The organism is Peribacillus sp. N1 (genome assembly GCF_054600815.1).
Genome location: NZ_BAAHZO010000001.1, coordinates 1498602 through 1729287, shown reverse-complemented (window position 1 = coordinate 1729287; position 230686 = coordinate 1498602). Strand labels below are relative to the sequence as shown.

Annotated in this window: 237 protein-coding genes, 2 pseudogenes and 3 riboswitches (2 of these 242 only partly in view); of the genes and pseudogenes, 206 read left to right on the top strand and 33 right to left on the bottom strand. The window is 41.2% G+C overall.

Going from position 1 to position 230686, the window contains the following annotated elements:
* On the top strand, positions 1 to 393 hold the end of the coding sequence (locus ACYP5M_RS08345; RefSeq protein ID WP_434167391.1) for a M14 family metallopeptidase. It extends 774 nt beyond the left edge of the window; only the last 393 of its 1167 coding nucleotides appear in the window; its start codon lies off the left edge, out of view; the stop codon is at positions 391 to 393.
* A 173-nt stretch (positions 394 to 566) separates the two neighbouring features.
* Entirely contained in the window at positions 567 to 1739 is a 1173-nt protein-coding gene (locus tag ACYP5M_RS08340) for a YqgU-like beta propeller domain-containing protein (protein WP_402938406.1), read from the top strand.
* A 41-nt stretch (positions 1740 to 1780) separates the two neighbouring features.
* On the opposite strand, the gene ACYP5M_RS08335 is transcribed toward ACYP5M_RS08340, so the two are convergent.
* Positions 1781 to 1954 carry a DUF2759 domain-containing protein gene (locus ACYP5M_RS08335; RefSeq protein ID WP_459734880.1) on the bottom strand — a complete coding sequence of 58 codons (174 nt, stop codon included), beginning with the start codon at positions 1952 to 1954 and terminating at the stop codon, positions 1781 to 1783.
* A gap of 231 nt (positions 1955 to 2185) precedes the next feature.
* Between ACYP5M_RS08335 and ACYP5M_RS08330 the strand changes: the two genes are divergently transcribed.
* Together ACYP5M_RS08330 and ACYP5M_RS08325 are read left to right on the top strand one after the other, a co-directional pair.
* The gene (locus tag ACYP5M_RS08330) at positions 2186 to 2812 is read left to right on the top strand and encodes an MBL fold metallo-hydrolase (protein WP_101222559.1); all 627 of its coding nucleotides are present in this window, start codon (positions 2186 to 2188) and stop codon (positions 2810 to 2812) included.
* Positions 2813 to 3108: 296 nt separating this feature from the next.
* Positions 3109 to 4209, top strand: a complete 1101-nt coding sequence (locus ACYP5M_RS08325) for a class I SAM-dependent methyltransferase (RefSeq protein ID WP_230177011.1) — start codon at positions 3109 to 3111, stop codon at positions 4207 to 4209.
* 52 nt (positions 4210 to 4261) lie between these two features.
* Here ACYP5M_RS08325 and ACYP5M_RS08320 read toward each other — a convergent pair whose 3' ends face one another.
* Both ACYP5M_RS08320 and ACYP5M_RS08315 read right to left on the bottom strand, forming a co-directional pair.
* Entirely contained in the window at positions 4262 to 4504 is a 243-nt protein-coding gene (locus tag ACYP5M_RS08320; RefSeq protein WP_076365317.1) for a DUF2626 domain-containing protein, read from the bottom strand.
* Positions 4505 to 4589: 85 nt separating this feature from the next.
* Positions 4590 to 5291 carry a helix-turn-helix transcriptional regulator gene (locus ACYP5M_RS08315; RefSeq protein ID WP_459734879.1) on the bottom strand — a complete coding sequence of 234 codons (702 nt, stop codon included), beginning with the start codon at positions 5289 to 5291 and terminating at the stop codon, positions 4590 to 4592.
* A 214-nt stretch (positions 5292 to 5505) separates the two neighbouring features.
* Between ACYP5M_RS08315 and ACYP5M_RS08310 the strand changes: the two genes are divergently transcribed.
* From ACYP5M_RS08310 to ACYP5M_RS08270, 9 genes are all read left to right on the top strand, one after another.
* Positions 5506 to 5886: a Spx/MgsR family RNA polymerase-binding regulatory protein gene (locus ACYP5M_RS08310; RefSeq protein WP_459734878.1), complete on the top strand. Its 381-nt coding sequence runs from the start codon at positions 5506 to 5508 to the stop codon at positions 5884 to 5886.
* A gap of 96 nt (positions 5887 to 5982) precedes the next feature.
* Positions 5983 to 7068, top strand: a complete 1086-nt coding sequence (gene comGA / locus ACYP5M_RS08305) for a competence type IV pilus ATPase ComGA (RefSeq protein ID WP_459734877.1) — start codon at positions 5983 to 5985, stop codon at positions 7066 to 7068.
* Positions 7052 to 8086, top strand: a complete 1035-nt coding sequence (gene comGB / locus ACYP5M_RS08300; protein WP_459734876.1) for a competence type IV pilus assembly protein ComGB — start codon at positions 7052 to 7054, stop codon at positions 8084 to 8086. The genes comGA and comGB overlap by 17 nt, the downstream gene beginning before the upstream one ends.
* Before the next feature lie 76 nt (positions 8087 to 8162).
* Positions 8163 to 8474: a competence type IV pilus major pilin ComGC gene (gene comGC, locus ACYP5M_RS08295; RefSeq protein ID WP_290370120.1), complete on the top strand. Its 312-nt coding sequence runs from the start codon at positions 8163 to 8165 to the stop codon at positions 8472 to 8474.
* A gap of 7 nt (positions 8475 to 8481) precedes the next feature.
* Positions 8482 to 8925: a competence type IV pilus minor pilin ComGD gene (gene comGD / locus ACYP5M_RS08290; RefSeq protein ID WP_459734875.1), complete on the top strand. Its 444-nt coding sequence runs from the start codon at positions 8482 to 8484 to the stop codon at positions 8923 to 8925.
* Positions 8912 to 9250, top strand: a complete 339-nt coding sequence (locus ACYP5M_RS08285; RefSeq protein ID WP_459734874.1) for a hypothetical protein — start codon at positions 8912 to 8914, stop codon at positions 9248 to 9250. The genes comGD and ACYP5M_RS08285 overlap by 14 nt, the downstream gene beginning before the upstream one ends.
* Positions 9198 to 9680 carry a competence type IV pilus minor pilin ComGF gene (gene comGF, locus ACYP5M_RS08280; RefSeq protein WP_459734873.1) on the top strand — a complete coding sequence of 161 codons (483 nt, stop codon included), beginning with the start codon at positions 9198 to 9200 and terminating at the stop codon, positions 9678 to 9680. The genes ACYP5M_RS08285 and comGF overlap by 53 nt, the downstream gene beginning before the upstream one ends.
* Positions 9673 to 10059, top strand: coding sequence for a competence type IV pilus minor pilin ComGG (comGG, locus tag ACYP5M_RS08275; protein WP_459734872.1), 387 nt, complete (start codon positions 9673 to 9675; stop codon positions 10057 to 10059). Before comGF ends, comGG begins: the two co-directional genes overlap by 8 nt.
* A 107-nt stretch (positions 10060 to 10166) precedes the next feature.
* Positions 10167 to 10352: a YqzE family protein gene (locus tag ACYP5M_RS08270; protein ID WP_063233067.1), complete on the top strand. Its 186-nt coding sequence runs from the start codon at positions 10167 to 10169 to the stop codon at positions 10350 to 10352.
* Between the two features lie 46 nt (positions 10353 to 10398).
* Here the strand turns inward: ACYP5M_RS08270 and ACYP5M_RS08265 are convergent, their stop codons facing one another.
* Together ACYP5M_RS08265 and ACYP5M_RS08260 are read right to left on the bottom strand one after the other, a co-directional pair.
* Positions 10399 to 11196, bottom strand: coding sequence for a YqhG family protein (locus ACYP5M_RS08265; RefSeq protein ID WP_459734871.1), 798 nt, complete (start codon positions 11194 to 11196; stop codon positions 10399 to 10401).
* The gene (locus tag ACYP5M_RS08260) at positions 11174 to 12862 is read right to left on the bottom strand and encodes a DEAD/DEAH box helicase (protein WP_101222549.1); all 1689 of its coding nucleotides are present in this window, start codon (positions 12860 to 12862) and stop codon (positions 11174 to 11176) included. Before ACYP5M_RS08260 ends, ACYP5M_RS08265 begins: the two co-directional genes overlap by 23 nt.
* Positions 12863 to 13238: 376 nt before the next feature.
* Positions 13239 to 13326: riboswitch (glycine riboswitch) on the top strand.
* A 3-nt stretch (positions 13327 to 13329) separates the two neighbouring features.
* Positions 13330 to 13413, top strand: a riboswitch (glycine riboswitch).
* A 138-nt stretch (positions 13414 to 13551) separates the two neighbouring features.
* Between ACYP5M_RS08260 and gcvT the strand changes: the two genes are divergently transcribed.
* From gcvT to gcvPB, 3 genes are read left to right on the top strand one after another with little or no spacing between them, the layout of a single operon-like run.
* Positions 13552 to 14658 carry a glycine cleavage system aminomethyltransferase GcvT gene (gene gcvT / locus ACYP5M_RS08255; protein WP_459734870.1) on the top strand — a complete coding sequence of 369 codons (1107 nt, stop codon included), beginning with the start codon at positions 13552 to 13554 and terminating at the stop codon, positions 14656 to 14658.
* Positions 14659 to 14675: 17 nt separating this feature from the next.
* The gene (gene gcvPA / locus ACYP5M_RS08250) at positions 14676 to 16022 is read left to right on the top strand and encodes an aminomethyl-transferring glycine dehydrogenase subunit GcvPA (RefSeq protein ID WP_230177006.1); all 1347 of its coding nucleotides are present in this window, start codon (positions 14676 to 14678) and stop codon (positions 16020 to 16022) included.
* Positions 16015 to 17472: an aminomethyl-transferring glycine dehydrogenase subunit GcvPB gene (gcvPB, locus tag ACYP5M_RS08245; RefSeq protein WP_101222547.1), complete on the top strand. Its 1458-nt coding sequence runs from the start codon at positions 16015 to 16017 to the stop codon at positions 17470 to 17472. The genes gcvPA and gcvPB overlap by 8 nt, the downstream gene beginning before the upstream one ends.
* Before the next feature lie 139 nt (positions 17473 to 17611).
* On the opposite strand, the gene ACYP5M_RS08240 is transcribed toward gcvPB, so the two are convergent.
* Entirely contained in the window at positions 17612 to 17995 is a 384-nt protein-coding gene (locus ACYP5M_RS08240) for a rhodanese-like domain-containing protein (RefSeq protein WP_076365383.1), read from the bottom strand.
* A gap of 203 nt (positions 17996 to 18198) precedes the next feature.
* Between ACYP5M_RS08240 and ACYP5M_RS08235 the strand changes: the two genes are divergently transcribed.
* Both ACYP5M_RS08235 and ACYP5M_RS08230 read left to right on the top strand, forming a co-directional pair.
* Positions 18199 to 19035 carry a lipoate--protein ligase family protein gene (locus ACYP5M_RS08235; RefSeq protein WP_459734869.1) on the top strand — a complete coding sequence of 279 codons (837 nt, stop codon included), beginning with the start codon at positions 18199 to 18201 and terminating at the stop codon, positions 19033 to 19035.
* A 388-nt stretch (positions 19036 to 19423) separates the two neighbouring features.
* The gene (locus ACYP5M_RS08230) at positions 19424 to 21994 is read left to right on the top strand and encodes a vitamin B12-dependent ribonucleotide reductase (RefSeq protein ID WP_459734868.1); all 2571 of its coding nucleotides are present in this window, start codon (positions 19424 to 19426) and stop codon (positions 21992 to 21994) included.
* Positions 21995 to 22144: 150 nt separating this feature from the next.
* On the opposite strand, the gene ACYP5M_RS08225 is transcribed toward ACYP5M_RS08230, so the two are convergent.
* Positions 22145 to 22333 (bottom strand): hypothetical protein, encoded by a 189-nt coding sequence (locus ACYP5M_RS08225; RefSeq protein WP_101222544.1) that lies wholly within the window; start codon positions 22331 to 22333, stop codon positions 22145 to 22147.
* Positions 22334 to 22459: 126 nt separating this feature from the next.
* On the opposite strand from ACYP5M_RS08225, the gene splB reads away from it, so the two are divergent.
* Positions 22460 to 23485, top strand: coding sequence for a spore photoproduct lyase (gene splB / locus ACYP5M_RS08220; RefSeq protein WP_350299455.1), 1026 nt, complete (start codon positions 22460 to 22462; stop codon positions 23483 to 23485).
* 84 nt (positions 23486 to 23569) lie between these two features.
* The gene (locus ACYP5M_RS08215; RefSeq protein WP_434167381.1) at positions 23570 to 24451 is read left to right on the top strand and encodes a patatin-like phospholipase family protein; all 882 of its coding nucleotides are present in this window, start codon (positions 23570 to 23572) and stop codon (positions 24449 to 24451) included.
* 22 nt (positions 24452 to 24473) lie between these two features.
* Here the strand turns inward: ACYP5M_RS08215 and ACYP5M_RS08210 are convergent, their stop codons facing one another.
* Both ACYP5M_RS08210 and ACYP5M_RS08205 read right to left on the bottom strand, forming a co-directional pair.
* Positions 24474 to 24848 carry an SA1362 family protein gene (locus ACYP5M_RS08210; RefSeq protein WP_048677789.1) on the bottom strand — a complete coding sequence of 125 codons (375 nt, stop codon included), beginning with the start codon at positions 24846 to 24848 and terminating at the stop codon, positions 24474 to 24476.
* Between the two features lie 138 nt (positions 24849 to 24986).
* On the bottom strand, positions 24987 to 25940 hold the full coding sequence (locus ACYP5M_RS08205) for a DUF1385 domain-containing protein (protein ID WP_434167380.1): 954 nt from the start codon (positions 25938 to 25940) through the stop codon (positions 24987 to 24989).
* 332 nt (positions 25941 to 26272) lie between these two features.
* Here ACYP5M_RS08205 and ACYP5M_RS08200 point away from each other — a divergent pair, with 332 nt between their 5' ends.
* The 28 genes from ACYP5M_RS08200 to ACYP5M_RS08065 all read left to right on the top strand — a co-directional run bounded on the left by ACYP5M_RS08200 (position 26273) and on the right by ACYP5M_RS08065 (position 52346).
* Complete coding sequence (locus ACYP5M_RS08200) at positions 26273 to 26785, top strand: YqhR family membrane protein (RefSeq protein WP_101222540.1); 513 nt, start codon at positions 26273 to 26275, stop codon at positions 26783 to 26785.
* A 94-nt stretch (positions 26786 to 26879) separates the two neighbouring features.
* Positions 26880 to 27326, top strand: a complete 447-nt coding sequence (aroQ, locus tag ACYP5M_RS08195) for a type II 3-dehydroquinate dehydratase (RefSeq protein ID WP_434169697.1) — start codon at positions 26880 to 26882, stop codon at positions 27324 to 27326.
* Positions 27327 to 28388, top strand: coding sequence for a M24 family metallopeptidase (locus tag ACYP5M_RS08190; protein WP_434167379.1), 1062 nt, complete (start codon positions 27327 to 27329; stop codon positions 28386 to 28388).
* A gap of 26 nt (positions 28389 to 28414) precedes the next feature.
* The gene (gene efp / locus ACYP5M_RS08185) at positions 28415 to 28972 is read left to right on the top strand and encodes an elongation factor P (RefSeq protein WP_034308328.1); all 558 of its coding nucleotides are present in this window, start codon (positions 28415 to 28417) and stop codon (positions 28970 to 28972) included.
* 743 nt (positions 28973 to 29715) lie between these two features.
* Positions 29716 to 30648 carry a stage III sporulation protein AA gene (gene spoIIIAA, locus ACYP5M_RS08180; RefSeq protein ID WP_101222537.1) on the top strand — a complete coding sequence of 311 codons (933 nt, stop codon included), beginning with the start codon at positions 29716 to 29718 and terminating at the stop codon, positions 30646 to 30648.
* A complete protein-coding gene (spoIIIAB, locus tag ACYP5M_RS08175; RefSeq protein WP_101222536.1) occupies positions 30641 to 31156 on the top strand; it encodes a stage III sporulation protein SpoIIIAB in 516 nt (171 codons plus the stop codon). Before spoIIIAA ends, spoIIIAB begins: the two co-directional genes overlap by 8 nt.
* A gap of 21 nt (positions 31157 to 31177) precedes the next feature.
* The gene (spoIIIAC, locus tag ACYP5M_RS08170; RefSeq protein ID WP_034308319.1) at positions 31178 to 31381 is read left to right on the top strand and encodes a stage III sporulation protein AC; all 204 of its coding nucleotides are present in this window, start codon (positions 31178 to 31180) and stop codon (positions 31379 to 31381) included.
* A 23-nt stretch (positions 31382 to 31404) separates the two neighbouring features.
* Entirely contained in the window at positions 31405 to 31785 is a 381-nt protein-coding gene (spoIIIAD, locus tag ACYP5M_RS08165; RefSeq protein ID WP_230177096.1) for a stage III sporulation protein AD, read from the top strand.
* 33 nt (positions 31786 to 31818) lie between these two features.
* Positions 31819 to 33027, top strand: a complete 1209-nt coding sequence (spoIIIAE, locus tag ACYP5M_RS08160) for a stage III sporulation protein AE (RefSeq protein ID WP_402938360.1) — start codon at positions 31819 to 31821, stop codon at positions 33025 to 33027.
* Positions 33028 to 33043: 16 nt separating this feature from the next.
* Complete coding sequence (gene spoIIIAF / locus ACYP5M_RS08155) at positions 33044 to 33652, top strand: stage III sporulation protein AF (protein ID WP_101222533.1); 609 nt, start codon at positions 33044 to 33046, stop codon at positions 33650 to 33652.
* Between the two features lie 7 nt (positions 33653 to 33659).
* Positions 33660 to 34331 carry a stage III sporulation protein AG gene (spoIIIAG, locus tag ACYP5M_RS08150; protein ID WP_260359032.1) on the top strand — a complete coding sequence of 224 codons (672 nt, stop codon included), beginning with the start codon at positions 33660 to 33662 and terminating at the stop codon, positions 34329 to 34331.
* Positions 34332 to 34345: 14 nt separating this feature from the next.
* A complete protein-coding gene (locus tag ACYP5M_RS08145) occupies positions 34346 to 34939 on the top strand; it encodes a SpoIIIAH-like family protein (protein ID WP_101222531.1) in 594 nt (197 codons plus the stop codon).
* Positions 34940 to 35554: 615 nt separating this feature from the next.
* On the top strand, positions 35555 to 36046 hold the full coding sequence (gene accB, locus ACYP5M_RS08140) for an acetyl-CoA carboxylase biotin carboxyl carrier protein (RefSeq protein ID WP_260359030.1): 492 nt from the start codon (positions 35555 to 35557) through the stop codon (positions 36044 to 36046).
* Between the two features lie 14 nt (positions 36047 to 36060).
* Positions 36061 to 37413, top strand: a complete 1353-nt coding sequence (gene accC / locus ACYP5M_RS08135; protein ID WP_101222529.1) for an acetyl-CoA carboxylase biotin carboxylase subunit — start codon at positions 36061 to 36063, stop codon at positions 37411 to 37413.
* 37 nt (positions 37414 to 37450) lie between these two features.
* Positions 37451 to 37855, top strand: a complete 405-nt coding sequence (locus tag ACYP5M_RS08130; protein WP_222620245.1) for an Asp23/Gls24 family envelope stress response protein — start codon at positions 37451 to 37453, stop codon at positions 37853 to 37855.
* Positions 37856 to 38304: 449 nt separating this feature from the next.
* Positions 38305 to 38697: a transcription antitermination factor NusB gene (gene nusB / locus ACYP5M_RS08125; RefSeq protein WP_101222528.1), complete on the top strand. Its 393-nt coding sequence runs from the start codon at positions 38305 to 38307 to the stop codon at positions 38695 to 38697.
* Between the two features lie 69 nt (positions 38698 to 38766).
* Complete coding sequence (gene folD / locus ACYP5M_RS08120; RefSeq protein ID WP_101222527.1) at positions 38767 to 39642, top strand: bifunctional methylenetetrahydrofolate dehydrogenase/methenyltetrahydrofolate cyclohydrolase FolD; 876 nt, start codon at positions 38767 to 38769, stop codon at positions 39640 to 39642.
* A 129-nt stretch (positions 39643 to 39771) separates the two neighbouring features.
* Positions 39772 to 41124 (top strand): exodeoxyribonuclease VII large subunit, encoded by a 1353-nt coding sequence (gene xseA, locus ACYP5M_RS08115; RefSeq protein WP_101222526.1) that lies wholly within the window; start codon positions 39772 to 39774, stop codon positions 41122 to 41124.
* Complete coding sequence (locus ACYP5M_RS08110; RefSeq protein WP_034308286.1) at positions 41121 to 41354, top strand: exodeoxyribonuclease VII small subunit; 234 nt, start codon at positions 41121 to 41123, stop codon at positions 41352 to 41354. The genes xseA and ACYP5M_RS08110 overlap by 4 nt, the downstream gene beginning before the upstream one ends.
* A 1-nt stretch (position 41355) precedes the next feature.
* On the top strand, positions 41356 to 42249 hold the full coding sequence (locus ACYP5M_RS08105) for a polyprenyl synthetase family protein (RefSeq protein ID WP_101222525.1): 894 nt from the start codon (positions 41356 to 41358) through the stop codon (positions 42247 to 42249).
* A gap of 248 nt (positions 42250 to 42497) precedes the next feature.
* A complete protein-coding gene (gene dxs, locus ACYP5M_RS08100; RefSeq protein ID WP_101223461.1) occupies positions 42498 to 44390 on the top strand; it encodes a 1-deoxy-D-xylulose-5-phosphate synthase in 1893 nt (630 codons plus the stop codon).
* Between the two features lie 4 nt (positions 44391 to 44394).
* The gene (locus ACYP5M_RS08095) at positions 44395 to 45222 is read left to right on the top strand and encodes a TlyA family RNA methyltransferase (RefSeq protein WP_230176999.1); all 828 of its coding nucleotides are present in this window, start codon (positions 44395 to 44397) and stop codon (positions 45220 to 45222) included.
* A gap of 329 nt (positions 45223 to 45551) precedes the next feature.
* The gene (gene ahrC, locus ACYP5M_RS08090) at positions 45552 to 46001 is read left to right on the top strand and encodes a transcriptional regulator AhrC/ArgR (protein WP_034308279.1); all 450 of its coding nucleotides are present in this window, start codon (positions 45552 to 45554) and stop codon (positions 45999 to 46001) included.
* 22 nt (positions 46002 to 46023) lie between these two features.
* Positions 46024 to 47739 carry a DNA repair protein RecN gene (gene recN / locus ACYP5M_RS08085; RefSeq protein WP_101222523.1) on the top strand — a complete coding sequence of 572 codons (1716 nt, stop codon included), beginning with the start codon at positions 46024 to 46026 and terminating at the stop codon, positions 47737 to 47739.
* A 161-nt stretch (positions 47740 to 47900) separates the two neighbouring features.
* A complete protein-coding gene (spoIVB, locus tag ACYP5M_RS08080) occupies positions 47901 to 49193 on the top strand; it encodes a SpoIVB peptidase (RefSeq protein ID WP_101222522.1) in 1293 nt (430 codons plus the stop codon).
* A gap of 329 nt (positions 49194 to 49522) precedes the next feature.
* A complete protein-coding gene (gene spo0A, locus ACYP5M_RS08075) occupies positions 49523 to 50314 on the top strand; it encodes a sporulation transcription factor Spo0A (RefSeq protein ID WP_137016177.1) in 792 nt (263 codons plus the stop codon).
* A 1058-nt stretch (positions 50315 to 51372) separates the two neighbouring features.
* Entirely contained in the window at positions 51373 to 51540 is a 168-nt protein-coding gene (locus ACYP5M_RS08070) for a hypothetical protein (protein WP_157831001.1), read from the top strand.
* Between the two features lie 71 nt (positions 51541 to 51611).
* Positions 51612 to 52346 carry a glycerophosphodiester phosphodiesterase gene (locus tag ACYP5M_RS08065; protein WP_434167377.1) on the top strand — a complete coding sequence of 245 codons (735 nt, stop codon included), beginning with the start codon at positions 51612 to 51614 and terminating at the stop codon, positions 52344 to 52346.
* Positions 52347 to 52389: 43 nt separating this feature from the next.
* Here ACYP5M_RS08065 and ACYP5M_RS08060 read toward each other — a convergent pair whose 3' ends face one another.
* Positions 52390 to 52626 (bottom strand): DUF2627 domain-containing protein, encoded by a 237-nt coding sequence (locus ACYP5M_RS08060; RefSeq protein WP_101222519.1) that lies wholly within the window; start codon positions 52624 to 52626, stop codon positions 52390 to 52392.
* 205 nt (positions 52627 to 52831) lie between these two features.
* Here ACYP5M_RS08060 and ACYP5M_RS08055 point away from each other — a divergent pair, with 205 nt between their 5' ends.
* The 15 genes from ACYP5M_RS08055 (at position 52832) to ACYP5M_RS07985 (ending at position 72054) form a co-directional block, all read left to right on the top strand.
* The gene (locus ACYP5M_RS08055) at positions 52832 to 54889 is read left to right on the top strand and encodes a sigma-54 interaction domain-containing protein (RefSeq protein WP_434167375.1); all 2058 of its coding nucleotides are present in this window, start codon (positions 52832 to 52834) and stop codon (positions 54887 to 54889) included.
* A gap of 368 nt (positions 54890 to 55257) precedes the next feature.
* Positions 55258 to 56355 carry a branched-chain amino acid dehydrogenase gene (gene bcd / locus ACYP5M_RS08050; RefSeq protein WP_101222517.1) on the top strand — a complete coding sequence of 366 codons (1098 nt, stop codon included), beginning with the start codon at positions 55258 to 55260 and terminating at the stop codon, positions 56353 to 56355.
* 131 nt (positions 56356 to 56486) lie between these two features.
* The gene (lpdA, locus tag ACYP5M_RS08045) at positions 56487 to 57908 is read left to right on the top strand and encodes a dihydrolipoyl dehydrogenase (protein WP_434167374.1); all 1422 of its coding nucleotides are present in this window, start codon (positions 56487 to 56489) and stop codon (positions 57906 to 57908) included.
* Positions 57909 to 57932: 24 nt separating this feature from the next.
* Complete coding sequence (locus tag ACYP5M_RS08040) at positions 57933 to 58928, top strand: thiamine pyrophosphate-dependent dehydrogenase E1 component subunit alpha (protein WP_101222515.1); 996 nt, start codon at positions 57933 to 57935, stop codon at positions 58926 to 58928.
* Positions 58929 to 58940: 12 nt separating this feature from the next.
* On the top strand, positions 58941 to 59924 hold the full coding sequence (locus ACYP5M_RS08035; RefSeq protein WP_101222514.1) for an alpha-ketoacid dehydrogenase subunit beta: 984 nt from the start codon (positions 58941 to 58943) through the stop codon (positions 59922 to 59924).
* Between the two features lie 26 nt (positions 59925 to 59950).
* On the top strand, positions 59951 to 61237 hold the full coding sequence (locus tag ACYP5M_RS08030) for a dihydrolipoamide acetyltransferase family protein (protein WP_402938328.1): 1287 nt from the start codon (positions 59951 to 59953) through the stop codon (positions 61235 to 61237).
* A gap of 601 nt (positions 61238 to 61838) precedes the next feature.
* Complete coding sequence (locus tag ACYP5M_RS08025; protein WP_459734867.1) at positions 61839 to 63749, top strand: methylmalonyl-CoA mutase family protein; 1911 nt, start codon at positions 61839 to 61841, stop codon at positions 63747 to 63749.
* 1 nt (position 63750) lies between these two features.
* Positions 63751 to 65943, top strand: coding sequence for a methylmalonyl-CoA mutase (gene scpA, locus ACYP5M_RS08020; protein ID WP_459734866.1), 2193 nt, complete (start codon positions 63751 to 63753; stop codon positions 65941 to 65943).
* The gene (meaB, locus tag ACYP5M_RS08015) at positions 65943 to 67070 is read left to right on the top strand and encodes a methylmalonyl Co-A mutase-associated GTPase MeaB (RefSeq protein ID WP_459734865.1); all 1128 of its coding nucleotides are present in this window, start codon (positions 65943 to 65945) and stop codon (positions 67068 to 67070) included. The genes scpA and meaB overlap by 1 nt, the downstream gene beginning before the upstream one ends.
* 210 nt (positions 67071 to 67280) lie before the next feature.
* Complete coding sequence (locus ACYP5M_RS08010; RefSeq protein ID WP_034308239.1) at positions 67281 to 67718, top strand: BrxA/BrxB family bacilliredoxin; 438 nt, start codon at positions 67281 to 67283, stop codon at positions 67716 to 67718.
* 312 nt (positions 67719 to 68030) lie between these two features.
* Positions 68031 to 68834: a transporter substrate-binding domain-containing protein gene (locus tag ACYP5M_RS08005; protein WP_202190591.1), complete on the top strand. Its 804-nt coding sequence runs from the start codon at positions 68031 to 68033 to the stop codon at positions 68832 to 68834.
* A 117-nt stretch (positions 68835 to 68951) separates the two neighbouring features.
* On the top strand, positions 68952 to 69611 hold the full coding sequence (locus tag ACYP5M_RS08000; RefSeq protein WP_101223460.1) for an amino acid ABC transporter permease: 660 nt from the start codon (positions 68952 to 68954) through the stop codon (positions 69609 to 69611).
* Positions 69604 to 70326, top strand: a complete 723-nt coding sequence (locus ACYP5M_RS07995) for an amino acid ABC transporter ATP-binding protein (RefSeq protein ID WP_101222507.1) — start codon at positions 69604 to 69606, stop codon at positions 70324 to 70326. The genes ACYP5M_RS08000 and ACYP5M_RS07995 overlap by 8 nt, the downstream gene beginning before the upstream one ends.
* A gap of 191 nt (positions 70327 to 70517) precedes the next feature.
* Entirely contained in the window at positions 70518 to 71507 is a 990-nt protein-coding gene (locus ACYP5M_RS07990) for an aromatic acid exporter family protein (protein ID WP_230176992.1), read from the top strand.
* 31 nt (positions 71508 to 71538) lie between these two features.
* The gene (locus ACYP5M_RS07985) at positions 71539 to 72054 is read left to right on the top strand and encodes a L,D-transpeptidase (RefSeq protein WP_434167368.1); all 516 of its coding nucleotides are present in this window, start codon (positions 71539 to 71541) and stop codon (positions 72052 to 72054) included.
* Positions 72055 to 72094: 40 nt separating this feature from the next.
* On the opposite strand, the gene prli42 is transcribed toward ACYP5M_RS07985, so the two are convergent.
* Positions 72095 to 72190, bottom strand: a complete 96-nt coding sequence (gene prli42 / locus ACYP5M_RS07980) for a stressosome-associated protein Prli42 (RefSeq protein WP_155726463.1) — start codon at positions 72188 to 72190, stop codon at positions 72095 to 72097.
* A gap of 166 nt (positions 72191 to 72356) precedes the next feature.
* On the opposite strand from prli42, the gene mce reads away from it, so the two are divergent.
* The 5 genes from mce to gndA all read left to right on the top strand — a co-directional run bounded on the left by mce (position 72357) and on the right by gndA (position 78796).
* On the top strand, positions 72357 to 72782 hold the full coding sequence (mce, locus tag ACYP5M_RS07975) for a methylmalonyl-CoA epimerase (protein WP_202190570.1): 426 nt from the start codon (positions 72357 to 72359) through the stop codon (positions 72780 to 72782).
* On the top strand, positions 72779 to 74329 hold the full coding sequence (locus ACYP5M_RS07970) for an acyl-CoA carboxylase subunit beta (protein ID WP_459734864.1): 1551 nt from the start codon (positions 72779 to 72781) through the stop codon (positions 74327 to 74329). Before mce ends, ACYP5M_RS07970 begins: the two co-directional genes overlap by 4 nt.
* Before the next feature lie 233 nt (positions 74330 to 74562).
* Complete coding sequence (locus tag ACYP5M_RS07965; RefSeq protein WP_101222503.1) at positions 74563 to 75684, top strand: tripeptidase T; 1122 nt, start codon at positions 74563 to 74565, stop codon at positions 75682 to 75684.
* A 382-nt stretch (positions 75685 to 76066) separates the two neighbouring features.
* The gene (locus ACYP5M_RS07960) at positions 76067 to 77341 is read left to right on the top strand and encodes a DNA polymerase IV (protein WP_101222502.1); all 1275 of its coding nucleotides are present in this window, start codon (positions 76067 to 76069) and stop codon (positions 77339 to 77341) included.
* A gap of 42 nt (positions 77342 to 77383) precedes the next feature.
* On the top strand, positions 77384 to 78796 hold the full coding sequence (gndA, locus tag ACYP5M_RS07955) for an NADP-dependent phosphogluconate dehydrogenase (protein WP_101222501.1): 1413 nt from the start codon (positions 77384 to 77386) through the stop codon (positions 78794 to 78796).
* Between the two features lie 104 nt (positions 78797 to 78900).
* Here the strand turns inward: gndA and ACYP5M_RS07950 are convergent, their stop codons facing one another.
* Complete coding sequence (locus ACYP5M_RS07950; protein WP_034308217.1) at positions 78901 to 79074, bottom strand: hypothetical protein; 174 nt, start codon at positions 79072 to 79074, stop codon at positions 78901 to 78903.
* A 297-nt stretch (positions 79075 to 79371) separates the two neighbouring features.
* On the opposite strand from ACYP5M_RS07950, the gene ACYP5M_RS07945 reads away from it, so the two are divergent.
* Entirely contained in the window at positions 79372 to 79533 is a 162-nt protein-coding gene (locus tag ACYP5M_RS07945) for a hypothetical protein (protein WP_157831000.1), read from the top strand.
* A gap of 44 nt (positions 79534 to 79577) precedes the next feature.
* Here the strand turns inward: ACYP5M_RS07945 and zwf are convergent, their stop codons facing one another.
* Positions 79578 to 81077 carry a glucose-6-phosphate dehydrogenase gene (gene zwf, locus ACYP5M_RS07940; RefSeq protein ID WP_434167364.1) on the bottom strand — a complete coding sequence of 500 codons (1500 nt, stop codon included), beginning with the start codon at positions 81075 to 81077 and terminating at the stop codon, positions 79578 to 79580.
* A 231-nt stretch (positions 81078 to 81308) separates the two neighbouring features.
* On the opposite strand from zwf, the gene rnz reads away from it, so the two are divergent.
* The 5 genes from rnz (at position 81309) to ACYP5M_RS07915 (ending at position 86164) form a co-directional block, all read left to right on the top strand.
* Positions 81309 to 82250 (top strand): ribonuclease Z, encoded by a 942-nt coding sequence (gene rnz / locus ACYP5M_RS07935; RefSeq protein ID WP_459734863.1) that lies wholly within the window; start codon positions 81309 to 81311, stop codon positions 82248 to 82250.
* Between the two features lie 63 nt (positions 82251 to 82313).
* Positions 82314 to 83129 (top strand): squalene/phytoene synthase family protein, encoded by an 816-nt coding sequence (locus tag ACYP5M_RS07930; RefSeq protein WP_459734862.1) that lies wholly within the window; start codon positions 82314 to 82316, stop codon positions 83127 to 83129.
* Between the two features lie 206 nt (positions 83130 to 83335).
* The gene (locus ACYP5M_RS07925) at positions 83336 to 84331 is read left to right on the top strand and encodes an ABC transporter substrate-binding protein (RefSeq protein WP_101222497.1); all 996 of its coding nucleotides are present in this window, start codon (positions 83336 to 83338) and stop codon (positions 84329 to 84331) included.
* Positions 84332 to 84363: 32 nt separating this feature from the next.
* A complete protein-coding gene (locus tag ACYP5M_RS07920; protein ID WP_459734861.1) occupies positions 84364 to 85395 on the top strand; it encodes an ABC transporter permease in 1032 nt (343 codons plus the stop codon).
* The gene (locus ACYP5M_RS07915) at positions 85370 to 86164 is read left to right on the top strand and encodes an ABC transporter ATP-binding protein (protein ID WP_101222496.1); all 795 of its coding nucleotides are present in this window, start codon (positions 85370 to 85372) and stop codon (positions 86162 to 86164) included. Before ACYP5M_RS07920 ends, ACYP5M_RS07915 begins: the two co-directional genes overlap by 26 nt.
* 168 nt (positions 86165 to 86332) lie before the next feature.
* Here the strand turns inward: ACYP5M_RS07915 and ACYP5M_RS07910 are convergent, their stop codons facing one another.
* Positions 86333 to 86875, bottom strand: a complete 543-nt coding sequence (locus ACYP5M_RS07910) for a MerR family transcriptional regulator (protein ID WP_459734860.1) — start codon at positions 86873 to 86875, stop codon at positions 86333 to 86335.
* 283 nt (positions 86876 to 87158) lie between these two features.
* Between ACYP5M_RS07910 and ACYP5M_RS07905 the strand changes: the two genes are divergently transcribed.
* Positions 87159 to 87581 carry a VOC family protein gene (locus tag ACYP5M_RS07905; protein WP_459734859.1) on the top strand — a complete coding sequence of 141 codons (423 nt, stop codon included), beginning with the start codon at positions 87159 to 87161 and terminating at the stop codon, positions 87579 to 87581.
* Positions 87582 to 87653: 72 nt separating this feature from the next.
* Here ACYP5M_RS07905 and proC read toward each other — a convergent pair whose 3' ends face one another.
* Positions 87654 to 88499, bottom strand: a complete 846-nt coding sequence (proC, locus tag ACYP5M_RS07900) for a pyrroline-5-carboxylate reductase (RefSeq protein WP_057278877.1) — start codon at positions 88497 to 88499, stop codon at positions 87654 to 87656.
* A 514-nt stretch (positions 88500 to 89013) separates the two neighbouring features.
* Here proC and ACYP5M_RS07895 point away from each other — a divergent pair.
* From ACYP5M_RS07895 to ACYP5M_RS07885, 3 genes are all read left to right on the top strand, one after another.
* Positions 89014 to 89982 (top strand): MBL fold metallo-hydrolase, encoded by a 969-nt coding sequence (locus ACYP5M_RS07895; RefSeq protein ID WP_459734858.1) that lies wholly within the window; start codon positions 89014 to 89016, stop codon positions 89980 to 89982.
* A gap of 23 nt (positions 89983 to 90005) precedes the next feature.
* Positions 90006 to 90797: an SDR family NAD(P)-dependent oxidoreductase gene (locus ACYP5M_RS07890; protein WP_459734857.1), complete on the top strand. Its 792-nt coding sequence runs from the start codon at positions 90006 to 90008 to the stop codon at positions 90795 to 90797.
* A gap of 157 nt (positions 90798 to 90954) precedes the next feature.
* Positions 90955 to 91482: a DUF3221 domain-containing protein gene (locus ACYP5M_RS07885; RefSeq protein WP_101222489.1), complete on the top strand. Its 528-nt coding sequence runs from the start codon at positions 90955 to 90957 to the stop codon at positions 91480 to 91482.
* A gap of 50 nt (positions 91483 to 91532) precedes the next feature.
* On the opposite strand, the gene ACYP5M_RS07880 is transcribed toward ACYP5M_RS07885, so the two are convergent.
* Positions 91533 to 92192, bottom strand: a complete 660-nt coding sequence (locus ACYP5M_RS07880; RefSeq protein WP_101222488.1) for a C40 family peptidase — start codon at positions 92190 to 92192, stop codon at positions 91533 to 91535.
* Between the two features lie 412 nt (positions 92193 to 92604).
* Here ACYP5M_RS07880 and ACYP5M_RS07875 point away from each other — a divergent pair, with 412 nt between their 5' ends.
* The 3 genes from ACYP5M_RS07875 (at position 92605) to ACYP5M_RS07865 (ending at position 94756) form a co-directional block, all read left to right on the top strand.
* Complete coding sequence (locus tag ACYP5M_RS07875; protein ID WP_459734856.1) at positions 92605 to 93864, top strand: Y-family DNA polymerase; 1260 nt, start codon at positions 92605 to 92607, stop codon at positions 93862 to 93864.
* A 26-nt stretch (positions 93865 to 93890) separates the two neighbouring features.
* On the top strand, positions 93891 to 94223 hold the full coding sequence (locus tag ACYP5M_RS07870; RefSeq protein ID WP_459734855.1) for a YolD-like family protein: 333 nt from the start codon (positions 93891 to 93893) through the stop codon (positions 94221 to 94223).
* Between the two features lie 209 nt (positions 94224 to 94432).
* Positions 94433 to 94756, top strand: coding sequence for an iron-sulfur cluster biosynthesis family protein (locus ACYP5M_RS07865; RefSeq protein ID WP_402938273.1), 324 nt, complete (start codon positions 94433 to 94435; stop codon positions 94754 to 94756).
* A 43-nt stretch (positions 94757 to 94799) separates the two neighbouring features.
* On the opposite strand, the gene ACYP5M_RS07860 is transcribed toward ACYP5M_RS07865, so the two are convergent.
* The gene (locus tag ACYP5M_RS07860; protein WP_459734854.1) at positions 94800 to 95699 is read right to left on the bottom strand and encodes an alpha/beta hydrolase; all 900 of its coding nucleotides are present in this window, start codon (positions 95697 to 95699) and stop codon (positions 94800 to 94802) included.
* 131 nt (positions 95700 to 95830) lie between these two features.
* Between ACYP5M_RS07860 and ACYP5M_RS07855 the strand changes: the two genes are divergently transcribed.
* Positions 95831 to 96091: a YqkE family protein gene (locus tag ACYP5M_RS07855; RefSeq protein ID WP_101222483.1), complete on the top strand. Its 261-nt coding sequence runs from the start codon at positions 95831 to 95833 to the stop codon at positions 96089 to 96091.
* Positions 96092 to 96254: 163 nt separating this feature from the next.
* Positions 96255 to 96692, top strand: coding sequence for a MarR family winged helix-turn-helix transcriptional regulator (locus tag ACYP5M_RS07850; RefSeq protein ID WP_096337652.1), 438 nt, complete (start codon positions 96255 to 96257; stop codon positions 96690 to 96692).
* A gap of 45 nt (positions 96693 to 96737) precedes the next feature.
* Here ACYP5M_RS07850 and ACYP5M_RS07845 read toward each other — a convergent pair whose 3' ends face one another.
* From ACYP5M_RS07845 to mciZ, 3 genes are all read right to left on the bottom strand, one after another.
* Positions 96738 to 97163, bottom strand: coding sequence for an Ohr family peroxiredoxin (locus ACYP5M_RS07845; RefSeq protein WP_101222481.1), 426 nt, complete (start codon positions 97161 to 97163; stop codon positions 96738 to 96740).
* Between the two features lie 258 nt (positions 97164 to 97421).
* Positions 97422 to 98330 carry an aldo/keto reductase gene (locus ACYP5M_RS07840; RefSeq protein WP_427572087.1) on the bottom strand — a complete coding sequence of 303 codons (909 nt, stop codon included), beginning with the start codon at positions 98328 to 98330 and terminating at the stop codon, positions 97422 to 97424.
* A gap of 56 nt (positions 98331 to 98386) precedes the next feature.
* Positions 98387 to 98548 carry a Z-ring formation inhibitor MciZ gene (mciZ, locus tag ACYP5M_RS07835; protein WP_076365517.1) on the bottom strand — a complete coding sequence of 54 codons (162 nt, stop codon included), beginning with the start codon at positions 98546 to 98548 and terminating at the stop codon, positions 98387 to 98389.
* Between the two features lie 75 nt (positions 98549 to 98623).
* Between mciZ and ACYP5M_RS07830 the strand changes: the two genes are divergently transcribed.
* Together ACYP5M_RS07830 and ACYP5M_RS07825 are read left to right on the top strand one after the other, a co-directional pair.
* Entirely contained in the window at positions 98624 to 99175 is a 552-nt protein-coding gene (locus ACYP5M_RS07830) for an NUDIX hydrolase (RefSeq protein WP_230176979.1), read from the top strand.
* Positions 99176 to 100357, top strand: a complete 1182-nt coding sequence (locus ACYP5M_RS07825; RefSeq protein ID WP_459734853.1) for an endonuclease Q family protein — start codon at positions 99176 to 99178, stop codon at positions 100355 to 100357.
* A gap of 37 nt (positions 100358 to 100394) precedes the next feature.
* On the opposite strand, the gene ACYP5M_RS07820 is transcribed toward ACYP5M_RS07825, so the two are convergent.
* On the bottom strand, positions 100395 to 100958 hold the full coding sequence (locus tag ACYP5M_RS07820) for a GNAT family N-acetyltransferase (RefSeq protein WP_101222477.1): 564 nt from the start codon (positions 100956 to 100958) through the stop codon (positions 100395 to 100397).
* A gap of 139 nt (positions 100959 to 101097) precedes the next feature.
* Between ACYP5M_RS07820 and spoIIM the strand changes: the two genes are divergently transcribed.
* The 17 genes from spoIIM to lysA all read left to right on the top strand — a co-directional run bounded on the left by spoIIM (position 101098) and on the right by lysA (position 116827).
* Positions 101098 to 101745, top strand: a complete 648-nt coding sequence (gene spoIIM, locus ACYP5M_RS07815) for a stage II sporulation protein M (protein ID WP_101222476.1) — start codon at positions 101098 to 101100, stop codon at positions 101743 to 101745.
* A gap of 119 nt (positions 101746 to 101864) precedes the next feature.
* Positions 101865 to 102323 carry a ferric iron uptake transcriptional regulator gene (fur, locus tag ACYP5M_RS07810; RefSeq protein ID WP_101223459.1) on the top strand — a complete coding sequence of 153 codons (459 nt, stop codon included), beginning with the start codon at positions 101865 to 101867 and terminating at the stop codon, positions 102321 to 102323.
* Between the two features lie 159 nt (positions 102324 to 102482).
* Positions 102483 to 102710: a YqzK family protein gene (locus ACYP5M_RS07805; protein ID WP_101223458.1), complete on the top strand. Its 228-nt coding sequence runs from the start codon at positions 102483 to 102485 to the stop codon at positions 102708 to 102710.
* A gap of 5 nt (positions 102711 to 102715) precedes the next feature.
* Complete coding sequence (xerD, locus tag ACYP5M_RS07800) at positions 102716 to 103609, top strand: site-specific tyrosine recombinase XerD (protein WP_452444817.1); 894 nt, start codon at positions 102716 to 102718, stop codon at positions 103607 to 103609.
* A 284-nt stretch (positions 103610 to 103893) separates the two neighbouring features.
* Positions 103894 to 105096, top strand: a complete 1203-nt coding sequence (deoB, locus tag ACYP5M_RS07795) for a phosphopentomutase (RefSeq protein WP_101222474.1) — start codon at positions 103894 to 103896, stop codon at positions 105094 to 105096.
* Positions 105097 to 105909, top strand: coding sequence for a purine-nucleoside phosphorylase (locus ACYP5M_RS07790; RefSeq protein ID WP_101222473.1), 813 nt, complete (start codon positions 105097 to 105099; stop codon positions 105907 to 105909).
* Positions 105910 to 105975: 66 nt separating this feature from the next.
* Complete coding sequence (locus tag ACYP5M_RS07785) at positions 105976 to 107280, top strand: pyrimidine-nucleoside phosphorylase (RefSeq protein WP_101222472.1); 1305 nt, start codon at positions 105976 to 105978, stop codon at positions 107278 to 107280.
* A gap of 206 nt (positions 107281 to 107486) precedes the next feature.
* The gene (locus ACYP5M_RS07780; RefSeq protein WP_230176975.1) at positions 107487 to 108653 is read left to right on the top strand and encodes a D-alanyl-D-alanine carboxypeptidase family protein; all 1167 of its coding nucleotides are present in this window, start codon (positions 107487 to 107489) and stop codon (positions 108651 to 108653) included.
* Positions 108654 to 108784: 131 nt separating this feature from the next.
* Positions 108785 to 109135 carry an anti-sigma F factor antagonist gene (gene spoIIAA / locus ACYP5M_RS07775; RefSeq protein ID WP_034308142.1) on the top strand — a complete coding sequence of 117 codons (351 nt, stop codon included), beginning with the start codon at positions 108785 to 108787 and terminating at the stop codon, positions 109133 to 109135.
* Between the two features lies 1 nt (position 109136).
* Entirely contained in the window at positions 109137 to 109577 is a 441-nt protein-coding gene (gene spoIIAB, locus ACYP5M_RS07770; RefSeq protein ID WP_053346844.1) for an anti-sigma F factor, read from the top strand.
* A 13-nt stretch (positions 109578 to 109590) separates the two neighbouring features.
* Positions 109591 to 110358, top strand: a complete 768-nt coding sequence (gene sigF, locus ACYP5M_RS07765; protein WP_101222470.1) for an RNA polymerase sporulation sigma factor SigF — start codon at positions 109591 to 109593, stop codon at positions 110356 to 110358.
* A 291-nt stretch (positions 110359 to 110649) separates the two neighbouring features.
* Positions 110650 to 111939, top strand: a complete 1290-nt coding sequence (locus ACYP5M_RS07760; protein WP_230177095.1) for an NCS2 family permease — start codon at positions 110650 to 110652, stop codon at positions 111937 to 111939.
* A 152-nt stretch (positions 111940 to 112091) separates the two neighbouring features.
* Complete coding sequence (locus ACYP5M_RS07755; RefSeq protein WP_363320591.1) at positions 112092 to 112715, top strand: stage V sporulation protein AA; 624 nt, start codon at positions 112092 to 112094, stop codon at positions 112713 to 112715.
* On the top strand, positions 112705 to 113127 hold the full coding sequence (locus ACYP5M_RS07750) for a stage V sporulation protein AB (RefSeq protein ID WP_034308131.1): 423 nt from the start codon (positions 112705 to 112707) through the stop codon (positions 113125 to 113127). The genes ACYP5M_RS07755 and ACYP5M_RS07750 overlap by 11 nt, the downstream gene beginning before the upstream one ends.
* 43 nt (positions 113128 to 113170) lie before the next feature.
* Entirely contained in the window at positions 113171 to 113752 is a 582-nt protein-coding gene (spoVAEA, locus tag ACYP5M_RS07745; protein WP_057278873.1) for a stage V sporulation protein SpoVABEA, read from the top strand.
* 4 nt (positions 113753 to 113756) lie between these two features.
* Positions 113757 to 115223, top strand: a complete 1467-nt coding sequence (locus ACYP5M_RS07740; RefSeq protein WP_434169694.1) for a spore germination protein — start codon at positions 113757 to 113759, stop codon at positions 115221 to 115223.
* Between the two features lie 275 nt (positions 115224 to 115498).
* Entirely contained in the window at positions 115499 to 116827 is a 1329-nt protein-coding gene (gene lysA / locus ACYP5M_RS07735) for a diaminopimelate decarboxylase (RefSeq protein ID WP_402938249.1), read from the top strand.
* Positions 116828 to 116865: 38 nt separating this feature from the next.
* On the opposite strand, the gene ACYP5M_RS07730 is transcribed toward lysA, so the two are convergent.
* Positions 116866 to 117735, bottom strand: coding sequence for a DUF1002 domain-containing protein (locus ACYP5M_RS07730; protein WP_459734852.1), 870 nt, complete (start codon positions 117733 to 117735; stop codon positions 116866 to 116868).
* A gap of 580 nt (positions 117736 to 118315) precedes the next feature.
* Between ACYP5M_RS07730 and ACYP5M_RS07725 the strand changes: the two genes are divergently transcribed.
* On the top strand, positions 118316 to 118660 hold the full coding sequence (locus ACYP5M_RS07725) for a GNAT family N-acetyltransferase (protein ID WP_101222466.1): 345 nt from the start codon (positions 118316 to 118318) through the stop codon (positions 118658 to 118660).
* A 28-nt stretch (positions 118661 to 118688) separates the two neighbouring features.
* Here ACYP5M_RS07725 and ACYP5M_RS07720 read toward each other — a convergent pair whose 3' ends face one another.
* Together ACYP5M_RS07720 and ACYP5M_RS07715 are read right to left on the bottom strand one after the other, a co-directional pair.
* Entirely contained in the window at positions 118689 to 119225 is a 537-nt protein-coding gene (locus ACYP5M_RS07720) for a DUF309 domain-containing protein (protein WP_230176972.1), read from the bottom strand.
* 166 nt (positions 119226 to 119391) lie between these two features.
* Positions 119392 to 119484 (bottom strand): YjcZ family sporulation protein, encoded by a 93-nt coding sequence (locus ACYP5M_RS07715; protein WP_081108854.1) that lies wholly within the window; start codon positions 119482 to 119484, stop codon positions 119392 to 119394.
* 214 nt (positions 119485 to 119698) lie between these two features.
* On the opposite strand from ACYP5M_RS07715, the gene ACYP5M_RS07710 reads away from it, so the two are divergent.
* The 18 genes from ACYP5M_RS07710 (at position 119699) to ACYP5M_RS07625 (ending at position 138074) form a co-directional block, all read left to right on the top strand.
* The gene (locus tag ACYP5M_RS07710) at positions 119699 to 120466 is read left to right on the top strand and encodes a segregation/condensation protein A (protein ID WP_459734851.1); all 768 of its coding nucleotides are present in this window, start codon (positions 119699 to 119701) and stop codon (positions 120464 to 120466) included.
* Positions 120453 to 121034 carry an SMC-Scp complex subunit ScpB gene (gene scpB / locus ACYP5M_RS07705; RefSeq protein WP_076365560.1) on the top strand — a complete coding sequence of 194 codons (582 nt, stop codon included), beginning with the start codon at positions 120453 to 120455 and terminating at the stop codon, positions 121032 to 121034. Before ACYP5M_RS07710 ends, scpB begins: the two co-directional genes overlap by 14 nt.
* A 55-nt stretch (positions 121035 to 121089) precedes the next feature.
* Positions 121090 to 121506, top strand: a complete 417-nt coding sequence (locus tag ACYP5M_RS07700) for a hypothetical protein (RefSeq protein ID WP_402897485.1) — start codon at positions 121090 to 121092, stop codon at positions 121504 to 121506.
* 22 nt (positions 121507 to 121528) lie between these two features.
* Positions 121529 to 122017: a YpuI family protein gene (locus tag ACYP5M_RS07695; protein ID WP_101222461.1), complete on the top strand. Its 489-nt coding sequence runs from the start codon at positions 121529 to 121531 to the stop codon at positions 122015 to 122017.
* Positions 122018 to 122138: 121 nt separating this feature from the next.
* Positions 122139 to 123014 carry a superoxide dismutase gene (locus tag ACYP5M_RS07690; RefSeq protein WP_434167352.1) on the top strand — a complete coding sequence of 292 codons (876 nt, stop codon included), beginning with the start codon at positions 122139 to 122141 and terminating at the stop codon, positions 123012 to 123014.
* Between the two features lie 837 nt (positions 123015 to 123851).
* Positions 123852 to 124415 (top strand): alkyl hydroperoxide reductase subunit C, encoded by a 564-nt coding sequence (gene ahpC, locus ACYP5M_RS07685; protein ID WP_034308115.1) that lies wholly within the window; start codon positions 123852 to 123854, stop codon positions 124413 to 124415.
* Between the two features lie 178 nt (positions 124416 to 124593).
* Positions 124594 to 126240 carry an FAD-dependent oxidoreductase gene (locus tag ACYP5M_RS07680; protein ID WP_434167351.1) on the top strand — a complete coding sequence of 549 codons (1647 nt, stop codon included), beginning with the start codon at positions 124594 to 124596 and terminating at the stop codon, positions 126238 to 126240.
* Positions 126241 to 126399: 159 nt separating this feature from the next.
* Complete coding sequence (locus ACYP5M_RS07675) at positions 126400 to 127560, top strand: D-alanyl-D-alanine carboxypeptidase family protein (RefSeq protein WP_434167350.1); 1161 nt, start codon at positions 126400 to 126402, stop codon at positions 127558 to 127560.
* Positions 127553 to 128146 (top strand): nucleoside recognition domain-containing protein, encoded by a 594-nt coding sequence (locus ACYP5M_RS07670; protein ID WP_101222457.1) that lies wholly within the window; start codon positions 127553 to 127555, stop codon positions 128144 to 128146. The genes ACYP5M_RS07675 and ACYP5M_RS07670 overlap by 8 nt, the downstream gene beginning before the upstream one ends.
* A gap of 13 nt (positions 128147 to 128159) precedes the next feature.
* Entirely contained in the window at positions 128160 to 128687 is a 528-nt protein-coding gene (locus ACYP5M_RS07665; RefSeq protein ID WP_397315852.1) for a spore maturation protein, read from the top strand.
* A gap of 302 nt (positions 128688 to 128989) precedes the next feature.
* Positions 128990 to 129730: a 23S rRNA pseudouridine(2605) synthase RluB gene (gene rluB, locus ACYP5M_RS07660; RefSeq protein ID WP_034308106.1), complete on the top strand. Its 741-nt coding sequence runs from the start codon at positions 128990 to 128992 to the stop codon at positions 129728 to 129730.
* Positions 129731 to 129938: 208 nt separating this feature from the next.
* Positions 129939 to 130469, top strand: a complete 531-nt coding sequence (gene resA, locus ACYP5M_RS07655) for a thiol-disulfide oxidoreductase ResA (protein ID WP_144478468.1) — start codon at positions 129939 to 129941, stop codon at positions 130467 to 130469.
* Between the two features lie 18 nt (positions 130470 to 130487).
* Positions 130488 to 132137, top strand: a complete 1650-nt coding sequence (resB, locus tag ACYP5M_RS07650) for a cytochrome c biogenesis protein ResB (protein WP_101222454.1) — start codon at positions 130488 to 130490, stop codon at positions 132135 to 132137.
* Positions 132130 to 133308 (top strand): c-type cytochrome biogenesis protein CcsB, encoded by a 1179-nt coding sequence (gene ccsB, locus ACYP5M_RS07645; protein ID WP_434167349.1) that lies wholly within the window; start codon positions 132130 to 132132, stop codon positions 133306 to 133308. The genes resB and ccsB overlap by 8 nt, the downstream gene beginning before the upstream one ends.
* A 295-nt stretch (positions 133309 to 133603) precedes the next feature.
* Positions 133604 to 134320, top strand: a complete 717-nt coding sequence (locus tag ACYP5M_RS07640) for a response regulator (RefSeq protein WP_101222452.1) — start codon at positions 133604 to 133606, stop codon at positions 134318 to 134320.
* On the top strand, positions 134317 to 136110 hold the full coding sequence (locus ACYP5M_RS07635) for an ATP-binding protein (protein WP_101222451.1): 1794 nt from the start codon (positions 134317 to 134319) through the stop codon (positions 136108 to 136110). Before ACYP5M_RS07640 ends, ACYP5M_RS07635 begins: the two co-directional genes overlap by 4 nt.
* A 214-nt stretch (positions 136111 to 136324) precedes the next feature.
* On the top strand, positions 136325 to 136885 hold the full coding sequence (gene sigX, locus ACYP5M_RS07630; protein ID WP_101223453.1) for an RNA polymerase sigma factor SigX: 561 nt from the start codon (positions 136325 to 136327) through the stop codon (positions 136883 to 136885).
* Complete coding sequence (locus tag ACYP5M_RS07625) at positions 136851 to 138074, top strand: hypothetical protein (protein WP_459734850.1); 1224 nt, start codon at positions 136851 to 136853, stop codon at positions 138072 to 138074. Before sigX ends, ACYP5M_RS07625 begins: the two co-directional genes overlap by 35 nt.
* Before the next feature lie 132 nt (positions 138075 to 138206).
* Here the strand turns inward: ACYP5M_RS07625 and serA are convergent, their stop codons facing one another.
* Positions 138207 to 139781 (bottom strand): phosphoglycerate dehydrogenase, encoded by a 1575-nt coding sequence (serA, locus tag ACYP5M_RS07620; RefSeq protein ID WP_434167347.1) that lies wholly within the window; start codon positions 139779 to 139781, stop codon positions 138207 to 138209.
* 339 nt (positions 139782 to 140120) lie between these two features.
* Positions 140121 to 140256: riboswitch (FMN riboswitch) on the top strand.
* Positions 140257 to 140421: 165 nt separating this feature from the next.
* Here serA and ACYP5M_RS07615 point away from each other — a divergent pair.
* Entirely contained in the window at positions 140422 to 141003 is a 582-nt protein-coding gene (locus tag ACYP5M_RS07615; RefSeq protein WP_434167346.1) for an ECF transporter S component, read from the top strand.
* Positions 141004 to 141126: 123 nt separating this feature from the next.
* On the opposite strand, the gene ACYP5M_RS07610 is transcribed toward ACYP5M_RS07615, so the two are convergent.
* A complete protein-coding gene (locus tag ACYP5M_RS07610; RefSeq protein ID WP_133347639.1) occupies positions 141127 to 141375 on the bottom strand; it encodes a ferredoxin in 249 nt (82 codons plus the stop codon).
* 290 nt (positions 141376 to 141665) lie between these two features.
* On the opposite strand from ACYP5M_RS07610, the gene ACYP5M_RS07605 reads away from it, so the two are divergent.
* From ACYP5M_RS07605 to fni, 20 genes are all read left to right on the top strand, one after another.
* Entirely contained in the window at positions 141666 to 142727 is a 1062-nt protein-coding gene (locus ACYP5M_RS07605; protein WP_230176964.1) for a YpbB family protein, read from the top strand.
* Positions 142728 to 142729: 2 nt separating this feature from the next.
* Positions 142730 to 144232: a RecQ family ATP-dependent DNA helicase gene (locus ACYP5M_RS07600; RefSeq protein ID WP_452444818.1), complete on the top strand. Its 1503-nt coding sequence runs from the start codon at positions 142730 to 142732 to the stop codon at positions 144230 to 144232.
* A complete protein-coding gene (locus ACYP5M_RS07595; RefSeq protein WP_434167344.1) occupies positions 144222 to 144848 on the top strand; it encodes a CPBP family intramembrane glutamic endopeptidase in 627 nt (208 codons plus the stop codon). Before ACYP5M_RS07600 ends, ACYP5M_RS07595 begins: the two co-directional genes overlap by 11 nt.
* On the top strand, positions 144826 to 145620 hold the full coding sequence (locus ACYP5M_RS07590; RefSeq protein WP_434167343.1) for a LysM peptidoglycan-binding domain-containing protein: 795 nt from the start codon (positions 144826 to 144828) through the stop codon (positions 145618 to 145620). Before ACYP5M_RS07595 ends, ACYP5M_RS07590 begins: the two co-directional genes overlap by 23 nt.
* Before the next feature lie 142 nt (positions 145621 to 145762).
* Entirely contained in the window at positions 145763 to 146221 is a 459-nt protein-coding gene (locus tag ACYP5M_RS07585; protein WP_034308074.1) for a YpbF family protein, read from the top strand.
* 95 nt (positions 146222 to 146316) lie between these two features.
* Entirely contained in the window at positions 146317 to 147132 is an 816-nt protein-coding gene (locus ACYP5M_RS07580; RefSeq protein WP_459734849.1) for a metallophosphoesterase, read from the top strand.
* A gap of 98 nt (positions 147133 to 147230) precedes the next feature.
* Complete coding sequence (locus ACYP5M_RS07575; protein WP_459734848.1) at positions 147231 to 148124, top strand: MerR family transcriptional regulator; 894 nt, start codon at positions 147231 to 147233, stop codon at positions 148122 to 148124.
* 89 nt (positions 148125 to 148213) lie between these two features.
* Positions 148214 to 148789, top strand: coding sequence for a genetic competence negative regulator (locus ACYP5M_RS07570; RefSeq protein WP_101222440.1), 576 nt, complete (start codon positions 148214 to 148216; stop codon positions 148787 to 148789).
* A 269-nt stretch (positions 148790 to 149058) separates the two neighbouring features.
* A complete protein-coding gene (locus tag ACYP5M_RS07565) occupies positions 149059 to 150336 on the top strand; it encodes a Glu/Leu/Phe/Val family dehydrogenase (protein WP_048681753.1) in 1278 nt (425 codons plus the stop codon).
* A 151-nt stretch (positions 150337 to 150487) separates the two neighbouring features.
* Complete coding sequence (locus tag ACYP5M_RS07560) at positions 150488 to 151456, top strand: YpdA family putative bacillithiol disulfide reductase (RefSeq protein ID WP_459734847.1); 969 nt, start codon at positions 150488 to 150490, stop codon at positions 151454 to 151456.
* A 26-nt stretch (positions 151457 to 151482) separates the two neighbouring features.
* Positions 151483 to 152448, top strand: a complete 966-nt coding sequence (locus ACYP5M_RS07555; RefSeq protein WP_101222438.1) for an asparaginase — start codon at positions 151483 to 151485, stop codon at positions 152446 to 152448.
* 97 nt (positions 152449 to 152545) lie between these two features.
* Positions 152546 to 153232, top strand: a complete 687-nt coding sequence (gene prsW, locus ACYP5M_RS07550; protein WP_101222437.1) for a glutamic-type intramembrane protease PrsW — start codon at positions 152546 to 152548, stop codon at positions 153230 to 153232.
* Between the two features lie 125 nt (positions 153233 to 153357).
* Entirely contained in the window at positions 153358 to 154194 is an 837-nt protein-coding gene (sleB, locus tag ACYP5M_RS07545) for a spore cortex-lytic enzyme (protein ID WP_101222436.1), read from the top strand.
* 14 nt (positions 154195 to 154208) lie between these two features.
* The gene (gene ypeB / locus ACYP5M_RS07540) at positions 154209 to 155564 is read left to right on the top strand and encodes a germination protein YpeB (protein ID WP_230176959.1); all 1356 of its coding nucleotides are present in this window, start codon (positions 154209 to 154211) and stop codon (positions 155562 to 155564) included.
* A gap of 161 nt (positions 155565 to 155725) precedes the next feature.
* Complete coding sequence (locus tag ACYP5M_RS07535) at positions 155726 to 156385, top strand: flagellar brake protein (protein WP_434167339.1); 660 nt, start codon at positions 155726 to 155728, stop codon at positions 156383 to 156385.
* 66 nt (positions 156386 to 156451) lie between these two features.
* Complete coding sequence (locus tag ACYP5M_RS07530; RefSeq protein WP_101222433.1) at positions 156452 to 156649, top strand: YpfB family protein; 198 nt, start codon at positions 156452 to 156454, stop codon at positions 156647 to 156649.
* Positions 156650 to 157001: 352 nt separating this feature from the next.
* Positions 157002 to 157676 carry a (d)CMP kinase gene (gene cmk, locus ACYP5M_RS07525; RefSeq protein WP_230176957.1) on the top strand — a complete coding sequence of 225 codons (675 nt, stop codon included), beginning with the start codon at positions 157002 to 157004 and terminating at the stop codon, positions 157674 to 157676.
* Positions 157673 to 158260 (top strand): lysophospholipid acyltransferase family protein, encoded by a 588-nt coding sequence (locus ACYP5M_RS07520; RefSeq protein ID WP_241592169.1) that lies wholly within the window; start codon positions 157673 to 157675, stop codon positions 158258 to 158260. The genes cmk and ACYP5M_RS07520 overlap by 4 nt, the downstream gene beginning before the upstream one ends.
* 214 nt (positions 158261 to 158474) lie before the next feature.
* Positions 158475 to 159614 (top strand): 30S ribosomal protein S1, encoded by a 1140-nt coding sequence (rpsA, locus tag ACYP5M_RS07515; protein ID WP_101222432.1) that lies wholly within the window; start codon positions 158475 to 158477, stop codon positions 159612 to 159614.
* Positions 159615 to 159633: 19 nt separating this feature from the next.
* Positions 159634 to 160680 carry a type 2 isopentenyl-diphosphate Delta-isomerase gene (gene fni, locus ACYP5M_RS07510; protein WP_402938187.1) on the top strand — a complete coding sequence of 349 codons (1047 nt, stop codon included), beginning with the start codon at positions 159634 to 159636 and terminating at the stop codon, positions 160678 to 160680.
* A 65-nt stretch (positions 160681 to 160745) separates the two neighbouring features.
* Here fni and ACYP5M_RS07505 read toward each other — a convergent pair whose 3' ends face one another.
* Positions 160746 to 160877, bottom strand: a complete 132-nt coding sequence (locus ACYP5M_RS07505; protein ID WP_101222431.1) for a YpzI family protein — start codon at positions 160875 to 160877, stop codon at positions 160746 to 160748.
* A 111-nt stretch (positions 160878 to 160988) separates the two neighbouring features.
* On the opposite strand from ACYP5M_RS07505, the gene ACYP5M_RS07500 reads away from it, so the two are divergent.
* The 35 genes and pseudogenes from ACYP5M_RS07500 (at position 160989) to ACYP5M_RS07330 (ending at position 195093) form a co-directional block, all read left to right on the top strand.
* Positions 160989 to 161609: a YphA family membrane protein gene (locus ACYP5M_RS07500; protein WP_459734846.1), complete on the top strand. Its 621-nt coding sequence runs from the start codon at positions 160989 to 160991 to the stop codon at positions 161607 to 161609.
* A 459-nt stretch (positions 161610 to 162068) separates the two neighbouring features.
* Entirely contained in the window at positions 162069 to 163379 is a 1311-nt protein-coding gene (der, locus tag ACYP5M_RS07495; protein WP_101222429.1) for a ribosome biogenesis GTPase Der, read from the top strand.
* A 16-nt stretch (positions 163380 to 163395) separates the two neighbouring features.
* Positions 163396 to 164448 (top strand): NAD(P)H-dependent glycerol-3-phosphate dehydrogenase, encoded by a 1053-nt coding sequence (locus tag ACYP5M_RS07490; RefSeq protein WP_101222428.1) that lies wholly within the window; start codon positions 163396 to 163398, stop codon positions 164446 to 164448.
* A 379-nt stretch (positions 164449 to 164827) separates the two neighbouring features.
* Positions 164828 to 166162: an APC family permease gene (locus ACYP5M_RS07485; protein ID WP_459734845.1), complete on the top strand. Its 1335-nt coding sequence runs from the start codon at positions 164828 to 164830 to the stop codon at positions 166160 to 166162.
* Between the two features lie 680 nt (positions 166163 to 166842).
* A complete protein-coding gene (locus tag ACYP5M_RS07480) occupies positions 166843 to 168948 on the top strand; it encodes a sigma-54 interaction domain-containing protein (RefSeq protein WP_434167334.1) in 2106 nt (701 codons plus the stop codon).
* A 303-nt stretch (positions 168949 to 169251) separates the two neighbouring features.
* On the top strand, positions 169252 to 170625 hold the full coding sequence (locus tag ACYP5M_RS07475) for a putrescine aminotransferase (RefSeq protein WP_459734844.1): 1374 nt from the start codon (positions 169252 to 169254) through the stop codon (positions 170623 to 170625).
* A 688-nt stretch (positions 170626 to 171313) separates the two neighbouring features.
* A complete protein-coding gene (locus tag ACYP5M_RS07470) occupies positions 171314 to 171511 on the top strand; it encodes a DUF2768 domain-containing protein (protein ID WP_101222425.1) in 198 nt (65 codons plus the stop codon).
* A 16-nt stretch (positions 171512 to 171527) separates the two neighbouring features.
* Entirely contained in the window at positions 171528 to 172250 is a 723-nt protein-coding gene (locus ACYP5M_RS07465) for a hypothetical protein (RefSeq protein WP_459734908.1), read from the top strand.
* Between the two features lie 232 nt (positions 172251 to 172482).
* On the top strand, positions 172483 to 173961 hold the full coding sequence (gene spoIVA / locus ACYP5M_RS07460) for a stage IV sporulation protein A (protein WP_101222423.1): 1479 nt from the start codon (positions 172483 to 172485) through the stop codon (positions 173959 to 173961).
* 502 nt (positions 173962 to 174463) lie between these two features.
* Positions 174464 to 174736, top strand: a complete 273-nt coding sequence (locus tag ACYP5M_RS07455; RefSeq protein WP_034308023.1) for an HU family DNA-binding protein — start codon at positions 174464 to 174466, stop codon at positions 174734 to 174736.
* A gap of 122 nt (positions 174737 to 174858) precedes the next feature.
* A complete protein-coding gene (locus ACYP5M_RS07450; RefSeq protein ID WP_157830998.1) occupies positions 174859 to 174999 on the top strand; it encodes a hypothetical protein in 141 nt (46 codons plus the stop codon).
* Positions 175000 to 175035: 36 nt separating this feature from the next.
* On the top strand, positions 175036 to 175602 hold the full coding sequence (gene folE / locus ACYP5M_RS07445) for a GTP cyclohydrolase I FolE (RefSeq protein ID WP_063233209.1): 567 nt from the start codon (positions 175036 to 175038) through the stop codon (positions 175600 to 175602).
* Positions 175603 to 175622: 20 nt separating this feature from the next.
* Positions 175623 to 175871: a trp RNA-binding attenuation protein MtrB gene (mtrB, locus tag ACYP5M_RS07440; RefSeq protein WP_076365643.1), complete on the top strand. Its 249-nt coding sequence runs from the start codon at positions 175623 to 175625 to the stop codon at positions 175869 to 175871.
* Between the two features lie 246 nt (positions 175872 to 176117).
* Positions 176118 to 176948, top strand: coding sequence for a heptaprenyl diphosphate synthase component 1 (locus tag ACYP5M_RS07435; protein WP_434167332.1), 831 nt, complete (start codon positions 176118 to 176120; stop codon positions 176946 to 176948).
* 3 nt (positions 176949 to 176951) lie between these two features.
* On the top strand, positions 176952 to 177662 hold the full coding sequence (locus ACYP5M_RS07430) for a demethylmenaquinone methyltransferase (RefSeq protein ID WP_101222421.1): 711 nt from the start codon (positions 176952 to 176954) through the stop codon (positions 177660 to 177662).
* 34 nt (positions 177663 to 177696) lie between these two features.
* A complete protein-coding gene (gene hepT, locus ACYP5M_RS07425) occupies positions 177697 to 178659 on the top strand; it encodes a heptaprenyl diphosphate synthase component II (RefSeq protein ID WP_402938164.1) in 963 nt (320 codons plus the stop codon).
* 96 nt (positions 178660 to 178755) lie between these two features.
* Positions 178756 to 179202 (top strand): nucleoside-diphosphate kinase, encoded by a 447-nt coding sequence (ndk, locus tag ACYP5M_RS07420; RefSeq protein WP_034308008.1) that lies wholly within the window; start codon positions 178756 to 178758, stop codon positions 179200 to 179202.
* Positions 179203 to 179389: 187 nt separating this feature from the next.
* Positions 179390 to 180172 carry a CheR family methyltransferase gene (locus tag ACYP5M_RS07415; protein ID WP_459734843.1) on the top strand — a complete coding sequence of 261 codons (783 nt, stop codon included), beginning with the start codon at positions 179390 to 179392 and terminating at the stop codon, positions 180170 to 180172.
* A 245-nt stretch (positions 180173 to 180417) separates the two neighbouring features.
* Positions 180418 to 181590 (top strand): chorismate synthase, encoded by a 1173-nt coding sequence (gene aroC, locus ACYP5M_RS07410; protein ID WP_101222419.1) that lies wholly within the window; start codon positions 180418 to 180420, stop codon positions 181588 to 181590.
* A 3-nt stretch (positions 181591 to 181593) separates the two neighbouring features.
* The gene (gene aroB / locus ACYP5M_RS07405; protein WP_459734842.1) at positions 181594 to 182673 is read left to right on the top strand and encodes a 3-dehydroquinate synthase; all 1080 of its coding nucleotides are present in this window, start codon (positions 181594 to 181596) and stop codon (positions 182671 to 182673) included.
* 25 nt (positions 182674 to 182698) lie between these two features.
* Positions 182699 to 183067 (top strand): chorismate mutase, encoded by a 369-nt coding sequence (aroH, locus tag ACYP5M_RS07400; protein WP_101222417.1) that lies wholly within the window; start codon positions 182699 to 182701, stop codon positions 183065 to 183067.
* Between the two features lie 81 nt (positions 183068 to 183148).
* Positions 183149 to 184261 carry a histidinol-phosphate transaminase gene (gene hisC / locus ACYP5M_RS07395; RefSeq protein WP_101222416.1) on the top strand — a complete coding sequence of 371 codons (1113 nt, stop codon included), beginning with the start codon at positions 183149 to 183151 and terminating at the stop codon, positions 184259 to 184261.
* A 47-nt stretch (positions 184262 to 184308) separates the two neighbouring features.
* Complete coding sequence (locus ACYP5M_RS07390; protein ID WP_434167326.1) at positions 184309 to 185412, top strand: prephenate dehydrogenase; 1104 nt, start codon at positions 184309 to 184311, stop codon at positions 185410 to 185412.
* Between the two features lie 23 nt (positions 185413 to 185435).
* The gene (aroA, locus tag ACYP5M_RS07385; RefSeq protein ID WP_260358995.1) at positions 185436 to 186722 is read left to right on the top strand and encodes a 3-phosphoshikimate 1-carboxyvinyltransferase; all 1287 of its coding nucleotides are present in this window, start codon (positions 185436 to 185438) and stop codon (positions 186720 to 186722) included.
* Between the two features lie 368 nt (positions 186723 to 187090).
* Positions 187091 to 188362, top strand: a complete 1272-nt coding sequence (locus ACYP5M_RS07380) for a tetratricopeptide repeat protein (RefSeq protein ID WP_459734841.1) — start codon at positions 187091 to 187093, stop codon at positions 188360 to 188362.
* Positions 188363 to 188403: 41 nt separating this feature from the next.
* Positions 188404 to 188955, top strand: coding sequence for a ReoY family proteolytic degradation factor (locus ACYP5M_RS07375; RefSeq protein ID WP_101222412.1), 552 nt, complete (start codon positions 188404 to 188406; stop codon positions 188953 to 188955).
* A gap of 161 nt (positions 188956 to 189116) precedes the next feature.
* Positions 189117 to 189578 (top strand): YpiF family protein, encoded by a 462-nt coding sequence (locus ACYP5M_RS07370; protein WP_459734840.1) that lies wholly within the window; start codon positions 189117 to 189119, stop codon positions 189576 to 189578.
* Positions 189579 to 189738: 160 nt separating this feature from the next.
* Entirely contained in the window at positions 189739 to 190245 is a 507-nt protein-coding gene (locus tag ACYP5M_RS07365) for a ubiquinol-cytochrome c reductase iron-sulfur subunit (protein WP_034307977.1), read from the top strand.
* A gap of 3 nt (positions 190246 to 190248) precedes the next feature.
* Positions 190249 to 190923, top strand: a complete 675-nt coding sequence (gene qcrB, locus ACYP5M_RS07360) for a menaquinol-cytochrome c reductase cytochrome b subunit (RefSeq protein WP_034307974.1) — start codon at positions 190249 to 190251, stop codon at positions 190921 to 190923.
* A 56-nt stretch (positions 190924 to 190979) separates the two neighbouring features.
* Positions 190980 to 191747, top strand: a complete 768-nt coding sequence (locus tag ACYP5M_RS07355; RefSeq protein ID WP_101222410.1) for a menaquinol-cytochrome c reductase cytochrome b/c subunit — start codon at positions 190980 to 190982, stop codon at positions 191745 to 191747.
* Positions 191748 to 191924: 177 nt separating this feature from the next.
* A complete protein-coding gene (lhaT, locus tag ACYP5M_RS07350; protein WP_434167323.1) occupies positions 191925 to 192521 on the top strand; it encodes a lipoprotein heptaprenylglyceryl N-acetyltransferase LhaT in 597 nt (198 codons plus the stop codon).
* A gap of 118 nt (positions 192522 to 192639) precedes the next feature.
* Positions 192640 to 193425: a sporulation protein YpjB gene (ypjB, locus tag ACYP5M_RS07345; protein WP_101222408.1), complete on the top strand. Its 786-nt coding sequence runs from the start codon at positions 192640 to 192642 to the stop codon at positions 193423 to 193425.
* A gap of 85 nt (positions 193426 to 193510) precedes the next feature.
* A complete protein-coding gene (locus ACYP5M_RS07340) occupies positions 193511 to 194185 on the top strand; it encodes a zinc metallopeptidase (RefSeq protein ID WP_459734839.1) in 675 nt (224 codons plus the stop codon).
* Positions 194186 to 194302: 117 nt separating this feature from the next.
* Positions 194303 to 194455: pseudogene (locus ACYP5M_RS07335) on the top strand (IS1595 family transposase); the annotation flags it as partial.
* Between the two features lie 143 nt (positions 194456 to 194598).
* The gene (locus tag ACYP5M_RS07330) at positions 194599 to 195093 is read left to right on the top strand and encodes a DinB family protein (RefSeq protein WP_459734838.1); all 495 of its coding nucleotides are present in this window, start codon (positions 194599 to 194601) and stop codon (positions 195091 to 195093) included.
* Positions 195094 to 195293: 200 nt separating this feature from the next.
* On the opposite strand, the gene ACYP5M_RS07325 is transcribed toward ACYP5M_RS07330, so the two are convergent.
* Positions 195294 to 196166, bottom strand: coding sequence for a YitT family protein (locus ACYP5M_RS07325; RefSeq protein ID WP_101222405.1), 873 nt, complete (start codon positions 196164 to 196166; stop codon positions 195294 to 195296).
* 167 nt (positions 196167 to 196333) lie between these two features.
* On the opposite strand from ACYP5M_RS07325, the gene ACYP5M_RS07320 reads away from it, so the two are divergent.
* From ACYP5M_RS07320 to ACYP5M_RS07225, 20 genes are all read left to right on the top strand, one after another.
* Positions 196334 to 196693, top strand: a complete 360-nt coding sequence (locus ACYP5M_RS07320) for a nucleotide pyrophosphohydrolase (protein WP_101223448.1) — start codon at positions 196334 to 196336, stop codon at positions 196691 to 196693.
* The gene (gene dapB / locus ACYP5M_RS07315; protein WP_101222404.1) at positions 196686 to 197486 is read left to right on the top strand and encodes a 4-hydroxy-tetrahydrodipicolinate reductase; all 801 of its coding nucleotides are present in this window, start codon (positions 196686 to 196688) and stop codon (positions 197484 to 197486) included. The genes ACYP5M_RS07320 and dapB overlap by 8 nt, the downstream gene beginning before the upstream one ends.
* 18 nt (positions 197487 to 197504) lie before the next feature.
* Positions 197505 to 197930: a methylglyoxal synthase gene (locus ACYP5M_RS07310; protein WP_214750475.1), complete on the top strand. Its 426-nt coding sequence runs from the start codon at positions 197505 to 197507 to the stop codon at positions 197928 to 197930.
* Entirely contained in the window at positions 197914 to 198627 is a 714-nt protein-coding gene (gene bshB1, locus ACYP5M_RS07305; protein WP_434167321.1) for a bacillithiol biosynthesis deacetylase BshB1, read from the top strand. Before ACYP5M_RS07310 ends, bshB1 begins: the two co-directional genes overlap by 17 nt.
* Positions 198628 to 198631: 4 nt before the next feature.
* Entirely contained in the window at positions 198632 to 199771 is a 1140-nt protein-coding gene (bshA, locus tag ACYP5M_RS07300) for an N-acetyl-alpha-D-glucosaminyl L-malate synthase BshA (RefSeq protein WP_434167320.1), read from the top strand.
* A gap of 13 nt (positions 199772 to 199784) precedes the next feature.
* The gene (locus ACYP5M_RS07295) at positions 199785 to 200969 is read left to right on the top strand and encodes a CCA tRNA nucleotidyltransferase (protein WP_459734837.1); all 1185 of its coding nucleotides are present in this window, start codon (positions 199785 to 199787) and stop codon (positions 200967 to 200969) included.
* On the top strand, positions 200954 to 201934 hold the full coding sequence (locus ACYP5M_RS07290) for a biotin--[acetyl-CoA-carboxylase] ligase (protein ID WP_101222399.1): 981 nt from the start codon (positions 200954 to 200956) through the stop codon (positions 201932 to 201934). The genes ACYP5M_RS07295 and ACYP5M_RS07290 overlap by 16 nt, the downstream gene beginning before the upstream one ends.
* 338 nt (positions 201935 to 202272) lie before the next feature.
* Positions 202273 to 203109 carry a 3-methyl-2-oxobutanoate hydroxymethyltransferase gene (gene panB / locus ACYP5M_RS07285; protein ID WP_434167317.1) on the top strand — a complete coding sequence of 279 codons (837 nt, stop codon included), beginning with the start codon at positions 202273 to 202275 and terminating at the stop codon, positions 203107 to 203109.
* Positions 203106 to 203954 (top strand): pantoate--beta-alanine ligase, encoded by an 849-nt coding sequence (gene panC / locus ACYP5M_RS07280; RefSeq protein WP_434167316.1) that lies wholly within the window; start codon positions 203106 to 203108, stop codon positions 203952 to 203954. The genes panB and panC overlap by 4 nt, the downstream gene beginning before the upstream one ends.
* 25 nt (positions 203955 to 203979) lie before the next feature.
* Positions 203980 to 204363, top strand: a complete 384-nt coding sequence (gene panD / locus ACYP5M_RS07275) for an aspartate 1-decarboxylase (protein ID WP_459734836.1) — start codon at positions 203980 to 203982, stop codon at positions 204361 to 204363.
* A gap of 161 nt (positions 204364 to 204524) precedes the next feature.
* On the top strand, positions 204525 to 207305 hold the full coding sequence (gene dinG, locus ACYP5M_RS07270; RefSeq protein ID WP_434167315.1) for an ATP-dependent DNA helicase DinG: 2781 nt from the start codon (positions 204525 to 204527) through the stop codon (positions 207303 to 207305).
* A gap of 155 nt (positions 207306 to 207460) precedes the next feature.
* Positions 207461 to 207631 (top strand): YpmA family protein, encoded by a 171-nt coding sequence (locus tag ACYP5M_RS07265; protein ID WP_064505144.1) that lies wholly within the window; start codon positions 207461 to 207463, stop codon positions 207629 to 207631.
* A gap of 18 nt (positions 207632 to 207649) precedes the next feature.
* Positions 207650 to 208126, top strand: a complete 477-nt coding sequence (locus ACYP5M_RS07260) for a cell wall elongation regulator TseB-like domain-containing protein (protein ID WP_063233239.1) — start codon at positions 207650 to 207652, stop codon at positions 208124 to 208126.
* A 19-nt stretch (positions 208127 to 208145) separates the two neighbouring features.
* Positions 208146 to 209330 (top strand): pyridoxal phosphate-dependent aminotransferase, encoded by a 1185-nt coding sequence (locus ACYP5M_RS07255; protein ID WP_230176941.1) that lies wholly within the window; start codon positions 208146 to 208148, stop codon positions 209328 to 209330.
* Positions 209331 to 209555: 225 nt separating this feature from the next.
* Positions 209556 to 210233, top strand: a complete 678-nt coding sequence (locus tag ACYP5M_RS07250) for a GntR family transcriptional regulator (protein WP_230176940.1) — start codon at positions 209556 to 209558, stop codon at positions 210231 to 210233.
* A gap of 108 nt (positions 210234 to 210341) precedes the next feature.
* On the top strand, positions 210342 to 211259 hold the full coding sequence (hpaI, locus tag ACYP5M_RS07245) for a 2,4-dihydroxyhept-2-ene-1,7-dioic acid aldolase (RefSeq protein ID WP_101222392.1): 918 nt from the start codon (positions 210342 to 210344) through the stop codon (positions 211257 to 211259).
* A 79-nt stretch (positions 211260 to 211338) separates the two neighbouring features.
* Entirely contained in the window at positions 211339 to 212853 is a 1515-nt protein-coding gene (hpaE, locus tag ACYP5M_RS07240) for a 5-carboxymethyl-2-hydroxymuconate semialdehyde dehydrogenase (RefSeq protein ID WP_434167313.1), read from the top strand.
* A gap of 29 nt (positions 212854 to 212882) precedes the next feature.
* A complete protein-coding gene (gene hpaD, locus ACYP5M_RS07235) occupies positions 212883 to 213866 on the top strand; it encodes a 3,4-dihydroxyphenylacetate 2,3-dioxygenase (protein ID WP_101222390.1) in 984 nt (327 codons plus the stop codon).
* Positions 213867 to 214317: 451 nt separating this feature from the next.
* Positions 214318 to 214656, top strand: a complete 339-nt coding sequence (locus tag ACYP5M_RS07230; protein ID WP_101222389.1) for a DUF485 domain-containing protein — start codon at positions 214318 to 214320, stop codon at positions 214654 to 214656.
* Positions 214657 to 214659: 3 nt separating this feature from the next.
* Entirely contained in the window at positions 214660 to 216225 is a 1566-nt protein-coding gene (locus ACYP5M_RS07225) for a solute symporter family protein (protein WP_434167312.1), read from the top strand.
* Positions 216226 to 216392: 167 nt separating this feature from the next.
* On the opposite strand, the gene ACYP5M_RS07220 is transcribed toward ACYP5M_RS07225, so the two are convergent.
* Positions 216393 to 217262: a LysR family transcriptional regulator gene (locus tag ACYP5M_RS07220; protein WP_101222387.1), complete on the bottom strand. Its 870-nt coding sequence runs from the start codon at positions 217260 to 217262 to the stop codon at positions 216393 to 216395.
* 162 nt (positions 217263 to 217424) lie between these two features.
* On the opposite strand from ACYP5M_RS07220, the gene hpaB reads away from it, so the two are divergent.
* The gene (gene hpaB / locus ACYP5M_RS07215; protein WP_434167311.1) at positions 217425 to 218897 is read left to right on the top strand and encodes a 4-hydroxyphenylacetate 3-monooxygenase, oxygenase component; all 1473 of its coding nucleotides are present in this window, start codon (positions 217425 to 217427) and stop codon (positions 218895 to 218897) included.
* A gap of 78 nt (positions 218898 to 218975) precedes the next feature.
* Here hpaB and ACYP5M_RS07210 read toward each other — a convergent pair whose 3' ends face one another.
* From ACYP5M_RS07210 to ACYP5M_RS07200, 3 genes are read right to left on the bottom strand one after another with little or no spacing between them, the layout of a single operon-like run.
* Positions 218976 to 219362 carry a 5-carboxymethyl-2-hydroxymuconate Delta-isomerase gene (locus ACYP5M_RS07210; RefSeq protein WP_230176936.1) on the bottom strand — a complete coding sequence of 129 codons (387 nt, stop codon included), beginning with the start codon at positions 219360 to 219362 and terminating at the stop codon, positions 218976 to 218978.
* 17 nt (positions 219363 to 219379) lie between these two features.
* Positions 219380 to 220168 (bottom strand): fumarylacetoacetate hydrolase family protein, encoded by a 789-nt coding sequence (locus ACYP5M_RS07205; protein ID WP_434167310.1) that lies wholly within the window; start codon positions 220166 to 220168, stop codon positions 219380 to 219382.
* The gene (locus ACYP5M_RS07200) at positions 220165 to 220953 is read right to left on the bottom strand and encodes a fumarylacetoacetate hydrolase family protein (RefSeq protein ID WP_434167309.1); all 789 of its coding nucleotides are present in this window, start codon (positions 220951 to 220953) and stop codon (positions 220165 to 220167) included. Before ACYP5M_RS07200 ends, ACYP5M_RS07205 begins: the two co-directional genes overlap by 4 nt.
* A 205-nt stretch (positions 220954 to 221158) precedes the next feature.
* On the opposite strand from ACYP5M_RS07200, the gene ACYP5M_RS07195 reads away from it, so the two are divergent.
* The 8 genes and pseudogenes from ACYP5M_RS07195 to ACYP5M_RS07160 all read left to right on the top strand — a co-directional run bounded on the left by ACYP5M_RS07195 (position 221159) and on the right by ACYP5M_RS07160 (position 228280).
* Positions 221159 to 222691, top strand: coding sequence for a 4-hydroxyphenylacetate 3-hydroxylase family protein (locus ACYP5M_RS07195; protein ID WP_459734835.1), 1533 nt, complete (start codon positions 221159 to 221161; stop codon positions 222689 to 222691).
* 152 nt (positions 222692 to 222843) lie between these two features.
* Positions 222844 to 224124, top strand: coding sequence for a XylR N-terminal domain-containing protein (locus ACYP5M_RS07190; protein ID WP_459734834.1), 1281 nt, complete (start codon positions 222844 to 222846; stop codon positions 224122 to 224124).
* Between the two features lie 21 nt (positions 224125 to 224145).
* A pseudogene (locus ACYP5M_RS07185) lies at positions 224146 to 224334 on the top strand (hypothetical protein); the annotation flags it as partial.
* 9 nt (positions 224335 to 224343) lie between these two features.
* Positions 224344 to 224703 carry a helix-turn-helix domain-containing protein gene (locus ACYP5M_RS07180; RefSeq protein ID WP_459734907.1) on the top strand — a complete coding sequence of 120 codons (360 nt, stop codon included), beginning with the start codon at positions 224344 to 224346 and terminating at the stop codon, positions 224701 to 224703.
* Between the two features lie 257 nt (positions 224704 to 224960).
* The gene (asnS, locus tag ACYP5M_RS07175; RefSeq protein WP_101222380.1) at positions 224961 to 226253 is read left to right on the top strand and encodes an asparagine--tRNA ligase; all 1293 of its coding nucleotides are present in this window, start codon (positions 224961 to 224963) and stop codon (positions 226251 to 226253) included.
* 116 nt (positions 226254 to 226369) lie between these two features.
* Entirely contained in the window at positions 226370 to 227065 is a 696-nt protein-coding gene (locus tag ACYP5M_RS07170; RefSeq protein ID WP_101222379.1) for a DnaD domain-containing protein, read from the top strand.
* 22 nt (positions 227066 to 227087) lie between these two features.
* On the top strand, positions 227088 to 227744 hold the full coding sequence (gene nth, locus ACYP5M_RS07165) for an endonuclease III (protein WP_459734833.1): 657 nt from the start codon (positions 227088 to 227090) through the stop codon (positions 227742 to 227744).
* A complete protein-coding gene (locus tag ACYP5M_RS07160) occupies positions 227741 to 228280 on the top strand; it encodes a YpoC family protein (RefSeq protein WP_459734832.1) in 540 nt (179 codons plus the stop codon). The genes nth and ACYP5M_RS07160 overlap by 4 nt, the downstream gene beginning before the upstream one ends.
* 42 nt (positions 228281 to 228322) lie before the next feature.
* On the opposite strand, the gene ACYP5M_RS07155 is transcribed toward ACYP5M_RS07160, so the two are convergent.
* A protein-coding gene (locus ACYP5M_RS07155) for a PBP1A family penicillin-binding protein (RefSeq protein WP_459734831.1) crosses the window boundary here: on the bottom strand, positions 228323 to 230686 show its 3' portion. Its footprint extends 384 nt past the window's final position; only the last 2364 of its 2748 coding nucleotides appear in the window; its start codon lies beyond the right edge, outside the window; its stop codon occupies positions 228323 to 228325.

The following is a 230686-nucleotide window of genomic DNA, read 5'->3' as shown; positions in this document are numbered from 1 at the left end:
AAGATTCCAAAAGCCCCTGCTCCAAGAGATTTTCCAGGAGAGTCCGCGTTATCAGAACCAGAAGCATTGGCCATGAAGGAGCTGGCAATGAGGCGGAATTTCGAAAGAGTGCTTGCACTTCACACCCAGGGAAAAGAATTCTATTGGGGATATGAGGGACATGAACCTGAAGAGGCAGCGAATGTTGCAAGGGAGTTTGAGGAACGCAGCGGATATCGGGCCGTACAATACGTTGACAGCCATGCCGGGTATAAAGATTGGTTCGTTCAGGAATTCAAACGCGGCGGTTTCACAATCGAATTGGGAAAGGGCATCAATCCGCTTCCGCTATCCCATTTGCCGGGTATATATGAAGATACCGTCAAGATATTGGTGGCAGGCCTTTATATGTGATACATTTCCCTCTAAGGGATATACTTCCAAAAAAATATAAGATCATTATTCGCCACATTTTCTCTTTTTTACTTTATAATGAAAGTCGTAAGGATTCGATTGGTTAATCCTTACTCTCTTTCTAATGTCTCGCTCACATATGCCAGGCGTTTTAGTTTTGAAGAGGGAGGTGTGTGGAGATTAAAGTATCCAAAGCAGCACTTTGTATGCGGCTTTCCATTTGTAAGATGTTGTGTATCATCCCATTATTTATCTCCACTATCCTTCTTATCTCGGCTTGTGAGCCTTCCAAGGACCTTAGTAAACCCGTAAATGATACGGAAAAAGAACACTCCCAATCAAACCTTGAAACTTCAGTAAGCAATTTAAAGGTCCCGACTGCAGAAACGGATAAAATCGAAGCCATTGTTGGATGGCTGGATTCCAAAACCATTTTATATTCTGTGAAGCGGGATGGTAATGAATTATCCCAGCTGATGGCATGGAATTTGGAAACGAATGATACTTCCGTTTTCTATCAGCCGGCTTTTGAGTTTTCTGAAGTATCGATCAGTCCGTCTGGTACGCATGTTTTGTTATCGTCCTTCACCTCTTCGGGTAAAGCATCCATCACAATACTCGATAAAACGGGAAATCCACTGTATTCCGTGGCGATCCCAGCCTATGAATTAGCTTATGAGTGGAATTCATTTAAAGATGGCCGGTTGTTTTTATCGAGTTTTTATGAAGATTGGACATACAACAGTTATGTGTTGAATCCAGATGAACAAACAATGGAAACTCTTGACTTTCCACAGCCCTTTGCTCAATGGGCAAGTGAAAAAGATTTGATGTTTCTCGATTGGGACAGGGAAGAACCTGCTTTGACGGCACCCCTAGAAAGAAAAGCGCTTAATGGGGATGGAACGGAAAGCCTTATGCTCGATGTCATTCACTTTAAAAAAATGAAACAAGCGCTGATGACGATTCAAGTGGAGACAGAAAATCAAGATCGGGGTACATATGCATTTTATGATCCATCAAACAAGCCGATCCATTCTTTTTCCGTACCACTATTGAAAAGCTTTTCAGATTGGGTGATTCCATCCTATGATTTCATTGAAAAAGACAAGGAATTGATAACGTTTATTCCTAATGAATCAAAAGATGCGGACCAATATAAGGGAAGGTTTACCTTAACTAAATTTAATTGGGAAAAAGGCACACAAGAAGAATTGATGAAGGACATGGAAAATGAACCATTAAGCTGTTCGCTTGATGGCAACTTCTGCTTATATGGATATCAATTTGAGAAAATCATTGATATGAAAACCCATCAAATACAAAGATTGTTCAAACAAACATGATGACCTAAAACAAAAGCTCGCCGGATGGCGAGCTTTTTTCTTCAATGGGCAACTGGAAAACCGCTGTTGATGACAGTCATGACAGTGAACCAGCCAAACACGACTGCACTGCCGGCAGCAAAAATGAATCCTAAGAAGTTTCTCTTTTTTAATGCGGTAAACACAGCTACTACTCCTAATATAGCCACAAGTCCGAAAACTACCATTAATATCATGTCAAAACCCCCTTTTCGTAATGAATACTTAATCCCTAATAATATACCCAGAGAATAAAGCAACTACCAAAAATATGTAGAAAAGATTGCATTTGTTAATATCTTAATATTTTTTCAATTATTTGTCGAGGTTTAATAGGTGACACTTCTATGACTTGAGTAAACTGGATTAACATTAGCAGCCTAATTAGTGTAAGATGAAGATAGAAAATCATATTGGAGCTGATGGAAATGAAATGGACACAAATACCTCTAGGCCCGCTGCAAACGAATTGTTATGTAGTTTCCGATGGACAGGATTGCATCATTTTCGATCCGGGTGAAGAGCCGCAGAAAATCATACAGTACATACAAACAAAAAACTTAAAGCCTTTGGCGATTTTATTGACACATGCACATTTTGACCATATCGGTGCTCTTGATGCTATTCGGGAACATTATGGGATACCTGCATATATTCATGAAAAAGAGGCCAAGTGGCTACTTGATCCCGCATTGAATGGTTCTCAAAACTGGTTCCCTGAAAATCCAATGCGCATGAAGCCTGCCGATCACTTCCTGGCAAATGAGCAAGAACTTACTATTGGGGGATTCACTTTCGAAGTATTCGAAACTCCCGGACACTCACCAGGGAGCGTTTCGTATTATGCCAAGGAGCAACGGCTCCTATTTTCAGGGGACGTCTTGTTCCAAGGAAGCGTAGGCAGAACCGATTTAATAGGCGGAAGCGAGGCAGTGCTGTTAAATAGCATTGAAACGAAGCTGCTGTCACTTTCTGATGATACGATCGTATTTCCTGGTCATGGGCCTGTCACGACCATTCTGGATGAAAAGAATACTAATCCCTTTTTGAGATAATGACCTTTGCAGGTGCCGTATGGCACCTGTTTTTTTAAAAGTCTTAATTATGTAAAAATATTGAAATGGGTCATTTCCAGAACTATACTGAATATAAAAAATGGGGCCTTGCCTTGTGTGCATGACTTTGATTCAGCTCTGAACTAAGATTTGTCGAAAACATTCATTTTGTAATGATGGCACGCTTATGACTGTAAGATGAAAAAATTGAACATTTTGTGAACTTATGTGTTTTGTAAAGAAAAGGAACATTTAATTTTCATATGATTGAAGATCATGGAGACGGAGGCATTGTGTTGAAAAATCACTTAAAGGAATTGATTGCAGGAAGCCCCCAAAAAAGAATTTCCTATCATGACTATATGGAAGCTGTTTTATATGCGCCCAATATAGGCTACTATGTACGCGAAAAAAAGAAGATTGGCTCCAGAGGGGATTTTTATACGTCTGGCAATGTTGGGGATGCATTTGGGAGATCTCTGGCCAGATGGTTCGTTTATTTAATAAAAAGCTGCGGAGTTTCACCAAAAATCATCGAGGTCGGCGCAGGTGATGGTAAGCTCGCTTATGATATCCTCGTTTCCATGAAGGAATTGGAACCGCAGATATGGGACTCTTTGACTTATATCCTTGTGGATGAAAGTCCATTTCATAGAAGGCTTCAGCAAGAACGTATAGGGATGTTCAAACAGGCAGTTTCTGCTGCCAGTTTGGAAAAATGGACGAAGGTAAATGGTATCCTCTTTTCAAATGAACTTTTCGACGCGTTGCCTGTACATGTGATCGAAAAGTATAAGGGAGCCCTCGTTGAGGTTTTCGTCACTGAAAAGGAAGGAGATTTTGTAGAGATGAGGGAACCTTTGGACAACCCTGACATTCTATCTTACCTTACAGAACGAACTATCACCTTAAATGAAAGACAACGATATGAAGTTCCGTTAAAAATGGTCCGTGAATATGAGAAGATCGTTTCCTGTATTGAATCGGGTATACTCCTTACAATTGATTATGGCTATACCGAAAGGGAATGGAAGGAGCCAGCTCATCTTCAAGGGAGCTTGAGGGGCTATTATGAGCACCAAATGATTAAAGATCCACTTATGTATCCTGGTGATATGGATCTGACGACACATATCCATTTTGACACATTAATCGAGATTGGAAAAAGAAAGGATCTTTCCAATCATGGGCTTTTTCTTCAAAATGAATTCTTGCTTAAGGCAGGAATATTAGAGGAATTGAGGGACCATCAAGGAACTGATCCATTCTCGAAAACGGCGAAGCGTAATCGTGCAATTCGTGGGCTAATCGTTCCAGGGGGATTTAGTGAACATTTCAAAGTGTTGCTTCAATCGAAGAATTTAGCAGACGATGTAAGGATCTTTCCTGAATGGTAACAAGTAAAAACCCATGAATCAAAATTCATGGGTTATGTAATATTGCTTGTTCTTAATGCGCAGTACCAGGAGTCATCATAAATACGCTCCAGTAGGAAAATCCTGCAAAGAAAACGGTAAGATAGGCGCCGAAAACATAAATATACATGCGCTCAGATAATTTCAAATAACTTAAAAGAACAAAAAAGATCGTTTGTGCAAAGAAAAGCAAAGACGTTTGATGCATATGGCCAAGATAAAAGAAAATTGCCATAATTCCTGTCCAAAATCCACATACTCTGAACATGCGTTCCATCCGAATCCCTCCTTATGTCTAGTCGTGTACATTCTAAATAATTATAAATGAAATTGTAAGGTAATGTAAAGGATGCCTTTTGTTTCTATGTGAGAACCGAAGCCTGGTATGAGCATGCTGTACAATTGGACAGCATGTTTTCTAATTCCACAATATTGACATTATCAAACAAGGCTTCGAACATACCTTCTAAAAATGAATTGTGCATGGAGCAGATTGTCCCTGGCTCCACTTCAGTAACTTCCTTAAACGGGCAATTGAAGATACGAAAGTATATTTTATTTTCTTCTTCGCTTGCTTGTATTTCAGGAGATAACCCTGCGATGGTAGCCGCATTTTTAAGCATGCTGACTTTTTCCTCAAAAGCAATTCGATCGATCGACTTCGAGTTCAGGGCTAGTTGCTGCTTTATCAGTTCCTCCCCGTAGCCTTTTCCCGTTTCATAAAGAGCCTGTTTTCCATGTTCCCCTAATGTCATCATCGTCTGAATTGCAATCCTGGAAAGCAGCTGATAGTTCCTATATGGAAAATGAAGCTGAATGACTTTATCAGATAATCGATAAAGCCGGCTCGGGCGACCGCCTTTACCCGTCCTTCGGGCATCCGAGGTCAACATTTCGATATCTTCAAGTTTTGACAAATGTAAACGTGCAACATTTGGATGGATGTTAAAAGAATCGGCAATTTGCTGTACCGAAACATCGCCATGGTTTTTCACAATATGCTGATATATATAATATCTGGTGGGATCTGCTAACACGTTTGTTATTTTTAACGTTTGTTCCATTACACCCTCCTGTATTCCATAGTTTACCTATGTTCATTATAATGCAGGCAGAAAAAAATGGAATAATAGAAAGCGCTAACTCCCTTTAGTTTAAAAAAAGTTCACAATTTAAACTGTTTTATAATGCAAAAAAATATACATCAATTGTACAAATGTTATACAATCATTATATATATTATAATTGTATACAAAATGTGAACGGGGAGTGATTAGTATGGCACAGTTAACTTTCTTTTCGTACCCAAGTTGTACATCTTGCCGAAAAACAAAAAAATGGTTAAGGGCCAATCATGTTTCCTTCGATGAACGGCATTTATTCAGAGAAACTCCAACTTCAGCAGAGTTAAAAAGAATACTTGAATTGACAACGGAAGGACTTGATGAAGTCTTGGCAACAAGAAGTGAAGCTTACAAAGACTTACAAGTTAATATTGACGAAATGATGCTTTCTGATGTCATCCAATTATTAACAAAAGAACCGAAGTTATTAAGAAGACCCATCCTAATTGACGGGGAAAAGCTGGTGATAGGTCATAATGTAGACGCTTTAAGAAATTTGGTTTCCCAAAGGCTTGAATTGAAAGTGAGCATGTAAGATGATTCTCGAAGTTCTTTTCGGGAATTTTTTTTATACTGGAGCAGGAATTTGTCGTGGATTGTCGAATCCTTACAACAAGAAATATAGGAGGTGATGAATGAATTGATATCGATTGAAAAGACCGCAGAAAAAATATTAACCCGTGCCATTCAGGAATCTGCATCGGATATCCACATTTTTTTTCGGAGGGAGGGACCTCTCATCCAATTCAGGATAGACAATAAGCTTGTACCCCAGGAAACATTATCATTCTTTGAAGCTGAAAGGCTGATCGCTCATTTGAAGTTCCTTGCCTCGATGGATATAGGGGAGAAAAGGAGGCCCCAGAGTGGTGCCCTCACCATTAATTTGGCTAACCAGGTTGTCGGGCTCCGCCTTTCCACTTTACCCACTGCCCATCTTGAAAGTTTGGTCATCCGCTTAATACCCCAACAGAATATCCTTCCTCTCGAACAGTTATCCTTATTTCCAAATACCGTCCAAAAATTGATTGCACTCCTGAAGCATTCCCATGGCATGCTCATATTTACCGGTCCGACTGGCAGTGGAAAAACCACGACATTATATTCCCTGCTTCACCATGCCTACGAAATGATCAATCGAAATATCATTACACTTGAAGATCCCATTGAAAATGTATCCGAAAAGGTACTGCAAGTCCAAATCAATGAAAAGGCGGGCATTACGTATTCTGTCGGTCTAAAAGCCGTCCTGAGGCATGACCCCGACGTGATCATGGTTGGGGAAGTCAGGGATGCAGAAACTGCCAAAATTGCAGTGCGTGCCGCTTTAACCGGTCATTTGATACTTACAACCATGCATACAAGGGATGCCAAGGGCGCCATCTCCAGGTTACTGGAATTTGGTGTCAGCTTGCTTGAGGTTGAACAGAGCTTGATTGGCGTGACAGCACAGCGGCTGGTTGAATTGCGATGTCTTCCATGTAAAGGGGACTGTACTTTTGCTTGCAAGATGACTGCCAGGAATAAAAGGGCCAGTGTATATGAATTGCTCTATGGAAAAAGCCTGGCTGAGGTTCTCAGGATAATGGGAGATGAAAAAGGAATGGCAACGGTCAGCTACCGCCAATTGAAGGATGAAATTGGAAAAGCGGTTGCGATGGGCTATGTGGATTCAGAGGAATATGAACGGCTGGTATACCATGAAACCAATAAGTAAATGGAGGGTAAAAGAGCAGGCGGTTTTTATTTCGAAGCTAGGTGAATTATTGAAGCATGGTTATCCCTTGGCGGAGGCTCTGCATTTTCTTGAATTTCAGGAATCAAAGAAGAAAGCGGAAGACTTCACTCAGGCTAAAGCCGATTTAAGGAACGGTTTCCCGCTGCACTTGGTGCTGACCCATCTGAATTTTCATCCGCAGCTTGTAAGTTATATATTTTATGGAGAACAATACGGCGACCTGGAACGGGCGTTGAAAGAAGGAGGGCGATATTGGAAGAAAAGAACCGAGGATATGGATAAAGTAAAAAAGTTAATGGTGTATCCTGTGTTCTTAGTCCTTTTTGTAGGTATTGTTTTTTATATTCTTCAGAGTGTTCTCCTTCCTAAATTCCAGACAATCTATTTCACGATGGATGTCGATCAGCATACACTCTTGAGATTAATATCAGCTTCCACATTCATTCTTCCAGCACTCCCCTTCTTTTTACTCGGATTGCTCCTATTCTTGTATGTACTCAAACGATTTTGGTTTAACGGATTGTGCCCATTAAGGCAGCGGAGGATTTTGATGAGAATTCCGATATTCGGGAACTTCATCAAATTATACGAAACTTATTTTTTTGCAAGCCAATTAAGTGGCTTACTCTCCGGAGGGCTATCGATTAACGATAGCATTAAATTATTCTCGATAAACCAACAGCAGCCCTTTTACCAAAAACTATGCAATATCATTAAGGATGATCTGATTGAGGGCAGATCACTTGAATTGATTTTTCGGGAGCTTCCATATTTTGATGGTAATTTGCCGGTGGTCGCTGCAAATGGTCAAAAATATGGCAGACTTGATGCGGAGCTACTTCATTACAGTCGTTTTATACTGGAGAAAATTGAAGAGAGAATGAATGCAATCTTAAAAATCATTCAGCCTCTCATGTTTTCACTGATAGGTCTGTTGATCGTGTCCATTTATTTGGCGGTTTTGCTGCCGATGTTCTCACTGCTCGAAAGTATATAGGATTTTATTATTGTATTCCGGAGGTGAAAATGCTCGAAGCCATCTAGTATTCAGGTGGTTCAGGAGCATGATGGATATGTTGAAGAACGTGATGAATGAACGTGGGTTTACACTAATTGAAATGCTTATTGTTTTACTGGTAATTTCCATCCTTTTGATTATAACAATCCCCAATATCACAAAGAACCAATCTACGATTCAGTCCAAAGGTTGTGAAGCATTCGTGAAGATGGCCCAAGCACAGGTACAGGCCTATGAGATCGATAATGCTAAACTGCCCGGAAGTATCGGTGAATTGGAAAGTCAAGGCTATCTCAAACAGACATCCTGTCCTAATGGGGATGATATTAGTTTGGATAGTAAAGGAAAGATAACGGTCGTTGAGTAGGAGAGGAGTGAATATACGGCAGTCCAATGGGGGGTATACATTATCTGAAATCCTTATTGTCCTCGTTATTTTTGTACTACTGATTTCCATCGGTCCTAATCTATATCCTAGCTTCACTAAAGGCATGGAAAATAGGCTATTTCTTTCTCAATTCCATGAAGATATCTTCTATGCACAGCAGTATGCCATCAGTCATGAGAGCTTGATCTACCTTCATATTAATAATGCCAAAAAGGTTTATACCGTGTCATCTTATAAGGAAGGGATCGTTCTAGAGAGGAGCATACCAAAGGATATTCAGTTTTTAAGTGGCACTTTGGGGTTTAGCTTCCATTTTAATCAGTATGGAAATGCTTCAAAAGCCGGAACGATTATGATTGATACGTCAAAAGGAATGTACAAATTGGTCCTCAATATCGGTAAAGGGAGGTTCAGGATTGAGAAATTGTAAAGGTTACGTTTACCTTGAGCTGATGGCCGCATTTTCCATTTGTATTTTCCTGGTACTTGCCATTTTACCGATTCTTGAAGAGTTAATGACGCATCGGAAAGATATTGCCGTAAGGACAGAAGCCCACCATTTATTATATGAAAGATTGACGGCGTTCATGGATGGGGAAATACAAGCAATTGGTCAGGAAATCATTTACAAAAGAAGATCCTATGAATTGGTTTGGAAGGACAATGGGGATTTCCCGGGGATGATTGAAGGGTGTGTACGTTATGAAGATGAATCGGGTAATCATGAATCCATTTGTGATGCTGCGAAAAAATGATGGCTTTACGATGATCGAAATGCTTTTTTCTTTAATGATATTAATGACGACGTCCCTTTTTGTTCTACAGCTTTTTTCAATCATTCACACCCAGATGGGGTCCGTTGATAAATTGCATCCTAAAGAGTGGGAGGTCTTTACCATGCAAATGAAGCAGGAGGTCCGGAGTTCCAAAGCTCAGGATGTAATGGGAAATAAATTATATTTGATGCTTTCAGATGAACAATTATCATCGTTTGAACAATATGAAGATAAGGTCCGAAGACGAGTGAATGGTATGGGGCATGAGGTCATCTTACAGAACATTTCGAAATTCCAGGTTGAGAAGGATGGCAGTGTCATTGTTATAAATATAACGGATAAAGCAGGGACTACTTTCAGTCGAAGATTTCATCCTTTCTTTAGGAATGTCACGAAAGTCGATGAATAATCAAAAAGGAGTCGTTTTCCCGATGGTCATGATTGTAGCGAGTGTTTTCATCATGTTCACGATACTAATGATCGATCAGTTTATCATTGATAAAAAATTTTATAAAGAAGTGGAAGAATCGCTTGTGGCGGACCATCTTGTCCATTTAGCAATCAAGGATGTGACGGCAGAGTGGGGCGAAGAGATCCCAAAAATCATCCAGGGGGAAATTTCATACCCTAATGGTGTGGTGCGGTATTCCGTAATGAAAGAAGAAGGTCCTTATGTCTATATCGAGTTCTCTTCCACGACTAAAAATGACCGCGAGGGAAGGGTCATCATTCAATATGATAAAGAAGCGGGGGAAGTGAAAGAATGGTTGGAAAAGCAGGCTATTTAATACGCAAAATCAACATTCTTTTAAGTCAGGTACACGTGTTCAGGGAACAAGCAAAGGAATAAAAGCTGCGTAAACGGGGCATACTTTGCATAGGGTGATTATTTTATATGTCTACAAACGCTTATATTAAATATCTGACTCAGCAGCTTGTCGAGTATTTTAATCTGACGAAAAAAGAACGAAAAGAAAAGCGCCGTCACAGAAAAGAGGATAAAAATCATGGTATGTCCCATTGGTTTGGCATTGTCCCTTTTGCTTTGTCGATGTTCGTAAGGAAAAATATCAAAAAATAAAACAGATGTCCTGAATTTAGGGCATCTGTTTTTTTATTGTTCTTACTTATCCCAATGCCCTATCAGAAAGGTAAAATAACCCTCCGTTGATGATGGATATTCGGATGTTGGGTTCATATTGAGCTTTTAAGGCATCTTTTTCGGTAAAATAGCTCTCACTTTTTTCTTCCATATCCTTGTAAAAATGCTCCAATAAATTCAAGTCATTCTGCCAGCGAAGCATTGCTTCCTCTGCCCAGGAATGGTCATCATCCTCGAAACTGGTCCTGATGTATGTATCCAGTCTTGCCAATCCGCTCTTGGGCATGATGAGCGGTGAAAGCGTAAAGGAGTAATCCGGTATTTTGGGGGTGACCTTTATCGGTAAAACCCGATGGTGAAACCTTTCCATGATCTCACCTGAGATTAAATTCAAACCGATCGACATGAAGGTATCCTTTTTACGATCGCATTGATAGGATATTTTCACATTCAGGGTCAGCCAAGGAAACAAAGGATTATTTCCCCCTTTTGATGGAGGGGTATCCTCAAAAAGTCTAGTATATCCTGCCAGCTTTTTGGTAGATTGAATAATCTGGTGAAGGCGTGGGGAGCCAAAATGAATCATTTCTCCCTTTAAATCGGATGGAGCTAGTTCTGGATCGGTAATGAAAGTCATCTGTGCTAGGTTTGGAACGCCGCCTGTTTTTTCTAGATAATGCCAATAAAAGGGTCTGTTCATTAATTCTTTATCCATATCAATCGTCAATTGGACTGTAAGGTGGGTTGGTGCATTATCCAGTATTTCACAATCATTGGCTTTAAAGTAAGTTATTAAAAAATCATGAATTTCCCGTTGCTGCATGAACCTCACCTTCCTTCATTGATTGGGCGAATTGGATTAACGATGAAAAATTATCCATCTTGATTTTCATTTCGCCCTCTGTTTTGGATTCGCCGACTACATCAATCAAATATTCTTCAATGTTGTTAATATCCAGTTTGGTTAGAATATCATCCAATTCGCCGATTACTTTCTCGAATAAATTTATTTTTTCATATAGTAACTTTAGAATATGTTCTTCCACTGTATTTTTCGTGGCAAAGTTATAAATCATCACATCTTCTTCCTGACCAAGGCGGTGTATCCGTCCGATTCTCTGTTCGAGCCTCATCGGGTTCCATGGCAGGTCAAAATTAATCAAGTGATGGCAAAACTGAAGGTTTATCCCTTCCCCGCCAGCTTCTGTTGCAATCAATACCTGTATATTTTTTTGGAATAATTCTCGCATCCAGTCTTTCTTTCCGCGCTTAAAACCGCCTCGGAAAGGAACTGAAGAAATTCCATTCTGCTGTAGGTACCATTGTAGATATAGCTGAGTCGCCCGGTATTCGGTAAAGATAATGACTTTATCATCAATTTTCTTGATCAGTTCCAAAGCTTTTTCAGCCTTTGAGTTCTGAACCGTTTCATTCACTTTAGAAAATAAATCATCAAGCTTTGCCAAAAAGTCAGGGGAAGGCTGATCATATTTATTTTTCATATTCTTTAATGTATAAAAGACCGCCTCTCTGCTGCTGCATGCTTCCCTTTGGAGAGTGAGAGCCGAAAAGGCGCTTCCTTTAGAACCATCCGAAATAGGTTTGAATTTGGAAACAGCATCGTACAATGCTTGTTCCGTTGGAGAAAATTCAATGGTGATGGTCTCCACATGCCGTTTTGTCCATTCAATGCCAGTATCGGCCCGCCGGTTTCGAATCATGACAGTGTTGACAAGTTCCTTTAGGTGTTCATCTTCAATTATGTTCCGGCCTTTCCCTTTATACTTTTCTGAAAAAAGTGAGGCATTTCCCAAGTGGCCTGGTTTCAATAACGAAACGAGGTGGAAAATTTCCTCGACTTTATTTTGAATCGGAGTGGCTGTCAGGAGTAAACAAAATTTCTTTTTCAGATTTTGGACGAATTCATAGTTCTTCGTCTTATTATTTTTAAGTTTATGAGCTTCATCAATAATGATGAAGTCGTATTCCTGCTTGAAAATGATATCTCGATGTGGAGCTCGTTTCGCTGTATCAATGGATGAAATGACCACATCACAGGAGTCCCAAACATAGCTTTTTCTCTGAACGACTGCCGGTATATGAAACTTGGTATTCAATTCAAAAGCCCATTGTGTGACAAGGGAAGCCGGAACAAGGATCAAAACTTTTTTTACAAGGCCCCTAATCATATACTCTTTTAGGATCAATCCAGCTTCAATTGTTTTTCCGAGCCCTACCTCATCAGCTAAAATGGCCTTTCCATTCATCTTTTCCACCACTTGCTTGGCTGCTTCCAATTGATGGGGAAGCGGGGTTAACTGCGGAAGGTGCTTGGGCGCCTGTAAACCTTCAAAATCAGGGATGATAAGATTTTCCTCCATTTGAACCGCGAGCTTATAAAGCTCCCAGTTTCCCCATGGACCGTCATTTTCCATCTTTTGCAGAAACTCGTCATTCCATTCAGAATTAAAGGATATATTGATTTTCATAGAAATAACTCCCTCTTAAATCATATTTTCCTTAATAAAAGGTCAAAACCCGAACATTTCATATGTGAAGTAAGAAAAATATTTCTCTTCAAAAGATATTGCAGAGATAAGTTTCTTAGGGTAGGATATAAGTATATTTAGAAAATTCCAATTTCCCAACGCTACAAAGAATCTTTGTACATCGATTTTGCAGTTCGCGTTTTCTTAGTATGGGCTATAGGCTTCTAATTTATCCAAGATTACTGAAGGAGACCAATCAAACGGTTTCTGAGGTTTCAGGAGAATTGGCAGAGAATGCATTCCACGATGCTCAGAGGTTTTACCGATGTTTGGTGGCTTATTCGCTTCCTTTCATTGGTAGACCATTTATATGCGGGTGAAGATAAGGGGAGAGACTACGGATGTAGCGCCGAAGGAGCAAACTTAGCAGTGAATCTCTCAGGCAAAAGAACTCTTATTGGACGCAACTCTGGAGAGCGCCGCCCGTTTTGGGACGGCCACCAAAGGGGAAAACCTATTACATAGGTAAACTTTCAGGTTTCAGGACAGAGAAAAAGCTCAAACGGGCTTTCTCTGTCCTTTTTTGTGCTTTTTTCACATCATGAATCAGGATATATCTGATGCGTAATGACAAGAAGCTTTTGATAATGAAGCCAATTAATTTAAAAAAATCTGAAGGGGGTCATTTTTTGACCGATTTAAAAAGAACACCACTATTTGAGGTTTATCGTGAATACGGAGGTAAAACGATTGATTTTGGCGGCTGGGAACTTCCTGTCCAATTTTCGGGTATAAAGGACGAACATGAAGCCGTACGTACAAAAGCGGGGTTATTCGATGTTTCCCATATGGGTGAAGTCGATGTTAAGGGTCCTGGGAGCCTTTCCTTTTTACAAAAGATGCTGACTAATGATATAGCAAAGCTGAAACAGGGCGGTGCCCAATATTCCGCCATGTGTTATGAAAACGGAGGCACGGTTGATGATCTCATCGTGTATAAAAGGGCTGAGGATGACTATCTGCTCGTGGTCAATGCAGCGAACACAGAAAAAGATTTCAATTGGCTGCAAGCTCATTTATCGGAAGATGTCCAAATCAAGAATGTATCTAGTGACTATACACAGCTGGCACTTCAAGGACCATCTGCAGAGAAGATTTTACAAAAACTATCGGGAAATACAGCTTTAAGTGAAATTGGATTTTTCAAGTTCAAGGAAAATGTCATGATTAACGGTATCTCCACGATGGTATCCCGTACTGGATACACTGGTGAGGATGGCTTTGAGATATATAGTGACAGTGAAAATGGTCCAGCCCTTTGGAAGGCGATTATGGATGCCGGAAACGAAGAGGGAGTTCAGCCGATTGGTTTAGGTGCTCGTGATACCCTGCGTTTTGAAGCGAAACTGCCGTTGTATGGGCAGGAGCTTTCAGCAGACATCACCCCGATAGAAGCCGGGATTGGTTTTGCAGTAAAAGTCGATAAGGAAGTTGATTTTTTCGGGAAAGCCGTTCTTGCTGAGCAAAAGGAGAAAGGAGCTCCTCGCAAGCTTGTGGGAATTGAAATGATAGACCGTGGCATTCCACGTCATGGGTATAAGGTCTACAGCGGTGATAAAGTCATTGGCGAGGTCACGACCGGTACCCAATCACCAACGTTGAAGAAAAACGTGGGTTTGGTACTTATCGATAAGGAATTTTCAGTGCTGGATGCGGAAGTCGAAGTGGAGATCCGTTCCAAACGTTTGAAAGCCGTTATAATACAAACACCTTTTTATAAAAAACCACGTAAATAGAGGGGAATGGTCATTAGATGAAACATCGTTATTTACCCATGACAGAGCAAGATAAACAAGAAATGCTGAAAGCGATAGGGGTATCCACTGCTGAAGAACTTTTCAATGATATCCCTGAGAGCGTTCGTTTTCAAGGAGAATACGATATCAAGCCTGCTAAATCGGAACCAGCATTAATGAAAGAGTTATCAAGGCTTGCTGCCAAGAATGCGGATCTTAAAAACTATGCTTCCTTCCTTGGTGCGGGTGTCTATGACCATTATGCACCGGTCATCGTCGATCATGTTCTATCCCGTTCTGAATTTTACACGGCTTATACACCCTATCAGCCTGAAATTTCACAGGGAGAGCTTCAAGCAATCTTTGAATATCAAACGATGATATGTGAATTGACGGGCATGGATGTGGCTAACTCCTCCATGTATGACGGCGGGACAGCGCTGGCTGAAGCAGCCATGCTTGCTTCAGGACAGACACGCCGCAAGAAGATTCTCATTTCAGGAACCGTTCATCCTGAATCAAGAGAAGTCGTGAAGACATATGCGAAAGGGCAACGCGTGGAAGTGATCGAAATTCCTTATAAAGACGGTGTGACGGACTTAGCTGCTTTAAAGGAATTGGCGAATGAGGACATTGCAGGAGTGATCGTGCAATATCCGAACTTTTTTGGCCGGATCGAGCCATTGAAGGAAATGGAAGAAATCATTCATGGCGTCAAATCCATGTTTATCGTTTCCAGTAATCCGCTTGCATTGGGAGCTTTGACATCCCCTGGTGCACTCGGTGCAGATATCGTAACGGGGGATGCTCAGCCATTCGGCATTCCAGCGGCATTCGGTGGACCTCATTGTGGATATTTTGCGGTTACTAATAAACTTGTTCGGAAAGTTCCGGGCCGACTCGTCGGTCAAACCGTGGATGAAAATGGTAAAAGGGGATTTGTACTAACGCTACAAGCTCGTGAACAGCACATTCGCCGTGACAAGGCCACATCCAACATTTGTTCCAATCAAGCTTTGAATGCGTTGGCAGCTTCTGTTGCAATGACCGCCCTTGGGAAAAAGGGTGTCAAGGAAATGGCCGTGCAAAATATTCAAAAAGCACATTATGCGAAAAAAGCAATTATGGCAGTAGGGGTGGAAGTGATATTCGACGGTCCTTCGTTCAATGAATTTATCATTAAACTGCCTGCTTCGTTTTCAGAGATCAATAAAAGCCTTTTTGAAAAAGGGATGATCGGCGGCTTTGATTTAGGGACGGTTTATCCTGAGCTGAAAGACCATATGCTGGTTGCGGTAACTGAACTTAGAACAAAAGAAGAAATTGATGCACTTGCGCAGGAATTGGGGGATCAACATGAATAATCAAGATCAATCACTCATTTTTGAAATCAGTACTTCCGGTCGAATCGGGTACAGTCTGCCAGAAATGGATGTTGCAACTATTCCGCTCGAAGAAATTCTTCCTGCCGACTACATCCGTGAAGAAGAGGCAGAACTGCCTGAGGTGTCCGAACTGGATATCATGCGTCACTATACAGCACTCTCCAAACGGAATCATGGGGTGGATTCGGGTTTTTATCCGCTGGGTTCATGCACGATGAAATATAATCCGAAAATAAATGAAAACGTGGCACGTTTCAACGGCTTTGCCCATATCCATCCATATCAAGATCCGGCTACCGTTCAGGGAGCATTGGGACTCTTATTTGATTTGCAGGAACACTTAACTGAAATCACCGGGATGGACCAAGTGACATTACAGCCTGCAGCAGGTGCACATGGTGAGTGGACAGGGTTGATGATGATTCGCGCTTTTCACGAAGCGAATGGCGATACAGAACGGACGAAAGTGATTGTACCTGATTCTGCACACGGTACGAATCCTGCCTCTGCCACTGTTGCCGGACTTGAAACGATTACAGTGAAATCCGATGAAAATGGATTAGTCGACCTTGAAGATTTAAAGCGTGTTGTCGGACCTGATACGGCGGCCTTGATGCTGACGAACCCCAATACATTGGGATTATTTGAAGAAAACATCTTGGAAATGGCACAACTTGTCCATGATGCAGGTGGGAAGCTTTATTATGACGGAGCCAATCTGAATGCAGTCCTTTCAAAAGCACGCCCGGGTGACATGGGCTTTGATGTGGTTCACTTAAATCTCCATAAAACATTCACAGGTCCGCATGGCGGCGGCGGTCCGGGTTCTGGTCCTGTAGGTGTGAAGTCGGACTTGATTCCTTACTTGCCTAAACCTCTTATAATTAAACAAGGTGAGCAATTCGCTCTTGATTATGATCGTCCGCAATCCATTGGCAGGGTAAAACCTTATTATGGTAATTTCGGGATTAACGTGAGGGCATATACGTACATTCGTTCAATGGGGCCTGATGGCCTTAAAGCTGTCACCGAAAATGCGGTCATCAATGCCAATTATATGATGCGCAAGTTGGAACCTTATTTTGACTTACCATATAATCGTCATTGTAAGCACGAATTCGTATTAAGCGGACGCCGGCAAAAGAAATTGGGGGTTAGGACTCTCGATATAGCCAAAAGATTACTGGATTTCGGGTATCATCCTCCAACCATTTACTTCCCGTTGAACGTGGAGGAAGGAATGATGATAGAACCGACTGAAACCGAGTCAAAAGAAACGCTGGATGCGTTCATCGATGCGATGATCCAGATTGCCAAGGAAGCGGAAGAAACCCCGGAAATCGTTCAGGAAGCTCCGCATACAACCGTTATAAAGCGGCTTGATGAAACTCTTGCTGCAAGAAAACCTGTTCTGCGTTATCAAGCCTAGATTGATAGCTTATACGAAAAAAATCCCTGCCTGCCGGCGGGGATTTTTCATGTTTATGTAAGATTTCATTAAAGTCCAGCAGTTAACTTTCTTTTCCTTGAGCTATTGAATTAAAAAGAGCCCATGCGGAGATGGGGTCTTATTTCTTTGCTTTGATTTTCCCGGTCCACATTTTGAAACCGCCCTTTAGGTGAAAAAGTTCCCTGTAGCCCTTTTTGTATAGCATGGCTGCAGCTCTGCCGCTGATGATTTCGCTTTGAGCGTACAAATATACAGGCTTGTCCGGCCTAATTTCGACCAAGCGTGTTTTCATTTGAGTCATAGGGATGTTTCTTGCGCCTAAGATATGGCCATTATCGAAATCATTCGGTTCCCGCACATCGATTAGCTGCACTTTTCTGTAGTTAGCGATAAATTCGTCCTGTGTTAGTGTTTTAACGATTTTACGCTGGCGGTACCAATTAAAAAGTGAATACGCAATAACCACTCCTAAGATGATGAGCAGTGTATATAATATTTCCAAACATAAAAACTCCCTTCTACCTTAACGAATACAGACAATCTTTATTATATAATTGCTTTACCCAATAATCAAAAAGAATTTTCATCAAATTCTTCATGGACTTGATAGTACTTTCTTTTTTAGAGTGTTAAAGTCTGTTAAACTACTACATGTGAGTTTTTTGTGGGGTATTGAAAAACAGTCTATCGAAACGAGGGGTAAGGATGGCTAAAGATAAATGGGGTTTTATAGATTCGGGGTATTGTTCACCGGCTTTTAATATGGCACTGGACGAAGCTCTGTTAAACTGGCAAAGCAAAGGGGAAATTCCGCCAATCATACGCTTTTACGGCTGGGATCCAGCTACATTGTCGATCGGTTATTTTCAAAAGGCGGAAGCGGAAATTGATTTGGAAGAGGTCAAAAGGCAGGGCCTTGGTTTTGTACGCAGGCCAACAGGAGGACGAGCGGTCCTGCACGAGCATGAATTGACTTATAGCGTAATCGTTCCAGAATCCTATCCGGGAATGCCGACTACCGTTACTGAAGCATATCGTGTCATTTCTGAAGGAATATTAATGGGATTCAGGAATCTGGGATTGGATGCTTATTTTGCCGTGCCTCGAACCGATCAGGAAAAAGCGGCTTTAAAATCGCCCAGGTCTTCGGTTTGCTTTGATGCTCCAAGCTGGTATGAACTGGTCGTTGAGGGCAGGAAGGTCGCTGGCAGCGCTCAAACCAGGCAAAAAGGCGTCATCCTTCAGCACGGATCCATTTTGCTTGAACTTGATGATGATAAGCTTTTTAGCGTATTTAAATTCTCAAATGACAGGGTTAAAGAGAGAATGCAAAAAAACCTAAAAAACAAAGCTGTGGCCATAAATGATATTGCAGGGAGAAAGATTACCATCCCTGAAGCGAAAGAAGCTTTTGAAAAAGGTTTTGCCGAAGGACTTTCGGTCGATTTAGAGCCATACGTCCTCACCGAAAAGCAATTGCTGGAAGTGAAGTCCATTGCAGAAAGCAAATATGAAAGCGATGATTGGAATTTCATGAGATAGAGGAAGCATAATTAGAGTGGATAATAAAAAAGTTTTTTCAGATTTGTTTGACCAAATAACGCATCCCTTGCAGGGATAAGCCCTAAAAGGGATGGGGAAAAAGCAAGGTCCAAATTAATTGAAATCTGATGAAAAATTATTGTAAATCGACATTTTCCTCCTTATTGCTAACTATATTAATTGATTTATCGTTTGACAAAATTAAAAGTTATTCAAAACAAACACAATATATAGTAGTTGAAATATTTAATGCGACACTATATGTTGATTTTTGAGTTTCGCTATGATAAATTTAGGGTACTTGTTAAGCGAAACGGACATGTAAGGTTACATAAGGATTTTTGCGGCAGCAAGAACGGATCTTGAAACATATAAAGGAGAGGGAATTATGTCGGTTGTAATAAAAGAAGCTTTAAAGGTTGATCTAGAAAGGTTGAATAAGGATATTTCTTTATTTCCCCAGGTTCACCCTGTAACTGCTGATATGAAAATGGCGCATAAGGGAGTGTCCCGTCTAGTCATGCTTGACCGCTATTCTTTTAAGGATACTGAAAAAATCACACTCTCGGCAGGCGATTTCGTCGTGTTGACGATTAAGGAAGATCCGAAATTCCCGGCAAGGGGTCTCGGTTACATCGTTGAAATAGATTGGGAAACCAAAAAAGCGAAGGTTTTGGTGGATGAAGAGTTCCGTGGCGTTCTGGATAATCCGGAAGAAATGGAGACGGGAATTGTAAACCGTCCTTTGGATATTATCGAAAAGCCGCTTGAAATATACTATGAACAAATTGCGAAACGTAATGCAACGGGATTGGCATCAGTGGAAACCACGGAAGAAAAGAGAACGGAATGGTTCAATAAATTCTATGAAGAATTAAAGAACCTTAATTTCGTCCCGGCAGGACGAGTATTATATGGTGCAGGTTCCAATACGGATGTTACTTATTTCAACTGTTATGTAATGCCATTCGTACCGGATTCACGTGAAGGTATTTCAGAACATAGGAAACAAGTGATGGAAATCATGAGCCGCGGCGGCGGAGTGGGAACGAACGGGTCGACACTGCGTCCAAGAAACACTCTGGCAAAAGGGGTGAATGGAAAATCCTCGGGTTCAGTTTCATGGCTTGACGATATTGCGAAACTGACGCATCTTGTTGAACAGGGCGGTAGCAGACGCGGCGCGCAAATGATCATGCTTGCTGATTGGCATCCTGATATTGCAGAGTTCATCATTTCTAAAATGCAAAACCCAAGGATTCTGCGTTACCTAGTGGAAAATACTAAAGACGAAGCAATCAAGAAATATGCGACGGATAAATTGAAATTCACGCCGCACACGGAACAGGAAACGGCTATGTATCAAGGGATCATCAATTATAAGGAGATTCCTGGCCAAGGTGGATTCAGCGAGAAAATCATTAGGGATGCAGAGGAAAAGCTCCGTACAGGGGGAACATACAGTGTCCATAATTCTGATTTTCTGACTGGAGCCAACATCTCGATTTGCCTGACTAAGGAATTCATGGAAGCGGCGGAACAAGATGCGGAATACGAATTGCGTTTTCCTGATGTTGAAAGCTATAATGCCGAAGAAATGGCCATTTACAATGAAGAATGGCATAATGTCGGCGATGTTCGCGAATGGGAGAAAATGGGTCACAAAGTCCGTGTTTACCGTAAAATCCGCGCTAAAGAGCTTTGGAATTTAATAAATATTTGTGCAACATATTCTGCTGAACCAGGTATTTTCTTTATCGATAATGCTAATGAAATGACGAATGCCAAAGCATACGGTCAACAGGTCGTAGCGACGAACCCTTGTGGAGAACAGCCATTGGCCCCATATTCAGTATGTAACCTTGCGGCAGTCAATCTGGCTGAGATGGCTGATAAAGAAAGCAAAACCGTTAATTTCGAGAAACTTAAGCAGACTGTCGAAGTCGGTGTGCGTATGCAGGACAATGTCATTGACGCAACTCCTTATTTCTTGGAAGAAAACAAAAAACAGGCACTGGGCGAGCGACGGGTTGGACTTGGTGTAATGGGTCTGCATGACCTTTTGATTTACTGTGAGACGGAATATGGCTCTGAAGAAGGAAATATCCTGGTTGACAAGGTGTTTGAAACGATTGCGACGACAGCTTACAGGGCTTCCGTGGAACTTGCTAAAGAAAAAGGCAGTTTCCCGTTCCTGATCGGGTCAACGGACAAAGAAACCGATGAGCTTAGAACACGTTTCACACAAACCGGATTTATGGAAAAAATGCCTGAAGATATCAGGGAAAGTGTTGCTGCACATGGCATCCGTAACTCTCATTTATTGACAGTTGCTCCTACAGGAAGCACAGGAACTATGGTCGGGGTATCAACAGGTCTTGAACCATATTTCTCCTTCACGTATTTCCGCAGCGGCCGTCTTGGTAAATTCATTGAAGTTAAGGCTGACATTGTACAGGAATACTTGGACCGTCATCCAGAAGCCGATACAGAAGAGCTTCCAAAATGGTTCATTTCCGCTATGGAATTAGCTCCAGAAGCACATGCTGATGTTCAATGCATCATTCAACGCTGGATTGACAGCTCGATCAGTAAAACGGTAAATGCTCCAAAAGGATATACTGTCGAACAAGTTGAAAAAGTATATGAACGTCTATACAAAGGCGGAGCAAAAGGCGGTACTGTATATGTGGATGGCAGCCGTGACAGTCAGGTTCTTACGCTCAAAGCGGAAGAAAACCAAATGGACGAGCAGCTTGAAATGGATGAATTGAAAGGTGTGGAAGTAAAGAAAAAAGTCGTATTGGTCGATACGATAAATGAACTGCGTTCGACTAACGTTACGATTGGGTCGGAAGTGGGCAACACTTGTCCGGTGTGCCGTAAAGGCGAAGTCCAGGAAATGGGCGGATGCAATACTTGCACGAATTGCGGAGCACAATTAAAATGCGGGCTATAAGCTGATGTAAGGGAAGCCGTTAAGTATGCTGCAAAGCCTATCTTAACGGCTTTTTTTAGTGTCTTAAATGTTTGTTAGTTACCGTCTGTTCAATTACAAACAATAGAGAAGACCGAATCATCGTAAATTCGGTCTTCTTTTTGCGTTCAATCAACCATTTTCATTTTGCTGCCCTATTTCCTTCTCGGCTAGATATTGGTTTCCATCTTTCAATACCGAAAATTCATCGACCGAGTCTCCAGGTATATTCCTTGGATTTGGATATTTATTATCTGTTTGGACGGTGATCGCTTGTTTCCCCGTTCCATTTGTCAAGAAATCTCGTTTTTTATTAGCCATATGGCATCTCCTTCATTTTGAATTTCCAAGTAAAAACAATCATGATGATAACAGAATTAAGAAAAACTATCCTTATGAATTAGATTGTGTAGTTCGATTAAAAGTATGAACAGAATGGAGAACGGAATGAAACCATTTATGCCACAATTAGTGTATATAGAGCCCAGGGCACTGGAATACCCTCTTGGCCGGGAATTGAAGAAGAAATTCGAAGATTTGAACATTGAAATCCGGGAGACCACATCCCATAACCAAATTAGGGACCTTCCTGGGGAAAACGATTTGCAAAAATATCGCGTCGCCAAATCGACGCTTGTGGTAGGAATAAGAAAAACATTGAAATTCGATTCCTCAAAGCCATCTGCTGAATATGCCATCCCTCTTGCTACAGGGTGTATGGGGCACTGTCACTATTGCTATTTACAGACGACACTCGGATCGAAACCATATATTCGGACATATGTGAATCTTGACGAGATTTTCGAGGCAGCCGAAAAATATATAAATGAGAGAAAGCCTGAAATCACACGTTTTGAGGCAGCCTGTACATCGGACATTGTCGGAATTGACCATTTGACACATTCTTTAAAAAGGGCCATAGAATATTTTGGCAAAAGTGAATATGGGGTTTTAAGGTTCGTAACTAAATTTCATCATGTCGACCATCTGTTGGATGCTGAACATAATGGAAAAACGAGATTTCGGTTCAGTATAAATTCGCGTTTTGTGATAAAGAATTTCGAACCCGGGACTTCGAGCTTCGAAGAACGGATGGAAGCGGCACGCAAAGTGGCAGGTGCCGGATATCCCCTGGGTTTTATCGTAGCTCCAATATATCGTCATGAAGCATGGAAGGAGGGCTATCACGAATTATTCGAACGATTGAGTGAGGCGTTAAAAGGAGTGGATATACCGGATTTGACTTTTGAATTAATCCAGCATCGGTTCACTGGTCCAGCAAAAAAAGTGATTCAAAAAAACTACCCGAAAACAAAATTGGAACTGGACGAAACGAAGCGTAAATATAAATGGGGCCGATATGGCATTGGTAAATATGTTTACCAAACCGAAGAAGCCGCAGAACTGGAAACGACCATTCGTGGGTATATCGCTGAATTTTTCCCGAAAGCGGAAATTCAGTATTTTACCTGATGAAGGTAATTTTCTATTCAAAACTGTCATAAATCCCTCTAATCCTGCTTAGAAATGTAAAGACCGGATTAGGGGAGGGCAGCTATGATTATTGACGGCGTTTTTTCCGGAGGCGGGATTAAAGGCTATGGTTTAGTGGGAGCCCTGCAGGAATTAGAAGAACGGGGATTTGTATTCCATCGGACAGCAGGTACAAGTGCAGGATCCATAATTGCAGCTTTCGTGGCAGCTGGGTACACCGGAAAAGAAATGGAAAAGCTATTTATTGATATAGATTTAAGCGGCCTGCTGGATAAAAGGCGTGGTCTTTTGCCTATCCCGCTTGCCAAATGGCTTCTTGTATACTGGAGACTTGGCCTTTATAAAGGCGATGCATTGGAAGGTTGGGTTGCGAGTAAACTTGCCGAAAGGAATGTAGTCACCTTTAAGGATGTTCGACCGAAATCCCTTCGTATCATAACCTCTGACATCACAAATGGGAAATTGGTGGTTCTGCCTGATGATCTACCGAACTATGGCATTGATCCGATCACTTTTCCAGTTGCAAAGGCAGTAAGAATGAGTTGTAGCATTCCTTATTTCTTTGAGCCAGTCAAACTCGATGTCGGAAAAAGCAAGTTCCTTTTTGTTGATGGAGGTGTTTTAAGCAATTTTCCTATGTGGTTATTCAATTCAGATCATGTAAGGAAGGAACGGCCGGTCATAGGCTTGCGGCTGAGTGTCGATGAGATATGGAAACCGCATGAGGTGGATAATGCGGTTGAATTATTTTCCGCACTATTCAAAACGATGAAAGATTCCCATGATGCACGATATATCTCCAAGAAACACGTCCATAATATTGTATTTATCCCGATGAAGGGAGTTTCTGCAATGGATTTCAATCTGAATGATGAACAAAAGGGTGAATTGATGAATCGGGGAAGGCAGTGCACGAAAGAATTCCTAAAAAAATGGACTTATTGATTATAAATAAAAAATCGGGCTCTTAAAAAGAAGCCCGATTTTTCTTTTTATTCTTTTTCCCTTCGATAACGGTTAAGTGACTATCCGTTTTCTTTCTCCATTTTATTTTCTTGGATGATTTTGCTGCAGAGAAGCTAGCCACATTATCTTTTTTCGAAGTTCGGTTTTTTAGCCTTTTTTTCGATTGGCGGGCAGCCTTTCGGAATGCTTGCTGCTCTTTCTTAACTGGTTTTCCCTTTGTTAATCCGGTATAAATCATATAAATAATCCCTGCGACAATGGCTATTATGAGAATGTTTCTAAAAAAGCCAATCGGGTCATTAAATAGTCGGCTCAATAGTCCGAGGACTCCGAGGGCGATGATTCCGTATATCATGAAAGATATGAAACGTTTCAACAAAGACACCTCCTTAAGAGCATCATAAGCATTTTTAGCTTATTTTAAACATTCTTCATGTAAAATATTTGAAAAAAATGAAGGTCATTCCCTTAGTTTAGTATATGATTTTTCATAATCAAAATGTGTATAGATGTTTTACACAATTACATCCGATTCTAAACCTTTTTTGGTCTCTTTTTCCATCCTCAACAGTTCTTGGAATGAGGCTAATGCGACTTCGACTTGATCATCTGTCGGGGCTTTGGTTGTCAATAACTGAAGCCAAAGGCCGGGATAGCCAAGGTAACGCAGGATGGGAGTGTCCCTTACTTTGTTAGTCAATTGCAAGACTTCGAAGGCTATGCCAAGCACGACGGGGATAAGCAAAATGCGATTGACGACACGTACCCATAGCGGATCAATTGGTACAAGAAGATAGACAAACATCCCTACAATGACAGTAAATAAAATAAAACTGCTGCCACAGCGATAATGAAGGCGGGAACTTGCCTGCACATTTGCAACCGTCAATTCTTTTCCGCTTTCAAAGCAATTGATCACCTTATGCTCTGCTCCGTGATACTGAAAGACCCGCTTGATTAATGGCGTCAAGGAAACTACATAAATATATACGAGCAGTAAGATCAGCTTGAACAAGCTTTCCACTAATACCTGAGCCGTATGGCCACTGAAAATGGGTTCTGTCAATTTTGCGAGGAAGACAGGAATCAAGGTGAAAAGCAATTTCCCAAATAGGAAGGAGATCACACCGATCACGGCAACACCTAGCCAAAGACTTAATTTAGATGGGTCTTTCGTTTCTTTTTTCTTTTCTTCCTGCTTTTCCCCGTCTTCTTCTTCATACTGTTCAGTTGAAAAGTTAAGATGTTTCGAACCGGTGGCACTTGACTGAATCAGTGATACGATACCTCGCAGAAACGGTATTTTTTTTAAGCGGTTTACAACAGGTTTCGATTCACGCGGCAGATGATAATATACAATCGTCGAATCTTTGCGGCGTACCGCAGTGACTGTGTGATGTTTGCCACCGAACATGACGCCTTCCACAACAGCCTGCCCTCCGTAAACGGGTTTTTGAACCTCAGACATTTCTACACCAACCTAATAGTTATTCACGTAGCTCTCTCAAGGGTGCTAACATGTTTATTATCAAGCATCACAAGGGTAAAGGCGCTCCTCCAAAATTGAATGGAAGCTTTAACCCTGCAATTACTTTATGAATGTTGAATCACAGGAAGGTAGTATCCCGTGTACATTATAAATTTCAACAGAGGATGTGTATTTTCCTCTGAAAAAAGCAGATTATTTATGATTTAATCATACAGAATAAATAACAAAACCTCTAGTGATTCTCCTTCCTAAAAATAAAAAAAAATAGTTCTATTTAACAAAGGGCATACTACGTAGCGGAGGTGATTGATATGTCTTCTAATGAAAAAGGACAAATTCAACAGGAATATCAAAGCATGTTAATCTACAATGTACTTGCTGTCGGTTTTGTTGGGGGGGCTTTAGCCAGTTTTATCGGAATCATAGCCCATTATATTAACTTTATGGATTTTAGCCCAAAATTCATACTTACCTCGTGGTCCAATATGACCTGGATCGATCATTGGCTTGGTACGGTAATGACCATAATTTTGTTCGGAATTCTATCCGTGGGGATAGCTTTTATATACTATAGTCTTTTTAAAAGGATGAAGAGTATTTTTCCGGGTATTATTTTGGGGGTGGTTTGCTGGGCTTTGCTGGTATTTATCCTGAAACCGATGTTCGTCGATTTGCCAACCTTTTCTAAAATGTCAGCAAATACGGTTATAACAAGTGTATGCATTTTTATTATATACGGTCTTTTTGTAGGGTTTTCTATATCATACGATCAACAGGAATATATCCGTCAAAAAAACAAAGCCGAGAAGCAATCGGAAAGCTGATTGCTTCTTGGTTGTAAAAAAGTAGTAAGACAATTTGCAATTATGATAGAATGTTCATGGAAAGCATTCTTTTAACATGAGCAGGTGTTTGATGATGACAAAAATCTTACTAATCAATGGTCCGAATTTAAATCGCTTGGGGAAGCGTGAACCTGCGCATTATGGATCCTCGACGCTTGCGGATGTGGAAGCGCAATTAATGAAGCAAGCTCAAGGGCTAGATGTGGAATTGACTTCTTTTCAAACTAACCATGAAGGAGCGATTATCGACAAGCTCCATTGGTCGGAGGATCATGGGATCGACGGGATTATCATTAATCCTGGAGCTTTTACTCATTATAGCTATGCGATTCGTGATGCAATAGCCGGAATTGATGTTCCAGTGGTGGAAGTGCATATTTCGAACATACATGCCCGTGAAAGCTTTCGGCATGAATCAGTGACCGCACCGGTAACGGCGGGACAGATTGTCGGCTTGGGGATACACGGATATGAATTGGCGTTGCAGGCGATCACAAAGATTGCAAAGGGGAGAAATTAAATGAATAAACTAATGCGCTTAAGAGCCTCAATGGAAAAGACGGGCATTGATGGTTTTTTGATTACCAGTACATATAACCGTCGATTCATGACCAACTTTACGGGAAGTGCAGGTGTTGTACTTATTTCCCAAAAAGAAGCTAAATTCATCACTGATTTCAGATACGTGGAACAAGCGGGCAAGCAAGCGCCGGACTATGAGATCGTTCAACACAAAGGAACCATCATCGAAGAAGTCGGCAAGCAGGCTAAAGCGATGAATATCGGCAAGCTGGGCTTTGAGCAAGAACACCTGACTTATGCTACATATAAGGCATACGAAGCGGCCATTGATGGTCAACTTTTGCCGGTGTCGGGGGTAATTGAGAATTTACGCTTGATAAAGACTTCATCAGAGATTAAGATATTAAAGGAAGCGGCTGCTATTGCTGATGCTGCGTTTACACATATTCTGGATTTCCTGCGTCCAGGGATCTCGGAACTGGATGTATCCAATGAACTTGAGTTCTTTATGAGGAAACAAGGCGCAACATCTTCTTCCTTCGATATTATTGTAGCATCCGGCTTAAGGTCCGCGCTTCCGCATGGAGTGGCTACGGATAAAATCATTGAAAAAGGCGATTTCGTCACATTGGATTACGGGGCATACTATAATGGGTATGTGTCTGACATCACTCGGACATTAGCGGTTGGCAAGCCAAGTGAAGAACTTATTAATATTTATGACATTGTTTTAGAAGCTCAACTGCGAGGAATGGCTGGGATTAAACCTGGTATGACTGGCAAGGAAGCGGATGCACTAACTCGAAATCTAATTGAAGAAAAGGGATATGGGCAGTATTTTGGACATTCGACCGGACATGGAATCGGACTTGAAGTTCATGAAGGTCCAGCATTATCCTTTAGGTCGGATATCATTTTAGAACCAGGTATGGCCGTAACCGTTGAACCGGGCATTTACTTACCGGGGGTAGGCGGAGTGCGGATTGAAGATGATACAATCGTTACACTTGATGGTAACGAAGCACTTACCCATTCAACCAAAGAGTTAATCATTCTGTAAACATGTACATGTAGGAGGACAAATTTATGATTTCTGTAAACGATTTTCGCACGGGTGTTACGATTGAAGTAGATAATGGAATTTGGCAGGTTATCGAGTTCCAACACGTTAAACCTGGTAAAGGTGCAGCTTTTGTACGTTCTAAACTTCGTAACCTTCGTACGGGTTCAATCCAAGAGAAAACATTCCGTGCTGGTGAAAAAGTCGCTAAAGCACATATCGAAAACCGTAAGATGCAGTACCTTTATGCAAGTGGGGATAGCCATGTATTCATGGATAACGAAACATATGACCAAATCGAGCTGCCTGCATCAAGTATTGAACGTGAACTTAAATTTCTTAAGGAAAATATGGAAGTTCATATCATGACTTTCCAAGCGGAAACACTTGGGGTCGAGCTTCCAAACACAGTGGAACTTGAAGTGGCGGAAACGGAGCCGGGAATTAAAGGCGATACATCTTCAGGCGGCACGAAGTCAGCCGTACTTGAGACGGGCCTTTCGGTTCAAGTTCCATTCTTCATCAACCAAGGTGACAAACTATTGATCAATACAAATGAAGGATCATACGTATCACGTGCATAAAGAAGACCGAGGTGAAGATCTCGGTTTCAGTTTGTAGACAAAAAGGTTTCGGAATGGACTCATTCCGAAACCTTTTTGATTTTTTAGTGGATTTGACTTGATGACGCAGATGATTCCATATATTCTTGCCGAATATGGCGTGTCACCACTATCTGATGGTCTTTATTTTCTGTACACTGTAGGATTTGTACTCACGATAGCCCTTTTTATTTGTTGTTGTGTACTTTAAATCTCCATTTTACAAGCTGGAACCAGTTGGTCTAAAGTAATCATTTCAAGCTGATCTCGCTGAATAGAATCATGTTAAAAAAGAAAACACATCACTCAAGTTTTAATAATTCTATTTTAAAACAATAAAGACTTTAGGTAAAAGGGATCTATCTAAAAGTTAAAAAAGTTGATTGGAGCGGGTGTTCGAGACTCCTGCGGGAAAACCGCGTCCAGGTGAGAACCCACAGGCGGCAATGCCGCCAAGGGCTGACCGCCAGCGGAAAGCAAGTGCCCCTACGTTATAATCAACTTCTAAATTGTACAAGCCATAAAAACCTGTGGGCAAACTCGCTTTGTTCGAATTTTTTTACAGCCTGAGACCGAGATTAATTTCTCGGCTTTTTTTGTGTGTTTTTTAGACCCCGAAGTATAAAAAAATCAATAAATGGTCTGTTTCTTTAATAGCCTGTCATCATTGCAGGCTGGTCGGCATATATTTTATTGAAAGTGGTGTATACAGGAGGATTGTCAAAATGGAAACGATTCTTTCTTTTTTACCGAAAAAAATATGTGAGCAACTCCGGGGTATGACACCGATGATGATCGATAAGATGGAAGAGCTGAGAATTCGGGTTGGAAGGCCGCTTGAGGTCATTGTAGGTGGGGAACCATACTTCTTTTCCTATGAAGTGACCCATTCGGATGCGGATCAATTATTGAATCAAATAGGTCAATTTTCGTTATATACACTTGAGGAAGAATTAAAGCGAGGTTATATAACCATAGCAGGCGGACATCGGGTGGGGCTTGCTGGCAAGGTGATTTTGGAAAATGGATCTGTCAAAGCGATCAGGGATATTTCCTCCTTCAATATTCGGGTTGCACGTGAAAAAATAGGTGCAGCTGAACCGCTCACTTCTTACTTATATGACGGGGAATGGCAGCATACAATGTTGATCGGTGCTCCGCAAACGGGAAAAACGACCATATTACGTGATATTGCAAGAATGATATCCAGTGGTAATGAAAAACACGGCATTGCCCCTCAAAAGGTGGGGATAGTGGACGAGCGCTCGGAAATTGCCGGATGTGTTCATGGAGTGCCGCAGCTCCAATTTGGAACAAGGGTTGATGTGCTCGATGGATGTCCTAAAGCGGAAGGGATGATGATGATGATCCGTTCGATGTCCCCGGATGTATTGATCGTGGATGAAATAGGCCGCGCGGCGGATACGCAGGCTGTGCTGGAAGCGGTGAACGCAGGTATTAAACTCATGATAACTACACATGGCCATACACTGGATGAAATTAAGAAGCGACCTTTTATAGCCGAAATATTAAAGCAAAACATCTTTGAACGTTTTATAGAATTACAGAGATGTAAATCAGGTAAGAGGAGCTACAAAGTCCTTGATGCTGCTGGAGTTCCCATTTTCTTAGGGGAAGGTGTGAACCCGCATGTTTAAGTTAATAGGAGCTGCGATCATTATTATTGCAACGACATGGGCAGGTTTCGAGGCTGCGAAAAAATTAAGTATGAGGCCTCGTCAACTGAGACAGCTGAAAGTCGCCATGCAATCGCTTGAAGCCGAAATAATGTTTGGTCATACACCTTTGAAAGAAGCGGCGAGGAAACTTTCTAAACAGATGGCCAAACCTTTATCCATCTTTTTCGATGCATTTGCAAACCGGCTCGAGTCCGGAGAGACCACCGTCAAGGAAGCATGGGATGATAGTTTGAAGAAAATATGGCAATCCCTTGCTTTAAAACAGGGAGAATTCGAGATTCTTTCACAGTTTGGGGAGACGCTTGGAAAAAGCGATAAATATCATCAGCAAAAGCAAATCATGCTAACGATGGCACACTTGGAACGGGAAGAGAGCGATGCACTCGACCGACAGGGGAAATATGAAAAAATGATGAAAAGTCTTGGTTTTTTATCAGGGCTATTATTGATCATCTTGCTGATGTAGGAATATGTGGGGGGAATGAAAATGGGCATTGATGTGGACATCATATTTAAAATAGCGGGTGTAGGGCTAGTAGTGGCATTTCTTCACACGATACTCGATCAGGTTGGGAAGAAGGAATATGCCCAGTGGGTGACACTTTTCGGATTCATCTATATTTTATTCATGGTAGCTTCTGTAGTAGAGGATTTATTTCAAAAAATTAAATCTGTATTTCTATTTCAGTAAGGGAGGGATTCGCGATTGAAATCATAAAAATCGTGGCCATTGCCCTAGTTGCCACCTTCTTGGCACTGATCGTCAAAGAGCAAAAACCAAATTTAGCATTCCTGCTTGTCGTTTTTGTAGGATGTTCCATTTTTCTTTTTTTAGCTGACAAAATATACGAAATTATTTTAATGTTAGAAAAAATTGCGGTTAATGCAAATGTAAATACCGTGTATCTAGAGACCATCTTAAAAATAATCGGAATTGCCTATATTGCAGAATTCGCTTCTCAAATTACAAAAGATGCAGGGCAAGGTTCCCTCGCTTCCAAAATAGAATTAAGCGGAAAAATCTTGATACTTGCCATGGCGATTCCGATTTTAACGGTCATTATCGAAACGATTATACAGATGCTCCCAAGTTAACGGATTACTCCTACTAGTCAATGAGGTGAATGTATGAAGCAGCGGATGCCTTACTTATCCATTCTATTCGTTTTACTCTTTTTTTTGCATGCATCTATTGGACAAGCTGCCGAAAATCCTGAAAATGGTGAAATCGAACAAGAGCCCATCATGCAGTCCGAGCTGGTACAAGCCCAAATAGAAAGGCTGGGTGTCGATGAGCTCAAACAATATTGGGATGACATCGTTACGGAATATGGAGGATTTCTACCGGAAAGCCAGAAAGGGAGCTTTATGGACTTCGTAAGCGGCGACAAGAAATTTTCCTTTGAGCAATGGATTAAGGGAATGACAAAATTCATTTTTCATGAACTGCTCGTGAATGGAAAGCTGCTGGGATCACTCATTTTATTAACCGTTTTCAGCATGTTCCTCCAGTCTTTGCAGAATGCGTTCGAGCAAAGCTCCGTGAGTAAGGTCGCTTATGCAATCGTTTATATGGTGCTGATCATTTTGGCTCTTAACAGTTTTCATGTGGCGATTGAATATACAAAAGATACGATAGATTTGATGATTTCCTTTTTAATGGCACTCATCCCTTTACTCTTGGCATTGATAGCTGCTTCAGGGGGACTTGTATCGGCAGCTTTCTTTCATCCGGTTTTGATGTTTTTGATGAATACAAGCGGTATCTTGATCCAGTTTGTCGTCCTTCCGTTATTATTCTTTGCAGCGATTTTAAGCATTGTCAGTACGCTGACGGAACATTACAAAGTGACACAGCTGGCACAGCTTCTCCGTAATTTTGCTATCGGTATCCTTGGGGCTTTCATGACCATATTTCTTGGTGTGATATCCGTTCAGGGGGCATCATCTGCTGTAGCTGACGGAGTGACGATCAGGACGGCCAAATTCGTGACAGGTAACTTTATACCGGTAATAGGGCGCATGTTTACCGATGCAACGGATACGGTCATAAGTGCCTCCGTTCTATTGAAGAATACAGTCGGCTTGTCTGGCGTCATCATACTCTTGCTCATTACCACGTTTCCCGCCATAAAAATCCTGATGATTTCTTTTGTCTATAAATTGGCAGCGAGCCTTTTGCAGCCGCTTGGCGGAGGACCTGTAATAAAATGCCTAGACATTATTAGTAAAAGCATGATTTATATTTTCGCTGCATTGGCCATTGTCTCACTCATGTTTTTTTTAAGTATCACGGTAATTATCGCCTCTGGAAACATTACCTTGATGGTTCGTTAGAAAGGAGGAGGGCTTGGTGAGTTTTTTAGCTGGCTGGGTATCCAACATCATCATATTTGTATTGCTGGCTACTGTGATCGATATGCTTCTTCCGAATTCGGCTTTACAAAAGTATGCCAAAATGGTAATCGGACTTTTACTGATTGCGATCATCATCACTCCTATATTGGGATTATTCAATAAGGACTTCGACGAAATCCTCTCTGCGGCTACTAGTGAATTTGAGGATCAGAAAAAAAAAGATTTAGGAAATTTGACAGAAATGAAGAAAAAAGAAATACAAGCAGCACAGGGTGCATATATTTTAGAACAAATGGCTGTCCAATTACAGACAGAAGTGGAAGAGGAGCTGATGGTGGATTATAACATGAAGATTAGTTCAATTGATGTAGGGGTCAAGAATGAGGAAGAACCTGGTGTTGATGATCTGCAGAACATAACCATCTCATTGGAAAAGGCAGAAGGGAAAGAAAACTCGGAGATAGAGGCAGTAGCGAAGGTTGATATCAATGCAGATAGCCCATCCACTTCAAATGATGCCAATCTGGATGCTGTCAAAAGGTTTCTGGCAACAAGTTGGTCCGTTGATGAAGAGATCATTGAAATCGCCGGGGAAAGGAAGTGACTGAGTATTGAACAAAGACAAAGGTCCATTATCCTGGCTGCAAAAACTATTAAATAAAGACCCTGACCAAAAAGAGCCTAAGGAAAAAAAACCTTCCCTGTATGTCTATGCTCTAATAGTTGTCCTTTTGGGATCGGGAATCATGATGGCCGGGAATTTGTTAACCACCAACCAGACGGGACAAACATCTGAAGTGACGACTGTATTCAATAATGATAAACAGCAGGATGATGAAGAGGATGTCGAAACATTCGGTCAGAAGAAATCAGAATTCAAGACTACAAAAGACTATGAAATATATCTACAGAATGAAATGAAGGAAGCGCTTGAATCCATTGCAGGTGTCCAGGATGTAAAAGTCGTAATCTACGTCGATGCATCCGAGAAGAAAGTATATGAACGAAACAAAGTCACCCAAAAACAAGTCACCGAAGAAACCGACCAGGAAGGCGGCAAAAGGACGGTCGAAGACACATCGGTTGATGAACAGCTCGTTTTGGTCAAGAGCGGTGAGAAAGAAGGACCGATCATTTCGGAAACGAAAAAACCTAGTGTACGAGGAGTCCTGGTAGTCGCAAAAGGGGCCGAAAACATTCAAATAAAGAAGTGGATCATCGAGGCTGTCACACGCTCACTTGATGTACCGAGTCATAGGGTTTCTGTCATGCCTAAAAAATAAGGGGGAAAATCTACATGTTATTAAAAAAACAAACCGTTTGGTTATTGACTATGCTAAGTTTGGTCGTTGTGCTTTCAGTCTATTATTTAACAGCTCCGGAAGAAAATGCCGCCGATATGACGTCAACAGAGCAAATGGAACAGAAAGAAAATAAAACTGAAAGCAAAACAGAGAACAAAGCGGATACAAAAGGGGAAACTAAAAGTGAAAAAGAAACGTCCAAAAATACAGAAGGTTCCTCTGTAACCATTGCATCTGGAGATGAGTTCGAATCTTTAAGGATGCAGATTGAAGATGAACGGGCGAAGCTGAATGAAGAATTGACTGCAAAGATGGGCAACACAGAATTATCAGCTGAAGAACGAGACGAGGCTTATGCAAAAATCGAACAATTAAGTGAAACGAAAGTAAAAGAAAATATCATCGAAAACTTAATTGTTGCCATGGATTACAATGCCGCACTGGTCAGGGTGGACGGAACGGATGTAAAGGTGAGTGTCAAGGCCGATAAACAAACGAAAACAGAGGCTAATAACATTATCCGCCTCGTAAGGAAAGAAGTGAGCGATGCGCAAAATGTAGTGGTCGACTTCCAACCGGAAAAGTGATGACACATACAGAACGCTGATACAGAACAGTGCAACATCCTAAAAATTAGAAAGCCCTCCTTAATAAAAAAAGGGAGGCTTTTTATTATGATTTTTTTAAATAGCTTAAACCGGGAAACTTTAGAGGAAAAGTTTTTTTATGTCAATTGATATCAGGAACTCAAATAGAATCGGTGATAATGATCCTCCGTAATATTCTAGAAAAGTAATTATAGTGGATATTATTGCTGATTTTCTACGTATGAAATGCAAAATTCAAGAGAAAGCGTTAAGGTGCCCCAGTTGAAAAATATTCACAATATTATAATAAAGGTGTAATATAAAAGTATGGATAACAAGTTACAACTAATCTATCATTGAATTTGTATAAGCTAATATTGTATGATGTTAGAAGCTGGTCATAAACTTTTCAATTCTCTAAGGGAAACAATATTTTGAGAAAGTGAAATATCTGTTATAATACAGATGAGGTTTGTATTCAGTTTATTCGCATTCGCATAAAGAAGGCGGCTACTTTGTGCAGTATTGGACAAAGTAGGATAAGCTAAGGGTAAGGTTACATAAAATATTATTGCCTCACAAACTCATATTAAATTAGACAAGGGGTGCCACAAAATGAAAGTGCAAGAAATTCGTGAAATTATTAAGCTAGTCGATCAATCAAATATCAGTGAATTCGTTTTTGAAAATGAAGGAACGAAAATTAAATTGAAAAAAACTGAAACGGGTACAGTATTACAACAAGCAGCAGCTCCAGCAGTTGTTCAAACCAATGCAGCTGTAGAGGTCAAGCCCGCAGCGGCCCCTGCCCCTGAAGTGCCGAAAGCTGTTGAACCTGCAAAACCGGCTGCAGCAGACACTGAAAATTTACATAAAATCACTTCTCCGATGGTTGGGACATTCTACCAATCTCCTGCACCGGATTCACCTGCATACGTAAAAACAGGTGATAAAGTAACGGGGGATTCCATCGTCTGCATCGTGGAAGCCATGAAGCTTTTCAATGAAATCGAAGCCGAAGTAAGCGGTGAAATCGTTGAAGTCCTTGTAAAAGAAGGCCAGCTTGTAGAATATGGTCAACCATTATTTTTAGTAAAGCCGGAATGAGGAGCTGTTTCTAAATGATTAAAAAGGTATTAATTGCCAATCGCGGGGAAATTGCTGTCCGAATCATCCGGGCATGCAAGGAATTAGGAATCGAGACTGTTGCGGTCTATTCAGAAGCTGATAAAGAAGCATTACATGTCCAGCTTGCGGATGAAGCATATTGCATCGGTCCTAAATTATCAAAAGACAGTTATTTAAATACAACGAACATTATCAGCACAGCCAAGAAAACCGGATCCGATGCGATTCACCCAGGATATGGCTTCCTTGCTGAAAATGCTGACTTTGCTGAGCTATGCCGTGAATGCAATATCATTTTCATCGGTCCTAGCCCCGAAGCTATCAATAAAATGGGAACAAAGGACGTAGCAAGGGAAACCATGCGTAAAGCTGGTGTACCGATCGTTCCAGGTTCTAAAGGCATAATCAAGGATACGGATGAGGGTGTAGCTTTAGCTAATGAAATGGGCTATCCAGTCATCATCAAAGCTACTGCCGGCGGGGGCGGTAAAGGTATCCGCGTCGCAAGGACGGAAGAAGAGCTCATTAAAGGCATTAACATCACACAACAGGAAGCCGCGACGGCATTTGGGAATCCAGGCGTGTATATTGAAAAGTTCATCGAGGACTTCCGACACGTTGAAATACAGGTCATGGCAGATAATCATGGCAATGCCATCCATTTAGGTGAGCGTGATTGTACGGTCCAGCGACGTTTGCAAAAGCTTGTTGAAGAAACCCCTTCACCGGCATTGGATGGTGAAACACGTGCGGAAATGGGGCAGGCTGCAGTAACGGCAGCACTTGCCGTTAATTATTCAGGTGCCGGAACAGTAGAATTTATTTATGACTATGTGAATAGAAAATACTACTTTATGGAAATGAATACACGTATCCAGGTTGAACACCCTGTTACAGAAATGGTAACGGGCGTGGATTTGATTAAAGAACAGATCAAAGTTGCTTCAGGCAGCAAACTATCGCTTTCGCAAGAGGATGTCACTTATAACGGATGGTCTATCGAATGCCGGATCAATGCTGAAAATCCAGAAAAGAATTTCATGCCTTCCGCAGGTAAGATTCAAATGTATTTACCGCCAGGCGGCTACGGAGTTCGTGTTGATTCCGCGGCATACCCTGGGTACTCGATACCGCCGTATTACGATTCCATGATCGCTAAATTGATTGTCCATGCACCTACTAGGGAAGAGGCAATCGAAAAGATGAAACGCGCCTTAGGTGAGTTTGTCATTGAAGGGATCAGTACCACAATTCCTTTCCATATTAAGTTACTTCAGCATGAACAATTTGTTTCCGGAGAATTTAATACCAAATTCCTTGAAATATATGATGTAATGAACTCATAATGTAAAGGAAGACAGGAGGTGCTTTTGAATGAGTGAAATGGAAGGCCAATTACTCGAAATGAATGATTATAATAGTGGGCTGGGCAAAGTGGAGATCGCACCTGAGGTAATAGAGGTGATTGCGGGTATCGCTGCATCGGAAGTTGAAGGTGTTGCACATATGCGCGGGAATTTCGCCACGGGTGTTGTTGAAAAGCTTGGGAAAAAGAACCACGGTAAAGGTGTTAAAGTGGACTTAACGGGAGAATCCATCAAAGTCGAACTTTATTGTGTCATGAAGTTTGGTGTTTCAATTCCGAAAGTTGCTCAGGAAGTGCAAGATAACATTCGTGAAGCTTTGTTGAATATGACCGCTATCGACGCGGGCGAAGTGAACATTCATGTAGTGGGCATTGCGTTTGAAAACGCTAAACAAGAAGCGGATTACGAACAAGAAGTGTAAGTGGCTTCATTCGATTCGCACCTGCAAAAACCCGGCAAAAGCCGGGTTTTTGTTTTTTTGAATGTTAACTCCAGATACCCCGTTTTTGAGGCCTGCTTATAATATTAAATTTAAATGAACATAATAAGGCGGTGTCTGGAAGTTTCCCTTTAATTCAAGGGTGATTTCTGTTAGAGTGTAAAAGGTGAAATATGAGCATGAAAGCTAGGCATGAGCTTTTTGACACTTTCAAAAAGTATGGGACTGTGTTGGCCGTTTAATTCCGAATGTAATCTTGTATTGTTATCCTGAATCAAGATATTTGAGTCTTTTGGCCTTAATTTTAGTGGGATTTAGCTTATTTTTTTAATAATATAGCGAAAATCTTAATATTTTTGAAAAAATGTTATTTAATGTTCGTTTGTTCTAGCATTTTCATATATAATAGTAGATGTTAAAGGAGTAAGATTATGAAAAGAAGAGAAGCCCGTGAAAAATCCCTTCAAGCACTATATCAAATAGATATTGCCAACTCGAATGCAGAAGAAGCAATGGAAAGCGTACTGGATGGTGCTCCTACTGATGAATACTTCAAGAAATTAGTAATGGGGATAACGGAAAATCGTGAACAAATTGATGGAATGATCAGGGACAATTTAGAGAATTGGACGTTGGAAAGACTGGCGAACATTGATCGGAATTTACTGCGTATCGCGGTTTATGAAATGATTCACAGTGAAGATGTTCCTGTAAGTGTTGCAATGAATGAAGCTATTGAAATTGCTAAGAAATTCGGTGATGATCAATCGAGCAGCTTTGTAAATGCCGTTTTATCCAAAGTGAAGGTGAAAAGCGGCAGCTAAAGCTGCAGCCTTGAGCAAGGATTCTCTCAGCAATTTCTTTAGCAAAATTAACTTGGGAGGAATAAACACATGTCAGCTCAAATCATTAATGGTAAAGAAATTGCAGAGTCAGTTAGGCAGGAAATCAGTAAGGAAGTTCAACAGTTACGTGAAAAAAATATCGTTCCAGGTTTGGCTGTAATCCTGGTGGGTGACAATCAAGCATCACAAACCTATGTGCGCAATAAGCAAAAGGCCTGTGAGGACTTGGGCATGCATTCCGTATTAATTAAAAAGCCTGCGGAGCTCTCTCAGGAGGAATTAATTCAGAGCATTGCTGAATTAAACCAGGATGACAGCATTCATGGTATATTGGTGCAGCTGCCATTGCCTGGACATATTCAGGAAAAAGCGATCATTGAAGCGATTTCCCCTGAAAAGGATGTAGATGGTTTCCACCCGATTAATATTGGGCGGATGATGACGGGACAGGATGCATTTTTACCTTGTACCCCATACGGCGTCATGGTGATGCTTGAGTATATCGACTATGACCTTGAAGGTAAGCATGTTGTCATCGTAGGGAGAAGTAATATCGTCGGAAAACCAGCCGGACAATTGTTCTTGAATGCAAATGCAACCGTTACTTACTGTCATTCACGGACAAAGGATCTTGCATATTATACCAAGCAAGCCGATGTCGTTGTCGCAGCTGTCGGAAAGAGGGACACGATCACGAGTGACCATATTAAAGAAGGCGCAGTCGTCATTGACGTCGGAATGAACAGGAATGATGAAGGGAAGCTTTGCGGTGATGTGGCGTTTGATGAAGTGAAAAATAAGGCTTCATACATTACACCTGTTCCTAAAGGCGTTGGTCCCATGACGATTACGATGCTTATGAAGAATACGGTCAAATCTGCTCAAAAAGCACTTGAACTGAACAAGCAAGCATTAAAAAGCTGAAAAAAACGTTAAATTATTTTAAAGAAGCGGACCTCTTGTTTTATAATAACGGGAGACCGCTTTTTTTCCATTCATGGATCCATAGGTGAGTTTTCTTTAAATCCGATTTCCATCGGAAGGAGACAATATATGAGCAACCAACAATATTTGAGTGTGTCGGCTTTAACTAAGTACATCAAAAGGAAATTCGATGCCGACCCCCATTTGCAAAATGTATACATAAAAGGTGAAATTTCGAATTTTAAACAACATACAAGCGGACATATGTATTTTACTTTAAAGGATGAGAAGGCCCGACTTCTTTCCGTTATGTTTGCCGCCAATAATAAAGGGATGAAATTCCTGCCCGAAAATGGTATGAAGGTACTTGTTAAGGGCGATATATCATTATATGAAGCTGGGGGACAGTATCAGCTTTATGTGAAAAGCATGGCCCCTGATGGTGTGGGGGATTTGTATCTTGCTTATGAACAGCTGAAGAAAAAGCTGGAGGCGGCAGGTTTGTTTTTGGCCGAACATAAGAAGCCGATCCCGCAGTACCCTAAGTCTGTAGGAGTCATAACATCTCCGACCGGAGCTGCATTAAGAGATATCCTGATAACCATCAAGCGGAGATATCCAATCGCCAGGATTATCGTTTATCCGGCACTTGTACAAGGGAATAATGCCGCTAAATCGATTGCCAAGGCAATTTCAATGGCTAACGCAAGGGCGGAAAGTGATGTTCTCATTGTTGGAAGGGGCGGCGGGTCGATCGAGGAGCTATGGGCCTTTAATGAGGAGATAGTGGCTGAATCGATTTATGATTCCGATATACCGGTAATTTCTGCTGTCGGTCACGAAACCGATTTTACCATTGCTGATTTTGTCGCCGATATGCGTGCTCCTACACCGACTGGTGCAGCGGAGTTAGCGGTTCCTCACTTAAATGAAATACTCGAACGCCTGATGAACCGCAAAAATCGGTTGACCCGCTCCATTCAAGAAGCGGTCAATTTTGAACGAACCCGTTTGACCAGGATGGAGAGGTCTTATGCTTTCCGTTATCCGCATAAAATGTATGAACAGAAGCTGGAACAGCTAGACAAGACGATGGACAGGCTAGGGAGGACCAGCACGCGATATTTCATGAAAAAGAGAGATGAGCTGAATCAGCTGAACGAAATTCTGAAAAAGCAGCATCCTGAACAAGCGGTGAAAAATGCGAAAGATGAATTGCAGCAGCATGCAAAGGTTTTACGTAGGGCCATGGAAGCCATCTATCGGCAAAAATCACAGCAATTCGTTCATATTACAGCCACTTTGTCTGCCCTCAGTCCACTAAAAATCATGGAACGGGGCTATGGATTGGTTTTTGCTGAAGATGAGACATTAGTGAAAAGTACACAGCAAGTATCCAAAGGGGATAAGATAGCGGTTTCGATTAAAGATGGAACCCTTGAATGTGAAATTAAAGAAATAAAGGAGCGGATTGAACCATGACAAAAAAACAAGAAGCTACATTTGAAGAAGCGATGGAGAATCTCGAAAAAATTGTGGAACAGTTGGAAGAAGGCGATGTGCCCTTGGAAGAAGCCATCTCCATATATAAACAAGGAATGGATTTATCAAGGCTTTGCCATTCAAAGCTTAAGGCTGTTGAAGATCAGTTGACTCAAATTTTACGCGAAGATGGGGAACTTGAAAACTTCGCTGTACAGGAGGAAGAATGACATGGGTACGGCGTCCTTTGAAATGTTTTCTAAAGAATATAAAACGGTTATAGAACGGGAAATCGTAGAATATGTCAATAAACTTAAAGCACCGGCAGTGGTCAAAGAAGCCATGATCTATTCGCTGGAGGCAGGGGGTAAACGGATTCGCCCGTTATTGGTCTTTGCGGTTCTGGAGGCCTTTGGGAAAAGCTTGAGGATCGGGATACCTGCAGCGGCTGCCATTGAAATGATCCATACATATTCTTTGATTCATGATGATCTTCCAGCGATGGATGATGATGATCTCCGCCGCGGAAAACCGACTAACCATAAAGTGTTCGGTGAAGCGGTTGCAATATTGGCAGGTGACGCGCTTCTTACATACAGCTTTCAATTGGTGACGGATATGATCGATCCCGAGGTGACGGCTGAAATGAAGCTGAACCTTGTAAGTGAAATTGCGAAGTCTGCCGGAGCCGAAGGAATGGTTGGAGGTCAAGTTGCCGATATGGAAGGTGAAAATAAACAGCTGACCCTTCAGGAATTGGAGTATATCCATGAACATAAAACAGGGAAGTTATTGACTGCAAGCATCCTTTCCGGTGCTATATTATCCGGAGCGAATGAAGAACAGCAACTCCATTTACGTGACTTTGCATACCACCTGGGGCTTGCATTTCAAATTCGGGATGATATTCTGGATATTGAAGGGTCCGTCGAGTTGATCGGCAAGCCGGTTGGCAGTGATGTGGGTAATCATAAAAGCACATATCCTTCTTTACTTACGCTTCAAGGGGCAAAGGAAAAGTTGGAGCATCATATAGAACTTGCCCATGCCGCTTTAGGAAAAACAACCCTACAAACGGGTTTGTTGAATGAACTAACCGATTTAATAGCGAACCGTAACCATTGATTGAGCTAAATTTGTTATCAATTGAGGTTTTATGGTATACTCATTGTGCAAAAATATGTGAAAATCATAATGAATTTTTTAATTGAGATACGTGATAAAATAGGTATATTAAGCCGCCGAAATCACCTGGGTGTTGGCGGCTATTTTTTAACTTAAAACCAATTTTTCGGTCAAGTCCCCCATAGCCTTCTTTTATGAGGCTTTGTTTATGCTTACAACCGAAAATGACAGAAAGTGAGTGGTCCTGTTTGGATCTTCTATCTATAAAAGACCCTTCTTTTTTGAAGAAGATGAATAATGAAGAACTTGTCGAGTTAAGTGTGGAAGTACGTAAATTCCTTGTGGAAAAATTATCGGTGACTGGTGGGCATATTGGTCCGAATTTAGGTGTCGTCGAGTTGACTATAGCCTTGCATAAAGAATTCGACAGTCCGAATGATAAAATTTTATGGGATGTCGGACATCAATCCTATGTCCATAAGATCCTGACTGGCAGAGCAGGAGAGTTCGATACCTTAAAGAAATACAAAGGTCTTTGCGGTTTTCCTAAAATGATTGAAAGCCCCCATGATGTTTGGGAAACCGGTCACAGTTCGACTTCCCTTTCAGCTGCAATGGGAATGGCGGCTGCCCGTGATATCAAAGGTGAAAACAGTTTTATTTTGCCAGTGATCGGGGACGGTGCCCTAACAGGCGGAATGGCGCTTGAAGCATTAAATCATATCGGTGATGAAAAAAAGGACATGATCGTTATCCTGAATGATAATGAAATGTCCATAGCCCCTAACGTAGGTGCCCTGCACACGATATTGGGAAGATTGCGTACAGCAGGCAAATATAACTGGGCAAAAGATGAATTGGAGCTGCTTTTGAAAAAAATCCCTGCAGTCGGTGGCAAACTTGCAGCTACAGCTGAACGCCTGAAGGATAGCATGAAGTACTTATTGGTTTCAGGAATCTTTTTCGAGGAGCTCGGTTTCACATACCTAGGACCAGTGGATGGTCATAATTATGAAGAATTGCTGGAGAATTTAAGATATGCCAAGAAAACGAAGGGGCCTGTACTGCTGCATGTCATCACGAAAAAAGGCAAGGGCTATTCACCTGCCGAGCTGGATACAACAGGAAACTGGCATGGGACAGGCCCATACAAAATCGAGACAGGCGATTTCGTGAAATCCCCTAGTAAAGGTCCTGCTTGGAGCGCTCTTGTAAGCGATACTGTCAGCAGGCTAGCACGTGACGATGAGCGGATTGTCGCAATTACACCTGCAATGCCCGTAGGTTCGAAATTGGTGGGCTTTTCCCAAGAGTTTCCAGAGCGTTTCTATGATGTAGGGATTGCCGAGCAGCATGCTGCAACTTTTGCAGCCGGATTGGCAACGCAAAAAATGAAACCTTTCCTGGCTATATATTCAACATTCCTGCAAAGGGCTTATGACCAGGTGGTGCATGATATCTGCCGTCAGAATTTGAACGTATTCATCGGGATCGACCGTGCCGGATTGGTTGGCTCCGATGGTGAAACGCATCAAGGCGTTTTCGACATTGCTTTCTTACGCCATGTACCGAATATGGTATTGATGATGCCGAAAGATGAAAACGAAGGTCAGCATATGGTCAATACGGCCTTAAACTATAATGATGGTCCGATTGCTATGCGTTTCCCTCGTGGGAATGGTTGGGGAGTTGTGATGGATACTGAATTACAGCAGATTCCAATCGGTTCGTGGGAAGTTCTTAAAGAAGGAACGGATGCTGCCATCTTAACGTTCGGTACAACGATTCCGATGGCTCTTGAAGCGGCAGAACTGCTCGAGAAAGAGGATTATTCAGTTAAGGTGATCAATGCCCGGTTCATTAAGCCTTTGGATGAGAACATGCTAAGCAGTCTCCTTGGTGAAAAAATGCCGATTTTGACAATAGAAGAAGCGGTTCTTCAAGGTGGTTTTGGTAGTTCAGTACTTGAATATGCCCATGATCAAGGATTTTATGGGGCAATTATAGATCGAATGGGGATACCTGATTATTTCATTGAACATGGAAGTGTCGATGAACTGCTTGAAGAAATCGGTTTAACGACTGAGACCGCGATCAAAAAGATTAAAATGATAACACCCAAAAAAGAAAAAAGGGCCTGACAATATGAAAGTGATGAAAGAAAGAGTAGATGTATTACTTGTAGAACAAGGCTTGGCCGATACACGTGAAAAAGCGAAGCGTATGGTCATGGCAGGCCTTGTCTACGCGAATGAAGAAAGGTACGAAAAACCGGGGGAAAAAGTGCCGGTCGATCTCGAATTTACGATCAAAGGAAAAGTCATGCCTTACGTTTCAAGAGGCGGTCTTAAACTTGAGAAGGCATTAAGGGAATTCGATTTACAAGTTAATGGGAAAGTACTGCTTGATATCGGTTCTTCGACTGGTGGGTTCACGGATTGTGCGTTGCAAAATGGCGCTCTCATGTCATATGCGCTTGATGTGGGCTATAATCAACTTGCCTGGAAGCTCAGGCAGGATGAGCGGGTTAAAGTAATGGAACGAACCAATTTCCGTTATGTTACACCCGCCGATCTCGATGGGGAGATGCCAAACTTTGCAAGCATTGATGTTTCTTTCATCTCGCTTACGTTAATTTTACCTGTGCTAAAGACCTTGCTCGTCCCGAATAGTGATGTCGTTGCATTGGTTAAACCGCAATTCGAAGCTGGAAAGGATCAAGTGGGTAAAAAGGGGATTGTTCGCGATCCCAAAATTCATAAACAAGTATTGGATAAGATCATTTCTTTTTCTATAAAGGAAGGCTATGATATTAAGGATGCCTCCTTCTCACCGATTACAGGCGGTGATGGGAATATTGAATTCTTACTTCATTTACACTGGCAAGGGTCGAAGGATGATGGAGCGATATTGCTTTCGAAAACGGTTGATGACATCGTTGGAGAGGCCCATGCTCAATTTAAAAAAGAATAGTTAGAACTTGTATGGGCTCCTTTGGCTGAATGGTTGGCTAAAGGAGCTTTTTAACTTTACATTGTGGTAATCCCCTTGAATCATTTAAGGGTGCATACATAAAATAGGTACGTACAAAAAATAGACTTGTATTCATTTTTAGAGAAAAAGTTGTACAATTGCATAAAAATCCGATAACATTAATATTAGCCACTTTCTAAAGCGGCCTATTTGCACGTACTGAAGATAACGAAGCAATCCCATATTGGGGCAGCTTGCTTAAGTGAAAAATGAAAGTGATACCAATTACCATTAATATGAGCAACAGTTGAGAAGAGGTGCTTCTACTTATGAATAAAGGACAACGACATATAAAAATAAGGGACATCATAACGAATAATGATATCGAAACCCAGGATGAGTTAGTTGAAGAATTGAAATTAGCTGGATACAATGTAACTCAAGCTACTGTTTCAAGGGATATTAAAGAGCTTCACCTTGTAAAGGTTCCATTGACGGATGGAAGGTATAAATACAGTCTGCCGGCCGACCAGCGCTTCAATCCACTTCAAAAATTAAAGAGAATCCTTGTCGATGCATTTGTACGCATTGACTCAGCCAACAATTTACTGGTTATGAAGATGCTCCCAGGTAATGCCCAGGCAATCTGCGCATTGATTGATAATTTAAATTGGCAAGAAATACTCGGGACGATCGGCGGCGACGATACTTGTTTGATTATCTGCCGTTCTGAGGAAGATGCAAAGATCATTTCCGGCAAATTCTTGGACATGCTCTAATAATGTTGTGAGGTGACCTAGTTTGTTAACAGAACTATCGATTAGGAATTTTGCGATCATAGACAGCCTGTCCGTTTCATTTGAGAAAGGCTTGACGGTCTTGACAGGAGAAACAGGGGCAGGGAAGTCAATCATAATAGATGCCGTTCATCTTTTGGTTGGGGGACGTGGTTCAGCAGAGTTCATTCGGCATGGAGAGTCTAAGGCCGAAATAGAAGGATTATTCCAAATTGAAGATGAAAAACACCCGGTCTTTGCCAAAGCGGAAGAGTTTGGCCTGGATATGAATGATGGGATGGCGATACTTCGAAGGGACATCTCACAAAGCGGCAAAAGCGTTTGCAGGGTGAATGGTAAGCTTGTTACGATTTCCACTTTACGCGAGATAGGCCGGACATTGATAGATATCCATGGTCAGCATGAGCATCAGGAATTAATGGATGAACGACTCCATCTTCCACTGCTCGATCAATTCGGCGGTGAAAAAATCGCATCTGCGCTCACTGAATACCAAAAGCTATTTAAACGTTATGAAACAGCTTCTAAACAATTGAATGGCTTGAGCCAAAATGAACAGCAAATGGTCCATCGCCTTGATTTGATCCAATTTCAATTCGATGAAATCCAAAAAGCTGATTTGAAGTTACGCGAAGATGAAGAATTGATGGAAGAGCGGAAGAAAATTAATAATTTCGAAAAAATTCATGAAGCGCTGCAAACCAGTTATAATGCTTTAAATGGTGAGCAGCATGCAATTGATTGGCTTTCCGTAGCCATGAATAATTTAGAGGAAGCGGCAGGGCTTGATGAGGGTTTAAAGAATAGCTCTGAAACCGTTTCAAATAGCTACTTCCTGCTTGAAGAGGCCGTGTCAAACATCCGAGACCAATTAGACTCCTTGGATTATGATACAGAACGTGTGGAATTCATTGAAGGCCGCCTTAATGAAATAAATCAATTAAAGCGGAAATACGGGCGGACCATCGAGGAAATCCTGGAATATGGAGCCGCTATAGAAGAAGAAGTCGAAAAACTGCAAAATAGGGAAACCCATATAGCGAAGCTCGAAAAGGAAATGAAATCCATCAAGGCAGATTTAATTGTCGAAGCAAAGAATCTTTCTGAACTTCGCCAGAAATTCGCTCAGCAGTTAACCAAAAAGATCCATCAGGAATTAAAAGATTTATACATGGAAAAGACAATTTTCGAACCACATTTCCTTCAAACGGCTTATACTTTCGATGAATTGTCAGATAGGGGCATTAATCAGTCAGGTCTGGATTCAATGGAATTTTATATTTCCACCAATCCAGGTGAACCGTTAAAACCTCTATCCAAAATCGCATCTGGGGGAGAACTGTCGAGGATCATGCTGGCTTTGAAAAGCATTTTCTCCAAGCATCAAGGCATAACATCCATTATATTTGATGAAGTTGACACAGGTGTGAGCGGACGGGTTGCACAATCCATTGCCGAAAAGATCTATAAAGTGGCAACTGGATCACAAGTATTGTGCATATCCCATTTGCCACAAGTGGCCGCTATGGCGGATACCCATCTTTTTATAGCGAAAAATGTAAGGGCCGGACGCACGAATACCTCGGTCAAGCCGCTAATTGAAACCGAAAAAGTAAAAGAAATCGGCAGGATGATTTCAGGAGTCGAGATAACGGATTTGACGAAGCAGCATGCTAATGAATTAATCCAGCTGGCCAAAAGGCTGAAGATTACATCATGAAGGGCCGGTAAGAACATTATTTAAACTTATCATAAGCATTCATTGTAAAGCTATCCAAAAACGGATAGCTTTTATTTTTTGCACCTGTTATAAATGATTGTCATGAGGGCTAAATTAAAGGTGTAGCCATAAAGTTTCAGAGAGCGAGGAGAGTGAATGGATTGAAATTTATATGGATAAACAGGATCATCGGTGGAATTCTCCTTGTTTCGCTATTAACATTAGGGTTATACCAGCCATCTCGTGAATATTTTTTAATTCCAAATCATCTTGTACTATTTGAAGGAAGTCAATATAGTATTTCCAAATCATTGCCTGTTACTGCAAAAACTTCGGGATCCAGTGATGGAATTTCGCTTCATGATGAACAAGCCTCGATTACACTTGGTGCTGAGAAACCAGGTACGAATGAAGTGTTACTCGATGTAGCAGGCTTACCTGCCAAAAAGGTCGACATCAGGGTGTTAAAAGACTTTAAGGTCATGCCTGGAGGCCAATCCATTGGAGTAAAGCTTAATACTCTTGGGGTTCTCGTAGTAGGTCATCATCTTATTGATACTGCGCAGGGGAAAAAATCACCGGGAGAAAAAGCAAAAATTGAAATCGGTGATATTATTACAGAAATCAATGGTCAGACGATAAAGAAGATGGGGGATGTAACCCCTTTTGTTCAGCAGGCAGGTGAAAAGGGTGAGGCGTTGAATCTTGTCATTAACCGTGATAATGAAGTGCTTCACAGTACCCTATTACCTCTAAAAGATAAGAATGAAGGAACTTACAAATTGGGTTTGTATATCCGTGATTCGGCAGCTGGCATCGGAACGATGACGTTTTATCACCCGGATTCGAAAAAATACGGGGCTTTGGGACATGTCATATCCGATATGGATACAAAGAAGCCGATTGTTGTCAAGGACGGACAGATTGTTCAATCGACGGTCACATCCATCGAAAAGGGAAGCAATGGTGATCCGGGAGAAAAACTTGCACGCTTTTCTTCCAATAAAGAAAAAATAGGAAATATCAATCGCAATAGTCCCTTTGGAATTTTTGGGAAGTTAAATCAAGATTTTAAAAATGGAATTAACGATAAGCCACTCCCCATCACCCTTTCCCATGAGGTAAAGGAAGGACCAGCAAAAATCCTTACAGTGGTGGATGGTTCTGAAGTGGAGGAATTCGATGTTGAAATCGTCAGTTCCATACCACAGAAGTTCCCCGCAATTAAGGGAATGGTCTTAAAAGTGACGGATAAGGAATTGCTTCAAAAAACGGGTGGGATCGTTCAAGGTATGAGCGGCAGTCCTATCATACAAAATGGGAAATTAATCGGTGCAGTCACCCATGTATTCGTTAATGATCCTACAAGTGGGTATGGAGTCCATATCGAATGGATGTTAAACGAAGCCGGTATTAATATATACGACAAAGATAATTATGAAAAGGCAAGCTAAGAATCCGGGTATCCTTTTGGATGCCCCTTTTTAATGGAAAGTTATGATTAGCATAGATTTTGGGTAGGAATTAAATTGATTTCTTCAAAAAATAGAGGTTTTTTTGAAACGATGTGATAAAATGATAACGAAATGAAGATTTTTCGACAATCGCTTTATTCGAATAGCAAACGAAGTCGAAAACAAGAGATATCCGGAGAATAATATTGAATTCCTTATATTTTTTCAAAAATAAAAGGAATTTAGTTTCCATTGTCGAAAAGTTCAATTACAATAGAATTTAGTCATATAGAAAAAAAGACCAATTGTAGTTGAGGAGGAAATCAAGCGTGAAAAAAATTAAGGTGTGCGTTGTAGATGATAATAGAGAACTTGTTGGCCTTCTGGAAGAATACATTTCTGCACAGGATGACATGGAAGTAATAGGGGTGGCACATAACGGTCAAGATTGCCTGGGTATGCTTGAAAGCGTTGACCCGGATATATTGATCCTCGATATTATCATGCCTCATTTAGATGGGTTAGGTGTGCTAGAAAAACTTCGTGAAGTAAAACGGGGTGCCATGCCTAATGTGATTATGCTTACTGCCTTTGGTCAAGAAGATGTAACGAAAAAAGCTGTTGATTTGGGTGCGTCTTACTTTATCCTGAAGCCATTTGATATGGAAAATCTGGCCAATCACATACGTCAGGTAAGCAGTAAAGGTCAGGCAGTTTTAAAAAATCATAGTCAGTTTAGCTATCGTCCCCAAAATGAATCCAAGCCGAAGAACCTCGATGCCAGCATCACAAGCATCATTCACGAGATTGGAGTACCTGCACATATAAAGGGCTATTTGTATTTAAGGGAAGCCATATCCATGGTATATAATGATATTGAACTATTGGGTTCCATCACCAAAGTTTTATATCCGGATATCGCAAAAAAATACAATACTACGGCGAGCCGTGTTGAACGTGCTATCAGGCATGCGATTGAAGTGGCCTGGAGCCGTGGCAATATAGAATCCATTTCATCGCTTTTCGGATATACCGTAAGCATGACTAAGGCAAAACCTACAAATTCCGAATTCATTGCCATGGTTGCCGATAAGCTGCGCCTCGAACACAAAGCTTCTTGACAAGTGTAGGATCGTTGATTTGACGGCAATTTGGACGGGAATTTAACCGTGAATTTATCGCTAATCCGATAAACTTTCCGGTGGAATATCAATAAAGACTGATCGTATTTTGCGGATAAACGGCATCGTTACGAGTCAGTATATAGGAAAATTCCGCAGTCGTCCAAACTGGGCGGCTATTATTTTTGTATAGGGGCCTGGTATTTATGTCAATTCGTATCGATTGAAAGAATGACGTCATGACCCATCGTATGACCCGAACGGAATTTGCGCAATTATAGGGCTAAGCGTATTTCAGTATAACCGCTACGAAAAAGAGGCCAGTGAACCTTTTTAACAATGCAAAGCTCATTAGTGAAAGGAAATCACGGTCAATCAAATATTTTATAGGGAAGAGTCATGACGTCCATTGTTGGGCGTTTTTTTTATGATTTCGACTTGCCGACTTCGTTTGTAAATTTGTAAGGTCAGGCATCTTTATACGCACATTTTCAAACACTCGACTATGCGCATTGCAACACAGTTGGAAAATAGTTGCGTAATAATGTCGGTTATTTTACCTTTCGATTCCGTAACAGATTCAACTCAGTTAATAAAGTGGACTTAAACGAGTGATAAAGCTGGTGTAATAGGAATCCGGAAACCTGTTAGAAAAGGACCGGAGGGGAGAAATGTTTAAAAAAGTAGAAGAAGCTCGTTAAAAAAGAAGCATAGTTTAATCTTAAGTTATAAAGTTCAGAGGCGCAAAACATATTGGAGGTTTTCCATTTTGGACAATCTTTTTTTGTACACTATTGAAACGGATATTAAACTAAATTTATGATATTTTTTTGTGAAATTTCTTTCAGGTTATTTATAGACGCTGATTGAGGAATTGGGAAGACAAAATATGTTTCAATAATAATGAAACTTGAATCAATAATGAAAAGCTTGAAGTGTATCAAACGCCTCTTGGAGAATTGACTTGTGAGCAAAATTTTCAATATGAACAAACAGGAAATCAATACGAGAGGTTGATGGTTCAAATATATATATAGGATGAAAAACGGAAGTCAATCATGGATATGCTTGAATCAAAAGGGGGAGGGGAAATTACGATTGGTCAAATGGCTTTTCCGGATGCTTGCTTGCAAATCAAAAGCATGCAAAAAAAATTGAGTGATTTGACGAAAGGAACCTTCTATGCAGAAAATAATCAACTGCATTTTATTAAAGTATTGAACTAGATGAAAATAATTTGCTGTTTCTGTTCATAACATTGGGATATAACCATTATTGAGAGAGGCGGCGTTTCTCCATGACCTTAATCTTTGCACATCGAGGCTCAGCAGGAACACATCCGGAAAATACGATGTCGGCGTTCAAAGAAGCTGCCCGTGTCGGGGCGGACGGTATTGAAACGGATGTCCAGCTCTCAAAAGATGGGGAAGTGGTCATCATTCACGATGAAAAGCTCGATCGGACCACGAATGCCTCGGGATATGTAAAAGACAGGACCTTGAAGGAGTTGAAAACCCTTAATGCTTCTTCAAACTATAATGGTAAATTGGGTAAAGAAAAGATTCCGACACTTGAAGAACTATTCATTTGGCTTGACGATAATCAGCTTTTTTGCAACATTGAGTTAAAAAATACACTTTTTTTGTATCCAGGCTTAGAAGAGAAAGTCATCCGACTCATTCGTACTTACGATATGGAGGAAAGGATTATCCTTTCTTCTTTCAATCATTATAGCTTGGTCAATTGCCATCAATTGGCACCTGAATTGGAAACCGCACCGCTTTATAGGGATGGTCTATACATGCCTTGGATATATGCCAAGGCAATAGGCGGAAGTGCAATCCATCCAAATATCCGGGCTGTCCCTGATGCGCTCATTCAAACATCTGTGAGTATGGGTGTTCCTGTACGGCCATATACCATTAATAAAGAAGCCGAGATGAAGAGGCTATTCAAATTGGGGTGCAGCGGCATCATAACCGATTTTCCCGAGGCAGCCGTACGGGTCAGGGAAGGATTGAAATCAAGATAATGAAAGAAGGTGCCATATGATACATGGCACCTTCTTTTTGCGTTTAAAATTTATTGAACCTGCTTTGGACCTTATTTTGTTTTCGATCTCGATGAAGGACGAAGCCGGCGATGAAGGCTATTCCGCCAATCGTAATGAGTAGTCCTATTAAAAATTGCAGCCAAAGGACTGGATAGGGAGGCTGTAGAATACCGAACACCATGTCCCTCATTATTTTTATGCCATAGGCAGCAAAGGCACCGGGTATAAAAAGAATCAAAAAAGCGATTAAACGTTTCATGCAGTCAAATCCCTTCCGAAAATTCCGTCTTTAAAAAATGATAAAGGATATAAATTATTTGTCAAGTTTCGGGAATGTAGATAATGACTGGGAGTTGGTGGCTGTTTTTAAAGGGAGCCGATATGGTAAAATGGTGTGAAGTATGAAAAAAATTGCATAGATTGATCTAATAAAAGGGGTAATTATATCTTAAGGGGGATGGCTCATGCAAAAGGTCATGATAGTAGGGGGAGGAGTGGGAGGGACAACCGTGTTGAAACTCCTATCGGAAAGTGAAGTATTCTCCATTGTTTGTATGGCTGATACGAATGAATCCGCTGAAGGGATGCTTGCTGCAAAGGAACGAGGGATCCCTTCAGTGACTAATTGGAGCCTGGGATTGGAGCGGGATTTGGACATCATTTTTGATACGACCGGAGACCCGTCTGTCTATAAAAAGATAAAAAGGGACATGGACGAACAAACGATTCTCATTCCTGGAAGTGTCGCCCTCATTATGACTAAGTTGTTTGAAGAGAAAAATCGTTTAATAAGTAAACTGGAGAATACCTCGGCAAAAATGGACTTGATTCTTAATACGACCAGTGAAGGGATGGTGGTGATTGATCATGGAGGATTCATCATCATGTTCAATGATAGTGCCGAACGAGCAACAGACACAAAGCGCGAGGATGTGATAGGCAGACATATCAAAGATTTCATCCCTTCAACTGGATTGCTGCGAGTGATGCAAACAAACCAAAAAGAAGTGAATCAGGAAATCACCCTTAGCAATGGAATGGAACTCATAACGACAAGGATACCTCTTGTGAATGCCGATAAGGAAATCATAGGGGCTTTTTCAGTGTTTAGGAATAAAACGGAAGCTGTACAATTGGCGGAGCAGATCACCGATTTAAAAGAGATACAAACGATGCTTCAGGCGATCATTCAATCCAGTGATGAAGCCATATCCGTTGTGGATGATCAAGGCAGGGGGCTTTTGATCAATCCGGCATATACAAGAATCACGGGATTAACAAAGACCCAAGTGATCGGTAAGCCGGCTTCCATCGATATTTATGAAGGTGAAAGTATGCATATGAAAGTACTTCAGACAAAAAAGCCTGTTCGGGGTGTCAATATGCGTGTCGGCCCAAAACATAAGGAAGTGATCGTGAATGTTGCTCCAATCATTGTGGACGGGTGCCTGAAAGGGAGCGTTGGCGTCATTCATGATGTATCGGAAATTCAAGCCCTGACCCACGAACTGAATCGGGCAAGACAGATCATCCGGACATTGCAGGCTAAATATTCCTTTGATGATATAATCGGGGCTTCCGAAGAGATGAAGCTTCCCATTGAACAGGCGAAATTATCGGCAAGAACACCTGCTACTGTCTTATTAAGAGGGGAATCAGGGACTGGCAAAGAGTTATTTGCACATGCCATCCATAATGCGAGCGATAGGAAATTCAATAAATTCGTTCGTGTAAATTGTGCGGCCATCTCGGAATCATTACTTGAAAGTGAACTGTTCGGTTATGATGAAGGAGCCTTTACAGGAGCAAATAGGGGCGGAAAGGTCGGTTTTTTTGAAGAGGCAAATCAAGGGAGTATCTTTTTGGACGAAATTGGTGAATTACCAGCCAACATCCAAGCTAAGTTACTTCGGGTTTTACAAGAAAAGGAAATCGTCAGAGTGGGGGGGACGAAGCCGATTCCCATCAATGTCCGGGTCATAGCCGCTACGAATATCAATCTCGAAGAGGCCATCTCAAACGGATCATTCAGGGAAGACTTATATTTCAGGCTGAACCGCATGCCTATTTTCATTGCTCCATTAAGAAAGAGAAAAGAGGATTTGAGAGAATTGGCGGAGCATTTGATTAATAAAATCAATCAGGAGTATGGACGAAGCATAGAGGGAATTACAGCAGCAGCTATACATAAAATGCAAATCTACAACTGGCCAGGTAATGTTAGGGAACTGGAAAATATCTTAGGACGGGCAATCATTTTCATGAAATTGAACGAGACGATCATTGATATACAGCATATTCCGGATTTTATCGAAGAGATTCCAGTAAAACAAGAGAAATTATTAATGAACCCTTCTGGCTACGTATCGGGGAAACCGCTCTCGGAGATAATAGACCAGTATGAAGCCGATATCATTCAGCAAGCGTTCCATACCCACAAGGGAAATAAAACACTTACGGCAAAAGCTCTTGGGATATCTGTCAGAAATCTATATTACAAAATGGAAAAACTAAAACTGTGAAATTTTTTGCACGCAAGTAATTGCGCACTATGAAAAAAACTGCACGGAATTTTCTGATTTATTTTAATTTAAGCGAGACTCCACTTCTAACATGAAATTTTTTTCAATTTGTTATAGGCTATAGTTGCCCAACATATAAACCAGCATCTCCTTATTTTGGATAAAAACGCTCTCATTATGTATTTTATTGGCATGTTATTTGCATATTTAAAGGTGTATGGATTTTTCAAGGGAACCATTCCCCATAGGGAAAATATCATGTGAGTAGCGGATTTTATTTAAAATGAACGTGGAAACAAGTAGGAATGAGGAGAAATTCAGTGTCCTCATATCTGACATGTATTAAAACATCTAGGGAGGATTCCTTTATGGAAATTTTTAAATATCTTGAGAAGTATGATTACGAGCAACTGCTATTCTGTCAGGACAAACAATCGGGTTTGAAAGCGATTATTGCCATTCATGATACAACATTAGGGCCTGCGCTTGGAGGCACAAGGATGTGGACGTATGCATCTGAAGAAGATGCCATTGAAGATGCCTTAAGGCTTTCGAGAGGAATGACATATAAGAACGCCGCTGCAGGTTTGAATTTAGGCGGGGGGAAGACCGTCATCATCGGCGACCCGCGTAAGGATAAAAATGAAGAGATGTTCCGTGCATTCGGAAGATATATCCAAGGGTTGAATGGGCGTTATATAACAGCTGAAGATGTAGGTACAACGGTTGAGGATATGGATCTCATTCATGAGGAGACGGATTTTGTCACTGGGATTTCCCCTGCATTCGGTTCTTCGGGTAATCCTTCCCCTGTAACTGCATATGGGGTATACCGAGGTATGAAGGCTGCTGCAAAAGAGGCTTTCGGAACTGATTCTTTAGAAGGTAAGGTGGTTGCGGTCCAAGGCGTCGGGAATGTTTCTTATAACTTATGTCGTCACCTTCATGAGGAGGGCGCCAAGCTGATCGTTACGGATATCAATAAAGAAAGCGTGGCCCGTGCGGTTGAATCCTTTGGGGCGTCCGCAGTTAATCCAGATGAAATTTATGGAGTCGACTGTGATATCTATGCACCGTGTGCTTTAGGGGCTGTCATAAATGATCAAACAATCAATCAAATCAAGGCGAAGGTCATTGCAGGTGCGGCCAATAATCAGTTAAAAGAAACTGTTCATGGCGATCAAATTCATGAAAAAGGTATTATATACGCCCCTGATTATGTTATTAATGCAGGTGGAGTCATAAACGTGGCCGATGAGCTTTTAGGGTATAATCGGGAAAGAGCCCTTAAGAAAGTGGAAACGGTTTATGATACAATTGAAAGAGTCATCGAGATTGCAAAACGTGATCAAATCCCAACTTATAAAGCCGCGGATAGGATGGCAGAGGAGCGAATTGCTCGCATGAGGAATTCAAGGAGCCAATTCTTGCAAAATGAAAAACATATCTTGAATGGAAGAAAATGAATGTAGTTTTACAAGATTAGATTCCTGTGTTTTTTTTAATAAACACAGGAATTTTCAACATGGATAACGTAATAAACATAGGACAAGTAAAAATGGTTACAAACTGTATGTATTTGTGAGGAGGAGTGGTTTTGGCTGAAGAATTTGACCTCGTTATCCTCGGAGGAGGAACAGGCGGGTATGTGGCGGCAATAAGGGCTGCTCAATTAGGATTGAAAACGGCTGTCGTGGAGAAAGGCAAGCTCGGCGGAACGTGTCTACATAAAGGCTGTATCCCTTCGAAAGCACTTTTAAGGAGTGCGGAAGTTTATCAGACTGCAGTGAAAAGTGAGGAATTCGGTATTGTTACCGGGGATGTAAAGGTAGATTTCCTTAAGGTGCAGGAAAGAAAGAATAAAGTGGTCGATCAACTCTATAAAGGTGTTCAGCACTTGATGAAACAAGGAAAGATAACGGTTTATGAAGGGTTAGGGCGTATACTGGGTCCTTCTATATTTTCACCGATGCCTGGGACAATTTCCGTGGAAATGAATGATGGCAGTGAAAATGAAATGCTCATTCCTCAGAATGTCATCATTGCAACGGGTTCGCGTCCGAAGACACTTCCCGGTTTAGCGATTGATGGGGAATTGGTGCTTACATCGGATGAAGCTCTAAAGCTTGAGAGCCTGCCAAAATCAATGATTATTGTAGGCGGTGGAGTTATCGGCATTGAATGGGCTTCGATGCTTAATGATTTTGGTGTGGAAGTGACAGTACTCGAATATGCAGATAGAATTATCCCGACTGAAGACCATGATATTTCCAGTGAAATGCTTCGTCTCCTAACGAAAAAAGGCGTCAAGTTCGTTACAGGTGCCAAGGTATTGCCTGAAACCCTGAAAACGGATGCTTCAGTATCCATTTCTGCTGAAGTCAAAGGTTCGGTAGAGGAATTCACAGCTGAAAAAATGTTGGTGTCCGTAGGCAGATCAGCAAATGTTGAAGGGATCGGCCTTGAAAATACGGAAATTGTGAAAGAAAAAGGTTTTATTGAAACCAATGACTTCTTCCAAACGAAGGAATCACATATTTATGCGATCGGTGATTGTATCGGCGGTCTGCAATTGGCTCACGTTGCTTCCCATGAAGGCATTACGGCCGTTGAACATATCGCAGGCCAAAAACCGGAACGGCTGGATTATTCGCTCATTTCAAAATGTGTGTATTCAAGCCCTGAAGCTGCAAGTGTCGGTTTGACGGAAGAACAGGCAAACAAGGAAGGCTTTGATCTTAAAATTGGGAAATTCCCATTCCGTGCAGTTGGTAAGGCCCTTGTTTTCGGGGAAGCGGATGGTTTTGTCAAAATCATCGCCGATAAGAAAACGGATGATATATTGGGCGTTCATATGATCGGGCCACATGTTACGGATATGATTTCTGAAGCTGGACTTGCGAAAGTGCTTGATGCGACACCTTGGGAGATAGGCAAGACAATCCATCCGCACCCAAGTCTTTCTGAAGCAATCGGAGAGGCGGCCCTTGCTGTCGATGGACGTGCCATACATTCTTAAAGAATAAGGTCAGGAGGTTTTATGATGGTAGAAAAACGTCATGAACAATTAGGCTTAAATGAGGAAACGGTTTTAGATATGTACCGGACAATGCTTTTGTCCCGCAGAATTGATGAGCGCATGTGGCTTTTAAACCGATCCGGGAAAATTCCCTTCGTGATTTCCTGCCAGGGGCAAGAAGCTGCACAGGTTGGGGCAGCGTTTGCGCTAGATCGGCAAAAGGATTATGTACTGCCTTATTATCGGGATGTAGGTGTGGTACTTACCTTCGGAATGACCGCTAAAGACTTGATGCTTTCCGGTTTCGCCAAAGAGGAAGATCCCAATTCCGGCGGGCGCCAGATGCCTGGTCATTTCGGTCAAAAGAAAAATAGGATTGTCACTGGATCATCACCTGTAACGACACAGGTCCCGCATGCTGTTGGAATTGCCCTTGCAGGGAAGATGGAAGGTAAGGATTTGGTAACATTCGTAACGTTTGGGGAAGGTTCATCCAATCAGGGCGATTTTCATGAAGGGGCCAACTTTGCAGGTGTGCATAAGCTACCGGTCATTTTCATGTGTGAAAATAATAAATATGCGATTTCCGTTCCTATTTCGAAACAGCTATCGTGTGAAAATGTTTCCGACAGGGCGATTGGCTATGGGATGCCTGGAATAACGGTGGATGGCAATGATCCGTTGGAAGTGTATGCAGCGGTGAAAGAAGCGGCTGACCGTGCAAGAAGGGGAGAAGGTCCTACACTGGTAGAAACCGTTTCATACAGGCTCACACCTCATTCAAGTGATGATGATGACCGAAGCTACCGGACGGCGGACGAAGTGGCCGAAGCCAAAACGAAGGATTCCATAATGACATTTGGAGCGTATTTAAAAGAAGTGGGAATCATGGATGATGACCTAGAGAAACAAATGAATGATGAAGTCATGAAGATAGTCAACGAAGCAACCGATTATGCTGAAAATGCTCCATATCCGAAGGCTGAAAGTGCTATGAATCATGTGTATGCACAAAAGTAAGGGGGTAATAGAATGCCAGTGATTTCATATATAGATGCCGTGACAATGGCAATGAGGGAAGAGATGGAACGTGATTCCCGTGTATTCGTATTGGGTGAGGATGTAGGAAAAAAAGGTGGGGTCTTTAAAGCCACTAATGGTTTATACGACCAATTCGGTGAAGCCAGGGTCATCGATACCCCGCTCGCTGAATCTGCAATTGCAGGAGTGGGAATTGGAGCCGCCATGTATGGGCTTCGGCCGATAGCTGAGATGCAATTCGCTGATTTCATCATGCCTGCCATTAACCAAATCGTTTCAGAGGCAGCCAAAATTAGATATCGTTCTAATAATGACTGGAGCTGTCCAATGGTAATCCGTGCTCCATATGGCGGAGGGATTCATGGAGCTCTTTATCATTCACAATCGGTTGAAGCAATCTTTGCCAATCAGCCGGGTTTGAAAATAGTGATGCCTTCCACTCCTTATGATGTAAAGGGTTTGCTTAAAGCTGCCATTCGCGACGAAGATCCAGTGCTTTTCTTTGAACATAAACGCGCGTACCGCTTGATCAAGGGTGAGGTACCCACTGAAGATTATGTACTTCCCATCGGTAAGGCGGATGTGAAAAGGGAAGGGGAAGACATTACTGTCATCTCCTATGGCCTTTGTGTGCATTTTGCCCTTCAGGCAGCAGAAAAATTAGCTGCAGATGGAATTTCTGCACATGTTCTTGACTTGCGTACCGTCTATCCTTTGGATAAGGATGCTATCATAGAAGCGGCTTCTAAAACGGGGAAAGTATTACTGGTTACGGAAGATAATAAAGAAGGAAGCATCATGAGTGAGGTCGCAGCCATCATTGCCGAGCATTGCCTTTTTGATTTGGATGCCCCTGTAAAACGATTGGCCGGACCTGATGTACCAGCCATGCCATATGCGCCTACGATGGAAAAACAATTTATGGTGAATCCTGATAAAGTGGAAAAAGCAATGAGGGAATTGGCTGAGTATTAATGACTGTTAAGAAGGAGGAACGATTTATGGCTATGGAATTAATGAAGATGCCTCAACTAGGCGAAAGTGTCACAGAGGGAACCATCAGTAAATGGCTAGTGAAGCCTGGGGATCATGTCACCAAATACGATCCGCTAGCTGAAGTGATGACGGATAAAGTAAATGCTGAGGTTCCTTCTTCCTTTACGGGCATCATCAAGGAATTGAAAGCGGATGAGAATCAAACATTGGCAGTCGGGGAAGTCATTTGCTCGATTGAAGTTGAAACGGCAAAGACGGATAACGATAATGCTGGGCAAGCTGTTTCTCAGAATGAGGAAAATGTTGATGCACCTGTTACAAGAGAAGTGCAGCAAGCGGCCGAACCATCAAGGAAAGCTCGCTATTCGCCTGCCGTGTTAAAACTTTCCCAGGAGCATGGAATCGATCTTTCAAAGGTTAAAGGAACGGGGAATGAGGGACGGATCACCCGTAAAGATTTACTGAAACTTGTTGAATCAGGGAATCTTCCTAAGGCGGATGAGCCTTCCGTGATATCCGATCCGGCTCCAAAAGAGGTCGCCCCTCAAGTTAGTCGTCAAACCAGTCCAGTAACAAATGTGCCGACTGCTGCTGGTGACAAGGAAATACCCGTTACCGGAATCCGTAAGGCAATTGCGTCCAATATGTTGAAAAGTAAGCACGAAATCCCGCATGCTTGGACGATGGTGGAAGTTGACGCAAGCAATATGGTGAAATTGCGTGATAATCTAAAATCCGACTTTAAACAAAAAGAAGGCTATAATTTAACGTACTTTGCCTTTTTCGTAAAAGCGGTTGCTCAAGCCCTTACGGAATTTCCAGAGCTCAATTCGATGTGGGCAGGCGAAAAAATCATACAAAAGAAAGAAATCAATATATCGATAGCCGTTGCAACTGAAGATGCATTATTTGTACCGGTCATTAAAAATGCAGATGAAAAATCAATCAAAGGTATAGCAAGGGAGATACAGGAACTTGCATCCAAAGTGAAGTCGGGTAAGTTAAAAGCAGAGGATATGCAAGGTGGTACGTTCACTGTTAATAACACTGGCTCATTCGGCTCTGTCCAGTCCATGGGAATCATCAATTATCCACAGGCGGCCATTTTACAAGTTGAAACGATTGTAAAACGCCCAGTGGTCATAAATGACATGATTGCAGTACGAGATATGGTAAATCTCTGTTTATCACTTGATCATCGTGTTTTGGACGGACTGGTATGCGGACGATTCCTCGCGAGGGTTAAAGAAATCATCGAAAAGATTTCCAAAGATAACACTTCCATTTACTAAAATGAAAAAAAGGAAGGCCGAAGGTTATTCCTTTAGACTGTAGGCAAACTCGATGAATCGAGTTTGCCTACAGTTTTTTTATGATTGCTACAATTTGAACGTTGTTTGGAACTCCAGGCATGGGGTTCCACTGGACGCGCTCTTCCAAGCAGGAGTCTCGCAAACCCGTTTCAATCACCATTGTTTTAAAATTTTGAAACCATACCTAAGGTGATAGGGTGGTTCCTGAACTTCATTTAGTCTAGCAGTTATCGATTTCCCTTTCACTTTTAATTTAGTCAAAGATGAACTATGCCGATTCGTTCGCCAAAGTTTAACCCAGTCATTTCTCTTTTCCGTAGAAAAACATCGACAAAAATTTTATTTTTGCTATTATTTTATTAAGAGCTGTTCTAATACAGATCAGGGCTGTACTTGATTTAAAAAGAGGCGAAATAAAGCTAGTGTTTTCCCTTATAACAGATTTGCTAATTTCTATTGTCTTAAATTTCAAGAAAAATATGGTAGAATGTTAGTATAATCCAGATTAAATTGACGGGAGGGTGGTTTTCTTATCCAAAACTGACTGAGCGTTCGTTCTCCGAATGAAGGGACAGGGCGTATGAGGCGGCAAAAGATAAGAAAGCGATTACAGATGGAACTGAAAGATGTAAAAAACATAACCTTTCCTAAGCCTTCTTTTGAAGAGTGGAAAGAAGCTGCGGAAGCAAGTTTAAAAGGGAAAAGTGTAGAAAAGCTAAAAACGAATACATATGAGGGCATCACTTTATATCCGCTCTATACAGAAAAGGCGGAATCAACGGAAAAAGTAGCCGAATTGCCAGGATTCTTCCCTTTCACCCGAGGAACTTCCCCAACGGGATATCATGAGAAACCTTGGCTTGTCGTTCAACCTGTAAGCGGTATCACGGCTGAAGAAGCAAATGAAAAGATGAAGGCTTCATTCAAGCGCGGTCAAAATGTCGTGGCATACCCTGCACGATTGCTTGCCGAGGGAGCAAGGGCTGAAAAATTGTTTAAAGATATCCCATTAAAAGAAATACCGGTTTTCATTGACCTTAAGGGGAAACAAAAAGGATTATTTCCTCAATTCAAAGCGGTTGCAGAAGCACAAAATACCCAAATGACAGGCGTTATTGCTGAAGATCCCATTGCAGAATGGCTCATTTGCGGTCAGCTGCCAGAAGATACGGATAACTATTTTGCAGACTGGCTAGAGACAATCCAAGATTATCAGAAGGTAGGCAGGGATTTAAAAACAGTTTTGATTAATACGGCAGTCTACCATAATGGAGGAGCCAATGCCGTACAAGAAATAGCTTACGGATTATCGGCAGCGGTCCAATATCTATTGGAAGGGCAAAAGCAAGGGCTTTCTATTGCTTCGGTTTCCGAAAGAATAGTATTCTCTTTTGCTGTGGATTCGAATTACTTCATGTCCATCGCTAAGCTACGGGCTGCAAGAAGGCTTTGGGCAGGTCTTGCAGAAGCTTTCGATACAGCATCTGACCATTTTAAAATGGCGATACATGCCGTTACTTCCGAGTTGACAGAAACGCTATATGATCAGCACGTCAATATTCTTCGGACAACAAACCAAGCTTTCGCTGCCGCAATTGGAGGCATTCAATATCTTCAAATTCATCCATTCACACACGCAACTGGTGAAACCGATGATTTCTCAGAAAGAATTGCCCGTAATACTCACTTGATTTTAAAAGAAGAAACAAATATCACAACAGTGGTCGATCCTGCTGGCGGTTCATGGTATGTTGAGCAACTAACGGATGAATTGGCTGAAAAGGCTTGGGCGAAATTCCTTGAAATCGATGCAGCTGGAGGGATTCTTGAGCTAATTAAACAAGGCACCCTTCAGAAGGAAATAGCTGAAGTTTACCAAGAAAAGGTTCAAAATGCGGCTTTCAGAAAAGAAAGTATCATCGGAACGAATGTATATCCGAATCCTGCTGATAAGATTAAAAACACGACACGGGATAACCTTGTGTCATATATGAAAGTTGAGAAGCCGGTTGGCATTACACCACTTTACTTGGATCGGGTATCCATTCAGTTCGAACAGTTAAGGCTACGCAGTGAAAAGTATAAAGAAATAAGTGGAATGGCCCCAACTATTGGTTTAATTAATTTGAAAAATCTCAAATCTTATAAACCTCGTGCAGATTTCGTAACAAGTCTTGCTGCAGCAGGTGGTATTGAAACAACCGGAAGTAAGGGGTGTCAAACCGTTAAGGAAGCAGTCGATTATGTAGCTGCGACCAAGCTCCCTATCTATTGTGTTTGCGGCAGTGATGGTGACTATTCGGAATTGGCGCAAATCACCATTAAAGAAATTAAAAAGCAATTCCCTGAAATCACTATTTATAGTGCCGGCAAGCAGCAAGAAGAATTTGAGATTACACTAAGTGAAGCCGGAGTCAAAGATTTTATCCATGTCAAAACGAATGCAATAGCCATTTTATCGGAATTATTGCAGAAGCTGGGGGTGAACTGAAATGAAAAAACCGAATTTTTCTGCTATAAATCCTGCTAAGTCTGAGGTTAAAGGTACGGTGGAGGCATGGAAAAAGGAAGCCGAAAAAGCCGTTGGGAAAAACATTGAGGATCTTTTGTTTGAAACCAATGAACAAATAAAAATCAAACCGCTTTATATTGAGAAAGATAATCGTGACTTGGAGCATATGGAAAGTGTGCCAGGCATCGCTCCTTTTACAAGGGGACCTTATCCTTCGATGTATGTCAATCGTCCTTGGACGGTACGTCAGTATGCAGGTTTTTCGACTGCTGAGGAATCCAATGCGTTTTACAGACGTAACCTTGCGATGGGGCAAAAAGGGCTCTCAGTTGCCTTTGATTTAGCTACACACCGCGGTTATGACTCCGATCATCCACGCGTTGTCGGTGATGTGGGGAAGGCGGGAGTTGCCATTGATTCGATTCTTGACATGAAAATCCTATTTGACGGCATTCCGCTTGATCAAATGTCCGTGTCAATGACGATGAACGGCGCAGTATTACCCATACTTGCATTTTATATCGTGACAGCTGAAGAACAAGGCGTAACACAGGATAAGCTTTCTGGCACAATTCAAAATGACATCTTAAAGGAATACATGGTTCGGAATACGTATATCTACCCACCTGAAATGTCCATGAAAATCATAGCTGATATATTTGAGTATACATCCAAATATATGCCCAAATTCAATTCCATTTCCATCTCCGGGTATCATCTGCAAGAAGCGGGGGCACCGGCTGATATCGAACTTGCCTATACGTTGGCGGATGGGCTTGAGTATGCACGTACCGGAATGAAAGCAGGTATTGATATCGATAAGTTCGCACCACGACTGTCATTCTTCTGGGCTGTAGGAATGAACTATTTCATGGAAGTCTCGAAAATGCGGGCGGCTCGTTTCATTTGGTCAAAACTGATGAAACAATTCGAGCCGAAAAATAATAAAGCGATGGCATTGAGAACCCATTCCCAAACCTCCGGCTGGAGCCTCTCCGAGCAGGATCCGTTTAACAATGTCGCAAGGACCCTTATTGAAGCGCATGCCGCTGCACTTGGGCATACACAGTCCCTGCATACGAACGCATTGGATGAGGCCATTGCCCTGCCAACGGATTTCTCGGCACGAATTGCACGTAACACACAGTTATATCTGCAGGAGGAAACGGGGATCACAAAAGTAATCGATCCATGGGCGGGTTCATACTATGTAGAATCACTCACAAATGAATTGATCGAACGGGCTTGGGCTCACATAGAAGAAATCGAAGGCCTTGGCGGAATGGCGAAGGCTATTGAAACCGGCCTTCCAAAAATGAGGATCGAGGAAGCCGCTGCAAAGCGTCAGGCTAAAATCGATTCTCAGGATGAAACGATCGTAGGTGTAAATAAGTATCGTTTGAAAAAAGAAGATCCGATTGAAATACTGGAGATTGATAATACAGCAGTTCGCGAAAGTCAGCTTAAGCGTTTGAGCGAATTAAAAGCGAAACGTGATCAGGAAAAGGTGGATGAAGCCCTTCAAGCGCTATCCATGGCTGCCAGAACTGGCGAAGGTAATCTTCTTGAACTGGCTGTGCAAGCTGCAAGAGTACGGGCTTCATTAGGTGAAATCTCCGATGCGATTGAGGAGGTTGCTGGACGTCACAAAGCAACGATCCGTTCTATCAGCGGTGTATACAGCTCGGCATACTCAAAGGAAGCGGAAATTGAAGAAGTCGTCCGCATGACGGGAGAGTTTCTTGAAAATGAAGGAAGAAGACCGCGATTGTTAATGGCTAAAATGGGTCAGGACGGTCATGATCGCGGAGCTAAAGTAGTCGGAACGGGGTTTGCGGATTTGGGCTATGATGTAGATATCGGTCCATTATTCCAAACACCGAAAGAAACCGCCATCCAGGCCGTGGAAAATGATGTGCATGTAGTCGGAATGAGTTCGCTTGCTGCCGGCCATAAAACATTGTTGCCGCAGCTTATGACGGAACTGAAGAACTTGGGACGTGAGGACATTATAGTGATCGTAGGCGGGGTCATCCCCGCACAGGATTATGATTACCTAATGGAAAATGGCGCTACAGCCATTTTTGGACCTGGTACGGTCATTCCGCAGGCAGCAAAGAAAGTGCTTCAGGAAATATACAATCGCCTTGGATATGAGGAAGTGGCTCAATAATGAGTGAAGACAAGAAGCCCGAATGGGTCGACCATAACAATCAGGAAGGTTTTGCTTCTTCATTAAAGCCAGGTGTAGAATTAGCAGCAAGCCATAACAAACCTTCTAAAAGCAAATTCGTCAAAAAACATAATGTAAACATACCGGTCCATGAACTTAAAGAGGGAATCATAAAAGGTGACAGGGCCAAGCTAGCTAAAGGGATTACATTGGTTGAAAGCAATGCATCCCACCACTTCGATCATGCACAGGAATTATTGCATAGCATCCTTCCTCATACAGGAAATTCGATTCGCATCGGGATTTCCGGAGTGCCCGGTGCCGGAAAAAGTACCTTCATCGAGACGTTCGGAACCTATTTGTGTGACAGGGGCCATAAGGTTGCCGTTCTAGCCGTCGATCCAAGCTCTTCGATCAATGGCGGAAGTATACTAGGCGATAAGACAAGGATGGAGGAGCTGGCAAGAAACCCCCATGCTTTCATAAGACCCTCTCCATCCGAAGGCACTCTAGGAGGAGTTCACCGCAAAACGAGGGAAACGATGTTGCTTTGTGAAGCGGCAGGATTTGATGTGATACTGATTGAAACGGTCGGTGTCGGTCAGAGTGAAGCTATAGTTCGAAGTATGGTCGACTTCTTCATGCTCCTTGTCCTTACAGGTGCCGGAGATGAATTACAAGGGATGAAAAAAGGGATTCTGGAACTTGTGGACGGAATTGTGGTCAATAAAGCCGATGGAGAGAACATTCCGCTGGCGATTAGGACGAAGTCCGAATATAGCAGAATCTTGCACTTCCTTCAACCAGCAACAAAGGGTTGGGCAGGAAAGGCATATACTTGTTCAGCGATAACCGGTAAAGGAATTCCTGAGCTTTGGGATGTAATGAATGAATTTTCCGATTTGACCAAGGAATCGGGTGTTTTTCAAGAACGGAGAAGAATGCAATCTAAGGAATGGCTTTATTCATTGATGGATCACCAGCTTAAAACGATGTTTTATAAAAATGAAACCGTCAAGAGTCTTCTCCCAATTCTCGAGAACCAAGTGATGTCAGGGAATAAAACGGTCACTGCTGCTGTTAAGCAGGCCTTTCAATCTTTTACCGATACATTTAAGTCAAATTAAAAAGAAATGGGATGGGGCAGGCGGGGATTGTCTCCCACGCCTGCCCCATCCTTTTGTAAGTCTTGTTGTTACACACATGATTCCCGCATACCTTTCGTTTTAAACGTGTTCGGAAATGGTTTATGCAGTTTTGACAGGTAAATTTATTGAATCACGAAGTGGCAATTGTTATGATAGGATTGAAGAGAAAACTTGGAAGGAGCACATGCCATGAATATGGATTTTAATTTTTTAATGAACGACGTAGTCAAACAGGCTCGCGATGAGATAAAGACTGCTGGATATACAGAATTGACTACTCCCGAGGAAGTTGAGGAAGTATTTGCACAAAAAGGAACGACACTTGTTATGGTCAATTCCGTCTGTGGCTGCGCCGGGGGAATAGCTAGACCTGCAGCGGCACATGCAATCCATAATGATAAACGCCCAGATCAGCTTGTAACCGTTTTTGCTGGGCAAGATAAAGAGGCGACGGAGAAAGCCCGTGATTATTTCGAAGGATATCCGCCGTCATCTCCATCATTTGCATTGCTGAAGGATGGAAAAATCATCACGATGATAGAGCGCCATGAAATTGAAGGACACCACCCGATGTCTGTAGTGGAAAAATTACAAGACTACTTCGATCAATATTGCGAAGAAGTGTAACCCATAGCGATAACCTTAAAAACCCGCCCAATCGGCGGGTTTTTTTATTCATGAATCTGCATAAGTAAGGAACATTTAGGAAAGAAGATAGATAAGGAAGCCGAAATATTCCCTTTTGGGAAAAAGCGAGATGCCAGAAATTAAGTTATAGTAATATTCTGAAAAATGAATCTATTATTTACGTTATTGAATAATTATTAGAGTGTGTTAAAATACACATTAGTGTATGAATATTAGTTATTCGAATTTTAACTAAACCGAATTTAATAACAAGAGAATTGAAAATATCATTTTGGAGGAATAATAATGAAGTTGAAAAAGCAGTTAGCATTGTTGCTTACTTCTGTTTTATTAGTAGGTATTTTAGCGGCATGCGGAACATCAGAGAAAGAAGATAAGAACACAGCTGACAAAGAAGACAAAAAGGTTCTGGTAATGGGAACATCTGCGGATTATCCACCATTTGAATTTGTTGAAACGTCTAAAAGTGATGAAATCAAAGGATTTGACATTGATATCGCTAAAGCAATCGGAAAAAAATTAGGTTATGAAGTCCAAGTGAAGGACATTGACTTTAATAGTCTTGTGCCTGCTCTGGAAAATAAATCGGTCGATTTCGTTATCTCTGGAATGACTCCAACTGAAAAACGTGAGCAATCAGTCGATTTCAGTGATATTTACTATACAGCTAAAAACATGATCATCACGACAGAGGATAGTAAAATCAAAACTGTTGAAGATTTAAAAGGGAAAACGGTAGGCGTACAGCTTGCATCCATCCAGGAGACATTGGCAAATGACTTGAATAAATCCCAAGATATCGGGATGAAAGTTGAAAAACGGAATCGTATTCCTGAGGTTGTTCAAGAAATGTCAACAGGACGTTTTGACGCCGTGATCATGGAAGATACTGTTGCAAAAGGCTACTTGAAAGATAATAAAGAATTGGTGGGACATTTGATCAAGTCTGGTGATCAAGATGCCGGTTCGGCAATCGCTTTCCAAAAAGGAAGCAAGTTAACTGAAGAATTCAATGCCGAGTTGAAAAAAATGATGGAAAATGGTGAAATGGAAAAATTAATATTAAAATGGTTCGGTGGCAGTGAAACTGAATAAAACAGAGAGATGAAAAGCGTTCAGAATGCCTTCTGAACGTTTTTCCGCGCTTTATTGCTAATAAAATGAAGCAGGAGAAAGGCCCGATAACGGCCTTCATAAGAGAGGATGAATGGAGTGAATCTTGAATTTGAAAGGATTATTCCTTCCCTTCCATATATCCTGGAGGGGATACCGACTACATTAAAGGTTGTAGCGGTAGCGGCAGTAATCGGATTTGTTTTGGGAATATTATTATCTATACTTAAGATCAGCAGAATCAAGCCCTTAAATTGGATTGCTGACTTTTATACATCCATTTTTCGCGGTACCCCTTTAGTGCTGCAATTAATGCTGATTTATTTTGGTTCACCACAAATATTAGGGATTCAAATCGAAGCGTTCCAAGCAGCATTTTTAGCATTCGGGCTAAATTCAGCAGCATACATCTCTGAAATTATCAGGGGAGGCATTTTAGCTGTCGATAAAGGCCAACGCGAGGCTTCGCTTGCACTTGGTGTTCCCTATTCAGGAATGATGCTAAATATTATCCTACCGCAGGCCATCAAGAATATCCTGCCATCCCTTGTGAACGAATTGATTTCCTTAACGAAGGAATCAGCCGTCGTCACGATTATTGGATTAGGGGATATCATGCGCCGTTCTTATATTGTCGGCGGTGAGACATATAAATTCTTCGAGCCGATATTATTTGCCGGCCTCATTTATTATGTGATGGTCATGGTTCTCACCATCTTAGGCAAAGTGATTGAAAGGAGAATGAGACGCAGTGATTAAAATTGATGGACTCAAAAAAAACTATGGCAAGCTCGAGGTATTAAAAGGAATCAGCACCGAGATAGGGCAAGGTGAAGTGTTAGCGATCATCGGTCCATCAGGGTCGGGAAAATCAACTTTCTTGCGCTGCATCAATATGCTTGAAACTCCAACTGATGGTCAAATCAGGTTTAAAGATCAAATCATCACTGAAAAAAAGACCAATATCATGAAGGTGCGTGAAAATGTCGGAATGGTATTTCAGCATTTTCATTTATTTCCGCATAAAACAGTACTGGAGAATCTGACATATGCACCAATGAAGGTGAAAAAATTATCAAAGGCCGAGGCTGTAAAACAAGCTCGTGAGCTTTTGACTAAAGTCGGTTTGGCCGATAAAGAATCGGCTTATCCAAATCGACTGTCAGGCGGACAAAAACAAAGGGTCGCTATTGCACGGGCATTGGCAATGAACCCGGAAGTAATGCTTTTCGATGAGCCGACTTCAGCGCTTGATCCCGAAATGGTAAAAGAAGTGCTTGAGGTTATGAAGTCACTGGCACATACGGGGATGACCATGCTGATCGTAACGCATGAAATGGGGTTTGCCAAAGAAGTGGCCGATCGAGTACTATTCCTGGACGGAGGTCTGCTCGTTGAGGAAAGTGCTCCGCAAGAATTCTTTACCAATCCGAAAAGCCAGCGTGCAAAAGACTTTTTGGAAAAAGTTTTATAAGTTAAAGTGAATAGTATATAATTGTGAAAAAAGGTAACGTTTAGGTTACCTTTTTTATTTTTTTCCTATAATGTATTTTTGCGTGAATGTATTTAGAAAAATTGGAAATTTAACTCGCAAAGGACTGTGAAAATATCTCATTTCCTGATAGTATTATAATAGATAGAGAAAGAGCCAGGTGATACATAACAATGTTTAAAATCGGATACAGGACGATTAAAACTGCTTTGGGGGCCACCCTGGCAATTATTATTGCACAAATGCTTAATCTCGAATATTTCTCTGCTGCGGGAATCATTGCGATCTTATGCATTCAAGTTACGAAAAAGAAGTCGGTGTATGCCTCCTGGCACCGGTTATTAGCTTGTTTGATTGCAATGGCCTATGCATCCCTATTGTTTCAGTTCATCGCATTCCACCCGCTGGTAATAGGTTTGATCCTCTTGATTTTCATTCCAACGACAGTTGCCTTGAAGATTAATGAGGGGATTGTAACGAGCAGCGTCATCATCATGCACCTATATGGGTCTGGTGACATCACTTTTTCCCTGCTGATCAATGAAACGATATTAATTGCAGTTGGAGTTGGAGTGGCGCTTGTCATGAACCTGTACATGCCCAGTGTCGATGACAAACTGCTGGCCTATCAGGAAAGTATCGAAACTAATTTTAGTGCGATCTTGATGGGGATTGTCCGCTACTTAAGGGATAATGATCACACATGGGATGGTAAGGAAATCACCGAAACGGCCAATCTTCTTAATCAGGCCAAAAGCCTTGCCTTCAGGGATGTGGAAAATCATTTTTTAAGGGAAGAAGACCTGTATTACCATTATTTCAAAATGCGTGAAAAGCAATTTGAAATAATTGAACGAATTCTTCCCCTAGTCACGAATATTCCGTTGGTCGTGAAGCAAAGCGGGATAGTGGCTGATTTTATAGAAGATTTGGCAGAAAACGTCCACCCGCAAAATACGGCCATTCTTTATCTGAAAAAACTTGAAGAAATGGAGATTCATTTTAGGGGAATGGCACTGCCGCAGACACGGGAAGAGTTCGAATCCAGGGCCGCATTACTGCAGCTCATGAAGGAAATGGAGCGCTATTTATTGTTGAAGCATTCTTTCAAGGGGTTGCCCAAGCTGACCAGCAACCGAATGAAAAAGAGGCACTTGGCTTAAACTAAGCAAAAAAGTAAAGGAATTGATACAAATGAAATGGATCCTTTCTTTGTTGCTTATGCTATCGTTGTGGCCGCTTCAGGTACAAGCCCAACCTCAGCCGGTCAAGCCTGGCGATCCGTTTATCATCATCAATAAAGCCAACAATAAATTGGCGTTCATTGATGATAACGAGGTCAAGGAGATTCTGCCGGTCGGTACGGGAAAGAGTCAGGAACTGACGCCTGAAGGGATTTTCACGGTAAAAGTAAAAGCGGTCAATCCATATTACCGGAAAAAGAATATTCCTGGAGGCGATCCAAGGAACCCTCTGGGGTCGCGGTGGATTGGATTCGATGCACGAAATACCGATGGGAGGATTTACGGCATCCATGGTACGAATCAGCCATCATCAATTGGTAAATACATATCAAATGGCTGTGTACGGATGCATAAATCCGATGTAGAGCGTTTGTACGAAAAAGTCCCCATCGGCACTAAGGTGTTGATCACCATATCGAACGAGGATTTCAAAACGTTGGCAAAGAAAAATGGAGCGATAAAATAAAGAGAGGGAAGCTTTGCTTCCCTCCCGATTACGGTGTCTATTACAAAAGAAATGCGATACCTGATAATAAGCTTGTTAATAACATTGAGATAAGCATTAAATACACGACGATTTTTCTGATTTTCTTGTTTCCCATATGCCCTCTCCCTTAAAACAGTTTAATTGATTTTATTTTAACTTGAACATTTAGTAGAAACAAGTAAAAGTATAATGTTCATATTATTCCGAATCTTAAAAGGTTTTATGCAAGATTAGTAGTATTTTAATGGAGTCATCCAATAATACATAGCATGGAGGTTTTTATGATGATTAAAAATATCGATCATATCGGTATTGCCGTCAAGTCCCTGGATGAAGCCTTGCCGCTTTACACGGAAACGTTGAAATTGCAACTTGAAGGAATCGAGACAGTGGAGAGCCAAGGAGTGAAAGTGGCCTTCATCCTGGCAGGCAATACGCGTTTGGAGTTGTTGGAAGCGTTATCACCGGCAAGCCCAATCGCCAAATTCATTGAAAAACGCGGTGAAGGGATTCATCATGTTGCCCTTGGGGTCGATGATATTGAAGATAGAATAAAGGAAATCAAAGAATCTGGATTGCGCATGATTGATGACTCATCAAGAAAGGGAGCGCACAATGCGGATGTTGCTTTCGTTCATCCCAAGTCAACCGCGGGTGTATTATATGAGCTTTGTGAACAAGCATTATCAAAGGAGGAGCAGGAATGACAGACATATATGATACAATCAATGACCTTTATGACAGACGCCGTAAAGTGGAAATGGGCGGCGGTGAAGAAAGAATCGATAAGCAGCATGAAAAGGGCAAACTAACTGCAAGGGAAAGAATTGAACTTTTAGTTGATCCGGGTACTTTCATAGAGCTTAATCCTTTTATCAAACACCGTAATACCAATTTTGGCATGGAAAAGGAAGAAGGTCCGGGAGAAGGGGTTGTCACCGGTTACGGTAAGGTCAACGGCCGCGACATTTATCTGTTTTCACAGGATTTTACTGTTTTTGGCGGAGCACTCGGTGAATTGCATGCTCTGAAAATTGCCAATGTTATGGATTTGGCAGCGGAAAATGGAGCGCCATTCATTGGTTTGAACGATTCTGGCGGGGCTCGTATTCAAGAAGGTGTAGTTTCGCTTGACGGATATGGCCAAATATTTTACCGGAATTCGATTTATTCAGGGGTCATCCCACAGATTTCGGTTATTATGGGACCTTGTGCAGGCGGAGCCGTATATTCCCCAGCCATAACCGACTTTGTCTTCATGGTTGAAAAAACGAGCCAAATGTTCATAACAGGGCCTAAAGTCATTGAAACGGTTACAGGTGAAAAGATTTCATCTGAAGGATTGGGTGGAGCGACTGTACATAATACCATAAGCGGTAATGCCCATTTCAAGGGGGCATCTGAGGAGCAAGTACTGGCAGACGTTAGACGCCTCCTGAGCTATCTTCCACAAAATAATGAAGAGAAGCCGCCGGTTTTGGAAGCTGACGATGGAGATGACTACCGTCCGGACTTAACGGATGTAGTACCTTATGAAGGGATCCGTCCATATGATGTCCGGAAAGTATTGGAGCAGGTTGTCGATGAGGATTCCTTTATGGAAGTTCAAGAGGGTTTTGCAAAAAACATAGTTGTCGGCTTGGCGCGCATCAAAGGGAAATCAGTGGGGCTTGTCTGTAACCAGCCAAAGGTGTTGGCAGGGGGGCTTGATATTGATTCATCAGATAAGGCTGCCCGTTTCATTCGTTTCTGTGACTCGTTTAACATTCCGCTAATTACGTTTGAAGACGTTTCGGGTTTTTTCCCGGGCGTTAAACAAGAACATGGCGGGATCATTCGCCATGGTGCAAAGCTCCTGTATGCTTATTCGGAAGCGACAGTACCAAAATTGACGATCATCCTGCGTAAAGCATACGGAGGAGCTTACGTGGCACTTAATAGTAAATCCATCGGTGCGGATCTTACGTTTGCATGGCCTAATGCTGAAATTGCGGTAATGGGCTCTGCTGGAGCGGCAAATATCATTTTTGCCCGTGAAATACAAAATAGCGAAGATCCGGAGGCGACACGTGCAGCTAAAATTGAAGAATACCGTGAGAAGTTCGCCAATCCATATGTTGCCGCAAGTCTTGGAATGGTGGATGATGTTATTGATCCCCGTGAAACCAGGATTAAGATCATTCAATCTCTAGAAATGCTGCGCAACAAAAAAGAAACTCGACCATGGAAAAAACACGGAAATATCCCGTTGTGATCAACATGGAAAAGAGCCCAAACCATCTGTTTTGGGCTCTTTTCCATACTGGGAAGCTATCATTTTAAAGAAAACAATATTTAAGTCTTCATTCACCTTTTTAACAAGGCCCCCGCGGCAGGGAAATGACCAGCATGTTTTATCAGGCTGGGTTCTTCCTATCACATTATTTGCCGGGGCGCGGCTTTTAGAAGTATAATTAAAGAGGAAAACTTTTTTGGAGGTTTTATTTTATGATTAATGAAGAACGTTTAGTTAATGAATTTATGGAATTGGTGCAGATTGATTCCGAAACGAAAAATGAAGCAGCCATCGCCAAAGTGCTGAAAGAAAAATTCGGGGCACTGGGTGTAGAAGTTTTTGAAGATGATACAACAGCAGTTACCGGTCATGGTGCAGGGAATTTAGTATGTACTTTAAAAGGAATGAAAGAAGGCGTAGATACCATTTATTTCACCTCCCATATGGATACGGTTGTTCCAGGGAACGGAATCAAGCCTTCCATCAAAGATGGATACATAGTGTCAGACGGAACGACCATTTTAGGGGCGGATGACAAAGCTGGATTAGCGGTCATGCTAGAAACGCTTAAAGTGTTGAAAGAACAGAATATCGAACATGGAACAATCGAATTCATCATAACAGTCGGTGAAGAATCTGGCTTGGTTGGTGCAAAGGCATTGGATCGCTCCCTTGTAACGGCTAAATTCGGTTTTGCACTTGATAGTGATGGAAAAGTGGGCAATGTGGTTGTTGCTGCACCTACTCAGGCGAAAGTGTCTGCAACCATTTTAGGCAAGACTGCTCACGCTGGTGTCGCTCCTGAGAAAGGCGTTTCGGCCATTACGATCGCTGCCAAAGCAATCTCTAGAATGCCATTAGGCAGAATCGACGAGGAAACGACAGCCAATATCGGACGTTTCCAGGGTGGACAGCAAACCAATATTGTTTGTGACCATGTGGAAATCCTTGCAGAAGCAAGATCCTTGATTCCTGAAAAAATGGAAATACAGGTAGCGAAAATGAAAGAGGCATTTGAGACTGCAGCCATTGAAATGGGCGGACGTGCTGAAGTTGAAGTTAACGTCATGTATCCTGGTTTTAAATATGGTGCTGGTGATCATGTAGTCGAAATTGCAAGGAAGGCAGCAGAGAAAATCGGCCGTCCATGCGAGCTGGTTAAAAGCGGCGGAGGAAGCGATGCGAATGTCATTGCAGGCTTTGGCATCCCTACTGTCAATCTCGCAGTGGGCTATGAAGATATCCATACTACGAATGAAAGAATTCCGGTTGAGGAATTAACGAAGCTAGCTGAAATGGTCGTCGCTATCATCAAAGAAGTATCAGGGGAATAATCACCTGCAATATGACAGTGTAATGTAGGAGTTTTCCTGAGTGAATCGAAAAGGTGGTCGCATTTCTTGCGAAGGATAAGGGATATGCCTTTTCGATTGAACCCGTGAAATTCTTGATTTATACCCATTGAACGGTGCCTTATTAAGTAATCGGTATTGCGGTTTGATTACGACATTGATCAGCAAGAACTCGTATATATTTGGAAGGCGTTCAAAGTATTGAAGGATTACAGTCATCAATGACATGATGGCTGTTTTTCTTGGAGTGGAGCATCTTTCACCGAGGTTACCAAAGATAAATAGGGGTACCTTAATAGAAATGGTTTTTTATTGTCCCAATAATCCGGTGTTTCTTATTTTTACAAGGATGTGACGGTCAAACATGAAGGACATGTATCCCAAAAATGGCAGGGTCATTCTCCATGTAGACATGAATAGTTTCTATGCTTCAGTGGAAATGTCATATGATGTTTCATTGAAAGGCAAACCGCTAGCCATTGCGGGCAATGTTGAAGAGAGAAGGGGGATAATCGTCACCTGCAGCTATGAGGCGAGGAAGTTCGGGGTTAAAACGACCATGCCGATTTGGCAGGCAAAAAAACTATGTCCTCAATTAGTCATTCAGAAACCGAATTTCGAGCGCTATCGAAAGGCATCACTGGCTATTTTTGATGTATTGAGGCAATATACAGAGATGGTTGAACCGGTTTCGATTGATGAGGGGTATCTGGATATTAGTGAATGCGCCGAGTTGGGTTCGCCTTTAGATATAGCCAATAGCATTCAGGAAAGAATTTTTAATACGATGGATCTCCCTTGCAGCATCGGGATTGCCCCTAATAAATTTTTGGCCAAAACTGCTTCCGATATGAAGAAACCTATGGGAATCACTGTGTTAAGGAAACGGGACATTCCGGAAAAGCTCTGGCCTTTACAAGTTGGCGAAATGCACGGCATCGGGGATAAGACCTCGGAAAAGCTTCAAACTATCGGGATAAAGACGATAAGGGACCTAGCACACGCCAATGATAGTCAACTTAAACAGCTACTTGGTATCAATGGCATCCGTTTGAAAGATAGGGCTAATGGAATCGACCCCAGAGTAGTGGATCCCGAAGCGATTTTTGAGCATAAGAGCATTGGGAACTCGACAACTCTTCCGCATGACTCTGCCAATCAAAAAGAACTGATTGGAGTATTGGATAAGCTTTCCGGCAAGGTAGCCGTCCGTTTGAGAAATAAACGCCTGCTTGGTCAAAAAATAGGTGTGACGATCCGTTACAAAGACCGCCGCACTATAACGAGAAGCAGAACGGTTCCTAATCCAGTTTTTGAAAAAAAGGATATTTTGGATGGAGCTATCGATCTATTCATGAAAAATTGGAATGGGGAAGGAATCAGGCTTCTTGGTGTCACTGCCTATGATGTCATCGAAAAAGAGTCGGCCTTCAAGCAACTGGATATTTTCTCCTTTCAAGAGGATGCAGAAAAAGAACCTCTGTATGAAGCGATGGAACACTTGCAAAATAAGTACGGAGAAAATATTATTAAAAAGGGATTACCCTTGAAAAATCGTTCAATTGGAACAGACACTAGCTTCAGTAAAGATTTCTTTGAGCAAACTAGGAGGAATGATCCTTCTTTTGACAAAGATTAGCGTACAGGCTGTGTAAAGATATAGAGAAGGGAAAGATGAATCATGACAAAACAGCAGATTGGCGTTATCGGACTAGCCGTAATGGGCAAGAACCTTGCATTTAATATTGAAAGCAGGGGATATTCAATTTCCGTGTATAATCGCTCAGGATCAAAAACGGACGAAATGATGAAGGAAGCGGAAGGCAAAAACGTAACAGCCGCTTATACGCTTGAAGAATTCGTCAATTCTTTGGAAACACCCCGCAAAATTTTATTGATGGTTAAAGCAGGAGCGGCAACGGATGCAACAATCGAGCAGTTAAAACCGTTACTTGAAAAAGGTGATATCGTTATTGATGGAGGGAATACCTTCTTCAAGGACACTCAGCGCCGCAATGAGGAGTTAAGCAAGCTTGGCATCCATTTCATCGGTACAGGCGTGTCAGGAGGGGAAGAAGGAGCTCTGACAGGTCCATCCATCATGCCTGGAGGTCAAAAAGAAGCATATGAACTGGTTGCACCGATCTTGAAGGACATTTCAGCTAAGGTCGATGGGGATGCTTGCTGCACTTATATCGGACCGGATGGGGCAGGTCATTATGTTAAAATGGTACATAATGGTATTGAATACGGAGACATGCAATTGATTTCCGAATCTTATTTCCTTCTGAAAAATCTTCTTGGATTATCTGCTCAAGAATTGCATGAAGTCTTCTCTGAATGGAATGAAGGGGAACTTGATAGCTATTTAATTGAAATTACTGCTGATATATTTAAAAAATATGATGAAGAAACCGGCAAGCCGATGGTCGATGTCATTTTAGATAAAGCTGGCCAAAAAGGTACTGGGAAATGGACAAGTCAAAGTGCGCTTGATCTTGGTGTTCCGCTTCCAATCATTACGGAATCCGTATTCGCCCGGTTTATTTCAGCAATCAAGGACGAGCGTGTTGAAGCGAGTAAAATCCTTCGTGGGCCAAAAGCCGAATCATTTACAGGCGACAAAAAGGCTTTGATCGAAAGTATCCGTAAAGCACTTTATATGAGCAAAATCTGTTCATATGCACAAGGATTTGCACAAATGAAAGCAGCATCGGAAGAAAATGACTGGAACTTGCAATATGGGGACATCGCGATGATTTTCCGTGGCGGATGTATCATCCGTGCACAATTCCTCCAAAAAATCAAGGAAGCATACGATCGTGAAGCGAACTTGAACAACCTTCTTCTAGATCCTTACTTCCAAGGAATCGTCGAAAGCTATCAAGGAGCTTTGCGTGAGGTAGTATCAACGGCAGTGATGAATGGAATCCCGGTTCCTTGCTTGTCATCAGCACTTGCCTATTTCGACAGCTATCGTACAGAAACGCTGCCAGCTAATCTTATTCAGGCACAGCGTGACTATTTTGGAGCTCATACTTATCAACGCATTGATAAAGAAGGAACGTTCCATACCGAATGGATGGAAAAATAAAAAGTTCAAGCCGGCTTTGAAGGGGATTCCCTTTTAAACCGGCTTTTTTGTTTCGGGATCCAGTTGTAGTAAAAAAAGAGGGCGCTTGGCGCCCTCTTTTTTTACTATCTCCGATGCTCTACAAGGTCAATGACCCCTAATACAACATGTGCCAAACCGAAACCAAAAACCGTATTAGCTACCATTTTGTTTGAGCCACGGGTCTGCTTCATTGCATAACCCGCAGCTGTCACGGCTGTGCCCAAGGCTGTTGGAATTAATCCTTCACGAATGTCCATCGTTTAATCCCTCCACATCGAAGTTAGTGGTGCCGTCACTGGCGCCTTTTCTAGTGTAACCTTAGCAAGGACTTACCATTCTATTTCTATAAAGAGGTTGGAAGGGTTAAAATGGTAAAGATGAACTAGTTGTAAATAGTTCCAATTAATTTACCTTTTTTAGGAAAAACATAGTATGATGTATGCATTCATCCATGCTTTTTAGGTTTAAACACCTGCGGAAAAAGGAATATAAACAATGAAAGAGATGGACGGACCGTAGGATATAAGTAGGCAGAGAGAAGGAGCGGGTGACTTATGTTCATCATCTGGTGGGCTGTAGCCATATTTTTATTTTTCATCGCCTTAGAATTCGGTGTTTCATTTTGGCTCAATTCGGAAGTGGGGGAAGAAATGTCTAAGCCCAAGGAAATGTATCATATTATCCGTGATAAATTGCTGAGGAAGAGTGTTTCATGAATGAAAAAAGGGATGCAGATTCAAATCTGCGTCCCTTCTTCATTTCAATCATTATTATTTTGGTTTTTCTTGACTTGCCACCAGATATGTCCATCTTCTGCCAGGAGTTCATCGGATGCAAGTGGACCTGTGGATCCAGCTTCATAGTTAGGGAAAGACTCGTCTTTAGTGTTTTCCCATGCATTGGAAATGGTATCGACGAACTTCCATGAGAGGGCAACCTCGTCCCAATGCGTAAAGTTTGTAGCATCCCCGCGCATGCTGTCAAACAGTAGCTTTTCATATGCCTCGGGAGAATTGATGTGTTCGATCCCTTTGTTCGAGACGGTCAGCTTCATTGGCTTTGTATTGGATGTCGTCCCGGATTTCTTCACATTTAGGTACAATGTGATACCTTCGTCAGGCTGGATATTGATAACGAGAAGATTCGGGTTCAGTGTTTCTTCCGTTTTATAATACAGGTTCATTGGGATATCTTTGAATTGAACAACGATATTCGTTGATTTGACATCCATTCTCTTACCGGTGCGGATATAAAAAGGAACACCGGCCCATCGGAAGTTATCAATCATCAATTTACCCGCAACATAGGTCTCTGTGTTTGATTCCGGATTTACGTTATGTTCATTGCGGTAGGCCGGAAGTGTTTGACCGTCTATCGTTCCTTCACCATACTGGCCTCGGACGAAGTATTGATTGACTTCGTCCACTTTCATTGGTCGAAGTGAACGCAATGCCCGCACTTTTTCGCTTCGAATCTCTTCCGTCGTCAAAGCGATCGGAGGCTCCATGGCTAGCAAGGCCACCATTTGCAGCAGATGGTTTTGGACCATATCCCTTAGGGCACCGCTGGTTTCATAATAACGCCCGCGTTCTTCAACGCCGAGTGTTTCGCTTGAAGTAACCTGGATGTTGGATATATATCTGTTATTCCAAAGCGGCTCGAATAGGGCATTGGAAAAACGGATTACCTCGATATTTTGTACCATTTCCTTACCTAAATAATGATCGATACGGTAAATTTCATCTTCAGCGAATGCAGTTCGAATCTGCTCATTCAATTTTTGTGCTGTTTCGAAACTGTGTCCAAATGGCTTTTCTATGACCAGGCGCTTATATCCATTCGTGTCACTCAGGCCTTGTGCTTTAATCTGTTCGGCAATCGTTCCGAAAAACTCAGGCGCCATCGCCAAATAGAAGATCCGGTTTCCTTCTAATTGATATTGTCCGTCTAATTGTTCGGCAATGTCTTTTAACTGCAGGTATGATTCCGAGCTGGAAACGTCGTGGGAATGATAATGGAAATGGGAAATGAATTCGTCGACCTTTTCTTCCGCATGTCCGAACGTAAGTATCGAGTCCTTGACACTTGTTTGAAACTCCTCGTTCGTCAATGGCCTCCTTGCCACTCCAACGACGGCGAACTTATTGATTTTCTCTTTTTGAAATAGTCGATATATGGAAGGAAACAATTTCCTTTTCGCTAAATCTCCGGTAGCACCAAAAATCATGATCAATGCTGTGGGTTTATTGTTTTCTGTCATGTTTAAAACCTCAACTTTCCGTTAAATCTGTCTATAAAGTTGGAATTCCCGAATGTGTACCAATTTCTAATTTTACGTTTAGCTTTCCCTCAAAGCAATCAATTTGCGCATTTTTTCTCTATATTTCATTAAAAGTTTAATTTGATTTCTGTTTTAATGGGTCATAAATGAAAGAGCACCTTGGTTATGCTATAGTTAAGTCATAAAGTATTTGCAACGGAGGTAGTATGAGTGGATTTCGTTTTATTGGGTACAGGCGCTGGGGTTCCGGCTAAAGCGCGTAATGTGACATCAATCGCCCTTCAATTATTGGAAGAACGTGGGACGGTTTGGTTATTCGATTGTGGGGAAGCAACACAGCATCAAATATTAAAAACGGCAGTCAAACCGCGAAAGGTTGAAAAGATCTTCATCACCCATTTACATGGTGATCACATCTTCGGACTACCTGGATTTTTAAGCAGCAGATCTTTTCAGGGCGGAGTGGATAAATTGACCGTATATGGTCCACAAGGCATAGAGGCATTTATTATGACGAGCTTACAGGTGAGTGGAACTCATTTAAAATATTCCTTGGAAATCATCGAAATAGAAGAAGGCGAAGTGTTTGAGGACGAACAATTCACAGTGACGGCCATGTCGCTTGATCATGGCATTTACAGCATCGGTTACCGGATTGTGGAAAAAGATCGTCCGGGAAGCTTACTGGTCGACCGGCTGCGGTCTGAAGGTGTGAAGCCGGGGCCTCTTTTTAAAGCATTGAAAAATGGGCAAACGGTCTGTCTCGATGATGGCCGTGTCTTAAATGGGAAGGACTATCTCAGTGCTCCGCAAAAAGGCCGGATCATCACGATTCTTGGTGATACAAGAATGTGCAGCAATGCGCTCATTCTTGCTGAATCGGCGGATTACCTTGTTCATGAAGCTACATTTTCAGCGGAAGAAGCGGAAATGGCATCAGCCTATTATCATTCGACCACCGTTCAGGCTGCAGAAACGGCTTTGAAAGCGGGAGCTAAGCATCTAATCCTTACGCATATCAGCTCACGGTATACTCCGGAGGATGCCGAGAGGCTAAAAGAGGAAAGCAAAGCGATTTTTCCAAACACGATTATGGGTGAAGATCTAATGGCCATTAAAATTCCTTTGTATTCAGAGGAATCGGGCAGCTGAAATCAAAGCTAATGTTTGATATAATTAATCAATTGTTCATTGGATATTTAAAGGAGTGTAAATATGACTGACAAAAGTGCCCTACATACTAAAGCAATGGATTTTCTCCTAAAAACAAGCCGGACTTTTTTCATTCCGATCAGCTATCTTCCAAAGGGGTTACAAGAGGCCATTGGAGCTGCATACCTTTGCATGCGCGCCATCGATGAGATCGAGGACCACCCAGGTCTTCCAGAAGATATTAAGGTTTCCCTGTTACAGGCCCTTAGTGAGCTTGATGCTGATTTCAGGGAAGAAGATCTTCAATCGTTATTTGAACCATATAAGGATGATCTGCCCGAGGTGACCCTGTTTCTTTCGGACTGGATTGAATTTTGTCCTCCCGGTGCAAAATCCAAAGTCTTGGAGTCGACTAAGGAAATGGCCGAAGGCATGGCAAAATGGGTTACTAAGGACTGGCAAATCCATAATGAAGAGGAACTCGATGATTACACATATTATGTTGCAGGTTTAGTGGGGGTCATGCTGTCCGATATGTGGAACTGGTACGATGGAACCGAAACGGACCGTGAACTTGCCATCGCATTTGGCCGTGGACTCCAAACGGTCAATATCCTGCGTAACCGTGAGGAAGATGCAGAACGTGGTGTGAACTTTTATCCGGATGGCTGGGGTTTCGACGAGATGCTTGCCCATACCGAACATAATCTTGCATTAGCCGATGCGTATATTGGAGAGATTGAAACGAAAGAGATCATCCAATTCTGTAAAATACCTTTGGAATTGGCAAAAGCCACATTGAAAGCCCTAAAAGAAGGCAAAGAAAAAATTGATCGTGCTACAGTTACCGAAATTGTCAGCCAGGTCGTCGAACACTGATTTTTCAAAAAGCTGCTGTGAAAGTTACCATACCTTTCACAGCAGCTTTTTTCATGTTTTATATTTAGAACTCAAAAAATTCTAAAAAGTTAAAAAATATATTGGAATAATTGGGACTAAACGATTATAATTTAGGAAATAAAAGCGAAAAAGCTGGCATCATTAGAAAAACATTATTTTAAATAAGGAAAAAGCGGGGGGAAAATATGAAAAAGAAATTATATTCAACAGCAGCCATGACATTGGTCGCAGGTTTATTATTGGCTGGGTGTGGAAATGACAAGGAAAAAGATACGGCAAAGGATGAAAGCGGAAAGGATACCTTCAACATTGGGGTAACGCAAATCGTTCAGCATGATTCCCTGGATCAAGCATATGAAGGATTCCAGGCGGCACTGAAGGACAGTGACATCAATGCCAAATATGATCTTCAAATTGCACAGGGTGACCAAAACAACAGTCAGACGATTGCCAATAACTTTGTTGGGGATAAAGTTGATCTGATATTTGCCAATTCGACTCCTAGTGCTCTTAGTGCTTTAAATGCGACCAAGGATATCCCGATCGTCTTTACATCGGTTACCGATCCTGTAGCGGGTGAACTTGTTACTTCTTTGGAAAAACCAGGCGGAAACGTGACGGGTACGACGGATTCCCATCCTGAAGCCATTGCAAAGTCAATGAAATTCCTAGCGGAAGAGCTTGGGGCGAAGACAATTGGAACTGTCTATAATACAGGGGAGCAAAATTCAGTCGTCCAAATAAAGAATGTGAAAGCGGAAGCGAAAAAAGCTGGTTTGAAAGTCGTGGAAGCATCCGTCTCGACTTCAGCGGATGTTAAACAGGCAACGGAATCTTTAATCGGAAAAGCGGATGCTTTCTATATCATTACTGATAATACAGTTGTCTCGGCATTGGAATCGGTCATTTCCGTGGCAAATGATCAAGATATCCCATTGTTTGTCGGCGAACTTGATTCCGTGAATGCTGGCGGTTTTGCAGCATATGGCTTCAGTTACTATGACATTGGTTATGAAGCGGGGCAAAAAGCGGTTGAAATCCTGAAGGATGGTAAAAAACCTGGAGATATCCCGGTTCAATATCCACAAAAACTGAAATTGGTCATCAATGAAAAAGCAGCAAAAGATATGGGTGTTGAAATAAAAGAAGAATGGAAAGCAGATGCTGAGTTTGTAAAATAAACTCTGCTTTTGTTCGGGGAAGGAAGAAAAAAATGTTCTCAGCCTTATTCAACTCTTTTGAGTCGGGAATGATTTATGCGATCATGGCACTAGGTGTTTATTTAACATTCAGGATTCTCGACTTCCCGGATATGACTGTGGAAGGCAGTTTTGTGACAGGGGCCTCTGTTGCCGCGATTATGATCGTTAACGGTTACTCGCCGATCGTTGCCACGTTGAGTGCCATGGTGGCAGGGTTCATCGCTGGGACGATAACGGGGTTCCTGCATACGAAAGGGAAAATCAATCCTCTCTTGGCGGGTATCTTAATGATGATTGCGCTCTACTCGATCAATTTGAGGATCATGGGTGCATCCAACATTCCGTTGCTTTCCCAAACAACCATTATCACGAATATCCAGGATGCCTGGGCTGGCACCGGGTTGGACAATTTGTTGAATGGTCTTTTATCATTCGTGGGTCTCGGTGACAGCCTGCCGAAAACGTGGGCCATATTAATCGTTATGCTGATTGTGGCTGTAGTCATCCAAGCAGGAATGTCAGCCTTTTTAAAAACGGAAATTGGTCTTGCCTTACGGGCGACTGGTGATAATGAGGCCATGGTCAAGAGTTTTTCCGCCCATACCGGCAACATGAAGATCCTGGGACTTGCAATCGGAAATGCACTAGTGGCTTTTTCGGGATCCTTGGTTGCCCAATATAACGGTTTTAGCGATATAGGCATGGGGATTGGAATCATTGTCATCGGATTGGCATCCGTCATAATCGGTGAGGCTCTATTTGGTGCAAAAACGATTGCACGTGCTACGCTGGCAGTCATAGGAGGGGCGATCATTTACCGAATCGTCGTAACTTTGGCACTTCGCGTTGAATTCCTTGAAACGGGTGATGTTAAATTAATTACGGCACTTATTGTGGTCGGGGCACTTGTCATTCCTAAAATTTCTGATAAGCAAAAGGAAAAAACCCGGAAGAAAAGGCGGCTTAAAGAAATACAGATGCGCCATGCTGGGACTTTACCGAAAGGGAGGGAAGAATATGCTTCAGTTAAATCAGATTTATAAAGTTTTCAATGAGGGAACGCCAGATGAAAAGTTAGCCCTTGGAAATCTGGAACTGCAGATGACAAAAGGTGAATTTGTAACAGTCATCGGAAGTAATGGAGCAGGTAAATCGACGTTGATGAATATGATTTCCGGTAAAATTCTCCCTGATGCAGGTGAAGTCATCATCGATGGTGAAAACGTATCGGCCATTGAAGAACATGCCCGTGCCAAAATGATTGGCCGTGTTTTTCAGGATCCCATGCTGGGGACTGCACCACATATGACTATTGAAGAAAATATGGCGATTGCCTATGGCAGAACCAATAAAAGAGGTTTAGGCTTTGGGGTGACAAAAAAACGGAAAGAACTTTTTAAAGAGTGTTTGGGCACCCTTCATTTAGGTTTGGAAAATCGGATGACTGCAAAAGTGGGATTATTATCAGGAGGGGAGCGCCAGGCACTATCATTGCTGATGGCGACCTTCACCGACCCTAAAATCCTGCTACTTGACGAACATACAGCAGCACTTGATCCTTCACGGGCAGAGCTCGTTACAAACCTGACAAAGGAAATCGTCGAAAAGAACCAGTTAACGACGTTGATGGTGACTCATAATATGCAGCAGGCAATCGATCTTGGAAATTCCTTGATTATGATGGATAAGGGACAGATCATTTTTGAAGCCAGAGGCGCTGAAAAGCAGAAGCTAACCGTCGAAAAACTGCTTAACGAATTCCAGCGCATTAAAGGCGAAAAAATGCTCAATGACCGTGCAGTGTTGATTTAAGATGATGAAAAGGCCCGACCCAGATAGATTAATATTGGGTCAGGGCCTTTTTATTTTGGGGTAATTAATAAGGTCAGGTCCTATTACTGAAGTCCTGTTACTGAAGAAATGTTTTGCTTAAGAAAAATGGCTATCGTGGGTGTTCATGAGCAGTCTTGAAAAACGATGTCAATCGCTGTCGGCTGTGCTCCATGATGAACTATCGTTCTTTCTGTTTCCAAAAATCATTTTTATGAATGGCCTTTTCTTCGTCTTTTTAGTGGCAGCAGCTTCTTCAGCCGCGAGGAAATAATCAAAGTTTTGACCCATTGGTTTTTCTAGCGCTTCGATACGGGCTTCAAGCTTCTTAACGAGTTTGTGCATTTCTTCCATTTCACTTCTGTGCTGTAAAAGCTGATAGGATACAACATCGTCCGCCTTTGTTTTCAGGCCATTTTCAAGCCTGTTGACCCGTTCAAGCAGTTGATCATTCGGTTCGGGGTGTTTCTGGATGGTTGCTTTTCTAAGCTTCTTCTCTGAGATGCTGACCTTTTGGAGAATGATGCCCTCGTTCAGCTGATCTTGGATTTTTCTCAATAATCCAATGTCTTCATCCGAAAACTGGTAGTGGCCAAGCTGATTCCGTTCTACTTCCATGTTCAATTGGGTGACCCAGCGTTGAATCGTACTATGGGAAACATTCAGTAACCGGGCAACTGCACTTGTATTCATCGAGATTCCCCCTTTTGGTTGTTGAATTCGATAAGTATAAGGAAATTCCTTTACAGTTGACAAAACATGTATTCATTCGGCAAAGAAAGTGAAATTCCTACGTAATTTGCATGAGGGGCAATCCAAGGTGGAATTCCATGTGGACAGCTTTTTGTAAATGGTAGCGTTGTTAGGAACTTTTAGAAGCATTTGTGATGGCATGGATGATGGTAATCAAGCTAAAAAGGGAAATGTGATGCAGATGTCGAATTTACCCTTAAAACATGGAAAAAGGAGGACCAGTATGAACAGGATTACTTTAGGTGTCAGGGATATTGCTGAATCATTAAGGTTTTACCGGGACGGGTTGGGATTTCATACAACGGTTAAAGAGGACGAACCCGCAATCGTTTTTTTTAATAATGCCGGAACGAAACTTGCTTTGTATCCTTTAGAGGAGCTAGCAAAAGACATCAATGAGAAAGAACCGCCTAAGAAAAATGGTTTCCCGGGACTTACGCTTGCTTATAATGCCAAATCAATTGAAGAAGTGGATGATGTGATCAACAAAGCTGAAAAGGCCGGGGGAACAATCGAGAAATCACCTCAGGATGTTTTTTGGGGAGGGTACAGCGGATATTTTTCAGACCCCGATGGTTACTATTGGGAGGTTGCGTATTCGAAGGATTGGAGTTTTGATGAAAATGATATGCTGATTATAAAGTAACGCACACTTCGGAAGGGTTACCCCTTAGAAAAAAAGGGCTGTTGCCTTGCAACAGCCGATCATCATCATGCCTTACTGCGAAACGACATATTTGGCTAGTTCTTTACTTATTTGATTGCCCATCCGCTTCGATTGCTCAGTCGCTTCTTGTACACAGGCAATGAATGCTTCTTCCACTTGATGTGCTTGAAGTGCTTTCAGACCTGCTTCAGTCGTTCCGCCTGGTGAAGTTACTTCCTTTCTTAGTACGGCAGGCGTTTTAGGTGATTTCTGTAACATATCGGCCGCACCCATCAGTGTCTGGAGAATCAATTGCTTAGCGGTCTCGGAATCGAGACCTATTTTTTCTGCTGATTTTTCCAATGCCTCGACCAAGTAATAAATATAAGCCGGACCGCTGCCAGATAAGCCTGTTACCGCATCTAGCTGGGTTTCTTCGACAACTGCCACTGTACCTACCGTTTCAAAAAGGGTAATCGCCGTTTGTAATTGCGCTTCTTTCGTATGACAGTTAGCCGCAAGGGCCGTTGCTGATTTCCCTACAGCTGCCGATGTATTGGGCATGGCACGGACAATCGAGAACCGTTTGTTGGCGATACCTTCCAAGCTTGTTGTATGAACCCCGGCAACAACGGAAATGAACAGCATTTCTTCACGAATATATTCTTTTATTGATTGCATTGTTTCTAAAATATCTTTCGGTTTCACCGCCAGCACGACAAGGTTGGCATCCTGTACTAATAGCTGCAGCGATCTTGTGGCAGTTACACCATATTGGTTCTTTAAATAATCGAACCGATCATCATTTGATTTATTTGTTACAAAAATATTTGCCGGTTCAATTACCTGTTGGGTCACCAGCCCCGAAATGATTGCTTCTGCCATCGATCCAGCTCCGATAAATGCGATTTTCTTCATATTTCCCGCTCCTTTTTCTTTTAAAGTTTTCGGCCTTTTTTAAAAAAACAAAAAGACCCCTCATCCAATAAAGGACGAAAGGTCTAGCTTCCGTGGTACCACCTTTGTTCAACTTTCCCATAATAAATAAACAGAAAAGCTGCACTTGAATCCTCTAACGCGGGAATTACGTCAGGTTTTCCTGAAGGCTCATAAGGTAGGTTCAATAATGAGGGGGCGATGAAGCCTTTCAGCACATTCCGAGCTTCACTCTCTTTACGCCATCAATAATTTACTTGGCCTTAATCAAAGCCATGCCGTCTTTAATTACTTGTGATTATGAAGGATAAATTAGCACTCTGTCAATGATAATATATGCATGGACGAGAAAAAATAGACATGAATTATGTGAAAATAATGACAGTAATTAAAAATACATGTAAAATGGTAATTATACATGATAAGTATACTTAGAATTCTGTTTAGTGTATAAAAAGTTTTATATAAATATAATTTTCTAAGGTGGAAAAAGATTATGGTGAATTGGAATGGAGATATTGCAAAAATTACTTTGCCTACGCCGTTTGCAGTGGGTGATGTGAATGTTTATGTAGTTAAAGGGGATGCTTTAACGCTAATCGATACTGGAGTGAAAACAAAACGATCAAAAGAAGCCTTGACTAATGGGCTTGGGGATTTGGGTCTGAAACTGACTGATATCGAACAAATCATTTTAACCCATCATCATCCTGATCATGCTGGTGGACTCGATTTCTTTGAAAAAGAGATCCCGGTTTATGGACACAAAAACAATCAGCGCTGGCTGACCATCAGTGATGAATTCCTAGAAATCCATAATCGTTTTTTCCTTGATTATGCCGCAAAGTTCGGAGTGGCAGAAGAGCTGAAAAATAAACTGATCCACAATCGCGACGAAATCAGTTTCCTTAGTGAACGGAAGCTGAATGGATATTTGGCTGAGGGAGATGAGCTCCCTGGTCTTCCAGGCTGGAAAGTGATCGAGACTCCAGGGCATGCGCAAAGCCATTTATCCTTTTACCGCGAAAGTGACGGGGTCATGATCGTTGGCGATCATTTGCTTGCCAAGATTTCACCTAATCCATTAATGGAACCACCTTTACTTCCCGGGGGCATGAGGCCTCGTCCGTTACTGCAGTATAATGCATCACTTCAGAAATTATTGGATTTTTCCATATCCACCGTTTACTCCGGACATGGATCTGAAGTGGATGGAGATGCGGTTGCCGACTTGATTCACTATAGATTCGAGCGGCAGCATAACCGTGCCATGCAGGTGAAAAGCATGCTTCAAGATAAGCCTTTATCGGTCTTTGAAGTATGTCAGCAGTTGTTTCCGAAAGTATACCTTCAGGAAGTGGGCCTGACACTTTCGGAAACGGTCGGTCAGCTGGACTATTTAGAAGACTTGGGTGAAGTCGAAACAGAAATTCAATCAGGGGTCATTCTGTATTCAATCGCTTAATGTTCGCAAGGAGGCTCACTTTTTTGAATAAGTTGCAAGGCAAAGTCATTGTTATTACTGGAGCTTCCGGAGGGATTGGCAAGGAAGTTGCCATTCAAAGTGCAAAGCAGGGGGGGCGTCTCGTCCTCTTGGCCAGAAGTATGGATAAATTACTACAGCTAAGGAATGAATTGATCACCCGATATGGAATTGATGCATATGCCTATAAGCTTGACGTGGCAGACACTGATCAGGTGGCAAATGTATTTAATGACATTCATGCGCAAATAGGTGAAGTGGATGTGTTGGTCAACAATGCCGGTTTCGGCACGTTTAAAGAAGCGCAGGATACGGAATTAAATGAAACGAAAGCAATGTTTGCTGTCAACGTCATTGGATTGATGGCCTGCACAAAGCAGGTTCTTCCGTATATGAAGCAGAGAAAATCGGGGCATATCATCAATATCGCTTCACAGGCCGGTAAAATCGCCACTCCTAAATCAACATTGTACTCATCGACTAAGTTCGCGGTTCTTGGCTATTCAAACGCACTTCGGCTTGAGCTGATGGAAGATCATGTTTTTGTGACCACCGTTAATCCTGGCCCCATAGAAACGAATTTCTTTAACATTGCCGATGAATCAGGTACATATTTAAAAAATGTTGAAAAATTCATGCTTAAGCCTGGAGATGTCGCTGCTAAAATCGTAGCGGCGATGCTGACCAATAAGAGGGAAATCAATCTCCCTGGCTGGATGAATTTTGCTGGGAAATGGTATAACATGTTTCCAAAAATCACCGAAACATTAGGAAAAAAAGCATTTTTTAAAAAGTAAGCAACTTTCGATGTCGGACAAGGCGAAAGATGGTCTAATATAATAGGCAAAAGGGGAATGTCGATGACATTCCCCTTTTTTGAAATAACCGAAGTTTTCATATGAATTGGTAACTATTTCATGGGGGATCCGTCTATTTCTAGTAGGAGGGATTTGTATGAAGAGGATTGTAAACCTTTATATATCCATATTCGTTGCCTTTATTCTGGGTAGCTGTCAATCCCCTGATTGGAACAGGGATGATGCCGTCGGTAAGGGGGAAGAAGGTTTCATTACGGATCTTGACGATAAAAGGATTTTGATTAAAAGGACGTATTATAAGGTGACCACTGATACATCCATTCAAGATCAACATGGTAACGCTCTCGATTATTCCGACCTGGAAATCGGGATGAAAGTGAAACCATGGCACCGGGGCGGGGTGAAGAAATCATTTCCTGGGAAAGCGGAAGCGGAACTGATTCTTGTTTTGACGGATGTAAAAAGCTTGGCCGAACAAAGGGCGGTCACTGCTGCCCTCAATCATGTCAGTAAAGCGGAAAGTCAGCGATTCATGGTTCTCGAAGTCGTCCATTTACCGTCAGAGCATGTTTATAATATCGAAATGATGAACCGTTCCAACTTGGACGCTTCATTCATGGTGACAGTTGAGGATTTAACGGATGAAATATTATATATAAAATAAAACAACCGGGCTGAATCACTATGAATTCTGTCCGGTTGTTTTATGGGATTTTATAAAGTTTTCGCACCTAAATATTTTGGTTTCCAATAAGAATTATCCATATCCGTGATGGTTATTCCTTTAGAAGAAGTAGCACTGATGAATTGACCATTTCCGATATAGATACCAACATGGGATACCCCTGTTCTTCCAGAAGAAGTATCAAAGAATACAAGGTCACCCTTAGCTGGTGAAGATACTTTTAAACCTGTATTGGAATAAAGCAAGGATGTTGTACGCGGTAAGGTGATTCCTTGTGATTTCTGGAATACGTAATAGACGAAGCCTGAGCAGTCAAATCCAGTTGGTGTTGTTCCGCCCCATTTGTAGGGTTTGCCTATTAAGGTTTTTGCATAGCTGATCAAGCTTGTATTATTGACCTTATAAACACCAAGCTTATTAAATGTGTTACGGCCCGCAATTCCGTCGGCAGTCAGCCCTTTAGCTTTTTGGAATTTTTTTACTGCTGATACAGAATAGGTGCCGTAATATGTAGTCAGTGAACCTGAATATGTGAAATAACCTTTGGTTTTTAAAAGTTGTTGTAGTTGTTTGACATCACTATGTGTCATTCCGGGTCTGAGGGTTTGATCTCCAATATTTGCAAAGGCTTGCAGCGGGGTTAGCATCATGGCAGAAGCAACAGCAGCTGAAGCGATCCATTTCTTCATAATTTTCATTTCCTCTCTATCTATCTCTCTATATTCTTAACAATATTATCCTACAATACCATTATGACAATTAGACATAATTTTGGTTACAGTTTTATTACAAAAAATGAGTAGTAAGACTAAATTTAAAATAGACGAAAGACTGTTGAAAAGGGTGAAAAAAATTAAAAAAACTAAGTATAAGGATCCATTGAAAATTATTCAAGCTACGAATTGATTCTTTTTTAAAAAACTATTTGGGTATTAAGTTTAAATATGGTATTTTAACCATTTTTAGTATCTATTATATTTTTCAAGGAAATTACATTAAAAAGTAGAAATTTGTATGAAAACTTCCATTGAATAAGAACGTATATTCGGTTAAAGTTATGAATATAATAAAAGCGAACGTATATTCTTGTTAGGGTGAGAAGTGATGGATTATGGGACGATGCCGAAACAATCAATTATGTGTATCGATATGAAAAGTTTTTATGCAAGCTGTTCAGCGGTCATGCTTGGTCTGGACCCGCTTAATTGTTATCTGGCGGTGGTTGGTGATTTGAAGAGGACAGGGAGCATTGTGCTTGCGGCTTCTCCAAAGATGAAGAAGGAATTTGGCATCAAGACAGGTTCGCGGATGTTTGAGATCCCGAATGATCCGAGGATTGTCGTCGTTGAACCTAAAATGGCGACCTATTTAAGGGTTTCGACGGAAATCACTCGCTTGTTCAACCGTTATGTGCCCAAAGAAGCGATTCACGTATATAGTGTGGACGAAAGTTTTGTGAAAGTCGATGGTGCCGCTTCTTTATGGGGAGATGCCCGGATGATAGCTGAAAAGATAAAGGATGAAATCGAACGGGAATTACAGCTCCCCTGTGCCATTGGAATTGGACCGAACATGCTTATGGCAAAACTTTGCCTTGATTTGGAAGCCAAACATAATGGGATTGCAGAATGGAAGTATGAGGATGTGCCAAGCAAACTTTGGCCGATTTCCCCGCTTCGTGAAATGTGGGGGATCGGCAGGCGCGTAGAAAAAACCCTTCATGGAATGGGAATATTTACGGTTGGACAGCTTGCCAATTATGATCTTGAATTACTTGAAGCGAAGTTTGGAATTATGGGCAATCAGCTTTACCACCATGCTTGGGGAATAGATTTATCCGATATGGGGGCAGCGATCATCGAAGGGCAGGTAAGCTTCGGCAAAAGTCAAATCCTGCTGCGGGATTATAAGGAGGAGCATGAGGTAAAGCAGGTCATGCTGGAAATTTGCGAAGAAGTTGGAAGAAGGGCACGCACCCATCGCAAGGCAGGAAGGACGGTGAGCCTAAGCATTGGTTACAGCAAGGATGAGTTCGGCGGAGGTTTCCAACGTTCGCGTTCAATTAGCGAACCGACCAACATTACGATGGAGCTATATAAAGTTTGCCTGGAGCTTTTTCATGAGAACTATAAGCAAAAAACGGTTCGGAGCATAGAGGTCAGGCTCTCGAATATTGTGGATGATAACGAAATGCAGCTGACTTTATTCGATGCTTCGCGCTGGAAGAAGCGGGAATTGAGTTACACGGTTGATCGAATCCGCCATAAATATGGAGCCAAATCGTTATTGCGTGCCGTTTCGTATACAGAAGCAGGTACAGCCGTTTACCGAAGCAAGCTGCTTGGTGGTCATAAGGCGTAAGGTTGACTTTGAAGGGAGGGAAAAGAATGATACGTGATCGCGGCCGTATCAAATGGACATCGATGATGTTGCCGGAGCATGTGAAGATGCTTCGGGATTGGGTGGTGGAGGATGGCTATGAAACGAAACGCATCCTGGATGAGCAGCAACTGGAAGAAATGAATGCGGTAATGAGGGAAGCGATGGAGGAAAGAAAGGATGTCACGATTGCTCATTATGAAGGCAACCGGTATCAGCTGTTAATCGGCAGGATCCATTATTATAATGAGCTCACCCAAAAGCTTCATATCGTCGATCGGTTTCAGCAGGCTCACTATATCAGGCTTTCCGATATCGCGGATGTAAGGATAATGGAATGATGAGCGGAAGGGCTGTTCCCAAGGGACAGCCTTTCAAAACGGCATCGTGATGAAAGGTATCACGGAGGAGTATGAGAATCGGCATTTGTTAGCACGGTCAATGAAGAAAGTGATTTTCGTGTCGGCTGAAGCTTGCAAAGGAAGGCAGTTTCTTTAACAGAAGCGTATTTATCGTTTATAATGGGGGAAACATCGGGAGGCGTGCAATCATGTATATTGAATGGACGGAAACAGCGGCTGAGAAAATGGCCGATAAGGTACAGGGACAAGAAGGATATTTACAGTTGAAATATGATACTGATGGCTGTGGCTGCGTGGTAAGCGGTGTGACCGCGCTATGGTGGGTCAACGAACCTGAAGAAGGTACCGAAAAAGTGGAAACAAACGGGATTCCACTATATGTGGAGAAATCAAAAAAGATTTTTCTTGATGAAGTCATGAAAATAGACTTTGTTCCGGAAGCGAACAGCTTTCAATTAAAAAGTCCGAATCAAATCTTGAATCCAAGGATGAGTTATTTTAATAAAATCTGACTAAAAAGCAAAGAGGGGATCTTGGATACCCTCTTTTTTCTTCTCAGACAAGTTTTAGAAACTGATCGATTTGATCTTCATATTCTTTTGGATTTTCATTATAAGATTGAGCGTGGGCCCCTTTTTTAGCGATGTAAAGCTGCTTTGGGCCCTCTTTTGCTGCATATAATTCCGCTGTCATGGAAGCGGGAATGAAACTGTCATTTTCACTATGGATGAAGAGCACCGGGTTTCGGATATTTTTTATATAATCGATTGGGGACACTTCGTTGGTCCAATATCCGTCACGGAGTTTGATGAACGTACGCCCAAGCGGAAACACGGTCCAGGAAGGAAATGGGACTTCATGCTTGAGCTGGTGTTTGATTTGATCCTCGAAATTTGAAAATGGACAGTCGGCAACGTAAAAATCAGCACCATCTTCAAGCATTCCGGCATATAAAAGCAGGGTTACGGCCCCCATGGATTCACCATGAATGCCAATATGAAGGTCGGGACCTTTACGTCTTTTCAATTCATCGATTACGGCCTTCAGGTCGAATTTTTCATAATGTCCGTAACTGCTCGTCTTGCCACCGGAATCCCCATGCCGGCGGTGGTCATAAATGATTGCGTTGAAGCCCAGCTTAAGAAAAATATTCATGTACTTAATCGAATTGACTTTGTTTTCCGTCACACCATGAGAAATGATCACCCACTTATTGGTGTCATGCGGTTCGATAAACAAGCATTTCAAGGAATATCCGGATGGTGACGATACCCAAATTTCCGTTTTAGGCAGATTATCAAAATCCTCCCGGATCAGGCGCTTAGCCATGATTTCACGATTCTGGATAAAATCATCTTCCTTCTTTTTCATGTACATGATCCGATTGGAAAAATAAATGCCGACGCCGATGATATACGATAGGATTCCGGCGAGTGTAAACCACCATTTCTTCATGAAAGGTCCTCCTAGGTTGATTTTCTTTATTTTACCATGTGGGAAATGGGAAAACACTGTTTGAAAACGATGACGAGGAAAACGGCAGTCGTGATATAATAATTTCATAAATGGGCCAGGAGGTTTTAAGGATGAAAAAGAAACAGCCGCGTAATCAAACTCAAAGCAAAAACCAAGATAAAGATTCATCTTCATTGAAACTTGGTGATATGATCAATCAAGATATCATGTCCCAGCTTCGTCAAAAGCAAAAGGAACTTAATGAGGCTGAACAAGAAAAAAGGGCAGCGGAAGAAGAAAAGAAACGCGAAGAAAGAAAGCGGCGGGAGAAGAATAAATCATTTGAAGAACTATTGGGTGAAAGCAATCTGAACTGGAAGAACTATAAATGAAGGACAGGGAGCAGTTTAAGTTTTAAGTGGGCTGGCTCCCTTTTTCTGTTCAGGAAGACCATTCCTTGCTGATATTCCTTTATTTTATAAAGTATAACGATTATATTAAAGATAAGTTCGATATGCTTTCATATCGGATGGACTACTATTAGCTGGTGATATGATGCAAAATAAAATAGAAAAAGTACTGGAAGACCAATTATGTTTCCTGCTTTATGCAAGTTCGCGGGAAATGACGAAGAAATATAAACCGCTGCTTGATAAACTTGAAGTGACATATCCTCAATATCTTGTCCTGCTTCTATTATGGGAACAGGATACACTTACAGTAAAAAAACTTGGGGAGCTCCTTGCCCTCGACTCAGGAACGCTTACTCCCATGTTGAAACGAATGGAGCAGAATGGCTTGATTGTCCGTGAACGTTCGACTGAAGATGAACGGTCTGTCATGATCAAGCTGACGGAAAAGGGACTTGGTTTACAGGAAGAGGCCTGCTTCATTCCCGATCGCATTTCAGCTATGTCGGGTGATGATAAGAAGGTGGTTGAGGATTTAAAAGCTTCACTGCTCCAACTATTGAAAACTTTACAGCAATTTTAGCAAAGAAAAGACGCTTGGGGTTCCCCAAGCGTCTTTTTGTCGGATTTAATCTACATCTATTTCAAAGGCGACGTCCACATTGCCGTTGATTGCTTTTGAATAAGGACACATTTGATGTGCTTTATGAACAAGGGTTTCGAATGTCGCCTTATCGACCCCGGAACCCTTCACAGCCAAAGTTACAGCCAAGCTGTACTGATGCATCTCACCCATCAATAGGCTGACGCTTGCGGTGACCTTGGAATCGAAGGGAACGCGTTCAATTTTACCAACTGATTGCAAAGCACTATCAAAACATGCAGCATATCCAGCTGCAAAAAGCTGTTCTGGATTAGATGCTTCAGGCATCTGTTTAGCCCTTGGTGTTCCAGGCATCGCAATATCAACCGTGAAGTTGCCGTCAGCAGAAATTGCCGTTCCTTCTCTTCCACCATCAACTGTTACAGACGTTGTAAATAATGTTTTTGTCATCATTTTTTCTCCCTTTATCTTTTTATTTTTAATTGTGCACAACTGAATTGTACAATATTAATTTTGGGATGTCCAATGAAAAGTTTAAAACCGTTAAATGGGTTTGGAAAGGAATTAGAATGATCGGAAACTTGAAAGCTGTACAGAAGAGAGTATGGCGAAAAAAACGATGGAATGGAAAAAGGCTGCCTATCACGTTGTTAAACGGAGATAGTGCAGCCTAATTTATTTGAAACATTTAGTTTAGTTCCATTCTTTTTAATCCCGGTGACTTTCATATTTGTTCGCTTTGGTCAACTGCTTTAAGATATCCAACTCGGTTTTGGACAGTGAAGGACTGTTAGCGGCCTGGCAGTTCTCACGGAGCTGCTGTACTGAGCTTGCTCCTGGTACAACGGTAGCGACGCTTGGATGGGACAATACATATTGAAGTGCCGTTTCATTCAACTTCCTATCGGAAAGTTTGTCCTTTATTTCCGGAAGCAAATCTTTAAGTTCGTGATAGCTATAGTCAAGGTATCCATCCTCATTTGCCTTTTCAAGCATTTTTTCACTGAGCAGCCCTTTGGCAAGGGGGCCACGGGCAATAATGCTGATCTGTTTGTTGGCCAAAAGGGACATCCACTCTTCTGGGCGGCGGTCGAGTAGATTAAACTGCATCATCACGGAATCAAGCTTAGACTTTTCCGTGAATTCCTTGATCACATTCGGACGAATCGAGGAAATTCCATAATATCGGATATAGCCTTCTTTTTTCAAATCTTCAAATGCTTCTACCGTTTCTCCGATATTGTCTGAAATGGTGCCGCCATGTAACTGATAAAGATCAATATAGTCAGTTCCCAATCTCTTTAAGCTATCTTTTACTGCCGTTTTAATATATTCGCCAGATGGATCCCAGCTCCAGGAATCTTTGTTTTCATTCCAGCGGTTTCCGACCTTGGTGGCTATGTATACCTTATCGCGGACCGATTTTAAATTCTTTCCGACGATTTCTTCATTCATGCCGAAATCATATAAGTCAGCAGTATCAAAATAATTGATTCCTTCATCTAAAGCGGCCTGTATGATTTCGGATGCCTGATTTTCAACAGTCCCCAATGACATGCATCCGAGCCCGATTTCAGAAACTAGCAAGTCTGAATTTCCTAGTCTGCGTTTTTTCATGTTATCCACTCCCTTACATTTCATTGTAAAGGAGAAATCCATTTCACTCAAAGAATTCACTTGATCCGTTTTAAAGGAGTGGGCGGCACCTGATCGTGTATGTCGGCTATCCAATCATTGATATAGACATATTGATTTTGCAATTGTTTTAGTTTTTGAAGGATTTCCCAACTCTTTCCGGATAAAGTAACGCTTTTTTCCAGTACGTAAACTTTCATTAAATCGCCCTCCATCTCTATTATGGTAAAATGTATGAGGAATCATGCTGCAATTAGAACAGAGGAGTGGTCAGGATGAAAAAATTTGAAGAAAAAACGCTGTCTTCGGAAAAAATCTTCACAGGAAAGGTAATCAGCCTGCAAGTGGATGATGTAGAGCTTCCTGATGGGAAAACGGGTAAACGTGAAATAATCAAGCATCCGGGAGCGGTTGCCATCATAGCTCTCACGGCAGAAAATAAAATCATCATGGTTGAACAGTACCGTAAAGCGCTGGAGAGAAGCTTGGTGGAAATTCCTGCAGGAAAGCTGGAAAAAGGCGAAGAACCGGTTCTGTCGGCTAAACGGGAGCTGGAAGAGGAGACAGGTTATGAATGTGAAAAAATGGAGCACATCATATCCTTCTATACATCGCCAGGTTTCGCCGATGAATTGGTCCACCTATATGTGGCCCACAATTTGAAAAAGAAAGAAAATGCAGCCCCGCTGGATGAAGATGAATTCGTCGAGATGATTGAACTCACGCTGGAGGAAGCCCAAACTTATATGGATGAAGGGAAGATCAAAGATGCCAAAACGGCATATGCAGTTCAGTATCTACAGTTGAAAAAGGCGATGAAATCGTAAATGAAAGAGTTTTACGCTGACCTGCATATCCATATAGGCAGAACGAGAAGCGGAAGGGCCGTGAAAATAACAGGTGCTAAAACGTTAACCTTCAGCAATGTGCTGCAAGTGGCAAGTGAAAGGAAGGGCCTTGATCTAATCGGGATAATCGATTGCCATTCTCCTGAAATTATCGAAGAAATCGAAGTGGGGATGCTGGACGGCGAAATCACGGAGAAGATTGAAGGAGGACTTCAATACAAGAATACAACCATCATTCCAGGCTCGGAGATTGAAATTTATGATCAGAATTGTAATGGACCGATCCATGTCCTCGCTTATTTTCCCACTATAAAAGCGATAAGGGAATTCTCCTCATGGATGAGCGGACATGTTAAAAATATTACCTTGAGCTCCCAAAGGATTTATTGTGATGGAAGAACACTGCAAAAGATCGTGAAATCACTGGGCGGCCTGTTTATCCCGGCACATGTTTTCACCCCATTTAAAAGCTTATATGGAAAAGGGGTGCGATCCAGTCTTACAGAAGTATTCGATCCGGAGCTGATTGATGCCATCGAACTTGGTTTAAGTTCTGATACAGAAATGGTCAAGGATATCGAGGAGCTGGACTCCTATGTATTCGTAACAAATTCCGATGCCCATTCGCTTGGGAAAATCGCTCGGGAATATCAAAAAGTCCTGCTTGAGGAACCAAGTTTCAATGAGCTGGCAAAAGCCCTTAAAGAAAAAGGGAATCGTAAGGTGACCGTTAATTATGGATTGAACCCCTTATTGGGAAAGTATCATCAAACTGTATGTTCAGGGTGCTTACACCAGGTATTGAGGGATAGTGAACAATGTCCCGAATGCGGTAATAAATCCATTATAAAAGGGGTATCGTCCAGGATTGAAGAGCTCTCCATTTCCGGGACGGACGGAAGAAATGGCAGGGAAAGGCCGCCGTATATCCACCAAGTACCACTTGATTTCATTCCGGGACTCGGTCCTAAATCCATGGAAAAACTGCTGGTGGCATTTGGAACAGAGATGAATATCCTACATGAAGTTACGCTTGAACAGCTCAAGGAAATCGTTCCTGAAAAATTGGCGGGCTATATCGATTCTGCCAGAAAAGGGACGCTATCTTTTGAAGTGGGGGGCGGAGGAAAGTACGGAAAGGTCAAAAAGGAATTAACCTGAAAAAAGTCCTGACAGATGGAGATCTGTCAGGGCTTTTTTAGTTAGTTGTTTTTGCATAAATGGAGGTGTCCCGCACTTCCTTGCCATCTGCACTAAGAAAGTCATTACGCAAAATTCCTTCAAGGGTATACCCCAGCTTTTCGGGAATCCGTTTGCTGGCGATATTATTAGGATCACAGCGGATCTCGACCCGCTTTGCTCCATAATGGTAAAAGGCGAATTTGGTTAACTTTTCTACCGCCTCCGTTATGTAGCCTTGTTTACTGTATCTCGTATCAATCCAATAGCCAATTTCGAATTTGGGGATATCCCAGTTAATTCGGTGCAGACCGGTGGAGCCGATGAATTGATCGTCTTCTTTCCTATAAATATGGAGTCTGATATCCTCTTTTAAAATGAAATCCGAAAAGGACTTAAGGACATTCTGTTCAGAAGTTTCCAAAGAAACATCTTGATGGGCAAACGGCAGCCATTGTTTCAATTCAGGTTTGGAATGGACAATGGCCTCGTGAACGTCCAGGCCATCGCCAGGCTGACAGGGCCTTAGATATAATCGTGGGGTTTCGATTTTTTCGGGGAAATCCATTAATATAGCTTTCATATCCTGCCTCCATATCGTTAGTATGGAAAATTATAACATGAATTGAGCTCAATGTGTTCGGCTGAGGGAGAAAGTTTTCTTAGCATAAATGAGAGAGTGAAAACATAGATTCTAGTAAGCGGAGTTGGGAGGATGAAAGATGAAAAAAAAATCTGTCGTACAAAATGCCGTAATGAAACATATTAACGAACATTCCTCATTATATGTCTTTATCACTGTGCTTTTTTTGATGGGTGTCATTTTTGGGGCAATATTGGTGAATAGTTTGAGCTTTACCCAAAAGGAAGACTTGTTCTATTATTTATCGCAATTTTTCGGACAAGTATCCAAAGGTGAATTTGCCTCTTCGCATGATATGTTCAGCCAAAGTATTATGCATAATATAAAATATATCGGGGTCATCTGGATTCTCGGAATATCGGTCATCGGTTTGCCAGTCATCCTGGTTTTGTTATTTATAAAAGGGATGGTTGTTGGATTCACAGTCGGCTTTTTAGTCAATCAAATGGGATGGAGCGGTTTTTTATTATCGTTTGTCGCTATTTTGCCCCAAAACATATTCATCGTCCCGATATTCATCGTGATAACCGTGCTTGCCGTCTCGCTATCAATGAAAATGATCAGCCGGATTTTCCTAAAGCAGGTTCGTGAACCGCTGAAGCCGATAATTTCACGGTATATTTTCTCATTGATCTTGTCGGGAATATTTTTGATTACAGCTGCTGCATTTGAAGCGTACCTATCCCCTTCTTTAATGAAAAATGTCGTAAGTTTATTGGGTCATTGATTGAAATTTGCCGTTCCCGCAAATTTTTTTATCATTAACAAGAAATCTATTTTGACAGTTTTCCCTCTTTTGATATAATGGATAGGATAGCGGCGCGGGAGGGAATATTAGGTATGGAAATAGAAAACAGAATTGATAGGATAAAAAAGCAGTTACACTCGTCCAGCTACAAATTAACGCCTCAGCGAGAAGCGACCGTCCGCGTTTTACTTGAGCATGAAGAGGATCATTTAAGCGCAGAAGACGTTTACCTCCTTGTCAAAGAAAAGTCGCCGGAAATTGGATTGGCAACAGTTTACCGTACACTAGAGTTGCTGACTGAATTGAAGATAGTAGATAAAATTAACTTTGGAGACGGGGTTTCCCGTTATGATTTAAGACAAGAAGGAGCTGCGCATTTCCATCATCATCTTGTTTGTGTGGAATGTGGTGCGGTAGATGAGATTCAGGAAGACCTACTTGAAGACGTAGAAGACATTGTGGAACGCGACTGGAACTTCAAGATAAAAGACCATAGATTAACCTTTCATGGCATTTGTCATCGATGTCATGACAAAGAAGAAAATAAAGGTGAATGAAGTCGGACCTTTTCCATTTAATGGAGAAGGTTTTCTGCATTTTTAAAACCTATTTTCTCAAGTAAGAGTTGTTTTTGTTTTCTCCTTTCCGAAACACGTATAAAACTTGTCCTGTTGGGCATAGATTGATACAAAGGATCGAATGGGAGGGGAAAGATGATGAAAACATCATTATCGCTTGTTTTGCATACGGCTAAAGTGATGATTCTCTTTGTTAGCTTCACTGTTCTTTTTTATATAGGAATGGTATGGTTAAATCAGGAATATCAAGATTATCATCGTTATGATGAACCGAAAGGCATGGCTGTAAAAGTATCGAAGGCAGTAGATACGGGTGATGATGCATGGCTTGAACGCTTAATGTTGTTTTATTTAAACGGGGAGTAATGAATATGGAGAATCAAATTAGGGATTTCATTCATTTTTTAACCATTGAAAAAGGGCTTGCCAAGAATACGCTCGTTTCGTATGAGCGTGACTTAAGATCATATTGGAGCTTTCTGAAAGAAGCTGAAGCCATCGAAAATTGGAATGATTCACGGCGGGTCAACATCCTGCATTTTCTCGTGCATTTGAAGGATCAAGGGAAATCATCGAAGACGGTGGCGCGTCATATAGCCTCCATTCGGTCTTTTCATCAATTTCTTCTAAGGGAAAAAGTAACCGATCAGGATCCGTCCATACATATAGAAACGCCAAAACCAGAACGAAGTCTTCCAAAGGTATTAAGCATGGAAGAGGTTGAAGCACTATTGGAAGCCCCAAAGAAAATGGATGAATTCGGCTTACGCGATAAGGCGATGCTAGAACTGATGTATGCGACGGGTATGCGTGTCAGTGAGTTGATATCCATGGATGTAAGTGATGTCCATGCATCCATGGGTTTTGTCCGTTGTGTAGGGAAAGGAAATAAAGAGAGAATCATTCCGATTGGCCAAACTGCATTGGGTGCGATTGAACATTATATGGAAAGTTCCCGGGGAAAAATGGCCAGCCCTAAGCACAGGACAGATTCACTTTTTTTGAATCATCATGGAAACAGGCTGACAAGGCAGGGATTTTGGAAAATTCTAAAAAAACTTGTAAAATCGGCACAAATTGAAAAAGAAATTACACCGCATACACTAAGACATTCTTTCGCGACACATCTATTGATGAACGGGGCTGATTTACGTGCCGTCCAAGAAATGCTTGGTCATGCGGATATTTCGACAACTCAAATTTATACACATATTACGAACGTACGGATCAAGGATGTATATTCAAAATTCCATCCGCGCGCTTAAAAGAATAGTAGAATGATAGAAAGGTTGTGAATTTAACTGCGAAGCGGTTGAAGGAGCAGCCTTTTTATTTCAGTAAGGCTACTGATGATTCTAAAGCATGCTCTAGTGTCAGTTTGTTTATTCCGAAATATATTATTTGTCTCCATCATGGTAATCGTTTACAATGTAGAGAGGTCAGACTTCTGACGTTCTCGCAGTTTCATTTAAAATGAAGAGTAAATGAGCAGAATAAGGGTATTATAGAGAGTATAAAAAGTGATTTACTATTTTAGGAGGAATGACTTATGAAAGGGAATTCAGCATTTAATCGAATATTTGTAATAGTTATGGATTCAGTTGGAATTGGTGAAGCACCTGATGCAGATTTATTCGGTGATAAAGGGGCGGATACACTCGGCCATATCGCAGAAAGAATGAATGGATTGAACATGCCGACTCTCGCAAAATTGGGTTTAGGCAATATCCGTGAAATCAAGGGGATTGAAAAAGCTCAGCAACCTCTCGCATACTATACGAAAATGAAGGAAGCCTCTACAGGAAAAGATACGATGACTGGACATTGGGAAATCATGGGTTTGAACATATCAACTCCATTCCGTGTATTTCCGGATGGTTTCCCGGAATTATTAGTCAATGAACTCGAGGCGAAGATGGGTCGGGGAATTATTGGGAACGTCCCTGCAAGCGGCACGGAAATCATTGAGAGGCTCGGCGAGGAACATATGAAAACGGGTGCGCTGATCGTATATACATCAGCAGATTCCGTATTACAGATTGCTGCACATGAAGACATCGTCCCGATAGACGAATTGTACAAGATTTGTGAAATTGCCCGTGAAGTGACAATGGCTGATGAGTTCAAGGTTGGACGCGTGATTGCCAGACCTTTCACAGGTGAACCAGGAAACTTCAAAAGAACGCCTAATCGTCATGATTATGCATTGAAGCCTTTCAATCGGACAGTAATGGATGAATTGAAAGATTCTGGATATGACGTGCTCGCAATCGGGAAGATCTCGGATATCTTTGATGGGGAAGGCGTCACTGAATCATTAAGGACCGTATCCAATATGGATGGAATGGATAAATTAATCCAAACGGTAGAACAGGATTTTAAAGGGTTAAGTTTCCTTAATCTAGTCGACTTCGATGCTTTATACGGTCACCGCCGCGATCCAGAGGGATACGGAAAGGCATTGGAAGAATTCGATGCTAGGATGCCGGAAGTCCTTGATAAACTGAAAGAGGATGATTTATTGATCATCACTGCCGATCACGGGAATGATCCGGTCCATGAAGGAACCGATCATACACGTGAATATGTACCTTTATTAGTCTATTCCAAACGATTTACAGAAGGTGCCGAACTCCCGATAAGAGATACATTTGCTGATATCGGGGCGACGGTCGCTGCTAACTTTGATGTGAAAATGCCTGCCTACGGGAAAAATATATTGGGCGATCTAAATTTAGGGGAGATTAAATAGATGTTTAATAAAATAGAAACTGCTGCGTCATTCATAAAAAGTAAAATTGAAGGCTCTCCGGAGATAGGCCTGATTCTTGGTTCCGGACTTGGAGTATTGGCAGATGAAATTGAAAATCCCATTACGATTCCATACCACGAAATCCCGGAATTCCCGGTATCGACTGTTGAAGGACACGCTGGACAGCTTGTCATTGGACAATTAAGTGGCAAAAAAGTTGTAGCCATGCAAGGGCGTTTCCACTTTTATGAGGGTTACTCCATGGAGAAGGTCACTTTTCCTGTACGTGTAATGAAACTTCTTGGTGTTAAGCAGTTAATTGTAACGAATGCTGCCGGAAGCGTTAATGAAAGCTATGAACCAGGTGACTTGATGCTCATTACGGATCATATTAATTTAATGGGGGCAAACCCATTGATTGGTCCTAATGAAGAGCGTTTCGGTCCTAGATTCCCTGATATGTCGGAAGCTTATAATAAAGACCTTCGGTCACAAGCGAAAAAAATAGCAGCTTCACTAGGATTGGATATTAAAGAAGGTGTCTATATCGGGAATACAGGACCGACCTATGAGACACCTGCAGAAGTGAAAATGGCACGGATCCTTGGCGGGGATGCAGTTGGTATGTCGACAGTTCCGGAAGTTATCGTAGCAAGGCATAGCGATATGAAAGTGCTCGGAATCTCATGCCTTACCAATATGGCCGCAGGCATTCTGGATCAGCCTTTGTCGCATGAAGAGGTAATTGAAACGACGGAAAAAGTGAAAAGCAGCTTTCTGGAATTTGTTAAGCACATCGTTAAAGACATATAAAACGGACCAAAAAATACAAGTACACCTAAAGAGAAGCGGTGTCCTTAAAAAAGTGGGGATTCTAATATGAGAATGGTAGATTTAATCGAGAAAAAGCGTGATGGAAAGGCTCTTACTACAGAAGAAATACAGTTCATCATCAAAGGGTTTACCGACGGATCGATTCCGGATTACCAAATGAGCGCTTGGTCAATGGCTGTTTACTTCAAAGGCATGAATGAGCAGGAACGTGCTGATTTAACCATGGCAATGGTCGAATCAGGAGATCAAATTGATTTATCGATGATTGAAGGAATTAAGGTCGATAAACATTCAACAGGCGGTGTTGGTGATACGACAACATTAGTGCTTGGGCCATTGGTTGCTGCTGTAGGTGTTCCAGTGGCAAAGATGTCAGGACGCGGTCTTGGCCATACAGGCGGAACGATCGATAAGTTGGAGTCTGTAAAGGGATTTCATGTCGAAATAGAAAACGACGAGTTCATACGACTTGTTAATAAAAATAAGATAGCTGTCATTGGACAAAGTGGTAACCTGACTCCAGCCGACAAAAAGCTATATGCATTGCGTGATGTTACGGCTACCGTTAACAGTATCGGTTTGATTGCTGGCTCGATCATGAGTAAGAAAATCGCAGCTGGTGCTGATGCAATCGTACTTGATGTTAAAACGGGAGCGGGCGCTTTCATGAAAACGCTTGAAGATTCCGAAGAGTTGGCGCATGCAATGGTTAGCATCGGAAACAATGTAGGGCGAAATACGATGGCTGTCATTTCCGATATGAGCCAACCGTTGGGTTACGCAATCGGAAATGCTTTAGAAGTGAAGGAAGCCATCGATACACTTAAAGGAGAAGGACCGGAAGATTTAACGGAACTTTCTTTAACACTAGGAAGCCATATGGTATACCTTGCCAAAAAGGCAAGTTCTCTGAAGGAAGCAAGAACCTTGCTGGAAAATGCGATTAAGGATGGTTCTGCACTTAACTCATTCAAGGTTTTCCTAGAAGCGCAGGGAGGCGATGGTTCGGTTGTGGATCAGCCGGAAAAACTGCCGCAGGCTGCCCATACTTTCGAGCTGGAAGCGAAAGAGGACGGATATGTATCGGAGATCATCGCTGATGAAGTAGGAACGGCAGCCATGCTGTTAGGTGCCGGGCGGGCGACTAAGGAATCAGAGATTGATTTGGCAGTCGGACTGGTACTTCGTAAAAAAATAGGGGAAACCGTGGCAAAAGGTGAATCCCTTGTGACGATTTACAGCAACTTTGAAGATGTTTCAAAGGTAAAAGAAAAATTGTATGAAAGCATTGCGATTTCAAAAGAGAAAGTAGAAAAACCTACATTGATCTATAAAGAGATCATGGAATAAATATTTTCCAAAAAAGGCCGCGCTTTTGCGTGGCCTTTTTACGTTTATTTCATTGAATGTTTAAAAGAGGATGCCCATGCGCATCCTCTTTTAATTTGGTTCACTTTGTTACCCTATATCCAGTATATGTTCAAAATTCATCTTTATTTGTATAAAAATGGGTTTAATGGAAAAAATAAATCCTATAAAGATTGGAGGGTATGGAGATGAAGCGGATTCTTTCTCTATTTTTAACCGTATTGGTAGCAATGGGTTTTAGCGTCCCACATACAAAAGCAGCTGAGGAAAAAGGAGTCGAATTGGCGGCAAATGCTAAATCGGCTATTTTGATTGAACGGGATACAGGTACTGTTCTCTATGATAAAAATGCAGACGTTCGTCTTTCGCCGGCAAGCATGACGAAAATCATGACAATGCTGCTGATCATGGAAGCGATCGATAAAGGCGAACTTAGCATGAAGGAGAAAATCAGGACTAGTGAGTATGCAGCATCAATGGGCGGTTCCCAAATCTTCCTCGAGCCAGGTGAAGAAATGACCACAGAACAAATGCTCAAGGGCATCTCGATTGGTTCGGCGAATGATGCATCGGTGGCGATGGCAGAACGTCTAGCTGGATCGGAAGAAGAGTTTGTTAGGAAAATGAACAAAAAGGCGAAAGACCTCGGGTTGAAAAATACAAAGTTCCAAAACGCAACAGGCCTTCCTGTTAAAGATCATTACAGTTCGGCACATGATATGTCGATCATGGCGAAGGAATTATTGAAATACGATACGATTACAAGGTTCACGGGTACATATGAAGATTATCTCCGTGAAAATACCGAAAAGAAATTCTGGCTAGTCAACACGAACAGATTAGTGAAATTTTACCCTGGGGTCGATGGACTGAAGACAGGATTCACAAATGAAGCGAAGTATTGTTTGACAGCGACCGCAAAAAAAGGGAATATGCGTGTCATTGCCGTCGTTTTCGGAGCCGTTTCTCCTAAGGAACGAAATGCTCAGGTCACAAAGATGTTAGATTATGCATTTTCACAATATATCACATACCCGATTTATAAACGCGGCGAGGTGTTAGGTGAAGCAAAGGTAAGTAAAGGCGACAAGAAATCGGTGGTGGGTGTGACAAGTGAACCTATTTCAGTTTTGACAGCCAAAAATGGAACGGCAAAGGACTTTACAAAAAAAATCACGCTTGATAAAGATTTGGATGCCCCTATTAAAAAAGGTGATGAAATTGGTACGCTTGAATTGAAGAAAAACGGCAAGGTGTATGTCGAATCTCCGATTGTTGCGAAGGAAACTGTTGAAAATGCCAGCTGGTGGCAATTGTATAAACGGGCTTTCGGCATGTTTACCCAAGCGAAATAGAATAAATTGTCGCAATACCTGTTAATCGTACTAATTTAGGCGAAACTCCACTAGTTTTGCTAGTAAGGAGGAATCGGCAGGTGAAAAAGAGAATTTGACTCTTTATAAGACAGTGAAGGAGGCTGTATATAATGAGTCTTACGATTAATATGGAGGCGAAAAATCGCGTATTGTGCATTCGTCTCAAAGGTGATTTAGATCATCATACAGCAGAAAAATTGAAAAACCAGGCAGAGGCAGCCATTCAAAAGCATAATATCAAACATATCATCCTAAACATGGAAGAGTTGGATTTTATGGACAGTTCAGGGCTTGGAGTTATTTTAGGGCGCTATAAGCAGGTGAATAAAAAGCAAGGTGAAATGGTGGTATGTGCAATTTCTCCGGCAGTAAAGCGGTTATTTGAGATGTCAGGGTTGTTTAAAATTGTTAAAATGGAACTATCCGAAAAAAACGCTTTGCAAAGACTGGGGGTTGCCTAAAATGAAAAATAAAATGGAAACGAAATTTTCTGCACTTAGCCAAAATGAATCTTTTGCCAGGGTAACTGTTGCGGCTTTCATTGCCCAATTGGACCCGACGATGGATGAATTGACAGAGATCAAGACTGTCGTGTCAGAAGCCGTTACGAATTCGATTATCCATGGGTATGAGAGTGACCCGGAAGGTTGGGTATACATTTCAGTGATCATCGAAGGCGATACTGTGGAATTGACCATCCGGGATGAGGGACTGGGCATTGAAGACGTCGAGGAGGCTAAACAGCCGTTATTTACGACAAAACCCGAACTTGAACGTTCCGGAATGGGATTCACCATCATGGAAAACTTCATGGATGAAATCAATATAATTTCCCATAAGGGCGAAGGCACGATCATTCGATTAAAAAAGCACTTAACTACAAGCAGAGCTTTGTGCAATTAAGGGAGACTTGCATATGGATGTGGAGGTTAAAAACGAGAAGGGCAAGAAAGGCCAGCCCCATTTAAAAGATGAGGAATTGCGGAATTTAATCCAACGCAGCCAGAGCGGTGACCAAGATGCGAGAAATCTGATTGTCAACAGCAATCTGAGGCTTGTATGGTCAGTAGTGCAAAGATTCCTCAATCGAGGTTACGAACCGGATGACCTTTATCAAATAGGCTGTATTGGTCTGTTAAAGTCCGTGGATAAATTTGACTTATCGTTTGAAGTGAAATTCTCAACGTATGCTGTGCCTATGATCATTGGTGAAATCCAACGTTTTATCCGTGATGACGGAACGGTTAAAGTAAGCCGGTCATTAAAGGAAATGGCGAATAAAATTCGCAGGGCCAAAGAGGAGCTTTCAAAGACGTATGGCCGAGTTCCGACTGTCAATGAATTGGCGGAACATCTAGAGCTGTCGCCAGAGGAAATCATCATGGCCCAAGAAGCTAGCAGGAGCCCTTCATCCATCCATGAAACGGTTTACGAAAATGATGGAGATCCGATTACTCTTCTTGACCAGATTGCCGACAATAATGAAACCTCCTGGTTCGATCAAATTGCTTTGAAAGAAGCCATACAAGAATTGAATGAACGTGAAAGGCTGATTGTTTTCCTGAGATATTATAAAGATCAGACGCAATCGGAAGTGGCGGCAAGGCTTGGCATCTCCCAAGTCCAGGTGTCAAGGCTGGAAAAGAAGATTCTTCAGCAAATGAAAAACCACATGAATCAATGATTCATGTGGTTTTTCATTGAGCTTGAAAATAAATGATTGATTTTAGGAAAAAGTAAAAGTGGTTCTTATTAAGTAGAATGAAAATATGAGCGGGGTCGAATTTTTTAGTTGAATTTAGGATTAAAAACGAATATTATAGTAAAGGTCGCGTTTTTCATTCGTTTTTTTAGCTTTCTTTTAATCAATATTGATTAGGAAAAACGTTGATGCAGTACAATATTAGGACACCTTGTCTTTTCGTGCAAACGGTTGTCGGTGTTTCCTTTAGATCTGGAGGTCTAAAATATGTTTATGGAAAAGTTTTTCTCCCTGAAAGAAAATGGGACGGATGTCCGTACAGAAGTCATGGCGGGTGTTACGACATTTTTAACTATGGTTTATATCCTAATCGTGAATCCGGCTTTATTGTCTTCAATCGGAATACCATTTGAGCAAGTTTTCATGGCAACGGTCATATCAGCGGTGATCGGTACCCTTATCATGGGACTCGTTGCAAAATACCCGATTGCGATAGCACCAGGGATGGGTTTGAATGCGTATTTTGCCAGCGTAGTGGGTGCTCAGGGTCTTTCATACCAGACCGTATTCGGTACGGTTTTCATTGCTGGTTTGCTATTTCTGCTAATTAGCGTGACAAGCTTGCGTAAAATGATAATTGATGCGATTCCTAATTCATTAAAATATGGCATCACATCAGGAATTGGTTTATTCATTGCGTTTATCGGATTAAAAAATGCAGGAATCGTAGTTCCTAATGAATCAACTATGGTGACGCTTGGGGATTTGCATCAGCCTGGAACCGTTTTAGCATTAGCAGGCTTATTCATTACCTTGATTTTTATGGCCCGTAATATTAAAGGGGCAATTTTCATTGGTATGATCGTTACGGCAATCATTGGCTACTTTATCGGTTTGCTCAACTTCGATGGGGTCTTATCTGTACCTCCAACACCAGTATTTTTTGATATCGATATTGCCGGGGTCTTTACGAATTCTTTATATTCAATTGTTTTCGCCTTTTTACTTGTGACGATTTTTGATACGACAGGAACCTTGATTGGCGTGACGGAACAGGCAGGACTAACGAAGGATGGGAAAATCCCCCGTGCCAAGAAAGCCTTTTTAGGTGATGCGATTGCGACGACGGTCGGCTCGATGTTTGGTACAAGCCCTTCGACTGCCTATGTTGAATCAAGTACGGGAGTGGCTGCTGGCGGACGTACGGGATTAACCTCTACAGTCGTGGCAATCTTGTTTGCTGCATCGATTTTCTTTTCTCCATTGATATCGGCAATTTCTTCAGTTCAAGCAATCACAGCTCCTGTTTTGATCATCGTGGGATGTTTCATGATGGAAGGGCTGGCAAAAGTCAATTGGAAAATTTTCGATGAGGCATTTCCTGCATTTGCGATCATTTTAACGATGCCGCTTACTTCAAGTATATCTACAGGCATTGCAATCGGGTTCATTACTTATCCCCTTATGAAGGTATTTAGTGGAAAAGGAAAATCCGTACATCCGCTCATTTATATTTTTGGATTGATATTTTTGGTTCAGCTGATTTTCTTCCCCACTCATTAAAGTATGAATCTAAATCAAAAAGACATGCTGTCATTGCAGCATGTCTTTTTTTGTTTTCAAATTAGTAATATATGGACATGGTTCACTTCCTGCATTTTCAAACTGCTTCCAATCCATACTACTAGCATAAGGAAATAAAAGGTCGGGATGTGATGATAGTGGCAGTTGTATATATCAGGATGAGGAACCGTGTACAAGTAAAGGGAAATCAAACGGTGAGGATAAAAGATATTGCAAGGATAATCGGACCTGAAGAAGTGATCACCTTAATTGAAGAAATCATATTATTAACGGTCAAGAAGGAAGATAGGAATATTATTGTCATTGATTTGGCTCAAGTTATCATGGCCATCCGCAAGGTGGATTCGACTATTGAAGTGGAGACATTCGGGCCATCTCAAACGATCATCGAAATCATCCTCTCGAAAAAGAAAATGTCATACCTGACATTCGCCTTAGTTTGGTTTTTATTATTTGTCGGCGGCGGAATGACGATAATGAATTTTCATGTGGATGTCAGCATGGGGGAAGTGCATCAAAAAATCTTTACTATAATAACGGGAAAAGTGGATGATAAGCCGTTATTGATTCAAATCCCATATAGCTTCGGCCTTGGTATGGGCATGATTCTATTTTTTAATCACTTCTTTAAAAAACGCTTCAATGAGGAACCTAGTCCGCTCGAGGTTGAAATGTTCAACTATCAGCAGGATTTGGACCGTTATGTAATCATGAATGAAAATAAGGAAAACGTGCGCCACCTTGATGACCGGTAAAATCATCTTCGGAATCTTTGTCGGTTTAGCTGGGGGTTTTGCGACAGGTGCCGGTTTTGTAGCGTTTTTAACTGTACTTGGGGTGATTCCAAGACTGACTCAGCTGACAAAAACAATGAAAATGATACATTACTACGAAGGAGCCATCATTGCCGGAGTTGTCGCAGGAACATGGTTAGGATTACAGGAAACGGAACTTTCCCTCCCGCATTTTTTATTAATTCCGATCGGTTTGGCTGACGGGATATTTAATGGGATGCTTGCGGCAGCCTTAACTGAAGTCCTGAATGTATTTCCGGTTCTTTCAAAACGAATCGGAATTCAAGAGAAGATCATATATCTGTTAATGGCACTCGTATTGGGAAAAATAGCCGGATCATTATTCCAATGGATTTATTTTGTCGATTTATAAGTGTATGAGGTAACTATTCCTGATGATGAAAGGTAGGCCCAAGATGGTGACCAAACGAAAAGTGATATTGATTACGGATGGAGATGAGTATGCGAAACGGGCTGTCGAGCATGTAGCCAAGGAAATAGGGGGAAGATGTATCTCCATGTCCCAAGGTAATCCATCACGATATACGGGCTTGGAGTTAGTTGAATTAATAAAAAAGGCGAAGTATGATCCTGTATTGGTCATGTTTGATGATAGCGGTTTTATAGGAGAAGGATCAGGCGAACAGGCAATGAAGGTAGTTGCCGGACATCCTGATATTGATGTCCTTGGCGTGATAGCGGTCGCTTCAAAGACTAGAAGGGAAGAATGGACCAAGGTGGATATCTGTATTGACCGTGATGGTAATTTGACACCGAACGGGGTTGATAAATACGGCGCCGAGGAATTTGAACTGGGCAAGATAACAGGAGATACGGTTTATTGCATCGATCAATTACATGTTCCCATAGTAGTTGGGATAGGGGATATCGGAAAAATGTCCCATCAGGACGATTTTAAAAGAGGAGCACCGATAACGAAGCTAGCGGTGGAAATCATATTGGAAAGGAGTGGTCATGATGACTTCAGAAAAACCTGAAAACATGATGCCGATTCCGAGTAGGGTAGCGGAAGTTGACGCATACATGGAAGAGAAAGTGGGTCTAGGCGTCAGCTTCGACTTAGGAGTAAGAAAGATAAAGGTCTTAAGAAAAGATGTGCATATTTACTATATAAACGGGCTGACGGATACAGAGTACATCATTGATATCCTCGATTCTCTTATTCATAACAAAAATGCCGATATCGTGTCTACTAAAGTTTTTGATGTAGTCAAAGACTTACTCGTACACCAATCCGTTCAGGAAATAAAGACGATGGATGAGCTTGTTGATCAGGTATTATCCGGTTTAATCGTCGTTGTTGTTGATGGTAAACCAATAGGATTGGTTGTGGATGTCAGGAGTTATCCTGGGAGACAGCCAGTAGAACCCGATACGGAAAAAGTCGTCCGTGGATCAAGGGATGGTTTTGTCGAGAATATCATCATTAACACAGCGATAACCAGACGGAGAATCCGGGATGAAAGATTACGTTTCGAAATGCTGCATGTAGGGGAACGATCGAAATCGGATATATCCATCGGCTACATTAAAGATATTGCCGATCCCGATTTAATAGAAATCGTTCGTAAGGAATTGAATAATATTGAGGTTGATGGCATAACGATGTCTGATAAAACGATCGAAGAGTTCATCGTCAATCAAAAGTATAATCCATACCCGCTTGTCAGATACACGGAACGGGCTGATGTGGCGGCAACGCATTTGCTTGAGGGGCATGTCCTTATTTATGTGGATACTTCACCGAGTGTCATCATTACTCCGTCCACTCTTTTCCATCACATGCAACACGCTGAGGAGTATCGGCAGGCACCTGCTGTTGGGACCTTGGTGCGCTGGGTCCGGTTTCTCGGGATCTTTGTTTCGTTATTCTTGCTGCCGATTTGGTTATTGTTTTGTTTAGAGCCTTCCCTCCTGCCGGAAAAGTTCGAGTATATCGGGCCGAATGAAAAAACGCATATACCCATAGTGGTCCAAATCTTCATATCCGATATTGGGATAGAATTTCTAAGGATGGCAGCCGTTCATACTCCGACCCCGCTTTCAACGGCGATGGGCTTGGTTGCGGCAGTTTTGATAGGGCAAATAGCGATAGATGTTGGCCTCTTTGTTCCTGAAGTGGTTCTCTACGCTTCAGTGGCTACAATCGGTACATTTGTCACTCCGAGTTTAGAACTAGGGGTTGCGAATAAAATTTCCCGTTTGGCACTGCTAGTTTTGGTCGCTATATTTAAAGTGCCTGGCCTAGTCATAGGCATCACGCTCTACATTATTATGCTTACTAGCATAAAAACGTTAAATACACCTTATTTATGGCCGCTTCTACCGTTTCAGCCGAAAGCCTTGTCACATATAATATTTAGAAGACCTTATCCAGGTTCTATAGAACGTCCGAGTATTGTACATCCCCAGGATTTATATAGGCAGCCAAGAAAATCTAAAGGTTGATGTTGTCGAAAAGTTGTGGTAATTTAATTTTATTCGGATAAAGCGGTAAAGTTAGGATTCACAAAGAGATAAAGCTACTATGACTCTTTGGAGTTTAAACCAATCTGTCTTTCCCTTCGAACTACTAAGCAGTCATAGAGGACAATATTTACATGGGATAATCGATTAGGATGAGGCTTGTTCATATAGAGAACCTTTTACAGCAGGGTTTCTTTATTTGAGGCTGCCTCATTTCTTATTAATCTTTAGTTTTAAGTCAGGAAGGTGAGGCTATCATGCATTTGTACGGAACCAGTGGTGTCAATGAACGTGGACATCTGGAGATTGGCGGAGTGGACACGATCGAATTGATCGAACAATTTGGCACACCATTATATGTTTATGATGTAGAGCTAATTCGCGAACGGGCAAGAGGGTTTAAGAGAACTTTTGAGGAATTGGGGATTTCGGCTCAAGTTGCTTACGCAAGTAAGGCCTTTTCTTCGATTGCCATGATCCAGTTGGCTGAGCAAGAAGGACTTTCTCTCGATGTTGTCTCAGCGGGGGAATTGTATACGGCAATTAAGGCAAATTTCCCAACAGAACGGATTCACTTTCATGGAAATAACAAAAGTGAAGAAGAGCTACATATGGCTTTGGATTATGACATTGGCTGTATAGTAGTCGATAATTTTTCAGAGTTGACACTGTTGGAAGAAATTTGTACAAACCGTGAACAAAAGGTGAAAATCCTTCTTCGTGTAACACCGGGTATTGAAGCCCATACGCATGATTATATTTTGACAGGGCAAGAAGATTCGAAATTTGGTTTTGATCTTATTAATGGCCAGGCCGAAGCAGCCCTTAGGCAAGCGCTGCAAAGTGAATTCCTGGAAGTTCTAGGGCTGCACTGCCATATAGGTTCCCAGATCTTTCAAACGACAGGTTTCCTTCTCGCGGCCCAAAAAATTATTGGCAAGCTGAATGATTGGCACGATTCGGTAGGGTATCAACCAAAGGTATTGAATCTTGGAGGGGGATTCGGGATTCGATATACACAAGAGGATGATCCGCTACCGGCGTCTCAATATGTTGAGGAAATCGTTAGGGAAGTGCAGAACCTGATTGCTGATTCCGATTTAGTAATGCCTGAAATCTGGATTGAACCTGGCCGTTCTTTAGTCGGAGATGCCGGTGTGACGTTGTACAAGGTCGGTTCTGAAAAGGAAGTTCCTAATGTCCGTAAATATATTGCCGTTGATGGGGGCATGAGTGATAATATACGTCCAGCTCTTTATGAGGCGAAGTATGATGCAATTCTGGCAAACCGGCCGCTTGACCCTGTAGAAGAGACAGTGTCCATTGCCGGGAAATGCTGTGAAAGCGGAGATATGCTGATTTGGGATTTACCATTGCCAAAAGCCGGCCGCGGTGATGTTTTGGCGGTATTTTGTACAGGGGCATATGGATATTCCATGTCGAATAATTACAATCGGATTCCGAGACCGGCAGTCGTCTTTGCCGAAAATGGAGAAGCCCGGTTGGTCATCAAACGCGAGACGTACGAAGATCTTATCCATTTGGATTTGGCCCTTCATGAAGAGGCAGTCGTCAATAAAGAATAGAAAAAAGGATGGCATTGGCCATCCTTTTTTTATTGGAGTCAACTGAAAAGTGACTTGATCGCGTCTATTAAACTAATGAAGACTTCTTTCAATTTATCCAGAAATGATTGACCCTCTTCGGATTCAAGAAAATTGGAAAGCTTATCTTTAGCTGCAGTAAGCTGATCACCGACAGCGTTCCAATCAATATCCAATTCTTTTAGTTTATTGAATAAATCAATTAAACTTTGGACTTGAGCATCATTTAAGGTGATTCCAAGGTCTTTTGCTGAAGACTCGACAACCTCGCGGACCTCCTCAGTATTGGCTGGTGGATTTGCAGCCATTTCCTCTTTGATTTTCGTTACAAGTGCAGAGGCTTCTTCTGTACCGATTTCGTCACCCAATTTTGCTGTTTTCACCATTTCTTCATTCGCTGCCTGTTTCACATCTTCAGGAATCTTCTTATCGGCAGAGATTTCATAGGCTTTAATGACCCCTGTCAAAGCCGCTGTACCGGAGACGGGTATTGGCGCTGTGACATAAACGGTAGCATCCTTTACTCCAGCTGTTGCCAGTGCATTGATATACATTTCATCGGAAACCCAGTTAATGTTTTTCGACTCCAATTTAAGTCCGGTCCCTTTTTCCTCCAAAGTAATCGCAGAAGATGAAATCGCTTTTGTACCGATCAGACGGCTAGCAATATAGTCTCCTAAGTATTCATGTTCCTCCGCATTTGTAACCGTAAGGACCTCAACATCATTAGGTGCTTTCATTTCTGATAAAATCATATTTTTTTGTTCATTCGTCAGATTCTCACCAAGTGTGACGATCATTTCACCAACAGCTGCATCTGCAAAAGCCTTATATGGCAATAATAGGCATAATAAAATGGTTACAATGACCCATTTATTCATTTTTTTCATGATAATCCTCCTTAACTTTTCCTGCTGAATTGGGAATCTTTCAATAAAAGGGCGGCACTTTAAATCAGATTCATAGTATTTGACGAAACAAAGGATAAAAAAGATACATATTTTCTAGAAAAAATTTATATAGCCCAAGATAGCTACGTTTTTTTAACGAAAAAGTTTGCTGTATCTTTGTCTTTTATACCTAAGAGGGCATTCTATGAACCTAGATCACTTTACCAATGTAGTAAAATCGAAGCAAGATTGCAAGGATATTTGTCAGATTGTGTTAAGTTATAGTAGAATGAATTCGTTATTTAAATATTTGGACCATTCATAAAGGGAGTATGGGATGAGGAAAAGTAATAAGACTCTTTTACTTATGATGCTTATTATCGCTTTGATGTGGGGAATCGTTTACTGGCTGTTTATCGCTTAGCACATAGCACATCGATAAATCAAGTGCTGAAAGTGATGTTGAAACGAACGAGGTTTTTATGTATGATGTAAATGTTATATGTGAGGATTATTATTCAAAGCAAATTAATTGGAAACAGGAAGATAATAAAAACGTTATTTAGTAACGAGGGATATTATGTTGATTAAGTATAAGAAAAGTTATGAGAAGTTTGCCATGGGATTATTATCTTTCATGCCAAATGAAAAAGAGATAAAAACACTTCGGAATACGATGAAGAATTATGAAACGGATGAAAATCTACAGCTGTTCTTATGGAAAGATGAAGAGATTACGGGCTTGATTGGAATAGAAGTCTCTCCAAACCACATTGAGATACAACATATATCTGTAAATCCATCCTTCCGGAAGCAAGGTATAGGTAAAACGATGGTCAGGGCCATCAAGGAGCAATATCCTGACAAAGAATTAAAAGCAAATGAGTTTACCGAAAGCTTTCTTGACAGATGTGAAGAATTCTGAATATGAAAGCTGGAAAGGAGGACCACCTTTAAGGGCGGTCCTCCTTTCTTGTTTTTCGAAGGGATAGCTGCCGAGCCCTTTCAGAAATGACATCCGAACGGTCACGCATTAGATGCTTATCGACTATGGAGGAATTAGCCATGTCGCTGTCTGCACCCCATATGTACCCTTCTTGCAAACACATGGTCTGGCAAATTTCGATCAAGCCTTGATCCGCAATAGGCAGATTAATGCTTTCATATGGCTTTTGAGATAACATTCGCTCATGTGTGTCCTCGAGCAATTTGTACAGTCGTTCTGGATCGAGTCCCAACTCCAGGAGCTCGGCCTTTTTATGGTGGAGATTTGATAGGGCTTTAGACAGGGTCCTTGCAGCCCCTTTTTTGTTTCCCCTACGATCATGATACAGGGCAACCGCAATTTGAATGAGCCCGACCCAATGAGAGTCACGCTCTTTTGGTGCGGTTTCTTTCCAATATTCTTCAAGAATTTCATGACATTCGAAGTAATCCCTAGTCCCATGGAAATGGACTAGGAAAGAAAGGTAGTCTTCCGCGTAATTCAATAGGAGCACCCCTTTTGTTTGATGGAATTATCTAAGGTAAGGCAAATAACATTTTCTTATAGCCTAACACCCACTATGTATACTCACCAAGTTTAGCATAGAATTTTTTCTTGGAAAATAAAGAAAGCCGATTGCAAGGCAATCAGCTTGATTCATCAGCCTTCATTTAACACCAAGAAGCACCGACGATAACTAATAAAATGAACAATACTACAATAAACGCGAATCCGCCGCCGTGTCCAAAACCACCTGCACCCATAATGAGTACCTCCTTTGTTCTGCTATTCTTACATTTCTAGGTTATGTTGGATTTCGGAATGTGATTGGGCATCAACCCATTTGTCGGAAATCCATTAAAGAACTTTTTTGAGGACAGTAAATTATTATTTGGATAAAGGGCGGCAATCCACTATACTTGATAAGTAAAAGAAATAGGCCTTTATCGGCCAATTAGATTTAAATGAGGTAATTTAATGGGTTATAATATTAAAATTGACGCTTTCGAAGGTCCGATGGATTTACTCCTGCATTTGATTAATCGCCTGGAAATAGACATCTATGATATTCCGATGGCTGACATAACAGATCAATACCTAGGGTACATCCATACGATGCAGCATCTGGAATTGGATGTGGCCAGCGAATATCTGGTGATGGCTGCAACACTGCTTGCCATCAAGAGTAAAATGTTGCTTCCAAAGCATGAAGATGAACAATTGATTGATGAAGATGGGGAAATATTTGAGGAAGATCCACGGGACGAGCTTGTGGAAAAACTATTAGAATATAAAAAGTATAAATATGCAGCCGAAGAATTTAAAGGGATGGAAGAAGAACGCAGCTTGCTGTTCACTAAACCCCCAAGTGATTTATCTGTTTATGTTAAAGAAGCGGAAAGTGATAAACAAGAGTTGAATATAAGTCTATATGATATGTTGGGTGCTCTGCAAAAACTGCTGCGAAGGCAAAAAATTCAAAAGCCGCTATACACGAAAGTAACGAAACAAGAGATATCGATCGAGAAACGAATGGATGAAATCATGATTGAGTTACAATCAATAAAAGGGAAGAAAAGTTTTTTTGAACTATTTTCGCTCCCTGTTAAGGAGCATATCGTCATCACTTTCATGGCGGTGCTGGAACTGATGAAACTAAATGATATCATCGTTGAACAGGAAGATAACTTTTCGGAAATCATGATTGCTGCTAAGGAAGGTGTAGAACCAGTTGGAAGTTATTAATTGGAAAGGGATTCTTGAGGCATTATTGTTTGCTGCCGGAGATGAAGGGCTCTCCGTCAAACAAATTGCCTCTGTCCTGGAAATTACGGAATATCAAGCAACGGACATCGTTGAAAGTTTGAAGGAAGAATATATATCTGATGTACGCGGGATTCAGGTGATCGAAATAGCGGGTGTTTATCAAATGACGACAAAGAAAGAGCACTCGGATTACTTGAAAAGACTAGTGGAAACATCAAGCACTCAAGGCTTGTCCCAGGCTGCCTTGGAAACACTCGCAATCATTGCCTATAAGCAGCCGATTACCAGAGCGGAAATTGATGAAATTCGGGGAGTGAAAACGGAACGCCCCATTCATACACTTGTCACTAAAGTCTTAATAAAAGAGGTCGGCCGTGCTGAAGGCTCCGGCCGGGCTTATTTATATGGGACAACAAAAGAGTTTTTGGATTACTTCGGCCTGAATTCCATAGATGAATTACCGCCACTAGCCGATAATTCGGATGATAGCTTTGAAAATGGTGAAGCCGATCTGTTTTTTGAAAAATTTCAGCAAACAATCGAATAACATTTTTCTTTAAATTGTGATAATATAGAAAAAAATGAATGCGGGGGGATTGCGGGTGCAAATTGTAGCATGCAATGGATTTGGGCTTGAAAAGTCAAAGTCAAATTCACCTGAGGATTTTTTTAATCGATCCGTTATACAATACATAAAGGATGGAGAAGAAAAGACGCTGAATGTACTGTATCTTCGCTATTTTGATGAGATGGTCACTCGTTGGACCCCATATCCCGCCAATCCCATATTCAAAAGCCCTAACAGGGATATTTATATGGCTGATATCATTGCCATGGTCTGTTTACTCAAGGACCCGAGCCTGGTTAACCGAAAACGTATATATATAAATGCAGAAAAAGAGCTGGCTGGTTATTTCGAAAATATAGATTTTGAAAAATTGGAGAAAGTGTTTATATCTATTGACCAAGCTAAACCATATGATATAGAATCACATGTTGACTATTATATTCAATCTTAATCATTTTGAGGAGGGTTCACGGTTGGGGAATACATTGGTAAAATCTCAGCTTGAGGATGTAAAAGGCTTTTTAGAAACGACAGTGGCTCAGCTAGAGGAATTTATAAATGAGACGACCTATTCTAAGCTGCAAGAAGAAAAAAGCGGGGATGAAACCTATTATAAAGGGATTCTTTCTAGTTTAAGAAGAATGCTTGTAAGTTGTGAAGAGGGCTTGGAGGCTTGCCAAATCGTTCTGAAAAATGATGTTTTCAATAAAGCTGCAGCTGAAAAGACGCTTTATAGAATTTATCATCAATGTATCGAAGAATACTTTTCCCCAAAATCAGATCGGTGGTTTGAGGACAGCAGATCTGCCTATACAGGGAAAAACTCGATTAAATTTCACCAAAGTGTACCTGACAGCATAATAACCATTCTGAAGGCAGTGGAAAGTGGATTCCAGACCATGCGTGAAGAATTGGAGTTTTATGAAACGGATTACCGGACGAAAATGTTACAGTCAAGATAATGAAACAGCTAGGCTTAATAGGCCTAGCTGTTTTTTTTATCTATAAATGGAATCTCCGCTTATTCGAAACATAAAATACTTTGATGATTTATGTGCATAAAGGCTAAGAGGAGGTTGCAAGATGTCTGATGTAAGAGATTATGCTAAAGAGGTAAGTGATTGGGTTGATGGAGTGATGGAATATCTTGAGAAGATCGATATCACCGATTCGCCATTGCTGTCAAATATTGAACGGCTTTCCGAGATGACAAAAGATATGGATGCAGAAGAAATGGATTATGAGGATATGGTCCTGATTGAAGAAGAGATGGCTCGGGTTTACGAGGAAATTGAAGAGCTCGCTAGGGAATTCAATATACAGGAAAGGCAATCGGTGCCGATTGGGAAGCATACGCTACCGCCGTTACCTTATTCCTATGATGCGTTGGAGCCGACGATTTCGAGGGAAATCATGTATCTGCACCATGATAAGCATCATCAAGCATATGTCGATGGTCTGAATAAAGCGGAATTGATGATGAAAAAAGCGAGGGAAACAAAAGATTTTTCCTTGTTGAAACATTGGGAAAAGGAAGCAGCCTTTCATGGGTCAGGCCATTATCTCCATACGCTGTTCTGGGAAGAGATGATCCCGGGAGGGGGCGGACAGCCAAGGGGGGATTTACTTAACCAGATTGAGAAGGATTTTGGAAGCTTTGCCGCTTTTAAAAGTCATTTTAGTGAAGCTGCCAAACAAGTGGAAGGTGTTGGCTGGGCGATTTTAGTCTGGGTTCCGCGTGCGCGGCGGCTAGAAATACTTCAATCGGAATTGCATATGGTTTTGACTCAGTGGGATACAATCCCGATCCTTGTTCTTGATGTATGGGAACATGCTTATTACCTGCAATATAAAAATAATCGGGCAGCCTATGTGGACAAATGGTGGGACATTGTAAACTGGCCGAAAACAGCCGTAAGGTTCACCGAAGCGAAAAAGCTTATTTGGAAAATGCAATAACAGATAAAATATAGTAAAGTTTTTGGAGAACCAAATACAAATACAGAGCCGTAAAGGTTCGTTCCGGACTGTAGACAAACTCGATGAAAACTCAGTTTGCCTGCAGTTTTTTATTTGAAAAGTTCCGCCGACTGTCTGCCAAGCAAAATCAAAGCAAGCGCCTTTGGTGTCTCTGCTAGCCAGTTTTTTGGCAGTAGTGTCGTAAATTTCTCAATTCAATGAAGATGACGGTAAAAACCATAAAGACCGGAGAGCTTTTTCCGACCCGCAGCACTGTCGTGGGACGTTAACGCAGTTTATCGACCTAAACTACACTTTATTCGACCTACCTCGCACTTTATTCGACCGTCGAGGCACTATATTCGACCGTTCACAAATTTTTTTCGACCTTCACCTTACTATTTGGAATCCGAACAACATTTTGCCACCAAACTGAAACGAGCCTAAAAGGTTCGTGTTTTTTTGCCTGAAATTTTGTATCAAGAATTTTTTAGGGAAATTATGGCAAGGATATAAAGGAGAACCTGCTAATTTAATTTTAAAGCGACTTATGATTCTCATTTGGATATTATAATTAGATTGAAAGGGAGATGATATCATCTCACGAAATAGTGAGTACATGTCTTATTTAAATCCTTGAAATAACATTGGAAATGTGTTATTACTGCATATCTGAAGTACTATGGGTTTTTAAAAATAATTAATTTATATCAATATAAAAACTGTGACCAATTTGTGAACTTAAAAATTATTAAGGTATATTTATTGACTAGTTTCTATTTAATAATTATTATAAATAGGAGCAGATAAAAAAATTAGCTATTGGAGGAATTTATTATGTCATTAATCAATAAACAAGTTGAAGATTTTAAAGTACAAGCTTACCATGCAGGAGAGTTCAAAGAAGTTACACTTGAAGATGTTAAAGGAAAATGGGCAGTATTCTTTTTCTACCCAGCTGACTTCTCTTTCGTATGTCCAACTGAATTAGCTGATCTTCAAGATAACTATGAAACATTCAAGGAAATCGGTTGTGAAGTTTACTCAGTTTCAACAGATACTCATTTCAGCCACAAAGGATGGGCTGATGCTACTGATACAATCGGTAAAATCCAATATCCAATGCTAGCTGACCCGGCAAACGTTTTATCCCGTCAATTCGGTGTATTGATTGAAGAAGATGGCTTGGCTCTACGTGGAACTTTCATCGTAAATCCAGAAGGACAAATTAAAGCATACGAAGTCAATGATTTAGGAATTGGCCGTAATGCAGAAGAACTTGTAAGAAAAGTTCAAGCTGCACAATTCGTAGCGGAACATGGAGATAAAGTTTGCCCTGCAAAATGGACTCCAGGTGAAGATACACTTGAACCAAGCCTAGACCTTGTAGGTAAACTTTAATTTTTAATGGGAGGGTCCGTTTCTAAAGGTAATGGACATACCCAGCATTGATTACGATTACTGGACAATTCGTCCGAAATGATCTAATGACAAAAGGCACTTACCTAAAATAAGTGCCTTTTGTTTTTCAAAATAATCATTTTAGCACGTTATAATCATTCAGCAAGGAGCACAAAAGATGAAAAAAATATATGATTTATTAATTATTGGTGGCGGTCCTGCAGGCCTCTCAGCAGGTGTTTATGCAGGAAGAGCCAAGCTAAAAACAATAATCCTAGAAAAAGGAACTGGCGGCGGACAAGCTGCAACTACGTCGGAAATAGCCAATTATCCTGGTATCCGTCATATATCGGGCCCTAGGTTAGTTGAAGAAATGAAGCTTCAAAATGAAGATTTTGGCGTTGAGTTCGCCAAAGCCGATGTAACGGGCGTGGATTTCTCCGGTGAGGTGAAAGTCGTAAAAACCCTTGGAGGGGACTACCATGCACGCGCCGTCATCATTGCAACGGGTGCTTCTCCAAGAACACTAGGATTTCCAGGTGAAGAGGAATTTACCGGCCGCGGTGTAGCTTATTGTTCAACATGTGATGGTGAATTCTTTGAAGGGTTGGAAGTTTTCGTTATCGGGGCAGGATATGCAGCTGCTGAAGAAGCTATTTTCCTGACACGCTTTGCAACAAAAGTTACAATCATCGCCCGGGAATCAAGCTTCTCGTGTGCCCCGTCCATTGTTGATAAAGTAATGGCAAATGATAAGATTGAAGTGAAATTCAATACGGAAATCCTTGGGGTATATGGAGACGGGATGATTCAAAGTGCCCGTTTCATCAATAATGCGACTAAAGAAGAGTTTGAATATAAGGCGAAGGAAGAAGACAGTACGTTTGGCGTATTCGTTTTCATAGGTTACGAGCCGAAAACAGAGATTTTCAATGGCCATATCGAAATGGATGATGCTGGTTACATTTTAACCGATGATGATATGAAGACTAGTGTGAAGGGTGTTTATGCAGCGGGCGACCTAAGACCCAAATCCTTGCGCCAGATTATCACGGCTGTATCTGATGGAGCGATTGCAGCAACGGATGCCGGTAAATATATTACAGAAGAAAAAGATCGCCTGGGAATCAAAGATGAACCTGAAGTTGAGAAACCGGCGAAAAAAGAACAGGCCGCTGTCCCAGCAGGCAAGAGCGCTTTATTGAGTGATGCGTTACGTGGCCAATTAAAGGGAATCTTCGGCAAGATGGAGAGCGACGTTACATTAGTGTCCATCGTCGATGAAAGTTTGCCAAAATCAGTCGAATTGCGAGACTTCTTGTTGGATGTTGCGGAATTAGGAGATAAGCTCCATCTTGAGTTATACAACAAAGGGGAAAATACGGAAATTGAAGAAAAAATCAATGCAGATAAGTTCCCTGTCGTTTCCCTCTTAAATTCGAATGGTGAATACAGTGGCGTCAAATACCACGGTGTACCAGGCGGCCATGAGTTGAATTCCTTCATTCTGGCTATCTATAACCTGGCCGGACCTGGTCAAGCATTGGATTCAGTCGTATTGAATTCAATCAAGGGTATCAGTAAAAAAGCGAACATTAAGGTTATGGTTTCATTGGCATGTCACTACTGTCCTGACGTTGTAGTGGGCGCTCAGCGCATAGCGATTGAAAACCCTAACGTTGAAGCTGAAATGGTCGATATAAGCAATTTCCAGGAAATCAAGAAGAAATATAAAGTCATGAGCGTGCCGGCCATGATCATCAATGATGAAGAAGTGGTATTCGGAGCTAAGAAAATTGATGAAATCGCTGCATTATTAGTATGATAGAACACTAAATCGATAGGGGTCCCCTATCGATTTTTTTTTATGGGAAATCACTGAGAAAATCAGTAGATGACATGAAGGATTACATTCTTTTATTCATAACCCTTGTCCCTTTGCATAAACTTGTACAAAAACAAGTAAAGAGACGAGGGGGCACTCATGCGTTTTCCATATAAAGGGTTATCAAGTTTGTGTATCGTCATTCTCCTGTTGTCTTTTATGGCTCCTGTACAAAGCGCCAAAGCAAATGTATCCGTAAGTGCCCATAGTGCGATATTAATGGATGAGGATAGCGGAAGGGTCATTTATGAAGTGAATGCCCATGAAAAGAACCGTATTGCAAGCATTACGAAAATAATGACGGCTATCTTGGCTATTGAATCGGGACAAATGGATGAAAAAGTGAAGGTAAGCAGCAATGCCTTCGGGACGGAGGGCTCTTCCCTTTATTTAAAAGAAGGAGAAAAAATTAAGCTCGAAGATTTGGTTTATGGCTTGATGCTTCGTTCAGGTAATGATGCAGCAGTCGCGATCAGCGAAAAGGTTGGCGGAAGCCTGGATGGATTCGTCTGGATGATGAATCAAAAAGCTGAAGAAATCGGAATGAAAAATACCCATTTTTCAAATCCACATGGTTTGGATAATACGAAGAACCATTATTCAACCGCATATGATATGGCCATACTCACTCGTTATGCCATGCAAAATAAAACGTATGTAAAGATTGCCGGCACAAAGGAACACAGGGCACCTAATTCCACAGAACAATGGGATTATGTATGGAAGAACAAAAACCGTTTGCTTACACAACTATATGAGTATTGCACAGGTGGGAAAACAGGTTATACCAAACTAGCAAAACGTACCTTGGTCACGACGGCAACAAAAAACGAACATGACCTGATTGCTGTGACATTGAATGGCCCGGATGATTGGAATGATCATATTCAAATGTACGAATCCGCCTTTAAGGATTATAAGCCGACAGAAATTTTACCCGAAGGCATGGTAAAAAATATGGAAAATGAAATATATAAAGGGCATGTCTACATTAAAAATGATTTTTCGTACCCACTGACAAAAGAAGAGAGAGAAATGGTCAATGTGAAAATGAAATTGCTGAAGCCCCAGAAGGCTTGGAAAGATAAAAGGAAAATCCCGGAAGTGGTTGGCAGAGCATCCATCTATCTCGATGGAAAGAAAATAGGCACTCGTTCGATTTTTTATGGGGAAGCAAAAGAAAGCTTCAAGCAACAATCATTCCAATCTTCATGGGCTGAGGTATTTGAAGCGGTATTGGGAATCGGACGAAATGGTTAATTACATTTGGTTCGGGATGTTTGTGATCGGTATTGTCTTTGGCATGGTTAATGGGACGATGGAACAGGTGAATGAAGCTCTTTTTGTCAGCGCAAAGGAAGCGGTCACCCTTTGTCTGGGATTGATGAGCATACTAGTTTTTTGGCTGGGCCTGATGAAAATAGCGGAGGAGTCGGGGCTGTTAGATAAACTATCCAACTTGTTCAAGCCATTCATGAGATGGCTGTTCCCAGAAGTTCCTCCTAATCATCCCGCTATGGGGTATATACTTTCCAATATGATGGCAAACACATTCGGATTGGGGAATGCAGCTACGCCTCTTGGTATAAAAGCCATGGAACAGCTAAAGAAACTAAATGGAGGAAAAGCAACGGTCAGCCGCTCGATGGTCACTTTTTTAGCAATCAATACCTCAAGCGTAACGTTGATTCCAACTACTGTCATAGCGATCCGCATGAATTACGATGCCCACTCCCCGACGGACATCGTTTTTCCGACCATAATAGCAACGGCCATTTCTGCCGTTGGAGGAATCGCGATAGATCGATATTTTTATTACAGGAGAAAGAGGAACGGGAGGGAATAGGATGTTGCACTGGATGACCACCATTTCGATTTGGATGATACCGATTTTGATACTCTGCATATTACTCTACGGCACATTGAAAAGAGTTCCCACCTATGAGACCTTCGTTGAGGGGGGGAAAGAAGGAATCAGCATGTCTTTTTCCCTCATCCCTTTCCTGGTAGGGATGCTTGTGGCGATTTCAGTATTTAGAGCATCAGGGGCGTTGGATTTCATTGTACAATCACTGCAGCCCTTGCTTTCCTTTCTTCATTTTCCGTCTGAGGTTTTACCCCTTGCGATTATTAGACCAATATCCGGAACCGCCGCTTTAGGAATCACCAGCGACCTGATATCGGTTTATGGACCGGATTCCTTTATTGGGCGCTTGGCTGCCACGATTCAGGGAAGTACAGATACCACCTTCTATGTATTGACCGTTTATTTTGGAGCCGTCGGAATCAAAAAAATGGGTGATGCCCTTAAGGTCGGCCTATTGGCAGACTTGATCGGAATCATAGCTGCCGTTATTGTCGTCACACTGGTTTTCGGTATGAATTAAAGGTAGGGAAATGGGCGATTCCATTTCTTTTTTTTTGTCTTTTTTCTTAAAATTAGTCCTCCATTAATAGGGTTCATTCAAAATTTCATCAAAAGAAACATTTTTTTGTATGGAAAAATAAGCTATGTTACACTCATTATGGAAACCAACCCATTTAACCGTCCCATTATTGGTGTAATAATAAAAGAAAAGCTCTTAATAGCGAAAAACCTTTTGTTTTTGCCTCTCAATATGTAATAATTGTATGATTGTGTATGTATAGACAATAACAAACGAATGATTATACTATGGGGTGAAGATAGATGGAACGATTACAAAAGGTGATAGCACATGCTGGACTGGCTTCCCGCCGTAAAGCAGAAGAGTTGATTTTAGAAGGTAAGGTAAAAGTGAACGGCAAAGTAGTGAAGGAATTAGGTGTGAAGGTAGGGCCTAATGATAAGGTCGAGGTTAATGAAGTCCCGCTTGAAAAAGAAGCCCCGGTTTATTTCCTATTCTATAAACCGCGCGGCGTCATTTCGGCAGTTTCTGATGATAAGAACAGAAAAGTCGTAACGGACTTTTTCCCTTACATCAATGAACGGATTTATCCAGTTGGCCGATTGGATTACGATACTTCGGGCTTATTGATTTTAACGAATGACGGAGAATTTGCAAACACGTTAATGCATCCGAAGCATGAAGTGGATAAAGTGTATGTGGCAAAAGTGAAAGGAATGCCTTTGCGTGAAAGCTTGAAAAAGCTGGATAAAGGTATCAAGTTGGAGGATGGCAAGACTGCTCCAGCCAAGACAAGGGTATTGTCTACCGACAAGAAAAAGGAAACGGCCATCGTTGAAATCACAATACATGAAGGCAGGAACAGGCAAGTCCGCCGGATGTTCGAAGCAATTGGCCATCCCGTCATTAAATTGAAGAGGGAACAATATGGTTTCTTGACATTGGACGGTTTAACAGCAGGAGATTCCCGGGAGCTGACTCCACATGAAGTTAAATTAATGCGGACATTAGCAACGACCGAACCTAAACAGCGGAGAATGTAGACAAGATTTTTTCCTGTATTGATAGGTTGAAACCACTACCCCATTCTTCTCCTGGAAGAATGGGTGGTGGAAAACAACCTGTAAATACCTTTTCCTTCATGAATCGGGAAAGAATGTCACAAAACCTTCAGAAATGTAAATAAAAAGGACATGGCGTTAAATGGTATAATGGTATGGTTAAATTTAGTGTGGCCTTAGGAGGATCTCTATGGATAAGAAGAAGCGACGCCTAATTAGCAGAACCATCATTCTCCTGCTTTTAGGTGCAGCTTTAGTGTTTGCCCTTTATACGAACTTCACTAAAGATAAGAATGAAAGCCTGAGAAAAGGATCCGATGCACCCAATTTCGTCTTGACTGATATGGAAGGCAAAGAGCATAAACTTTCCGATTACAAGGGAAAAGGCGTCTTCCTGAACTTTTGGGGTACATATTGCAAGCCGTGTGAATATGAAATGCCTTATATGGAAAATCAATATAAAAACTTTAAAGACCAGGGCGTTGAGATATTGGCGGTTAATGTCGGGGAATCTGACTATGCTGTCAATAATTTCATTACAAAGCATGATCTTACCTTTCCTGTCATGATCGATAAAGGTAGGGAAGTGGAAAATGCTTATCGCGTGGATATATTGCCTGTCACCTTTTTGGTTGATAAAGAGGGGAAAGTGATAGATATCATCACTGGAGCTTTGACAGAAGAGAGCATCCAAAAGCATATGGAGAGAATTAAACCATAATATTGGGGAGTTTTTGACATGAAAGAAGTAAAATGCGATTGTGGTCATGTAAATCCGTTTGGCACAAAGATTTGTGGGAAATGCGGTATGGTGCTTGATAACGAAAAAGAGAACAAGCTTATTGATATGAGATATGAAGGAAGTGCCAGGCGTTCACAAACATATAAAAAAACGATCATCGATAAAATATGGAACTTCTTTTCTTCCGTTAAGGTCGGGGTGACGCTCATTGTCATTGCCTTGATCGCTTCGGCTATCGGGACGATTCTACCCCAGGAAATGTACATTCCTTCAACAGCTACGCCTGCAGAGCATTATGAACTGGAATACGGCTGGTTCGGAATGGTGTATTATGAACTCGGGTTTCATAACTTGTATAGCTCATGGTGGTATTTGATTATCATAGGCATGCTGGGCATATCACTATTGATTGCCAGTATCGACCGGTTCTTTCCGTTATATCGATCGTTAAAAAAACAAGGGGTCACACGTCATGACGGGTTCATGAAACGTCAGCGGATTTATGGGGTGACAAAGCTTGAAGACCAAGATATAAACCTTGAAGGAGTAAAGGATAGACTAAAAAGGCAGCGTTATCATATACGAGAGGAAAACGGTCATATACTTGCCGAAAAGGGTCGTTTTTCACGTTGGGGACCCTATGTAAATCATATTGGACTTATCATTTTCTTAATTGGAGCATTATTGCGTTCCGTCCCTGGGATGTATATCGACAAAGTACTTTGGCTGCGTGAAGGCGAGAGAAAAGAAATCCCGGGTACAAATGGTGAATACTACCTCCAGAATAATGAATTTACCTTAGAGGTGTATGACAAAGAGAATGAAGAAGATGAGCAGTACAGTGCTGCAATTGATAAAACCGGTACGATCGCAAAAACCTATCAATCCGATGTTACGCTCTATGAGCGCAAGGGAGAAACCTTACCAGGGGAAAAAGTGGACCTTGATAAGCTTAAAGATTACAAAATCAAAGTCAATGAACCTCTGAAACATGATCATTATGCTCTCTACCAAGTAGACTATAAATTGGATGAGCTCAGTACGATGGCTTTTAATTTGATAAATAAAAAAACCGAAGAGAAATATGGCAGCTTAAAGGTTGATTTGAATAATCCTCAAAAGAAATACGAGTTGAAAGAAGGATATTCCGTTGACTTGATCAGTTACTTCCCAGATTTCGAGTTCGATGAAAAAGGCGAGCCTAGAACGATATCGAAGATTCCGAATAATCCAGCATTTATCTTTAAAATGCATACTCCGGATAAGCCAGAGGGTGAAGTCAGTTTCGTGGCGATTAAGGAGACTGTGGAGCCCTTAGGGGAAAACACTTATAAAATGGCTTTTAATGGTGTGGAAACCCAAGATGTCACGGCTTTGACCGTCAGGAAGGATTTAACGCTTTGGATCCTATTCACTGGTGGGATTATCTTCATGATCGGCGTTGTCCAAGGGTCTTATTGGAATCACCGGCGTATATGGATTAAAAGGAAAGATGATGAGATACTTTTGGCCGGCCATACAAACAAAAACTGGCATGGCATTAAAAGAGATATAAAACAAGCGATAGAATCAACATCACTTTCCGAACCAATGGATCAACTTGAAGAGGAGAAATCTTCTAGTAAGGGGGAAGTTTTAAATGGCTGAATTAAGCAGTAACCTTTTATATGCCGCTTTCATTTTATATCTGACCGCTACCTTTTTATTTGGGGGATCGATCAAGGATAAACGCGGGGCGGAGGAAAAGAAACAAAACAAATGGGCTAAGCTGGGCATTTTCATTACTATTATCGGATTTGCAGCGCAAATTGGGTATTTCATCACAAGATGGATTGCTGCAGGGCATGCCCCGGTAAGTAACCTGTTTGAATTTACGACCTTTTTCGGAATGATGCTGGTCGGTGCTTTCATATTAATTTATTTTCTTTATAAAACACCTGCCCTTGGGCTATTCGCTTTACCGATCGCATTATTGATAATCGCTTATGCAAGTATGTTCCCAACAGAAATTTCGCCACTCATTCCTGCTTTGCAGAGCGATTGGCTTCATATTCATGTAACGACTGCTGCGGCAGGACAGTCAATCCTTGCCATAAGTTTCGTTACTGCCATCATTTATTTAATCAAATTCGTCGATCAGACACAATCAAGCAAAAGAACGTTCTGGCTTGAAGCCATCATGTTTACATTAGTCTGCACCCTCGGTTTCGTCATCATCACTTCTTCTTTTGCTGCCATGGGTTATAAGGCAAATTTTGATTGGGTCGATAAAAATGGTGTAGAGGTCAAACAGGAATTCAACCTGCCGGCATTGGTAGGTCCCAATGAAGGGAAACTTATCGAGACGGATCGGTTTGAACCTCTGGTGGACATGCCTGCACTGATCAATGCCAAGAAACTGAATACTGTAATTTGGTCAATCGGTGCGGGACTCGTCCTGTACGGTTTAATAAGGTTGATCGCTCGCAAAAGAGTGGCGGCATTGATTAAACCGATCGTTAAAAATGTGAATTTGAATTTATTGGACGAGATTAGTTATCGTTCGGTCCTTATCGGTTTTCCGATCTTTACACTCGGTGCCCTCATTTTTGCAATGATCTGGGCTCAAGTGGCCTGGACACGATTCTGGGGCTGGGATCCGAAAGAAGTCTGGGCACTGGTTACTTGGTTGTTTTATGCGGCTTTCTTGCATCTCCGCATGTCAAAGGGGTGGCAAGGGGAAAAATCAGCTTGGCTTGCCGTAATCGGTTTTGCCATCATAATGTTTAACTTGATATTCGTAAATCTTGTTATTGCTGGTTTGCATTCATATGCTTGATTCTGTATTGTAATATTTAGATGAAGGGGGTCTTTTGATAGAAACGTCGAGGAGTAGGCTTATCGATTTTTCTGGAAAATGCCCCCTTTTTTGTCGCTCCCTTTAAAAAACAATATTTCGTTGAAATAGCATTTAAGAATTCTAAGTGGGCGGTCAAAGTCTTTTTTTGTGACAAAATGGTGAAAGGTTCATGGAAGCCATGCGAAATACGCTCTTTATCGTACTTTGTGAGGAAAAAGTATTAGTCATGGAAGTTTTCATTTTGTAGAATATATGATAGGAGGCTGATTACATAATGTATAACGCTATTAAAATTCTCGTGGTGGATGATGAGGAAAGAATCCGCCGGCTGTTAAAGATGTATTTGGAAAGAGAAGAATACATGATCGATGAAGCTGAAAATGGAGATGTGGCTTTAACAAAAGCCCTTGAAAATGATTATGATTTAATTTTATTGGATATTATGATGCCTGGTAAAGATGGAATCGAAGTTTGCCGTGAATTAAGGGAAAAGAAAACGACACCGATTATCATGCTGACTGCTAAAGGTGAAGAAGTGAACCGCGTTCAAGGGTTCGAAGTGGGTACCGATGATTATATCGTAAAGCCTTTCAGTCCGCGTGAAGTGGTGTTAAGGGTTAAGGCTTTATTACGTCGATCATCAAGCACAAGTTACATGCAGACGGAAACGACGGCAAAAGATGTGATCGTCTTCCCACATCTAACCATTGATAATGATGCCCACCGTGTACTTGCAGATAACAAAGAGGTTTCATTAACACCAAAAGAATATGAATTATTATATTTCTTGGCGAAATCCCCAGATAAGGTTTTCGATCGGGAGCAATTGTTAAAAGAAGTGTGGCACTATGAATTCTTTGGAGATCTTCGAACTGTAGACACGCATGTTAAACGCTTACGTGAAAAATTAAACCGCATATCCGAAAACGCAGCAAAGATGATTGTCACCGTTTGGGGTGTAGGTTACAAGTTCGAAGTCGTTAATGACTGATGCTATGGGGCAGTGTTGTAGGGAAGCTATGGGCAACGATCCTATTGCTCGTGTCGTTTGTATTAATCGTGTTAACTGTTCTGCTGGTCGAATTCTTTGAGAATTTCCAAATTGAAAATATTGAAAATGATTTAACCAAAACCGCTGAACAAATCATTAAGGTTACCAATGAACATCAGGGATCCAGCAATGAGGTTTTACAAATAGCTTCGGAACTAATAGGCAACGAAGCGAAGATGATCATTCTAAATGATGACAAAATGATATTCTCATCCATCGGAGGAGATAAGGAGTTCGAAATCACACCGGAACTCATAAAAAATGATTCCGAATTACTCAAGGTTTTTACAGAAAGAAAGACTGTGAAAAAGGAAATGGCGCTTTCCGATGATGCGGGTAACGAGGAATTGTCAGCAATCGTAGTAGGCATTCCACTTGAATTGAATGGGGAACAGGATGAAGTATTTCTATTTCAATCGTTGGAGTCCATGGAAGAAACCACAAAATCCACTACACAGTTCATTTTATTGGCAGCAGGCATCGCCATTATTTTGACAACGATTTTTGCTTTCTTTTTATCCACAAGAATTAATGCCCCATTGGTGAAGATGAGGGAAGCCGCTCTAGCGATTGCCCGGGGGAAATTTGATACAAAGGTTCCAATTCTGACTCAAGATGAAATCGGTGAGCTGGCCATAGCGTTTAATCAGATGAGGAAGCAGCTGAAATTCAATATGAATGCACTTAGTCAGGAAAAGGAACATCTCTCAAGCATTCTTAGCAGTATGGCAGATGGGGTCATTACCTTCAATAAAGATGGCACAATTCTTGAAACGAATCCGCCTGCGGAAAGGTTCCTGCAATCCTGGTACTTTGAAAAGGGCTATAACCGGGAAGATAATGTGAATGTCCCGTTGGTTTTAATGAATCTTTTTGATGAATCAGAATCCTTCGATAAGGAGAAGGTCGGTGAAATTACCTTGCAGGGCCGAGATTGGGGATTGATTGTCAGTCCCCTATACACAAATGCCGACAATATACGGGGAGCGGTGGCCATCATACGGGATATGAGTGATGAAAGACGTATGGACAAACTTAGGACTGATTTCATAGCTAATGTCTCGCATGAGTTAAGAACGCCGATTTCAATGTTGCAGGGATATAGTGAAGCGATCGTAGATGACATTGCGAGCAGTGAAGAGGAAAAGGTGGAAATGGCCCGCATCATCTATGATGAGTCTTTGAGAATGGGACGGTTGGTCAATGATCTGCTCGATCTTGCTAAATTGGAATCGGGTAAAATGAACCTTAGCTATGAATGCGTACCTATTTCTCCTTATTTAAAGAGGATTACAAGTAAGTTTTCCGGGCTAGCTAAAGAAAAAGGGATCACAATTTCAGCCAGTCTTGAAGATGATCAAATTCAATGGCATTTCGATCCGGACCGTATTGAACAGGTTTTGACCAATTTAATTGATAATGCGATTCGTCATACTCCTCCAGGAGGTAACATTGATGTCATTCAGAGGACAAGTGATCGAAGGGGTCTGATCATTGATGTGAAGGACTCTGGATCTGGAATTCCCGAAGAAGATTTACCTTTTGTATTCGAGAGGTTTTATAAAGCGGATAAAGCAAGGACCCGCGGGCGTTCGGGCACCGGATTGGGTTTGGCAATCGTAAAAAATATAATCAATGCCCATGATGGCTTCATATCGGTAAACAGTTTACCTAATAAAGGGACAACGTTCAGTTTTATCCTGCCTCGAATTTTGGAGAATGCTGAATGAATGACGGGTGGCTTGCCAAAAAATCTTGTTTCATAAGGAACTGAGAAGACAAAGGCAATTGGATTTCTTTCCAACTTGCCTTTGTTTTTTTTTAGGAAACAGTAAAGTCCCGAATATGTGGAAATTAACGGAATTTTATAATAATATAAAAGCCGAAGTATGTAACTTTTATTTAGGATTGACGACTATATTTATGAACGGATGTGGGGAAATGATGGATTCCGTTTTCCACGATCTTTATGAGAAATATCATCAGGAAATTTATCAATTCATTTTTTATATGACCAAGAATCGAGAAACGGCTGAGGACCTTGTTCAGGAGGTCTATATCCGGGTGATGAAGGCGTATGAACGCTTCGAAGGAAAGAGCAGTGAAAAAACGTGGATGTATTCGATTGCTAGAAATGTGACGATTGATTATTTTCGGAAACAAAAAGGGTGGAAAGACAAAATCTTCCCCAACTTTGATTGGGATAGGCAATTGATAAAAGATAAAGAACCCATTCCCGAAGAAGTGGCTATCATGAACGATGAAATCCAAGATATTTATCAATGCCTAAACCGGTGTACCACGAATCAAAGATCCGTCATCATTTTACGATATATTCAGGGATTGTCCATTACGGAAACTGCTGAAGTATTGAATTGGAGTGAAAGTAAGGTAAAAACAACCCAGCACCGTGCTTTGAAGGCTATTAAAAAGTTGATGGAGGATTTATCAGGAAAGGAGGGCCACCGCATTGAGAAGGTCCCGTTGGAAAGAAAGCGAAATTGAAGACTTGCTCCGAGAGCTTCCGAAATTTAAAGATGACCGAACCAAGGCAGAGGTGTTTGCGAGAATACATGATAAAAAGAGAAAGAAACACTGGATACCTCTAATTGCGGGTGTTGCCTCCTTATTCTTAATGGTTGTTTTGGCATCATCGTTAATTATCGAAAAAAAAGGAACGACAAGTCAAGAGGACAGCGGCAGTAGTGGGAAATTATCTCTATCTGAAAATAAGGAAACGGCAGATCATGAACGGCAGGATGCAAGCAACAAAGAAATTCCTCCAGAAGATAAACAGGATTATCAAGAGTTTTCGAGTAAGCAAGCAAAAATTGAATCTAAAGACGAGGTTTCAGAAATGGAACCCGGAAAAGGGAAAAAGGAAAAAAACTTTGCACAAGCGATTTATCAAAATGACCTTAACGATGCATCGATCATTACGATGGGGATCCCAGATGATCAAATGAATTTCATCGTTCCCATTTCAATTAAACTCAAACATTACGATCAAAGTGATACATTGAAACAGTTAGTTAATCAAATGTCCGATATCAATGAAGAGCAATATGGGCTATCTGATTATTTTCCACTTGATATAAAGATTAGCCAAGGAAACGATACGGCCACTGCTCATATTGACTTTCAAGAAAAAAGCCAACTATTGGATGAAGATACACTTTTTCTCCATTCGTTGGAGGAAACTCTTTCCTATAATAATATAGAGAAAATGACATTTTCTACAGATGGTGAGCAAGGTGCCATGTTTGCGCATGCGGGATATTTAAAGGAGTTGGATATACCTCATCAAAAAAATCGCACATACCTGCTTTACCAGAAGGATGAGTCCTCCCCAAGGTTTCTTGTTCCAAGCAATATGGGATATCAGGACTTTGAGGAAGCGCTGCAGGCTGGAAAAGGGGAGGCAGACATCGAGGGAATTTCACCTGCAATCCCGCCTGACCTGAAATGGGAAAGGATAAGCTCGAATGGAGATCTTGTGATCATTCAATTATCAGATCAAGCTGCTATTGAAAATAGTGAGGAATCCCTTCAAGCTTTAGAAGCCATCCTCTTCATAGCTAAGGATTTTGGTTTTGAAAAAGTGAAGTTTGAAAATGCTCCAATTGAAGAGGTAGGCCAGCTGAATTTAACTGAAGACATATTGGTGCCCAAAGCTCCGAACCAAGTGAATTGATGCAGCGGGCTTAGGTTTAATAAATATGAAGGTTTTTCATATGATGGTGTGTTATAAACACACTGTCCATGGTAAGCAAAAGCCCCTTGCATTCACAGAAAAAGTGCCCGCGCTGACGGGCACTTTTTTGTCTTATAATGAAATACGGGCCATGAATGTAATTTCTTCTGTTTCCATTAAAAATTGTTTCATGTTATCCTCCAATGGTAAATCAAAGCTCAAAACCATGATGGCTTCCCCGCCAGCTTCTTTACGGCCAACCTGCATGGTGGCGATATTCACTCCGTGATCACCCAGGACCTTACCTACGTTACCGATTACACCAGGTTTATCGGTATGCTGGATATAAAGTAAATTCGGTTCTGGATGAAAGTCGATTTTGAAACCATTCAAACTTACAATTCGAGAACCGTAATTTTCGATATAGGTCCCACTGATTGTTAATTCACGGTGGTCACCTTTTACTTTAAGGCTGATCAAATTCGAGTAACCTAAAGAGTCCGTAGAGATTTTTTCACCAACGGTTATGCCACGCTCTTTTGCGATCAACAAGGCATTCACTTCATTTACAGATGCATCGACTCTTGATCTGAAAAAGCCGGAGATTAGACTTTTTGTAAGAATCGCTGTATCGAAATCCAATGATTCTCCGGCATACGTAACGGAGATCTCCTGAATTCCTTCATTCATGCACTGAGAAGCAATGGATCCCATTTGCTGAACAAGTTGATAGAATGGCTGTACCTTTTCAAACACTTCTTTAGATATGGCTGGCAGGTTGATCGAACTTGAGACTGGATTTCCTTCGAAATAGGTCAATACCTCCTGGGCAACCTGTACGGCAACATTTAATTGGGCTTCTTTAGTTGAAGCACCCAGATGAGGTGTAGCAATGACGCTATCCAGTTCAAGCAGTTTATGGCCAATTGGAGGTTCTTCGACGAAAACGTCCAGTGCCGCCCCTGCGACATGTCCTTGAACTAACATTTCATATAAATCATCTTCGTCCAGAATACCGCCCCGGGCGCAGTTAAGTACATAAACCCCTTTTTTACAGGTAAGCAGTTTTTCTTTATTGATTAATCCTCTAGTTTCTTTCGTAAGTGGTGTATGAACAGTAATGATGTCTGCTTTAGGAAGCAATTCATCTAACGGCAGGGCAGTTACGGACATTTTCTTTGCACGATCGACAGTAAGGAACGGGTCATAGACAATGACATCCATGCCGAATACCTTAGCGCGTTTGGCAATTTCCCCTCCGATACGTCCAAAGCCAACTATTCCTAATGTTTTACCACGAAGTTCAGTACCCGTATATGAAGAACGTTTCCACTCCCCATTCTTCAGTGAAGCATAAGCTTGCGGAATGTGGCGCATTAATGAAGCCATCATGGCGAATGTATGTTCAGCTGTTGAAATGGTGTTGCCGTCAGGTGCGTTAACCACGACAATCCCGCGTTTTGTCGCCGAGGGGATATCTATGTTATCAACACCGACACCAGCGCGTGCTATAATTTTTAGCTGCGGCATACGGTTCATTAAATCCTCTGAAACCTTCGTAGCACTTCTTACAAGAATTGCATCAATCTGATCAAGTTCGTTTGCAGCTTCCTCTACGGTCTTTTGAATGAGATGAATATTGGATGCCTCAGATAGCGGTCCGAGTCCTTCTGGTTTAATGGCGTCTGCTACTAAAATCCGATACACGACTTAACACCTTCCTAGGAAAAAAATTATCTTAAATTTCAGTTAATTTTACAATTGAAATGCTGAATATGTCAATTTGGCTTAACTGGATGTAAGCGCTTAATAGAATGGTGATCTTCTGATCATCTGTTTAATGTCGCGATATAAATGGCTTTATCAAGGATTGAATAGTATAAAAAAATTTTCATTATTTCGAATTTTCATTTTTGTATCCACTATTTATTTTAAGCCATTCACTGTGACGATCGATAATCATCCTGAATGAATCAACTGAGAAAAAAAGTGCTATCAAAAAACAGGTAATTCAGATATAATGGGAAGTATAAAAAAAATTTATAGATCTATCTTCGGGGCGGGGCGCAATTCCCCACCGGCGGTGATGAAGAGTTTCTTCTTCTAAGCCCGCGAGCCTTACAAGGCAGGATTTGGTGCAATTCCAAAGCCGACAGTATAGTCTGGATGGGAGAAGATGGAGGTTCCTGAGTGCGTTTCAACAGTTATTTGCTGAACGTTTGTTTGATGTAACCTTTAATTTATCCCTTTAATTCTATTGGAATTAAAGGTTTTTTTATTGAACATCAACATATTTTGGAACCCTAACCTCTTTTTCAGGTAGATCGGAAAAGAAGGAGAGAGACCTATGAAAAAGAACAAAGTGAAAAAAACGGTCACACTTGCCATGATGGGAAGCATTTCTTATTTATTGATGCTTTTAAATTTCCCGTTTCCGGGATTCCCGCCTTTTCTCAATGTTGATTTTAGCGACATACCAGCACTGATGGCGGCATTGATTTTCGGACCGATGGCTGGAATTCTAGTCGAGTTCATTAAGAACCTATTGGATTTAGTCATGACAGGGACCTTGACTGCTGTACCTGTGGGGCATATTGCTAACTTCATAGCCGGAATACTGTTTGTCTTGCCGACTTATTATGTATTTCAGAAAATCAATTCAAAAAAAGGGATGACATTCGCTTTACTTGCGGGAACAGTTTCCATGGCAGTATTCATGAGTGTTTTAAACTATTATGTCTTCTTACCGGCTTATACCTTCTTTATGGGATGGGATGCAATGTCGGCACCCGAGTCAAGAGAGCTCGTTACGACGGCAATCTTGCCTTTCAATGTGATAAAAGGCGTACTCATCACATCCGTATTCATGTTGCTGTTCATTAAATTACAGACATGGATCAATAAACAAACATTATATAAGAATGCTTAATGGCATTAACGATAGAAATAAAAAAACAACCGGATATTTGTATTCAGTTGTTTTTTTATGCCTGTTTCATTTTGGAATGGGATGGCAAAAAAAAGCCATTTTCGATTGAAAATGGCTTGTACGTTATTCGAATTTAAGTGCATCTCCGTCAAATGCCTCGTCAGCAACTTTAATAGAATCCGTTGGGCATCCTTCAAATGCATCCATCATGTCATCTAAAAGTACATCAGGAATTTCAACGATTCCCTCGTTATCGTCAAGGGTAACAAATGCAATCCCTTCGTCATCGTAATCATATATATCTGGTGCCGCTGCTCCGCAAGCTCCACAAGCTATGCATGTTTCTTTATCCACAATAGTAAATTTAGCCATGAATATAACCCCTCCTAAGTTGATTGACAACTGATAATCTTTTTATTTCAGATTATTATCTCTTTCTTATTGTAAGACCGAATGCCAAACTTTTCAATAGAAATTGTATTGATAATAACTATCATGTAGCACAATGTCAACGGAAAACATCGAAATACTTAACTTGGTTCTTTCCATGATTCGTCATTTAGTCACATAATTTTCCTTGTATTCATCAATAATAACGGCGATTTTTGCAGTTATTTGTTACAATGGGTTTATTGGTTAAATGAAACAAGGATGTGAGTCCCATGAATAATTATCTACAGGCCATCATTCTATATGCGATAAAAAAATTTCAAGGCGAACGCTCCATTTATGCTATATACCATATGCTGCAAGGGAAGAAATCGTCACAAACAATCCAGGATGCCCATTTATTCGGGCTAACGGATATTTTTGGGACAATACCTCGATTTACCCGTCAGCAATTAAATCAAAACATTGAACATTTACTTAAGCATGACTTGATTAAATTAACGGATAAACCAGATGCATATGAAATTAGTATGCAAGGTGAGGGAATGTTAGTCGATTACTTTAAAAATAATCCTTTTCCGGCGTATATTAATGGTTGGAAATATCACAATATCACCCCGGTTTTCTGGGGAAGGTTAAACTTACTCATTCAAACCATATCCCATATTGTCCACAATGAAAGACGTTTTTATCCGATACAAAGAAATCCCAAAATCCAATTCTTCGTAAAGGAATTTTTACATGCCAATCGTCAGGATCGAGCATTGATTGCCCAACATCTATATGATGAACTGATATCCCTTTTAGAAAGTCAAAGTGATATGAAACGAGACATATTCATTTTGAAAATAACCGGGATCAACAGGATTGGACTTACGTTTGAACAGATTGCAAAAAGGAAGGATGTAGAAGAAGAGTATGTCCGCTTTACATTCCTTGACTCATTGCATCAAATGCTTGCTGAAATGGAAACGGGAAAGGATTACCCTCTCTTGTCCACATTAACAAATGATTGGAAAAGTAGTGGGAATCCTCATTTGACACAATCTACACAGGCTACTTTACGATACATCCATGAAGGGAAAAGTCTGGGTGAAATTGCTGAAATCCGCAGATTGAAAGTCAACACCATCGAAGATCACCTCGTAGAAATTGTCTTATCGGACAAGAGTTTTCCGATTTCAGATTATGTGAATATCGAGGATGAGAGGAAAATTGCTGAAGCTATTAAGGAACTTGGAACAAAAAAGCTTAAAGCAATCAAGCAGATGGTCGATAATAAAGAGATAAGCTTTTTCCAAATAAGACTTGTACTTGCGAAAATAGGTGAGTGATGATGAATATAGAACGAGTCCTCAAAGAAAAATTCGGTTTTGATGAATTCCGTCCTGGACAAAAGGAAGTGGTTGAATCATTGATGTCCGGCAATCATACCTTAGCGATGCTACCGACCGGATCAGGTAAATCATTATGCTACCAGCTGCCGGCTTATCTTTTAAATAAGACTGTCCTAATTGTCTCCCCATTATTATCATTAATGCAGGATCAAGCAGATCAGCTGAAGATGAGTGGCGAAAAAAGTGTATTGACCCTCAACTCCTTTTTGACATTAAATCAAAAAAGGAAAGCTTTCGACCGGTTGCATAGTTATCGTTTTATCTTTTTATCTCCTGAAATGTTAAGCCTGGAGGGTGTAATAAAATCCTTGAAATCCATAGATATAGGTTTGTTCGTCATAGATGAAGCTCACTGCATCTCACAATGGGGGTATGATTTCCGTCCGGATTATTTGAATTTAGGAGAAGTGAGGCGTGAATTGAACAATCCGTTGACTCTTGCCCTGACAGCAACTGCAACCGATGAGGTCCGGAGGGATATCGTTGGTAAACTCAATATTAAGCCGGTCAATGAAACGGTCTCATCTGTTGATCGGGAAAATATCGCAATTATTGTCGAGCGAATGTTCAGCTACGATGAGAAGCTAGCACGTGTGCTGGAGCTTGTCAGAAAATTTACCGGAAGCGGGATTATTTATTTTTCCTCTAAAAAAGTGGCGGAATCTGTCACAAGATTTTTACAGGAAAACGGGATTGATAGTGTCAATTATTATCACGGTGGAATGGAACAGGAACAAAGGATGCTGATTCAGCAACAATTCATTTCTGGCCAGTTAAAGATTATATGTGCAACAAGTGCTTTTGGAATGGGTGTGAATAAATCCGATGTCAGATATGTTATCCATTTTCATATCCCATCGACGATGGAAGCATATCTTCAGGAGATAGGCAGGGCGGGACGGGATCGTAAGCAAAGTGTGGCTGTCTTATTATATAGTGAAGGGGATGAAGGGCTTCCGCTGCATTTGATGGAGCAGCAGTTGCCTTCGGATTCTCAAATCGATGGTGTATGTTCTTTCCTTAATGCATCACAAAAGATTCCGGTGAATTTGACCCTTTCAGAAAAAGAACAGCTGTCTCAATCCTTTTCGTTAAACGAAGTCCAGCTGCGTTTTTTTACCCAGTTTACGGGTAATAACCTACATCAAGTGGCTGCGATGAAAGAGTATTGTCAAAAGAGGAAATCCAGGAATCAAGAAAAGCTGCATAACTTCCTGCACTGGATCTATGCACCGGAATGTCGACGTTTAGGAATACTGGACTACTTTGGAGAAGAGCATCGGGAAGTGAATCCCATCTGTTGTGATATTTGTGGGATGGATACCGAAAAAATGGCTGATGTATGGCCGGAAGTCAAGGTGGATCCGGTCAATTCCTTTTCCTCGTGGAAAAAGGAATTGGCTTATATCTTATTAAAGAAGGAATATGGCAATGAAAAATAAGCAAGCTGAAATGATTAAACAACTTACAGATAAACAGTTGCTATTTAATTTGTTTCTTACACAAATTATTCTCTTAACGTTAGCCATCTTTTTAGGTATTATTTTATTTAAAGACCGTTCTGCCTTTTTCGACTTATTTATCTATGATGACCTGAACATTTTGCTGATTGGAATTCCCGCAGGAGTCATTGTCGTGCTATTTGACTTATTGCTTATGAAAGTGACACCCTCTTCCTATCAGGATGATGGTGGTATTAACGAACGCATTTTCAGTAATTTGTCATACCCGATGATTTTTGTCGTAGCTTTAGTGGTGGCGATTAGCGAAGAATTATTATTCCGTGGAGTGCTGCAAACACATTTTGGTTTGCTTCTTACGAGCATCATTTTTGCAGCCGTCCATTATCGTTACCTTTTTAATTGGTTTTTATTTTTGAATGTTTTGGTTTTAAGCTTCTTTATCGGTTTTCTATTTGAAATGACTAATAATATCATCGTGACGATTACGGCCCACTTTTTGATTGACTTTATCCTTGGTATTTTAATCAGGAACAAAAAGCAAAGAGGGTTGAGCAAGAAAGGGGGTGACTTGAATGAGCCGGGTACAAAAGAATGAAAAAGAAAATGATCAGGCTGGTGAACTTCGTTCGCGAATTGAACGTCAGAAGGCTAAATCATCATTGCCCAAGCGCAGCAAAGTCCACCAGAATAAAAAGAAAAAAAGTAAAGTGAAGATTAAGTTCCCAATGATACAATTATTAGCGTTATTTTTTATTTTGCTTCCAATTGTATTTTATACCCTTTATACATATCTGCAGGATAGGCCTGTACCTGTTACTAAAAGTGACCAAGTCGTCTTAAAAGAGGAAGATAAAGAATCGATTCCAACTACAGCAACGGCAGAGGACTTAAAGGAAAAAGAGTCAGCAAAGGCTGAAGCGGAGAAAGAGAAAGAAGAAGCTGAGGCTAAAGCCAAAGCGAAGCAAGAAGCTGAGGAAAAAGCCAAAGCGGAGCAAGAGGCTGAAGAAAAAGCCAAAGCGAAGCAAGAAGCTGAGGACAAGGCCAAAGCACAGCAAGAGGCTGAGGAAAAGGCCAAAGCACAGCAAGAGGCTGAAGAAAAAGCCAAAGCACAGCAAATAGCTGACGAAAAAGCAAAGAAGGAAGCAGCAGAAAAGAAAAAGTCTGCCGAAAATGTTCAAGCTGCGAAAACGGATAAAGAGGGATACAAAGTTGTCTTACATACTGTTCAAGGTCAAGAAACATTATTTCGCATTTCCATGAATTACTACAAATCACAGGAAGGGATTGCTCTAATCAAGGAGTGGAATGGGCTGAATGGCAATGAAATTTCCAAAGGTCAAGTATTGAAAATTCCGATCAAGAAATAACGATGGCACTCTGTCTTTATAGGCAGGGTGTTTTTAAAATTGCTTGACTTGGCCCGGTATGAAGCCAAACGTGGCAGGTACTTAATCATTTTTTCCTCTACTCTTTCATATCATGATTTGAAAGAGTAGAGGAGGAAATGCGATGGAATCGACAATCATTTTATTGGATGAGAAAACGGATCAAGCAACAAAACAAATGCTGCAGAATGTCGTGGATCGAAAGAAAAAATTCGAGGCACTTAAAAAGAAGCACCTGCAAAGCTTATGGGCAACCATGATTGTTGCTGTCCTTTTTATGATTTATCTTTATTTTTATATCGTTGTACCTTATTCCTATTCCTTTTTCAGTATGTTTAGTGTTTTCGTCGATCATTTTAGCCACTTCCTTTTTTTGGCGGCAGCAATAGGCCTATATGGATATATGGTTTTAATTAAAAAAAAGCTTGATAAAGCTGAGAAGGAGTTTCAACTGCTACGCTGTGAAATCATTAATAAAAGTAAGCAATTATGGGAAAAAGAGGAAGAATGGAAAAATCGACATAAGGTTTTTGAAATGATGAAGAAGAATTATGATATTAACTTATATCATGAAAATAAATGACGGGCGCGTTAAATCATATTTAATTGCGGGTAATTTGATTTTATGGTTATATGAAAGTACGTTTGGGATAAGGATGGAAAGAAGGTTTAACTAAGATGTATTGGTTATCTGGATTATTTTTAGTCATCATTCTGCTGTCGTTTGCCATGGTCATTTACATGTGGCGTACTGCTATGCAAGATAGGGTGATTTTTCAAGACTTATATTTCAAAGACTTTCCTGAAGGCTTTGGCGATGTTCGGATTTTTTTCATTTCCGATCTTCATCGACGGATTGTTGCGGATAAGTTAATAGAGGAAGTTCGTGACAAGGCAGATTTGGTGATAATCGGCGGTGACATTAGGGAAAGCGGGGTTCCCATAGAACGCGTGGAAAAAAATATATTGAAACTAAAAGAAATTGGACCCCTTTATTTTGTTTGGGGAAATAATGATTATGAAGGAGACTTCCACGAACTGGATGCGACTCTTCTGAAACATGGTGTGAAAATCCTTGATAATACAGCTGTTTCTTTTGAGTCTCAAAATGGCAGCAAAATAGCTCTTCTGGGCATTGATGATATATCGGAAGAACGTGATAGGCTTGACCTTGCACTGTCGGATTGCGGGAATGAAGATTTTCGGATTTTGGTGAGCCATAATCCATTGGTGAAGAATCAGTTGACTCCGGAACACCATATTCGTTTTGTCCTGTCAGGTCACACCCATGGCGGGCAGATTCGCATATTCGGATTTGGGCCCTATCAGATCGGCAGCATAAAAAAAGAGGGGGACTGCTTATATATGACGAGTAATGGCTATGGGACAAGCGCAGTGCCTTTAAGGCTTGAGGCTAAGCCGGAAACACACCTGTTCACCCTGAAAAGGGGGACGGACACTGAAATAGGCGAAGCAGTGGAAAAAACCTATTAGGCTAATTTTAGAAGAGCATATCGGGATTTTACAGACTTTGAAAAATCCACTATAATTTCAACAAATGATCGTACAGTTATTGGAGGCCTTGTAAAACCATGCAAGAAGGTAAATATAATATAAAGGCGGTTTCAAAACTGCTGGACATTCAGCCGGGAACCCTAAGGGCATGGGAAAGGCGCTATAAATTTATCGAGCCTGTCAGGAATGAATCAGGGCACCGGCTTTATACAGAAAAACATCTGCAAATCCTTAAATATCTCATCAATAAAACAGCGCAAGGTTTTACAATAAGCCAAGCCGTTTCACTTCTCGAAAATACTGGCACAAAAACGATTGGAGTTCCTGAAACGAACCGTCAGGATGAACAAACGGTTAAGTTATCGGATGAATTGATTGAAGCTCTATTAAATTTCAATGAAAATAAAGCCCATATGCTGATAAGCCAAGCATTCAGTATGTATACAATCGAACAAACCATAGTTGAAATACTCGGTTCAATATTGGTTCAGGTTGGGGATAAGTGGGAAAGGGGAGAAATTACTTCCGCTCATGAACACTTTGCGTCGAACATCCTAAAATCCAGGATCAGTTCAGTCATGCATGCGATTCCGACTAATGGTTTCCTTCCGAAAGCACTTACCGTTTGTGCTCCCGGTGAAAAACATGAATTTGGACTGTTGGTCTTCACCATTTTTTTGAAGCGGAAAGGCTATGAAACCATTTATTTAGGTGAATCCATTGCTGATAAGGACCTTTTCACCGTTTTAAACATCATAAAGCCCTCATACCTATTCATGTCATGTTCACTGAAAGAGAATCTTGATGGAACATTTATGCTGCTTGAATCGTTAATAAAGGATTTCCCGGATTTGAAGGTGGGTCTTGGCGGTGCGGCGCTGAGCGATATATCCGAAGAAAACCGTACGGCCTTCAGCGGAGTTTTAATGGGGGACACGCAATCTAAATGGGAGGAATGGCTGAAAGATTAGCTGCGCCGCTTAGGCGAAATAATGGATATGCACCCTGCGACCAAGGCTTCATATGATGTATGAAGATGGTAACCAGGGGGCATTTTTTTATGAAGCTGGAGCGATTAACCAATAATAAAATCAAGATTTTTTTGACCCTTGATGATTTAATTGATAGAGGCATTACAAAAGAAGATATTTTAGGGAATTCCTTAAAGGTCCACAAGCTATTTCAGGATATGGTCGAAGAAGCATGCGAAGAACTCAGCTTTAAAATGAGTGGCTCCATTGCAATTGAAATTTTCTCCTTGCCTGCTCAAGGATTGATAATCATTGTGACAAAGGACGAAGAGGAATTATTGACAGATGAAGAGGAGTACTTGGATTTACAAGTGAAAATTGATGACTTCCCCCATATTCTGTATGTTTTCAATGACTTTGAAGATATCGTCCAATTATCTCACAGATTATCTTTTCAAGGTTTGCTTAAAAGTACTCTTTATCATTTTGAGGGAAGATACTATTTACTTATCGAAAATGTTAAAGACACCACCTACGACACGGTCATATCCTTAGCGGCTGAGTATGGTCATGCATCTACATTGACACTCTGCCGCATAAACGAATACGGAACATGTATAATCGAAAATGAAGCGATACATGTTTTGCTCACACACTTCAGTTGATGTAAAACGAATGAGACAAGGCAGCCACATTAGGAAAAAACAATGCGGTTTGCCTTATTTGTCTCAGCCCTCGGCCGAAGAAGATATGCGGTTAAAGTGTATGAAAACAGTTGATATGATAACGTTTTCATTTTTAGAATATTTCCAACTTTTAAATTCCCATTTTTACTCTTGCATATCTGTATCGAAGGTGTATACTAGCACATGAAGAGGACTATTTGTACATTATAGATTTTATATATGGATGAGATTTTCTAGGAGGTACTTTAATGGAATCGGCAAAAGGCAATAGCCATGTAAATGAAGAAGAAAAACACGACGTACTGAGGTCTACCCAAACTGTAATACATAAAGCTTTGGATAAGCTGGGTTACCCGGAAGAAGTTTTTGAGCTGTTGAAGGAACCATTGCGCTTATTAACGGTGAAGATACCAGTCCGCATGGATGATGGCTCGGTTAAGATTTTCACGGGTTACCGTGCACAGCATAACGATGCTGTTGGGCCTACAAAAGGTGGTATCCGTTTTCACCCTAATGTAACGGAACGTGAAGTGAAGGCATTATCCATTTGGATGAGTTTGAAATGCGGCATCGTTGATTTGCCATACGGCGGGGGTAAAGGCGGTATCGTATGTGATCCTCGTAATATGTCATTCCGTGAGCTTGAAAGGCTGAGCCGGGGCTATGTTCGCGCAATTAGCCAAATCGTTGGGCCGACTAAAGATATCCCGGCACCTGATGTGTTCACAAACTCTCAAATCATGGCTTGGATGATGGACGAATACAGCCGTATGGATGAATTCAACTCGCCAGGATTCATTACGGGTAAACCGCTAGTGCTTGGTGGTTCCCATGGCCGTGAATCAGCGACTGCCAAGGGTGTAACGATTTGTATCAATGAAGCTGCCAAGAAACGCGGCATCGATATTAAAGGGGCACGGGTCGTCATTCAAGGTTTTGGTAACGCAGGTAGTTTCTTAGCTAAATTCATGCACGACGCTGGTGCTAAAGTTATTGGGATTTCGGATGCATATGGCGCTCTTCATGATCCTGAAGGCTTGGATATCGATTATCTTCTCGATCGGAGAGATAGTTTCGGAACCGTAACGAAATTGTTTAAAAGCACAATTTCTAATAAAGAACTGCTTGAATTGGAATGTGATATTCTAGTTCCGGCTGCAATTGAAAACCAAATCACTGAAGAAAATGCTGCAGATATCAAAGCATCGATCGTTGTCGAGGCAGCTAACGGACCAACAACAATTGAAGCGACACAAATCCTAACGGATCGCGGAATCCTTCTTGTTCCTGATGTCCTTGCTTCTGCTGGTGGTGTTACGGTTTCTTACTTCGAATGGGTACAAAATAACCAAGGATATTACTGGTCTGAAGAAGAAGTGGACGAAAAGCTGGAAAAAATCCTTGTGAAATCCTTTAATAATATATATGAACTTGCACAATCAAGACGTGTAGATATGCGCCTAGCTGCTTATATGATTGGCGTAAGAAAAATGGCTGAAGCTTCTCGCTTCCGCGGTTGGATCTAAAAACTTCAAATCATTTATTAATTTATAGTTAAAATCATGTTCATTGCTTTATCATTGAAATGATTTGTAAAAACTCCTATCATGTATTGATAGGAGTTTTTATATTTAGACGAACGAATTACATAGTGCATGGAAAGGCAGTGGAATAAAGATGAATGTTGAAGAAGTCATTATCATAGGTGGGGGCCCTTGTGGATTGGCTGCTGCAATCGCTCTTAAAGAAGTGGGAATACAGTCCCTGATCATTGAAAAAGGCAATGTGGTTGATTCCATTTACCGTTATCCGACACATCAAACATTTTTCAGTTCGAGTGAAAAACTGGAGATTGGTGATATCGCTTTTATAATCGAAAACCGTAAACCGGTCCGCAATCAGGCGCTAGCCTATTATAGGGAGGTAGTCAGAAGGAAAGAATTGCGGGTCAATAAATTCGAAAAAGTGGAGAAAGTGGAAAAGCGTGAAGATGGGAAATTTTTAGTCAAGACATCGAAGAGTGACTATACTGCTCTGCATGTCATCGTATCGACCGGATACTATGATCATCCGAACTATATGTGCATACCGGGTGAACAGCTTCCAAAAGTGTTTCATTACTTCAAGGAGGGCCACCCCTACTTTAATTGTGATGTTGCCGTCATCGGTGGCAAAAACTCAAGTGTGGATGCAGCTCTGGAATTGGTCAAATCAGGAGCAAGGGTTTCAGTCCTTTATAGAGGATCGGATTACTCTCGAAGTGTCAAACCTTGGATCCTTCCCGAATTCGAATCATTGGTACGCAATGGAACGATCAAGATGGAGTTTAATGCGAATGTTGACAGGATAACGGAAGACAGCGTCATCTATCATGTCGGCGATGAGGAAAAAGTCATTAAAAATGATTTTGTATTTGCTATGACTGGATACCATCCTGATCATTCATTTTTAGCTTCAATGGGCATTACTATTGATAAGGAGACTGGAAGGCCCGCATATAACGAGGAAACGATGGAGACGAACGTTAAAGGTCTTTATATTGCAGGAGTTCTTGCAGCCGGAAATAATGCGAACGAAATCTTCATCGAGAACGGCAGGTTCCATGGTGGATCGATTGCTTATCATTTGGCTGTTAAAGAAAAGTGATTATATAAATAAGGAGCTGGGACCGTATGGAAAAAATATCATTAATAACGACTGGTGGGACTATTGCCAGTAAAGCAACAGCGAATGGTATGTTGGCCTCTGGTGCATTGACTGGCCATGAATTGGCAGCACTTTGCGAATTGCCCAACGATATCGAGGTTAAAGTGGTTGATCTTTTCCAGATTTCAAGCATGTCCATGTCCTTCGAGAAAATGCAGCAGCTTAAATCAGCCATTCAAAAGGAATTGGAGGATCCTGATGTCACGGGAATCGTCGTGACCCACGGTACGGATACACTTGAGGAAACGGCTTATTTCCTTGATGTCACGACTAAGGATCAACGTCCAATCGTAATAACCGGCTCACAACGTTCTCCTCAAGACGTGGGCACCGATGTATACTCCAATCTAAGGAATTCGATATTATGCGCTGCGAGTGATCTTATAAGGGATGTCGGAGTAGTAGTCGTTTTTAATGAGCGGATCTATTCAGCCAAGTATGTCAAAAAAGTTCATGCTTCCAATTTGCAGGGGTTCGTATCTTTTGGCTATGGATATTTGGGGATAATTGATAATGATGTCGTCAGCATCTATCAAAAACCATTACATAGGGAGTGTTATGATATTGGGGATTGCATTCCCAGGGTGGATATCATCAAGTGCCATACAGGCGCTGATGGCCTCTTTATTGATGCTGCGGTTGCAAACGGTGCGAAAGGCATCGTGCTCGAGGGTGTAGGAAGGGGACAGGTTACCCCTGTAATGGTAACTTCCATACAGGCTGCAATCGATAAAGGCATAACGATCATCATGACTACAAGTGCGGAAGAAGGAAAAGTTTACCCAGCTTATGATTATGAAGGCAGCGCATTTGATCTAAAACAACGCGGTGTGATATTAGGCGCAGACTATGACAGCAAGAAGGCCCGGATCAAGTTAGCTGTCATGCTGGCAAGCGAAAACACTATAGATGAGACCTTCTTTAAATACTGAAGGATAAAATAAAATTTGGAAGACTTGATTCTTGGATTCAGTTTTTCTTCATTCCATGGTACGATTAAGGAAACGAAGATGAAAAGAGGGTCAGCTAATGCTGGTCATGTTGTCAGCGGCCATTGCGCCTGGATTGGCGCTACTGAGCTATTTTTATTTGAAAGATCAATATGAAACCGAACCGATATCGGTTGTGGTCAAAACATTTTTATTCGGTGTCTTTCTTGTATTGCCGATTATGTTCATACAGTATGTGCTCGAAACCGAACATATCTTGAATACCGATTTAGCAAATGCTTTTTTATGGGCTGCACTGCTTGAGGAATTCTTCAAGTGGTTCATACTCATTTATGTCATTTATCAGCATGTAGCATTCGATGAGCCGTATGATGGGATTGTTTACGGAGCTGCAGTCTCCCTTGGATTCGCTACAATGGAGAATATTTTGTACCTGTTGGCCAACGGGGTGGAACATGCTTTTCTCAGGGCCATCCTCCCTGTATCCAGTCACGCTTTGTTCGGTGTGATCATGGGATATTATTTGGGCAAGGCGAAATTTTCAGCATCGAATAATAAGGTCTATTTATCATTGGCATTGATCATACCAATTTCGTTACATGGGGTTTACGATTATATTTTAGTTTCCCAAAAATTTTGGGTTTACTTTATCATGCCATTCATGATTTATCTATGGTGGCTAGGCATGAAAAAAGTAAAGAAAGCACGTTTGTTGTCTGACTTTCATGCTGAAAAACTTTCTCAAAATCAATTCCTTAGCAAATGAAGAATACTATCAAAACGGAGTGCTGGCATATTTTGCCCGCTCCGTTTTTTTTATGTTTGGAATAAAAAAGCCAGTAAAGAAGAAAATAGAATTACATTAATTCAAGAAAAAGAGGAGTGTTTTTGATGAAAGGAATTTCGTCAAATTGGAAATGGCTTTTGCTGTTTTCGTGTATTACTATTTGTTTCGGAATTTACCCGGAAACAAGAACAAACGCCTTTTCGAGCCAAATCATTCAAAAAGGTGCGGTTGGAGACGATGTAATTGAACTGCAGGCACGCCTACAAAACATCGGTTACTATAATGGAAAGATTGATGGAGCCTATGGATGGGGCACTTATTGGGCACTTCGGAATTTTCAACAAGATTTCGGGCTTCCAATAGATGGTTTGGCAGGGACTACAACAAAACAGAAGTTGACGAATGCCTCTAATTTCAATAAAGAATTTGTTCACGAACAGATCAATAAAGGGAACGAGTTCACCTATTATGGGGGAGTCCCCATTGAAAATCAGGTAAAAGCGAAAGGAAATGGCACTACGTCTGGAGGGGCCGCTTCCGGAAAAGCTCCTTCCAAAACAACTACAGCCAATCTTCCAGGAGGATATTCTCAAAACGATATACAGTTGATGGCCAATGCAGTTTATGGAGAAGCACGAGGGGAGCCATATACAGGTCAGGTTGCCGTTGCGGCAGTAATACTGAATCGAGTGGAAAGTGCTGCTTTTCCTAATACCATTTCAGGAGTGATTTTTGAACCTGGGGCCTTTACGGCTGTTGCGGATGGACAGATTTGGCTGACACCGAACGAAAGGGCGAAAGAAGCCGTGGTGGATGCTATCAATGGATGGGATCCAAGCGGTAATGCAGAATATTATTTTAACCCCGACACGGCAACAAGCAAATGGATCTGGTCAAGGGAACAAATTAAAAGAATCGGAAAACATATCTTTTGTAAGTAAAGAGGTGAAGGAAAATGATCAGGAATATAGTGATTGCCCTGCTTGTTGTAGTTGTTGCGGGAACTGCATTCTGGGGCTATCAAGAACATAAGGAAAAAAATGCTGTATTAATCAACGCTGAAAATACGTATCAGCGAGCCTTTCATGATTTAAGCTATCAAGTGGATTTATTGCATGATAAGGTCGGCGGTACTTTGGCCATGAATTCACGTTATTCATTAAGTCCGGCTTTAACGGATGTTTGGCGTATCACTTCCGAAGCCCAAAGTGATGTCGGGCAGTTGCCATTGACCTTGCTTCCTTTTAATAAGACAGAAGAATTTTTATCGAAAATTGCAGACTTCAGTTATAAAACAGCGGTACGTGACCTTGAAAAAGAACCATTGAATGATAAGGAATATGCGACTCTACAATCCTTGTACACACAGGCAGGGGACATCCAGGGCGAGTTAAGAAAAGTGCAATATCTAGTCCTGAAAAACAATTTAAGATGGATGGATGTCGAAATGGCTCTTGCATCAGGGAAAGAAAATTCGGATAACACGATCATCGACGGATTAAAGACGGTGGAGAAAAAAGTATCTGGGTACGGCGAAACGAATGAGATGAATCCGACTTTTACATCTGCACAACAGAGGGATGAAAACTTTAAAAATTTGCAAGGTGAAACCATAACAAAAAAAGAAGCCATTGCGACAGCTAAAAACTATGCACACTCAAAAAGCAGAAATTTGCAGGTGAATGTGGAGGAAAACGGAAAAGGTTCCGATTTTGGATTTTATAGTGTGAGCATCCTCGATAAAGATTCCGATACCGAATTGAATATGGATTTGACAAAAAAAGGCGGTTACCCTATTTGGTATATCAATAATAGGGACGTGAACAAAACAAATATTGATTTGAATCAAGCCTATACAAAAGCCGAAGAATTTTTAAAGGAACATGATTTCAGTTCACTTGAATTATTTGAAAGTGCTCAGTACGATAATATCGCGTTATTGAATTTCGTGACATCAGAAAATGGCGTCAAGATTTATCCGGATTCAGTCAAGGTCAAAGTCGCATTGGATGATGGATCAATTATTGGATTTTCAGCCGACGAGTATTTAAAATCACATAAAACCAGGGAATTAGCGAATCCGAACATATCCGAGAAAGAAGCTAAGGACAAAATCAACAGTAATGTAAAAATAATGGAAGAAGGAAAGGCGTTAATCACCAATGATATTGGTGAAGAAGTCCTATGTTATGAATTTCTCGGTACGATTAAAGATGATACTTACCGTATTTTCATTAATGCAGATACCGGTCAAGAAGAAAAGGTGGAAAAATTAAAGAATTCCGAACCGATATACGAGAATTTAATTTAATGTTAATTGTTAACATGAATCATTAGTTGTAGGGAAAAGTGCTTAGTCACTTTCCCTTTTTCTTATTTCATGGCATAATAACGTAAATGATCATTGGATAATATGGGAAATTGATAGGTAATATTGCGTAGTTACCTTTCTATCAAAGGACGTGGATAACAATGTTTAAAATTGGTGATATATTAATGCTCGAACCGAAATACTCATCACAGAAGGAAAAGTTCAATTGTATGGTTGTCGAAATGGGACATGGCTGTGTCTATACCGACTTTCCCATCAATTTAGAGACTGGTAAAACTGCATTCCTTATGGATGGGACACTATTGAACGTCACATTTTCCAATGAAGAGCAGGCTGTTTATATATTTGATTCTGAAGTGCTTGGAAAAGTGAAAGGCAGGATCCCCATGATGCAAATTTTGCTGCCCGAAGCAGAAACGTTTGTGAGAATCCAACGGAGGCAATACGTGCGCCTGGATGTAACCCTGGATACAGCCATTCATCCAGAACATTCCGAGTTTCCCCCTTTTCGCGCATTAACAGAGGATATAAGTGCAGGCGGGGCTTCGATAAGGCTTTTAAAAGGCACTGATATACCATCGGTTTCCCACTTATACCTGTGGATGGCGCTCACGCTTAAATCAGGTGAGATTCATTATTTAAGGTTAAAAAGCAAAATCATTCGCGTAACGGAGAAAGAGCATGGAAATATGCTGCTGCACGTCAAATTTCTTGAACCTACAAAAAATGATGTACAGACATTAATGAGGTTTATATTTGAAAAGCAGGTCGAATTAAAGAAAAAAGGCTTGCACGTTTAACATGATTGAATGAAAAACAGCGATTCCATCCATACTGCTAATATAAACAGATGGAGGGTGCGGCTTATGAAAACATTTGAAAGGCTATTAATTAAAGTGATCATCATTCAATTGGCCTGCTTATTTTTTTTCCAGTTCCTTTTGAGCAGGGAGGATCAAATCATTGATTTGACCAAGCTCTCGAGATATGAAGGTGTCACCAGCAATAATTATACGAAAATCATTGAAACATTCAATGGGACCGATAGTAAAAGCGGTGATTAATTTCATCTTGTCGACAAAATGAGGTTAGGAATCTCCTCCGAACCGTGATTTAGAAGTGAAGTTTATTTTCCTTTTTATATGGAAAAAACCCCTACCTAGATTGAACAATTTAATGAAAATACTGCAGGCAAACCCGTTTTTATATGAATTGTCTACAGTCTGAAGCGGTGATCCGCTTTTTTGTATGAAGAGTTTTCAAAAAAGGATAACTATTGATGGCTGTAGTGATAAAAAAAGAACTAAGGTGATTTTGAACCTACACATCCCTTTTATTAATGATTTTCCCGCTAGTTGTGATAAAATGAAAGGGTACTAAATAATCAGCATGATTGTAGGATTCTTGGGAGGATTTATGGAAAAAAAATTATCAGTCGCAATCGATGGACCAGCTGCTGCTGGAAAAAGCACGGTTGCTAAAATTGTTGCAGAAAAGTTTAATTACATATATGTGGATACAGGTGCAATGTATAGGGCCCTTACCTATAAGGCCCTTAATCAAAAGATTCTTCTTGATGATGAACCAGCGTTATCAGAAGTTCTCATCAATACGGAAATCGAATTAAGACCAAGTGAAAATGGACAGTTGGTGTTCTTGGATAATGAGGACGTGACAGCCCAAATCAGGAATAATGAAGTGACTGGTTCCGTATCGGAAGTGGCAAAGCACCGAAGCATCCGGGAAGAATTGGTTCGCAGGCAGCAAATCTTTGGTGAAAATGGCGGTGTCGTCATGGATGGCAGGGATATTGGTACGCATGTTTTACCCAACGCCGAAGTTAAGGTATTTCTTATCGCATCTGTGGACGAAAGGGCACAGCGGAGGCATCAGGAAAATTTATTGAAAGGTTTTCCTTCAGATATTGAAAAGTTAAGGGAGGAAATTGCAACAAGGGACAAGCTGGACTCGGAACGCGAGGTATCGCCACTGAAAAAGGCTGCGGATGCTATCGAAATCGATACGACTTCATTATCGATTCAGGAAGTTGCAGAAAGTATCATGTCTTTAATAGAAGAGAGGAAAAGATGACATTGGATTTTTACACATTTGCCAAGAACATCGTAAAAGGCGTTTTAACGCCTTCGTTTAGGGTTAAAGCGCTCGGAAAGGAACATATCCCTAAAGAGGGCGGAGTATTGATCTGTGCCAATCACATTGATAATTTGGATCCGCCCATAGTTGGAATGACATCTCCTAGGGATATTCATTTCATGGCGAAAGAAGAGTTGTTTCAAGCACCTGTTTTAAAGGGTATATTACCCAGAGTAAATGCATTTCCCGTGAAGCGGGGCAATAGCGATCGGGAATCCCTGAGAAAAGGTTTAAAGCTTTTGAAGGAGGGCAAGGCGATCGGACTGTTTCCCGAGGGAACCAGAAGCAAGACTGGTGAATTGGGAGAAGGTTTGGCGGGTGCTGGATTTTTCGCTTTGCGGTCTGATGCCGTTATCATACCATGTGCAATCATCGGCCCATATAAATTTTTGCGTCCGTTGAAGGTCGTTTACGGTCCTCCAATAAATTTTACTGAATATCGCGAACAGAAAATATCAGCCGATGAAGCTACCAAAATCATCATGGACCAAATCGGGAAATTGATTTCCGAGCATAAATAGTCCTTCATACTTGACAATTTTCTGATTTTGTTAGAATTTATAAAATAAGGGTATTGTTCCTTATTGCCGATAAAAAGGAATATAACTTTATTACTCTAAAAAAACTGTTTTTATCTTTATTAGGAAAGTGTTTTTATTGAACCACTTTAAATAAAAAATGTGGCCGATGAAGAGGAAATTTGCTGATCAGTCATGGGTTAAGGAGGAGTTAGTAATGACAGAAGATATGAACCAGGTAGAAGTGAACAATTACAAAGTTGGGGATCAAGTTAAAGCAACCGTTTCAAAGGTAGAAGAAAAACAGGTCATTGTCGATGTGGAAAACAGCAAGACTGATGGAATCATACCAATCAGTGAGCTTTCAAGCCTTCATGTCGAAAAGGCGTCAGATGCCGTTTCGGAAGGTGATGCATTGGAGCTGGAAGTCATTAAGGTCGAAGAAGAAGCTCTCATTCTATCAAAACGTAAAATTGACGCTCTTAAAGCATGGGATGACCTGGAATTGAAATTTGAAAATGGAGACGTATTTGAGGCTGAAGTTAAAGATGTCGTCAAAGGCGGGCTTGTTGTAGATCTAGGCGTACGTGGTTTTGTTCCGGCTTCTCTAGTAGAAGACTATTTCGTTGAAGATTTTTCTGATTACAAAAACAAAACTTTAACATTCAAGATCGTTGAACTTGAGAAAGACAAGAATCGCTTAATCCTCTCGCATCGGGCAGTCGTCCAAGAACAAAAGGAAAAGCAAAAAGCAAACGTTTTGGATAAGATTGAAAGCGGGCAAGTGCTTGAGGGTGTGGTCCAAAGGATTACCGATTTTGGTGCATTCGTGGATATTGGGGGCGTAGACGGTCTTGTCCACATTTCCCAGCTTTCCCATCAGCATGTCGACAAGGCATCTGATGTCGTTTCCGAAGGGGATAAAGTGCAAGTTAAAGTACTATCCATCGATCGTGATAACGAAAGGATCTCACTTTCAATTAAAGATACCCTTCCGGGACCTTGGGCAGGCATTGCAGAAAAAGCGGCCAAAGGCTCTACACTGGAAGGTATCGTCAAACGCCTTGTTTCTTTCGGAGCATTCGTGGAGATTTTCCCAGGGGTGGAAGGGCTTGTTCATATTTCCCAGATTTCCCACAAGCATATTGCCACGCCGCAAGAAGTGCTTAAAGAAGGTCAGTCTGTCGAAGTGAAGGTACTGGAAGTCAATGAAACGGATCAACGTCTATCATTGAGCATTAAGGAACTTGAAGAACCTCAAGCTAATTACAATACATCGGATTATGAGATCCCTGAAGAATCGAAGGGCTTTCAGCTAGGTGAAATGATCGGTGATCAATTGAAAAAACTAAAATAAGATAATAATGGTGATGTCCTTGGAGAGAAAACAACGAAAATTAGATCATATAGAATTTGCGCTAAAGACAGGGCAGCAGCATAAAACAGGATTAGAAGATATTTCGTTTATTCACCAAAGCTTACCAGGTATTTCCTTGAATAATGTGAACCTCACAGCAGAAGTTGGCGGACTTGAATTAAGTTCGCCAATTTTCATAAATGCCATGACCGGGGGCGGAGGCCCTGAAACCGAAAAATTGAATGGTGACCTAGCCATTGCTGCTCGGGAAACAGGAATCGCCATGGCGGTCGGATCTCAAATGGCAGCCATCAAGGATTCTAGCCAGCAGGCTTCTTTTAAAGTTGTAAGGCAGGAAAATCCTAATGGTGTGTTGATTGGTAATCTCGGTGGCGAAGCAACAGTCGAACAGGCTAAGCGGGCCAGCGATATGATCGGGGCAAATGCCCTTCAGATTCATATCAATGTAATTCAAGAATTGACGATGCCTGAAGGGGACAGGGATTTTGCCGGTACCCTTTCGAGAATTGAAAAAATCAATAGAACGATCGGAATCCCTGTCATCGTAAAAGAGGTTGGATTTGGGATGAGTATGGAAACGGTGCAGCAATTACATTCTATTGGTATTTCGATCATTGATGTAGGCGGGTTTGGCGGAACGAATTTTGCTAAAATCGAGAATGAGAGACGCGCAAAAATACTCGGATATTTCAATGAATGGGGCATACCGACAGCCGCTTCGATCGTCGAAGCAGTTAATGTTTCACCACAGCTATCAGTCATTGGATCAGGCGGAATTCAAAGTCCTCTGGAAATTACAAAAAGCCTGGCATTAGGAGCGAAGGGTGTCGGCTTGGCCGGGCATTTCCTCAAGCTCTATAAAGAGCTGGGCTTGGAACAACTGATTAAAGAAATAAATTACATACATGAAGATTTAAAGATCATCATGACTGCACTCGGGTGCGGTAATATCTCAGACCTAAGGAAATCGAAATTAGTCATCAAGGGCAATACCTATCATTGGTTATCTCAAAGAGGCATTGATTGTTCGGCATATGCTAAATGAATGACCAGAAAAAGAAGCATCTCAATTGAACGGATTGAGATGCTTCTTTTTGTTCAGGGATAGACTTAACTATTCCTTTTTCGAGCCTCTTCAGGGCTTTCCATTCTAGTTGCTCCTTTATGCTCCAGTGATTGGTCCCTGTCAGACTCCACCCGTTTACTTTCTTTCAATTTCTTCTCTTGCCGATCTTTTCCCATGTTTACACCTCCTTTTCTAATGATAGTACGAAGATTTCCTCATTAAATGCCGTGCTATACGTTTATACTTTGAATAAACAAGCCATAATGTTCCTAAAAGGGGGGCGCTGCATGGATGGAATAATATTTTATTGGATTTCATGGATAGTTTGGGTCATTGTCATGTTTTTTATTCCGAAAACGGTTCCCTTTCGTTTTGATTTTCTATTTCATCTATTAGCCGTAATGGTTTTAGCTGGATATAAACTGGATGCTCCCTTGGTTTCCGTGCATTTGAGCGGGCCGTATCTTTTCTTTATACTGTGTGTGTATATTAGGAAGGAATCAATCATCAAGATGATGGAACTGATCAGCGGAAGTCTTATTATCACTCTCGCTTATGCCAGTTTTCAACTTTTTTCTTTGCTTGATCCGATATGGCTCATCATTAAACCGATTTATCTTTTATGTATTTTCCTGAATTATCTTATCCTATTACTTTTTAAAAATTGGAAACATCGATTGTTCGTCCTTTTAATTGGGATGATGATGGGAGATATCATATATTCTGGATTGCTTGCTTACCACTCTTTACCTTATGTGGCTCTTGCTTACGCATGGCATGATAATGCAGTGCTGGTTTTGGGCACAAACATATTGTGGAGAATATTGGAACTGGCTGGCCAATACATTTATTCAATTTCTCAATCGAGATTTTTATCAAAACAAGGAAAAGAGAATTTTAATCAATAAAGAGTATGGTGAAAAATTTATCAAAATGGTGCAAACTGGAATTAGAAGGCTTTTATTCATACAATCATTGTTGATTGGCCAGAAATTTGTTACTATAGGATAGTTAGAGGTCTGTAGATAATCGTAAAATGCTCTAAACAATTAAAAAGGAAGCCGTATGCCGAAGCTTTCTTCATTTTTTTGGGCTGTTTATAATCAAGTTTGAGCAAGCAGAGGGTCAGCTTCACGTCACCTCAGGAATTGGGGCGTCAAGTGGACAAACTGCCCGTGAATACTTGCATTTAAATGAACATCAGTTGCGAATTTTTTACTGATGAAAGATTCCTTTAAATGATGATGGATACAGCTCTTTCCTTTAAAAGGAAATAATGAAAATCAATAATGCAAAGCAACCGTATAAATGCATTCATGAATTTCGTGACTTTGACAGAGATATAGTAGCAGAAAGGGTGAAGAGCAATGCCAAAACCGGTAATTGCGATAGTCGGTCGTCCGAACGTGGGAAAATCGACAATCTTTAATAGAATAGTTGGAGAACGGGTTTCGATTGTCGAAGACGTTCCTGGAGTGACCCGGGACAGGATTTATAGTTCTGGTGAATGGTTGACACATGATTTTAACATTATTGATACAGGTGGAATTGATATCGGTGACGAGCCGTTCCTGGAACAAATTCGCCAGCAGGCTGAAATAGCCATCGACGAAGCTGATGTGATAATTTTTATGACGAATGGTCGTGAAGGGGTAACGGCTGCTGATGAAGAAGTCGCTAAGATTCTCTATAAATCGAGAAAGCCAGTTGTCCTTGCAGTAAACAAAGTAGATAATCCAGAAATGAAGGATCAAATTTATGATTTCTATGCGTTAGGTTTTGGCGATCCATTCCCGATCTCCGGGTCTCATGGACTTGGTCTTGGTGACCTTCTGGATGAAGCGGCTAAACATTTCCCTAAATTCGACGGCCAGGATTATGCTGATGATGTCATTAAATTCAGTTTGATTGGAAGACCGAACGTAGGTAAATCTTCTCTGGTCAATGCATTGTTAGGTGAGGAACGTGTCATTGTCAGTGATATTGAAGGTACGACTCGTGACGCGATTGACTCTCCGTATAAGTACAATGGCAAAGAATATGTCATTATTGATACAGCAGGGATGCGGAAAAAAGGTAAAGTGTATGAAAGCACGGAAAAATATAGCGTACTTCGTGCATTAAGGGCAATTGAACGTTCAGACGTTGTTCTTGTAGTCCTGAACGCTGAAGAAGGAATTCGTGAGCAGGATAAAAAAATTGCCGGATATGCCCATGAAGCGGGTAGGGCGGTCATCATCGTCGTCAATAAGTGGGATGCCATCGAGAAAGATGAAAAAACGATGAAGGATTTTGAAGAAAAGATCCGTGCCCATTTCTTATTCTTGGATTATGCGCCAATCATTTATCTTTCTGCCTTAACGAAAAAACGGACACATACCTTGATACCGGTCATTGATCAGGCTAGTGAGAATCATGCTATCCGGGTTCAGACAAATGTATTGAATGAAGTGGTCATGGATGCCGTGGCGATGAATCCGACACCGACACATAATGGCAACCGTTTGAAAATTTATTATACGACTCAGGTAGCGATCAAGCCGCCAACTTTCGTTGTATTCGTTAACGATCCGGAGTTATTGCATTTCTCATATGAGAGATTTTTAGAAAATCGAATTAGGGATGCCTTTGGTTTTGAAGGAACACCAATACGAATTTTTGGACGTCAGAGAAAATAGTAAAGGTGGTTATACCATGGTGAAAGATAAAGAAAGTATCGCAGTGATCGGAGCAGGGAGCTGGGGAACTGCTTTAGCGCTCGTGATCGCTGATAACCAGCATGAAGTGAGATTGTGGGGACATAATCAGAATCAAATCAATGAAATAAATCAAAAACATACGAATGAAAAATACTTGCCTGGGATTGAATTGCCTTTGGGGATTAAAGGTTATTCTTCGATTAAGGAAGCATTGGTCGGGATTGAAATAATAATTTTGGCTGTGCCGACCAAAGCCTACCGGGAAGTGCTTGGTCAGATTGAAGAGGCTCATGATAAGCCATTGACAATCGTTCATGTAAGTAAGGGGATTGAACCTGATTCCCTGCTTCGTATATCGGAAATGATTGAAGAAGTCTCTTCGGCGGATTGGCTTAAAGATATAGTGGTTCTTTCAGGACCGAGTCATGCTGAAGAGGTCAGTCTACGTCACCCGACAACAGTTGCCGTTTCTTCCAAGAATATGAAGGCTGCCGAAAGGGTTCAGGACATCTTCATCAATAATAATTTCCGTGTATATACAAATCCGGACTTGATTGGTGTTGAAATCGGAGGGGCATTAAAGAACATCATAGCATTGGCTGCCGGAATTACGGATGGTTTAGGCTATGGGGATAATGCCAAGGCTGCATTAATGACACGAGGATTGGCTGAAATATCCCGTCTAGGGGTGGCCATGGGGGCTAACGCGCTTACGTTTTCAGGTTTAGCTGGGATTGGCGACTTGATCGTCACTTGTACAAGCGTACACTCCCGTAATTGGAGAGCTGGGAATATGCTTGGAAAAGGGCAAAAGCTTGAAGAAGTTTTGGAAAACATGGGTATGGTCGTTGAAGGTGTCAGAACCACTAAAGCCGCCTATCAACTAGCTCAAAAGTACGAAGTGAACATGCCGATCACTGAAGCCCTGTACGATGTTTTATTCAATGGGGAAGAAGTGAAAAAGGCAGTTGACCTCTTGATGAATCGTTCAAAAACGAATGAGATGGAAGAACTTTATAACATTTTGGATAGCAGACAGCACGATTGAAATCCGAATCTGTTGATTTTCATAAAAGAATTTCATTAAATTAGGCATTTGATGATGCGCCTTGCCGTGTATCAGCATACAATGCAACGAAAGTAAACTAGTAATTTGACCTCGGCACGGGGGATTTAGTCAAATGAGCAGAAGATATCTAATATCTTCTGCTTTTTTTTATGGGCAAAAAATCATCAGTTCTATTATGAATAATTGAATAGGTTATTCAAGTTTGCATAAAACATTCTACATATTTCCTTGTTTTTTGTTATAAATCGACTATTTTTTTTGGTATGAAAATTGCGAGGTGTAATATGACCAAAGAATTATAAGGGAGGCCAGAAAAGTTGGTTAACTTTTCTCGCTAAAAAAGGAAGGGGAATGATACATGCAAACAGGTAATCTGAAAAGGTCTTTAAACTTGTGGCATATCGTATTGCTTGGTGTTGGATATATGACACCGATGGTTGTTTTTGATACATTTGGGATAGTTTCCGAAAAAACGGGGGGGCATGTTCCAACCGCTTATGTCATTGCTCTTTTAGCGATGTTGTTTACTGCCGCAAGTTATGGGAAAATGGTAAAAATTTATCCGCAGGCAGGTTCATCCTATACTTACACACAAAAAACGATCAATCCACATTTAGGCTTCCTTGTCGGGTGGTCTTCGTTACTTGATTATTTATTTTTACCGATGGTGAATGGCATATTAACAAAAATATACTTAACCGCTCTTTTTCCGGAGGTGTACCCGTGGATATGGGTGGTGGCATTTGTCCTTTTAATGACAGGCATTAACTTATTCAATGTTAATTTTGCAGCCAACTTTAATAGCTTCCTTGTATTTTTTCAAATGTTGGTGATCCTTATATTTGTGGCGCTTGTCGTAAATGGGGTCATGGGTGGAGAAGGGACTGGAGAGGTCTTATCGGTTCAGCCATTCTTCGGGCATCATATGGAGATGTCGACGCTCATAACTGGTGCTACAATCCTGTGTTTTTCTTTCTTGGGGTTTGACGCTGTCACAACTTTATCGGAAGAAACACCGAATCCATCTAAAACGGTTCCCCGGGCCATCTTTTTGACCGCCCTTATCGGAGGGGTTTTATTTGTGACGGCAGCATTCTTTACACAGTTATTTTTCCCGGATGTTTCCCGTTTTAGCGATCCAGAAGCAGCTTCTCCGGAAATAGCCCTTTTTGTGGGCGGGAAGTTATTTCAAGCCTTCTTTCTTGCAGGAACTTTATGCGGTACACTTGCCTCTGGGCTTGCATCCCATGCTAGTGTTTCTAGGTTGCTATATGTCATGGGACGTGATCAAATGATCCCGAAAAAACTATTTGGGTTTGTCCACCCAAAATACAACACGCCATTTTTTAATGTCATATTTGTCGGGTCCATATCATTGGTTGCCTTATTCCTTGATTTAGTTACCGCCACTTCCCTCATAAACTTCGGGGCATTAATTGCTTTTACTTTCGTGAATATTTGTGTAATCGTCCATTCAATAAAAAACAAAAGCTTCAGAACGATTAAAGGATTTCTTTCAACAATTCTGTCCCCGGTTTTAGGTGCTGCATCGGTCTTCATCCTTTGGCTTAATCTCGAGACGAGTTCATTGATCCTAGGAATTGTATGGGCGGTAATTGGGATTGGTTATCTTCTGTATCGAACAAAATGGTTTACGGAATCCCCTCCGTTATTCCGTTTTGAAGAGGCATAGTGAATTTACTCACTTCATGAACGAAGGAGGTTTAATATCGCTGATTAGAAAATTTTTTGTACATGGAATTAGCAACAGTGATTTAGCGCATATTGGATTGCTGCATAGATGTCATATGGAATGGTTCCGGAGGCCTGTCTGCTCGCTTTAATGGTGATGCTTCTCACAGCGTATATTATGGACAGAAGGAAAAGGCCATTCCTTCGGCAGGTTCGGTATAAGCGTATGCGCAAAGTTCCATCAATACATATGCCGGTTTTCTTAGATGGATTATTTATTCATTTCAAAGGGCAATTACTTGTTCAGCATTTTTCTTTTCAGCAGCTTTACCTTCTGTACCGGCTTTTGCATAGGTGCTGAATTTACTGATTATTGTGACTGTTATCAATATCATAGAGGTGAAACCGGCTGAGTTCTGTACTAAGGCTGCTTTTTCATTATCATATTCATCGCTTTATCTATCCTGATCAGGAATAATAAGAAAAGGTGAATGATCCTTTATAAAATAAGTCTAGAGTGCATAACAGGTTTTTAAGTCAAAAGGGTCCGTTAAAGGACCCTTTTGTTGTGGAATGGAAAAAGGTAAATGCTGGATATGAGTAATCGTACATGTTATTTTTTATCTAGCAATTCAGAATTGTGATAAAATATAGGTTAGGTTACAAAAGGAGAGTGAAACTGTGTTATCTATTCCGGATGATAAAATAAGACCATTCATAACTATTACAATTGATCAGCCTACATTATCAGACCAAAAAATTCATGAGATACAGGAACCTTTCTTCTTTCTTATGAAGGAAAATCATGTGTTTGCGTATATCCGCATGGATGACCTCCCGTTAAATGAAAAAATAACGACAGTCGATCAGCTTTTACAGTATGCTTTTTCGATTGATAATGTCTGTAAATTAACCCCTAACATATCCTTGCCGCTTCTGTTTCAAATTATCGGAGAACCTATCGTGCTGATAAAAACGGATGATGGCCTGCTTACCGGTTATGTAAAAAGGGAAGATGTGTTAGCAGAATTATTCAAGCAGGACAGCAAACAGAATTTAGACCTGCTAAATGTTATTTTAACCTCCATACCTATGGGGATTTTTGTAGCTGATAAAGAAAAAAATATCGTGAACTTCAATGAATCAGGCTTGAAGATGATAAAAAAGCCTTCTGAACAAGTCCTAAATGAACCTGCTGCGGACATCTTCAATAAGCAGCATATACATAGCGTGTTTGCCAGTGGGAGCAGTATTCTGAATCAGTTGGAGATTACTGATGTCATGAGTGTGCTTGTCGACTATAGCCCGATTCTGAACCATGAAAAAGAAGTTGAAGGCCTGATCATCATTGTTCAGGATTTACCGATGGTTGAGGAAATGGCCATGGAAATAGAATTGATAAAAAGCTCGAATAAAGACTTGAATGCCATTTTAGCGAATATCTATGATGAAATACTTGTAGTCAATCAAAAAGGAGAGCTGCTGCGTTATAGTGACAGCATCATCTCAGGATTCTGGGGTAAGGATTTAAAAGATTATATTGGGAAGAATCTTTTGCAATTAGAAGATGAAGGGATTTTTAATCCTTCGGTCACCCGGTTAGTCCTTGAACAAAAAAAGAAAGTATCGATTGTCCAAGATACGAAAATGAATAAGAAAGTCCTTTCCGTCGGCACCCCTGTGTTCAATGAAAAAGGGGAAATAGATCGAATAGTCATTGCATCAAGGGATATAACGGAAACGACACAATTGAAATCTGAATTAAATGAAATGAGGAAAGAACTGGATTCATTCAAAAAACAGGATCAATTTTATAAAGAGTTGGTTTTTGCAAGTCCTAAAATGGAGCAGATAATCAGCCAAGTCAAGAAAATCGCTCATTTCTCATCAACCGTATTGATCAACGGGGAGTCGGGAGTAGGTAAAGAAGTGATAGCCGAAGCCATTCATAAAATGGGCAGGCGGTCCAAGCAGCCTTTCCTAAAGATAAATTGCGGGGCGATTCCGGAAAACCTCCTCGAAAGTGAATTGTTTGGTTATACGAAGGGTTCCTTTACAGGAGCAGATAAAAATGGGAAGGTAGGATACTTTCAGCAGGCCAATAAAGGTGTTTTATTCCTTGATGAAGTGGGTGACATGCCCATACACCTGCAAGTCAAGCTACTGCGGGTCCTCCAGGAACAGGAAGTGATTCCGATTGGCAGCACTACACCCATTTCCATTGATGTTCAAATTGTTGCGGCCACGAATAAGAGTCTGGAAAAAATGGTCGAGATGGGGACGTTCAGAGAAGATTTATTCTATAGATTAAACGTCATACCCATACATGTGCCCCCTTTAAGGGAAAGGCCGGAGGATATACCGCCACTAGCCTTTCATTTCCTGCAAAAACTGAATGAAAGGTATCAGCGGAATTACCACTTTTCCCCTGATGCATTAAATATCCTGGAAGTCTATACATGGCCGGGGAACATCCGTGAATTGCAGAACATGATTGAAAGATTGGTTGTTTCTGCAGATGAAGAGACGATCGATGCTGATTTCATTCAAAGGTTCATACCTGTGGGCAGTGACTTTAAACAATCGAAACCCATCATTACGAGAATCCTTCCGCTGCAGGAAGCACAGGATCATGTCGAAGAGCAATTGATCATGCTTGCCATGAAACAGTATAAAACTACGACCAAAGCGGCAAAAGCGCTCGGGATAAGTCAATCGTCAGTGAGCAGGAAGTATCAAAAAGTGTTAGCTGAACAGAGTAAGAAAATCGAAAAAAATGCATATTGAATAAAAGCCGTTGCCGAGTGATGAAAAATCGCTTGTCAACGGCTTTTCTTTTTATAGTAGCATTTGGTCAGTCTTTTTTATGATTTACAAGGATGGTTATGCAAATTGAAATATCGTTATGCAAATTTGCATAATTATAACGTAATTTAACAAAAAGAATGCTGTTTTGTTGGTGAATTAACTTGGCATGGTTCTTGCTTGATAAGTAAGTATAAGAAAAAAGGGAGGTAAGCATCAAAGTTTATAAAAGAAGCAATCTCAATTAACCATCCACTAAAGTTATAAAAAAAAGGAGCTTATAAAATGTCAATTAACGTAGAAAGTAAAAACACTCAAGCTAACCAAACAGCAACCCAAGATTATATTAAAAAAGTGCTTCAATTAATCGAACAAAAAGAAATTTCAAAAGAAGACGCGCAGTGGGTAACAAGAGAAACGGTCGAGAATTTCCGTAACCATGTAAACCCTGGATTTTTGGAATATCGGAAGACGGTCACTAAAGACACGCAATTCGCTTCCGTGGAGTGGTCTGATCAAGATTCCTGTTTTACCGATGTAAATGGAAAAAAATATATTGATTGTTTAGGTGGCTTTGGTATTTATAATGTTGGCCATCGTAACCCTAAAGTAGTAAAGGCCGTAACCGATCAATTGCAAAGACAAGCCCTTCATAGCCAGGACTTACTTGATCCATTACGTGCAATGCTTGCCAAGATCCTTGCCGAAATCACACCGGGAGATCTAAAATACTCGTTCTTTACGAACAGCGGTACCGAGAGCGTGGAGGCTGCACTTAAGCTGGCTAAAATGTACAGTGACCGATTCACGATCATTTCCACGACAAAATCATTTCATGGGAAAAGCCTTGGTTCCCTATCGGCAACGGCAAAGGGCATGTTCAGAAAACCTTTCATCCCGTTGGTACCAGGTGTGCGTCATGTACCATTCGGTGATCTGGATATGATGAGAAAAACGTTTGAAAGTTGTGCATTGGTCGGTGAAGATGTTGCTGCTGTGCTGTTGGAGCCTATTCAAGGTGAAGGAGGGGTCATTCTTCCTCCGCAAGATTATTTAAAGCAGGTTCGTGCATTATGTGACGAATATGATGCGTTATTGATCTTGGATGAAGTGCAAACAGGGATGGGACGGACAGGTAAAATGTTCGCTTCTGAGCTATATGATGTTGTTCCGGACATTATTTGTTTAGCGAAAGCATTTGGCGGCGGAGTAATGCCAGCAGGGGCTGTCGTAGCCAATGAGAAAGTGTTTAAAAGCTGGTTCGACAATCCATTCATGCACACAACTACATTTGGAGGAAATCCACTCGCTTGTGCTGCGGCCATTGCTACGATCGACGTACTTTTGGAAGAAAACTTACCGCAGCGTGCTGCAGAAGTTGGTGAATACTTCCTAAATGGGTTAAGGGAAGTTGCTGCTGAGCACAAAGATAAGGTTTTGGAAATCCGCGGCCAAGGATTGATGATTGGTATTGAGTTCCATAAAGATGAAGTGGGTTATGAATTCTCAAAAGCCCTCTTTGATAAAGGCATCTTGGTGGCAGGTACGCTTATCAATTCCAAAACAATCAGGATTGAGCCGTCATTGACTATTAAGTTGGATGAAGTCGATACAGTCATTAAAGCGTTTAAAGAGGTCTTGCCGACGCTTCAATCTTAATTTAAAAAAGCAGAAAAACAGCCTTTGGGCTGATTCTTAGATAAAAAGGTTTCGGAATGGTCTTATTCCGAAACCTTTTTGTTATTTTTTGCTTTGTAGCAATTTTAGGAATAGTGAACACTCCAAGGTCATTATTTAGACCATTTCTACCCTTCGTCAAGTCCAGTCGGCCATCTTCTTTACATTAATGGCAGCCTAACTAACCAAATGGTTTGCTGCACCAGGTGGTCTAAAGTAAACATTTCAAGCTGATCAAAGGTACCCTCATCACCTCAAGTTTTCATCCTTCTAATTAATGAGTAACGGAAGGTACGAGACTCCTGCGGGGAAAGCGGTCCAAGAGAGACCCCGCAGGCGCTAATAGCACCGGGGAGGCTCCAAAGACCGGCTGCGGAAAGCGAGTGCCCTGCGTTCCAATCAACGGTAAATTTTAAACACCTTAAAAAATTGTCGGCAAACTCAGTTATTATCGAGTTTGTTTATAAACTGAAACAGCCTTTGGGCTTTTTTTGTTGCTTGGAGGGAGGAGGTATGGAAATCACTTTTACTATACTTAGTTCCCGTTTTATAGTTTTTTTCATGAAAATGCGTCATGAAAACGGGAATTACCCAGATTGGAAAAGGATTTAATTCCTTTAACGTAATTTGGTATGTTATAATAATTTCTGGAAAAAGGAGTGATGAAGATATGACACCTGCTCTGCAAAAAATGTGGATATCCTTTATAGCAATGGGCTTTATGATTATCTCTATATTTCTAATTTACTTAAGCCGCTATAAATTAAAAGGTTTTTGGAGAGTCTTGACAGCAATTATCGCATACATACTTATGATTCTGGCCGGATTGATCATCCTTATCGTTGTTCTTAGCGGGCCAACCACTTGATAGGTGAGGAGAAATGATGAGAAATTTTTTCAAAATATTATGTTTACTTTGCATCTCTGTTTCATTATCTGGCTGCTTATATCCAGAGAAGCAAAAAATGCAAAACCAATTGCCTTATAAAGAGCAAATACAATCCGTCCAAAGTGCAGTGGATCAATTTCAGAAAGATGAAGGTGGCATACTGCCCATCGTTACAAAAGATGCTGATACACCGATTTATCAAAAATATGTCATAAAATTTTCAAAGATTTCACCGAGGTATATGGCTGAACCGCCGGACAATGCATTTGAATCAGGAGGCGTCTTTCAATACATCCTCGTTAATGTTGAAAATGATCCGACCGTAAAGCTGTTGGATGTCAGGATGGCGCAAAAGATTCAGGATGTTTCCTTGAGATTGACTGCCTATCAGCAAAGCAACGGATATCCGCCATTTAAGGAAAGGTTATCCGGTAATGTCTTCACGCTTGATTATGAAAAAATGGGCCTGAAGGAAGCTCCGACGGTCACGAGTCCATTTTCACAAAAAGACTTATATCTCGTAGTTGATGGTCAAGGCAGTATTTTTGTTGATTATACCCCGGATTTAATTGAGGCATTGAAGAAACATGAGGGGGAAGTGAAGCCAGGTGAAGATATCCGGGAACTGCTGGTGCAGAGTTCGGAGTTCGTCCCTGCCTATTCATTGCCATATACAATTGATGAAAAAACAAAAAATCCAATATTTCTTACAAAATAGGCATAACCCTTCTTCTACAAAATATATTGTAGGGGAAGGGTTATTTCTTTTATCTTTATTTCATCTTACTTTTAAAATAACAACCCTTATATAAAATTTCTGGTGGAGGAAGGGATTGAACCAGGGAAATAATTGGAATAAATTTTTAGGACAACATCATAGATATATATTGTCCTAAATAAATGCAAATGGATAAACGAAATCCCAAAACTCTAATTCGGGAGGGGATACCTTGGAAAAGGTAGATATTTTTAAAGATATAGCTGAACGGACCGGTGGCGACATATATTTGGGGGTGGTCGGTGCCGTCAGGACGGGGAAATCCACATTTATTAAAAAATTCATGGAGCTAGTCGTCATTCCGAATATTCCGTCAGAGGCGGACCGCGCAAGGGCACAGGATGAATTGCCTCAAAGTGCTGCTGGAAAGACGATCATGACGACGGAACCCAAATTCGTACCGAACCAGGCAGCATCGATTCAAGTGGCTGAAGGTCTCGACGTGAATATCCGCTTAGTCGATTGTGTCGGTTATACAATACCTGGGGCTAAAGGGTATGAAGATGAAAATGGTCCCCGCATGATTCACACGCCTTGGTATGAAGAGCCGATTCCATTCAATGAAGCAGCTGAGATCGGTACTCGCAAAGTAATTCAGGATCATTCCACATTAGGCGTGGTCGTTACGACGGATGGGTCGATAGGAGAAATCCCGCGAAGTGATTATTTAGAGGCAGAGGAACGGGTTGTCGAAGAATTGAAGGAGGTTGGCAAGCCATTTATCATGATTGTCAATTCCGTTCAGCCTCACCACCCGAATACGATAGCCCTGAAGGAATCCCTGCAGGAAAAGTATGATATCCCTGTATTGGCGATGAGTGTCGAAGGTATGCGGGAATCGGACGTTTACAGCGTACTCCGCGAGGCCCTGTACGAATTTCCAGTTCTCGAGGTCAATGTTAATCTTCCGAGCTGGGTAATGGTTTTGCGCGAGGATCATTGGTTGAGGGAAAGTTACCAGGAAGCGGTTAAAGAGACCGTCAAGGACATTAAACGACTGAGGGATGTAGATCGTGTTGTCGGTCATTTCAATGAATTCGAGTTCATTGACCGTGCAGCGCTTGCAGGCATTGAGATGGGGCAGGGTGTTGCAGAGATCGACCTATACGCCCCTGATGAACTCTATGATGATATTCTGAAGGAAATTGTCGGTGTGGAGATTCGGGGCAAGGATCATCTATTATCTTTAATGCAGGATTTTGCGTATGCCAAAGCAGAGTATGACCAGGTGGCCGATGCATTGAGAATGGTCAAACAAACAGGATATGGTGTCGCAGCCCCTTCCCTCAACGATATGAGTCTTGATGAACCGGAAATCATCCGTCAGGGAGCCAGGTTCGGTGTCAGGCTAAAAGCCGTAGCTCCTTCCATCCATATGATCAAGGTCGATGTCGAATCCGAATTCTCGCCAATCATCGGTACTGAAAAGCAAAGTGAAGAATTAGTCCGGTATCTGATGCAGGATTTCGAAGACAATCCACTTTCCATTTGGAACTCAGATATTTTTGGCAGAAGCCTAAGTTCCTATGTAAGGGAAGGCATACAGGTGAAATTAGCGATGATGCCTGACAATGCCCGCTACAAATTGAAAGAAACACTGGAGAGGATTATCAATGAGGGCAGTGGGGGATTGATTGCCATCATCTTATAAAATGTTTAAAAGCTGGACCAACTCCATTTATGGATTGGTCTTTTTGCATGCGAAATACTCAGGATAACAAGAAAAATATCATTTATGAGCGCTAAAATTTGAAATAATCTGCTGTTTTTTAGTATAATCTTGAAAAAACCCTGTGGTTAAGCGATTTTCAGCAATATAATAAGTTTAATTTCTATAAAAAAGGGAAATGATGAATAGCGAAAGACAAAATTTATAATATATACAATTATTAATGAAAAGATTCCCATTATTTTTTGAATTCCCTTGCTAAGCTAATAGGATTTGTGATAATCTACATACAGAAAACGCGTTATAACAGCGATTTCAACGTATTTATAAACTTTTCGTATGAATTATTTGGAAATCAATACGGCTTGGTAATCCTTGATTGCCAGGGAATGAAAATTTTGGACCGAAGCTAATATCAAATCACTATTATAGTGTTGTAATAATGATTTTTTATAAAGATTCCTTTTGGGAGGAGGTGAATGGCATGAACAAAACAGAATTAATTAATGAAGTTGTTACAGCAACTGAAATTTCTAAGAAAGACGCTACAAAAGCTGTTGATGCTGTTTTTGATACAATCTTAGAAGCTCTAAAAAACGGTGATAAAGTCCAATTGATTGGTTTTGGTAACTTTGAAGTTCGTGAACGTGCGGCTCGTAAAGGCCGTAACCCACAAACTGGTGACGAAATCGAAATTGCAGCTAGCAAAGTGCCAGCTTTCAAACCCGGTAAAGCGCTGAAAGATGCAGTGAAGTAATTCTACCATTACATACGGGTGCTTAACCGAAAAGGGCCGCGTGAAAACGCGGCCCTTTTTTTGCTTCTTAAATTCCATCTGTGATAATATAAAAGACAGTGAATATTTTAGGAACGCTGTAGATGGTTAATCCGTCACAAGGAAATGACCATCCAAAAACCGCTTCCGGCGAAACTGCCGTTCAAGGGCTCAATGTAGGGGTCTTCTTTAATAATTGCAATTATGGATATCCGGGTGCAACGCGCTTTGGATTTTTTATCTGAATACATAATATTATTGATTTTTTAGGAGGTACAAAAATGGCTAATGTTGATCATGCCAAATTGGAAGAAGCGGTTAAAATGCTTCTTGAGGCTGTAGGGGAAGACCCAACGAGGGAAGGACTGCTGGATACTCCTGGCCGTGTAGCCAGAATGTATGAAGAAATTTTTTCTGGACTTAATCAGGATCCAAAGGAATATTTCGATACTGTTTTTGGAGAGGACCATGAAGAACTCGTACTTGTAAAGGATATTCCGTTTTACTCAGTATGTGAACATCATTTAGTCCCTTTTTACGGGAAAGCCCATGTAGCATATATTCCGAAAAACGGAAAAGTGACTGGCTTAAGTAAATTGGCACGGGCGGTTGAGGCTGTATCGAAGCGTCCGCAGCTTCAAGAGCGCATCACTTCCACAGTTGCTGACTCGATAATGGAAAAGCTCGAGCCTCATGGTGTAATGGTTGTAGTAGAGGCTGAACATATGTGCATGACCATGCGAGGTGTAAAAAAACCTGGATCTAAAACAGTGACCTCAGCTGTAAGGGGAACTTTTGCGAAGGATCATCGTACTAGAGCTGAAGTGCTGGCATTCATTAAAGACTAAGGACATGGGGGCAGGAAAAAATGAATGAAAAAAAGATCTTGAATGATTTTGTCGTAATCAAAGCCATTGAGGATAGTGTGAACGTCATCGGGTTGACAAGGGGAACGGACACCAAGTTTCATCACTCCGAAAAACTTGACTCAGGAGAGGTGATGATCGCACAATTCACGGAACATACCTCGGCAATTAAAATCAGGGGCCATGCAAAAGTCTATACTCCATTCGGAGAGATAGAAAGTGATTCCAAAAAGAATTCACCTGACAAATGATATTCTCAATACTTGGTTAATTAGTAAATCAATCATCTGATATCACGTTTAACAAGCTGTAAATTTCCCGCATCCATTTTTTTGAAGAGCAAAAGTCGATAATTTCCTTACCTTTGGAAGTTTCATTTTATAAACGTTGACCATTTCATCTGATTGTTTTTATGGTATAATAATGTGTATTTTACACAGACAGAAACCAATATGTATGAAAAAAATTATCTTTCGGGGATGCAAGGGTGATCTCAATTGTTAAACATAACGGACGACATAAGGCAATTAAAGCGATTAATAGAAACGAAAGCTCAACATCCATATTTATTGAAGTATATACAAAAGCCAAGCCTGGACGAAGATAAACTGATATTGCTTTGGGGATTGTTTAACGATTTGGACGTTTTAAGCGAAAAACGCAATCAATACATCATTTCAACCATGTTAGTGCAAATAGCTCTGGATACCCATGAAATCGTCTCGAATTCAGGAGAAGGAACCGAGTTGCCCGAGGTATTGAAAAATCGTCAATTACAAGTGCTTGCCGGTGATTACTATAGTGGCTTATATTATCAAGTGCTTGCCAGTGTAGGTAATGTTGATATGATCCGTATACTTTCGAGCGCAATAAAAAAAATAAATGACAATAAAATCATTCTTTACCAACAAGGGTCCATTAATGATGTCCCAACGCTTTTAATGACGATCAAAGCGATCGAGGCTTCCCTGATTCATAAACTCGCGGATTACTATAATGAGCCTACCTGGATAGAAGTAGCGGAAGATCTGCTGCTTTTAAAACGGTTGCATGCCGAGAAGAGCAGTTATATGGAGTCGGGGCAATCGATAGTTTTTGATGTCCTAAGGGAAATGCCTCTCGATGACTCGATTGGCGGGGAAGTTACCATTTCGGAAAAAGAAGAACAGGTACGCACCCAATTCGACAAGTGCCTGAGGGATGCCAGGCAATCCGTACAGTGCTCGATGCGGAAGCTGGCTAAGTTGGATGATGAACTTCTTGAAAGAGTGAAGGCCATCTTGGAACAAACAGAGAGTATAGCAAATTCATATGTGAAAGAAGGGTGAATCATGGAGCAGTCTAAAGAGCAAAAAGTTCATCATGTCTTTGAAAAGATCTACGGAAATTATGACAAGATGAATTCCCTCATCAGCTTTAAACAGCATCTTAAATGGCGGAAGGCTACAATGGCCATCATGAATGTCCCAAAAGGCGCCCATGCACTGGATGTATGCTGTGGAACAGCGGACTGGACCATTGCCCTTGCTAATGAAGTAGGACCAGAAGGAAAGGTTGTTGGTCTGGATTTTAGTAAGAACATGCTGAAAATCGGCGAACAAAAGGTAAATGAACTCAATCTAGAGCAAGTGTCCCTAATGCATGGGAATGCAATGGAGCTTCCTTTTGAGGATAATAGCTTTGACTATGTCACGATCGGTTTCGGGCTGCGGAATGTCCCCGATTACATGAAAGTGCTTAAAGAGTTAAACAGGGTAGCCAAGCCGGGTGGAATGATCGTTTGCCTGGATACTTCACAGCCTACGATGCTTGGCTTTAAACAGGGCTATTATTTTTATTTCCGTTTCATCATGCCCATGTTCGGTAAATTATTCGCAAAAAGCTATAGTGAATACTCATGGCTGCAAGAATCGGCTCGGGATTTCCCTGGCATGAAAAAGCTTGAAAACATGTTCAAGCAGGCGGGAATGGAAAAAGTCAGTTATAAGGCCCATTTCGGTGGGGTAGCAGCAACACATTTCGGGTACAAGCCTTCAAAATAAGCATAATAGCAATGGACAAAGCTGGGTGGAATGTATGAAATTTAAAATGATGTATTCATTTTTGAATGCAGATTTGCAATTAATAGAAAAAGAACTGGAAGCCGCAATCGAAGCGGATTCCACGGTTTTAAGGGAAGCTTCCCTGCATTTGCTGCAATCCGGTGGAAAACGGATCCGTCCGGTATTCGTCCTATTGGGTGCGAAGTTTGGCAACTATGATATTCATGTCGTAAAGCATGTCGCAGCGACTTTGGAACTAATTCATACAGCTTCCCTTGTGCATGATGATGTTGTGGATGATGCGGATTTACGCAGGGGATCTGCTACCATTAAATCAAAATGGGATAATCGTGTCGCCATGTACACAGGCGACTTCATTTTTGCTCGTGCACTGGAAATGATGGCGGTTATCGAGTCTCCGCTAGCGCATCAAATTCTCGCTGATACTATGGTTGAACTATGTCTTGGGGAGATTGAACAAATAAAAGATAAATACAATTTCGAACAGAATTGGCGGATATACTTTAGAAGGATCAAACGGAAAACAGCACTGCTCATTGCATCCAGCTGCCAGTTGGGAGCCATTTCAGCGGGTGTTGAAGAGAGAATTCACCAAAAGCTATTTAAATTCGGATATTATGTCGGTATGTCTTATCAAATCACCGATGATATATTGGATTTTACTGCTTCGGAAGAAGAACTTGGGAAACCTGCCGGCAGTGATTTGATTCAAGGTAATATCACTTTACCCGTATTGATTGCTATGGAAGATCCAAAGTTAAAAAAGCTTATCGAAACAGTTCGGGAAGATACGCCAAAAGACGAAATGTCCCATATAATTCATGCGATAAAAACTTCCGGTGCCATTGAACAGGCAGCGAGGATCAGTGATATGTATTTAGAAAAGGCTTTTACCGAGTTGAAAGGACTTCCTGCCATTAAAGCTAGAAAAACTTTATCGGATATCGCGAAAAATATCGGAAAAAGAAAGTTTTGATAATGGGAGTTGCGAAACTCATCAAACAATGGTAATATTCTAAAAGTATTGCCTTATATAGGCAAATAACAATGATACATATTAGGAGTGACATTCATGGAAAGAACATTTTTAATGGTAAAGCCTGACGGCGTTCAACGCAATTTAATCGGTGAAATCGTTTCCCGTTTTGAAAAGAAAGGCTTCCTTCTTGCAGGAGCAAAATTAATGGTCATTTCTCAAGAATTGGCTGAGCAACATTATGGCGAGCACAAAGAACGTCCTTTCTTTGGCGAACTAGTGGACTTCATTACTTCAGGTCCTGTCTTCGCAATGGTTTGGGAAGGTGAAAACGTAATCGCTACTGCACGTCAAATGATGGGTGCCACTAACCCTAAAGATGCAGCAGCAGCAACAATTCGTGGCGATTTTGCCGTAACTGTCGGCAAAAACATCATTCACGGATCAGATTCAGCTGAAAGCGCTGTACGCGAAATCGGTCTATTCTTCAAAGAAGAAGAACTTGTTGAGTACTCTAAACTTGTTAACGAGTGGGTTTATTAATTAATACGATTTCTTTAAAAAAGCGGGTTCCATCGTCATTATGCGATGGAACCCGCTTTTTTTAATTGCTTTTTTAGTTTCAAGCAGCAACGTAAGGGATTATTTTAGTTTAAAGAAAATATGGCACTCTCCGATATATATAAAGGTAAGAATCACTAAAATAATTATGTGCAGGGGAGTCGTGGGAATGCCTCAAGAATATGAAGAGTTTATTCGTAATATCAAAATGCTGACAGGCATTGATTTGGCATTATATAAGGAAGGACAAATGAAAAGGCGACTAACATCTCTATATGAAAAAAGAGGATATCATTCATTTCGTGAATACTACAAAGACATGCAAGCCAATCCCGGTGTTTTAAATGAGTTTTTGGATAGAATGACAATCAACGTTTCCGAATTTTATAGAAATGCGAAAAGATGGGAAGTGTTGGAGCGGAAAATCCTGCCTAGGTTATTAGAAAGCAAAAAAAAGTTGAAAATTTGGAGTGCTGCCTGCTCAACTGGTGAGGAACCATATACGATTGCCATGATATTATCCAATCTGGTCCCACTTAGCCAGATAGAGATATTGGCAACGGATCTCGATGAAAATGTATTGGAGCGAGCGAAATTGGGGCTGTATCCCGAACGTTCCTTAAATGAAGTGCCTGAGGAAATAAAAAGGAAATGCTTTGAAAAAAAAGCGGATTATTATCGTGTCGATGATGAAATCAAGAGAAGGGTGACCTTTAAAAAACAAAATCTTCTTGCTGACCGATTCGACGAAGGCTTCGATTTAATCGTTTGCCGCAATGTTTTAATTTATTTCACTGAAGAAGCCAAGAATTTATTATATGAAAAATTCAGTGTATCGCTAAAAAGCGGCGGTGTATTTTTTGTAGGAAGTACAGAGCAAATATTCACCCCAGGAAACTATCAATTTGAAACGATCGATACATTTTTTTATAAGAAAAAGGAAATACTTTAGAAAAAAGGGACTGATTCTGCACGTGCGCATTCAGTCCCTTTTCGTTTGCCGTGTAATAGCAATTCCAGTAGAACTCTAATTTGAAAGAATAAACTATATCGAAAATGTTTAAGTACTTGTAAAATAGAAAGAAAAGTGATTAAATTCAAACAATATGGTTTTTACGTTTTACATATACCCACATTTCATAAAATTGTGGTATATTGATACATATACACTTTAAAGTGCTAAAAGGGGGCTGGAAGATGAGATATTTAACAGCGGGAGAATCACATGGTCCGCAACTGACTACTATCATTGAAGGATTACCGGCAGGAATGCCGATTTCGAAAGAGGATATCAATCAAGAATTAGGACGCCGGCAAAAAGGGCATGGACGTGGAAGAAGAATGCAGATCGAGAAAGATCAGGCTTTTATTTCTTCGGGAATCAGACATGGCTACACACTCGGTTCACCGGTTGCTTTGGTGGTTGAGAACGATGACTGGAAGCATTGGACAAAGATTATGGGAAGCGAAGGGCTTTCAGAAGAGGAAGCTGAAGAAATTAAACGTAAAATCACCCGGCCACGTCCTGGTCATGCCGACTTGAACGGCGGGATTAAATATGGGCACCGCGATTTGAGAAATGTTCTGGAACGCTCTTCAGCCCGTGAAACGACAGTAAGGGTGGCAGCAGGAGCTGTCGCTAAAAAACTATTGTCTTTATTGGGGATAGAAGTGGCATCTCATGTCTTGGAAATTGGCGGAGTGAAGGCAGAACCGCCAAAATACGAAAATATTCAGCAATTGCAACAAGTAACAGAAGAATCTTCTGTTAGATGTTTTGACAAGAACGTAGAACAGCAGATGAAGGATGCAATTGATGAAGCGAAACAAAAAGGAGACTCCATCGGCGGCATCGTTGAAGTGATTGTAGAAGGAATGCCGGTAGGTGTAGGAAGTTATGTGCATTATGACCGTAAGCTTGATGCAAAACTAGCGGCAGCGATAATGAGCATCAATGCATTTAAAGGGGTGGAAATAGGTCTTGGATTTGAAGCTGCCCATCTATTTGGCAGTGATGTCCATGATGAAATAGCATGGGACGAAGAACAGGGCTATTACCGGAAAACCAATCGCCTTGGCGGTTTTGAAGGCGGTATGACAACTGGAATGCCGATAGTTGTACGCGGTGTGATGAAGCCGATCCCCACTTTATATAAACCTTTGAAAAGCGTTGATATTGATACGAAGGAAGTGTTTGAAGCAAGTGTCGAACGTTCCGATAGTTGTGCGGTTCCTGCAGCAGCAGTGGTTGCTGAGGCGGTAGTAGCATGGGAACTGGCGGCTGCCATCGTTGATCAATTCCCTTCAGATCGTTATGAGCAATTAGCGGAATACATAAGATCATATCGGGAAGAAGTAAAGGGGTTTTAAATCATGGAATCCATCCAAATAAAAACGGCTTCCAAGCATTATCCGGTTTTAATTGGCAAGAAGGCAATAAATGAATTGCCCGAATTAATATCACATGAATTAAATCATCTAAACAAGATTCTGATCATAACTGATGAGAAAGTGGCGGCACTTCATTTGCAGACCGTGAAAAACGCCCTGATCAAGACGGGGAAACCTGTTCTGCATCATGTAGTGCCAGAAGGGGAGCATGCTAAAACATTCGATGTGTTTTATGAATGCCAAAGCTACTGCTTAACTCAACAGATTAATCGCAAGTCATTGATTATCGCCCTTGGCGGTGGTGCAGTAGGTGATTTGGCTGGATTTGTTGCGGCTACATTTATGAGAGGGATTCCATTTATACAGGTTCCGACGACTTTACTCGCCCACGATAGTGCAGTGGGCGGCAAGGTTGCCATCAATCACCCGCTAGGGAAAAATATGATTGGGGCCTTTCATCAGCCTGAAGCGGTCATTTATGATCTTGAATTTTTAAAAACTCTGCCCCTTAAAGAATTAAGGTCAGGTTTTGCAGAAGTCATTAAACATTCATTGATAGCAGATAATGAATTTTATCTATGGTTAAAGTCGAATATTGTTGATTTGAATGATATAACGGATGAGCAATTTCTGACAATGATTACAAAAGGGATTGGAATCAAAGCTAAAGTTGTCGAAGAGGATGAGAAGGAAAACGGCATTCGTGCCTTCTTGAATTTTGGTCATACGCTCGGTCATGCAGTGGAAGGTTCAATGGGATACGGAAACTTTACGCATGGGGAATCCATTTTAATCGGGATGGTATATGCTCTTAGATTAAGCAAAAAGAAAGTGGATCTCGATTTTAAACTGGATGAGTTTATTAGCTGGGTATCTTCTTTAGGTTATCAAATAACGATTCCGACCAGGCTTGAACATGCAATGCTGCTTGAATTAATGAAAACAGACAAAAAATCGGTCAATGATTCAGCTACTTTTGTCCTGCTAAACGAAGTGGGGTCACCGCTATTAATGGATATAGCCGACACTGAGCTGATAGAGGAAATGGCCGATATGATATAGAGTTCAGGAGAAGGGGGGACTATGTGTGATAAGAGGAATAAGGGGTGCCACTACTGTAGAAAGAGACACGGAAATGGAAGTGATTTCCGCTGCCGAAAAGTTGATGGCAGAGATCATTCAGGTCAACGAGATTGATCCCGAAATGGTAGCTTCTGTGTTTTTTTCTGCTACGGAAGAGATTCGTTCTGTCTTCCCTGCCAAAGCCTTGAGGAAATTCGAAGGCTGGACTTATGTACCGGTTACATGCATGAAGGAAATACCGGTCAGCAATTCCTTGCCATTTTGCATTCGGGTCATGATCCATGTAAATACGACGAAATCTCAAAAAGAGATACAGCATGTATACCAGGCAGGGGCTACGGTATTACGGCCAGATTTGACAAAGCAGATATAAGATGATTTTAAATCTATGAATATGATATACTATTCTCACACTTTCTTACTTTAAAGTGATAAAAATATAGAGGTGATTGACATGAAATGGAATGAAGCGGTCCTTTCCTTGAAGTCTTATCAACCGGGAAAATCCACTGATGAAGTGAAAAAATTATACGGATTGGAAAAAATCACGAAATTAGCTTCGAATGAAAATCCTTTCGGCTGTTCGGAAAAGGTACAGGAGTCCGTTAGGAATTCAACACATTCGTTTGCCATCTATCCAGATGGGTATGCAACGATGCTAAGGGAAGCTGTTGCAAAACATACAGGTGTGAAAGAAACTCAGCTTATTTTTGGAAATGGATCTGATGAGAACATTCAAATCATCTCCAGAAGCCTATTGGGAGCTGGAAAGAATACGGTCATGGCAACAGGCACTTTTTCACAGTACCGCCATAATGCCACGCTAGAAGGTGCGGAAATCAGGGAAGTTCCTCATATTGATGGTGCTCATGATCTAGAAGGAATGCTTAAAGTTATAGATGAAAAAACAGCTGTTGTCTGGCTTTGTACACCAAATAATCCAACAGGTAAATACATTTCGGAACAGGACTTATTATCATTCATTGAAAGAGTGCCGGAAGATGTACTTATCGTTTTGGATGAAGCTTACTGTGAATATGCAACGGCTGAGGATTACCCTAGAACGAATCAATGGATTAATAAATATAAAAATTTGATCATACTCCGGACATTCTCAAAAATCTATGGACTTGCCAGTTTTAGGGTAGGGTACGGATTGGCGGATGAGGATATCATCCAGAAACTGGATCCATCCCGGGAACCATTCAATGTCAACACATTCGCACAGAATATTGCTATCGTCGCTTTGGAAGATCAAGCCTTCATTGAAAAATGCAAGGAAGAAAATCAAAAAGGGCTCAAGCAGTACTATGAATTTTGCAATAAGGTAAATTTAGCTTATTACCCGTCACAAGGTAATTTCATCTTTATCCATTTTAAACAGGATGCCGATGTGGTGTTTCAATATTTACTTGAGCGCGGATACATTGCAAGGTCGGGGAAATCTTTCGGTTTTCCTAACAGCCTAAGGGTCACGGTTGGTTCGACGGAAGAAAATGAAGGAATGATTAACGCTATTAAAACTTTTTTGAATGAAGTTGAGGCACCTTCTGATTCGCTGCTTTAACGTTTCATCAAACCTAGAGGAGCACAATAGATGCGGGGGAGAGAAGAGTGAAAGGTAAGGTTTTTGTAATAGGTCTAGGTCTAATTGGCGGATCATTGGCCATGGCTGTACGCCATGCACATCCTGAAGCCGTGATTGTTGGTACGGACCTAAGTGAAAAGAATATTCAACTATCGATGCTATTGGGGATCATTGATGATTCTGTATCATCATTGGAAGCAGGAGCATGTGATGCTGATTTGATTCTACTTGCTGTGCCTGTCAATGAAACCGTGAAGATTTTAGCTCAATTGGCTGAAATGGATTTAAAAAGTGATGTCCTTATATCGGATGCAGGAAGTACGAAGGATACAGTCGTTAAGGCAGCAAAACCATTGATAGATAAAGGGGTGGCCTTCATCGGGGGGCACCCTATGGCTGGTTCCCATAAAAGCGGTGCTGCGGCAGCCAAATTGCATTTATTCGAACATGCATTTTATTTGCTTACTCCTGGAGATTCCATCGAAGAAGAAAAAGTCGAGCAGCTGAAAGGGTGGCTGCAAGGAACAAGGGCGAACTTTCTGGTTGTGAGTCCTCCCATGCATGATAAGCTGACTGGGGTCATTAGTCATTTCCCGCATATTGTCGCATCGGGGCTCGTTAAGCAGGCAGAAAATTACAGTAAGGAAAATAAGTTGATTTCAAGGCTTGCAGCAGGTGGATTTCGGGATATTACAAGAATTGCTTCAAGCAGTCCGGAAATGTGGCGTGACATTTTGTTACATAACCGGGATGTGTTACTTGAATTAATGAATGATTGGCTGAATGAAATGGAGCATATAAAAGGCCTGGTCGCGAATGAAGATAGTGAAGGAATCCTTCGATTCTTTACCGATGCCAAGATCTTCAGGGATGATTTGCCAACACATGCGAAAGGCGCCATACCAGCGTTTTATGATTTATATATCGATATACCGGATTATGCCGGAATAATTTCTGAGATTACCGGATATTTGGCACAAGAAGGTATCAGCATTACAAACATAAGGATCATTGAAACCAGGGAAGAGATATACGGTGTGCTGGTCATCAGCTTCCAAACGGATGTTGACCGCATAAAAGCTGCAGAGTGTATTTCAAGACATACAGATTATGAAACGATCCTGGCATAACATTTATAGGGAAGGATGGTTTTATGAATACAAAAAAATTACAAACGAACATCCAATCATTACGTGGTTCGATTGCCATACCTGGAGATAAGTCGATCTCCCATCGTTCGATAATGTTCGGAGCCCTTGCCGAGGGGGAAACGACAGTCACTAATTTTCTTCCAGGAGCCGATTGTTTAAGTACGATTTCCTGTTTTAAGCAGCTTGGAGTTCATATTGAACAAGATGGCCAGCATGTCAAAATTGAAGGCAAAGGTTTTAATGGATTAAAGGAACCGGAATCAGTACTGGATGTCGGAAACTCTGGTACCACGATCAGGTTAATGATGGGCATTTTGGCAGGACAGGAATTTTCGGCCGTTTTGGCAGGTGACGAATCGATAGCTAAACGTCCAATGACCCGGGTAGTCAACCCTCTTCGTCAAATGGGAGCGGTCATTGACGGTCGAAAAGGAGCCGAATACACCCCCCTCTTCATTAGAGGAGGCAAGTTACAAGGGTTTCGCTATGAATTGCCTGTGGCAAGTGCGCAGGTGAAATCAGCGATAATCTTGGCCGGTTTACAGGCAGAAGGTGAAACGATCATTATCGAACCGGAAGAGACCCGGGATCATACAGAACGAATGATTCAAGAGTTTGGCGGAAAAATCGAAAAAGACGGTCAAACGATTAAAGTAAGCGGAAACCAAGTCTTCAAGGGGACCACCATCCATGTCCCGGGTGATATTTCTTCAGCGGCTTTCTTCATGGTGGCTGCAGCGATTACGGAAAATAGTGAAGTGGTTTTAAAGAATGTCGGCCTTAATTCGACAAGGACTGGAATCATCGAAGTCATGAAATCGATGGGGGCGGATATTACGATTGAGAAGAAGACGAGTAAGGGTGAACCTGCAGGAGACATCACTGTCAGAAGCTCCCGGCTAAAGGGAACGACCATCAGCGGTGATTTAATTCCCCGTCTCATCGATGAAATACCGGTAATTGCACTCCTGGCAACACAGGCTGAAGGGATAACGACAATCAAGGATGCAGCAGAACTTAAAGTGAAAGAGACGAATCGAATTGATACTGTTGCAAATGAGCTTTCCGTCCTGGGCGCAGATATAACCCCGACAGCAGACGGATTGATTATCAAAGGGCGTAAAGCCTTGAATGGTGGTAAGGTTACAAGCCATGGGGACCATCGTATCGGGATGATGCTTGCTGTAGCGGCTTTGATAACGGATGGGGAAGTGGAACTTGCCGACCCTGATGCCATAGATGTATCATATCCACAATTTTTTGGGCATTTGACGCAATTGATAAAGTGAATATAAAAAAAGTTTACATACCTTATTTGGTCTGTAAACTTTTTTTAAATGCTGGAAAGTGTTGAAAGCGCTAACATTTTGGCTTTTTCTATCTGTATTGATCATGAAAATAATGAAAATGGTGTGCATGATCAAAAAGGAGATTTACCATAGCGTGGAGAATTAACTAGTAACCTTTTTTTAATGAGAATGGGAGGGGACTTCATCGATGGAATACAGGGCTACAGTATGGTAAACTAATGAATACTGTTTACTATGCATCTCGCGATTATATGGTATTTTGTTCTTAATGGCAGAGTATGTTACATTATGGCGTGAGTGTGTATGACTAGGGACCAAGTCTATCATGCAAAAGGAAGGATTCAACAATGAACACAGTGGAACAAGTTATACAGCATTTAAAAAAAGGGGAATTAACAGAAGCTCTTAAACATATAAATCGAATTAAATCATCAGAGTCAGCAGAGGACATATTGTTGCTGGCCGAAGAAATGCTCCAGCTTGGTTTTGCGGAGGAGGCAAAGGATCTTTTTGAACATCTGCTGCAACTCTATCCCAATGAAGGGGAATTAATTGTTTCGTTGGCAGAAATCCTGATTGACATGGACCAGGAAGATGAAGCGATGCTAATGCTTGAAAAAGTAAGTGCAGATGATGAAGTATATCCAAGTGCTTTGCTTTTGGAAGCGGACCTCTATCAATTACAGGGGATGGACGAGGTCAGCGAAAGGAAATTACTGCAGGCCAAGGAAATGCTTCCAGATGAGATCATCATTGATTTTGCACTAGCTGAACTGTTCTTTCATCAAGGAAGGGATCAGGAAGCCATTGCAAATTACATAAAGGTTTTGGAACAGGAACAAGAAATCGCTGGTGTTAATGTCAATCAGAGGCTTGCTGAAGCATTAAGCAGTTCGGGGAAGTTCGAGGAGGCCCTTCCGCATTTTGAAAAGGCCTTAAAGGATGGACTTGAAATCAATACCCTATTTGAATATGCATTTACAGCATTTCAGGCAGGTCTTTATGACACAGCCGTACGAAAGTTCATTGAACTGAAACAATTAGATCATGAATACCATTCTTTATATTTGTACCTGGCAAAGAGTTATGAACATCTTGAAGATTTGGAAAATGCCTTGAAAACAGTCAAAGAAGGAATCAAGGCTGATGAATTCAATAAGGAACTTTTCTTCTTCGGTGGAAAGATAGCCTTGAAAAGCGGGCTTGATGAAGAGGCGGAAAATCTATTTAAAGAAGCACTAGCCATTGATCCGGGATACCTGGAAGCTGCACTCACCCTCTTGAAATTGTATATGCACCACGAAAGGTATGAAGATGTATTGGAGTGTATTGGTGAAGTAAGGCGATATGGAGAGGATGATCCGCAGTTTGAATGGATAGCTGCTGTATCATATCAGCATACTGAACAATTTAAAGAGGCATTAACCAGCTATCATAAAGCATATAATTCATTCAAGAACAATCAAGATTTCCTTGAAGATTATGGTTTCTTTTTAATTGAAGAAGGAGACAGAGCCACATCTAGAGAAGTATTTAATAAGCTCCTTGAGATGAACCCGGCGAATGATGAGTATGTGATGATTTTGGAGCGGCTAGGTGAAAGCACAGATGAAATGTAGATAAGTGAAACGAAACTAAATCTAGACAGAGGAGGGAATTCATGGTGGCTGCCCCTGTTTCTGTGAATGAGAAGAAGGATTTTATTCGGTGGTTTTTAAATCATTATCAACTGAAACGAAGAGAATGTGTGTGGATATTGAATTACTTAATGAGTCATGATCAACTAATGAAAAAGGTTCATTTTGTAGAAAATGCACAATATTGCCCACGTGGACTGATTATGTCGACACATTGTGTGGATGAGGTCCCTTTCAGGTTCTATAAGTCCAATATCATGACGACCGATGCAGAGAAATCTTTTCATGATATCCGTTTAAATCGAGATGAAGACATTTATATTCAGCTTAATTTTAAATCTTCTTATTCTTCCTATCAATATGCAGCGGTACTCGAGAACAATCCCTTCATGCCGAAATCAACGGCATCGAATGAAAAAGACCAGCTGCTTGCTGAACAATTTTTGGAAAGAAGCATGTTGTATTTTCAAAGGGACCGTCTGCTTAAGGAAATCGATGAAGCCCTTGATAAGCATGATGAACAAGCATTTAAGAACTTAACCGAACAATTGAATCAATTAAAAGTACTTGGATGAAATAAATTGACCTTTCCGTAATCAGGAAAGGTTTTTATTTTTTATAAAACATTGATAAAATCCACATTTTTGTAAAGACTATGGGTATATGGTAAAGATGTTATAAAAATAATGGTAAAATGATAAGGAGTTGATTTAAAAATCGGGAGTGAAGAAAAAACATGAAGTGGACAGCAAAAGATCTTGACATGTATATGCAGTCAAAAGAGTATGTGGATACCGTTTTAATTCCTTTGGTTCCCCTTTCTTTTCGAGGGCAAATGAAGCAAACGGGCTCAATGAATGAATTTCTTACCATTTTAAGCTTGGAAATTGAAAAGCAGATGAAAGGAAGGATTCTTCTATTGCCAACATTTCACTACTTAAGTGGTGAATTGGATAAGGTTGAGCGGTTAAAGCGTTGGGCCAATGAAGTGAAAGAAAATAATTTCGAGCATGTTTTTTTTCTTACATCGGATTTCGAGTGGAAAAAGGAAGAGCGGGTATTAGAAAATAATTTAGTATGGATTCCTGCCATCCCCTTGGAAGGGCTTGAAATTGAACAAGCAAGGGAAATGATTAACCAGCAAGTTCTCCAAATCCTTGATATTTTCTCTTATAATTGGAAAAATGAAAAAAAGTAGGATTTTTCGCATTATTTGACACATAGTTGCCACCTTTTGGGTTTTACAAATATTGACCTTGGTAAATTATTGAGATATCATGGAAATGTCCTAGTTTTATAGTGTCGCTATTTATTGGTCCTTTGGGCTCTCAGTATAGTAATAGAGGGGGGGAAAACGCATGAGCAAGCATAATGTTTCACGACGTCAATTCCTTAATTACACACTTACTGGCGTTGGTGGATTTATGGCGGCCGGTATGTTGATGCCTATGGTTAGGTTTGCAATTGATCCTGTATTATCAGCAGATAAAGGCGGGGATTACGTTGCAACTAAACAGAAGGTAGGTGAACTGACTACCGAACCAACCCGTGTCGACTTTAGTTTTAAACAGGTCGATGGGTGGTATGAGTCTGAAGAAACAAATACAGCTTGGGTTTACAAAACGGATGACGGTAAGATCGTTGCTTTATCTCCAATCTGTAAGCATTTAGGCTGTACGGTAGGCTGGAATACGGATAAGACTAATCCGAATCAATTTTTCTGTCCTTGCCATTATGGCAGGTATACGAAAGATGGGATGAATGTCAAAGGGACACCGCCGGTTTCACCATTGGATGTCTTTGACACGAAAGAAAAAGATGGAATACTTTATTTGGGTCAACTAAAACCGCACGGGGAGGCGTAAACATTGCTAACAAAGTTATATGACTGGGTGGACGAGCGTTTAGATATTACGCCGTTATGGCGGGATATTGCTGACCATGAGGTTCCTGAACATGTTAACCCCGCACATCATTTTTCTGCATTCGTATATTGTTTTGGTGGGTTAACTTTCTTTATTACGGTCATCCAAATCTTGTCAGGCATGTTCTTGACGATGTACTATGTCCCGGACATTAAAAACGCTTGGGAATCTGTTTATTATTTACAAAATGAAGTTGCCTTCGGTCAAATTGTCCGTGGTATGCATCACTGGGGAGCAAGTCTAGTTATCGTTATGATGTTTTTACATACTCTTCGTGTCTTCTTCCAGGGAGCTTACAAAAAACCGCGTGAATTGAACTGGATGGTCGGCGTATTGATTTTCTTCATTATGCTGGCGCTAGGCTTGACTGGTTATTTATTGCCATGGGATATGAAAGCGCTATTCGCAACGAAAGTTACTTTGACAATTGTCGAATCGGTACCGTTAATGGGACCGGCACTCAAGACTTTGATAGCAGGAGATCCAACAATCGTTGGTGCACAGACATTGACACGATTCTTTGCGATTCATGTATTCTTCCTGCCAGCAGCATTATTTGCTTTACTAGCGGCTCATTTCCTGATGATCCGAAAACAAGGTATTTCAGGTCCGCTATAAAAGAATGGTGAACCAAAAACCAAAAAAACCTTTTCATAAAGGAGGGGAATTGTTCAATGCATCGTGGGAAAGGTATGAAATTCGTAGGTGACTCGCGTATCTCCGCGGACCGTAAACCGAATATTCCGAAAGATTATTCAGAATATCCTGGGAAAACTGAAGCATTTTGGCCTAATTTCCTTTTAAAAGAATGGATGGTAGGAGCCGTATTTCTTGTAGGTTATCTTTGCCTGACAATTGCACATCCTTCACCATTGGAAAGGATAGCAGATCCTACAGATACAGGGTATATTCCGCTGCCGGACTGGTATTTCCTATTCCTTTACCAATTACTTAAGTATACCTATGCTTCAGGTCCTTATAACGCAATCGGGTCCATGGTAATACCTGGGTTGGCTTTCGGGGCATTGCTCTTGGCACCTTTTCTAGATCGTGGTCCAGAGCGGAGCCCGGCGAAACGTCCTTTTGCTGTAGGCTTCATGCTATTGGCAATGGCCGGCGTTTTCTATTTAACATGGGAGTCCGCAGCCCATCACGATTGGGAAGCTTCCAAGAAGCAAGGAGCAATCGTTGAAGGTGCAGATATTGATAAAGAGAGCGATGGGTATAAATTGATGGATTCTAATGGCTGTATTAGCTGTCATGGAGCAGAATTAACTGGTGGAGCAGGAGCGCCAAGCTTAATTGACACTGGTTTGAGCCCAGAAGAAATCTCTAAAATCGCAGTCAAAGGCCAGGGCGCTATGCCAGCTGGCATGTTCAAAGGAACAGATGAAGAATTGGCAACATTAGCTGAATTTGTATCTGGTTTATCGGCAAAATAATATATCCATCCACAGCATTTTCTTTCATATGCTGCAAATGAAGCTGACGACTACGGTTGTCGGCTTTTTTATTGGTAAATTGAAGTGTAATTGAGAAGAAATTGAAATGAATGCTTGGTTTTCTGGTTGATGGCCTGTAAAATGAGAATACATGAGAATGTTAGTGAGGGTAAAAGAATGAATGTTATCTACAGTTGCCTTGCAAATCGGCAAATGCTCGTTTTGTTATTAATAATAAATATATTCGGAACTGCCTATGGATATTATTGGTATGGCAGTCAATTGGAAAACACTCCTGCGATTTTTTTGGCATTTGTACCGGACAGTCCGACGGCTAGCCTGTTTTTTGTTTTTGTTTTATTGGGGTTCCTGTTAAGAAGGAATTTTGGACTTATTGAAGCGTTGGCGATAATGACACTATTCAAATATGGCATATGGGCAGTTGTAATGAATTTGATGACCTTAGTGACAACAGGTTCATTGCCTTGGGAAGGTTATATGTTAATGGCTTCTCATTTGGGGATGGCGATTCAAGGGGTATTATATGCACCGTTTTATCGAATAAAACCCTGGCATTTGATAGTGGCAGGGATTTGGACCATACATAATGACATAATCGACTATGTTTTTGAAATGATGCCAATATACCGTGATTTATTGGTGTATATGGACTCGATAGGTTATTTCACTTTTTGGCTCAGCATACTTTCCATTTTTGTCGGCTGGTTCTTTGGATATAGGAAAAAGCGGTTCACCCTGTCCTTCATCTCTTAATAATCAACACTAAATACAGCTTTGTAAAAGTATGGTTAACTTTTTTATGTTGAACGAGGTCTACTCATGTTTTTTCTTTCATATCGTTTTAGTAGAGATATGAGGAGGGACGAGTAGCATGTTGAAAAAATTCATATTAACCATTGCTGTTTTATTTGTCGTCTTACATTTCCCTGTCTATGCAGAATCCTCTTCAAGTTTGGAGCAATTAGATGACATTTCCGATAGAGCCTTGGAAATGACCAAGTTGAAGCGATATGGAGATTCGGAAAAGATGCTGACGTTTTTTTCTGACCGGTTTTTAAAAGATACAGCGAAAGAGCAGATCCTTGACATGGACGAACTTCGAATTATCACTGTAGCTCATAATGAGGCGTTGATGACAATAAAGGATATGAACAAGGGAGATTCCGAAAAGGTTAATTCTGTTACAAAGTTCCGGCTTGTTGTTGATGCGGTCAAGTCCACTCATCAGCCACTTTGGACAGAGATGGAGGATCAAATGATGAATTCTTTCCAGCAGACAAAGAATGCCGCCATCAAACAAGACACAATTACATTCAATAGCCAATTGAACTTATTCCTATCACAATATGAAATGATATATCCAAGCTTGAAAGTCGACCTTTCAAAAGAAACGATGCAGCAACTGGACACGAGGATTCAATACATCAACCAATACCGCCCGGAGGTAATCAGTGATGGAGATAATCAAGAGGAACTGGATGCGTTGCAAAACGAACTAACCTCCATTTTTGATGATATGGGTGAGGATGATGCAGATCCTTCCCTTTGGTGGGTCATCATTTCGACAGGCTCAATTATTATCATGACGCTTTCTTATGTAGGCTGGAGAAAATATAAAGGTGATAGGGAAAAACCAAGGAAAGAGCATAATGATTAAAAAGACACGGGTAGAGAACACTATATTTGACAGGGTTGCCTTCAATCCATAGAATTAAGGGTAATAAGATTTATAGGAGGATTCCATGTATTTCATTTATTTGGCGATTATTATTTTAATCCCGATTTATGCACAAATGAAAGTGAAAAGCACGTATAAAAAATATTCAAAGGTATCGGCCTCTTCCGGAATGAATGGTGCTGAGACGGCTCGTGCCATTTTGGATCAAAATGGATTGTTCAATGTCAGGGTCGAAGAGACACCTGGAATGCTTTCGGACCATTATGACCCAAGGGACAAAACGGTGCGTTTATCAACGGATAACTATCACGGCCATTCAGTTGCCGGCGTAGCTGTTGCAGCCCATGAAGTGGGACATGCGATTCAAGATAAAGAAGCATATGCATTCTTGCGTTTCCGCCATGCATTAGTACCGGTAGCTAATTTTGGCTCTAACATATCTTGGGTTTTGATTTTAATCGGGATGCTAGCTTCACTTCCTAATTTGCTTTTGGCGGGTATCGTATTTATGTCAGCTGCTGTATTGTTCCAAGTGATAACACTGCCGGTTGAATTCAATGCTTCTTCTAGGGCTATGGATCAACTCGTTTCCGCTGGGGTCATCCGGAATGATGAAGAACGGGAAACGAAAAAAGTATTAAGTGCTGCTGCGATGACTTATGTTGCTGCCGCTCTTGTAGCTGTACTGGAATTAGTTCGTCTTCTGCTTATGTATACAGGAATGAGGGAAGAAGATTAATTTGAAAAAAGGACTCCATCTTGGGATGGGGTCCTTTTCATTTGGCTTTGTTAAAGAATAATGTTGTTATTTGATTTGATCGAATGGTCGTTAAGTAATGATGATGTAGCGACTTAATATCTAGACCATTTTTTGAGCTGGTTCCAATTCTTAGACACCTTCAAACATATAAAAGATAACTTTACGAAAACCAAAATGGTTTTAGACAGTTGTTCTTTCTCACTTAACACAACTTATGATAAACTAATATTATCAGAATTTTCCAAATAACGGAACGTTCCTTGTTCCGTTAAAGGGCCAGTTTAATTGAACAAGGAATTGGCATGACACCGTGAGCTATCTACAACACGCCGCAAATGAATTTTGACCAAAGGGATTATCTATTAAAGGGGTTAAATTGGAGGGAATAGAAAATGGATGTAAAGACACTTTTGCTACAACAATGGGCAAGCTGCTTAGATGAAGAAGACTGGTTTCCACCACTTGAAAAAGTGCTAGAGGATATTACTTTTGAACAGGCAATTTGGAAACCAGCTGATGTGGCAATGAATTCCATTTGGGAATTAGTTTGTCATTTACTTTTCTATGAAAAGAGATTTCTGATGCGATTTCTTGGTGAAACAGCGAATGAACCACAGGCAGAAAATAATGAATCTACATTTCGATTACCACCTAAGACGTTAGAAAATTGGAATGAAACAAAACAAGAATACTTTTATGTTCATCGTGAACTTGGAAAAATACTAGCAAAATCAGAACATGAAGATTTGTATAGACAGATCCCAGGAGAAGATAATTCATTAGTGCTTGAACTGAAGAGTTTAGCAATGCACGACGCATATCATATTGGGCAAATTGTATTCCTTAGTAAAATGCAAGGAGCTTGGCCAGAGAAACGCAGCTTTTAAAAAAGCTTCATTAGCTTTACGGTTATTCCATTATAGGGGGGCTTTAATGGAATAAGAATGGGAACGTCCAAATCGGACGTTCCCATTCTTATTCCTGAAAAACAACAACAATACTACTTAACAAAGCCTTTCATTTTAAAGAGTTTTTGCTGCACATTGCTAATAAAATGCAGTTAGACAGGGCAACATTAATCAATGGATTACCTTTCAATGGGGTTCTTGTTCTCATCAAGGGTAAAGCCCTCACCCAATACATCATGAACTTCACTTACTGATACAAATGCATGAGGGTCCACCGATGTTATGGCATTTTTTAAGCGGACTAACTCATTTTTCCCGACAACACAATAGAGTACTTCCCGGTCATTGCGTGTAAAGGATCCATATCCCCTTAATACAGTTACGCCCCGCTCCATATCATTCATGATTTTTTCTGCAATTTCCATGTTTTTATCACTAATGATCATTGCACCTCTAGCAGCATAGGCTCCTTCTTGCATAAAGTCGATTACTCTGGCACCTATAAATACGGCAACGAGGGTATACATCGCTTCTCGGTAATCCAGGTAGGTAAGGATGGACAGGCTAATGACGACTGCATCAAAGATGAACATCGTACGTCCCATGCCCATTCCTAAGTAACGGTGGGCAAAACGGGCAATGATATCCACTCCGCCTGTTGTCCCGCCGTAACGAAAGATGATGCCCAGCCCGACACCAACAGAGACCCCGGCGAACAATGCGACCAGCATCAAATCGTTTCCGAGGTCGATTTCGATTTCGTATCTCTCGAAAACCCATAGCCAAACGGAGAGGCCAACCGTTCCGATAATCGTATAAAAGAAAGAAGTGCGCCCTAAATATTTCCACCCTATTAAAAATAAGGGAATATTCAAAATCAAATTAGAATAAGAAGGATTTATCCCGATAAGTTGATATATAATCAATGTGAGACCGGTGAATCCGCCTTCGGCCAAGTTGTTCTGCATGTTAAAATGCACAAGGCCAAAGGCGAAGATTCCAGCCCCAAAAAGGATGAAGATGATATTTTTCAATTTTAAGCCCAAAAGCATGTCCTATACCTCCAAAGGTTTACATTTCATTAATTTACTTATTATAACTAATTAACCAACTATGGGCAATTTTGATTCGTGAACGTATCTGTTGTCATCTGTTTCACTTTTAGCTAACATGGAGAAGGTATGATGTTTGAAAACGAAATTCAAGAATGGGTGACGATATGGAAAACCATAAGACGATTCAACAAATGCAAGCGGAAGTCGACCAATACATAGGACAATTTAAAGAAGGATATTTCAGCCCTCTGGCCATGCTGGCCCGTATGTCTGAAGAACTTGGGGAGTTGGCTAGGGAAGTCAATCATTACCATGGTGAAAAACCAAAGAAGGCAACAGAAGAAGAGAATACGATTGAAGCGGAATTGGGGGACATGCTTTTTGTGTTGATTTGTTTTGCCAATTCTTTAGGGATCGACCTTCAAAATTCGCATGATTTGGTCATGAAAAAGTTCACAACCCGTGATAAAGATAGATGGACAAGAAAAGAAGGAAAAATGGAGGAGGAAGGTAAAGATGAGTAAAGTTAAAGTGATTGTAGCTGGTCCACGTGGCAGAATGGGTAATGAAGCGGTGAAGCTTGTACATAGGACAGAAGGGTTTGAATTGGCAGCTGTCATAGATCGCAAGCATAACGGGGAAAGCCTCTCCGCAATAGAAGGTTTTCACGGTATTGAAGCACCTGTTTTTTCTGATATAAATGAATGCTTTTCTTCCGTAAAGGCGGATGTATTGATTGATTTGACCACACCGGAAGTGGGGATGCTTCATACCGAAACGGCACTTAATCATGGCATCCGCCCTGTAGTGGGAACGACTGGTTTTACTAAGGAAGATTTAACGAAGCTGGATTCATTAACAAAAGAAAAGGGCATTGGTTGCATCATCGCGCCAAACTTTGCAATTGGAGCCATTTTGATGATGAAGTTTTCCCAAATGGCCGCAAAATACTTCCCGGATGTGGAAATCATAGAAATGCACCATGATCAAAAACTGGATGCACCTTCTGGAACTGCTTCAAAAACGGCAGACATGATTGCAGCAGTACGTGAAACGAAACAACAGGGGCACCCTAATGAAAAAGAAACCATACAGGGGGCAAGAGGCGCAAATGTAGATGGCATGCATATCCACAGTGTCCGGCTACCTGGATTGGTTGCCCATCAACAGGTGCTTTTCGGAAGTGATGGAGAGTTATTGACGGTTCGGCATGATTCCTTTAATCGAGCTTCCTTCATGTCAGGAGTCAAACTTGCTGTCGATACTGTCATGAAATTGGATGTTCTTGTATACGGCCTGGAAAATATTATTGAATAGGGATCAGGAGGGTTTACGATGAAAATTGCCTTAATTGCCCATGATATGAAAAAAGAAGATATCATTCAATTTGTAACAGCCTATAAAGATGTATTTGAGCAGCATGAATTATTTGCTACAGGAACGACCGGGAAAAGAATCATGGAAGAAGTATCGCTGCCTGTCCATCGTTTTCATTCAGGACCTCTTGGAGGGGATCAGGAAATAGGTGCGATGATCGCGCGTGGAGAAATGGACATGGTCCTATTTTTCCGCGATCCATTGACATCACAGCCACATGAACCTGATGTATCGGCGCTTATACGCCTATCAGATGTTTATGAAATTCCTCTGGCGACAAATATGGGCACGGCAGAAGTGCTGATACAAGGTTTGAAGCATGGGTATATGGACTGGCTAAAACTACGGAAAAAACAAGGTGAGATAAATGATAAACAAAAGTAACATAGATATTCTGGCTTTTGGCGCACATGCGGATGATGTTGAAATCGGTATGGGTGGCACGATCGCCAAATATGCGCAACAAGGCAGGGAAATTGTCATTTGTGATTTGACAAAAGCTGAAATGTCTTCCAATGGAACCGTTCCATTGCGTCAGGAGGAAGCACATAAGGCTGCTGAAATCCTTGGGGTGAAGAGGATTTCCCTTGATTTACCCGACCGGGGCCTATACATGAAAGCGGAATACATAAATCAAATCATTACGGTCATTCGCCAATATAAGCCTGCACTTGTATTTGCACCATTTTTGGAAGATCGCCATCCCGATCATGGTAACTGTGCCAAATTAGTGGAGGAAGCAGTTTTTTCGGCAGGAGTAAGGAAGTATATGGAAGAAGCAGGCGTGGATTCTCATCGTGTCCAAAATATGTACTATTATATGATCAATGGGTTTCACAAACCGGACTTCGTCGTGGACATCAGTTCCACAATATCGAAAAAGCTGGATAGCCTTAGGGCATATCGCAGCCAATTCGAAGAAAGTCAAGTATCTGTAGAAACACCGCTGGTTAATGGCTATATCGAGACTGTCGAGGCACGGGAGCGGATGTTCGGTAAAGAAGTGGGTGTCGCCTATGCGGAGGGATTCATGACTAAAAAACCGTTACTGATCGATGCCGACTTGTTAGGAGAAAAATAATCTTATGAAATTAAAAATTGGAATTACCTGTTACCCTACAGTTGGGGGTTCTGGTGTCGTAGCAACTGAATTAGGCAAGATGCTTGCAGAAAAAGGACATGAGATACATTTCATTTCTTCAAGCCTCCCTTTTCGCTTGAATAAGATGTACTGTAATATTTTTTATCACCAAGTTGAAGTGAACTCGTATTCTGTCTTTCAATATCCACCATATGACCTCGCGCTTGCGAGCAAGATAGCGGATGTCGTAAAGCGGGAGAAATTAGATATTCTCCACGTTCATTATGCAATTCCCCATGCTGTTTGTGCAATCCTTGCAAAGCAGATGTCAGGTAATGAAGTAAAGATCGTAACCACACTGCATGGTACGGACATAACCGTATTAGGCCATGATCCCTCATTGACCAATTTGATAAAATTCGGGATAGAGCAATCGGATGTCGTTACAGGAGTATCTAATTCCCTTGTTCAGCAGACGCACGAATTAATCGCACCGGATAAGGAAATCAAAACCGTTTATAATTTTATTGATGAAAGAGATTACCATAAATCCAATTCCGATTACCTTAAGGATGAATACGGAATCAGTGCAGATGAAAAAGTGATCATACATGTTTCGAATTTCCGTTCGGTCAAACGAGTGAAAGACGTCATCCAAGCTTTTTATCTAACTCAAAAGAAAATGCCTGCAAAGCTTCTGCTCGTAGGGGACGGACCGGAAGTGACAACCGTTTTGAAATTGGCTAATGATCTTGGAATCGATGATTCGGTCTTGTTTCTTGGTAAGCAGGATAACCTTGCCGAATTATATTCAATCAGTGATTTGATATTCCTGTTATCGGAAAAAGAGAGTTTCGGACTTGTGCTACTCGAGGCGATGGCATGTGGAGTTCCTTGTATAGGGACAAATATCGGGGGAATTCCTGAAGTCATCGTTGACGGGGAGACTGGTTATATTTGTGAATTGGGAGATGTCAAAATGGTTGCTGAAAAAGCGATTGGACTTTTAAGCGACCCGGTTTTACATAAACGCTTTTCTGAAGCTGCGCTGGAAAGGGCCAATACTGAATTTCATAGTGATACGATTATGGCTGAGTATGAAGCCATCTACATTCAAGCACTTGAAGGTAAATCCATCGAATAGGGAGGGGATGCTGATGGATCGATTATTCTTAAAATCAGTACCCATTCTGGAATTGATTGAAGAAGCAGGATACGAGGCTTATTTCGTTGGCGGCTCTGTAAGGGATTATATCCTTGGCAGACCCATTAACGATGTGGACATCGCCACTTCCGCAACACCCCAGGAAATCAAAAGGATTTTTCCTAATACGGCTGATATCGGGATTGACCACGGAACAGTGCTCGTCATAACGGATACGGGTACATACGAAATTACGACGTTTAGAACGGAAAGCGGGTATTCGGATTTTCGCAGACCCGATGCTGTACAATTTGTCCGTTCTTTGACTGAGGATTTGCAAAGAAGAGATTTTACGATGAATGCAATGGCAATGGATAAGACCGGTAAGATCATCGATCCATTTAATGGTAAGCGAGATTTGGCTGAAAAAAGGATCATCACGGTTGGCAACCCGCATGAAAGGTTTCATGAGGATGCATTGAGAATGATGCGTGCATTAAGATTCATCAGTCAACTTGATTTTGAACTGGATCAAGAAACCTTTGATTCCCTTAAAGAAAACGCCCAGATCATCAGTGAAATTGCTGTCGAAAGAATCCTGGTTGAATTTGAGAAACTATTGGCAGGCTCGAATAAGTTAAGGGCTTTTTCACTCTTGCTGGAAAGCGGTTTGTATCAATACCTGCCTCTATTCTCCAGTAAAAAGGAACATTTAATGGAATTACTGAACCTGCCGCTTCATCAACTGAAAGCGGCAGAAATATGGTCTATAATCATGGTTCACACAAAAGATCAGGAAATGGAAGAGGCTTTGAGGGAATGGAAGCTGCCATTGAAAAGCATAAGAAACGTTCAACGTACGATACAGCTAGTGAAGAAAGAAGATCCATCAGCCATCGATGTATTTCAGGCAGGGCATGACGTAACTGTACAAGCTGCAAAAGTCAGGGCGGCGATGACTGGCGGGAATGTATCGGATGCGGAGGAGAATGCACATCAAAGCTATAATGGACTTATTATTAAACAAATGTCGGATCTTGCCGTTACGGGAATGGATTTATTGAATTGGCAACAAGAAAAGCCAGGTCCATGGGTCAAGGAATACTTGGAAAAAGTATTGAAAGCTGTCTTGAATGAAGAATTAAGAAATGATAAAGAAGAAATAAAGAGGTGGCTGGTGAAATGCAATCTGAGTTAAGAACAAAGCTGATGGAAGCCCTCTCAAAAGCGGATGGTGCATTTATATCCGGTCAGGAAATTGCTGAATACATTGGCTGTTCGCGCACAGCTGTCTGGAAGCATATAGAAGACCTGCGCAGTGAAGGGTATAATGTTGAAGCCGTAAGGAAAAAAGGCTACCGGATCATATCAGCGCCGGAAAAAGTGTCCGAGAGCGAAATACAGCTTGGCTTGGAAACAAAAACGATCGGCAAGATGATCCACTATCAGGAAACTGTGGAATCCACGCAAAAAATTGCGCATCAACTCGCTAATGAAGGCGTTCAGGAGGGGACCCTCGTCGTTGCCGAGGAGCAGATATCCGGAAAAGGAAGGCTAATGAGATCTTGGCATTCCCCAAAATTCAGCGGCATATGGATGAGTCTCATCTTGAGGCCGAAAATCCCGATTCATGAGGCTCCACAGCTTACATTATTGGCCGCGGTCGCTGTTGCTCAGGCTATAGAGGATACCACTGATTTGAAGCCGCAAATAAAGTGGCCGAATGATATTTTGGTGAATCGCAAGAAAGTGGTGGGCATCCTTACGGAGATGCAGGCGGAATCAGATAGGATCCATTCTGTCATTATCGGAATTGGAATGAATATCAATCAGCAATTGGAGGATTTTCCTGAAGATCTGCAGGAAAAGGCGTCTTCCCTTCTCATAGAAAGTGGAGTGACGGTTTCAAGGTCCAAGGTCATTCAACGAGCATTGTTTCGTCTGGAAAATTTGTACGAACTCTATTTAGATCAGGGCTTCATGCCAATAAAGGATTTATGGGAGAGTTATGCGATCAGTCTTGGACAGGTAATCAAAGCGAGCACCGTTAATGACACGATTGTCGGAAAAGCGTTGGGCATAACGGATTCAGGCGTTTTACTTCTTGAAGACGGCAAAGGAACCGTACATTCGATATATTCTGCAGATATTGAAATTCAGTAGATTTTTGTCAAATTCGTGAAAATTAAATAGAAATTTTCAATTTGGCTTGATATAATGCAAGTGGGCAGTATCATGTGAACTGCACCCCCATAAATACCAAATTATTTGAAAATCTGCCTTGATCCAGAGAACTGGACGGGGACGGAGGGATGAAACTTCTGATGAAACAAAGGGATTGACTAAAAGATGAGTCTGTTTATTGATCGAATTTGGGCTTTTTCAGCCATTTTTCGTAGCGAAACAGATACTTTTTTAGTCAGTCCTTTTTTTGCGGATGAATGTATAGACACCAGTTTTCGCTGATGTTTTCATCTCCTCCATCAAAAGGAGGAAACGTAATGAAATTGTCCGGAGATTTTTTGAAAATGAAACAAAATCAAGAGAAGATTGTCATGCTGACGGCTTATGATTACCCGTCAGCAAAGTTAGCCGAACAATCAGGTGTAGACATGATTTTAGTCGGAGATTCTTTAGGAATGGTCGTATTGGGATATGATTCAACGATTCCAGTTACGGTGAATGACATGATCCATCATACAAAGGCAGTAAAACGCGGGGCACCGAATACATTTGTCGTAACGGATATGCCATTTATGAGCTATCACCTATCTATGGATGAAACACTCAAGAATGCAGCCAGGATCATGCAGGAAGGTCATGCAGATGCCGTAAAGCTTGAGGGAGCGGATGATGTTGTTGAAAAAATATCAGCATTGACCAAGGCGGGCATCCCGGTTGTAGCCCATCTTGGCTTGACTCCTCAATCAGTCGGCGTTCTGGGCGGATATAAAGTACAAGGAAAAGATGCCGAAAGTGCAGCACAGCTCTTGGAAGATGCGAGAAAGTGTGAAGCTGCGGGGGCGATGGCAGTAGTCTTAGAATGTGTTCCATATCAAGTGGGGGAACTCGTCACACGGAACCTTGACATTCCAACCATTGGAATTGGGGCAGGAGCTGAAACGGATGGTCAAGTCCTCGTTTACCATGATGTCATCAAGTACGGGGTAGACCGGCTGGCGAAATTCGTAAAAGTTTATGGAGATGCAAATGAACTGATTGGCCAAGCGCTTACAAGCTTCGTGAATGAAGTGAAATCTAAAGTTTTTCCGTCGGAGAAACATACATTCACGATGAAGGAAGAGCAGCTTTCCGAACTTTACGGAGGGAAAAGATGAAAACATTTACATCAGCAGCTGCTTTGCAATTGGCACTTAGAGAGGGAAAAAACAATAACAAAAGCATTGGCTATGTAGCGACAATGGGGTTTTTACATGAGGGGCATGCAACCCTTTTGGAAAAGGCGCGCAAAGAAAATGACATTGTGGTATTAAGTATTTTTGTCAATCCGACGCAATTTGGACCCAATGAGGATTTTGAAACATATCCGCGGGATTTGGAACGTGATGAAAAAGTCGCAGCCAATGGCGGAGTTGATTATCTCTTCTATCCAACTGTCCACGAAATGTACGGTGAAGAACCATCTGTAAAAGTTGTTGTCCAAAGCAGGACGGATGTTTTATGCGGCAGACAAAGGCCCGGACACTTTGATGGTGTTGCGACAGTCTTAACGAAATTCTTCAATATCATCCTTCCTGATAGAGCTTACTTTGGTAAGAAGGATGCCCAGCAAGTCGCCGTGATAGATGGACTGATCAAAGACTTCAATTTCCCTATCCAGCTTATTGCAGTGGATACTGTACGTGAAGAAGATGGGTTAGCGAAGAGCTCGCGAAATGTGAACCTATCAGTTCAGGAGCGCTTGGAGGCTAAAGAGCTGTACCAAAGTTTATTGAAGGCCAAAGAGGCGGTTGAATCAGGTGAAAGAAATGCAGCAACCGTCACGGCTCTAGTAAGTGAACATATTGGTGCCCACACAAGTGGAGTGATCGACTATATTGAAGTCTATCAATACCCGGAACTTAAACCGCTTGAATCGCTGGCTGGAAACATCATCATTGCAATGGCTGTCAAGTTCAAGCATGCAAGACTAATTGATAATATCACTTTAAATGTAGAATAATTCATGAAAATCAGGGGGTATTGAGATGTTTCGAACGATGATGAATGGAAAAATCCACCGTGCAAGGGTTACTGAGGCTAATTTGAACTATGTAGGCAGCATTACGATTGATGAGGATATAATTGATGCGGTGGGTATTCTGCCTAATGAAAAAGTCGCCATCGTGAATAATAATAATGGTGCACGACTTGAAACGTATGTGATTGCGGGAGAACGGGGCAGCGGTGTCGTGTGTTTGAACGGAGCGGCAGCAAGACTGGTGCAGCCGGATGATATCGTGATAATCATTTCTTATGTGATGGTTTCAGAGGATAAACTGGGGGATTATAAACCAAAAGTTGCGATCATGGATGAAAATAACAAAATCATTGATCTGATTTCAAACGAACCTGCAGCTACAGTCATGTAAGCGGAGGGCCGGCACAATATGCATGGATCATGCATACAGGTGCCGGCCCTTTTCGTCCGTTGGTGAACCGCTTGTTTCCTTTATTACGATTATTATGGTATAAAAAAGATAAGAGAATTCCATCAGGAAGTGGAGAAAGTGAAGTTTGAGGTGTACAATTCATGATGCAACGATATGTAGTGGTCGATTTGGAAACAACAGGGAATTCTCCGAAAAAAGGGGATAGGATTATTCAATTTGCTGGCGTGGTCATCGAAAATGACCAAATTGTGGATGAATACTCCACATATATCCACCCTGGACAGGAAATTTCCTTGTTTATTGAAGAGTTGACCGGAATAAGCAACGAGACGGTAAAAAATGCACCTGACTTTGAAGATGTTGCAGGAAATATTGCCCGGCTTATAGAAGGGGCTTGTTTTGTTGCCCATAATGTATTATTTGATTTATCTTTTCTACAGGAAGAACTAGTACGATGCGGGTTTGAGCCGTTTTATGGTTCAACCCTTGATACAGTGGAGTTAGCGAAAATATTAAAACCAACATCCGATGGATATAAGCTGCACCAGCTGGCTAAAGAAGAAAATCTAGACCATTCCAGGCCCCATCAAGCGGATAGTGATGCATATGCGACCGCTTTATTATTATTGGAATTGAAAAAAAAGCTGATGAATCTTCCAGTGATGACACTTAAACAGTTATATCGATTATCATATTCCTTACAAAGTGAGATTTCCGAATTGATAGACGCTTGCATTGCAAGCAAACTTGCTAAAGCAGAAGTCCATTCACCTGATCTTATTACTTATAGGGGCCTTGCATTTAAAAAGGCCGAAGACGAAGGTGATCAAAAAGACACGGGGGCGGAATTTCCTCTTGATGATGAGAAAAAAATAGCCATGCTTCAAAGTGCATACCCTGCCTTTGAAGCAAGAAGCGGACAACTTGCTATGATGAACATGATTAACCATTCCTTCGAATCCAGCCAGGATGCAATCATTGAAGCTGGGACAGGTATTGGGAAATCCATAGGCTATCTGCTTCCGGCCGTCTATTTTGCAAAAAAACATCATAAACCTGTCGTCGTTTCAACATACACGCTTCAGCTACAGGATCAACTTCTTCAAAATGAGGTTCCCAAGCTTAAAAAAATACTTCCCTTTACCTTTCAAGCTGTTTTGCTAAAGGGGAGAAGTAATTATTTGAGCTTGGCAAAGTTTGAAAGGGCATTGCGTGAGAAGGAAGATAATTATGAAACGGCATTAACGAAAATGCAGATATTGGTTTGGCTTACTGAAACCTTAACAGGAGATAAAGATGAATTGAATCTTACAAGCGGCGGTCAGCTATTTTGGAATCGGCTGCAAAGTGATGGTCTTACATACGCCGGATTAAAACAGCCCTGGCTTGAATTGGATTTTTTTGAACGGGCAAAAAGAACAGCCGCCAAGGCGGATATCATCATTACTAACCATTCATTTTTAATGACGGATCTGCTTACAGAAGATGCCTTGATTCCAAAAAAAGGGTATTTGATACTCGATGAAGCACACCATTTGGAACAGGCAGCATCTAAACAGCTTGGGAGCAGGCTAAATTACATTTCGGTGAAGACGGTTTTAAACAGACTAGGGACATCAGATCAAAAGCAATTATTATATAAATTGGGCAGGATGCTCTTAAATAATGGACTTGCCGAGGGGAAGTCCACGCACGAATTAGATCAAAAGCTTAGTGATTTTTCTTATGAATTCGAACAGCTTTTTTATTACATTTCCAATCAGGCGGAAAAACTTTCACGTTCCATGAGTCCGAAACGGCTTTCATTCAAAATAGATGATGGAAGATGGGGTAAAGCGATTCTGGTCGCTGAGCGATTGGTGGATTTATTAGGATACATCATCACGGAGTTAGAGAAAAGATTGGCCCTTTTATTGAATAATGAGTCCCCATTAGGAAAAAATTCATTATTTCATTTGAATGATATCGAGGTGCTGCTTGGACATTTACAGGATACCAGGGACTCCTTGCATGAATTCTTCATCAAGCCGCATGAAGAAAATATTTATTGGCTTGATTATACGAATGCAGCACCCCAGCATGGGGTGACTTTGACGGTTCAGCCGATTGCAGGAAGCAAACGGTTATGGGATTCCTATTTCGGACGCCAAAAAAGTGTGGTCATGACATCGGCAACCCTCGTTGTGAAAGATTCTTTTAAGTATTTTAAAGAACAACTCGGTTTAGAGAATGAACCGATGCAGACAGCAAGTTTTCCTTCTCCCTTTCCTTATAAGGAACTCGTAAAGGTACTGGTTCCAAATGATCTACCAGATATCAATTGCTTATCGGTGGAGGAATTCTCCGAAACCGCGGCAAACCATATTATTGCTGCCGCTCAAGCAGCGAAAGGGAGGATGATGGTATTATTCACCTCGCATGAAATGCTGCGGGCGACCTATAATTCCATCAAAGACAGTGGGGTCCTGGATGAGTTCACCCTGTTTGCACAAGGGATTTCTGGCGGAAGCCGGATGAGGCTGCTCAGGAATTTCCAAAACTTCGAGAAAGCAGTCCTGTTTGGGACAACCAGCCTATGGGAAGGCGTCGATATCCCAGGCGAGGATTTATCTTGTTTAATCATTGTCAGGCTGCCATTTTCGCCACCGGATGAACCAGTGACAGCAGCAAAATGTCAACTTCTCGAGAAGCAAGGGCGTAATCCTTTCTCTGCTTATTCTTTACCTGAGGCCCTGTTAAGGTTCCGGCAAGGATTCGGCAGGCTTATACGGACGCCAGAAGATAAAGGGGTTTTGGTTATACTTGATCGCCGCATAATCACTGCCAAATACGGACCTGAATTTCAAAAGGCCATTCCCGAAGTGAACTGGCACCAAGCCTCAATAACAGAAATGGCTGAAATGATAGAGAAGTGGATTTAAAGAATCTTTAGATATTTCATTAATCTAAAATGGATTTTTATGAATTTATAAAGAAAAATAACCTTTGAACTGGTATAATGTGATAGGTGGTAAAGCCTTCAAATCCTATTCATACCAGTGGTTGTTGACAATTTATTAAAATGGAGGGGCGTCTCATGGAAAGTAAAATCGAAGTAATTTCAACAGTCAGGTTGCAACATTCTCCTGATCTGTATAAAATTGTGGATTCCTTGAACCGAACATTGAAAAAAGATGATTTAATGTTCGGTCTGGCATTGGATTCCGAAGATCAAGAAAAAGCGATATTTACAATTTATCGTACATAGAAAGAGGGAAAAGCAGCTTTGAAAAAATGGTTGATTATTGCTTCCATCCTGGTCCTTTGTTTTATCGGATTTGTCAGCGGGGCATATATTAAAGCGTTGCAGCCTAAAAAAGAGGCTGGTAATGAGGCTTTTAAAAAGGCGAAGGAAGAGGGCGGCCTTGTGACCATGGAAGAATTCTACCTTTATAATGGGCAGGATTCATACTCCGTCATCATTGGTAAGGGAGAAAAAGGGACTAAAAAAATAGTCTGGCTTCCTGAGGACAAGAAGAAAGAAATAGTAGTGGAAAACTATAAAGATGGTAAATCAAAAAAAGAGATTTTAAACATTGTCAAAGAAAAGCTTAATCCCCAAAAAATCATTTCGGTTAAGCTAGGCATGGAAAAAAACGTTCCGCTTTGGGAAGTAACGTATCTTGATGAATCCGAGCGTTTTAACTATGACTATTATGATTTTAAAACTGGGGAATGGCTAAAGTATTATCGAAGCATTTAGAATGGAGGATTAATTTAATATGAAATTAGCGAACCGGGTTCAGTCATTAACGCCATCAACAACATTGGCCATTACGGCAAAAGCAAAGGAGCTTAAGGCCCAAGGTCTGGATATAATTGGTTTGGGTGCTGGTGAACCAGACTATAATACACCCCAACATATCATAGATGCAGCACTTCTATCCATGAATGAAGGTCAAACTAAATACACGCCATCCGCTGGTCTGCCGAAGCTAAAAGAAGCAATTGCGGCTAAATTGAAGCGTGATCAAGGCTTGGATTACAAACCATCTGAAATTGTAGTTGGCTCAGGTGCAAAGCACTCGCTTTACACATTGTTTCAAGCTATCCTGGACGAAGAAGATGAAGTCATTGTTCCGATACCATATTGGGTGAGCTATCCTGAGCAAATCAAGCTTGCTGACGGAAAGCCGGTTTATGTAGTCGGTACGGAAGAAAATCAATATAAAATCACTAAAGAACAATTAGAACAAGCAATTACCGAAAAAACGAAAGCGGTTATCATCAACTCGCCAAGCAATCCAACGGGCATGCTTTACTCCAGGGAAGAATTGGCGGCTATCGGGGAAGTTTGCCTGGCTCATGATATCTTGATCGTTTCCGACGAAATTTACGAAAAATTGGTATATGGAAATGCTAAACATACATCCATTGCAGAGATTTCACCTGAATTGAAAAAGCAAACGATCATCATCAATGGTGTTTCTAAATCGCATTCGATGACTGGCTGGAGAATAGGTTATGCAGCCGGTGATGAGTCCATCATTAAAGCAATGGCGAACCTTGCCAGCCATAGCACATCAAATCCTACCACAACTGCTCAATATGGTGCTATTGCGGCTTATGAAGGTACGCAGGAGCCAGTTGAGGAAATGCGTCAGGCATTTGAAGGCCGTTTGAATAAGATATATGATAAATTGGTTGAAATTCCAGGAGTAAGCTGCATTAAACCACAAGGGGCATTTTATTTATTCCCGAACGTTAAACGTGCAGTTGAATTAACAGGGTACAGCAATGTCGAAGATTTTACGACTGCGTTGCTGGAAGAAGCTCAAGTGGCTGTTATTCCAGGTTCAGGGTTCGGTGCACCTGATAACATCAGACTCTCTTATGCAACTTCACTGGAGCTGCTGGAAGCAGCAGTTGAAAGAATACATTCATTCGTTAAATCAAAAATGGCATAATTTTTTAATAACCTGCAGACTAACTGGCTACATCAGTGTCTGCAGGTTATTTTAGTTGAATTATATCTATGGCACAGGAAAGGTCGATTACTGATCTCCCTTTTTATCAATGGAGTTTTTGTCCCATTAAGTCCTGCAGAGAAACAGTACATAAAGAAAAAAATCATATATGATTTTTAATAAAAATCGATTGCAATCATATATGATTTCATATATGATGAAAATATGGAAGAGAAAAACAAAATACCCAGCAAAAAGCAAATAGCTTATGAGCACCTTCGTAAATTAATTTTGGATGGAACATATGGTTCTGGACAGCGGATCATTATCGATCAAACGGCAAAAGAACTTAGTCTAAGTCCGATTCCTGTCAGGGAAGCGATCAGACAACTGGAATCCGACGGCCTTATTCAATATAAGCCTTATAGTGGAGCAGTGGTTACAAGTATTAATGAGAGCGAATACATTGAAACTCTTTCAGTTCTATCTTTGCTTGAAGGATATGCAGCTGCCCTTAGTTCTTTAACGATGAAAGATGATGATTTTGAAAATCTGATTAATTTAAACAAGGAAATGGAAAAAGCCCTCCATAACTTTGAATTAGAGCTGTTTGGTAAGTTAAACGAATGTTTCCATGAGGAAATTTATGAAAAGTGCGGAAATTCCTTTTTGAAGGAGGAAATTAAACAGGCTCAACAAAGAATGAATAGAGTCAGAAAGTCCATGTTCACCATGGTACCGCAACGCGCAGTCCAATCGATTCGCGAACATGAAAGCATCATAAAGCTTTTAAAGGAAAAAGCATCTTTTGAAGAAATTGAATCTCTGGTTAGAAAGCATAAACTGAATGCCATCAATACATTCAAGCAGAGGTCGGAAACTAATCACGATCAGGCACTTTGATGACCCAGGCCTTGTTTTATAATAGTCGATCGATTATTCATAAAAGCAAGGCCGATTTTTTCATTTAATTATTCCGAATATTCAAATAATGAAAGGGCGGTAGAAAAAATGTACGAGGAAATCAAAAGTCGTTTAAGAGGATCCATAGCTCCAATTATCACTCCATTTGATGACAAGATGGAAGTGGATGTAAAGGCCATTGAAAATCTTGTAAACTGGCATATTGAAAGCGGTTCCCATGGAATCTCGGTATGCGGGACAACCGGCGAGCCGAGTTCTCTAACGATTGAGGAACGGGAATTAGTGATGGAAACGGCAATCAAAGCAGCAAAAGCACGTGTTCCGGTTGCACCAGGTACTGGATCTGCCAATCAGAAAGAAACATTGCATTTGACTAAAAGGGCACAGGAAATGGGGGCTGATGCTGCTTTAGTCATCGTTCCTTATTACAATAAGCCGAATCAGCAGGCACTTTACAATCACTTTAAGACGGTGGCCGATTCCGTTGATATCCCGCTTATCGTTTATAACATTCCCGGAAGAACGGCAACGAATTTGGAAGTTAAGACATTGGCACGCCTTGCTGAAGATTGTGAAAATATAATTGGCGTAAAGGAATCTAATAAAGATTTTGAACATGTGAACCGTGTCTTATTGAATTGCGGAAGGGATTTTCTCTTATATTCTGGCATCGAATTATTATGCTATCCGATGCTGGCTATTGGAGGAGCAGGACATATTAGTGCTACAGCTAATATCACTCCTAAAGAAGTGGCTGAAATTTATAACCATTGGGTGGAGGGTGATGTGGAAAAGGCACTTGACCTCCATTACAAATTAATGCCATTGAATGATGTTTTGTTTAAAGAAACCAATCCAGGACCATTAAAAGCTGCGATGGGGATGATGGGGAAAATCAATCCTGCATTACGGCCGCCGATGGGACCGCCTTCGGAACCGTTGGAAAAAGAACTGCGTGAAACCCTTCAATCATACGGTTTGATTGACCAAAAAATCCAGTCATAATTGCAAGATTGGGAAGATTGCACAAATCCAAACGATTATTGTCATCTTCCTGAATTAATTTTTAAAGGAGGATTTATTCATGCAAACTTTTCCGGTGCAAGATGTCAAGCATTACATCAATGGTCAATTTGTTGATGGAATCTCAGGAAAAACATTTGAAAATCTAGGCCCTTTTAATAATCAAGCAATCAATAATGTGGCAGAAGGATTTAAAGAGGATATTGATCAAGCGGTAGCCGCCGCAAGAGCTGCATTCGATAACGGTCCATGGAGAACGATGAAAGTGGAAGAAAGATTGAAGTACATTAATAGGATTGCTGATTTAATTGAAGAGAATGCCGAAGAAATTTCCTTTTTGGAATCCCTTGATACAGGGTTGCCGATTAGCCAGACAAAAAAACAGGCGGCAAGGGGAGCGGAGAATTTTCGTTTTTATTCTGAAATGGTGAAAAGCAGGCTGATAGGGGAGTCGTATCAAGTGGATGACACTTTCATCAATTATACGATTCATAAATCGATAGGAGTGGCAGGATTAATCACTCCTTGGAATGCGCCTTTCATGTTAGAAACCTGGAAGATCGCCCCGGCTCTGGCTACAGGTAATACATGTGTCCTTAAACCGGCGGAGTGGTCTCCATTGACTGCCAATAAATTAGCACAAATCATTGACCAATCCGGTCTGCCAAAGGGCGTATTCAATATCGTTCACGGTTTTGGGGAGACAGCTGGGGCGTCCTTGGTTGCCCATCCAGAGGTCCAATTGATATCCTTTACCGGAGAAACGACAACTGGCGCTGAAATCATTAAAAATGGTGCGGATACGATGAAACGTTTTTCCATGGAACTCGGAGGTAAATCACCAGCCGTCATTTTTGAAGATGCCGATCTGGAAAAGGCCCTGGATTCGGTGGTTTGGGGAATCTATTCATTCAATGGGGAGCGATGCACAGCCAATTCCAGATTATTTGTCCATGAATCGATAATAGACCAGTTCGTTGCAGAATTGAAGGAACGTGTTCATAATATCAAAATTGGAAACCCAATGGATCCAGAAACGGAAATCGGACCGCTGATCCATCGTGACCACTTTAATAATGTCTCCCGTTATCTGGATATAGCAAAAGATGAAGGGGCTGAAATTGTAAGCGGTGCGATACCAAGTGCGTTCAACGAAGGGAATTATATTGCCCCGACGCTTCTCTTGAACTGTACAAATGATATGACGGTAGCACAAGAAGAGATTTTTGGACCAGTCATGGCAGTCATTCCTTTCAAGACCGAAGAGGAAGTACTGAGAATGGCTAATGATGTAAAGTATGGGCTTGCTGCATATGTATGGACAAATGATATGAAACGGGGACATAGGTTTGCTCAAGCTGTCGATAGTGGGATGGTATGGGTGAATTCCCAAAACGTAAGGGATTTGCGGATACCGTTTGGAGGATCGAAATATAGTGGGGTAGGACGTGAAGGTGGCCATTATAGCTTTGAATTCTATACGGAAACACAAGTTATCCACGTAGCAATTGGAGAACATCACATTCCGAAATTTGGGGACATAAAACGAAATGCCGTTTCTTCTGCTGAAAAATAATCGGGTGTCATAAAGAAGGGGAGAATACAATGAATTTTTCTATTATTCGTGTTGCGAGAACGATACTTAATGTAACGGATTTAGATAAATCAAGAGCCTTTTATGTGGATGCTTTAGGTTTTATTGAAACGGAAAGAACGAATGATCACATATATTTACGTGGTTTAGAGGAAGCGCATCATCACTCGCTTATCTTGCAAAAGGCAGAAAAGCCAAGCGTTGAAGCGATAGGATACAAGGTTGAAAAAGAGGAAGACCTTGAAGAATTGGAATCTTTTTTCCTGTCCAAGGGAATGAAAATGAAGTGGATGAAGGAAGGAACACAGCATGCACTAGGCAAGTCGCTCCGAGTTCAGGATATTTCCGGATTGCCAATCGAGTTTTTCAGCAAAATGGATAAAGCAGAGAGATTGCTGCAAAGATTCGATATGCATAGGGGGTCAAGGGTCCAAAGGATCGATCATGTGAATTGTAATGTAACAAATGTCCAAAAAGCCTATGATTTTTATGTGAAAGAATTAGGTTTTGCCTGCTCGGAAGATACAGTGGATGAGTCGGGCCAATTATGGGCTACGTGGCTACATAGAAAGCAAACCGTCCATGACCAGGCATTCATGAACGGAATCGGTCCAAGACTTCATCATGTAGGCTTCTTTCTGCCTGACCCCCTTGCAATTATCCATGCCTGTGATGTACTGGCATCACTTGGATATGCACAGTCCATCGAACGCGGACCAGGAAGGCATGGCCTATCCAATGCATTCTTCCTATATTTAAGAGACCCGGACGGTCACAGAATCGAATTATACAATGGGGATTACTTAACATCTGACCCGGATATCGAACCGATTCATTGGGATTTGAATGATCCAAGACGCCAGACATTTTGGGGAGCAAAAGCCCCGGATTCATGGTTTGATGAGGCTTCTGCTGTCCTTGATATAATATCAGGTGAAGAAGTTCCTCTTAAAGAACCGATTCTGGCAAAAAGCAAGCCTGAATTCATCATCTGAAAAAAGCGGGATTCAGGATGAATGATCGAGTGTTTCGGCAAAAACATACATTGACCGCACATTGTCATTTTGATAGGGTGCTTGTTTATATATACCTGTATTGTCACCGTTTAGGGAATTGGTGAAAGTTTGATGGAAAACTGGAAGATTTGAAACGTGAAAGTATAAATAAACCAAAACGGATGAAGGATATGCAAGCGAAGTCTATTGCGAAAGTGCAAGCCTTCTATAAGATATAGTCTGGGCCAGGGCAGCAGTGGGAACTAACTGCTGCCCTATCTGTATGTGTCACCGGTTAGACAAAATGCGTTCGGAAAGCTTAGGGATGGGCTTAGCCCTTCTTGTGCAGATAAGTTGTTTGGGTTTTTGGAAAAGATTTGGCAATGGAAAGGCTCAATACTATTTATAGTACCGTCCTTTGAAAAATAAATATCAGAAGAGGTGTGAAGAGATGGTTCGGTTGGAAAAAAACCTTCAAGAATCGGAACAAACTAATCTAGTGGATTATGAAAGGATTGTTGCTTCCAAAGAGTTTCAGAATATGCTTTCCGATAAAAAGAAATTCGTCATCCCTTTTACGATATTCTTTATGGGATATTCCCTGCTTTTGCCCTTCTTAGTTTTTTACACTGATATCCTGGATCACCCTTTCATTGGAGACATAACATGGGCGTGGGTGTACGGTGTCTCCATCACGGTTATGTCTGTATGGGTTTGCAGCGTATATGTAAGGAAATCCGAAAGAATCGATGAACAAATAAAAGAAATCATCGAGAAAGAAGGGCTTTGAATCATGAATTGGACAGTTATTATTCTTTTTGCACTAATGTCGATAGGCACCCTTTTCATTACGTATTTCGCTTCCAAAAAAACTAAAACGGCAGGCTCTTTTTATACGGCTGGGGGCGGTTTGACAGCTAGGCAAAATGGACTTGCATTGGCCGGGGATTTTATGTCGGCTTCCACATTTTTAGGGTTGATTGGAGCATTTTCCTTAACGGGGTATGATGGATTTTTCCTGATGTACGGAGCACTTGTTTCATTCCTTGTTGTATTATTCCTGGTGGCTGAACCTTTAAGGAACTTAGGGAAATACACATTGGCTGATATGGTGACTACAAGGTTTAAATATAAACAGGTCCGGGGAGTGACCGCTTTTAATACCTTGGTGATATCAGTCATGTACATGCTGGGTCAACTTGTTGCGGCAGGTGCTTTATTTAAATTGCTTTTAGACATCCCGTATAATACCTCTGTCATTATCGTAGGTATTGTCATGTTGGTATTTGTACTATTTGGGGGGATGACGGCGACGAGCTGGGTGCAGATCATTAAAGCAATCCTGCTGATTGGCGGCGTGTTTATATTATTCATGATCGTCATGTGGAAGCTGAATTTTAGTTTCATCGGAATTTTCACGGAAATGAAAACAGCGACACCCATGGGAGCAGCTTACCTGAAGGCAGGTATTAAATATGCCAGTGGGTGGGATGCAGCTTCCTTGTCCCTGGGCCTAATTCTGGGAACGGCAGGTCTACCGCACATTTTAATACGTTTTCTGACTGTCCCGAATGCACAAGTGGCAAGGAAGTCGGTTGTTTGGGTGATGTGGATTATGGGTGCTTTTCATATCATGGTCATTTTTCTCGGATTCGGTGCTGCGAAGTTGGTTGGAACATCGAATATCATGACCGCTAATCCAGCGGGTAACATGGCTGCACCATTATTGGCCCAACTTGTGGGCGGGGACATCTTATTCGCCTTTATTGCGGCCGTTTCCTTTGCAACGATACTGGCAGTTGTTGCGGGAATCGTTTTAACAGGTGCTACGGCATTTTCACATGATTTTTACAATGAAATTTTAAAAGATGGAAAAGCAACGGAAAAACAGCAAATGACGATGGCTAGATGGGCGTCCATTGGTGTGACTGCACTTGCAATCGTTTTATCATTAGGTCTGCAGGAATTCAATGTAGCGTTTCTGGCATCGATTGCTTTTACATTGGCAGCCAGTTCGAATTTGCCGGTCATCCTTCTCACCATCTATTGGAAAAAATTCAATAAAACCGGTGCAATGGTCGGTATGATGACAGGTCTTTTTGGTACACTTTTGCTCGTGGCCTTAAGTCCAAATGTCTGGAACCCGGTTCCCGGAGCCACCATCATGACAGGTGACCCGATTTTCCCTTTGAATTCACCAGGAATCGTTTCCATTCCTCTTGGGTTCCTCGCATGCTATTTAGGTTCCCTGTTCAGTAACCGCAGGACAGATTTGGAAACGGTTACAAAAGACAATTATAATGAAATCCTCGTAAAGTCCAATACGGGTCATGATGTTAAGGGTGTTTTGCGACATTGAATGGTATGCATATAAATAAAGTGCAGCTCATCGAACTTGTGAATCGATTTTTAAAAGCAGCCATCTAGGTTGCTTTTTTTCTTTTCAATGGAATAGAAATTCCAACCAACACCATAGATTATTAGAAAAGGTGCAAATGAAATGAAGATTTAAGGAAAACTGGCCATTCATTCGGAAAAAGTTTCTAGAAATTTGACGGCGCCTTTGGAAAGATAGCGTTCTTCGAGCCAAATAAGGGCGGCTTCGGATTGTACTTCACAATCTATCAATTCGACTATATTTATACCCTGGGTTGAAAACGAATTTGATGTGGTACGTGGCATGATGGTAGCTCCTATTCCTTCCTTCACTAAAGATAATATCATTGCAGCATCAGGACATTCACATACAATCGTAGGTTCAAATCCATGTCTGAAGCACTCATCCACTATAAGCTCATATGTACCTTGACCGCTTACCCTATGCAGCAACAAGAGGGGAAATTCCTTGATTTGTTTAAATTCGATGAAGTCTGGGATATCCCAATCATGTGGGGTGACAAGTACAAAATCTTCCGGTGGAAGGTTAACCGAAGAAAACTGCTTACCATTAATTGGGAGTCGCACGATGGCCAACTCGATTTCCCTGTTTATTAAGCCTTCCGTTAAACGGAACGTATCACCTTCCATTAACTTGAATCGTATATCAGGGTATTTTACTCTAAAGGTTCTCATCCTTTGCGGAATGTAAGAAAAGCAGGTTTTTACAGACCCTATGGAAAGAGTGCCCTTTACCCCTTTACTGACTTCCTTCACTTCCAGAAGTGTTTCTTCAAACTGATTCAATAGAGCTTCAGCTTTTTTATATAAAACCTGACCAGTCTCAGTGAGTTTAAGTTTCTTTCCATTCCGATCGAAAAGTTTTTCACCAATTTCCATTTCCATCAATTTAAGTTGCTGGCTAAGAGGCGGTTGAGCCATATGTAATTTTTTTGCAGCTTTGGTTACTTGTTCTTCCTGAACGATTGTCACAAAATATTTTAACTGCCGGATGTCCATTTTATACACCTCATACATATGATTTACATATACATATTGAATTTTTAAAGTATTTTATATATATCATAACACATGGTATATTTTGTTATATAAATTAATTCAATATTTGGAATTTTAATTGTAAGCGCTTCATTTATATCGATTTTAAAGGGGGATGCAAGCATGCCGGCTAAAACAGGTAAAGAATATATCGATAGGGTAGACAAAGCAAAGGCGAATGTATGGATCAATGGAGAGCAAGTAAAAGATAAGATCAGTCAGCACCCAGCTTTTAAAGGGGTCATGAAAACACAGGCTGAATTATATGATTTGCAGCATGATTCCGCGAAAAATGACATCATGACTTATATTTCACCAACTTCAAACGAAAGAGTAGGGACCTCATTCATGCAGCCGCGGACAAAGGGAGACCTTGAAAAAAGGAGGAAGATGTTTCAAGAATGGGCAAGGCATAATAATGGAATGATGGGACGTTCCCCTGACTATATCAACAGTGGGATGATGGCGTACGGTACTGCAGCGGATATGTTCGGCACTCAGGATTCGGCATTTTCAAAAAATATGAAGGATTATTATGAGCTCTGCCGGGAAAAGGATTTGTCGTTGACACATACCTTGATTCAACCACAGGTTAATAGGGGAGTTAGTGCCGCAAAGCTTCCGGATCCTTACATCGCTGCAAGAATTGCTGGCAAGAATTCAGAAGGGCTTATTATAAAGGGAGCCAGATTATTAGCTACACAAGGAGGAATAACGGATGAAATCATGGTTTTCCCTTCGACATTGCTAAAACAATCAGAAGAAGAAAACCCTTATGCATTCGCATTCTCCATTCCAAATAATACACCGGGGTTGAAATTCATCTGTCGTGAATCATTCGACTATGGCAAATCACATTTTGACCATCCACTTGGTTCACGATTTGAGGAGATGGATACGATTATCGTTTTTGATGATGTAGTCGTTCCTTGGAATCGGGTATTTGCATATGGGGATGTCGGCATTTGCAACCAGGCATATAATGAAAGCAATGCAGTTGTTCATATGACCCATCAGGTGGTATCGAAGAATATCGCCAAAACCGAGTTCATTCTGGGGATTTTGCAACTTATGGCGGAAACCATCAATATCGGGCAATACCAGCATGTTCAGGAGAAAATATCGGAAGTCATCATGGCGCTTGAAACGCTAAAGGCTTTCATAACAGCTTCGGAGGCAAACGCGAAATTGGATAAATGGGGAATGATGACACCTGATTTTACACCATTAAACATTGCCCGTAATTATTATCCGAAAATTTACCCTAGATTCAGTGAAATAATGCAGCTTCTTGGAGCTAGCGGCTTAATGGCGATTCCAAATGAAGCCGATTTCAATTCGGAGCTTCGACCGGATTTGGATAAATATCTTCAAGCAGCGAATGGTGGAGCATATGACAGGGTCAAATTGTATCGTCTCGCATGGGATGTATGCATGAGTTCATTTGGATCCAGGCAAACGCTGTACGAAAGATTCTTTTTTGGAGATCCGGTCCGTATGGCGAGCGCTTTATATAACGGCTATGATAAACAGGAATATGTGGATCGTGTCAAGGAGTTCTTGAACCGTACTGAAAACCTTGCAGAAATCAACTGAGCGCGGCAGCAGTGGCAAAACATAATAATTTAAAGGCCTCCCCAATGAAGGGGGAGGCCTTTAAATATGAAATCTTGTTCATTTATGATATCGATCATGGATATTATTCTTTTTATATGTGCCAAAATTACTGAATTCCGTAAGTTCCATGGAGAGTGCAAGATATCTTTTTGAAAAGAGGGATGCCAAATGAGATTCCATCGTTTCGAATAGATGGTCACATACTTTGGTTTTATCACTGTCCTGGCGTCCAGCGCCAATTTTTAGGATGGCATGAACAAAGGCATCATCCTCTGTACCATCGGCAACACGATAATGCTTCAATTCAATGGCCCGGGATCGAATGCCGCCAATTGGAAAGATGGAAGGGTAAGATATCAGGACATCATTCACCTTCTTTAATAAGCCATCAATCTGGATTTCATCTTTGATATTATCCGTATATTCAATAATTATATGAGGCATGTGATTAGTCCCTTCCGTTAATTATGGATTTTTAGATGCGGCCGATCCCTGCCTTCAGTAAATGCATCGTCACCGACTATTGTGCTGATGAGTTTCCCGATTCCTTCAATTTCAGTGATGATTTCATCGCCTACAGCGGTATCCGCCAATCCTTCAGGTGTGCCTGTCAAAATGATATCGCCTGGACTCAATGTCATGAAGCTGCTGAAATATTCAATTAAATCAGCAATGCCGAAAATCATGTCTTTCGTGTTGCCTTGCTGAGTCAATTTTCCGTTGACGTAAGTTTTGATGGCAAGGTTCGAAGGATCTGGAATATCTTCGGCATCGACTAGCCAAGGTCCAATGGGGGTGCAGGTATCGCGATTTTTGACCTTTAAGTTTGGTCGGTAGTAATTCTCCAGATAATCACGTATTGCATAATCATTTGCAATCGTATATCCACTTACATACTTATAGGCTTCTTCCTTTTTTATGTTTTTCGCCTTTTTACCTATGACGACTGCAAGTTCACATTCATAATGCATATAAGCTGCATCAGCAGGCCGTCTTGTCTGCCCACGGTGGCCGATAAAGGTATTGGGACCTTTTAAGAACGCAAGGGGTTCTTCCGGGGCTTTAAAAGCAAGCTCCTTCGCATGGTCTGCATAATTCAGGCCAAGCGCGAAGACAGTTCGTGGTTCCACCGGGGGAAGCCAGACAACATCCTGCTCATTGACAATCCGTCCATCCGCCAATTTGAGCTGGCCATAATATTCACTTGCTGGATGTACGGCACCTGCATAGGCTACACGTGCTCTCTTCATAAAATCCCCTCCAGTGATAGTTTTTCCTCGGAAATGATAGTATTTTCCAAATGCCCGATTTCGTCTATTTCTATTCTGACATGATCATTGGCTTTTGCCAGCGGTGCATTCTCTGGAACTCCAACTAGAAGGACGTCACCCGTACTCAAAGTCATGAAGTCTGTTACATCCTCAATAAGGCGGGATATGGAGCGAATTAGATTTGAAGTTGAATTTTCTTGCTTTAGCTCTCCATTTATATATACACGGATTCCTAAAGAATCGGGGCTGGATATCGATTCCTTGGATACGACCCATGGACCGATCGGGCAAAATCCATCACGGGCTTTATGGCGGATAGCAGGACGGAAAACACTTTCATGTGGAACGCTAATATCATTGGCGATCGTAAAACCTTCTATATAATCCAATGCATGTTCTTTCTTGATTCTTGTAGCCGTTTTACCGATTACAATTCCCAGTGCGGCCCCGATTTCCAATTCAGGTATGCCGTTTGGAAGGGGAACTGGATTTGAAAAAGAAGAAAACGTGTTTCTAGGTTTAATATATAGGATCGGCCCTTTAGGAGGTTCATTATAAGGAGGATGGTCGACCTTTCCCTTCAATGCTTCCAATGATCCTTTATAGTTTAATAATGTTCCATATACCGTTCCTGAAATAGGGTTATCCAAATTGATTTGTGATACCTCATACTTATCACCGTTCATTAATATATAGCGGTTCGACAGTATTTCCATTTCTTCCGAATAATCTGACTGTTTGAGTTTCACTCTTGCTTTTGCCATGGACACTCACCCCTTGATTTTATTAATAATCATATATGATATCGTATATGATTATTTGTTTAAGTTCAACATATTTAGATTATTCAGTAAAATCAGACAAAAAATGTTAGAAAAAAGATGGGTTTCAACAGAAAAATGCCTTGAACATTTAGTTAGTATAAAGCTAGAAATCCAAATTGAAAGATTGTGAATGGGGGATGTTCCGATGATGAATGGCAAAGAGTATTTAGAAAGTTTACGAGACGGAAGAACGGTATTCTTGAACGGCGATAAGGTAGATGATGTGACGACACACCCAGCATATCGCAATTCTGCCAGGTCAATTGGCCAACTATATGATGCTCTCCATGATCCGGTTAGTGCTCGGATTTTAACGGCTAAGACAGATGAAGGCCATACTACCCATAAGTTCTTCAAGGCTTCAAAGAACGCAAAAGAGCTGCTTGAAGCAAGGGATGCCATAGCAGAATGGTCAAAATTGAGCTATGGTTTCATGGGTCGTACCCCTGATTACAAAGCTGCTTTTACAGGATCATTGGGACCGTATAGCGATTTTTATAAGGGATTTGAAGATAATGCGAAAAGATGGTATGAAAAAACCACAAGGGACGTTCCCTTCTGTAACCACACAATTATAAATCCGGCAATGGACAGGAATAAACCGCTACATGAAAATAAAGAGGTATTTGTACGTACGGTGGAAGAGCGGGATGATGGAATAATCGTAAGTGGAGCTAAAATGGTTGGAACTTCAGCAGCACTTACGAATTATAATTTTGTCGCGAATTATTCTCCTGTCGATCTTGGGGAAGGGGATAGAAGCCATGCATTGATTTTCTTTGTGCCGATGAATGCGCCGGGATTAAAAATGATCAGCAGACAATCTTTTGAAGAAACGGCTGCGAGGACAGGCACTCCTTTCGATTACCCGCTTTCTAGTCGGTTCGACGAGAATGACGCAGTCATCGTCCTTGATCATGTATTCATCCCATGGGAGAATGTATTTGCCTATAATAATGTGGAAATTGCCAATGGATTTAGATCCAAGACTGGGTGGATGAACCGATATACATTTCATGGCTGTACACGCTATGCGGTGAAATTGGACTTTATGGCTGGGCTTCTGATGAAGGCTACGGAGATGGCAGGAACGAATCAATTTAGGGGAGTACAAGCCAACATCGGGGAAGTGCTTGCTTACAGGAACATGTTTTGGGCAATCTCGACAGCGATGGCTACAGATCCGATGGAAGGGCCGTATGCCACTGTTCTGCCCAATAGCACATACGCAACTGCATATAGGGTGTTTGCACCTATGGTATGGCCAAAGGTAAAACAGATATTTGAACAGGTTGTAGCAGGTAATCTCATTCAACTCCCATCAAGCTCCAAGGATTTTTTAAACCCTGAGGTCTGTCCGTATCTCGAAAAATATTATAAGGGTTCTGGCGGGGTTTCGGCAGTGGAAAGGGTAAAACTGATGAAACTTATATGGGATTCCATCGGAACGGAATTTGGTGGCAGGAATGAATTATATGAAATCAATTATGCGGGTAACCATGAAAATATTAGGCTGGAAACCATGAAAATGGCAGATTCAAATGGACAATCAGATAAATTCAAAGCTTTTGTGGACTTGGCAATGGACGATTATGACCTTCATGGCTGGACAAACGATAAGTGGATAAATGAAGATGAAGGCATTGATGCTGATTTGATCCGGCTCCGAACGAATTAATCTGAGTAGAAAAACGTGAAAAAGAATGGTTTGTATCGGACTCCCACCGGCTTTTCCACCACTGCATGATATGAATGCGTTTACATTTTTATCTTGATAGGTAAGGTATGGAAAAAGTATAATATTATGTAAAAGGAAAGCCGTGGGGAATCATGACGAATCTTTTGAATCTTAAGAATGATGAAGGAGAAATTCATTTAAATGATGAGAGGATGATCCTGACTTCCTCTTCAATTTTCGGTACCCTAAGAAAAGACTTGATCGAGAATATTGGATTTGAAAGAATGAAGTCTTTTTTAATACGTTATGGCTGGAATATCGGAGTCAATGATGCTAATAAGGCACTAAAAGGGGATTTGTCAACGGTAAAGGAAATACTGAGGCAAGGTCCAATCTTACATATGCTGCAGGGTTATACAAAAGTTAATACTACGAACCTGGAATTATCAATGGATAATCAAACGGATGTACACTCTGTAAAGGTGGAAGGGGTTTGGGTGAATTCCTATGAGGCAGAGGAACATATCACCCAGACAGGCATTGCGGAAAAGCCAGTCTGTTATACATTGACGGGTTATGCAAGTGGATTTTATTCGACGGTCTGCGGTCACGAAGTGATTTTTAAAGAAAGTGCCTGTAAGGGAGCAGGGCAATCAGAGTGTAGATACGAAGGTAAATCGATACATTTATGGGGCCTGGAGATTCAAGATGAGTTGAAATATTATAAAACCAAACCGATTGTACAAGAGCTTGCCGTAACATATGAAAAGCTGCTGGAAGAACGCAATAGTTTATCAAAAGTGATGGATATTCATAATTTGCTGACAGAGGAGTTAATTAACGGAAGAAGCCTTCAATCGATAGTGAGGATGGTTTATCAGAAAACGAAAATTCCTTTGTTGATGGAGAATTTCAATAGCAATCAGGTTTATCATGCTGGGTTTCACATAGGGAAGGTAAGGGAAGTCAGGAATCAGCTCAAACTGATGAGGGAAAATGGTCCTGTCACTTTGGAGACCGGAAGAATCGTAAAAGATGGGATGGAGCTGCTTTATACTCCCATAACGTTACAAAATAAAACTTACGGCTATTGTGTTTTTGCGCAATCGGATCCGGTTGAAGGAAAAACGAACCTGGAAATCAATCGAATGATTCTTGAAAGGGTTTCCATGACCGGTTCCTTATTCCTCTTAAATGAGAAAAGCAGTTTTGAAGCCCTTGAAAGGGTAAAAGGTTTATTTCTTGAACAAATATTAAATGGAGAGTTTGCTTCCAGAGAAGAAATAATTAAAAAAAGCATGTATTTAGACGCTTCATTGGATCATCCTTTCACCATTGCGTTGCTTGGCTATGATTTTTCCTCCGATCGGGGGACAGCGAATGACTATTTCATTCAGCAGAAAATCATCGAAGAGATTTATAGTTTCTTTTAAAAGCGGAATCAAGTTGTCTTAACAGCCTTAAGGGATGGTAATATCGTATTGCTTATACCGATGAGTCCGGGAACTGAATATCAGCTTCGCACCAAGGAATGCATCAATCACTTATATACTGTTTTTAGCGGATATAACTTTAAAATGGGTCTTAGCACAATAAGTGATGAATTGGAACGGGCTCACGAGGTTTTTCAAGAAGCTTTAACCGCATTGAATATGAATGAAGGAACTTGGGATATTATCAAATTTGAAGAAGTAGATCTGCTATCCATTTTAATGCATACGGGGAGTACTCCAGCGGTACTAAAAAAGGCAGAGAAAATGCTGGCTCCTTTATTAATGAAAGATGACCCAAAAATGAAGGAATTATTGAAAACGCTTTATGTATTCCTGCAATGTGGTGGAAATCTTGAATGCAGTATGAAAGAATTGAACATTTCAATGAGTGGTTTACGGTATCGGATCAAAAGACTTGAAGAGCTGCTTTCCTGCCAAATAAGAGATCCTAAAAGTGCTTTTCAATTATATGCATCATTTGAAACTTTGTTGAAGGCGAAAATGATTACCATTGGTTGATAGGATTCAATCCCTTGTTGAAAATGGAAATGTCGAATGATACATATACCAAGATGACTTTACTGTAATGAGCTTTGGGCGATAGTGAAAAATAATCTACCATATAATCTGGCGGGTATGCTCCAAACATAATAAGAGTGATAGAAAAGGCATGGAAGTTCTACTTCAATTGATTTATTTGCTTGTAAGCAGGGCTATGGGTATAATAAGTAGAGTAAATTCCTTAGTAAGTTAAGCTATTTTTGGAGGTAAATTCCGTGAAAATTACAATAAAAGATGCTAGCAAATTCGTCGAACAAGAAGTAACCATTGGAGGCTGGCTTGCCAGCAAACGTTCCAGTGGGAAAATTGCTTTCCTTCAAATCCGTGATGGCTCTGGTTTCATTCAAGGTGTGGTCGTGAAAGCTGATGTGGGTGAAGAAATATTCGCTCGTGCGAAATCGGTTTCGCAAGAGTCATCCTTGTATGTAACAGGTGTCATTCAAAAGGATGAACGCTCGCCGTTCGGTTTTGAGTTACAGGTGAAAGATATTGAAATCATTCATGAATCATTGGATTATCCCATTACACCTAAAGCGCATGGTCCTGAATTCTTAATGGATAACCGCCATTTATGGCTGCGTTCAAAACGGCAGCATGCAGTCATGAAGATCCGTAATGAAATAATCCGTGCTACATATGAATTCTTTAATGAAGAAGGTTTCGTTAAAGTGGATCCCCCAATTTTAACTGGAAGCGCACCAGAGGGAACGAGTGAATTGTTCGCGACCAAGTACTTTGATGAGGATGCATACCTTTCACAAAGTGGTCAGCTCTATATGGAAGCGGCTGCCATGGCACTTGGGAAGGTATTTTCATTTGGACCTACCTTCAGGGCAGAAAAATCCAAAACAAGACGACATTTAATCGAGTTCTGGATGATTGAACCAGAAATGGCTTTTATCGAATTTAAAGAAAACCTGGAGGTTCAGGAGCAATTCGTTTCTTCGATCGTCCAATCCGTATTGAAAAACTGTCAGCTTGAGTTGAATACACTGGGCCGTGACATAGCGAAGCTTGAACAAATTCAAGCTCCTTTCCCGCGTATTACATATGATGAGGCCATTAAGTTCCTTCATGAACAAGGATTTAATGATATCCAATGGGGTGATGATTTTGGGGCTCCGCACGAAACTGCGATTGCGGAAAGTTATGATAAGCCCGTTTTCATAACTCATTACCCAACTAAAATCAAACCTTTTTATATGCAGCCAGACCCTGACAGGGAAGAAGTCGTTCTTTGTGCCGATTTGATCGCTCCAGAAGGATATGGAGAAATAATTGGCGGTTCAGAGCGGATTCATGATCAGGAATTGCTAGAGCAGAGAATCAATGAGCATGGCTTGAGCGAGGATGCTTACAAATGGTATATGGAATTAAGAAAATATGGCTCTGTACCGCATTCAGGCTTCGGTTTGGGATTGGAACGTACCGTTGCATGGATCAGTGGAGTCGAGCATGTCCGTGAAACCATCCCGTTCCCACGCCTATTAAATCGATTATATCCTTGATTCCGTAATGAAGCGGTTATCTTGCCATATTTGGCAGATAACCGTTTTTTGTTAAAATTATAAACTTATTCGGGGAGCCGTATTCATGTTATACTTAACCAGAGGTGTCCAAAAACATGAATAAAGAACATTTATATGCGTGGTTTAAGGAAGGAACGATAACGATTCCATCCTTTTTGCTGACTAACTATAGTACAATGGGACTAAATGAACAAGAAATGGTCCTTTTATTACAATTGCAAAGCTTCATAGATAAAGGTAACCATTTCCCTGCACCATCCCAGCTTTCTGACCGAATGACATTGCAGGAAACGGAATGTCTATTCTTGATCCAGCGTTTGGTCCAAAGGGGATTTATTGAAATGATGGTTGAGGATAGCCAAGAAATCGGACAGGAAAAATACTCGTTGTCTCCACTTTATGAAAAAATGATGGACTGTTTCTTGAAAACTTTGAAACAGACAGAGTCTGCTGAAATCCAAAAAGCGGGGGAGAGCCTTTATACGATTTTTGAACAGGAGTTCGGCCGCCCTTTATCTCCTTATGAATGTGAGACATTGGCAATGTGGATGGAGGATGACCATCAACCCGAAATCATTAAGTCAGCTTTGAGGGAGTCTGTCATTTCCGGAAAATTGAATTTCCGATACATTGATCGAATTTTATTCGAGTGGAAAAAGAATGGAATTAAAACCTTGGAACAGGCAAGGGAGCAAGGACAAAAATTTAGAGTTCACCAAAAGAGGGACCGAAAGACGGAAAATGCACGACCATTGAAAGATGTGCCTTTCTATAACTGGCTCGAGCAGTAATGTAAATTGAAGGAGAACCAATATGTTGAATAAAGCTCAAATTCGATATTGTCTGGATACGATGGGTGAAATGTTTCCGGATGCCCATTGTGAGCTGAATCACTCCAATCCATTTGAATTGGTGATTGCTGTTGCCCTATCAGCTCAGTGTACGGATGTATTAGTCAATAAAGTAACGAAGGATTTATTTCAAAAATATAAAACGCCTGAGGATTACATAAGCGTTCCGATAGAAGAGCTGGAAAATGATATTCGCTCAATCGGTTTGTTTCGTAACAAGGCTAAGAATATACAAAAGTTGTCGCGCATGCTGATCGAAGAATACGATAAGGAAGTTCCCAGAGATCGTGATGAGCTTGTTAAATTGCCTGGCGTTGGCAGAAAGACGGCGAATGTAGTCGTTTCTGTTGCTTTTGATGTGCCTGCGATTGCTGTGGATACCCATGTAGAGCGTGTTTCCAAGCGTCTGGGATTATGCCGTTGGAAGGATAGTGTCCTTGATGTTGAGAAAACGTTGATGGCTAAGATACCAAAGGATGAATGGTCCGTTACGCATCACCGCCTGATATTCTTTGGACGCTATCATTGCAAGGCCCAGTCACCAAGATGTGAAACCTGCCCGCTTCTTGAATTATGCCGTGAAGGAAAAAAAAGAATGAAAAGGAAAGAAGCCAATTGACGCAGTCCATATCATTAAAAGTCCCTGAATTATTGGACCACCCTTTGTTTTTCCCTGAAAAGGAAACCCTCTTGGAAAAAGAGCGTTTTGCAGGTTGGAGTGGAACGATCCCATTCGAGGCTTTTCCGTATGAGTTACTTTATTATAATAATGTTGAGGCTTATGCTCCTTGGTCTATGGGGGCATTGCATATAAAGGAACTGCTGGAAAAATGGAAGGGAATTGATTCAGAATGCAGTTTGCTATTTTCCGAGCGAAAAGTGGGGCAGACTTTGTTACTCATGAAGCAGGGGATCGGTTTATTTTTAACCGCAATCTTCTGGATGCATGGAAAGCCAGTGGTTTTGAGTGATTTACGGGCAAAAATAGAATCCTTTACCAATATTCCGGTGAACCTTGCTGAAAGGCTTTCTTTCATCCTTGCTAGACCCGCTTTTTTTCATTCATATAGACAGCTTAGTGAGTTGTTCCGAGAATTTGAAAAGCAATATGTGAAGTTCATGATCAAAAATAAGAACATCCAAAAAAACGTCTAAGCTTTTAGCTTAGACGTTTTTTAAGTCAATCTTTATATATATTTATTCCGTATCTTTGTTTGGATCTGGGTCCGGGTTAGGGTCAGGGGTCTCGACTGGTTTTTCCTCTTCTACCGTTCCAGGGTCAGTGGCATCATCCCCGCCTTCGACGTCCTCATCACCACCATTATTGCCATTTCCATTTCCATCATCAGTGTTGTTGCCATTACCATTATTATCGTTGTTGCCATTACCGTTATTACCATTATTGCCGTTATTTTCGTCATTTCCATTATTTCCATTATTGCCGTTTTCGCCATTGTTATTTTTGTCTTCGTCTTGCTTATCTTCCTCGCCCTCAGCAGGCGTTTCTTGTTCAGGATCTTCACCTTCGGCCGGATCTTTAATCTCCTCGTCCTCAGTATCCTCAGGAGCTTCCGCTTCAGCAGGTATTTTGACTGATGTGCTCGCAGGATCACTTTGTTGGTTATCCACTAAAGCTACCACTGAGAAAGTATATTTACTACCAGGGGTTGGATTAGGGAGCGTTAAACTAGTATCCTTCGATTTTTTTAATACGCTCTCTGCTCCGCCATCAACGGACATCTTAACCTCGAATTGGGTATTCCCATTTCCTTTAGGATATGACCATGAAAGATTGATTTCATTGCTTTCCTGGTTGTAAGAAGCGTTAATGCCAGGTGAGTCGATTTTTTCATATTCTGTCGTCACTTGTGTTGGCTCGTGACCTTTAACATAATATTCATAAGTGATTTTACTGCTTGGTGTATATTCATTGGCTTTAACAGCTGGATTCGAACCTTTGATGACTCCAACCTTCACAACACTGTCAGGTTGATCAAAGTCTTTCGTTTCTTTTGATTGAGCCATATGTTCCATTAAATTTTTAAAGATGGATTTAGGGATTCTTTGAGATGATTCACCCAGATATTCCATTTGCTCACCAGATGCATTATCATAACCAGCCCAAACCGCGACTGTATAATTGGTTGTATAACCTGCCATCCAGCTATCTTTTACACCGGAAGATGGGATGTTGTTCGCTGCACGCTGCTCAGGCGTGAAATTGGTTGACCCCGTTTTACCGGCTACCGGAAGACTAGGTATATTGGCTAACCTTCCTGTTCCATAAGGTTCTTTCATGACGCTTTTCAACATGTCCGTAACGATGAAAGCTGTGGAATCTTTCATGACCGGTTTTGATTCCGTCTTGTTTTTGATGGTTGTTTTATCACGTAAAACAATCTTTTTCACACTATGCGGTTCATTATAGATACCGTTGTTTCCGAATGAACTGTATGCACCGGCAAGTTCAAGTGTTGAAACATCCTTACCGCCGCCCAATGCTGCAGATTCGGTAATTTCCTTGTCAAAAGGAATGCCAAGGTCAGTGGCGAAATCACGTGCCCGGTCCAAGCCGACTGCTTGAAGCGTTTTTAAGGCAGGAATATTTAATGACCGTGCCAGTGCTTCACGAGTCGTTACAGTACCATAATGTCGTCCGGAAGCATTTTTAAGCGGTGTTCCATCACTGTATCTATATTCCTCATCCTTGATTTGATGGTAAGTGGACCAATTTAAATATTCTACGGCAGGACCATAATCCAGAATCGGTTTAATGGTCGAACCAGGTGATCGCTTGGCATCCGTTGCATAATTCCAGCCGCGTTTAACCGTCGTGTTCCTGCCGCCGCCCACTGCTTTAATTTCACCAGTTTCTGTATCGAGTAATGTGACTCCTGCTTGGAGATCTTTACTTGGATAATTGATGATTTCATCACTGTTCAACATGTTATAGACATATTCCTGGGCATCTTTATCAATGGTCGTTTGGATTTCCAAACCATCGGTAAAGACGTTATAGTCACCCATATCCCCGACTTCCTCAATTACCAAATCGATGAATGCATCGTATGCGGTCGTATCGATTTGGCTCTTATCGATTTCTTGAAGTCCTTCTGTTATATCGATGCTTTGTGCATTTTTCATTTCCGTTTCGGTGATATAACCATGTTTATTCATTAAGTGCAGGACAATATCACGGCGTTCTTTCGCACGTTCAGGGTATTTATACGGGTCATACCTGCTTGGGCTTTGCGGTAATCCTACAAGCATGGCCGCTTCGTTCAATTTCAATTCGCTAAGATCTTTTCCATAATAAGTTTGCGATGCAGTTAAGATCCCGTTGGCACGGTTTGCAAAGAAAATCTTATTCACATACATTTCGAAAATTTCTTCTTTTGTATATTTTCTTTCAAGCTGTATGGATAGCCACATTTCCTGGACTTTCCTTTTAATGGTTTTATCAGGTGTTAAATAAGAACGCTTGATAACCTGCTGGGTCAATGTACTTGCACCCTCTGAGCCGAATCCGTTTTTGACGTTGGCTATGACGGCACTGCCCAG

Coding starts and splice junctions, on each gene's coding strand:
- ACYP5M_RS08335 (WP_459734880.1), bottom strand. CDS start 1,954: ATGATATTAATGGTAGTTTTCGGACTTGTGGCTATATTAGGAGTAGTA.
- ACYP5M_RS08330 (WP_101222559.1), top strand. CDS start 2,186: ATGAAATGGACACAAATACCTCTAGGCCCGCTGCAAACGAATTGTTAT.
- ACYP5M_RS08320 (WP_076365317.1), bottom strand. CDS start 4,504: ATGGAACGCATGTTCAGAGTATGTGGATTTTGGACAGGAATTATGGCA.
- ACYP5M_RS08315 (WP_459734879.1), bottom strand. CDS start 5,291: ATGGAACAAACGTTAAAAATAACAAACGTGTTAGCAGATCCCACCAGA.
- ACYP5M_RS08310 (WP_459734878.1), top strand. CDS start 5,506: ATGGCACAGTTAACTTTCTTTTCGTACCCAAGTTGTACATCTTGCCGA.
- comGA (WP_459734877.1), top strand. CDS start 5,983: ATGAATGAATTGATATCGATTGAAAAGACCGCAGAAAAAATATTAACC.
- comGB (WP_459734876.1), top strand. CDS start 7,052: ATGAAACCAATAAGTAAATGGAGGGTAAAAGAGCAGGCGGTTTTTATT.
- comGC (WP_290370120.1), top strand. CDS start 8,163: ATGTTGAAGAACGTGATGAATGAACGTGGGTTTACACTAATTGAAATG.
- comGF (WP_459734873.1), top strand. CDS start 9,198: ATGAAGATGAATCGGGTAATCATGAATCCATTTGTGATGCTGCGAAAA.
- comGG (WP_459734872.1), top strand. CDS start 9,673: ATGAATAATCAAAAAGGAGTCGTTTTCCCGATGGTCATGATTGTAGCG.
- ACYP5M_RS08270 (WP_063233067.1), top strand. CDS start 10,167: ATGTCTACAAACGCTTATATTAAATATCTGACTCAGCAGCTTGTCGAG.
- ACYP5M_RS08265 (WP_459734871.1), bottom strand. CDS start 11,196: ATGCAGCAACGGGAAATTCATGATTTTTTAATAACTTACTTTAAAGCC.
- ACYP5M_RS08260 (WP_101222549.1), bottom strand. CDS start 12,862: ATGAAAATCAATATATCCTTTAATTCTGAATGGAATGACGAGTTTCTG.
- gcvPA (WP_230177006.1), top strand. CDS start 14,676: ATGAAACATCGTTATTTACCCATGACAGAGCAAGATAAACAAGAAATG.
- gcvPB (WP_101222547.1), top strand. CDS start 16,015: ATGAATAATCAAGATCAATCACTCATTTTTGAAATCAGTACTTCCGGT.
- ACYP5M_RS08235 (WP_459734869.1), top strand. CDS start 18,199: ATGGCTAAAGATAAATGGGGTTTTATAGATTCGGGGTATTGTTCACCG.
- ACYP5M_RS08230 (WP_459734868.1), top strand. CDS start 19,424: ATGTCGGTTGTAATAAAAGAAGCTTTAAAGGTTGATCTAGAAAGGTTG.
- ACYP5M_RS08225 (WP_101222544.1), bottom strand. CDS start 22,333: ATGGCTAATAAAAAACGAGATTTCTTGACAAATGGAACGGGGAAACAA.
- splB (WP_350299455.1), top strand. CDS start 22,460: ATGAAACCATTTATGCCACAATTAGTGTATATAGAGCCCAGGGCACTG.
- ACYP5M_RS08215 (WP_434167381.1), top strand. CDS start 23,570: ATGATTATTGACGGCGTTTTTTCCGGAGGCGGGATTAAAGGCTATGGT.
- ACYP5M_RS08205 (WP_434167380.1), bottom strand. CDS start 25,940: ATGTCTGAGGTTCAAAAACCCGTTTACGGAGGGCAGGCTGTTGTGGAA.
- ACYP5M_RS08200 (WP_101222540.1), top strand. CDS start 26,273: ATGTCTTCTAATGAAAAAGGACAAATTCAACAGGAATATCAAAGCATG.
- aroQ (WP_434169697.1), top strand. CDS start 26,880: ATGACAAAAATCTTACTAATCAATGGTCCGAATTTAAATCGCTTGGGG.
- ACYP5M_RS08190 (WP_434167379.1), top strand. CDS start 27,327: ATGAATAAACTAATGCGCTTAAGAGCCTCAATGGAAAAGACGGGCATT.
- efp (WP_034308328.1), top strand. CDS start 28,415: ATGATTTCTGTAAACGATTTTCGCACGGGTGTTACGATTGAAGTAGAT.
- spoIIIAA (WP_101222537.1), top strand. CDS start 29,716: ATGGAAACGATTCTTTCTTTTTTACCGAAAAAAATATGTGAGCAACTC.
- spoIIIAB (WP_101222536.1), top strand. CDS start 30,641: ATGTTTAAGTTAATAGGAGCTGCGATCATTATTATTGCAACGACATGG.
- spoIIIAC (WP_034308319.1), top strand. CDS start 31,178: ATGGGCATTGATGTGGACATCATATTTAAAATAGCGGGTGTAGGGCTA.
- spoIIIAE (WP_402938360.1), top strand. CDS start 31,819: ATGAAGCAGCGGATGCCTTACTTATCCATTCTATTCGTTTTACTCTTT.
- ACYP5M_RS08145 (WP_101222531.1), top strand. CDS start 34,346: ATGTTATTAAAAAAACAAACCGTTTGGTTATTGACTATGCTAAGTTTG.
- accB (WP_260359030.1), top strand. CDS start 35,555: ATGAAAGTGCAAGAAATTCGTGAAATTATTAAGCTAGTCGATCAATCA.
- accC (WP_101222529.1), top strand. CDS start 36,061: ATGATTAAAAAGGTATTAATTGCCAATCGCGGGGAAATTGCTGTCCGA.
- ACYP5M_RS08130 (WP_222620245.1), top strand. CDS start 37,451: ATGGAAGGCCAATTACTCGAAATGAATGATTATAATAGTGGGCTGGGC.
- nusB (WP_101222528.1), top strand. CDS start 38,305: ATGAAAAGAAGAGAAGCCCGTGAAAAATCCCTTCAAGCACTATATCAA.
- folD (WP_101222527.1), top strand. CDS start 38,767: ATGTCAGCTCAAATCATTAATGGTAAAGAAATTGCAGAGTCAGTTAGG.
- xseA (WP_101222526.1), top strand. CDS start 39,772: ATGAGCAACCAACAATATTTGAGTGTGTCGGCTTTAACTAAGTACATC.
- ACYP5M_RS08110 (WP_034308286.1), top strand. CDS start 41,121: ATGACAAAAAAACAAGAAGCTACATTTGAAGAAGCGATGGAGAATCTC.
- ACYP5M_RS08105 (WP_101222525.1), top strand. CDS start 41,356: ATGGGTACGGCGTCCTTTGAAATGTTTTCTAAAGAATATAAAACGGTT.
- ACYP5M_RS08095 (WP_230176999.1), top strand. CDS start 44,395: ATGAAAGTGATGAAAGAAAGAGTAGATGTATTACTTGTAGAACAAGGC.
- ahrC (WP_034308279.1), top strand. CDS start 45,552: ATGAATAAAGGACAACGACATATAAAAATAAGGGACATCATAACGAAT.
- ACYP5M_RS08070 (WP_157831001.1), top strand. CDS start 51,373: ATGGATATGCTTGAATCAAAAGGGGGAGGGGAAATTACGATTGGTCAA.
- ACYP5M_RS08065 (WP_434167377.1), top strand. CDS start 51,612: ATGACCTTAATCTTTGCACATCGAGGCTCAGCAGGAACACATCCGGAA.
- ACYP5M_RS08060 (WP_101222519.1), bottom strand. CDS start 52,626: ATGAAACGTTTAATCGCTTTTTTGATTCTTTTTATACCCGGTGCCTTT.
- ACYP5M_RS08055 (WP_434167375.1), top strand. CDS start 52,832: ATGCAAAAGGTCATGATAGTAGGGGGAGGAGTGGGAGGGACAACCGTG.
- bcd (WP_101222517.1), top strand. CDS start 55,258: ATGGAAATTTTTAAATATCTTGAGAAGTATGATTACGAGCAACTGCTA.
- ACYP5M_RS08040 (WP_101222515.1), top strand. CDS start 57,933: ATGGTAGAAAAACGTCATGAACAATTAGGCTTAAATGAGGAAACGGTT.
- ACYP5M_RS08035 (WP_101222514.1), top strand. CDS start 58,941: ATGCCAGTGATTTCATATATAGATGCCGTGACAATGGCAATGAGGGAA.
- ACYP5M_RS08030 (WP_402938328.1), top strand. CDS start 59,951: ATGGCTATGGAATTAATGAAGATGCCTCAACTAGGCGAAAGTGTCACA.
- ACYP5M_RS08025 (WP_459734867.1), top strand. CDS start 61,839: ATGAGGCGGCAAAAGATAAGAAAGCGATTACAGATGGAACTGAAAGAT.
- scpA (WP_459734866.1), top strand. CDS start 63,751: ATGAAAAAACCGAATTTTTCTGCTATAAATCCTGCTAAGTCTGAGGTT.
- meaB (WP_459734865.1), top strand. CDS start 65,943: ATGAGTGAAGACAAGAAGCCCGAATGGGTCGACCATAACAATCAGGAA.
- ACYP5M_RS08010 (WP_034308239.1), top strand. CDS start 67,281: ATGAATATGGATTTTAATTTTTTAATGAACGACGTAGTCAAACAGGCT.
- ACYP5M_RS07990 (WP_230176992.1), top strand. CDS start 70,518: ATGTTTAAAATCGGATACAGGACGATTAAAACTGCTTTGGGGGCCACC.
- ACYP5M_RS07985 (WP_434167368.1), top strand. CDS start 71,539: ATGAAATGGATCCTTTCTTTGTTGCTTATGCTATCGTTGTGGCCGCTT.
- prli42 (WP_155726463.1), bottom strand. CDS start 72,190: ATGGGAAACAAGAAAATCAGAAAAATCGTCGTGTATTTAATGCTTATC.
- mce (WP_202190570.1), top strand. CDS start 72,357: ATGATGATTAAAAATATCGATCATATCGGTATTGCCGTCAAGTCCCTG.
- ACYP5M_RS07970 (WP_459734864.1), top strand. CDS start 72,779: ATGACAGACATATATGATACAATCAATGACCTTTATGACAGACGCCGT.
- ACYP5M_RS07965 (WP_101222503.1), top strand. CDS start 74,563: ATGATTAATGAAGAACGTTTAGTTAATGAATTTATGGAATTGGTGCAG.
- ACYP5M_RS07960 (WP_101222502.1), top strand. CDS start 76,067: ATGAAGGACATGTATCCCAAAAATGGCAGGGTCATTCTCCATGTAGAC.
- gndA (WP_101222501.1), top strand. CDS start 77,384: ATGACAAAACAGCAGATTGGCGTTATCGGACTAGCCGTAATGGGCAAG.
- ACYP5M_RS07950 (WP_034308217.1), bottom strand. CDS start 79,074: ATGGACATTCGTGAAGGATTAATTCCAACAGCCTTGGGCACAGCCGTG.
- ACYP5M_RS07945 (WP_157831000.1), top strand. CDS start 79,372: ATGTTCATCATCTGGTGGGCTGTAGCCATATTTTTATTTTTCATCGCC.
- zwf (WP_434167364.1), bottom strand. CDS start 81,077: ATGACAGAAAACAATAAACCCACAGCATTGATCATGATTTTTGGTGCT.
- ACYP5M_RS07930 (WP_459734862.1), top strand. CDS start 82,314: ATGACTGACAAAAGTGCCCTACATACTAAAGCAATGGATTTTCTCCTA.
- ACYP5M_RS07925 (WP_101222497.1), top strand. CDS start 83,336: ATGAAAAAGAAATTATATTCAACAGCAGCCATGACATTGGTCGCAGGT.
- ACYP5M_RS07920 (WP_459734861.1), top strand. CDS start 84,364: ATGTTCTCAGCCTTATTCAACTCTTTTGAGTCGGGAATGATTTATGCG.
- ACYP5M_RS07915 (WP_101222496.1), top strand. CDS start 85,370: ATGCTTCAGTTAAATCAGATTTATAAAGTTTTCAATGAGGGAACGCCA.
- ACYP5M_RS07910 (WP_459734860.1), bottom strand. CDS start 86,875: ATGAATACAAGTGCAGTTGCCCGGTTACTGAATGTTTCCCATAGTACG.
- ACYP5M_RS07905 (WP_459734859.1), top strand. CDS start 87,159: ATGAACAGGATTACTTTAGGTGTCAGGGATATTGCTGAATCATTAAGG.
- proC (WP_057278877.1), bottom strand. CDS start 88,499: ATGAAGAAAATCGCATTTATCGGAGCTGGATCGATGGCAGAAGCAATC.
- ACYP5M_RS07895 (WP_459734858.1), top strand. CDS start 89,014: ATGGTGAATTGGAATGGAGATATTGCAAAAATTACTTTGCCTACGCCG.
- ACYP5M_RS07885 (WP_101222489.1), top strand. CDS start 90,955: ATGAAGAGGATTGTAAACCTTTATATATCCATATTCGTTGCCTTTATT.
- ACYP5M_RS07880 (WP_101222488.1), bottom strand. CDS start 92,192: ATGAAGAAATGGATCGCTTCAGCTGCTGTTGCTTCTGCCATGATGCTA.
- ACYP5M_RS07870 (WP_459734855.1), top strand. CDS start 93,891: ATGATACGTGATCGCGGCCGTATCAAATGGACATCGATGATGTTGCCG.
- ACYP5M_RS07865 (WP_402938273.1), top strand. CDS start 94,433: ATGTATATTGAATGGACGGAAACAGCGGCTGAGAAAATGGCCGATAAG.
- ACYP5M_RS07860 (WP_459734854.1), bottom strand. CDS start 95,699: ATGAAGAAATGGTGGTTTACACTCGCCGGAATCCTATCGTATATCATC.
- ACYP5M_RS07855 (WP_101222483.1), top strand. CDS start 95,831: ATGAAAAAGAAACAGCCGCGTAATCAAACTCAAAGCAAAAACCAAGAT.
- ACYP5M_RS07850 (WP_096337652.1), top strand. CDS start 96,255: ATGCAAAATAAAATAGAAAAAGTACTGGAAGACCAATTATGTTTCCTG.
- ACYP5M_RS07845 (WP_101222481.1), bottom strand. CDS start 97,163: ATGACAAAAACATTATTTACAACGTCTGTAACAGTTGATGGTGGAAGA.
- ACYP5M_RS07840 (WP_427572087.1), bottom strand. CDS start 98,330: ATGAAAAAACGCAGACTAGGAAATTCAGACTTGCTAGTTTCTGAAATC.
- mciZ (WP_076365517.1), bottom strand. CDS start 98,548: ATGAAAGTTTACGTACTGGAAAAAAGCGTTACTTTATCCGGAAAGAGT.
- ACYP5M_RS07830 (WP_230176979.1), top strand. CDS start 98,624: ATGAAAAAATTTGAAGAAAAAACGCTGTCTTCGGAAAAAATCTTCACA.
- ACYP5M_RS07825 (WP_459734853.1), top strand. CDS start 99,176: ATGAAAGAGTTTTACGCTGACCTGCATATCCATATAGGCAGAACGAGA.
- ACYP5M_RS07820 (WP_101222477.1), bottom strand. CDS start 100,958: ATGAAAGCTATATTAATGGATTTCCCCGAAAAAATCGAAACCCCACGA.
- spoIIM (WP_101222476.1), top strand. CDS start 101,098: ATGAAAAAAAAATCTGTCGTACAAAATGCCGTAATGAAACATATTAAC.
- ACYP5M_RS07805 (WP_101223458.1), top strand. CDS start 102,483: ATGAAAACATCATTATCGCTTGTTTTGCATACGGCTAAAGTGATGATT.
- xerD (WP_452444817.1), top strand. CDS start 102,716: ATGGAGAATCAAATTAGGGATTTCATTCATTTTTTAACCATTGAAAAA.
- deoB (WP_101222474.1), top strand. CDS start 103,894: ATGAAAGGGAATTCAGCATTTAATCGAATATTTGTAATAGTTATGGAT.
- ACYP5M_RS07790 (WP_101222473.1), top strand. CDS start 105,097: ATGTTTAATAAAATAGAAACTGCTGCGTCATTCATAAAAAGTAAAATT.
- ACYP5M_RS07785 (WP_101222472.1), top strand. CDS start 105,976: ATGAGAATGGTAGATTTAATCGAGAAAAAGCGTGATGGAAAGGCTCTT.
- ACYP5M_RS07780 (WP_230176975.1), top strand. CDS start 107,487: ATGAAGCGGATTCTTTCTCTATTTTTAACCGTATTGGTAGCAATGGGT.
- spoIIAA (WP_034308142.1), top strand. CDS start 108,785: ATGAGTCTTACGATTAATATGGAGGCGAAAAATCGCGTATTGTGCATT.
- spoIIAB (WP_053346844.1), top strand. CDS start 109,137: ATGAAAAATAAAATGGAAACGAAATTTTCTGCACTTAGCCAAAATGAA.
- sigF (WP_101222470.1), top strand. CDS start 109,591: ATGGATGTGGAGGTTAAAAACGAGAAGGGCAAGAAAGGCCAGCCCCAT.
- ACYP5M_RS07760 (WP_230177095.1), top strand. CDS start 110,650: ATGGAAAAGTTTTTCTCCCTGAAAGAAAATGGGACGGATGTCCGTACA.
- ACYP5M_RS07755 (WP_363320591.1), top strand. CDS start 112,092: ATGATAGTGGCAGTTGTATATATCAGGATGAGGAACCGTGTACAAGTA.
- ACYP5M_RS07750 (WP_034308131.1), top strand. CDS start 112,705: ATGACCGGTAAAATCATCTTCGGAATCTTTGTCGGTTTAGCTGGGGGT.
- spoVAEA (WP_057278873.1), top strand. CDS start 113,171: ATGGTGACCAAACGAAAAGTGATATTGATTACGGATGGAGATGAGTAT.
- ACYP5M_RS07740 (WP_434169694.1), top strand. CDS start 113,757: ATGATGCCGATTCCGAGTAGGGTAGCGGAAGTTGACGCATACATGGAA.
- lysA (WP_402938249.1), top strand. CDS start 115,499: ATGCATTTGTACGGAACCAGTGGTGTCAATGAACGTGGACATCTGGAG.
- ACYP5M_RS07730 (WP_459734852.1), bottom strand. CDS start 117,735: ATGAAAAAAATGAATAAATGGGTCATTGTAACCATTTTATTATGCCTA.
- ACYP5M_RS07725 (WP_101222466.1), top strand. CDS start 118,316: ATGTTGATTAAGTATAAGAAAAGTTATGAGAAGTTTGCCATGGGATTA.
- ACYP5M_RS07715 (WP_081108854.1), bottom strand. CDS start 119,484: ATGGGTGCAGGTGGTTTTGGACACGGCGGCGGATTCGCGTTTATTGTA.
- ACYP5M_RS07710 (WP_459734851.1), top strand. CDS start 119,699: ATGGGTTATAATATTAAAATTGACGCTTTCGAAGGTCCGATGGATTTA.
- ACYP5M_RS07690 (WP_434167352.1), top strand. CDS start 122,139: ATGTCTGATGTAAGAGATTATGCTAAAGAGGTAAGTGATTGGGTTGAT.
- ahpC (WP_034308115.1), top strand. CDS start 123,852: ATGTCATTAATCAATAAACAAGTTGAAGATTTTAAAGTACAAGCTTAC.
- ACYP5M_RS07680 (WP_434167351.1), top strand. CDS start 124,594: ATGAAAAAAATATATGATTTATTAATTATTGGTGGCGGTCCTGCAGGC.
- ACYP5M_RS07675 (WP_434167350.1), top strand. CDS start 126,400: ATGCGTTTTCCATATAAAGGGTTATCAAGTTTGTGTATCGTCATTCTC.
- ACYP5M_RS07670 (WP_101222457.1), top strand. CDS start 127,553: ATGGTTAATTACATTTGGTTCGGGATGTTTGTGATCGGTATTGTCTTT.
- ACYP5M_RS07665 (WP_397315852.1), top strand. CDS start 128,160: ATGACCACCATTTCGATTTGGATGATACCGATTTTGATACTCTGCATA.
- rluB (WP_034308106.1), top strand. CDS start 128,990: ATGGAACGATTACAAAAGGTGATAGCACATGCTGGACTGGCTTCCCGC.
- resA (WP_144478468.1), top strand. CDS start 129,939: ATGGATAAGAAGAAGCGACGCCTAATTAGCAGAACCATCATTCTCCTG.
- resB (WP_101222454.1), top strand. CDS start 130,488: ATGAAAGAAGTAAAATGCGATTGTGGTCATGTAAATCCGTTTGGCACA.
- ccsB (WP_434167349.1), top strand. CDS start 132,130: ATGGCTGAATTAAGCAGTAACCTTTTATATGCCGCTTTCATTTTATAT.
- ACYP5M_RS07640 (WP_101222452.1), top strand. CDS start 133,604: ATGTATAACGCTATTAAAATTCTCGTGGTGGATGATGAGGAAAGAATC.
- sigX (WP_101223453.1), top strand. CDS start 136,325: ATGGATTCCGTTTTCCACGATCTTTATGAGAAATATCATCAGGAAATT.
- ACYP5M_RS07615 (WP_434167346.1), top strand. CDS start 140,422: ATGAAAAAGAACAAAGTGAAAAAAACGGTCACACTTGCCATGATGGGA.
- ACYP5M_RS07610 (WP_133347639.1), bottom strand. CDS start 141,375: ATGGCTAAATTTACTATTGTGGATAAAGAAACATGCATAGCTTGTGGA.
- ACYP5M_RS07605 (WP_230176964.1), top strand. CDS start 141,666: ATGAATAATTATCTACAGGCCATCATTCTATATGCGATAAAAAAATTT.
- ACYP5M_RS07600 (WP_452444818.1), top strand. CDS start 142,730: ATGAATATAGAACGAGTCCTCAAAGAAAAATTCGGTTTTGATGAATTC.
- ACYP5M_RS07595 (WP_434167344.1), top strand. CDS start 144,222: ATGAAAAATAAGCAAGCTGAAATGATTAAACAACTTACAGATAAACAG.
- ACYP5M_RS07590 (WP_434167343.1), top strand. CDS start 144,826: ATGAGCCGGGTACAAAAGAATGAAAAAGAAAATGATCAGGCTGGTGAA.
- ACYP5M_RS07585 (WP_034308074.1), top strand. CDS start 145,763: ATGGAATCGACAATCATTTTATTGGATGAGAAAACGGATCAAGCAACA.
- ACYP5M_RS07580 (WP_459734849.1), top strand. CDS start 146,317: ATGTATTGGTTATCTGGATTATTTTTAGTCATCATTCTGCTGTCGTTT.
- ACYP5M_RS07575 (WP_459734848.1), top strand. CDS start 147,231: ATGCAAGAAGGTAAATATAATATAAAGGCGGTTTCAAAACTGCTGGAC.
- ACYP5M_RS07570 (WP_101222440.1), top strand. CDS start 148,214: ATGAAGCTGGAGCGATTAACCAATAATAAAATCAAGATTTTTTTGACC.
- ACYP5M_RS07565 (WP_048681753.1), top strand. CDS start 149,059: ATGGAATCGGCAAAAGGCAATAGCCATGTAAATGAAGAAGAAAAACAC.
- ACYP5M_RS07560 (WP_459734847.1), top strand. CDS start 150,488: ATGAATGTTGAAGAAGTCATTATCATAGGTGGGGGCCCTTGTGGATTG.
- ACYP5M_RS07555 (WP_101222438.1), top strand. CDS start 151,483: ATGGAAAAAATATCATTAATAACGACTGGTGGGACTATTGCCAGTAAA.
- prsW (WP_101222437.1), top strand. CDS start 152,546: ATGCTGGTCATGTTGTCAGCGGCCATTGCGCCTGGATTGGCGCTACTG.
- sleB (WP_101222436.1), top strand. CDS start 153,358: ATGAAAGGAATTTCGTCAAATTGGAAATGGCTTTTGCTGTTTTCGTGT.
- ypeB (WP_230176959.1), top strand. CDS start 154,209: ATGATCAGGAATATAGTGATTGCCCTGCTTGTTGTAGTTGTTGCGGGA.
- ACYP5M_RS07535 (WP_434167339.1), top strand. CDS start 155,726: ATGTTTAAAATTGGTGATATATTAATGCTCGAACCGAAATACTCATCA.
- ACYP5M_RS07530 (WP_101222433.1), top strand. CDS start 156,452: ATGAAAACATTTGAAAGGCTATTAATTAAAGTGATCATCATTCAATTG.
- cmk (WP_230176957.1), top strand. CDS start 157,002: ATGGAAAAAAAATTATCAGTCGCAATCGATGGACCAGCTGCTGCTGGA.
- ACYP5M_RS07520 (WP_241592169.1), top strand. CDS start 157,673: ATGACATTGGATTTTTACACATTTGCCAAGAACATCGTAAAAGGCGTT.
- rpsA (WP_101222432.1), top strand. CDS start 158,475: ATGACAGAAGATATGAACCAGGTAGAAGTGAACAATTACAAAGTTGGG.
- ACYP5M_RS07505 (WP_101222431.1), bottom strand. CDS start 160,877: ATGGGAAAAGATCGGCAAGAGAAGAAATTGAAAGAAAGTAAACGGGTG.
- ACYP5M_RS07500 (WP_459734846.1), top strand. CDS start 160,989: ATGGATGGAATAATATTTTATTGGATTTCATGGATAGTTTGGGTCATT.
- der (WP_101222429.1), top strand. CDS start 162,069: ATGCCAAAACCGGTAATTGCGATAGTCGGTCGTCCGAACGTGGGAAAA.
- ACYP5M_RS07490 (WP_101222428.1), top strand. CDS start 163,396: ATGGTGAAAGATAAAGAAAGTATCGCAGTGATCGGAGCAGGGAGCTGG.
- ACYP5M_RS07485 (WP_459734845.1), top strand. CDS start 164,828: ATGCAAACAGGTAATCTGAAAAGGTCTTTAAACTTGTGGCATATCGTA.
- ACYP5M_RS07475 (WP_459734844.1), top strand. CDS start 169,252: ATGTCAATTAACGTAGAAAGTAAAAACACTCAAGCTAACCAAACAGCA.
- ACYP5M_RS07470 (WP_101222425.1), top strand. CDS start 171,314: ATGACACCTGCTCTGCAAAAAATGTGGATATCCTTTATAGCAATGGGC.
- ACYP5M_RS07465 (WP_459734908.1), top strand. CDS start 171,528: ATGAGAAATTTTTTCAAAATATTATGTTTACTTTGCATCTCTGTTTCA.
- ACYP5M_RS07455 (WP_034308023.1), top strand. CDS start 174,464: ATGAACAAAACAGAATTAATTAATGAAGTTGTTACAGCAACTGAAATT.
- ACYP5M_RS07450 (WP_157830998.1), top strand. CDS start 174,859: ATGGTTAATCCGTCACAAGGAAATGACCATCCAAAAACCGCTTCCGGC.
- folE (WP_063233209.1), top strand. CDS start 175,036: ATGGCTAATGTTGATCATGCCAAATTGGAAGAAGCGGTTAAAATGCTT.
- mtrB (WP_076365643.1), top strand. CDS start 175,623: ATGAATGAAAAAAAGATCTTGAATGATTTTGTCGTAATCAAAGCCATT.
- ACYP5M_RS07430 (WP_101222421.1), top strand. CDS start 176,952: ATGGAGCAGTCTAAAGAGCAAAAAGTTCATCATGTCTTTGAAAAGATC.
- hepT (WP_402938164.1), top strand. CDS start 177,697: ATGAAATTTAAAATGATGTATTCATTTTTGAATGCAGATTTGCAATTA.
- ndk (WP_034308008.1), top strand. CDS start 178,756: ATGGAAAGAACATTTTTAATGGTAAAGCCTGACGGCGTTCAACGCAAT.
- ACYP5M_RS07415 (WP_459734843.1), top strand. CDS start 179,390: ATGCCTCAAGAATATGAAGAGTTTATTCGTAATATCAAAATGCTGACA.
- aroC (WP_101222419.1), top strand. CDS start 180,418: ATGAGATATTTAACAGCGGGAGAATCACATGGTCCGCAACTGACTACT.
- aroB (WP_459734842.1), top strand. CDS start 181,594: ATGGAATCCATCCAAATAAAAACGGCTTCCAAGCATTATCCGGTTTTA.
- hisC (WP_101222416.1), top strand. CDS start 183,149: ATGAAATGGAATGAAGCGGTCCTTTCCTTGAAGTCTTATCAACCGGGA.
- aroA (WP_260358995.1), top strand. CDS start 185,436: ATGAATACAAAAAAATTACAAACGAACATCCAATCATTACGTGGTTCG.
- ACYP5M_RS07380 (WP_459734841.1), top strand. CDS start 187,091: ATGAACACAGTGGAACAAGTTATACAGCATTTAAAAAAAGGGGAATTA.
- ACYP5M_RS07375 (WP_101222412.1), top strand. CDS start 188,404: ATGGTGGCTGCCCCTGTTTCTGTGAATGAGAAGAAGGATTTTATTCGG.
- ACYP5M_RS07370 (WP_459734840.1), top strand. CDS start 189,117: ATGAAGTGGACAGCAAAAGATCTTGACATGTATATGCAGTCAAAAGAG.
- ACYP5M_RS07365 (WP_034307977.1), top strand. CDS start 189,739: ATGAGCAAGCATAATGTTTCACGACGTCAATTCCTTAATTACACACTT.
- ACYP5M_RS07355 (WP_101222410.1), top strand. CDS start 190,980: ATGCATCGTGGGAAAGGTATGAAATTCGTAGGTGACTCGCGTATCTCC.
- lhaT (WP_434167323.1), top strand. CDS start 191,925: ATGAATGTTATCTACAGTTGCCTTGCAAATCGGCAAATGCTCGTTTTG.
- ypjB (WP_101222408.1), top strand. CDS start 192,640: ATGTTGAAAAAATTCATATTAACCATTGCTGTTTTATTTGTCGTCTTA.
- ACYP5M_RS07340 (WP_459734839.1), top strand. CDS start 193,511: ATGTATTTCATTTATTTGGCGATTATTATTTTAATCCCGATTTATGCA.
- ACYP5M_RS07330 (WP_459734838.1), top strand. CDS start 194,599: ATGGATGTAAAGACACTTTTGCTACAACAATGGGCAAGCTGCTTAGAT.
- ACYP5M_RS07325 (WP_101222405.1), bottom strand. CDS start 196,166: ATGCTTTTGGGCTTAAAATTGAAAAATATCATCTTCATCCTTTTTGGG.
- ACYP5M_RS07320 (WP_101223448.1), top strand. CDS start 196,334: ATGGAAAACCATAAGACGATTCAACAAATGCAAGCGGAAGTCGACCAA.
- dapB (WP_101222404.1), top strand. CDS start 196,686: ATGAGTAAAGTTAAAGTGATTGTAGCTGGTCCACGTGGCAGAATGGGT.
- ACYP5M_RS07310 (WP_214750475.1), top strand. CDS start 197,505: ATGAAAATTGCCTTAATTGCCCATGATATGAAAAAAGAAGATATCATT.
- bshB1 (WP_434167321.1), top strand. CDS start 197,914: ATGATAAACAAAAGTAACATAGATATTCTGGCTTTTGGCGCACATGCG.
- bshA (WP_434167320.1), top strand. CDS start 198,632: ATGAAATTAAAAATTGGAATTACCTGTTACCCTACAGTTGGGGGTTCT.
- ACYP5M_RS07295 (WP_459734837.1), top strand. CDS start 199,785: ATGGATCGATTATTCTTAAAATCAGTACCCATTCTGGAATTGATTGAA.
- ACYP5M_RS07290 (WP_101222399.1), top strand. CDS start 200,954: ATGCAATCTGAGTTAAGAACAAAGCTGATGGAAGCCCTCTCAAAAGCG.
- panB (WP_434167317.1), top strand. CDS start 202,273: ATGAAATTGTCCGGAGATTTTTTGAAAATGAAACAAAATCAAGAGAAG.
- panC (WP_434167316.1), top strand. CDS start 203,106: ATGAAAACATTTACATCAGCAGCTGCTTTGCAATTGGCACTTAGAGAG.
- panD (WP_459734836.1), top strand. CDS start 203,980: ATGTTTCGAACGATGATGAATGGAAAAATCCACCGTGCAAGGGTTACT.
- dinG (WP_434167315.1), top strand. CDS start 204,525: ATGATGCAACGATATGTAGTGGTCGATTTGGAAACAACAGGGAATTCT.
- ACYP5M_RS07265 (WP_064505144.1), top strand. CDS start 207,461: ATGGAAAGTAAAATCGAAGTAATTTCAACAGTCAGGTTGCAACATTCT.
- ACYP5M_RS07255 (WP_230176941.1), top strand. CDS start 208,146: ATGAAATTAGCGAACCGGGTTCAGTCATTAACGCCATCAACAACATTG.
- ACYP5M_RS07250 (WP_230176940.1), top strand. CDS start 209,556: ATGGAAGAGAAAAACAAAATACCCAGCAAAAAGCAAATAGCTTATGAG.
- hpaI (WP_101222392.1), top strand. CDS start 210,342: ATGTACGAGGAAATCAAAAGTCGTTTAAGAGGATCCATAGCTCCAATT.
- hpaE (WP_434167313.1), top strand. CDS start 211,339: ATGCAAACTTTTCCGGTGCAAGATGTCAAGCATTACATCAATGGTCAA.
- hpaD (WP_101222390.1), top strand. CDS start 212,883: ATGAATTTTTCTATTATTCGTGTTGCGAGAACGATACTTAATGTAACG.
- ACYP5M_RS07230 (WP_101222389.1), top strand. CDS start 214,318: ATGGTTCGGTTGGAAAAAAACCTTCAAGAATCGGAACAAACTAATCTA.
- ACYP5M_RS07225 (WP_434167312.1), top strand. CDS start 214,660: ATGAATTGGACAGTTATTATTCTTTTTGCACTAATGTCGATAGGCACC.
- ACYP5M_RS07220 (WP_101222387.1), bottom strand. CDS start 217,262: ATGGACATCCGGCAGTTAAAATATTTTGTGACAATCGTTCAGGAAGAA.
- hpaB (WP_434167311.1), top strand. CDS start 217,425: ATGCCGGCTAAAACAGGTAAAGAATATATCGATAGGGTAGACAAAGCA.
- ACYP5M_RS07210 (WP_230176936.1), bottom strand. CDS start 219,362: ATGCCTCATATAATTATTGAATATACGGATAATATCAAAGATGAAATC.
- ACYP5M_RS07205 (WP_434167310.1), bottom strand. CDS start 220,168: ATGAAGAGAGCACGTGTAGCCTATGCAGGTGCCGTACATCCAGCAAGT.
- ACYP5M_RS07200 (WP_434167309.1), bottom strand. CDS start 220,953: ATGGCAAAAGCAAGAGTGAAACTCAAACAGTCAGATTATTCGGAAGAA.
- ACYP5M_RS07195 (WP_459734835.1), top strand. CDS start 221,159: ATGATGAATGGCAAAGAGTATTTAGAAAGTTTACGAGACGGAAGAACG.
- ACYP5M_RS07190 (WP_459734834.1), top strand. CDS start 222,844: ATGACGAATCTTTTGAATCTTAAGAATGATGAAGGAGAAATTCATTTA.
- ACYP5M_RS07180 (WP_459734907.1), top strand. CDS start 224,344: ATGAATGAAGGAACTTGGGATATTATCAAATTTGAAGAAGTAGATCTG.
- ACYP5M_RS07170 (WP_101222379.1), top strand. CDS start 226,370: ATGAATAAAGAACATTTATATGCGTGGTTTAAGGAAGGAACGATAACG.
- nth (WP_459734833.1), top strand. CDS start 227,088: ATGTTGAATAAAGCTCAAATTCGATATTGTCTGGATACGATGGGTGAA.